The organism is Phycisphaerales bacterium (genome assembly GCA_040217175.1).
In the GTDB taxonomy this organism is placed as follows: domain Bacteria; phylum Planctomycetota; class Phycisphaerae; order Phycisphaerales; family UBA1924; genus JAHCJI01.
The window spans coordinates 802,878-1,032,196 of sequence record JAVJNT010000002.1 but is presented as its reverse complement, the minus strand read 5'-3'; the positions used below and the strand labels follow the sequence as shown (position 1 = coordinate 1,032,196).

195 protein-coding genes, 8 tRNA genes, 2 rRNA genes and 1 riboswitch (2 of these 206 cut by a window edge) are annotated in these 229,319 nt (G+C 68.1%); of the genes, 101 read left to right on the top strand and 104 right to left on the bottom strand.

The genetic code is table 11. The features are described 5' to 3' along the window. The 4 genes from RIA68_11600 to RIA68_11585 all read left to right on the top strand — a co-directional run. Positions 1-1,159: the 3' portion of a S8 family serine peptidase gene (locus RIA68_11600; GenBank protein MEQ8318083.1), read on the top strand. It extends 1,076 nt beyond the left edge of the window; the window shows 1,159 of its 2,235 coding nt (coding positions 1,077-2,235); its start codon lies off the left edge, out of view; its stop codon occupies positions 1,157-1,159. Between the two features lie 88 nt (positions 1,160-1,247). After that, positions 1,248-2,189 (top strand): GC-type dockerin domain-anchored protein, encoded by a 942-nt coding sequence (locus RIA68_11595; GenBank protein ID MEQ8318082.1) that lies wholly within the window; start codon positions 1,248-1,250, stop codon positions 2,187-2,189. Positions 2,190-2,287: 98 nt separating this feature from the next. Beyond that, positions 2,288-4,642: a VCBS repeat-containing protein gene (locus RIA68_11590; protein ID MEQ8318081.1), complete on the top strand. Its 2,355-nt coding sequence runs from the start codon at positions 2,288-2,290 to the stop codon at positions 4,640-4,642. 178 nt (positions 4,643-4,820) lie between these two features. Further along, positions 4,821-5,378 carry an asparaginase domain-containing protein gene (locus RIA68_11585; GenBank protein ID MEQ8318080.1) on the top strand — a complete coding sequence of 186 codons (558 nt, stop codon included), beginning with the start codon at positions 4,821-4,823 and terminating at the stop codon, positions 5,376-5,378. On the opposite strand, the gene RIA68_11580 is transcribed toward RIA68_11585, so the two are convergent. Next, on the bottom strand, positions 5,375-6,100 hold the full coding sequence (locus tag RIA68_11580; protein ID MEQ8318079.1) for a hypothetical protein: 726 nt from the start codon (positions 6,098-6,100) through the stop codon (positions 5,375-5,377). The genes RIA68_11585 and RIA68_11580 overlap by 4 nt on opposite strands. 269 nt (positions 6,101-6,369) lie before the next feature. On the opposite strand from RIA68_11580, the gene RIA68_11575 reads away from it, so the two are divergent. After that, on the top strand, positions 6,370-8,319 hold the full coding sequence (locus RIA68_11575; GenBank protein ID MEQ8318078.1) for a CRTAC1 family protein: 1,950 nt from the start codon (positions 6,370-6,372) through the stop codon (positions 8,317-8,319). 108 nt (positions 8,320-8,427) lie between these two features. On the opposite strand, the gene rplU is transcribed toward RIA68_11575, so the two are convergent. The 7 genes from rplU to ubiE all read right to left on the bottom strand — a co-directional run bounded on the left by rplU (position 8,428) and on the right by ubiE (position 15,622). Continuing rightward, on the bottom strand, positions 8,428-8,754 hold the full coding sequence (rplU, locus tag RIA68_11570) for a 50S ribosomal protein L21 (GenBank protein MEQ8318077.1): 327 nt from the start codon (positions 8,752-8,754) through the stop codon (positions 8,428-8,430). Between the two features lie 122 nt (positions 8,755-8,876). Continuing rightward, positions 8,877-10,754, bottom strand: coding sequence for a translational GTPase TypA (gene typA, locus RIA68_11565; GenBank protein MEQ8318076.1), 1,878 nt, complete (start codon positions 10,752-10,754; stop codon positions 8,877-8,879). 104 nt (positions 10,755-10,858) lie between these two features. Continuing rightward, positions 10,859-12,328, bottom strand: coding sequence for a hypothetical protein (locus RIA68_11560; GenBank protein MEQ8318075.1), 1,470 nt, complete (start codon positions 12,326-12,328; stop codon positions 10,859-10,861). A gap of 5 nt (positions 12,329-12,333) precedes the next feature. Continuing rightward, entirely contained in the window at positions 12,334-13,179 is an 846-nt protein-coding gene (locus tag RIA68_11555) for a hypothetical protein (GenBank protein ID MEQ8318074.1), read from the bottom strand. Continuing rightward, positions 13,176-13,802 carry a sigma-70 family RNA polymerase sigma factor gene (locus tag RIA68_11550; protein MEQ8318073.1) on the bottom strand — a complete coding sequence of 209 codons (627 nt, stop codon included), beginning with the start codon at positions 13,800-13,802 and terminating at the stop codon, positions 13,176-13,178. Before RIA68_11550 ends, RIA68_11555 begins: the two co-directional genes overlap by 4 nt. A 147-nt stretch (positions 13,803-13,949) precedes the next feature. Continuing rightward, on the bottom strand, positions 13,950-14,606 hold the full coding sequence (locus tag RIA68_11545) for a hypothetical protein (GenBank protein ID MEQ8318072.1): 657 nt from the start codon (positions 14,604-14,606) through the stop codon (positions 13,950-13,952). 221 nt (positions 14,607-14,827) lie between these two features. Continuing rightward, positions 14,828-15,622, bottom strand: a complete 795-nt coding sequence (gene ubiE, locus RIA68_11540; protein MEQ8318071.1) for a bifunctional demethylmenaquinone methyltransferase/2-methoxy-6-polyprenyl-1,4-benzoquinol methylase UbiE — start codon at positions 15,620-15,622, stop codon at positions 14,828-14,830. A 75-nt stretch (positions 15,623-15,697) separates the two neighbouring features. Between ubiE and RIA68_11535 the strand changes: the two genes are divergently transcribed. Further along, the gene (locus RIA68_11535; protein MEQ8318070.1) at positions 15,698-16,708 is read left to right on the top strand and encodes a M48 family metallopeptidase; all 1,011 of its coding nucleotides are present in this window, start codon (positions 15,698-15,700) and stop codon (positions 16,706-16,708) included. 36 nt (positions 16,709-16,744) lie between these two features. Here the strand turns inward: RIA68_11535 and RIA68_11530 are convergent, their stop codons facing one another. Both RIA68_11530 and RIA68_11525 read right to left on the bottom strand, forming a co-directional pair. Beyond that, positions 16,745-17,779, bottom strand: a complete 1,035-nt coding sequence (locus RIA68_11530) for a membrane dipeptidase (GenBank protein MEQ8318069.1) — start codon at positions 17,777-17,779, stop codon at positions 16,745-16,747. After that, positions 17,776-18,741: a hypothetical protein gene (locus RIA68_11525; protein ID MEQ8318068.1), complete on the bottom strand. Its 966-nt coding sequence runs from the start codon at positions 18,739-18,741 to the stop codon at positions 17,776-17,778. The genes RIA68_11530 and RIA68_11525 overlap by 4 nt, the downstream gene beginning before the upstream one ends. 123 nt (positions 18,742-18,864) lie before the next feature. On the opposite strand from RIA68_11525, the gene RIA68_11520 reads away from it, so the two are divergent. Then, entirely contained in the window at positions 18,865-21,153 is a 2,289-nt protein-coding gene (locus RIA68_11520; protein MEQ8318067.1) for a choice-of-anchor B family protein, read from the top strand. Positions 21,154-21,252: 99 nt separating this feature from the next. Here RIA68_11520 and RIA68_11515 read toward each other — a convergent pair whose 3' ends face one another. The 6 genes from RIA68_11515 to murC all read right to left on the bottom strand — a co-directional run bounded on the left by RIA68_11515 (position 21,253) and on the right by murC (position 28,126). Continuing rightward, positions 21,253-22,128, bottom strand: coding sequence for a DUF4097 family beta strand repeat-containing protein (locus RIA68_11515; GenBank protein ID MEQ8318066.1), 876 nt, complete (start codon positions 22,126-22,128; stop codon positions 21,253-21,255). Between the two features lie 124 nt (positions 22,129-22,252). Then, positions 22,253-23,749 carry a transcription elongation factor GreA gene (gene greA, locus RIA68_11510; protein ID MEQ8318065.1) on the bottom strand — a complete coding sequence of 499 codons (1,497 nt, stop codon included), beginning with the start codon at positions 23,747-23,749 and terminating at the stop codon, positions 22,253-22,255. Then, the gene (locus tag RIA68_11505; protein MEQ8318064.1) at positions 23,746-24,762 is read right to left on the bottom strand and encodes a hypothetical protein; all 1,017 of its coding nucleotides are present in this window, start codon (positions 24,760-24,762) and stop codon (positions 23,746-23,748) included. The genes greA and RIA68_11505 overlap by 4 nt, the downstream gene beginning before the upstream one ends. Before the next feature lie 4 nt (positions 24,763-24,766). Next, a complete protein-coding gene (locus RIA68_11500; GenBank protein MEQ8318063.1) occupies positions 24,767-25,720 on the bottom strand; it encodes a D-alanine--D-alanine ligase in 954 nt (317 codons plus the stop codon). Then, a complete protein-coding gene (gene murB / locus RIA68_11495) occupies positions 25,717-26,619 on the bottom strand; it encodes a UDP-N-acetylmuramate dehydrogenase (protein ID MEQ8318062.1) in 903 nt (300 codons plus the stop codon). The genes RIA68_11500 and murB overlap by 4 nt, the downstream gene beginning before the upstream one ends. Then, a complete protein-coding gene (gene murC, locus RIA68_11490; GenBank protein MEQ8318061.1) occupies positions 26,612-28,126 on the bottom strand; it encodes a UDP-N-acetylmuramate--L-alanine ligase in 1,515 nt (504 codons plus the stop codon). The genes murB and murC overlap by 8 nt, the downstream gene beginning before the upstream one ends. 100 nt (positions 28,127-28,226) lie before the next feature. Here murC and RIA68_11485 point away from each other — a divergent pair, with 100 nt between their 5' ends. From RIA68_11485 to RIA68_11475, 3 genes are read left to right on the top strand one after another with little or no spacing between them, the layout of a single operon-like run. Beyond that, positions 28,227-29,315, top strand: coding sequence for an SDR family NAD(P)-dependent oxidoreductase (locus RIA68_11485; GenBank protein ID MEQ8318060.1), 1,089 nt, complete (start codon positions 28,227-28,229; stop codon positions 29,313-29,315). Then, a complete protein-coding gene (locus RIA68_11480; protein ID MEQ8318059.1) occupies positions 29,316-29,525 on the top strand; it encodes a hypothetical protein in 210 nt (69 codons plus the stop codon). It begins immediately after the preceding gene. A gap of 4 nt (positions 29,526-29,529) precedes the next feature. Then, entirely contained in the window at positions 29,530-30,405 is an 876-nt protein-coding gene (locus RIA68_11475; GenBank protein MEQ8318058.1) for a uracil-DNA glycosylase, read from the top strand. 245 nt (positions 30,406-30,650) lie between these two features. Here the strand turns inward: RIA68_11475 and RIA68_11470 are convergent, their stop codons facing one another. Then, on the bottom strand, positions 30,651-31,130 hold the full coding sequence (locus tag RIA68_11470) for a hypothetical protein (GenBank protein MEQ8318057.1): 480 nt from the start codon (positions 31,128-31,130) through the stop codon (positions 30,651-30,653). Positions 31,131-31,158: 28 nt separating this feature from the next. Further along, positions 31,159-31,482 carry a hypothetical protein gene (locus RIA68_11465; protein ID MEQ8318056.1) on the bottom strand — a complete coding sequence of 108 codons (324 nt, stop codon included), beginning with the start codon at positions 31,480-31,482 and terminating at the stop codon, positions 31,159-31,161. A 167-nt stretch (positions 31,483-31,649) separates the two neighbouring features. Between RIA68_11465 and amrB the strand changes: the two genes are divergently transcribed. The 8 genes from amrB (at position 31,650) to RIA68_11425 (ending at position 44,696) form a co-directional block, all read left to right on the top strand. Further along, on the top strand, positions 31,650-33,005 hold the full coding sequence (gene amrB / locus RIA68_11460) for an AmmeMemoRadiSam system protein B (GenBank protein ID MEQ8318055.1): 1,356 nt from the start codon (positions 31,650-31,652) through the stop codon (positions 33,003-33,005). Positions 33,006-33,240: 235 nt separating this feature from the next. Beyond that, positions 33,241-35,280 (top strand): type IV pilus assembly protein PilM, encoded by a 2,040-nt coding sequence (gene pilM / locus RIA68_11455; protein ID MEQ8318054.1) that lies wholly within the window; start codon positions 33,241-33,243, stop codon positions 35,278-35,280. Then, entirely contained in the window at positions 35,277-36,632 is a 1,356-nt protein-coding gene (locus RIA68_11450) for a hypothetical protein (protein ID MEQ8318053.1), read from the top strand. Before pilM ends, RIA68_11450 begins: the two co-directional genes overlap by 4 nt. A 23-nt stretch (positions 36,633-36,655) precedes the next feature. Beyond that, the gene (locus RIA68_11445) at positions 36,656-38,734 is read left to right on the top strand and encodes a hypothetical protein (GenBank protein MEQ8318052.1); all 2,079 of its coding nucleotides are present in this window, start codon (positions 36,656-36,658) and stop codon (positions 38,732-38,734) included. Positions 38,735-39,229: 495 nt separating this feature from the next. Beyond that, positions 39,230-41,962: ribosomal RNA gene (locus tag RIA68_11440) — 23S ribosomal RNA — on the top strand. 225 nt (positions 41,963-42,187) lie between these two features. Next, a 5S ribosomal RNA gene (gene rrf, locus RIA68_11435) occupies positions 42,188-42,294 on the top strand. A 107-nt stretch (positions 42,295-42,401) separates the two neighbouring features. Then, complete coding sequence (gene thiE, locus RIA68_11430) at positions 42,402-43,454, top strand: thiamine phosphate synthase (protein ID MEQ8318051.1); 1,053 nt, start codon at positions 42,402-42,404, stop codon at positions 43,452-43,454. A gap of 21 nt (positions 43,455-43,475) precedes the next feature. Further along, complete coding sequence (locus RIA68_11425; protein ID MEQ8318050.1) at positions 43,476-44,696, top strand: pitrilysin family protein; 1,221 nt, start codon at positions 43,476-43,478, stop codon at positions 44,694-44,696. Here the strand turns inward: RIA68_11425 and RIA68_11420 are convergent, their stop codons facing one another. Together RIA68_11420 and recO are read right to left on the bottom strand one after the other, a co-directional pair. Further along, positions 44,697-46,169: an HDOD domain-containing protein gene (locus RIA68_11420; GenBank protein MEQ8318049.1), complete on the bottom strand. Its 1,473-nt coding sequence runs from the start codon at positions 46,167-46,169 to the stop codon at positions 44,697-44,699. 56 nt (positions 46,170-46,225) lie between these two features. After that, positions 46,226-46,960, bottom strand: coding sequence for a DNA repair protein RecO (gene recO, locus RIA68_11415; GenBank protein ID MEQ8318048.1), 735 nt, complete (start codon positions 46,958-46,960; stop codon positions 46,226-46,228). Positions 46,961-47,015: 55 nt separating this feature from the next. Between recO and RIA68_11410 the strand changes: the two genes are divergently transcribed. The 3 genes from RIA68_11410 to RIA68_11400 are packed head-to-tail and all read left to right on the top strand — an operon-like array spanning position 47,016 to position 48,466. Next, the gene (locus RIA68_11410) at positions 47,016-47,480 is read left to right on the top strand and encodes a FabA/FabZ family ACP-dehydratase (GenBank protein MEQ8318047.1); all 465 of its coding nucleotides are present in this window, start codon (positions 47,016-47,018) and stop codon (positions 47,478-47,480) included. Between the two features lie 55 nt (positions 47,481-47,535). Beyond that, positions 47,536-47,925, top strand: coding sequence for a phosphopantetheine-binding protein (locus RIA68_11405; protein MEQ8318046.1), 390 nt, complete (start codon positions 47,536-47,538; stop codon positions 47,923-47,925). 10 nt (positions 47,926-47,935) lie between these two features. After that, a complete protein-coding gene (locus RIA68_11400; GenBank protein MEQ8318045.1) occupies positions 47,936-48,466 on the top strand; it encodes a hypothetical protein in 531 nt (176 codons plus the stop codon). Between the two features lie 43 nt (positions 48,467-48,509). Here RIA68_11400 and aroD read toward each other — a convergent pair whose 3' ends face one another. The 3 genes from aroD to RIA68_11385 form a co-directional block, all read right to left on the bottom strand. Further along, complete coding sequence (aroD, locus tag RIA68_11395) at positions 48,510-50,012, bottom strand: type I 3-dehydroquinate dehydratase (protein ID MEQ8318044.1); 1,503 nt, start codon at positions 50,010-50,012, stop codon at positions 48,510-48,512. Positions 50,013-50,020: 8 nt separating this feature from the next. Next, positions 50,021-51,316, bottom strand: coding sequence for an FIST N-terminal domain-containing protein (locus RIA68_11390; protein ID MEQ8318043.1), 1,296 nt, complete (start codon positions 51,314-51,316; stop codon positions 50,021-50,023). A gap of 159 nt (positions 51,317-51,475) precedes the next feature. Next, positions 51,476-52,930 carry a hypothetical protein gene (locus tag RIA68_11385; GenBank protein MEQ8318042.1) on the bottom strand — a complete coding sequence of 485 codons (1,455 nt, stop codon included), beginning with the start codon at positions 52,928-52,930 and terminating at the stop codon, positions 51,476-51,478. A 286-nt stretch (positions 52,931-53,216) separates the two neighbouring features. On the opposite strand from RIA68_11385, the gene RIA68_11380 reads away from it, so the two are divergent. The 5 genes from RIA68_11380 (at position 53,217) to RIA68_11360 (ending at position 59,531) form a co-directional block, all read left to right on the top strand. Further along, positions 53,217-55,037: a TolC family protein gene (locus RIA68_11380; protein MEQ8318041.1), complete on the top strand. Its 1,821-nt coding sequence runs from the start codon at positions 53,217-53,219 to the stop codon at positions 55,035-55,037. Between the two features lie 2 nt (positions 55,038-55,039). Further along, positions 55,040-55,987 (top strand): L-threonylcarbamoyladenylate synthase, encoded by a 948-nt coding sequence (locus RIA68_11375; protein ID MEQ8318040.1) that lies wholly within the window; start codon positions 55,040-55,042, stop codon positions 55,985-55,987. Between the two features lie 117 nt (positions 55,988-56,104). Then, entirely contained in the window at positions 56,105-57,607 is a 1,503-nt protein-coding gene (locus tag RIA68_11370; protein ID MEQ8318039.1) for an isocitrate/isopropylmalate family dehydrogenase, read from the top strand. A 69-nt stretch (positions 57,608-57,676) separates the two neighbouring features. Continuing rightward, a complete protein-coding gene (locus tag RIA68_11365; GenBank protein ID MEQ8318038.1) occupies positions 57,677-58,519 on the top strand; it encodes a hypothetical protein in 843 nt (280 codons plus the stop codon). 28 nt (positions 58,520-58,547) lie between these two features. After that, positions 58,548-59,531, top strand: coding sequence for a mechanosensitive ion channel family protein (locus RIA68_11360; protein ID MEQ8318037.1), 984 nt, complete (start codon positions 58,548-58,550; stop codon positions 59,529-59,531). Here the strand turns inward: RIA68_11360 and RIA68_11355 are convergent. From RIA68_11355 to RIA68_11340, 4 genes are all read right to left on the bottom strand, one after another. Continuing rightward, a complete protein-coding gene (locus tag RIA68_11355) occupies positions 59,528-60,373 on the bottom strand; it encodes a dienelactone hydrolase family protein (protein ID MEQ8318036.1) in 846 nt (281 codons plus the stop codon). The genes RIA68_11360 and RIA68_11355 overlap by 4 nt on opposite strands. Before the next feature lie 118 nt (positions 60,374-60,491). Continuing rightward, positions 60,492-60,719 carry a translation initiation factor IF-1 gene (infA, locus tag RIA68_11350; protein MEQ8318035.1) on the bottom strand — a complete coding sequence of 76 codons (228 nt, stop codon included), beginning with the start codon at positions 60,717-60,719 and terminating at the stop codon, positions 60,492-60,494. Between the two features lie 156 nt (positions 60,720-60,875). Further along, the gene (locus RIA68_11345) at positions 60,876-61,874 is read right to left on the bottom strand and encodes a sulfotransferase (GenBank protein MEQ8318034.1); all 999 of its coding nucleotides are present in this window, start codon (positions 61,872-61,874) and stop codon (positions 60,876-60,878) included. A gap of 6 nt (positions 61,875-61,880) precedes the next feature. Beyond that, positions 61,881-63,509: an oligosaccharide flippase family protein gene (locus RIA68_11340; protein MEQ8318033.1), complete on the bottom strand. Its 1,629-nt coding sequence runs from the start codon at positions 63,507-63,509 to the stop codon at positions 61,881-61,883. A 200-nt stretch (positions 63,510-63,709) separates the two neighbouring features. Here RIA68_11340 and efp point away from each other — a divergent pair, with 200 nt between their 5' ends. From efp to RIA68_11325, 3 genes are read left to right on the top strand one after another with little or no spacing between them, the layout of a single operon-like run. After that, positions 63,710-64,270, top strand: a complete 561-nt coding sequence (gene efp / locus RIA68_11335; protein ID MEQ8318032.1) for an elongation factor P — start codon at positions 63,710-63,712, stop codon at positions 64,268-64,270. 4 nt (positions 64,271-64,274) lie between these two features. Then, complete coding sequence (locus RIA68_11330; GenBank protein ID MEQ8318031.1) at positions 64,275-64,844, top strand: shikimate kinase; 570 nt, start codon at positions 64,275-64,277, stop codon at positions 64,842-64,844. A gap of 30 nt (positions 64,845-64,874) precedes the next feature. Further along, complete coding sequence (locus tag RIA68_11325; GenBank protein ID MEQ8318030.1) at positions 64,875-66,002, top strand: PA0069 family radical SAM protein; 1,128 nt, start codon at positions 64,875-64,877, stop codon at positions 66,000-66,002. A gap of 7 nt (positions 66,003-66,009) precedes the next feature. On the opposite strand, the gene RIA68_11320 is transcribed toward RIA68_11325, so the two are convergent. From RIA68_11320 to RIA68_11310, 3 genes are all read right to left on the bottom strand, one after another. Further along, complete coding sequence (locus tag RIA68_11320) at positions 66,010-66,351, bottom strand: hypothetical protein (GenBank protein ID MEQ8318029.1); 342 nt, start codon at positions 66,349-66,351, stop codon at positions 66,010-66,012. Further along, the gene (locus tag RIA68_11315; GenBank protein ID MEQ8318028.1) at positions 66,339-67,319 is read right to left on the bottom strand and encodes a sodium-dependent bicarbonate transport family permease; all 981 of its coding nucleotides are present in this window, start codon (positions 67,317-67,319) and stop codon (positions 66,339-66,341) included. Before RIA68_11315 ends, RIA68_11320 begins: the two co-directional genes overlap by 13 nt. 76 nt (positions 67,320-67,395) lie before the next feature. Further along, positions 67,396-67,467: transfer RNA gene (locus RIA68_11310), tRNA-Gly, on the bottom strand. Between the two features lie 136 nt (positions 67,468-67,603). Between RIA68_11310 and RIA68_11305 the strand changes: the two genes are divergently transcribed. The 7 genes from RIA68_11305 (at position 67,604) to RIA68_11275 (ending at position 72,754) form a co-directional block, all read left to right on the top strand. Further along, positions 67,604-69,349 (top strand): FAD-dependent oxidoreductase, encoded by a 1,746-nt coding sequence (locus RIA68_11305; protein ID MEQ8318027.1) that lies wholly within the window; start codon positions 67,604-67,606, stop codon positions 69,347-69,349. 125 nt (positions 69,350-69,474) lie between these two features. Then, entirely contained in the window at positions 69,475-69,603 is a 129-nt protein-coding gene (locus tag RIA68_11300) for a hypothetical protein (GenBank protein MEQ8318026.1), read from the top strand. 208 nt (positions 69,604-69,811) lie between these two features. Further along, a tRNA-Leu gene (locus RIA68_11295) sits at positions 69,812-69,885 on the top strand. A 20-nt stretch (positions 69,886-69,905) separates the two neighbouring features. Beyond that, a tRNA-Asp gene (locus tag RIA68_11290) sits at positions 69,906-69,991 on the top strand. A gap of 747 nt (positions 69,992-70,738) precedes the next feature. Then, positions 70,739-71,881, top strand: a complete 1,143-nt coding sequence (locus RIA68_11285; protein ID MEQ8318025.1) for a slipin family protein — start codon at positions 70,739-70,741, stop codon at positions 71,879-71,881. A gap of 39 nt (positions 71,882-71,920) precedes the next feature. Next, positions 71,921-71,993 (top strand) — tRNA-Arg (locus RIA68_11280). A gap of 2 nt (positions 71,994-71,995) precedes the next feature. Next, positions 71,996-72,754, top strand: a complete 759-nt coding sequence (locus RIA68_11275) for a hypothetical protein (GenBank protein MEQ8318024.1) — start codon at positions 71,996-71,998, stop codon at positions 72,752-72,754. A gap of 14 nt (positions 72,755-72,768) precedes the next feature. Here RIA68_11275 and RIA68_11270 read toward each other — a convergent pair whose 3' ends face one another. Genes RIA68_11270 through RIA68_11255 form a run of 4 tightly spaced genes read right to left on the bottom strand, consistent with a single transcriptional unit; the run spans position 72,769 to position 79,821 of the window. Further along, positions 72,769-73,968, bottom strand: coding sequence for a terpene cyclase/mutase family protein (locus tag RIA68_11270; GenBank protein ID MEQ8318023.1), 1,200 nt, complete (start codon positions 73,966-73,968; stop codon positions 72,769-72,771). Between the two features lie 26 nt (positions 73,969-73,994). Continuing rightward, on the bottom strand, positions 73,995-76,409 hold the full coding sequence (locus RIA68_11265) for a hypothetical protein (GenBank protein MEQ8318022.1): 2,415 nt from the start codon (positions 76,407-76,409) through the stop codon (positions 73,995-73,997). Next, positions 76,410-78,779 (bottom strand): VWA domain-containing protein, encoded by a 2,370-nt coding sequence (locus tag RIA68_11260; GenBank protein ID MEQ8318021.1) that lies wholly within the window; start codon positions 78,777-78,779, stop codon positions 76,410-76,412. 7 nt (positions 78,780-78,786) lie between these two features. Continuing rightward, positions 78,787-79,821 carry a DUF58 domain-containing protein gene (locus tag RIA68_11255; protein MEQ8318020.1) on the bottom strand — a complete coding sequence of 345 codons (1,035 nt, stop codon included), beginning with the start codon at positions 79,819-79,821 and terminating at the stop codon, positions 78,787-78,789. 306 nt (positions 79,822-80,127) lie between these two features. On the opposite strand from RIA68_11255, the gene RIA68_11250 reads away from it, so the two are divergent. Further along, the gene (locus RIA68_11250) at positions 80,128-80,829 is read left to right on the top strand and encodes a hypothetical protein (GenBank protein MEQ8318019.1); all 702 of its coding nucleotides are present in this window, start codon (positions 80,128-80,130) and stop codon (positions 80,827-80,829) included. Between the two features lie 89 nt (positions 80,830-80,918). On the opposite strand, the gene RIA68_11245 is transcribed toward RIA68_11250, so the two are convergent. After that, positions 80,919-81,779 (bottom strand): DUF1559 domain-containing protein, encoded by an 861-nt coding sequence (locus tag RIA68_11245; GenBank protein ID MEQ8318018.1) that lies wholly within the window; start codon positions 81,777-81,779, stop codon positions 80,919-80,921. A 233-nt stretch (positions 81,780-82,012) separates the two neighbouring features. On the opposite strand from RIA68_11245, the gene RIA68_11240 reads away from it, so the two are divergent. From RIA68_11240 to RIA68_11230, 3 genes are all read left to right on the top strand, one after another. Next, the gene (locus tag RIA68_11240; protein ID MEQ8318017.1) at positions 82,013-83,299 is read left to right on the top strand and encodes a GC-type dockerin domain-anchored protein; all 1,287 of its coding nucleotides are present in this window, start codon (positions 82,013-82,015) and stop codon (positions 83,297-83,299) included. Positions 83,300-83,446: 147 nt separating this feature from the next. After that, complete coding sequence (locus RIA68_11235) at positions 83,447-85,201, top strand: right-handed parallel beta-helix repeat-containing protein (GenBank protein ID MEQ8318016.1); 1,755 nt, start codon at positions 83,447-83,449, stop codon at positions 85,199-85,201. Positions 85,202-85,221: 20 nt separating this feature from the next. Further along, complete coding sequence (locus tag RIA68_11230) at positions 85,222-85,650, top strand: hypothetical protein (GenBank protein ID MEQ8318015.1); 429 nt, start codon at positions 85,222-85,224, stop codon at positions 85,648-85,650. A gap of 56 nt (positions 85,651-85,706) precedes the next feature. Here RIA68_11230 and RIA68_11225 read toward each other — a convergent pair. Next, positions 85,707-85,778 (bottom strand) — tRNA-Gly (locus RIA68_11225). Between the two features lie 253 nt (positions 85,779-86,031). Between RIA68_11225 and RIA68_11220 the strand changes: the two genes are divergently transcribed. Further along, positions 86,032-86,406 (top strand): RNA-binding protein, encoded by a 375-nt coding sequence (locus RIA68_11220; GenBank protein ID MEQ8318014.1) that lies wholly within the window; start codon positions 86,032-86,034, stop codon positions 86,404-86,406. 52 nt (positions 86,407-86,458) lie between these two features. Here RIA68_11220 and RIA68_11215 read toward each other — a convergent pair whose 3' ends face one another. From RIA68_11215 to RIA68_11190, 6 genes are all read right to left on the bottom strand, one after another. Further along, positions 86,459-88,384, bottom strand: a complete 1,926-nt coding sequence (locus RIA68_11215; GenBank protein MEQ8318013.1) for a sodium:proton antiporter — start codon at positions 88,382-88,384, stop codon at positions 86,459-86,461. A 25-nt stretch (positions 88,385-88,409) separates the two neighbouring features. Next, complete coding sequence (locus RIA68_11210) at positions 88,410-88,835, bottom strand: ASCH domain-containing protein (protein MEQ8318012.1); 426 nt, start codon at positions 88,833-88,835, stop codon at positions 88,410-88,412. Then, positions 88,832-90,313: a bifunctional heptose 7-phosphate kinase/heptose 1-phosphate adenyltransferase gene (locus RIA68_11205; protein ID MEQ8318011.1), complete on the bottom strand. Its 1,482-nt coding sequence runs from the start codon at positions 90,311-90,313 to the stop codon at positions 88,832-88,834. The genes RIA68_11210 and RIA68_11205 overlap by 4 nt, the downstream gene beginning before the upstream one ends. 42 nt (positions 90,314-90,355) lie before the next feature. Continuing rightward, positions 90,356-90,676, bottom strand: coding sequence for a hypothetical protein (locus RIA68_11200; GenBank protein ID MEQ8318010.1), 321 nt, complete (start codon positions 90,674-90,676; stop codon positions 90,356-90,358). Between the two features lie 15 nt (positions 90,677-90,691). After that, positions 90,692-91,087, bottom strand: coding sequence for a response regulator (locus RIA68_11195; GenBank protein MEQ8318009.1), 396 nt, complete (start codon positions 91,085-91,087; stop codon positions 90,692-90,694). 119 nt (positions 91,088-91,206) lie between these two features. Then, positions 91,207-92,139: a DoxX family membrane protein gene (locus RIA68_11190; protein MEQ8318008.1), complete on the bottom strand. Its 933-nt coding sequence runs from the start codon at positions 92,137-92,139 to the stop codon at positions 91,207-91,209. A 211-nt stretch (positions 92,140-92,350) separates the two neighbouring features. Here RIA68_11190 and RIA68_11185 point away from each other — a divergent pair, with 211 nt between their 5' ends. After that, on the top strand, positions 92,351-92,674 hold the full coding sequence (locus RIA68_11185; protein MEQ8318007.1) for a hypothetical protein: 324 nt from the start codon (positions 92,351-92,353) through the stop codon (positions 92,672-92,674). Positions 92,675-92,678: 4 nt separating this feature from the next. On the opposite strand, the gene RIA68_11180 is transcribed toward RIA68_11185, so the two are convergent. Next, positions 92,679-94,097: a GC-type dockerin domain-anchored protein gene (locus RIA68_11180; protein MEQ8318006.1), complete on the bottom strand. Its 1,419-nt coding sequence runs from the start codon at positions 94,095-94,097 to the stop codon at positions 92,679-92,681. A 67-nt stretch (positions 94,098-94,164) separates the two neighbouring features. Here RIA68_11180 and RIA68_11175 point away from each other — a divergent pair, with 67 nt between their 5' ends. After that, entirely contained in the window at positions 94,165-95,445 is a 1,281-nt protein-coding gene (locus RIA68_11175) for an NAD(P)/FAD-dependent oxidoreductase (GenBank protein MEQ8318005.1), read from the top strand. Positions 95,446-95,499: 54 nt separating this feature from the next. Here the strand turns inward: RIA68_11175 and RIA68_11170 are convergent, their stop codons facing one another. After that, positions 95,500-95,916 (bottom strand): VOC family protein, encoded by a 417-nt coding sequence (locus RIA68_11170; GenBank protein MEQ8318004.1) that lies wholly within the window; start codon positions 95,914-95,916, stop codon positions 95,500-95,502. Between the two features lie 3 nt (positions 95,917-95,919). Beyond that, positions 95,920-97,623, bottom strand: a complete 1,704-nt coding sequence (locus RIA68_11165) for a DUF885 family protein (GenBank protein MEQ8318003.1) — start codon at positions 97,621-97,623, stop codon at positions 95,920-95,922. A 111-nt stretch (positions 97,624-97,734) separates the two neighbouring features. Here RIA68_11165 and RIA68_11160 point away from each other — a divergent pair, with 111 nt between their 5' ends. Beyond that, complete coding sequence (locus tag RIA68_11160; GenBank protein ID MEQ8318002.1) at positions 97,735-98,157, top strand: hypothetical protein; 423 nt, start codon at positions 97,735-97,737, stop codon at positions 98,155-98,157. A gap of 113 nt (positions 98,158-98,270) precedes the next feature. On the opposite strand, the gene RIA68_11155 is transcribed toward RIA68_11160, so the two are convergent. The 4 genes from RIA68_11155 to RIA68_11140 all read right to left on the bottom strand — a co-directional run bounded on the left by RIA68_11155 (position 98,271) and on the right by RIA68_11140 (position 103,936). Further along, positions 98,271-98,344: transfer RNA gene (locus tag RIA68_11155), tRNA-Pro, on the bottom strand. An 88-nt stretch (positions 98,345-98,432) separates the two neighbouring features. Continuing rightward, positions 98,433-99,179: a prepilin-type N-terminal cleavage/methylation domain-containing protein gene (locus tag RIA68_11150; GenBank protein MEQ8318001.1), complete on the bottom strand. Its 747-nt coding sequence runs from the start codon at positions 99,177-99,179 to the stop codon at positions 98,433-98,435. 211 nt (positions 99,180-99,390) lie between these two features. Next, positions 99,391-103,437, bottom strand: coding sequence for a preprotein translocase subunit SecA (gene secA / locus RIA68_11145; GenBank protein MEQ8318000.1), 4,047 nt, complete (start codon positions 103,435-103,437; stop codon positions 99,391-99,393). A 148-nt stretch (positions 103,438-103,585) separates the two neighbouring features. Beyond that, positions 103,586-103,936 carry a hypothetical protein gene (locus RIA68_11140; protein MEQ8317999.1) on the bottom strand — a complete coding sequence of 117 codons (351 nt, stop codon included), beginning with the start codon at positions 103,934-103,936 and terminating at the stop codon, positions 103,586-103,588. Positions 103,937-104,149: 213 nt separating this feature from the next. Between RIA68_11140 and RIA68_11135 the strand changes: the two genes are divergently transcribed. Then, the gene (locus tag RIA68_11135) at positions 104,150-104,512 is read left to right on the top strand and encodes a hypothetical protein (protein MEQ8317998.1); all 363 of its coding nucleotides are present in this window, start codon (positions 104,150-104,152) and stop codon (positions 104,510-104,512) included. 6 nt (positions 104,513-104,518) lie between these two features. On the opposite strand, the gene RIA68_11130 is transcribed toward RIA68_11135, so the two are convergent. Further along, on the bottom strand, positions 104,519-105,505 hold the full coding sequence (locus tag RIA68_11130; protein ID MEQ8317997.1) for an NAD(P)-dependent oxidoreductase: 987 nt from the start codon (positions 105,503-105,505) through the stop codon (positions 104,519-104,521). Positions 105,506-105,762: 257 nt separating this feature from the next. Between RIA68_11130 and RIA68_11125 the strand changes: the two genes are divergently transcribed. Further along, positions 105,763-106,233 (top strand): HU family DNA-binding protein, encoded by a 471-nt coding sequence (locus RIA68_11125; GenBank protein ID MEQ8317996.1) that lies wholly within the window; start codon positions 105,763-105,765, stop codon positions 106,231-106,233. A gap of 53 nt (positions 106,234-106,286) precedes the next feature. Then, entirely contained in the window at positions 106,287-107,192 is a 906-nt protein-coding gene (locus RIA68_11120; protein ID MEQ8317995.1) for a pseudouridine-5'-phosphate glycosidase, read from the top strand. Here the strand turns inward: RIA68_11120 and RIA68_11115 are convergent. After that, complete coding sequence (locus RIA68_11115) at positions 107,189-108,445, bottom strand: pyridoxal phosphate-dependent aminotransferase (GenBank protein ID MEQ8317994.1); 1,257 nt, start codon at positions 108,443-108,445, stop codon at positions 107,189-107,191. The two genes, RIA68_11120 and RIA68_11115, sit on opposite strands and share 4 nt — an antisense overlap. A gap of 130 nt (positions 108,446-108,575) precedes the next feature. Between RIA68_11115 and RIA68_11110 the strand changes: the two genes are divergently transcribed. Both RIA68_11110 and RIA68_11105 read left to right on the top strand, forming a co-directional pair. After that, the gene (locus RIA68_11110; GenBank protein MEQ8317993.1) at positions 108,576-109,145 is read left to right on the top strand and encodes an HAD hydrolase family protein; all 570 of its coding nucleotides are present in this window, start codon (positions 108,576-108,578) and stop codon (positions 109,143-109,145) included. Positions 109,146-109,161: 16 nt separating this feature from the next. Beyond that, entirely contained in the window at positions 109,162-112,239 is a 3,078-nt protein-coding gene (locus RIA68_11105; GenBank protein ID MEQ8317992.1) for a hypothetical protein, read from the top strand. A gap of 5 nt (positions 112,240-112,244) precedes the next feature. On the opposite strand, the gene RIA68_11100 is transcribed toward RIA68_11105, so the two are convergent. The 4 genes from RIA68_11100 to acpP all read right to left on the bottom strand — a co-directional run bounded on the left by RIA68_11100 (position 112,245) and on the right by acpP (position 115,612). Beyond that, the gene (locus RIA68_11100; protein MEQ8317991.1) at positions 112,245-113,654 is read right to left on the bottom strand and encodes a GC-type dockerin domain-anchored protein; all 1,410 of its coding nucleotides are present in this window, start codon (positions 113,652-113,654) and stop codon (positions 112,245-112,247) included. A 63-nt stretch (positions 113,655-113,717) separates the two neighbouring features. Continuing rightward, complete coding sequence (locus tag RIA68_11095; protein MEQ8317990.1) at positions 113,718-113,984, bottom strand: FliM/FliN family flagellar motor C-terminal domain-containing protein; 267 nt, start codon at positions 113,982-113,984, stop codon at positions 113,718-113,720. A 58-nt stretch (positions 113,985-114,042) separates the two neighbouring features. After that, positions 114,043-115,326: a beta-ketoacyl-ACP synthase II gene (gene fabF / locus RIA68_11090; GenBank protein ID MEQ8317989.1), complete on the bottom strand. Its 1,284-nt coding sequence runs from the start codon at positions 115,324-115,326 to the stop codon at positions 114,043-114,045. 37 nt (positions 115,327-115,363) lie between these two features. Further along, positions 115,364-115,612 carry an acyl carrier protein gene (gene acpP, locus RIA68_11085; protein MEQ8317988.1) on the bottom strand — a complete coding sequence of 83 codons (249 nt, stop codon included), beginning with the start codon at positions 115,610-115,612 and terminating at the stop codon, positions 115,364-115,366. Positions 115,613-116,058: 446 nt separating this feature from the next. Between acpP and RIA68_11080 the strand changes: the two genes are divergently transcribed. From RIA68_11080 to glsA, 9 genes are all read left to right on the top strand, one after another. Then, on the top strand, positions 116,059-116,859 hold the full coding sequence (locus tag RIA68_11080) for a DUF1444 family protein (protein MEQ8317987.1): 801 nt from the start codon (positions 116,059-116,061) through the stop codon (positions 116,857-116,859). Between the two features lie 34 nt (positions 116,860-116,893). Next, positions 116,894-117,586: an aminodeoxychorismate/anthranilate synthase component II gene (locus tag RIA68_11075; GenBank protein MEQ8317986.1), complete on the top strand. Its 693-nt coding sequence runs from the start codon at positions 116,894-116,896 to the stop codon at positions 117,584-117,586. Between the two features lie 41 nt (positions 117,587-117,627). Further along, entirely contained in the window at positions 117,628-118,002 is a 375-nt protein-coding gene (locus tag RIA68_11070) for a hypothetical protein (protein MEQ8317985.1), read from the top strand. Positions 118,003-118,083: 81 nt separating this feature from the next. Beyond that, entirely contained in the window at positions 118,084-119,598 is a 1,515-nt protein-coding gene (locus tag RIA68_11065; GenBank protein MEQ8317984.1) for an efflux RND transporter periplasmic adaptor subunit, read from the top strand. Then, complete coding sequence (locus tag RIA68_11060; GenBank protein MEQ8317983.1) at positions 119,595-120,305, top strand: ABC transporter ATP-binding protein; 711 nt, start codon at positions 119,595-119,597, stop codon at positions 120,303-120,305. The genes RIA68_11065 and RIA68_11060 overlap by 4 nt, the downstream gene beginning before the upstream one ends. Before the next feature lie 5 nt (positions 120,306-120,310). After that, positions 120,311-121,453 carry an FtsX-like permease family protein gene (locus RIA68_11055; GenBank protein ID MEQ8317982.1) on the top strand — a complete coding sequence of 381 codons (1,143 nt, stop codon included), beginning with the start codon at positions 120,311-120,313 and terminating at the stop codon, positions 121,451-121,453. A 12-nt stretch (positions 121,454-121,465) separates the two neighbouring features. After that, positions 121,466-122,644: an FtsX-like permease family protein gene (locus RIA68_11050; protein MEQ8317981.1), complete on the top strand. Its 1,179-nt coding sequence runs from the start codon at positions 121,466-121,468 to the stop codon at positions 122,642-122,644. A gap of 26 nt (positions 122,645-122,670) precedes the next feature. Next, positions 122,671-123,213: a hypothetical protein gene (locus tag RIA68_11045; protein MEQ8317980.1), complete on the top strand. Its 543-nt coding sequence runs from the start codon at positions 122,671-122,673 to the stop codon at positions 123,211-123,213. A gap of 13 nt (positions 123,214-123,226) precedes the next feature. Beyond that, the gene (glsA, locus tag RIA68_11040; protein ID MEQ8317979.1) at positions 123,227-124,291 is read left to right on the top strand and encodes a glutaminase A; all 1,065 of its coding nucleotides are present in this window, start codon (positions 123,227-123,229) and stop codon (positions 124,289-124,291) included. Positions 124,292-124,314: 23 nt separating this feature from the next. On the opposite strand, the gene xerC is transcribed toward glsA, so the two are convergent. The 4 genes from xerC to RIA68_11020 all read right to left on the bottom strand — a co-directional run bounded on the left by xerC (position 124,315) and on the right by RIA68_11020 (position 128,354). Then, a complete protein-coding gene (gene xerC / locus RIA68_11035) occupies positions 124,315-125,316 on the bottom strand; it encodes a tyrosine recombinase XerC (protein MEQ8317978.1) in 1,002 nt (333 codons plus the stop codon). A 166-nt stretch (positions 125,317-125,482) separates the two neighbouring features. Then, positions 125,483-126,256, bottom strand: a complete 774-nt coding sequence (locus RIA68_11030) for a hypothetical protein (GenBank protein ID MEQ8317977.1) — start codon at positions 126,254-126,256, stop codon at positions 125,483-125,485. A gap of 89 nt (positions 126,257-126,345) precedes the next feature. Continuing rightward, complete coding sequence (locus RIA68_11025; protein ID MEQ8317976.1) at positions 126,346-127,746, bottom strand: DPP IV N-terminal domain-containing protein; 1,401 nt, start codon at positions 127,744-127,746, stop codon at positions 126,346-126,348. Between the two features lie 335 nt (positions 127,747-128,081). Continuing rightward, positions 128,082-128,354 (bottom strand): hypothetical protein, encoded by a 273-nt coding sequence (locus RIA68_11020; protein ID MEQ8317975.1) that lies wholly within the window; start codon positions 128,352-128,354, stop codon positions 128,082-128,084. Between the two features lie 132 nt (positions 128,355-128,486). Between RIA68_11020 and RIA68_11015 the strand changes: the two genes are divergently transcribed. Continuing rightward, positions 128,487-129,200, top strand: a complete 714-nt coding sequence (locus RIA68_11015) for a hypothetical protein (GenBank protein MEQ8317974.1) — start codon at positions 128,487-128,489, stop codon at positions 129,198-129,200. An 18-nt stretch (positions 129,201-129,218) separates the two neighbouring features. Next, entirely contained in the window at positions 129,219-129,779 is a 561-nt protein-coding gene (locus tag RIA68_11010; protein ID MEQ8317973.1) for an NADH-quinone oxidoreductase subunit C, read from the top strand. 1,008 nt (positions 129,780-130,787) lie between these two features. Here RIA68_11010 and RIA68_11005 read toward each other — a convergent pair. Together RIA68_11005 and RIA68_11000 are read right to left on the bottom strand one after the other, a co-directional pair. Continuing rightward, positions 130,788-131,273 (bottom strand): hypothetical protein, encoded by a 486-nt coding sequence (locus RIA68_11005; GenBank protein MEQ8317972.1) that lies wholly within the window; start codon positions 131,271-131,273, stop codon positions 130,788-130,790. Then, positions 131,270-133,639, bottom strand: a complete 2,370-nt coding sequence (locus RIA68_11000; GenBank protein MEQ8317971.1) for a hypothetical protein — start codon at positions 133,637-133,639, stop codon at positions 131,270-131,272. The genes RIA68_11005 and RIA68_11000 overlap by 4 nt, the downstream gene beginning before the upstream one ends. Before the next feature lie 328 nt (positions 133,640-133,967). On the opposite strand from RIA68_11000, the gene ileS reads away from it, so the two are divergent. The 6 genes from ileS to RIA68_10970 all read left to right on the top strand — a co-directional run bounded on the left by ileS (position 133,968) and on the right by RIA68_10970 (position 141,301). After that, positions 133,968-136,925, top strand: coding sequence for an isoleucine--tRNA ligase (ileS, locus tag RIA68_10995; protein ID MEQ8317970.1), 2,958 nt, complete (start codon positions 133,968-133,970; stop codon positions 136,923-136,925). 206 nt (positions 136,926-137,131) lie between these two features. Further along, complete coding sequence (locus RIA68_10990) at positions 137,132-137,872, top strand: sensor histidine kinase (protein ID MEQ8317969.1); 741 nt, start codon at positions 137,132-137,134, stop codon at positions 137,870-137,872. A 4-nt stretch (positions 137,873-137,876) separates the two neighbouring features. After that, a complete protein-coding gene (locus tag RIA68_10985; protein MEQ8317968.1) occupies positions 137,877-139,361 on the top strand; it encodes a sigma-54 dependent transcriptional regulator in 1,485 nt (494 codons plus the stop codon). Between the two features lie 8 nt (positions 139,362-139,369). Then, entirely contained in the window at positions 139,370-139,681 is a 312-nt protein-coding gene (locus RIA68_10980; protein ID MEQ8317967.1) for a DUF1643 domain-containing protein, read from the top strand. Between the two features lie 169 nt (positions 139,682-139,850). Beyond that, positions 139,851-140,675, top strand: a complete 825-nt coding sequence (locus RIA68_10975) for an exodeoxyribonuclease III (protein MEQ8317966.1) — start codon at positions 139,851-139,853, stop codon at positions 140,673-140,675. Between the two features lie 11 nt (positions 140,676-140,686). Then, entirely contained in the window at positions 140,687-141,301 is a 615-nt protein-coding gene (locus RIA68_10970; protein ID MEQ8317965.1) for a hypothetical protein, read from the top strand. Here RIA68_10970 and RIA68_10965 read toward each other — a convergent pair whose 3' ends face one another. After that, positions 141,302-141,781: a glycine zipper domain-containing protein gene (locus RIA68_10965; GenBank protein MEQ8317964.1), complete on the bottom strand. Its 480-nt coding sequence runs from the start codon at positions 141,779-141,781 to the stop codon at positions 141,302-141,304. It abuts the gene before it with no gap. Positions 141,782-141,950: 169 nt separating this feature from the next. On the opposite strand from RIA68_10965, the gene RIA68_10960 reads away from it, so the two are divergent. Beyond that, positions 141,951-142,023, top strand: a tRNA-Lys gene (locus tag RIA68_10960). Between the two features lie 229 nt (positions 142,024-142,252). Further along, the gene (locus RIA68_10955; protein MEQ8317963.1) at positions 142,253-143,965 is read left to right on the top strand and encodes a CIA30 family protein; all 1,713 of its coding nucleotides are present in this window, start codon (positions 142,253-142,255) and stop codon (positions 143,963-143,965) included. A 3-nt stretch (positions 143,966-143,968) separates the two neighbouring features. On the opposite strand, the gene rarD is transcribed toward RIA68_10955, so the two are convergent. After that, positions 143,969-144,904 (bottom strand): EamA family transporter RarD, encoded by a 936-nt coding sequence (gene rarD, locus RIA68_10950; GenBank protein ID MEQ8317962.1) that lies wholly within the window; start codon positions 144,902-144,904, stop codon positions 143,969-143,971. 97 nt (positions 144,905-145,001) lie between these two features. Here rarD and RIA68_10945 point away from each other — a divergent pair, with 97 nt between their 5' ends. Continuing rightward, on the top strand, positions 145,002-145,931 hold the full coding sequence (locus tag RIA68_10945; protein ID MEQ8317961.1) for a PfkB family carbohydrate kinase: 930 nt from the start codon (positions 145,002-145,004) through the stop codon (positions 145,929-145,931). A 13-nt stretch (positions 145,932-145,944) separates the two neighbouring features. Further along, positions 145,945-146,592: a hypothetical protein gene (locus RIA68_10940; protein MEQ8317960.1), complete on the top strand. Its 648-nt coding sequence runs from the start codon at positions 145,945-145,947 to the stop codon at positions 146,590-146,592. Positions 146,593-146,598: 6 nt separating this feature from the next. Here the strand turns inward: RIA68_10940 and RIA68_10935 are convergent, their stop codons facing one another. Continuing rightward, positions 146,599-148,158 (bottom strand): trypsin-like peptidase domain-containing protein, encoded by a 1,560-nt coding sequence (locus RIA68_10935; protein ID MEQ8317959.1) that lies wholly within the window; start codon positions 148,156-148,158, stop codon positions 146,599-146,601. Between the two features lie 113 nt (positions 148,159-148,271). Between RIA68_10935 and RIA68_10930 the strand changes: the two genes are divergently transcribed. Next, positions 148,272-149,000: a type 1 glutamine amidotransferase gene (locus tag RIA68_10930; GenBank protein ID MEQ8317958.1), complete on the top strand. Its 729-nt coding sequence runs from the start codon at positions 148,272-148,274 to the stop codon at positions 148,998-149,000. A 2-nt stretch (positions 149,001-149,002) separates the two neighbouring features. Next, positions 149,003-150,040 (top strand): hypothetical protein, encoded by a 1,038-nt coding sequence (locus tag RIA68_10925; GenBank protein ID MEQ8317957.1) that lies wholly within the window; start codon positions 149,003-149,005, stop codon positions 150,038-150,040. On the opposite strand, the gene RIA68_10920 is transcribed toward RIA68_10925, so the two are convergent. Beyond that, the gene (locus RIA68_10920; protein ID MEQ8317956.1) at positions 150,037-151,233 is read right to left on the bottom strand and encodes a serine hydrolase domain-containing protein; all 1,197 of its coding nucleotides are present in this window, start codon (positions 151,231-151,233) and stop codon (positions 150,037-150,039) included. The genes RIA68_10925 and RIA68_10920 overlap by 4 nt on opposite strands. Positions 151,234-151,349: 116 nt before the next feature. On the opposite strand from RIA68_10920, the gene RIA68_10915 reads away from it, so the two are divergent. After that, entirely contained in the window at positions 151,350-151,817 is a 468-nt protein-coding gene (locus RIA68_10915) for a Dps family protein (protein ID MEQ8317955.1), read from the top strand. A 27-nt stretch (positions 151,818-151,844) separates the two neighbouring features. Here RIA68_10915 and RIA68_10910 read toward each other — a convergent pair whose 3' ends face one another. Then, on the bottom strand, positions 151,845-152,687 hold the full coding sequence (locus RIA68_10910) for a prepilin-type N-terminal cleavage/methylation domain-containing protein (GenBank protein MEQ8317954.1): 843 nt from the start codon (positions 152,685-152,687) through the stop codon (positions 151,845-151,847). A gap of 169 nt (positions 152,688-152,856) precedes the next feature. Here RIA68_10910 and rlmN point away from each other — a divergent pair, with 169 nt between their 5' ends. Both rlmN and RIA68_10900 read left to right on the top strand, forming a co-directional pair. Continuing rightward, positions 152,857-153,984, top strand: coding sequence for a 23S rRNA (adenine(2503)-C(2))-methyltransferase RlmN (gene rlmN, locus RIA68_10905; GenBank protein ID MEQ8317953.1), 1,128 nt, complete (start codon positions 152,857-152,859; stop codon positions 153,982-153,984). Positions 153,985-153,989: 5 nt separating this feature from the next. Then, the gene (locus RIA68_10900; GenBank protein ID MEQ8317952.1) at positions 153,990-156,506 is read left to right on the top strand and encodes an alpha/beta fold hydrolase; all 2,517 of its coding nucleotides are present in this window, start codon (positions 153,990-153,992) and stop codon (positions 156,504-156,506) included. Between the two features lie 3 nt (positions 156,507-156,509). Here RIA68_10900 and RIA68_10895 read toward each other — a convergent pair whose 3' ends face one another. Next, entirely contained in the window at positions 156,510-157,748 is a 1,239-nt protein-coding gene (locus RIA68_10895; protein ID MEQ8317951.1) for an HDOD domain-containing protein, read from the bottom strand. A 156-nt stretch (positions 157,749-157,904) separates the two neighbouring features. Then, positions 157,905-158,687 carry a pyridoxamine 5'-phosphate oxidase gene (gene pdxH / locus RIA68_10890; GenBank protein ID MEQ8317950.1) on the bottom strand — a complete coding sequence of 261 codons (783 nt, stop codon included), beginning with the start codon at positions 158,685-158,687 and terminating at the stop codon, positions 157,905-157,907. Positions 158,688-158,729: 42 nt separating this feature from the next. Here pdxH and dnaB point away from each other — a divergent pair, with 42 nt between their 5' ends. Continuing rightward, on the top strand, positions 158,730-160,442 hold the full coding sequence (gene dnaB / locus RIA68_10885; GenBank protein MEQ8317949.1) for a replicative DNA helicase: 1,713 nt from the start codon (positions 158,730-158,732) through the stop codon (positions 160,440-160,442). A 19-nt stretch (positions 160,443-160,461) separates the two neighbouring features. Here dnaB and RIA68_10880 read toward each other — a convergent pair whose 3' ends face one another. Beyond that, on the bottom strand, positions 160,462-162,657 hold the full coding sequence (locus RIA68_10880; GenBank protein MEQ8317948.1) for a GC-type dockerin domain-anchored protein: 2,196 nt from the start codon (positions 162,655-162,657) through the stop codon (positions 160,462-160,464). An 85-nt stretch (positions 162,658-162,742) separates the two neighbouring features. Between RIA68_10880 and RIA68_10875 the strand changes: the two genes are divergently transcribed. The 3 genes from RIA68_10875 to RIA68_10865 all read left to right on the top strand — a co-directional run bounded on the left by RIA68_10875 (position 162,743) and on the right by RIA68_10865 (position 165,811). Further along, a tRNA-Val gene (locus RIA68_10875) sits at positions 162,743-162,816 on the top strand. 266 nt (positions 162,817-163,082) lie between these two features. Continuing rightward, positions 163,083-164,123, top strand: a complete 1,041-nt coding sequence (locus RIA68_10870) for an FAD-dependent oxidoreductase (protein ID MEQ8317947.1) — start codon at positions 163,083-163,085, stop codon at positions 164,121-164,123. A gap of 56 nt (positions 164,124-164,179) precedes the next feature. After that, positions 164,180-165,811 carry a PQQ-dependent sugar dehydrogenase gene (locus RIA68_10865; GenBank protein MEQ8317946.1) on the top strand — a complete coding sequence of 544 codons (1,632 nt, stop codon included), beginning with the start codon at positions 164,180-164,182 and terminating at the stop codon, positions 165,809-165,811. Between the two features lie 21 nt (positions 165,812-165,832). On the opposite strand, the gene RIA68_10860 is transcribed toward RIA68_10865, so the two are convergent. The 7 genes from RIA68_10860 to RIA68_10830 form a co-directional block, all read right to left on the bottom strand. Next, the gene (locus tag RIA68_10860) at positions 165,833-166,321 is read right to left on the bottom strand and encodes a transcriptional repressor (protein MEQ8317945.1); all 489 of its coding nucleotides are present in this window, start codon (positions 166,319-166,321) and stop codon (positions 165,833-165,835) included. 38 nt (positions 166,322-166,359) lie between these two features. Continuing rightward, complete coding sequence (locus RIA68_10855; GenBank protein ID MEQ8317944.1) at positions 166,360-167,325, bottom strand: C45 family peptidase; 966 nt, start codon at positions 167,323-167,325, stop codon at positions 166,360-166,362. Between the two features lie 26 nt (positions 167,326-167,351). Further along, positions 167,352-168,920 (bottom strand): biotin carboxylase, encoded by a 1,569-nt coding sequence (locus tag RIA68_10850; GenBank protein ID MEQ8317943.1) that lies wholly within the window; start codon positions 168,918-168,920, stop codon positions 167,352-167,354. Between the two features lie 41 nt (positions 168,921-168,961). Beyond that, on the bottom strand, positions 168,962-171,682 hold the full coding sequence (locus tag RIA68_10845; GenBank protein MEQ8317942.1) for an aminotransferase class I/II-fold pyridoxal phosphate-dependent enzyme: 2,721 nt from the start codon (positions 171,680-171,682) through the stop codon (positions 168,962-168,964). After that, on the bottom strand, positions 171,679-172,683 hold the full coding sequence (locus RIA68_10840; GenBank protein ID MEQ8317941.1) for a carbon-nitrogen hydrolase family protein: 1,005 nt from the start codon (positions 172,681-172,683) through the stop codon (positions 171,679-171,681). The genes RIA68_10845 and RIA68_10840 overlap by 4 nt, the downstream gene beginning before the upstream one ends. 28 nt (positions 172,684-172,711) lie before the next feature. Beyond that, positions 172,712-174,055 carry an aspartate aminotransferase family protein gene (locus RIA68_10835; protein MEQ8317940.1) on the bottom strand — a complete coding sequence of 448 codons (1,344 nt, stop codon included), beginning with the start codon at positions 174,053-174,055 and terminating at the stop codon, positions 172,712-172,714. Positions 174,056-174,152: 97 nt separating this feature from the next. Next, positions 174,153-175,352, bottom strand: coding sequence for a hypothetical protein (locus tag RIA68_10830; protein MEQ8317939.1), 1,200 nt, complete (start codon positions 175,350-175,352; stop codon positions 174,153-174,155). Between the two features lie 326 nt (positions 175,353-175,678). On the opposite strand from RIA68_10830, the gene RIA68_10825 reads away from it, so the two are divergent. Both RIA68_10825 and RIA68_10820 read left to right on the top strand, forming a co-directional pair. Beyond that, on the top strand, positions 175,679-176,254 hold the full coding sequence (locus tag RIA68_10825) for a type 1 glutamine amidotransferase domain-containing protein (GenBank protein MEQ8317938.1): 576 nt from the start codon (positions 175,679-175,681) through the stop codon (positions 176,252-176,254). Between the two features lie 43 nt (positions 176,255-176,297). Continuing rightward, complete coding sequence (locus RIA68_10820) at positions 176,298-176,501, top strand: CsbD family protein (protein ID MEQ8317937.1); 204 nt, start codon at positions 176,298-176,300, stop codon at positions 176,499-176,501. 90 nt (positions 176,502-176,591) lie between these two features. On the opposite strand, the gene RIA68_10815 is transcribed toward RIA68_10820, so the two are convergent. Both RIA68_10815 and RIA68_10810 read right to left on the bottom strand, forming a co-directional pair. Continuing rightward, the gene (locus tag RIA68_10815; protein MEQ8317936.1) at positions 176,592-176,930 is read right to left on the bottom strand and encodes a DUF3140 domain-containing protein; all 339 of its coding nucleotides are present in this window, start codon (positions 176,928-176,930) and stop codon (positions 176,592-176,594) included. Between the two features lie 9 nt (positions 176,931-176,939). After that, complete coding sequence (locus tag RIA68_10810) at positions 176,940-177,170, bottom strand: DUF2945 domain-containing protein (protein MEQ8317935.1); 231 nt, start codon at positions 177,168-177,170, stop codon at positions 176,940-176,942. Positions 177,171-177,329: 159 nt separating this feature from the next. Between RIA68_10810 and RIA68_10805 the strand changes: the two genes are divergently transcribed. The 6 genes from RIA68_10805 to RIA68_10780 all read left to right on the top strand — a co-directional run bounded on the left by RIA68_10805 (position 177,330) and on the right by RIA68_10780 (position 186,019). After that, on the top strand, positions 177,330-179,240 hold the full coding sequence (locus tag RIA68_10805) for a homocysteine S-methyltransferase family protein (GenBank protein MEQ8317934.1): 1,911 nt from the start codon (positions 177,330-177,332) through the stop codon (positions 179,238-179,240). After that, on the top strand, positions 179,233-180,948 hold the full coding sequence (locus tag RIA68_10800) for a vitamin B12 dependent-methionine synthase activation domain-containing protein (GenBank protein ID MEQ8317933.1): 1,716 nt from the start codon (positions 179,233-179,235) through the stop codon (positions 180,946-180,948). The genes RIA68_10805 and RIA68_10800 overlap by 8 nt, the downstream gene beginning before the upstream one ends. 81 nt (positions 180,949-181,029) lie before the next feature. Continuing rightward, positions 181,030-183,363 carry a protein kinase gene (locus RIA68_10795; GenBank protein MEQ8317932.1) on the top strand — a complete coding sequence of 778 codons (2,334 nt, stop codon included), beginning with the start codon at positions 181,030-181,032 and terminating at the stop codon, positions 183,361-183,363. A gap of 75 nt (positions 183,364-183,438) precedes the next feature. Then, on the top strand, positions 183,439-184,380 hold the full coding sequence (locus tag RIA68_10790) for a hypothetical protein (GenBank protein MEQ8317931.1): 942 nt from the start codon (positions 183,439-183,441) through the stop codon (positions 184,378-184,380). Positions 184,381-184,398: 18 nt separating this feature from the next. Further along, positions 184,399-185,265 carry a hypothetical protein gene (locus tag RIA68_10785; GenBank protein MEQ8317930.1) on the top strand — a complete coding sequence of 289 codons (867 nt, stop codon included), beginning with the start codon at positions 184,399-184,401 and terminating at the stop codon, positions 185,263-185,265. 58 nt (positions 185,266-185,323) lie between these two features. Next, complete coding sequence (locus RIA68_10780) at positions 185,324-186,019, top strand: DUF2071 domain-containing protein (GenBank protein MEQ8317929.1); 696 nt, start codon at positions 185,324-185,326, stop codon at positions 186,017-186,019. Positions 186,020-186,022: 3 nt separating this feature from the next. Here RIA68_10780 and RIA68_10775 read toward each other — a convergent pair whose 3' ends face one another. Together RIA68_10775 and RIA68_10770 are read right to left on the bottom strand one after the other, a co-directional pair. Beyond that, complete coding sequence (locus RIA68_10775; GenBank protein MEQ8317928.1) at positions 186,023-186,613, bottom strand: GAF domain-containing protein; 591 nt, start codon at positions 186,611-186,613, stop codon at positions 186,023-186,025. A gap of 25 nt (positions 186,614-186,638) precedes the next feature. After that, positions 186,639-189,797: a hypothetical protein gene (locus RIA68_10770; GenBank protein MEQ8317927.1), complete on the bottom strand. Its 3,159-nt coding sequence runs from the start codon at positions 189,795-189,797 to the stop codon at positions 186,639-186,641. A 184-nt stretch (positions 189,798-189,981) separates the two neighbouring features. On the opposite strand from RIA68_10770, the gene RIA68_10765 reads away from it, so the two are divergent. Both RIA68_10765 and RIA68_10760 read left to right on the top strand, forming a co-directional pair. Continuing rightward, positions 189,982-190,668 carry a GC-type dockerin domain-anchored protein gene (locus RIA68_10765; protein MEQ8317926.1) on the top strand — a complete coding sequence of 229 codons (687 nt, stop codon included), beginning with the start codon at positions 189,982-189,984 and terminating at the stop codon, positions 190,666-190,668. 337 nt (positions 190,669-191,005) lie between these two features. Continuing rightward, positions 191,006-191,845 (top strand): hypothetical protein, encoded by an 840-nt coding sequence (locus tag RIA68_10760; GenBank protein MEQ8317925.1) that lies wholly within the window; start codon positions 191,006-191,008, stop codon positions 191,843-191,845. Between the two features lie 15 nt (positions 191,846-191,860). On the opposite strand, the gene RIA68_10755 is transcribed toward RIA68_10760, so the two are convergent. The 5 genes from RIA68_10755 to sucD all read right to left on the bottom strand — a co-directional run bounded on the left by RIA68_10755 (position 191,861) and on the right by sucD (position 196,162). After that, positions 191,861-192,301 (bottom strand): ester cyclase, encoded by a 441-nt coding sequence (locus RIA68_10755; protein MEQ8317924.1) that lies wholly within the window; start codon positions 192,299-192,301, stop codon positions 191,861-191,863. Between the two features lie 106 nt (positions 192,302-192,407). Next, entirely contained in the window at positions 192,408-192,884 is a 477-nt protein-coding gene (locus tag RIA68_10750; GenBank protein ID MEQ8317923.1) for a hypothetical protein, read from the bottom strand. Positions 192,885-192,930: 46 nt separating this feature from the next. After that, positions 192,931-193,878, bottom strand: coding sequence for a hypothetical protein (locus RIA68_10745; protein MEQ8317922.1), 948 nt, complete (start codon positions 193,876-193,878; stop codon positions 192,931-192,933). A gap of 563 nt (positions 193,879-194,441) precedes the next feature. Continuing rightward, positions 194,442-195,116, bottom strand: coding sequence for a helix-turn-helix domain-containing protein (locus tag RIA68_10740; protein MEQ8317921.1), 675 nt, complete (start codon positions 195,114-195,116; stop codon positions 194,442-194,444). A gap of 38 nt (positions 195,117-195,154) precedes the next feature. Beyond that, on the bottom strand, positions 195,155-196,162 hold the full coding sequence (gene sucD / locus RIA68_10735; protein MEQ8317920.1) for a succinate--CoA ligase subunit alpha: 1,008 nt from the start codon (positions 196,160-196,162) through the stop codon (positions 195,155-195,157). A gap of 192 nt (positions 196,163-196,354) precedes the next feature. Here sucD and RIA68_10730 point away from each other — a divergent pair, with 192 nt between their 5' ends. The 4 genes from RIA68_10730 to RIA68_10715 all read left to right on the top strand — a co-directional run bounded on the left by RIA68_10730 (position 196,355) and on the right by RIA68_10715 (position 201,548). Beyond that, positions 196,355-197,836: a radical SAM protein gene (locus RIA68_10730; GenBank protein MEQ8317919.1), complete on the top strand. Its 1,482-nt coding sequence runs from the start codon at positions 196,355-196,357 to the stop codon at positions 197,834-197,836. Between the two features lie 29 nt (positions 197,837-197,865). After that, a complete protein-coding gene (locus RIA68_10725; GenBank protein ID MEQ8317918.1) occupies positions 197,866-199,032 on the top strand; it encodes an L-dopachrome tautomerase-related protein in 1,167 nt (388 codons plus the stop codon). Positions 199,033-199,166: 134 nt separating this feature from the next. Further along, positions 199,167-200,468 (top strand): hypothetical protein, encoded by a 1,302-nt coding sequence (locus tag RIA68_10720; GenBank protein ID MEQ8317917.1) that lies wholly within the window; start codon positions 199,167-199,169, stop codon positions 200,466-200,468. 3 nt (positions 200,469-200,471) lie between these two features. Continuing rightward, the gene (locus RIA68_10715) at positions 200,472-201,548 is read left to right on the top strand and encodes a hypothetical protein (protein ID MEQ8317916.1); all 1,077 of its coding nucleotides are present in this window, start codon (positions 200,472-200,474) and stop codon (positions 201,546-201,548) included. 51 nt (positions 201,549-201,599) lie between these two features. On the opposite strand, the gene RIA68_10710 is transcribed toward RIA68_10715, so the two are convergent. Both RIA68_10710 and RIA68_10705 read right to left on the bottom strand, forming a co-directional pair. After that, positions 201,600-202,580: a fatty acid desaturase gene (locus RIA68_10710; protein ID MEQ8317915.1), complete on the bottom strand. Its 981-nt coding sequence runs from the start codon at positions 202,578-202,580 to the stop codon at positions 201,600-201,602. A gap of 36 nt (positions 202,581-202,616) precedes the next feature. Then, the gene (locus RIA68_10705; GenBank protein ID MEQ8317914.1) at positions 202,617-202,973 is read right to left on the bottom strand and encodes an RNA-binding protein; all 357 of its coding nucleotides are present in this window, start codon (positions 202,971-202,973) and stop codon (positions 202,617-202,619) included. A 250-nt stretch (positions 202,974-203,223) separates the two neighbouring features. Here RIA68_10705 and RIA68_10700 point away from each other — a divergent pair, with 250 nt between their 5' ends. From RIA68_10700 to RIA68_10680, 5 genes are read left to right on the top strand one after another with little or no spacing between them, the layout of a single operon-like run. Further along, complete coding sequence (locus RIA68_10700) at positions 203,224-204,348, top strand: ATP-binding protein (protein ID MEQ8317913.1); 1,125 nt, start codon at positions 203,224-203,226, stop codon at positions 204,346-204,348. Positions 204,349-204,350: 2 nt separating this feature from the next. Then, positions 204,351-204,638 (top strand): hypothetical protein, encoded by a 288-nt coding sequence (locus RIA68_10695; GenBank protein ID MEQ8317912.1) that lies wholly within the window; start codon positions 204,351-204,353, stop codon positions 204,636-204,638. After that, positions 204,635-205,021, top strand: coding sequence for a zinc ribbon domain-containing protein (locus RIA68_10690; protein ID MEQ8317911.1), 387 nt, complete (start codon positions 204,635-204,637; stop codon positions 205,019-205,021). The genes RIA68_10695 and RIA68_10690 overlap by 4 nt, the downstream gene beginning before the upstream one ends. Continuing rightward, positions 205,018-205,440, top strand: a complete 423-nt coding sequence (locus tag RIA68_10685; protein ID MEQ8317910.1) for a globin — start codon at positions 205,018-205,020, stop codon at positions 205,438-205,440. The genes RIA68_10690 and RIA68_10685 overlap by 4 nt, the downstream gene beginning before the upstream one ends. Positions 205,441-205,490: 50 nt before the next feature. Beyond that, a complete protein-coding gene (locus tag RIA68_10680) occupies positions 205,491-206,078 on the top strand; it encodes a flavodoxin family protein (protein ID MEQ8317909.1) in 588 nt (195 codons plus the stop codon). Here RIA68_10680 and rsmA read toward each other — a convergent pair. Further along, positions 206,030-206,884 carry a 16S rRNA (adenine(1518)-N(6)/adenine(1519)-N(6))-dimethyltransferase RsmA gene (gene rsmA / locus RIA68_10675; GenBank protein MEQ8317908.1) on the bottom strand — a complete coding sequence of 285 codons (855 nt, stop codon included), beginning with the start codon at positions 206,882-206,884 and terminating at the stop codon, positions 206,030-206,032. The genes RIA68_10680 and rsmA overlap by 49 nt on opposite strands. 4 nt (positions 206,885-206,888) lie before the next feature. Further along, positions 206,889-207,785: an HAD hydrolase family protein gene (locus RIA68_10670; GenBank protein ID MEQ8317907.1), complete on the bottom strand. Its 897-nt coding sequence runs from the start codon at positions 207,783-207,785 to the stop codon at positions 206,889-206,891. A 73-nt stretch (positions 207,786-207,858) separates the two neighbouring features. Here RIA68_10670 and RIA68_10665 point away from each other — a divergent pair, with 73 nt between their 5' ends. Further along, positions 207,859-209,412, top strand: coding sequence for a glycosyltransferase (locus tag RIA68_10665; GenBank protein MEQ8317906.1), 1,554 nt, complete (start codon positions 207,859-207,861; stop codon positions 209,410-209,412). Here RIA68_10665 and RIA68_10660 read toward each other — a convergent pair. The 9 genes from RIA68_10660 to scpB all read right to left on the bottom strand — a co-directional run bounded on the left by RIA68_10660 (position 209,373) and on the right by scpB (position 219,726). Beyond that, positions 209,373-209,843 carry a hypothetical protein gene (locus RIA68_10660; protein MEQ8317905.1) on the bottom strand — a complete coding sequence of 157 codons (471 nt, stop codon included), beginning with the start codon at positions 209,841-209,843 and terminating at the stop codon, positions 209,373-209,375. The genes RIA68_10665 and RIA68_10660 overlap by 40 nt on opposite strands. A 22-nt stretch (positions 209,844-209,865) precedes the next feature. After that, complete coding sequence (gene thiC, locus RIA68_10655) at positions 209,866-211,806, bottom strand: phosphomethylpyrimidine synthase ThiC (protein MEQ8317904.1); 1,941 nt, start codon at positions 211,804-211,806, stop codon at positions 209,866-209,868. Continuing rightward, positions 211,796-211,894, bottom strand: a riboswitch (TPP riboswitch). (Overlaps the previous gene by 11 nt.) 29 nt (positions 211,895-211,923) lie before the next feature. Continuing rightward, positions 211,924-212,433 (bottom strand): DinB family protein, encoded by a 510-nt coding sequence (locus RIA68_10650; GenBank protein MEQ8317903.1) that lies wholly within the window; start codon positions 212,431-212,433, stop codon positions 211,924-211,926. Beyond that, positions 212,430-213,992, bottom strand: coding sequence for a ribonuclease Y (gene rny / locus RIA68_10645; GenBank protein ID MEQ8317902.1), 1,563 nt, complete (start codon positions 213,990-213,992; stop codon positions 212,430-212,432). The genes RIA68_10650 and rny overlap by 4 nt, the downstream gene beginning before the upstream one ends. A gap of 328 nt (positions 213,993-214,320) precedes the next feature. Continuing rightward, the gene (locus RIA68_10640; GenBank protein ID MEQ8317901.1) at positions 214,321-215,169 is read right to left on the bottom strand and encodes a PilZ domain-containing protein; all 849 of its coding nucleotides are present in this window, start codon (positions 215,167-215,169) and stop codon (positions 214,321-214,323) included. A gap of 69 nt (positions 215,170-215,238) precedes the next feature. Beyond that, on the bottom strand, positions 215,239-217,434 hold the full coding sequence (locus tag RIA68_10635) for a DUF3488 and transglutaminase-like domain-containing protein (GenBank protein MEQ8317900.1): 2,196 nt from the start codon (positions 217,432-217,434) through the stop codon (positions 215,239-215,241). Between the two features lie 39 nt (positions 217,435-217,473). Further along, positions 217,474-218,550 carry a DUF58 domain-containing protein gene (locus RIA68_10630; protein MEQ8317899.1) on the bottom strand — a complete coding sequence of 359 codons (1,077 nt, stop codon included), beginning with the start codon at positions 218,548-218,550 and terminating at the stop codon, positions 217,474-217,476. Between the two features lie 59 nt (positions 218,551-218,609). Then, positions 218,610-219,047: a carboxypeptidase-like regulatory domain-containing protein gene (locus RIA68_10625; protein ID MEQ8317898.1), complete on the bottom strand. Its 438-nt coding sequence runs from the start codon at positions 219,045-219,047 to the stop codon at positions 218,610-218,612. 46 nt (positions 219,048-219,093) lie between these two features. Continuing rightward, positions 219,094-219,726: an SMC-Scp complex subunit ScpB gene (gene scpB, locus RIA68_10620; protein ID MEQ8317897.1), complete on the bottom strand. Its 633-nt coding sequence runs from the start codon at positions 219,724-219,726 to the stop codon at positions 219,094-219,096. An 87-nt stretch (positions 219,727-219,813) separates the two neighbouring features. On the opposite strand from scpB, the gene RIA68_10615 reads away from it, so the two are divergent. Together RIA68_10615 and RIA68_10610 are read left to right on the top strand one after the other, a co-directional pair. Continuing rightward, on the top strand, positions 219,814-220,692 hold the full coding sequence (locus RIA68_10615; GenBank protein MEQ8317896.1) for a queuosine precursor transporter: 879 nt from the start codon (positions 219,814-219,816) through the stop codon (positions 220,690-220,692). Positions 220,693-220,734: 42 nt separating this feature from the next. Beyond that, positions 220,735-223,380, top strand: a complete 2,646-nt coding sequence (locus tag RIA68_10610) for a M14 family metallopeptidase (GenBank protein ID MEQ8317895.1) — start codon at positions 220,735-220,737, stop codon at positions 223,378-223,380. On the opposite strand, the gene RIA68_10605 is transcribed toward RIA68_10610, so the two are convergent. The 6 genes in view from RIA68_10605 to RIA68_10580 are tightly spaced (at most 51 nt apart) and all read right to left on the bottom strand, a layout consistent with a single transcriptional unit that may run on beyond the window. Next, a complete protein-coding gene (locus tag RIA68_10605) occupies positions 223,353-224,519 on the bottom strand; it encodes a serine hydrolase domain-containing protein (protein ID MEQ8317894.1) in 1,167 nt (388 codons plus the stop codon). The two genes, RIA68_10610 and RIA68_10605, sit on opposite strands and share 28 nt — an antisense overlap. A 32-nt stretch (positions 224,520-224,551) precedes the next feature. After that, a complete protein-coding gene (locus RIA68_10600; GenBank protein MEQ8317893.1) occupies positions 224,552-225,100 on the bottom strand; it encodes a hypothetical protein in 549 nt (182 codons plus the stop codon). 27 nt (positions 225,101-225,127) lie between these two features. Further along, positions 225,128-225,571: a YcfL family protein gene (locus RIA68_10595; protein ID MEQ8317892.1), complete on the bottom strand. Its 444-nt coding sequence runs from the start codon at positions 225,569-225,571 to the stop codon at positions 225,128-225,130. Positions 225,572-225,594: 23 nt separating this feature from the next. Beyond that, positions 225,595-227,040 carry a hypothetical protein gene (locus tag RIA68_10590; protein MEQ8317891.1) on the bottom strand — a complete coding sequence of 482 codons (1,446 nt, stop codon included), beginning with the start codon at positions 227,038-227,040 and terminating at the stop codon, positions 225,595-225,597. Between the two features lie 45 nt (positions 227,041-227,085). Further along, entirely contained in the window at positions 227,086-227,883 is a 798-nt protein-coding gene (locus tag RIA68_10585; GenBank protein ID MEQ8317890.1) for a UbiA family prenyltransferase, read from the bottom strand. 51 nt (positions 227,884-227,934) lie between these two features. Then, positions 227,935-229,319, bottom strand: partial view of a class II fumarate hydratase gene (locus tag RIA68_10580; protein ID MEQ8317889.1) — the 3' portion only. It continues 82 nt past the right edge of the window; only the last 1,385 of its 1,467 coding nucleotides appear in the window; the start codon falls outside the window, past its right edge; the stop codon is at positions 227,935-227,937.

The window sequence follows — 229,319 nt, the reverse complement described above, 5'->3', positions numbered from 1 at the left end:
CGACTTCTACAGCGGCACGAGCATGGCCACTCCGGTGACCAACGGCGTGCTGGGCCTGATGTGGAGCGTGGCGCCGACCGCCACGCCTGAAGTGCTCCAGAACATCCTCTACGACACGGCCGACGACATCGGCGCCCCGGGCTTCGACCCGATCTTCAGCAACGGTCGCACGAACGCGTTCCAGGCCGTCGCCGCCGCCGCGGGCACGGGTTCGGGCGAGCCGCTGGCGATCGACGACACGTTTGCCGTCATCGCGGGAGACATGTCCGACCTCGACGTGACCGCCAACGACTTCGACCCGATGGGCCTGCCCTTGAGCATCGAGAGCTTCGACGCCACGGGCTCGCTGGGCGGGACCATTACGCTGAGCGTGGGCACCGGCCCCGAGGGTCGCGACGAGCTGGTCTACACCGCGCCGTCGGGCTCGTTCGGCGAGGACGCGTTCGACTACGTCGTCACCAACGGTGATCAGACCGCCGGCGCCACCGTGACGGTCGACGTGCTCGATCCGGCCAGCTTCCGCGCTCCCGAGAACCCCACGAGCACCCAGCCGGGCATGGACGTGGACTACTACGAGGGCGCCTTCGACGTGTTGCCCGACTTCTCGACGCTGACGCCCTACGCCAGCGACGTGGTGTCGGCGATCAACTTCCCCTCGACGATGGGCGACTTTGTTACCAGCGGCCGGGACGAAAACGTGGCCGCCGTCTTTACGGGCTACATCGACATCCCCGAGACCGGCATCTACACGCTGTTCACCGACTCGGACGACGGCAGCAAGCTCTACCTGGGCGACGACGAGATCGTCAACAACGACGGGCTGCACCCGATGCGTGAGGTCGGCACCCAGGTTGCCCTGCAAGCTGGCACGCACGAGTTGACCGTCGAGTTCTTCGAGCGCGGCGGTGGCGCGGGCCTGCTCATGAGCATCCGCGGGCTCGACGGCGTCAAGCGCGTCGTGACCGCCGACGAGCTCAGCCGTGGCGTCGATTGTCGGGCCGACTTCGATGGCAACGGCACCCTGGACATCTTCGACTTCCTGGCGTTCCAGAACGCCTTCGCCTCGGGCGATCTCGCCGCCGATTTCGATGGCGACGGTACCCTGAACATCTTCGACTTCCTGGCGTTCCAGAACGAGTTCGCTGCCGGCTGCTCGTAACGCCCGCCGCGTCGCGATCCATACTCACAGCGCCGTCGCATCGTGCGGCGGCGTTCTTCAATTGGATGAGATCGAAGGGGGCACGACCATGATGAAGACGGCGATCCTCGGCGGCATGGCGTCAGGCCTGGCGTCAGGCCTGGCGTCAGGGCTGGTGGCCACCATGGCCCACGGCCAGGTCTTCGTCGGGCTCGAGTCGAGCTCCCCCACGACGTATACGTCGGATCTGGCCGGCTTCCCCAGCGTCGGGTACGTGCCCGGCGTGCGATTCGACGTCAGCGGAGCGGCAGGCCGGGGCGACGGCAGCGTGTATCTCTGCAATGGGCCATTTACAACGGTGCTCTACGAACACGACTTCACCGGATCGCCCCGCCGGCTGGCGACCATCGACCGCGACATCCACGCGATGGCCTACGACGGACAGACGCTCTTCGGCTACTCGAACTTCTCGAGCACCAAGGGCATCTACAGCATCGATCCCGCGACGGGCACGACGCAGCTCGCCTACGACGTTCACACTGGCACGGGCTTCCGCTTCTTCGCGCTCGACTACAACGCCGCCGACGGCTTGCTCTACGGCTATACCGAGTTCGGCGACTCGGGCCTCTACGCCATCGACGTGGATGCGCAGGAGATCACCAAGATCGTCGATCCGTTCCCAGCCAGCAACACGCAGGGCCGCGCGATGGCGATCGGTAACAACACCGTGTACGTCCTATCCACGCGCGGCGCCGACGGCGTGCCGGCGTTCTCGTACGACCTCTCGCAGGGCTCCGGCGGCGAATGGGTGGCCTTCACCAACCCATACACCGACAGCAATGCCACCGGCGGCGCTGCGTGGCTCGGCCCGCTCGACCCTCCCTGCCGCGCCGACATCGACGGCGATGGCGAGCTCACCATCTTCGACTTCCTCGCATTCCAGAACGCCTTCGATGCCGGCGACCCGATCGCCGACTTCGACGGTGATGGCGAGCTGACGATCTTCGACTTCCTGGCGTTCCAGAACGAGTTCGACGCGGGCTGCCCGTAGGGCCGCAACCCTGCGAGGCTCGGGCCGTATGACAATGTGCGGCGCGAAAGCCGCGCGATCCGATCTCCGTCCGGGCGGGATGGAGAAGGGGAGTCCCCATGAATCGAATGCAGCCGTTGGCCGCGACCGCGGCCGTGATGTGTCTTGCCGGCGTGGTGGTGGGGCAGATCTGTGATCCGCGTGCATCGTTTGACAAGCCAATCGCGTTCGAGGCGCCTGATCGGAGCTTCGACCTCGTGCTCGGTGACCTGAACAACGACGGAATCCCGGATGCGGTGGTTTCCGAAACCGAGTTCGACATGATCGAAGTGCTGCTCGGCGACGGCTCTGGCTCGTTCGGGCCCGCGGCGTCCTTCCAGATTGACGCCCAACCACGATGGGTCACGCTCGGCGACCTGAATGGGGACGAAAATCTCGATGTCGTTGTGGCCTGCACCCTGGCCGACACGGTCTCGGTGCTGCTCGGTGATGGTGACGGCACGCTGACCCATCTCGGCAATTTCGCAACGGCCGGTCTTCCGAGTGTGGTGACGCTCGGGGACGTCGACGGCGATGGTGATCTCGACGTCATTGTTGCCAACTTCGATGCCATGGGACTCGACGTGCTCAAGAACACGGGAGACGGTTCGCTGGGTGCGCCGCAGACGACCGCCGGTGCCGGCTCCACGGACAGCATCTCACTGGGCGACCTCGATGGCGACGGTGATCTCGACGTGGCGACCGTGAGCGGCTCCCAGCTCTACGTCTCGATCAACGACGGTACTGGAGCGTTCGGGTCGTATCGTCTCCTGCCCGTACCCTCGTTCTTCACGGATGCTGGCATTGCCGATATGGATGGCGACGGCGACCTCGACATCGTCGGTATCGAATCCGACGACATCATGGAACGCGACGCGGCCTTCGTCTTTCGCAATGCGGGCGACGCCACGTTCGATGCGACCGAGACGAAGCTGCCTGGGCTAGGAGATTCGCTCGAGCTCCGCGACATGGATGGTGACGGCGATGCGGATCTCGTGACCGCCGATATGGACATCGTCCAGGTGACGCTCAATCAAGGCGACGGCAGCCTTGCGCCCGCCGGCCGGTACGGGTGGAACCTCTCGTTCTTTCGGTCTACGAGCCAGGTCTTCGCTCTCGCGTTGGGCGACGTCGATGCAGATGGAGACGCCGATGCCGTGACCGTTCAGAGCCGTACGGGTGTTGGAAGCGTGCTGGCAAACCGTGGCGATGGAACGCTCGTCGGCCCATCGCGTATCGCGGTGGAGATGCCGAGTTACAATCCGTTTGCCGACCTCGCGGTTGTTGATCTTGACAACGACGGATTTCGAGACGTGGTCGTCGCGACTTATGACTACGGTTGGCCGCAGGCATTCTTCTATGAGGAGCGTGAGGCATACAAAGCGGCGCCGTCGATCGATCGCATGGAGGTGCGATCAAAGATTGAGCACGCAGACTTCAACGGCGATGGACTGACGGACCTTATCGCCTTCGGCAGTTTTGCGGTCAACGTGCTGATCAATCGCGGCGACCGTACGTTCGACGTCCAGCCAGTGCTCCGGGTCAACAGTGACCTCGTGGCGACCGGCGACGTCAACGGCGATGGTCTGGCCGACGTTGTCGCGAGCAACGGCCGGCTCATCAACGTGTTGCTAGGCGATGGCGCCGGGGGACTCTCGGAGTTCGTCGCGATCAACTTTCCGCTGAACGGTCGGGACATGCTGCTGGCGGACGTCGACCGCAACGGCACGCTCGATCTTCTCATGGCAACAGTCAAGAACGTGTACGTCCTGTTGAACGACGGAACGGGCACGTTCGCGGAGCCCACCTTCGTGGTCGAGATCGACGATCCTGTGGCGATGGCATTGGGCGATGTCGATGGCAATGGCTTGGAGGACCTTGCGGTCTTCCAGTCTTATGAAGTCGTCGTGATGTTGGCTACTGGGGCTGGCGGGTTCACGCTTGATCGTCGCTATCCTATTACTACGGAACCCGGCTTGCCCGTCCCAGGAAGCGTATCAGGTACGATCGCCGATGTTAATGGTGACAGTGATCGCGACCTCGTCTGGCCGGGCGAGGATGGCCAGACCCTCGTCATGCTGAACAATGGCGACGGCAGATTCTCCGCGCCGCAGGTCTTGTATGCCGACCCGCTGAATTCAACGCAGATCGCCGTAGCGGACATGAACAACGACGGAACCAACGACGTCGTGACGACGGGCGTGTACCTGATCCAATCGGATGAGCTCGAAGTCACCATCCTCCTCAACCGCTGCAGGCCCGCCGAGTGCCCGGCCGACCTCGACGGTGACGGCGAGCTCACGGTCTACGACTTTCTGACGTTCTTGAACCTGTTTGAGAGCGGCAGCACCCGAGCCGACTTCGACGGCGATGGCGTGCTCACCGTGTTCGACTTGCTGCCGTTCCAGAACGAGTTCGACGCGGGCTGCCCGTAGCCGCTAGACGCTGAAGACCAGCGGGAAGATGCCGCCGGGGTGGACCACGGGCTTGTCTTGCGTGGGCTTGGCGTTCGCGGTGCGCAGGCTGGCAGGCATGGGAAGGCTCCTGGGGTTTGTTCGCAAGGATGCGCTGCGGTGCCCGCCCCGGCCGGCCCGGTCGGGGCTATAACCGCCCATGCCGCCCAAGCCCACGCCCGAGCCGCTGCCCGTCGAGCGACGCATCGCCGTGCTCACCACCGGCGGCACCATCGAGAAGACCTACGACGAGTACACCGGCACGCTGGCCAACCACCGGTCGATCGTCCGCCGCAAGCTCGCCCGCTTCCGCCTGAGCGGGGCCGAGGTCTCGGTGCGCGAGCTCATGAGCAAGGACAGCCTGGACATCACCGACGACGATCGCCGCGCCGTCCTCGACGCCGTCCGGCGGTGCTTGGGCGAGTCGCCGTCGCCCACGGGCATCGTCATCCTCCACGGCACCGACACGCTGGCGGACACGGGCAACCTGCTGCACGACGAGCTCCAGGGCCTGGCGCTCCCGATCATCCTGACGGGCGCGATGCGGCCCTTTGCGATGCAGCGCAGCGATGGCGTGCAGAACCTCACCGAGGCGCTCTTCGCGACGGGCACGCTCGACCCGGGCGTGTGGTGCGTGTTCCACGGCCGGGCGCTGCGCTTCCCGGGCGTCGAGAAGGACCGCCAGCGCGGTACGTTCGTGCGCCAGGGCGAGGCCTAGGGCTTCAGCCACGGCGGCGTGCGCCCGTCGGCGGTCCACAGGCCCGAGACGACGAGACGCATGTTCTGGCTCATGAACACGAGCGCGACGACCCGGGCGATCGGCCGCGCGACGAGCACCGCGACGGCCATCGTGACGCAACCTGCGCCGAGGTGGATCATCGCCGCAACGACTTCTCCGAAGAGCGCGTTGCGGCCGATGTCGCTCAGCAGCAGCGCGACCGTGCTCAAGAAGCCGATGACCGCCGGCGCGATGGCCAGCAAGAGCAGTCGGCGGGTGGTCAGGTGAGACAACCCGATCGCCGCCGTGAGCGCCGCGACGAGCATGACGGGCGGATGCCAGAGGACGTCGCTCAGGGCCGCCCAGTTCAGGAAGTCGCCGCGCCACCTCGCCCAGCTCGCCGCCGAGGCCGCCATACCGAACAGATACATCCCGATGCCCAGCAGCGCCCCTCCCACGAGCACCCACCACAGGAAGGCCGAGGCTGATGCAAGGCGTCGACGCACGACGGGCCGGAGGTCCTGCATCTGGGCGGGCCAGACCCTGCCGCACTCGGGGCACTGGCTCACCAGGAAGCGATACTTCGGCTCGAGGTGGATGGCCTGGCCCCGGAGTTCGTAGCGGCACTCGGGGCACGTCCAGCCGTCCGAGACGGCCGCGATGATCTCACCAAGCCCGGCGCCATGGGTCTCTTGGGGGCTCGGGGCGTCGGTGTGTGGCAAGCTAGGGGCCTCTCGATCGTTCATGCATTCCCCGATTCGGTGCGTGCGGCCTGGGTTTTTGCCCGCGTCGCCGTGCAATTGGGCTTGACACGGCAGGCCCTTTCTGAGATATTGGTAAAAGTTGTGAGGCGCTTCTCGTGGCCCTTCAACCGGCCGCGGTCTCGCGCCGCATCGTGCTGCGTGTGAGATGCGCAGCGAGAACGGGGGTTCCGAGCGCCGACTCTTGCGGCGCTCCTCAGGAGACGGGGGTTTCCAGGATGAATGTTTCGATGATGAAGGGCATGACGCCCGGCTGCTGCCGCGCGTCCATTGCCGCCTTGTTCCTGGCTGCGGGCGTTGCGTCGGCCCAGGAATTCGTGCTCGAGGACGTCAGCCGCGACGCCGGCATCGACCAGAGCCTGTATCAGTCGGCGATGGGCATGATCGCCGGGGTGGTCGCGGCCGACTACGACAACGACGGGCACATCGACTTCTTCGTGCCCAATGCCGAGGGCATGCCCGACCTGCTGTACGTCAACAACGGCGACGGCACCTTCACCGAGCGCGCCAGCGAACTGGGCGTTTCGGGCGGGGACGGCGCCGACAAGCCGCGCTCGCGCGTGGCCTTGTGGTTCGACTACGACGGCGACCGCCGGCTCGACCTCATCGTCGCCGGCGATTCGTTCTTTACGTCCATCACCGAGATCGAGTGGGGGTGGGCCACGCCCAGGCTCTACCGCCAGCTCCCCGACGGCACCTTCGAGGACGTCAGCGATGCGACGGGCATCAGCGACCTCGACCTGGTGAGCGACCACCGCGGGCTCGACCCCGGCTCGGGCGCGCTCTCGCTGCTCCGCCACATCGGCAGCCTGGCCGCGGGCGACGTCAACGGTGACGGCCACGTCGACCTCATGATCGGGCTGTGGTCCGCCGCGGGCGAGAACGATCCGGACGAGATCGGCGCTCGCCTGCTGCTGAACCTGCCCGACGCCGATACCGGTGGGCGCACGTTCGAAGACGTCTCGATCGACGTCTTCGCGCCGGGCGTCGCCGATCCGGGCGTCGACCACTTCGGCAGCTTCTGGCAGATCGTGATGCACGACTTCGACGGCGACGGGCTGCTGGACATCTACGGCGCCTGCGACATGGACAAGAACCACATGTGGATCAACCAGGGCAGCTTCGAGGACCCGGGCCGCCCGGGCGTCATGCTGCTCAACCCCATGCTCGACATCACCGATGCCGCGGGCGTGACCGATCCGATGCCCGAGACCGACATGGGCGTGTCGATCGCCGACACCAACGCCGACGGCGTCATGGACATCTTCGTGACCATCACGGACACGCCCGGCTCGGCGCTGCACAACAACTTCTTCCTGTCACAGTCCGACGAGCCGACCTACATCGAGGCCGCGCTCGAGGCCGGCGTCAGCCAGCAGGGCGGCAAGTTCGGCTGGGGCTGGGGCACGACCTTCCAGGACATGGACCGCGACGGGTGGCCCGACCTGCTCATCACCAACGGCTTCAACTCCTGCGTCGACCGTCCGCGGATGATGATCCACGACGGCGATCCGAGCAACGTCCACTTCACCGAACAGGTGAGCGACGCGCTGACCATCATCGAGCGCGGCTCGACCATCATCGGCGCCGACCTCAACCGCGACGGCTGCGTCGACCTGCTCCACACCGTCATGCTCTCGGCCATCTCGGCCGGATGCGACGAGTCGGCCATCAAGGTCCTGCAGAACAAGCCCGACGACGACGAGCCGCAGGCCTCGTACGTCACCGTCCGGCCGCGCATGGAGGGTGCAAACTTCCACGCCATCGGCGCGGTCGTCCAGGTCGAACTCGACGGCGCCGCGGCCCAGCTGGACATGATCCGCACCATCACCGCGGGCATCAGCATGGCCGGCCAGGAGCCCGCCGAGGCCTACTTCGGGCTGGGCGCCGATGCCGAGGGTGATGACCCGCTGCGCGTCACGATCCGGTGGCCGGGCGGCGTCGCACCCACGGTCATCGAGGGCACGGTCGACTCGATCGGCAATCAGGTGCTGCACGTCGGGCCGTGCTCGGTGGTCGACCTCGACGGCACGCCGGGCCTGGACTTCTTCGATCTGCTGGCGTTCGTCAACCTGTTCGAGCTTGGCGATATGCGGACCGATCTCGCGGCCCCGTTCGGCACGCTGGACTTCTTCGACGTGCTCGAGGCGATCCAGATGATCGAGGACGGCTGCCCGTAAGCCGCCGCTTCGCGAACCCGTTCTCCTTCCCGATGGCGGGAAGTACAACACCCGCCCTTCCGATCTCGGGGGGCGGGTGTCTTTCTTTGCTTCAGCTCGTTGCGGGCCTCAGCCCTTCAGGCCGGTGACCTTCACCAGCGTGTAGCGCTGGCGGTGGCCGGTCTTGCTGCGCGAGGCCTTCTTGGGCCGGTACTTGTGGATGTCGAGCTTCTCGCCCTTGACGACCGGCTCGACGACCTCGGCCGTCACGCTCGCGCCGCCCACCAGCGGTGTTCCGACCTTGGCTGAGCCGCCCGCATCGCCGATCACCAGGACCCGGTCGAAGGTGACGGCGTCGCCCTTGCCGGCCTCGCCGCCCTTGTAGAGGTCGATGAGGATCTCTTCGCCCTCGGTCACCTTGCGCTGGCCGCCCGACTCTTCGATGATCGCGTACATGGCAGATACCTATCAAGTTCCGCACAGCCAGTGGGGCGGGAGTCGGCCTCCCGGCTTGGGGCCCGTGCCATGGCGGGTCGAGAGTTTAGCAGGGATTTGGGGCCAGGGGAAGCAAGGCCGTGTCAGGCACCCGCCCCCACCTTCTCCTTGTCCTTCTTCTGCCGCTCCGCACGCTTGCGCATGCCCTCGTCGAGGATCTTCTTGCGCAGGCGCACGCTGGTGGGGGTGAGCTCGACGAGCTCGTCGTCCTCGATGTACTCGAGCGCATCCTCGAGCGTGATGGCCCGGGGCGCCTTGAGCGTGACGGTGGCTTCCTTGTTGGCGCTGCGGATGTTGGTCAGGGCCTTGAGCCGCACGATGTTGACCGGGATGTCGTTGTCGCGGTTGTGTTCGCCCACGACCTGGCCGCCGTAGACCTTGTCGCCGGGCTTGACGAACAGGATGCCGCGGTCGTGCAACTGCTCGACGGCGTACGCGGTCACCTGCCCCGCCTCGGTGGCGATCATCACGCCGTTCTGCCGGCCAGCGGCCTCGCTCATCATGGGCACGTACCGCTCGAAGCGGTGGCTCATGATCGCCTCGCCCTGCGTTGCCGTCAGCAGGCGGCTGCGCAGGCCGATGAGCGAGCGGCTGGTGATCTCGAAGACCAGGTGGCTCGTGTGGCTGCCGCGGTCCTCCATCTTCTTCAGCTCACCCTTGCGAGCGCCGACGAGCTCCATCACCTTGCCCACGTTGGCAACGGGCGCATCGACGACCAGGATCTCCAGCGGCTCGTGCGCGACGTCATCGATGTCCTTGATGATCACGCGCGGCCGGCCGATGCTCATCTCGTAGCCCTCGCGCCGCATCGTCTCAAAGAGGATGCCCAGGTGCAAGAGGCCGCGGCCCGACACGATGAACTCGTCGGCCGATGCGCCGGGCGCGACGCGCAGCGCCACGTTGCTCTGCAGCTCCTTGTCGAGCCGCTCGCGGATCTGCCGGCTGGTGACGAACTTGCCGTCCTGCCCACCGAAGGGCGAGTCGTTAATGCGCATGACGATCGACACCGTCGGCTCGTCGATCGTCACCGGCGGCAGCGGCTCGGCAACTTCGGGGTCGGCCAGCGTGTCGCCGATGTCCACGCTCTCGATGCCGACGGCGGCGAACAGGTCGCCCGCCAGCACGCTCTTGGTGTCGACGCGGCCCAGGCCCTCGAAGCGCTGCAGCCCCGTGAGGCGAACGTCCCTGCGGCTGCCGTCGCGCTTCAGCATGGCGACGGTCTGGCCCTGCTCGAGCTCGCCGGCGAACACCCGGCCGATGCCGATGCGCCCGACGTACTCGCTGTACGCCAGCGTGGTGACGAGCGCCTGCAGCGGCGCGCTCGCGTCGTCGTCGGGCACGGGCACGTGCTCCAGGATGGCCTCGAACAGCGGCCGCAGGTCCGTCCCCGTCGCGCCCTGCTCGGCCGACGCCCAGCCATCGCGGGCCGAGGCGTAGATGACCGGGAAGTCCATCGCGTGCTCTTCGGCGCCCAATTCGACGAGCAGGTCGAACACCTCGTTGATCACGCCCTGCGGCCGCGCATCGGGCCGGTCGCACTTGTTGATGACCACCAGCGGCTTCAGGCCGGCCTCGAGCGCCTTGCCCAGCACGAACCGCGTCTGCGGCATCGGGCCCTCGAAGGCGTCGACCAGCAACAGCGCGCCGTCGGCCATGCGCAGCACGCGTTCGACCTCGCCGCCGAAGTCGGCGTGGCCCGGCGTATCGATGATGTTGATGGCAAAGTGCTGACCGTCGGGCCGCGCGTAGCGCACGCCGCAGTTCTTGGAGAGGATGGTGATGCCCCGCTCGCGCTCGAGCGGGTTACTGTCCATGATGAGCTCGCCGCGGCCACCCGCGAGCTTCTCGAGCTCGCCCGCGCGGAAGTTGCCCGACTGGCGGAGCAGCCCGTCCACCAAAGAGGTCTTGCCATGATCGACGTGGGCGATGATCGCCACGTTCCGGATGCCTGCGTCGGCCATAGGAGAATGCAATCCAAGGGGAGATCCCGCGTCGCCGGCGAGCCGCCGGTGCCGATCTCATCGTGCGAGGGTAAGCGTAGTCTCGGCCCCCGCCGGGCGCGTCGCTATCGCGCCGAGGCTTCCCGCAATTCCAGCACGATCCGGCCCCGGACCGCATCCGGTGCCACCTCGACGGCCCATGATGCCTGGTCGAGCAACGCCAGCACCGACGAGATGCCCGCGTTGGCGTCCCGCGGTTCCTTGCCCTCCCGCGTGATCGCGCTAAGCAAGCCCCAGATCTCGTGCGGCCGGGCCGCGCCGTGCACGCCGGGGGTTTTCGGACTCGGCCGATCGATCGCCTGCCCCACGATGTGCACCGCCACCGGCTTGGGATCCTGGTCTTCGGCGAAGCTGCGCGTCCGCCCGGCGGCCACGGCCACGAGCAGCTTCGCCCGGCCGGGGTCCTTGGTGAGCAGCGTCCAGGCAAGCTGCGGCTTCGGACCGAAGATCGCCCGAGACGATCGCGTCTCGGAAAGCGAGCGGAGGCGCACCTGACCCGCTTCGCCCATGGGTGGCTCGGCCATGCCGACGGCGTGGGCGACGGGTTCCTGCAGCGGCAGCCGTGCACCGAGGTCGATGCCATCCGGCCCTCGCCGAACGACGAGTTCTCCCGTGCGCCGTGTCACAAGCAGGCCTTCCGGGACGATGCCCGTCAGTCCCGCCCTTTCGAGCACGCTCGAGACGATGGCCGTCCCCGGACCCACGACGTCGAGCAGGACGCCCTCGGTCGGCGCCACCGGTTGCAGTTCCGCTGCCTTGCGTCCCTCTGTTGGGCTCAGTCCGATCTCGATGCTCGCCGCGTCGGTCCGGGCCCACACGGCCACACGCTGCATTTGGTCGGTTGGACCCCAGAACCACGCTTCGATGTCGCCGAACAGGCCCGCTGCGCCCGAAGGCTCCCAGTAGCCACGAACGACCGCATCGGTCGGCGCGGTGCGCAGCACGCCGGCATCCACGGGCTCTGCCTTGCCCGCCGAGACGGCCAGCGTGCGCAGGAGCAGCCACTCCGCCTTCGATGGTGCCAGGACCAGCACGCTGCGACCATCTCGGAGCGGTGGCAGCGTCGCGAGCAGGAATGACTCTTCCTCGAGCCCGAGCACCGCCCGGCCGTACGCGAGCTTGCGAGGCACGGCCCTCGTGCGCTGCAGCAGCCGCACGTCCATCGCGGTATCGACCGCCGCCAGCACGATCCAATCGATCCGCTCCTCACCGTCGCGCTGGTCGAAGGCGATCACGGTACTGCCGCCCAGCAGTCCGTCGAATGCGTCGACGCCGCTCACGCCCAGGCGCTCCGAAAGCAGACTCCACGCCCGCCGGGTCTCGGCAAGCGCGTCGTGCTCGGTCATCCAATGGCGGATCGACTCGCCGACCTCGCTCGTGCGGAGCGCGGTTGCGTCCTCAAAGGAGAACGCCCCCGAGATGCTCAGCGGCAGCCTCGAAAAGAGCTCTTCACCGTACGCGTCGGTCTCTTCGGCCCAAGCCGGGCGACAACAGACCATCGCCAGCGTCGCGACGACGAGCCACGCGAGGCGCACGGGCCTCACTCCCGCTCACGTTGGGCTTCGAGCAGGTCGAAGATCGTCGGCTCGCCCTTGAGAATGAGCAGGTGCTGCTCGCCGGGCACGGCGAAACTCGACGCAGCCGGCGACGAACGATTCCACCAGCCAATCGCGCCCGGGCCAGGCACGATACTGGACGCGGCACGTTGGTCCATGGGCATCGGACCGGCGAGCCACGCGTCGGCTCGGACGCCATCGGGGCTCGTCGACCGTGCCAGCAACGGCAGGCGCGCCATCGCGCGACCATCGGCCGCGGGCGCCGGTGCGCCGAACGGCGAGAAGCTGTCCGCCGAATCGGCCGGCAAGCCGTACACGATGGTCCGCTCGACCTTGCTCTGGTCGACCGAGTCGGCAAGGTCCTGCTGCACGCTGGGCGGCACCATCCGCAGGTTCGCCGCATCGGTGTTGCCGCTCTCGAGCAGCACGCTCAGCGGGCGCTGGCTCTCGGGCAGGCGAAGCTCGGGCGGGGTCATGCGCACCCACACCACCACGCCCGCGACGAGCGCGAGCGCCGCCATCGCGACGGCGGACCGGCCCGCCAGCACGAACCGGCGGCCGCGCTTGTTCAGGTAGCCACGCGTCGTCTCGCAGCGTGCCAGCACGCGATCGGAGAGATCGACATCCAACCCGGTGTTGGACGCGCTCTGCCGGAGCATCGAGACGGCTTCGCTCGTGCGGTTGAACTCTTCGACCAAGAGCTGGTCTTCGCGCAGCGCCTCGTGCAGCCTGGCCTTGCCGGCTCGGTCCAGCTCGCCGTCGAAGTAGGCGTCCAGCATCTCACGCGCGCTCGGCACGTCAGCGTTCTCTGGCTTGTTCGTCCGACTCATCGATCCACCCCACCATCGACCCGGTGCTCTGAATGAGACTGAGAATGGGCAGAACGCCATGCGGCACGCTCGGCGCGAATGGCCTCGAGCGCCACCCGGAGCTTGCGGCGGCCACGATGCAGGTGGCTCTTCACCGTGCCCGCGGGCATCAGATAATGTTCGGCAATGCGCGCGATCGGCCAGTCGCACTGGTGGAACAGCACCACGATCTCGCGCTGCGTTTCGGGAAGGCGGCCGAGCGCTTCGTCCAGGTCGCTCCGCGTCCGCGTGCGATGCTCCTCGGCCTCCAGCGCGTCGTCGCCGTCGTGCAGGTCGTCGGCCGAGAAGGCGACCAGGTCGCTGTCGTACGCCGGGGCACACTTCTGCACCACGTTGCAGTGCAGCCGCTTGGCGATCGTGAACAGCCACGTCGAGAATCGGAACCGCGTGTCGAAGCGGTGCAGGTTCGTGAGGGCGCGCACGAAGGCCTCCTGAACCACGTCCTCGGCCATCTCGGGCCGACCGCAACGCCGCAGCATGAACGCGTACAGCGATGCCTGGTGCGCCTGGACCAAAGCCGCCGCGGCGGTTCGGTCGCCGGCGAGCGCGTCGCGGATCAGGTCTTGTTCGGTCGTGCGGTCCATGCCTCGCTCCACTATACCGCAAGCCCACGCCTGGGTTGCACCCCGGCATGGGCCCGCATCGAAGGGTCTGGTCCGTTAATATCGGCCATCCTCAGCCGATTCGGCCCGGGGAGCTTGGGGTTCCCCGGGCACGCGTCCGGCTGAGGCTCAGGCGGCGGTCTTGCGACGCCGGCGACGGGGCCGCGCGGCCGTCCGCACGTGGGCCCTTTCCACCAACGCATCGACCACGTCCAGCGGGTCGTCGCCCCACAGGTCGGCACCGATCTCCTCTGCCAGCCCGCTCGCACGATTGAAGACGCCGCCGCCCACGGCCACCTGCATGGGCCGGTCGGGGTACAGCTCGTGGATGGTGTCGATGAGGTCGCGGATGTGCGGCAGGTCGTTCGCGCCCGAAGCGAACATCACCAGGGCCGACGGCTCGCGGTCCTTGATCTCGGCCAGCAGTTCGTCGTTGGGGATGCCGCCGCCGCCAAAGGTCACCCGGAAGCCCTCGCTGGTCAGCAGGTCGACGGCCAGCTGGCCGGCGAGGTCGTCCGAGTCCCGCGGCCCGCACACCACCACGACGCTGCGACCGTTGCCGGTCTTGGGCACGATGAGCCCGGCCGTCTGGTCGGCCAGCACGCGGAGCAGGCGTGTGGCATAGTGGTGGGCCAGCTTGGTGAGCTGGTCGTTGCGGAACAACTTCTCGATCTTCTCATAGGTGGGCCAGTACAGCTCGCCGATGAGGTCGACCGCCGAGTCCCCAGTCTCCAGGGCCCGAAGCACCACCTGGCGTGCCTCGATGCGGTCCCCCGAAACCAACACGTCAAAGAATCTTTCGCGAAGAGCGTCCGTGCACATCGTGCTACCCCTGATTCCCGGCCTGCCGCGATGTGCGCAGGTCCGACACGTTGTGCCCCGGGCGACCCATCGCCGCCCGCGAGCGGGGTGTTCATCGCCACCACGCTCCGCTCCGTCCCAGAGCGATGAAAAAAGTTTGATCTGGAAGATTCTGCCCGGCAATCCGTGCGCGGTGGCAGGTCCGATCAGGGCTTACGTCCGGAATAACACGCGCAGATCCCGCCGCTCAGCGACTTGGCCCGCACTTCTTCAAGCCCGGCTGCCTGCATGAGATCCAGCACGCGGCCGCGATCGAGGAAGGTTTCGACCGAGCGAGGCAGGTAGCGGTACGCCCCGGACGTGTCGCCGCTGATCCACGTGGCCGTGCGCGGCATGATGGCTTTCGTGTAGAGGTCGTGCCCCCAGCGGATCGGGGCCAGGCTCGGCCGGTCGAACTCCAGGATCACCAGCCGACCGCCCGCCCGCAGCACCCGGGCAAATTCGCCGATGGCTGCGTCCGGCCGCTGCACGTTGCGCAACCCAAAGGCGATAGACACCACGTTGCAGCAGGCGTCCGAGAGCGGGAGGGCCATCGCATCGCCTTCGACATAGAAGAGTTTGCTGGCAGACTGGTCTTGCAATCGACCCTGTCTATGCCTCGCCCGCTCCAGCATCGCGTGCGTGAAGTCGACGCCGATGACCGCGGCGGAGGGGGTGCGGGCGAAGGCCTCGGTCAGGTCGCCCGTGCCGCAGGCCACGTCGACCACCACGTCGCCGGGCTGCACGCTTGCCCGCCTGACGGCATGCTTGCGCCAGCGCTGGTCGAGCAGGAACGAGTGCACCCGGTTGTTGAGGTCGTACGAGCCGGCGATGGCCGTGAACATGTCGCGGACGCGATCGGCTTTATCGGACCGTTCGTGCGGGTTCGCGAGCGTCTGGCCGTCCCACGCGGGGGATGAGGCTTCCTTTACGTCCGGTTCCGGCGGGGAGGTCTGGTCCATACGCTGCTAGCGCAAGGATAGAGCCGCGCGGCCACGCGCTGGCTCGGAAGGAGGACGGCAGTGGGGAAGCCCAGCTTGAAGAGGGTATTGGTCGCCATGGCGGTCTCGGTTTCCGCAGCCCTGACGGGGTGCGCGACCGATCCGACGAGCGGGGACCGGTTCTTCAGCGTGTTCACGTGGGATCAGGAGGCTTCGCTGGGCCTCGAAGCGGCGCCCTCGTTCACCGACGAGTTCGGCGGGCCCGTGCCCAACGAATCGATCCGCGCGTACGTCACCGAGGTTGGCGCCTCGATGATTCCCCACGTCGAGGAAGACGTGCCCGACGATCTGCCCTGGGAGTTCACGATCCTCAATTCCGACGTCGTCAACGCGTTTGCGTTGCCGGGCGGGCAGGTGTTCATCACGCGTGGCCTTGCGTCGCAGCTCGACAACGAGGCGCAGCTCGCCGGCGTGCTCGGGCACGAGATCGGCCACGTTACGGCGCGTCACGGCAACCAGCAGATGAGCAAGTCGATCCTGGCCCAAGGCGGCCTGGCCATCGGCGCGTTCATCGTTGGAGCGGCGCCAGAAGATAGTGCCATCCGCGAGTACGGCGCATACGGCTTGCCCGTGGCCCAGGTCGGCAGCCAGCTCGTGCTGCTCAGCTACGGGCGAGACGCCGAGTACCAGGCCGACGAGCTCGGCATGCGCTACATGGCTCGCGCGGGCTACAAGCCCAGCGGGCAGCGCGGCGTGATGCAGAAGCTGGCCGAGCTGAGTGCAGGCGGCCAGCGCCCGCCGGCATGGCTGGCGACGCATCCCTACCCCGAGGCGCGCATCGACCGCATCAACCAGCTCTTGCGTGGCGAGTATGCCCAGGCCGAGGCCAGCGGCGCCAACGACAAGTTCCCCGATCGCTACCGCGACCGCATGCTGCGCCCGCTCGCGAGCATGCCCCCGGCCCCTCCGCCGCCGAGCGGCGAGACGGCGATGCTGCTCGACTCGATGACTTGGTGTGGACTGTGCCGCGGCGATGACGCCGAAGACATGACGCTGGCGTCGCGGTGGGCGCGGCGCGTCGCAAGTCACGAGCTCCGAACTCGCTGAAGCCCCGTAGCACGCCATCGCCGCTCAGGTCGACCGCTACCAGGGCAGCTCCAACAGCCGCGCCCAATTCCCGCCCGCAAACCCCGCGACTTCTGCCTCGCTCCAGCCCTCGCCGCGCAGCAGTTCAAGCAGCTTGTGCAGGTCGCTCGGCTGGTTCACGCCGTCGGGCAGGTCGGTCGCCGCGAAGCCGCCGTCCATGTCGGTGCCCAGGCAGACCTTGTCCCTGCCTGCGATGCCCGCGACGTGCAGCACGTGCTCGAGCGCGGTGCGCAGGGACGGACGCTTCTTCGTCTTGCCGAACGCAGGATCGAGGAACGGTGCATAGAGGTTGATGCCGACGACGCCGCCTCGCCGTGCGATCTCGGCGATCGTCTCGTCGCGTAGGTGGCGCTGATTCTCGCCGCCCAGGAGCGTGCGGGCGTTGCTGTGGCTGGCGACGACGCGGCCGTCCGACATCTCGAGCAGCTTGTCCATGGCCTTGTCGCTCAGGTGCGAGAGGTCATGGATGATGCCTGCCGCGTCGATGGCGCGCACGACGTCGCGACCCTCGGCGGTCAGCCCGTTCTTCTGCGAGTTGCCGCCCGCATAGCGCGAGCCCATCGCCCAGGCGAGGCCGATGGCGATGACGCCCTGCTCGCCCCACCAGGCGACCTGGTCGGCGCTCTCGATCGGGTCGGCGCCCTCCATCAGGATGCCGAGCTGCAGCGGCGCGCTGCCCGAGTTCGGGATGAGGTCGATCAACCCTGCATCGCGCCAGGCGTGGTAGAGCTTGAGCTGCCGCAGGCCCGCGCGGTGCGCGGCCTCGGCGTCGCCGGGCGGATAGGTATGGCCGAAGCCGCCGAGCTGCAGGCCCTGGGGCGAGTCCTGCTCGGTCATCTCGGTGAAGATCGTGCCCAGACAGCCGCGGACGTTGCCGTCCTGGAGCGACGGCAGCGTGACGGCGGCAGGCAGCAGCGTACCGCGGCACTGGTCGAGCCCGGCGTGCATGTCTCGCCCGATCTCGGCGAGGTACGCCAGGTCGAGGTGGCCGTCGAAGATGGGCGTGTCGTGCGTGGGTGCCACTCGCTTCATCGCCCGACGGATTCGGACGTGACGTCCGCGTCCCGGTCTTCTTGTTCGCCGTCGGGCAGAACGCGATCTGGCAGGCTCTCGAACTCTAGGTGGAAGTGCGTGGGCTCGAAGAACGTGCCCGGCTCGGCTCGCAGCCACGGATCTCGCACGTGGCGGAAGAGCTCGTAGGGCAGCTCGGCGCGGATGCCGATGGCGCCCGTCTCGTCATCGCGGCCGAAGCGCACCGTCGCGAATCGCTCGGTCGGCTGCGGCGCCTCGTCGTTCGCGGTCTTGTCCGAGCGATAGAAGCGCGGTGCGTCGTCGGGCAGCGCTCCGTGCACGACTCGCAGCACGCCTGGCCGCCCGTTCTCGGTCGAGATCGCGCCGCCCAGCGTTTCCTCGGCGCCGGCGGTGTTGTACTGGTCGATTGCGCTGCCGTCCAGCCCGCAGTTCAGCACGTCCTCCATGCTGTACTGCAGGTGGTGCAGGGCCGTGGCGTGGGTGGGGGTGGCGGGCTCAATGAACCGCACGCCCTCGAGCCTGACTTCGACGGCCGAGCCCGGGCGGATGTCGGCAAAGAACGGCCGCTCGTTGTCGGTCTTGTAGAAGCCCACGCGGACGACCGACCCCAGCGGATGGCCGGCCTGGAGATCGATGCGGGTGCCACCGACGGCCGCGAAGCCCAGGACGTTGGCGCCCAGGTCGACGCGATCGTTCTTGGTGCCCCAGGGCAGGCGGCGGGCGAGCTCGACGCGGGTGCCGTCGCGCTGCTCCCAGGAGATCGTGATCCTGGGCTCGTGCTGGGTATCGATGTAGAGCGGTCGCTGGTTCCCGCCAGCCGGCCGGGCCTCCTGGGCGGCTGGGTCGGCGGGCGGAGCCGCCTGGGGGCTCATCGCGATCGAGCCGGCTGCCACGACCGCGATGGCAGTGGTCGCCAGGGCCGCCTGGATCCCTCGCCGGGTCGTGCCGATTCTGGGGGTCATGCGGGGTTTCGGATCGCTCGGACTCATTGAACGAGATCGTACGTGTCGCAATGACGGCGGTTTCGGCAAGAAGCTGAAACACGAGCCGGGCTATCGTGCGTACACGGGGCAGGGAGTCTCTATATGAAGAACACGACGTCGAGCGGGCAGGATCGTTCGGTTTTTGCTCGCAATTCGGGATGGCTCGCCGCCGGCCTGGCCGGTGCAGGTGCCCTCACGCTGGTGCTGTCTGCCGGTGCGCACGAGAACTGGCGGAAGGTGCGTGACGTGCAGCCGGCCGTCGAGGCTCCCGTGTGGTCGCTGGGCGCGATGCAGGACGGCGGCGCGGGGGTCGATGATCCCACCGCGTCGTTCGAGAGCGAGAACGTGACCCTGCTGTCGTGGATCCCGCTGAGCGCCTTCCCCGGCGGACACGGCAGGGGCAACGACTGCTGGGGCTACACCAGCCCGAGCGGGCGCGAGTACGCCATCATGGGCCTGCAGCGTGGCTTCGGCTTCGTCGAGGTGACCGACCCGACCAACCCGGTCATCATCGACTGGGTCGAGGGCCCCAGCAGCGACTGGCACGACGTCAAGGTGATCGGCGACTACGCGTACGGCGTGAGCGAGGGCGGTGCCGGCATCCAGGTCATGGACATGACCGAGATCGATGACGGCCGCGTCCGCCTCGTCCAGAACAAGCGGCAGTTCGGCCACGAGACGACCCACAACATCATCTCGAACCCCGACTCGGGGTACATCTATCTCTGCGGTGCAAACATCGCCAACGGCGGACTCATCGCCGTCAGCCTGGCCGACCCGACCGATCCGGTCATCGTCGGCCAGTGGAGCACCCACTACGTGCACGACGCCCAGGTCGTGAGCTACACCGACGGTCCGTACGCCGGCCGAGAGATCGCGTTCTGCCTCAACGGCTTCGACGGACTCGAGATCGTCGACGTGACCGACAAGGGCAACATGTTCCTCGTCGGTCGGACCGACTACGCCCAGCTCCGCTACACGCACCAGGCGTGGCTGAGCGAGGACCGCCAGTACCTGTACCTCAACGACGAGCTCGACGAGGGCGACTCGGTGTCGGTGACGACCACGCGCGTGTTCGACGTCTCGAACATCAACAACCCGCAGCTGGCCGGCACGTTTACCACTGGCCTGCCGTCGATCGACCACAACAACTACGTCAAGGGCGACATGCTCTACCAGGCCAACTACCGCAGCGGCCTGCGCGTGTGGGACCTGTCGTCCGACCCGCTGAACCCCACCGAGGTTGCGTGGTTCGACACGTTCCCCGGGAGCGACGCCGCGAGGTTCAACGGCGCGTGGAGCACGTATCCCTACTTCGACAGCGGCATCGTGCTGATCAGCGACATCGAGCGGGGCCTGTTCATCGTCGACGTGACCGCCGACGGCGCGGGCAAGCTCGAGCTCTCCGTGCCCGGCGGCGCTCCGACCGAACTGGCGCCGTTCGGCCAGTCGATCCAACTCGAGGTCAACGAGCTCGAGGGCACGGTCGACACCGTGCTCGTCAAGGTCCGCCTGTCGAGCGGCGACGTGCTCGAGGCGCCCCTTGCCTCGATCGGCGGCGGCCTGTACGAGGGCACGATGCCCAACCTGCCGTGCTTCGAGGCAGTCGAGTACTGGTTCGAGGCAACGAGCAGCGACGGGCAGTTCTTCCGCACGCCGCTCTCGGCCCCGTTCATCAACTTCGAGGCGTTCGTGGTGACCGAGATCGAGCAGATCGTCGCCGACAGCTTCCAGTCCGCAACGGGCTGGTCGGTGCAGGATACCGCGATCGAAGACGGGCCCTGGGAGCGTGGTGCTCCACGCACCAGCGGCGGCCGGGGCGAGCCCGGCGCCGACTTTGACGGCACCGACTCCATGTACGCCACGGGCCTGGGCCGCGACGCCGACCTGGACGGCGGACCGACCGTGCTGACCAGCCCGGAATACGACCTGACGGCCATCGGCGACGAGGCCCGCGTGCGGTTTGCCGTGTGGTTTACCAACGACGACGGCGACGACGTGCTTGACATCGAGATGTCGTCCAACGGTGGCTCGAGCTGGGAGTCCGTCGAGACGATTGCCGGTGGCGCGCCCGCGTGGAGCCAGAGGACCTACCGCGTGGCCGACTTCGTCGACGTTACCGACGAGTTCCGCATTCGCTTCAGCACCGAAGACCAGCCCAACAACTCGGTGACCGAGGCCGCCATCGACGCGTTCGAGATCGTGCGCATGTCGTGTGATACCTGCCGCGCCGATCTGACCGGCGACGGCGAGCTCAACATCTTCGACTTCCTCGAGTTCCAGAACCTGTTCGCCGGCGGTGACCTCCGCGCCGACTTCGACGGCGACGGCGACCTGACCATCTTCGACTTCCTCGCTTTCCAGAACGAGTTCGGCACCGGCTGCGGCTGATCGACTCGGAAGAATGCGACGCAGACGCACGCGGCGATCGGTTGGCAAGCCATCCGATCGCCGCGTTCTCCTTCTCCCGGAGTTTCTCGAGCCGAACGCCTAGGGCGTGACGACCACGATGGAACCGTTGCTCGTGCTGAGCACGATGTCGCTGGCTCCCGAGCCGAGTTCGAGGTCGATGCTGCGAGACGCGAGCAGTTCGGTCTGGGCGCCGCTCGACTCCTTGCGGAACACGCGCACCTTGCTGTTCGATGTCGATGCACGGACGCGGCCCGACGGCGACTCGGGCAGTTCGACGCGGATGCTGCCGTTGCTCGTCGCGGCGCGCCACTGGTAGGGCGCGTCGCCACCGGGGCCGAAGTGCTTGATCGTGATCGAGCCGTTAGACGACGCGACGTCGAGCGGGCCCGAGCCGCCCTCGACCACGATGCGTCCGTTGCTCGTCCGGGCGGTAAGGTTGCCCGAGCGGTCCTTGATGGTCACGCTGCCGTTGGACGACTTGATGACCGTGGTGCCCGTACCGCCGGACAGCCGGACCGATCCGTTGCTGGTCCGCGCGTCGACGTCGACGATCTGGGGCGCGGTAATCTCGATATTGCACGACTCGTTGTTCAGCTTCTTGCCGTCGGGCCACAGTGGTCGCACGCGGAGCACCCCGTCCTGCATCACCGTCTCGATGGAGAACCGCTCGGCCCGCTCCGTGCTCGTCAGCCGCGCCTCGGCCGACACGACGGCATCGCCGAACGACGGGTCCTGCGTGATCACGATCCGCCCGTTGACGCTGCTGACCTCGACGCCCACGGCTTGCACGTCGGGCATCGAGACGGCCATGGCCGTCGGCGCGATCGCGCGGGACGATGAAGAGACGACCGAACAGCCGGCGGCGAGCGCGGCCGTCGCGGTCAGGGCGGCAAGCAGGGTCGCTGGGCGGGCAAAGCGACGCGAACGGCGAGAACGGCGAGAGCAGCGAGTCATGGCGGAGTCCTCCACGAGGTGGCCGGTGCAAGGGTTGGCGCAGCGGCCACCCCACCGGGATGCCCAGTCCTTGGGCATCCGGCAGCGGCGATTTCGATGGTGCTTTGGCCGTGGGTACTTGTGACTAGGAAATCTCGACGATCTCGAACCGCTTGGTGCCGCGAGGGGCATCGACACGGACGGTCTCGCCCACGCGGGCCTTCATGAGGGCGGTGCCCATGGGGCTGTTGGCGGTCACCTCGTCGTAGTCGTCGGGCGGGTCGTCGCTGAACTCGCCAACGAGCTTGACCATCTCGGCCTCGCCGACCGGGCCCTTCTCGGTGACTTCCTGGATCTTGACCATCGAGCCCAGGAAGGCGACCTGGGCGTCCTTTGCGAGGCCGTCGTCGACGATCTTGGCGTTCTCCAGTCGGTCTTCCAGGCGACGGATCTCGGCCTCTTCCATGCCCTGGAGCTCGCGGGCACTGTGGTACTCGGCGTTTTCCTTGAGGTCGCCCAGCGCTCGCGCCTCGGCGATGCGCTCGGTGATCTTGGGACGATTGGCGATGAGTTCGTCCAGCCGGGCCTTGATCTTGACCCTCTCTTCGGCGGTCATGTAGTCCATCGGGCGCCCTTCCTGTGTGCGCGCGTGCCTGCTGTTCGTCTCGCCGGGCTCGGACGTCGGGCCCGAAAGACGATCCCCGCGGGCGTGGGGCTCTGGGCCCGGGCCTCGCGGGGTGCTTGGCGATGCTATGGGCCCTGCTTGCGGCGGGCCACCCGCTGGCGTTTGGGCCAGATTCGGCCGATTCCGCGTGATGGCCAGGGCGATCAGCACCAGCCATGCGACGCCGGCCAACGCCGCCTGTACGAGCAACGCCTCCCAGCGGCCGTCGGTCATCGAACTGACCCCCGGCCCGACGCCGCGGCTCCGGCTGAGGTCGAGCACCGCCGACACCGGGCTGAGCATGGCGGCCCACGCCGGCCCCGTCCTCAGGGCAATGAGCGGCCCGAGTGCGGCGACGACGAACAGTGACATCGCCAGCGTCCGCGCGGTCGAGCCCGGACCGAGCGCTCCGGCGAACACCGTGCCCGCGTCGTAGGTCTGGCCCGGGTACTGCCCGGGCCGGGGCCGGAGGAGCACCGCAAGCGCGGCGCCGGCGAGCATGGGCCATGCGATGAAACTCAGCGCGATGGCGCCGATGAGGTCAAACGCCCAGCCGGCACGGGCCGCCGCTTGGGCCCAGATCACCGCCTGCACGGGCGGCAGCAGCACCAGCATGTCCTTGAAGATGACCGACGCCGGGCGCTCGCGGAGCGACACGCTCTGGCTCAGCCGCACCATGGGCCAGAGGATTGCCAGCCCGATGCCCACGCAGACGAGCATCATCCGCGCCGCGTACTGGTACACGGTCTTGTCCAGCAGCGCCCAGGGCCCGCGAACGAGCAGCACGCCGATGGTCAGCAGCCCAGCCAGCAGGATGTACATCGCCCACAGGAACGCGAGCGTGCGCGGCTCGGCCCGGCGGTGGGCCCACTTGTCTCTCTTCGCGCGCGTCGGCTGCGTGGCCGAGGGCGTTGCATCGGCGGATTCGCCCGCGTTGGGCAGCGGGGGTGGCGGTTCGTTTGGTTCCGCGTCGCTCACGGTCGACCCCCGGCGCCTCCCCGCGCCGCGTCGTCGCCGATGAGCACGGTCCCCGGCCAGTGGATCTCGACGCGCTCCTGCCCGCCGTCGAGCTGGCCCGTCGCGTCGACGAGGCTCCGCAGGTTCGCGAGCTTGCGCTCCTCGGACACCTCGCCGCGGTACACACCCTCGCCCCCCGGCGGGGCGCCCCACACGACCCGTCCGCCGGTCGTGGTGACGACCAGCAGCCGCTGCCCCTCGCCGTGCTCGGCCAGGTCGATGCCCGTGATCTGCACCGCAAACCGCTCGCGCTCCAGCAGCGCGAGCAACGCGATGGCGTCCTGGATGTCCTGGCCTGGCCAGGTCGGGTTCGCGTCGCCCCGATCGGCGGGGCCGGGCATGCTCGCGGGGTTCAGGATGACCTTGAGCCCGGGCAGGCTCTCGGGCGGACCGCTCAGGGGTAGTACGTCTCCGCTGGCGTCGATGGCGGTATCGCGCAGGCCGGGCCGCACGCCGGGTTGGAACGCGGCCGATCGCACAACGGCCACGGGCCGGCGCCAGTCCATCTCGATGACGATGTCGTTGCGTCCGGGGCCCTCGCCCTGCTCATCGGTGCGCGTCGGGCGGCGGCGCGTGACGATCGGCGTGCTGGCGGCCCATCCCGTGCTCGCCATGGCTTCCTGCACGGCTCGTAGCGGCTCGGGACGCAGAGCCGCCATCGCACCAAGCTCGGCCGCCGAGGCGCGGTACGCCGCCTCGGCACGGTCCATGATGGCGTCATACGACGCCGGCGGCATGCCCTCGGGCGGGGTGAGCTGGATGAAGATCGAGTCGGACTGCTCGTTGATGCGTTGCGCCGCCTGACGCCCGAGCGCCGGGATGCCGAGCCCCGCGCCGAGCACGACGCCCGTGGCCAGCACGAGCCCGACGCACGCCAGCACGAGCTTGCGCGTCGAGCCCTCGGGAAGCAGCGGGCCAGCGTCCTTTGCCTTGCCCCTGCGGGCCTTCTTCTTCGTTGCGGCTTTTCGTGGCATGGCTTCAGGAGCGTACGACGCTCTGCTTGGCAGGGCTGGCTTCTCGCCGGGCGATGGCGTCGTCGACGAGCTTGGCGCAGAGCGCCGGCATGGCCAGGCCCGTCCGCGCTGCGGCCATCGGCAGCAGCGAGTGGCTGGTGAACCCCGGCATGGTGTTGGCCTCCAGCAGCATCGGCCCGCGCCGCTCGTCGAGCATGAAGTCGACGCGGGCCAGCATGGCGCAGCCGAGCGCCTCGGAAAGCTTCAGTGCGTCGCGTTGCATGGTGTGCGCGACGCCCTCGGGCAGCGGCGGATCGACGACGTACCGGGTGTCGCTTCGCGTGTACTTGGCGGCGTAGTCGTAGACGCCCTCGGCGGGAGCGATCTCGACGACCGGCAGCGCCTCGCCCGCCACGACGCCCACCGTCAGTTCGCGGCCCTTGGTCATGGGCTCGACCATGAACGCCGCGGTTGCGCCCGACGCGAGAGCGGCGCGCGCCGCCTGCACGCCCGCGCGCCACTGCTCCATCGTCGTGCAGATCGCCAGCCCCACGCTCGAGCCCTCGTGCACGGGCTTGAGCACCAGCGGCAGGTCGATCGGTGGCACGTCGTCGAGCGGGTGCAGGATCGACGCCGGCGCCGTCGCGATGCCGAGCGCCAGCGCGGCTTCCTTGGTGTGCAGCTTATCGATCGCCGCCCGGGCCGCGCGCGAACCGCAGCCCACGAAGGGCCGGCCGTCGTCCTCGAGCAACCGCTGCATGGGCCCGCCCTCGCCCCAAGGCCCGTGCAGCACGGCGAAGACCGCGTCGCCCGGCAGCATGCGCAGCTCGTCGAGCGTCAGCCGATCGAAGATCCGCAGGTCGGCCGCGTAGCGCCCGCTGTCGTTGATCGCCCGCGCGACGGCCGTGCTGCTGTCCACGCTCACCGCGTGCTCGGCATCGGGCCCGCCACCCAGCACCAGGACGACGCCGCCACTCATCGCTCCCCCCAGATGACCACCTCGGTCTCCAATGCCACGCCGAACGCGGCATCGACACGCTGCCGCACCGCATCGATCAACTCGATTACGTCCGATGCCCGCGCCGTCTGCTTGTCGACGACGACGAAGTTGGCGTGCCGCTCGCTCACGCTCGCACCACCGCGCGTCAGCCCCTTGCATCCGGCCCGATCGATCAGCATGCCCGCGCTGACGCGCTGTCCGGCCTCACCGATGCCTTGCAGATCGGTCGAGAGCGTCGGGTTCTTGAACACGCACCCCGCACAATCGGCCGCGAGGGGCTGGCTGGCCTTCTTCTTGGCCATGATGTCCTTGACGCGCCGCCGCACTTCCTTCGGATCGTCGCCCGTGAGTTGGAACACCGCTTCGACCACGATGCGACCGTCGAGCCCGCCATCGCGATACCGCGCGTCGAAGGCCGATGCCGGATCGGTCCGCACGTTGCCGCGGCGATCGATCGTCGTGACTTCGCGGAGGTGATCGAAGGTGTTGCCGAACGCTCCACCGGCGTTCATCGCCACCGCGCCGCCGATGCTCGCCGGCACGCCCGCGAGCGTGTGCAGCCCCGAAAGCCCGGCGCGGGCCGTGTCGTTGATCAGCCGCATGAGGTCGGCGCCAGCCTGCGCACGCACGAGGCCATCATCGCCGATGGACACCGCGTTCAGGCGTTCCATCGAGACGACCAGCTCGCGCACGCCACCGTCGGCCACCAGCAGGTTCGCGCCCTCGCCCAGCACCTTCAAGTCCGGATCGAGCGCGACGCACTGCCGCAGCTCTTCCACGCTCGTGGGCCGCGCGAGCCGGTCGGCCCTGCCGCCGATGCCGAACCACGTCTCGATGGCCGCGTCGCGCTCGATATCGACCTGCAGCGCCTCAGGCATGGGCCACCGCCCGGTCGGCGAACGCAAAGCCGTGGGCGACCTGCCACACCGGACCCGCGCCCATGACGACGACGACGTCGCCCGCCCGGCACTCACGCCCGAGCTTCTCAACGATGGCCCCGAACGGATGCGCATGCTCGGCCTGCACGCCCCGGTCGCGCAATCGCTTCACGAGATCGTCGGCGCTCACACGCTGCTTCTCGGCCTCGCTGTCTCGCACGAAGTAGATCTCGGGCACGATCACCAGGTCGGCGCTGGAGAAGGCCGTGGCAAATTCGTCGAGCAGGAACCGCGTCCGCGAGTGCTGGTGGGGCTGGAACACCACGATGAGCCGGCCGCCGCTCGCTTCCGGTCGCTCGGCGTGCCGGATCGCGCGGAGCGTGGCATCGACCTCGGTCGGGTGGTGGCCGTAATCGTCGTAGACGCGCACCGAGCCGCCATCGACGGCGCGATCTCCAAGGAGCTGGAAGCGTCGCTCGAGCCCGTTGAACGCGCCGAGCGACTGCGCGACGATCGCTGGGTCTCCGCCCGCTACGCACGCGAGCGCAAACGCCATGGCCGCGTTCGCGGCGTTGTGCGCGCCGGGCAAGCGCTGGCGCCACCGGCCCCACGCCGCGTCGCGGTTGCGCACCTCCGTTGCGTGGTTGTCCTGGTCGTAGCGCACGACCCAGTCGGCCTCGGGGCTGAAGCCGATGGTCTGGACGTCGGCCGTGACGCCCGCGACGACCTCGCGCCGGTGCGCACCGTCGTGGCCAATGACCAGCACGCCGCCTTCGTTCTTCGGGGGGAGCGACTGCGCAAACGTGCCGAACGCCTCGACCACCGCGTCGAGGCTGCCGTAGATGTCCAGGTGGTCGGCCTCGACGTTGCCGATGCCCGCGATGGTGGGCCGCAGGTTGTGGAACGAGCGGTTGAACTCGCACGCCTCGGCGACCAGCAGGCCCTGCTGGCCGCAGCGCGGCCCGCTCGGGATCGTCGCGGCGCCCAATCGCGAGCCCGCCCATGCCCCCGGCTCGACGAGCGCGCCGTTCTGCAGCTGGCTGCACGCGGCGCCGGCGATGACCGAGGGGTCCAGCCCCGCGTCGACCATCGCCACGCCCAGCATCGCCACGGTCGTGCTCTTGCCGTGCGTCCCGGCGATCGCCACGCCCGTGCGCCCACGCATGACCAGGCCCAGCGCCTCGGGGTATCGCAGCACCGGAACGCCGCGGGCGCGGGCCCGCTCGAAGGCCGGGTGCTCGGCGGGGACGGCGGCGGTGGCGACCAGCACGTCGGCGTGGTCGGCCGCGTCGCGGCCGTCGTCGATGACGACCGCAAGCCCCTCGGCTACCAGGCGATCGGTGATGGGCGAGGCCACCGCGTCGTGGCCGCGCACCGAAGCGCCCATCGACGCCAGCAGCCGGGCGAGCGCGCTCATGCCCGCGCCGCCCACGCCCAGCATGGCGACCGCCTTGCCGGTGAGGTCGCTCGTGTTGCATGGCTCGGTGGTGCGCTTTTCGTCGGGCACAGAGAAGCGTATCGGAAGGATGGCCGCCGATTCGTGAGCGTATCGGACGCGGCGAGATTTCCCGCTTGGCCCGGCAGAAACTGCGGTTAGGATACGGGCAGTGCTGCGGTTTCCCTCAGAACTCATCGCCGGCGTCCGGCCCGCCTACGAGCAGCGGCGCGTGGTGGTCACCGGCGGCGCCGGCTTCATCGGCAGCCACCTCGTCGACGCCCTGGTCTCGCTGGGCGCCAGCGTACGGATCATCGACGACCTGTCGAACTCCAACGCGGGCTACGTCGCGGACATGGTCGAGCTCGAGCCCGATCGGGTGGCGTTCGTGCATGGGTCGATCCTCGACCGCACGGCCATGGCGGACGCTTTCGGCGGCGGCAAGCGGCCGACCGGGCGATCGGGCCGGCAGCCCATCGTGTTCCACCTTGCGGCCGTTGGCTCGGTGCCGCTGTCGATCGAGCAGCCCGGCCGGGCGTGGGACGTGAATGCGACGGGCACCCTCCGCGTGCTCGAGGCGCTGCGGGAGGCCGGTGGCGGGCGGATCGTGCAGTCGAGCTCGAGCTCCATCTACGGCGATTGCGGGTCGAGCTCGGGCGAGCCCTGCCAGGAAGACATGCCGCCCTGCCCGCTCTCGCCCTACGCAGCCAGCAAGCTGGCCGGCGAGCACCTGCTGGCCACCTGGAGCCGCTGCTACGGGCTCGAGAGCATCGCCCTGCGGTACTTCAACGTCTTCGGCCCGAGGCAACGCGCCGACTCGGCCTACGCCGCGGTCATCCCTGCCTTTGCGTCCCGCATGCTGGCCGGCAACCCGCCCGTGATCTACGGCGACGGCGAGCAGACCCGGGACTTCACGTTCGTTGCCAACGTCGTGCTGGCCAACCTGCTGGCGGGCGCGACCGGCACGCTGCCCGACAACGCCATCGCCAACGTCGGCCTGGGCCAGGCCACGAGCCTCAACCAGCTGGCCGAGCAGATGGCCGAGATCGTGAGCGACGACGCCGGCGCCAGCACCACCGACCTGCAGCCCAAGCACGAGCCCGCACGGCAGGGCGAGGTCCGCCACTCGCTGGCAAGCATCGAACGGGCCCGCGGCCTGCTGGGGTACGAGCCCTTCACCAGCCTGCGCGAGGGCCTGGCCGAGACCATCGGCTGGCACCGGGCCCAGAGCGAGGCCGGCGCCTCGAGCGGCGGGCACTAGATGTCGGCCGGCCAACTGCTGCGAGACCTCCCCCTGGCCGCCTACGAGCTCCCTCGCATGGCGATCGTGGCGAGATTCCGCATCCGCGGGCCCTACTACGCCTGGCGCTGGCAGACCGCCTTTGGGCGGGGAACGCCGCCCCGGGGCGAGCTCATCAGGGGCATGATCGAGTTCGCCGCCTGGGCCAATCGCACGCGGCGGGGGCGCTGACGCCATGTCCACCGACCCGCGCGCCGATGCCGCGGCCGTCCGCCGCGTGGTGGCCCAGGACGCCCGCGCCTGGGGCCAGCTCGGCGTCGCGTGGGGCGTGCGGAGTCCGGGTGCGGCCCTTGCTGCAGCCCCGGCCGAGGTCGTCGCACCCGAGCCCGAGCGGATTCGTTCGATGCCCGCCGCCCAGGAGACGCAACCGATGCCCAAGGCCGATTCGAGCGTCGAGGCCAAGGCCCCGGCGGCCACGCCCAAGAAGCGGCCCGCCCCGAGCGGCAGCCCCCGGGAGATCGCCGAGCACCGGCTGGCCGAGATCCTCGAGGACTACACCCGGGCCGCGCCGCACGCGGCCACCGGCACGCCGCACACGACCATCGTCTTCGGCGAGGGCGATCCGTGCGCCCGGATCATGTTCGTGGGCGAGGCGCCGGGGGCGGACGAAGACCGGTTGGGCCGGCCCTTTGTGGGTCGGGCCGGGCAGAAGCTCGAGCAGATGATCATCGCGATGGGCCTGAAGCGCGAGGACGTCTACATCGCCAACGTGCTGAAGGTCCGCCCGCCCAACAACGCGACGCCCACCATCGAAGAAGCCGAGGCGAGCGCCCCGTTCCTCATGCGGCAGATCGAGGTCATCGACCCCGAGGCCATCGTCGCCCTGGGCCTGCCCTCGGCCAGGCTCCTCACGGGCCAGGCGATGTCGATGCGCGAGCTGCGCGGCCGGTGGTGGCCGATGGCAACGCCCTCGGGCAAGAGCTTCGACGTGCTGCCGACGTACCACCCGGCCTACCTGCTGCGCAACTACACGCCCGACACCCGCCGCAAGGTGTGGGAGGACCTCAAGCAGGTGCTCGAACGGCTGGAACTCCCCGTGCCAGCGCGCTGACCGGGGCAGGCAGTTTCCCGATCGATGTACGGGTCATCCTGCGATTCGCATTTGACCGCTCGACTGGGAAATACTTGCTCGATATTTTTGGTTCGCTCTGAAACAGGCCGTCGTCGTCAGGCGAATAGGCCTCCGTCCGAGGCAACTCGGGCGAAATTAAGACCCCCACGAGACCCGGTGATTGAGCACTCGATGTTCGTCACCGGGTTTTTTTGTGTCCGCGTTCGTTCCGATGCCGGGGGTGTTTAGCCGCCAGAGCTATCGGGCGTTACCGGTGCTTCTTCCGCCGAGCCGTCGCCTTCGGCGGGGTCGTCTTCGAAGGCAAACCGCGTGTCGTCGGGGAGCAACTCGAGCTCGGTGATCATCCACGTCGGCGTGCCCGTGTCGCTCCACGTCACGTCGAAGGTGAACCGCACCGGCTGGCCGACCTCGAGCGAGTCGACGTCGATGCCATCGGCGACGCGTGGGAAGGGCATCTGATGGCTGCCCATGCCGACGACTTCGCCCTGGCCGTTCACGAAGTTTGGGATGCTCTCGTGGAAGATCTGGAACTCGCTGGCTGGGCTATCGGGCGTCTTCTTCATCGCGACGCGGCCTTGCGTGGTGTACCGCGCGTCCGGCTCGCCGGAGACCTCGGCCTGCTCGGCCTCGCACGCGACCAAGTTCAGGCATGCAACAACAAGGCCCGCTGCGAGGAGCGGGCCGGTTCGAAAGAAGTTCTTCATGCCCGCATGGTAGGGGCAAGCACGAAACTCAGCCCTTGGCGGCCTCGAGCTTCAGGTACTTTTCGACGGACTTGATGTCGTCCGAGAGCTGCGGGGCGTAGGGGATGGTGAAGCTCTCACCCACGCGGACCTGGCCGCCCTTGCCGCACTTCTCGCGGGCGTACCAGTCGCGGCCGCCGCGGACGTAGACCTTCATGTTCTGGCGGCGCCGCGTCTGGGCCCGGCGCAGGCCGCGCTGGATCTCGGGGTCGAGCTTCATCAGCCGGCCGATGGTCTTCTTGCCCGCCTCGCTGCGGGGCAGGCCCGTGATCGTGCAGGAAACGGAGTCGCCAGGCTTGAACGAGTCGGACATGTCGCGGCTTCCCAACGTGTGCGGAGCGAGGGCGCTACAGAGCCATAGGAATCCCACCGGCCACCCACCGGCGGGCCTCGATGATAGCGGTGCTTTCGATTGCGTTCAATCGCGCCGCCGCGGTCGATCCGGCTCGGCTCCGAAGTCGGCGGGCGATACGATGCGGCATGAGCGACCCTGCAGCACCAACGCCCCCCGCCTTCGACCCCAGCCTGCCGCACCAGGCCAAGCCCAAGCTGCGGCAGATCAAGGGCTTTCCCTCCCAGGTTCAAGGCAAGCCGGCCCTGGGCGTGGCCGATGCCCGGCAGATCAGCCGAAAGGTGGTCTTCACCTCGCCGGCGGCCCAGCACATCCTGCCGCTGATGGACGGCTCACGCACGATCGACGAGATCGTCGACCAGGTCGGCCAGGGCCTGGAGCGCCGCAGCGTCGAACTGCTCGTCGCACAGCTCGACGACGCGGCCCTGCTGCACGGCCCCAAGTTCGACGAGGTCTGGGACGAGTTCACCCAGACCTTCGACAGCACCGACGTGCTGCCGCCCTCCAACTCGGCCGACTACGCCGAGGCGCTCGTCAAGAAGAAGCACGAGGGTGAGGAATTAGGCGAAGAGCAGCTCTCCAAGGAGTCGCCCGACGCCCTCCGCGAGCACCTCGACCAGCTCATCGACGAGGCGCTGAAGGACGATGAGAACCCCAGCTTCGACGCCCTGCCGCCCGGCGTGATCGTGCCCGCGATCGATTACGCGCGCGGCGGGCTGGTCTTCGCCAAGGCCTACGGCCGGATGCGGGTAGTCGATCGCCCCGACCGCGTCATCATCCTGGGCCCCAACCACTACGGCCGCTCGTCGGGCGTCGCCGGCTGCGACAAGGGGTTCCAGAGCCCCCTGGGCGAGTGCCCGCTCGACGCCGAGCTGGTCGACAAGCTCCGTAACTCGCTGGGAGACAAGCTCTTCGAGCATCGCTACGACCACGAACGCGAGCACAGCATCGAGCTGCAGATGCCCTGGATCCAGCACGTCTTCGGCACCGACGACGCCGGCAACTACCCCAAGGTGTTCGCCGCCCTGGTGCACGACGCGGCTGCCAACAACGGCGAGAGCTACGACGGCGAGGGCGTGGCCATCCAGCCGTTCGTCGACGCCGTCCGACAGGCCCTGGGCGAGCTGGGCGGCACGACGCTGGTGATTACCAGCTTCGACCTGAGCCATGTTGGGCCGATGTTTGGCGATCAGGTCCAGCTATTGGGAGACTCGCAGGAGTCTCAGCAGGCCCGCAACAAGGTCGTGCAGCACGACCGCGACATGCTCGACCTGCTGGCCCAGGGCAAGCCCGAGGAGATGGTGGCCTCGATGGCCTGGCAGCAGAACCCCACGCGGTGGTCCTCGACCGGGCCGGTGGTGGCTGGCATGGGCATCACGGCCCCGAGCAAGGCCCGGGTGCTGCACTACCAGGGCGCCATCGATCAGAACGGGCACATGCTGGTCTCGATGATCGCCGGCGTGATCGAATCGGCCGGCGAATAGGGACGCTCCTGACGGATCGCCCGACATCGAGGTTCGTCACCGGGCTGTAACGGCCGGCCAGCCGCGGGGCAACAGCCGGCAACCATCGTCGTATGGAGGGGCGATGGGCTGGGCCGTTCGGCCCGCCAAGCCCGTCGATGGTGATACGATCGGCCCCTCCGGCCGCCCTCGCGGCGGCGGGGTCGGAACGGGCTGGTGGTGGCCCGCGCGGTCTTTAGTAAGGAAGGCTTGAACCATGGCGACATCGAACGCGTGCTGGGGCGTCGAAGTAGGCGCGGGCGGCATCAAGGCCGTCAAGCTGGTGCTGGACGGGGAAAACGTCCGCGTGGCCGAGTTCGCGAACATGCCCCACAAGCGGGTGCTCTCGACGCCCGAGCTCAACCAGGACGACGCGATCCGGCTGGCGCTGGGCGCCTTCGTGAACCAGCACGACCTGAGCAAGGCGCGGGTGGCGGTCAGCGTGCCCGGGCACGCGGCGTTCGCACGCTTCGCGAAGCTGCCGCCGGTCGAGCCCAAGCAGATCCCCAAGATCGTGCGGTTCGAGGCCGAGCAGCAGATCCCCTTCTCGCTTGAAGAAGTCGAGTGGGACTTCCAGACCTTCCGCTCGCCCGATTCGCCGGACGTCGAGGTGGGCATCTTTGCGGCGACGAAGGAGCGCATCCGCCAGCAGCTGCAGCTCTATGACGACTTCGGCATGGTGCCCGACATCGTGACGCTCAGCCCCATCGCCGCGTACAACGCGCTGGCGTACGACCTGGTGTTCGACGAGCGCACGCCCGGCACGGTCATCGTCGACGTAGGCACGACGTCCACCGACCTGATCATCGCCGAGGCCGGCCGCGTGTGGGTGCGCACCTTCCCGCTGGGCGGCAACAACTTCACGCAGGAGATCGTCGACAAGTTCAGCGTGAGCTACCCCAAGGCCGAGAAGATCAAGCGCGAGGTGCACAAGAGCAAGAGTGCCCGGCACGTGCTGCAGGCGCTGCGGCCGATCTTCAGCGACCTGGGCCAGGAGATCCAGCGTTCGATCGGCTACTACCAGTCGCTGCACAGCGACTCGGACCTGCAGCGCGTCATCGGCCTGGGCTCGACGTTCGAGCTCCAGGGCATCCGCAAAGCGCTGCAGCAGCAGGTGCAGCTCACCGTCTACACGGTCGAGGAATTCAAGCGGGCCAAGTTCGACGGCGTCGACGAGGCCACGCTGGGCGAGAACGCCGGCCAGCTCATGACCGCCTACGGCCTGGCGCTGCAGGGGCTCGAGTTCGCAACCCTCGAGGCCAACATGATGCCTGCCGCGGTGGTGCGTGAGGCCGTGTGGCGCCGCAAGACGCCGTGGTTCGCCGCGGCCGCGGGCCTGGGCCTGGTGGCCGGCGCGGCGATGTTCATTCGCCCGTTCATGGACCAGGCCGCCGTCGACGCGTATCCGCAGCCGCCGGTCATCCAGCAGGTGCTGTCGCGGGGCGAGAGCCTGAAGAGCGACGCGTCGGGCGTGACCGGCAGCCAGGTCATCGACCGCACGCTGTCGAACCTCGTCGCGCTGGCCGACGGCCGCGAGGTCTACGCGTGGCTGGTCAACGACATCAGCCTGATGATGGAGCGGGCCAACACGGTCGCACAGGGCGACGTCGGCGTGACGATGGAGATGCCGGCCATCCACATCCAGAGCCTCGAGACCAGCTACGCCGGGACGGCGAACCCCGAAGTCGATCCGTTCTCGGGTGGTTCGCAGGACGACGACGCTCCCGAGAACCCGCAGATTTCGGTGAAGCTCGTCGGCTGGACCGACCATCCCGATGCGAACAACTTCATCGTGGATTCGGTCGACCGCTGGCTGCGCACGAACCAGGAGCGCGAAGGCGTGCCCTACAAGCTCGTGCTGCCTTCCACGGCGTGGCGCATCACCCAGCAGTTCGGCTCGACGGCCGAGGCCGGCGAACCGGCAGGCGGCGCGATCACGCCCCCGCCCGATCGGCAGCGTGAGGCCGGCAGGCCGACGCGCCCCGGGCGATCGGGACAGGCGCGGCCACCGCGCGGACGCGGCCAGCCCAGCGACGTGATGATCACGGGCGGCGGCAGCGAGACCAGCGCGCCCGTTCCGATGGGCACCGGGCCGGGCAACGACCTGAGCACCACGACGCCCGGTTTGAGCGATCTGAGCAACACCTATCCCATCCCACGGCCCGACCTGAGCGTGCCGGCGGGGCAGACGCGGTCGTTCTTCGAGGTAACCTGGATCATGGAGCTCGTCGACGAGCAGGAGGGCGGCCTTCGATGAAGAACGCGATGGGATTCATCAAGAAGCGTTGGCCGATGATCGTGGCGATCGTCGTCATCCTGGTGGCATTGCCGGTCGCATGGATCGTCAGCGGCAACCTGAACGCGGGCATCAAGCAACGCCAGGAAAACGCCGCCAACAACCTCATGCAAAGGCTCGACGGCCTCAAGGTCAACTACGAGCTGCCCGCGGCCTTCGAGGGCATGGAGACGGTGACCCAAAGCGGCATGCCGCACCGGGACTACACCGAGTTCTTCCGCAACGAGCAGCAGAAGCAGGACGAACGGCTGCAGCAGGTCACCGGCGAGATCATCGAGTTCAATCGCAAGGGCCGCGGCCTGCTCGTCGAGGGGCTCTTCCCCAAGCAGCCCGAAGACGACTCGGAGGCCCAGCTCCTGCGCCTGCGCATGCAGGACATGCTCATCCCCGGCGACGGCGATTCGGCGTACGAGCGGTTGCTCGCCGGGCTGAACGCGACGACGCCGCCCGAGCCGATGAGCGTGCTCGACCAGCTCAACGACACGCGGGCGCGCCTGTTCGAGCGTGAGTCGGCCCAGACGGGCTCGACCGACATGGAGCCCGAAGAGCGCGAGGCCATGGAGCAAGAACTCTCGGCCCAGCGTGTCAGCCTCTACGCCAGGCCGGCCCAGGAGCACTCGATCTACATGTCCATCGACGTGCTGCCCGAAGGCTCGCCCTTCCAGGTGGCGCCGGGCTTCCCCAGGCGAGCGCTCTCGAACACGCCCAACCACGGCACGACCTTCCTCTGGCAGATGGACTACTGGCTCGCCCAGGACCTCTTCGGCTTCCTGGGACAGGCCAACACGCGCAACGGCGACCTGCTGCCGATCGTCGAGGCGCCCATTAAGCGCGTGCTCGAGATCGATGGCCGCCCGCTGAAGCTGGACCGGATGGCCAGCCAGGGCGAGTTCGCCGAGCCGATCGATCGCGGGCCCGATCCGGCGGTGCAGATGTTCGAGCCGCGCTTCCACGCGTCGCCCTCGGGCCGCGAGGCCAACTGGCTGAACCAGCTCTATGACATCCGCCGCGTGCGGATGTCGCTGGTGGTCGATTCGGCCCGCATCCCCGAGATCATCGACGCGGCGGCGCAGTACAACCTGATCACCGTGGTCGACCTCGACATCGAGCCGGTCAACGTCTGGCTCGACCTGGAGCAGGGCTACTACTACGGCCCCGACCACGTCGTGCAGCTGAATCTCGAACTGGAATTGGTCTACCTGCGTGCGTGGACGGCGCCGCTGATGCCCAACATCATCCGCCAGGAGCTGGGGCTCGAGCCCCACCCCGAGCCGGAAGAAGACATGGGCTTCGAAGATCCGGGCATCGGCTAAGGGCCGTCGAAAGGGAGCATGCGATGAAGCTCAAGGGTGTTGGCTTCTTTGAAGCCCATATCGAGAAGTTGTTGCTGGGGCTCATGGTGGCCGTGGCCGCGGGCGTGGTGGTCCTGCAGTTTGCAGGCTCGCCCAACGACGTGAACGTGCGCAACCAGGAGTTGCCGCCCGCACGGGCGTACGACCCCGTCGAGCGACGCGCGCAAGAAGTTGACGCCCAGATGAGCTCAACTTCGATCGAGCTGCCGCCCGTCGGCGAGCGCGACTCGTTGCTCGATGGCGTGTCCGATCGCGTGACGGGTGCCGTGTCGCCGCGGTCGCGCATCATGGCCATGGGCACGCCCGCCGAGATCGACGAGGAGCTGTTCAAGGGCCAGGCCGAGGACGTGGTGTACGCCGTTGTCACGCCGCCCGCGCCAACCCTGCCCGTCGTCGCGTCCTATGCGGGCACGCTCGACCCGGCCCTGGTGTCGGGCAACGACGAGCTGGCCGCGATCGTCGGGCCGGCCCAGCCGTTCGACATCGCGACGGTCAGCGTCGAGGTGACCTACGACGGCACGGCTCTGGACGACATGTTCCGCGCCGGCGGCGAGGGCGACGCCCGCCCCATCCCGATCAACTGGCGCCGCAACATCGAAGCACTCGGCCTGCGGCTCGAGCGCCAGGAGCAGTTGGCCGATGGCTCGTGGGGCGCTACGACGACCATCGATGGTTTGCCGGGCGAGCAATCGCTCTTCGCACTGCTGCAGCAGGAAGCCGCCGACGACATGCTCGGCCGCGACGCGCTGGCGTCCGACGCCCGCCTCGCCTTCGAAGAGGCCCCCAGCTACCGCCGACCATTCCCGCTGCGGACCATCGCCGGCCCCGAGTGGAAGCCGCCGACCGTGTTCCGGGCCGAGCTCGAGGCGCAGGGCGGGGCCGACAAGCAGCAGCAGGCGCGACGGCTCCTGAGCCAGATCGCCTCGGAGGAGCGTCGGAAGGCGCCGCTGCAGCAGCAGCTCGAAGAGGAAGGGCGCGACCAGGGCGACGGCCGCGGCAGCGGGCGCGACCCGGGCCGGCAGGATCCCGGCGAAGAGACCGAGAGCCGGCGAGAGATCCAGCTCCGCCGCCAGATCGAGCAGATCGATGCGCGGATCGATTCCCTGAAGGAGCAGGTACGCGACCTCGGCTACGACCCCGACACGGGCGAGCCCATCGCCGTCACCGGGTTCTCCGATGAGACCCGCGACGAGCGCTTGCTCGAGGACGACGACGCCCGGCTCTGGGCGCACGACGCCACGGCCGAGCCCGGCAAGACCTACCGCTACCGCGCCCGACTGGTGGTCAACAACCCGATGTTCGGCCGCGAGCCAGTGCTGGTCGAGGCGCAGCGACCGCTGGCCGCCTCGCCGGTGGTGTTCAGCGAGCCGTCTCCGTGGAGCGACGCGATCGTCGTCGCGCCTCGCACGGCGTTCTTCCTGGCCAGCGCCAATGACGGCCGCGGCGGCGCACTCGGTCCGGGCGAGCCAACGGCCAGCGTCGAGGTCTTCACGTTCTACTACGGCTTCTACCGCCGCAGCACGCTGACGCTCCGGCCCGGCGAGCTCGTGTCGAGCGAGGCCGACCTTCCCGACGATCTCCGCCTTCCCCTGCTGGCGCAGGGCTCCGACGACGATCCCGATCTCGCGCCGGTACCGCCAGCTGGCCGGCGCGGTGGCGCCGAGGTCATCGGTTCGGGCGGTGGCCCCGGAGGCGCGGGCGGCCAGGACCCCGGCGAGCAAGGCGAGCCCGTGCCCGACAAGGTGCCGGCCAACATCGACGTGTACCTCGTCGACGTTACCTTCGAGCCCACGCAAGCCGAAGGCGTCGGCGACCGTACGACCCAAGCCGTGGCGTACTTTTCCCAGCTCGGCGGGCAGGGCCTGATGCGGCGCGTGGCGAGCACCGATCGTTCGGGCGTGCTGTACCAGATGCTGAGCAAGAGCGCCCAGGACGGGCAGAACCAGGGCCAGCCACAGGCCTCGATCGACGTCCCGGACTTCGAGCCCCGCGGACCCCGGCGTGAGCCTTCCGCCGAGCCCGGCGCCCCGATCGGCGGCGGCAAGGGCGGTGGTGGCGGCTGAGGCTCGCCTGCCACCTCCTGACTCCCGTCGACATCCCCCATCAGCACCCAGACCGGCCAAAAAGTTGGCCGGTTTTTTGATGCCCTAGTTTGACGACAGCTTGTGGGTGGTTATCATCTCTACCGCTCTGCACGGCCCAGCCATGCAGGCAAACGCGGACTGGCCACGAGGGGTGGATGCCCCGAGTGGCCAACGCTCTCTGACAACCGGCACGGATCAAACGTCGTCCCGCACGCACGGGCACGGCCAAGCGAGAGGCCTTCGGGCAGGTAGCTTGGAAGTGCATTGTGGAGTGTGGGGCTGGCGGGTAGCAAGAAGAATCGAGCGAGCGCCGCCGGGTGCACGGACGCAAGTCCAAAACCCGGCCTGTGGACAGCTTGTCGGAAGCAGAGACTGCAAGGGTGCAAGCCCGGGTAGTTGAAGCCGAAGGCTGGTTGTTCACTGTGAAGGTGCGCTTGGGCCAATCTGGAGTCGTTCGCGGCGACAGGTTGGTGTGATCAAGCGACGAAGGGCGCACGGTGGATGTCTTGGCGTCGAGAGGCGATGAAGGACGTTGGAACCTGCGATAAGCCATAGGGAGCTGGTAACCGAGCTGTGATCTATGGATGTCCGAATGGGGAAACCCACTCTGTTTACAGAGTACCGTACGCTGAATGCATAGGCGTGCGGAGCGAACCCAGGGAACTGAAACATCTCAGTACCTGGAGGAAAGGAAATCAACCGAGACTCCGTAAGTAGCGGCGAGCGAAAGCGGATAAGGCTGAGTGAACACGTTGGAATGCGTGGCCGAAGAAGGTGAAAGCCCTGTAGTTGGCCGTTTAGCTTTAGAGTAGCGTCGGGCTCGTGAAACCCGGCGTGAACATGGGGGGTCCACCCTCCAAGGCTAAGTACTCCTCGACGACCGATAGTGGACCAGTAAGGTGACTGAACGATGACAAGCACCCCTATGAGGGGAGTGAAATAGCACCTGAAACCGTGCGCTTACAAGCGGTGGGAGCCCTTCGGGGTGACCGCGTGCTTTTTGCATAATGAGCTCGGGAGTTAGCCTCTGTGGCGAGCCTAAGGCCTATCGGGCCGGAGGCGGAGCGAAAGCGAGTCTGAATAGGGCGTGCAGTCGCAGGGGCTAGACGCGAAACCCGTGTGATCTACCCATGGCCAGGGTGAAGGAGGGGTAAGACCCTCTGGAGGCCCGAACCCATATTCGTTGAAAAGAATTGGGATGAGCTGTGGGGAGGAGTTAAAGTCTAATCAAACCGGGAAATAGCTCGTTCTCTCCGAAATAACTTTAGGGTTAGCCTCGAGATGCAAGCATTGGGGGTAGAGCTACTGGATGGGTGGTGGGCCCTCACGGGTACCCCACCCAACCAAACTCCGAATACCAATGCCCAAGCCTCGGGAGATAGACGGCGAGTGACAATATCCGTCGTCAAGAGGAGAACAATCCAGACCGCCGGCTAAGGTCCCAAATCGATGCTCAGTTAGGAAGGAAGTCGGATTGCCATGACAGCCAGGATGTTGGCTTAGAAGCAGCCACCATTTAAAGAGTGCGTAATAGCTCACTGGTCGAGGAGTCCGGCGCCGAGAATGATTGGGGATAAGCATCGAGCCGAAGCCGCGGACACGCAAGTGTGGTAGGAGAGCGTTCCTGTCGGCGTTGAAGCGTGCCCGAAAGGGCCCGTGGAGCGTCAGGAAGTGAATATCCGAGCTTGAGTAACGATAAAGCAGGTGAGAATCCTGCTCGCCGAAAACCTAAGGTTTCCTGGGGAAGGTAAATCCTCCCAGGGTCAGTCGGGACCTAAGGCGAGGCCGAAAGGCGTAGTCGATGGACAGCTGGTTAATATTCCAGCACCCCGGATATGGTGCGGATCGAGAAAGTCCCCTGCCTTACCAGATTGGTAGGCCTTCGGGCCGTTGGGGGCGGAATCGGTTCCTAGAAAAGCCATGTCATTAACGGGCCCGTACCAAAACCGACACAGGTAGGTGGGGTGAAGAACCTCAGGCGCTCGAGAGAACGGTTGTGAAGGAACTCGGCAAAATGACCCCGTACGTTCGCAAGAAGGGGGCCCTACCCGTAAGGGAGGGCGCAGAGAAAAGGCCCTAGCGACTGTTTACCAAAAACACAGCTCTGTGCAAACTCGCAAGAGGAAGTATACAGAGTGACACTTGCCCAATGCCGGAATGTCACGGAAGCGGGTTAGCTTTGCGAAGCTCGCGACCCAAGCACCGGTCAATGGCGGCCGTAACTATGACGGTCCTAAGGTAGCGAAGTTCCTTGTCGGGTAAGTTCCGACGCGCATGAATAGTGTAACGACTTGGGCACTGTCTCCACAACCGACTCGGTGAAATAGTAGTGGCGGTGAAGATGCCGCCTACCCGCGGCAAGACGGAAAGACCCCGTGGACCTTTACTGTAGGCTTTTATTGGTCACGAGCGATCGCTGCGTAGGATAGGTGGGAGGCTTTGAAGCCGGCGTTTAGGCGCTGGTGGAGCCATTGGTGAAATACCACCCTTCGTTTGTTTGTGGCCTAACCCCGATTCCCATGAACCTGGGCGGGGGACAGTGAGTGCTTGTCAGTTTGACTGGGGCGGTCTCCTCCTAAAGAGTAACGGAGGAGCGCATAAGGTTGGCTCAGCGCGGATGGAAACCGCGCATCGAGTGTAAAGGCACAAGCCAGCTTTACTGCGAGGCCGACGGGCCGAGCAGTTACGAAAGTAGGCCTTAGTGATCCTGCGGTCCCGTGTGGAAGGGCCGTAGCTCATCGGATAAAAGGTACCCCGGGGATAACAGGCTGATCGCTCCCGAGCGTCCATAGCGGCGGAGCGGTTTGGCACCTCGATGTCGGCTCATCGCATCCTGGGGCTGAAGGCGGTCCCAAGGGTTAGGCTGTTCGCCTATTAAAGCGGTACGCGAGCTGGGTTCAGACCGGCGTGAGCCAGGTCGGTCCCTATCTGTCGTGGGCGTTCCAAGTTTGAGAGGAGTCATCCTTAGTACGAGAGGATTAGGATGGACACACCCCTGGTGATCCAGTTGGCCCGCTCGGGCCATCGCTGGGTAGCTACGTGTGGCAGGGATAACCGCTGAAAGCATCTAAGCGGGAAGCCCCCCTCAAGATGAGACTTGGTCGCTTTAGCGTGAGACCCCTCGTAGACGACGAGGTTGATAGGCCACAGGTGTAAGGACCGAAATGTCCTCAGCTGAGTGGTACTAACGGTCGAAAGCTTGATCGCACCAACCCATTGCCGCGATCTTCGGATCGTGGGCAAGCACTCGCTCGATTCGTTCGAGTGCATCCAGAAGAGAAGATTCGTTATTCAGCAGAATACGGTCTTCCGTCAACCACGCAGCACCCTCGGGTGTTCGTGGTGCCAGTAGACGTCTGATCCGGCCGGAACTTTCCTGGGCAAGCCCCAGGCGAGTCTTGTGCCGGGCGGCCGAAAGGCTGCTCGTGCATTTTCGGCGACCATAGGTCAGGGGAGACACCTGTTCCCATCCCGAACACAGCAGTTAAGCCCTGGCCGCCGATGATACTGCACTGCGGGAAAGTAGGTCATCGCCGTACTTGAGCCCCCAACGGTCAAACGTTGGGGGCTCTTTCTATTGGTACATCGGTCTCCCGCGTCGGCGCTTGGCGAGTCGTTGCGTCGAACCCGGCAGATACGATTCCCCATGGCCGCCCTCGAGCGCATGTTCGATGCCAACGTGAACCGTGCCTGCGAGGGCTTGCGCACGCTCGAGGACCTCGCCCGATTCCTGCTCGATGACGCCGAGACGTCACGCCGAGCCAAAGACGCCCGCCACTCGATACGCACGGCCGCGGCATCGGCCGGCCCGCGGCGTTTGGTCGCGTGGCGTGACACGCCGGGGGACGTCGGAACCGCGATCTCGACGCCCGACGAGATGTCCCGCAAGGACGCAGGCTCGCTCGCGGCTGCAGCGGGAAACCGCGTGGCTGAGGCGCTCCGGGCCTGCGAAGAGGTCGCCAAGGCGCTTGGCCTGCAGCCCCTGGCGTTCGAGGCGGCCCGGTACGAGGCCTACGAGATCCAGCGAAGGCTGCTCACGGCCCTGGGTGCCGGCTCGCCGCGGTGGTCCGTGTGCGTGCTCATCACCGACGAGCTGTGCCGGCGTGGCTGGCAGGCCGTCGCCGAGGGCGCGTGCCGGGGCGGTGCCTCGTGCCTGCAACTGCGGGAGAAGGACCTGGGTGACCGCGAACTGCTCGACCGTGCACGAACGATGGTCGAACTCGCCCGTCCGCATGGCGTGGCGGTCATTGTCAACGATCGGCCCGACGTTGCCTTGATCGCCGGAGCCGCGGGCGTACACGTGGGGCAAGGCGACCTGCCGGTCGGCGACGTTCGCAAGGTCGTCGGCGATCGGCTGCTCGTCGGCGTGTCGTGTGCGACGCTCGAACAGGCGCGGCAGGCCGTGCAGGATGGCGCCGACTACCTCGGCCTCGGGCCGATGTTTACCTCCGGGACCAAGGCCAAGCCCGCGCTCAGCGGGCCGGCACTGGTCGAAGCGGTCGTGGCCGACCCGGTGGCGAGCCGACTCCCGCACCTGGCCATCAGCGGCATCGACGCGACCAACGCTTGCGAGCTCGCACGACGCGGCTGCCATGGCGTGGCGGTGTGCGGCGCCGTGTGCGGGGCCGACGACCCCGAGTCTGCCACCCGCGAGATCGTCGACGCGATGTCGAGCGCGAACGCCGCCGCTCGGGCCTGAGCGTTCGAGCTAGACTGGCGCATGGCGATCTCCTTCCAGGAACGCGTGCTGAGCAATGGCATCCGGCTGATCGGCGAGGTCGATCCTGAGGCCCATAGCGCTGCGGCCGGCTACTTCGTCCGCACGGGGGCGCGCGACGAGCCGGCCCAAGCGATGGGCGTCAGCCACTTCCTCGAGCACATGATGTTCAAGGGCACGAAAGACCTGTCGGCCGAAGCCCTCAATGCGGCGATGGACGACCTTGGTGCAAGCAACAACGCGTACACGTCGAGCGAGCTGACGTGCTTCTACGCGCACACGCTGCCCGAGGCCCTGCCCGACGCGGCGAAGCTGCTCGGCCGGATGATGCGGCCCGCCCTGCGCGAGGACGACTTCGAGACCGAGCGCGGCGTGATCCTCGAAGAGATCGCGATGTACGACGACAACCCCTTCTGGGTCTTGCTCGAGGCCGCGAGCGAGCGGCACTACCGCGGGCACCCGCTCGGCCACCGCGTACTCGGGACGAAGGAGATCATCGCGGGCATCCCCGTCTCGACCATGCGCGACTACTTCGAGCAGCGGTACACCGCCGAAGCGACCGTCGTTGCGCTGGCCGGCGCGGTCGACATGGACCAGATCGCCGGCGAGCTCGAGAGCCTGGGCGAGCCCTGGACGCACGGCGATCCGCCGCCACGCGGCCCGGCGCCCGAGAGTGGTGGTGGTCGCTTCGAGCTGACGCGCGACAGCGTCTCGCGTGGGTACGTCATTGCTCTCTGGCCTGCGCCGCCGCTGCAGGACGAGCTCCGCCATGCAGCCCGGCTGCTGGCGCAGGTGCTCGGCGCGCCCGGCAACAGTCGGCTGCATTGGGCGCTCGTCGAGCCCGGCCTGGCCGACGAGGCCGCATCGTCGTACATGGGCCAGGACGGTGCGGGCGAGTTCATCGTGTATGCGAGCGGCGATCCGGAAAAGCTTGGCCAGATCGAAGACGTCATCACGGGCGAGCTCACGAAGGTCGTCGACGAACTCACCGAGCAGGACCTCGAACGCCTGCGTGCCAAGGCCGCGACGGGCGTCACGGTGGGCGGCGAGCGTCCGTCCGATCGCATGCAGCGGCTGGGCGCCCGATGGACGCTGCTGAACGACTATCTGCCGCTCGAGGAGGAACTTGAGCAGGTGCGTTCGGTCACGCTCGATGATCTTCGCACCGTGGCCGAACGGTTTCCGATGAAGCCGACGACGACCGGCACGCTGCGGCCCGCGTAGTCAGGCGGCCTGCTTGTCGTTGCCGGGCTGGAAGGTGCGCATTGCGTCGCCGCCGGCGTTGACGGCTGCCTCCATGGCGCGATACGCGATGGCCAGGACCTGCTTGCTCTTGGTGAAGACGTCGTAGCCATCGCCTTGGCAACTCGTCAGGCCCGCACTGGTCGTGGGTCGTGCGTCGCTCTTGAAGGATTCACGCCATTGCGTCACGGCCTTGGTCAGCGCATCGAGCGGAGACGTGGTGAGGAGGATCGACGTCGCGTCGTCGAAGCTGCCGACCTTGGCGTTCTCGAGCGTCTCGGCCAGCTCGTTCAACGCCTCGGTGATCTCGATGGCAAGGATGTCGCCCGCCTCGAGTCCCTCGTTCTGCACGATCTCGGCGTAGCCGTCGATTCGGATGATCGCCACGCTCACCGGGCTCTTGTTCTCCTTGCCCTCTTGGTAGACGGCCTCGAGCTGGCGTTCGATCGCAAGGCGCGTCATGGAGCCCGTAATGGGATCGACGAGGTCGCCGTCGCGGATGACGGCCGACACCGAGCCGTGGTTGAGGTGGTCCTGCTCGCTGGCGGGCTGGGACTGCAGCTCCGAGGCCTTCTTGAGCAGCTTCGAGGGGTCGACGGATTCACCCGTGTCGAGCTCGAACAGGCGGGAGACTTCCTTGGCGGCCGTTGCCGTCTGGGTCAGCAGTTCGTCGCACGTTGCCTGGTCGAGGGCGAAGGTGCGTTGTGCGTGGTCGTAGAGCCGCTTGAAGCACGCGGCCTTGTCCTCGTAGGTCAGGCATTGATGGATGGCGTTGCCGAGCGCAACGCAGCCGACGACCTCCCGCAGCTCGTTCGGTGCCGCCGTCGGGCGTTCGTGGAATCGGATCGGAACGCTCAGCTCGTCGGGCAGCTGCCACTTGCGGGCCAGGAGCGCGCCGACTTCGGGGTGCTGCATGTCGAACGCGCGAAGCTCGGCCGCTGCGAGCTTGCGGTGATCGGTCATCGAGGTCTTCAGCACGTCCTCGTACGGCTTGCCGAGCGCTTGCAGCATGGCCATGATGCCGATGTCTTGCAAGAGGCCGCCCAGGAACGCCTCGTCGGCAACGTCCCGCGCGACGCGCTGGGCGATGAACTTGGCCGCCACGGCCGAGTAGATGCCGCGGCGCCAGTAGTCGATCGGATCGAACCCGTCGGTGTAGGCCGATTCCATCGCCGGCACCAGCGAGAAGCCCAGCGCGAGGTTCCGCAGCTCGCGAAGGCCGAGAACGACCAACGCCTTGTCGATGGTGCCGCACTTCGTGCGCAGGCCAAAGAAGCTCGAGTTGACGGTCTTGAGGATCTTTGCGGCGAGGCCCTGGTCGAAGCGAATGGTCTCGGCAAGCTCGTTGACCGTGCAGTCGGGGTCTTGGCTCAACTCGATCACCCGCACCGCCGTCGCCGGCAGCGAGGGGAGCGATTCGCACGAGAGGATTTCCTCGATGGCGAACGAGTCCATGCAGGCCTTCCTGTTGCCGGCAGGGCATGCCGGATGGCCGAAGTACGCGAGCGTCCCTACTCGCCCCGGTCGATGCGGTCTCCGAAGACCGCCCGTGCAGCAGGTATCGGCCTTCCGAGCACCCACATCCAGTTGGCGCACAGGAAGGCCGACGATCGGGTCCAAGTTGCCTCGTCGGCAGCGGTTTGCGGACCTTCGCCGCCGGTTATCGATCGCAGGGCGTCCAGGGTCTGGCCGCGCATGGGCCAGGCCTCGTGCCCGCCCGCGGGCCGATCGGCCTCGATCCGCCCGGCCTCGGGGAGGAAGTACACGACCGCGGGCGTCGGGCCTTCCCCCAATCCTCCCAGGTCGGGCCGGTGCCCGGCCTCGTCGAGCAGCGCCCACTGGAATCGCGACAGGGCCTCCATGCCGATGGCCTCGGCGGCGAGCAGGTCGGCGAGCTGGTCGAAGCTCCGCGGGTGCGGCTCGCGGACCGGCAGCGCCCGCTGCATGAGATCGATCGCGAACATCGCGCGCCACAGGCTGGGCAGGTCCCGCCGCAGGTGGCCGTGGGTGGCGGTCAGGTCCCACGCGGTGACGTTGGCCAGCTCGCGCGTCGGCTTCTCGTAGAAGACCACGTGCCCGCGTGCAAGCAGCTCGAAGCCGCCCGAGAAGGCCGATCGCTCCCGCCGAGACCCGCGCGCCAATCCGCGGATCAGCCCGTGCTCACGCCCGAGGAGCGTCACGTGCTGGCTGGTCTCGCTCCACTCGCTGTGGCGCAGGCAGATGGCGTCGTCGTGGCTGGGGGGCATGGCGTTCGTCGGGCGAGGGGTCGGACTCGGGGCGAACAAAACACTACGCTTGCCCGTGGACTGGTACGCGCCCATCGACGACGTCCTGCTGCACGAGCGAGACCGCGTCGTCACACGCCGCCGGCTCGACCCGGCCGAGCCCTACTTCCGCGACCACTTCCCCGGCCGCCCCGTGCTGCCGGGCGTGCTGGCGATCGAGTCGCTGGTGCGGGCCGGCCGCGTGCTGCTCGGGGCCCACGCCGAGGGCGCCGATTGCTGGGTGCTCGCCTCGGCCCGGGCCGTGCGCTTCAGCAGCTTCCTCTCGCCCGGCCAGTGGCTGGTGTGCGACGTCAAGCTCGTGAAGCAGGACGATGCCTCCGCCACGATCGCTGCCACGGCGTTTGCGTGCGATCAGGAAGCGTGCGATCTCGCGGGGGTCGAGGGCCTCCCCCCGGCCGTCTCGGGCCGTCTGGTGCTCCGTCCGGCCAGGCCGAGCCCGCCGTGGAACCACCCCGTGGAACACGCGAGCCCCATAGCATGAAACACCCCTGGGGGCGTGTAGCCGGGGACGATCGGCGGGCCACGACGGAGGCGCTATGACGCGAGACGAGATCCATGCGAGGGTGCAAGAGGTGCTGGCCGAGGTGCTGGGCATCGACGAGGAGGAGGTCACCCCGCGGGCAACCCTCACCGGCGATCTCGGGGCCGAGTCCATCGACTTCCTCGACATCGTCTTCCGCCTCGAACAGGCCTTCGACATCAAGATCGAGCAGGGCGAGCTCTTCCCCGAGAATCTCCAACAGGACCCCGCGTACGTGCAGGACGGCGTGCTGACCGAGGCCGGCCTGAGCGCCCTGCGCGAGCGGCTGCCCCACGCCGAGATCGACGCCATCGAGGCCGACCCGCGCCTCGGTCGCGTGGGCGAGATCTTCACCGTCGACGCGATCACCAACTTCGTCGAGCGCAAGCTCGGCGCCGCCGCCTGAGGCCCGCCCCGTGCGCTGGCTCTGGATCGACCGCATCCTGGCCCTCGAGCCCGGCCGGCGGCTGGTCGCGTGCAAGACCATCAGCCTGAGCGAGCCCCACCTGCACCAGCACTTCCCGGCTTCGGGCGACCGCCCCGCGCTGCCGCTCGCGCCCGCGCCGCTCATCATCGAGGGCATGGCCCAAACGGGCGGCCTGCTCGCCGGCCACGCGCGCGGCTTCAAGCACGACGTCGTGCTCGCCAAGATCCGCAAGGCCGAGATCGAATTTGAGGTCTTGCCCGGGGCGACGATCGAGTTCGAAGCCACGCTGGTCGCGATCGACGACCAGGGCGCCTCGGTCGACGGCGTCGTGCGCGTGATGGACCCCGCGTGGGACGCGCCGCGAGACCTCGGCGTGGTCGACCTGATGTTTGCGCACGTGCCGGCGGAGCGAGACCCGTTGCTGGCGGCCGAAGCGTTCCGGACACTGATCGCTGCGAGCGTTCTGGCGGGCGGTGAGGGCGTCGGAGCGATGTTGCTTCCTTCCGAGCCGCGTGCGTGAGCACGCGGACCCTCCCCGCGATGACATCAAGAGGTCCGCGTGCTCACGCACGCGGCTCGGAAAGAGCGTTCTGGCGGAACAGGTCGATCGGGGCTGCGTGACCGGTGAATAGCTTGAATTGGTCCAGAGCCTGCGCGACGAGCACATCCAGCCCATCGATCACTCGTAGGCCGCGCGCGGCTGCGTCTCGCACGAGCGGCGTTTCGCGCGGGTAGTAGACGGTTTCGACGATCACCGCATCGCTAAACGCATCCCCTGGCAACGGCGACTGATCTGGGGCCGGTCCGCCGGCCATTCCGATAGGCGTGCACTGCACGACGGCCTGCATGGGCTGCAAGTCCTTGAGTGACTCCACGTGCGACGCGTTCGGCACGGCTTCGGCGAGTTGTCGCGCACGCTCGGGCGTTCGGTTGTAGACGTGCACGCGGGCGCCGGCTAGGGACAGCGCGAAGGCCACCGCCCGCGCCATGCCGCCCGCGCCCAATACGAGCACGTCGCCGAGATTGACTCCGGCATCCCGCAGGCAACGCACGACGGCCGGGCCATCGGTGTTGAGCACGCGGAGGCCCGACGCGGTGCGCACGAGGGTGTTCGCCGCCCCGCAGCGCGCTGCCAGATCGTCAACCTGCCACGATTGATCACGCGCGAGTCGTACGAGGTCTTCCTTGTGCGGCATCGTGACGCTCAGGCCGGTGAGATCGAGCGAGTCCGATGCCAGAAGTTCGGTCAGCGTGGCCTTGAGCGATTCGTACCCCGCCGCCACGGGCAGCGGCAGGTAGACGCCATCGAAGTTCACGCGCTCGAAGCCGGCGTTGTGCATGGCCGGCGAGCGCGAGTGCTCGACGGGGTCGCCCACGATGCCGAAGACCTTGGTCTTGCGCGTGATGCTCTTGAAGCGATACAGCCCGAGCAGGTCGGCGACGGTGGGCTGGCCCGGGGCGGTCGTCGTCTCGGGGCGCAGGCTCGCAAAGGTCAGGAAGCCGCCGAACTTCGGCGCGAGCACGCGGCTCATCAGGCCGTAGGCGCCCATGCCCAGCGCGATGGTGGGGCGGTCGCGGTGCGCGAGGATCTCGAACAGCTCGAGGTTGTCGCGCAGCGAACGCGCCCGGAACGCGATCTTGTGGACGGTCGCCGATGATTCGCGGAGTTGGAGCAACTGGCGGGTGAGGTTGTCGGGGCGGCCCTCGAAGTCGTGGACGCTCAAGATCAGGCGGTCACCGATGCCGGGCGTGTGCTTCGCGGCGAGTTCGACGTCGATATAGCGCGGCGCGTGTTCGGCCTCGATGAGCCGCTCAAAGAGCGCAAGGCGCGCGTTCTCTTCGCCCTCGTACTCGCCGCCCTCCCAGTTCGGTCGGCACGTCGCGATGCACGGCAGCGGCGAATCGGCGATCAGCTTGACGCACGCGTCGATCTGGCTTGCTTCCTCGAAGAACGCATCGAGGCGGAACTCGACGAGGTCGGCGCCGGCGAGGCGTGCATGCTCGACGTCGGCCAGCGCTTGCTCGGGCGTATCGACGGCGATGGGTACGCACACGAGCGTGGACATGGCGTGTGCTAGACCGCCCGGCCGCGGAAGAGCGCGGCGCACGCGGTGTGGCCGTGCACGAAGGTCCGGCCCTGGATGGGCCCGATCTCGCCGGCGGCGAAGAAGCCGGCGATGGGCATGGGCTGACCGGTGCCCCTGGGCGCGGCGCCGATGGCGGGCGTGCCCTTGCGGACGGCCTCGAAGGCGCGGTGCACGGTCTGAGCGTCGTGGTTGGGCTGCTCGAACAGACGCGTGCCGCGCCCGTTGCAGGTGATGAGCAGGCAGCCGGCGGGGTGCTCGTAGAGCTTCTGTGCGTCCAGGAGCAGCTCCAGATCTTCGTGGGCCGTGCTCGCGTCACGCGCATGCAGGCGGACGGTCTGCCCCAGTCGGACGTAGTCGCCCAGGGCGATCGAGCCGTCGGCCTCGTTCGCGCTCATGATGCTGCGGATGACGTAGTCGCCTCGGCCGAAGTGCCGGCGGTGCTCGTCGGCGACGACGCCCAAGAACACGCCCTTGGAGAGCAGCTGCTTCTCGTCTTCTTCGAGGTCGGCGATGACCTCGCGCACGGCCTCGAAGGCGGGTCGCCCGCCGAGGCGGTGGACGACGTTGCCCTCGCCCTGCGTGACGACCATGTTAGGGCCGATGGGCCGGCAGCCCTGGCTCACGACGGCGTCGACGGTGAGCGGTCCGTTGAGCGAGAGGCCCACGCCGCCGTCGCGGATGGTCTTGCCGTCGAGCAGGAACGCGTTGCCGCCGGTGCGATTGTCCGAAGATGCCATGCCGCCGAGCACCACCGGTCGTTCTTCGTCGCTCAGGCCGAGACGCGCCGCCTTGTCGATGGCGGTGATCGCGCGGCCGGCGGGCAGGCCGAACGGGTCGGGCAGCAGGATGGTCGCGCGGTGCTCGTGCGTCATGCCCGCGGTCTCGCGGAGACGTTCGACCTGGCTGGGATTGCTCGGGTCGATGTTCGACAGCCGGCTGAGCGGGAAAGCGCGGACGTCGACGCCCGGCATGCTGCACGCCAGTACGCTGATGCCCGGTCGGTCCTCGAGCTCGACGGTGCCGCCCAGCACCGACTCGGCCGAGCAGCCGACGATGGTGGCGTTGGGCAGCGCGGCACGCGCGGCGGCGGCTACCAGCCCGGCCTGCCCGGCGTGCGCGCTCGAGAAGAACACGAGCGCGAGGTCGGCCGATTCGGCGCCCTCGGGCAACTGCTCGGCGGCCAGGTCGAAGGCCTGCCGCGCGGCGAACTCCGTGCGGTCGAGCGACGAGAGGCCCGAGGCCATCATGGTCGCGGGGCCAGCAGATGTGGCGTGTATGCTCACGAACACAGTGTACGTGGTTGGCGGGCGGTCGTCGGCGGATCGTGTGGGTTTGCCCGGGTTTTGGCGCGCGGGAGTGGCGGTCAACGAGAAGGGCCCGGGTATCGTCCCGGGCCCTCGTGCGAGTTCGTGATTGGTTGGATCTGCCGTGGTCGGTGGCGGTTAGCCGCCCGGCTCGGGCTCGGTCGCGTACTGGACCTTCTCCGACTCCTCGGACCGAAGCACCACCACGCTGGTGGGCTCGATGGTGCTCAGGCGCAGGTCGGCCCGATCGCTGCCGCCGCCACTCACCCCGACGAGCACGCCGAGCTTGCGGTCGAGGTCGAGCCCTTCGGCGGGCTCGATGTAGCCGAGCGTGCGCGGCGCGCCGTCGCCGACCGAGACGAGCCGGTACATGAGCGGGAGTCGGTTGCCGTTGTAGACGGCGCTCTTCTCGAGCTTGCCGACGTAGTCGTAGATGGCCGACTCGCGGAGGCGCGCCAAGGCCTGGTCGCTCTGCTGGTTGCCCTGGGCGAGCTGGGCCTGCGCCTCGGCGACGTCCTGCAGCGTCTTCTGGAGCTGCTTGCGGATTTCGAGCAGGCTGAGCCGCTGCTGCAGCCAGGTGCGCACCGACTCGTTCTCCTGGATGTCGGGCGTGGCGGCGAGCACGCGCTGGAACGCGGCCTCGAGCTCGTCGACCTCGGCCTCGAGCGTGCCCTGCTGGCGGACGGCGTCGAACGCGACCGACAACGCCTCGAGGCTCGGCAGCGGATCGAGCACGCTCTCGGGCTCGGTCGGCTCGGCCTGTGCTTCGGTCTCGGCCGGTTGGCCAGCCGGAGGTTGCACGGCCGGGTCGGTGCGCAGCGTGACGGGGTTGGTCCGCACCGGCTGGGTCTCGGGCTGATCACCGGCGCCCTCGATGCGCATCGGCTCCATGACGGTCGGGCGATCGCCCTCGTCGGCTGGTTGCTCTTGCTCGCGCTGCGGCGGGGTCTGGGGCTGGGTCTGCTGGGTCTGTTCTTGCGTCGGTTGCTGGACGGGCTGCTCGGGCAGGGCCTGACCCTGATCCTCGGCCTCGAGGCGGGCGCGGTAGGCCTGGATTTCGCTGGGCATCGCACGCCGGGCCTGATCGCTCTCGATGAAGCCGGCGGCGCCCGAGGGTGCGTCGACCACGTAGAAGACCACGCCGCGGCTGCTGGTCTCGGTGCGGCGGTACTTCAGCCGCGTCGTGGCCGGCGTGTCGGGGCCCTGCACGTCGCGGAAGGAGCCGTCCACGCCGTAGCGGGTGTCGCTGAGGGCCTTGAGCGCGCCAGAGCGGCTGAGGGTGACGACGCCGTCTGCTTCGTCCAAGACGCCGTGGTCGGCCCGGACGAGCGCGTGCAGGCCGCGGGGGTACTCCACGCGGAGCCAATTGCCGCCCTCGCCCGTGACACGCAGGACCGTGCCCGGCGTGAGCGTGGCGATGGGGTAGTAGCTCCGCAGGTCGCCCGAGCGGAGGAAGGCCTGGTCGGCGGTGACGGTCACGAAGTAGGGCTCGACGTCGCGAGTCTGGGCCGTGGCCGCCGGGGCGAACCACCCGGCGAGCGTGAGTGCGGCCAGCGCGATGGCGGCGAGCGGGTGCAGTCGTGCGGTGAGCATCGTTCCCTCCGTTGAACGGGCCCCAGGGGCATGGCGACTCGTCTGCATGTCCGGCGCCTCGTGCGCCGGTTGGCGGCCTTCGCTCCGAAGGCCCCAGACAATACAAAGGTAGACCGCTTGGGGCGGCGGTCCCAGCCTCCTAGCATCGGCTCCCCGTGGGCAGGGGGCTTGAGCGCCTTCGAGGCCCGCCGCACGCCCGCCGGCCGGGCCCGGCTGCCGGCCTCCCCCGTTCCGGCGTTCGCCCCGGCATGCACCGCCCGGGCCCAATCGAGAAAGCAGAATCAATATGACCGATCGTGTGAACCGAGCCCGTTCGCGATGCCGCCTCGATGGCCGGCGGTGGGTCGCCGCCGCGGGCGGGGCCGCGGCGCTGCTGCTTGCCAGCGGGTGCGCCACGCCGCTGGACGAGCCGAGCTCGGCCTCGCAACGGGCGCTGGTCGACAACCTGATGAACGAGCTGCGGCAGGCCCGCGACTCGGGAGAGGGCATCCGCGCCTTCGAGCGGCAGCCGGTCGAGATCGACATCGACGAACGGTTTCGGGACGACGTGGCCGCCATCGCCGGGCTGCGCAGCTACGAGGGCGAGGCCGATGAATTCGGCGAAGACCTGCTGGGCAACGAGCAGGCCATCGCGACGATCGATCTGGAGTCGGCCATCCGCGCCGCCGTGCAGCACAACTACGCGCTGCAGTTCGCGCGGCTCGATCCGATCGTGGCCGAAGCTGGCGTGGTGCGGGCCGAAGCCGCGTTCGACTGGGTGTTCATCGCGTCGACGCAGTACAACAGTTCGGAGACCGAGCAGATCTCGTCGAGCCAGTTCGTGCCTGCGCGTGACGAGCGCAACATCGTGACGTCTTCGCTCGGCCTGCGCCGGCAGATGGCGACCGGCGGCACGCTGTCGGTGGTGCAGCAGTTCGAGTACACCGACGTCTTGACCGACAACCCGAGCCTGACGTTCACGCCCGATCCTGCGTGGGAGAGCACGCTGACGCTGCGGGTCGATCAGCCGTTGCTGCGCGGGTTTGGTACCGACGTGGCGCGCGAGGGCCTCCTGCTGGCGCGCAACCAGGAGCGCGACTCGATCGCGAACCTCAAGGCCCAGGCCATCAACACGGTGCTCGAGGTCGAGACGGCGTACTGGGAGCTGTTCCGTGCGAGGCAGAACCTGCGGATCGTCCAGAGGCTGCTCGCGCGCGGCGACGAGACGCGGCGGGAGATCCGCATCCGCGCCGACGTCGACGCCAATCCGGCCGAGGTGTCCGACGCCGACGCGCGCGTGCAGGAACGCCGCCAGACGGTCATCCAGAGCCAGACCAACGTGCGTGAGGCAAGCGACCGGCTGAAGGTCGCGATGAGCGATCCCCGCTATCCCGTGGCGGGCGAAACGCTGCTGCTGCCGGCCGACGAGCCCGTCGACCAGGCGATCGAGTACGGCCTGTTCGACGCGTACCAGTCGGCGTTGAGGCGGCGGCCCGAGATCTACCAGGCGCTGCTGAGCCTGGACAACACGGCGATCCGTCGGCGCGTGGCTGAAAACGGCCTGCTGCCCCAGCTCGACCTGCGGGCGCAGTTCGCGGTGAGCGACCTGGACGACGACTTGGGGACGTCGTTCACCGACGCGTACGGCTTCAGCCGGCAGAGCTGGCTGCTCGGGCTGAACTTCGAGCTGCCGATCGGCAACCGCGCCGCCGAGGCGACGCGCAACGAGCGGCGCATCCAGCAGTACCAGGCCGTCATCGCCTACCAGAACACGGTGCAGGGCGTGATCTCGGAGGTTCGCTCGTCGCTGCGGCGGACGAAGGAGGCCTACGAGCGCATCGGGCAGGCCATGAGCAATCGCCTGGCCGCGGCCAACAACGTGCGCGTGCTCGACATCCAGCGCGAGACCATCGCGGTCAACACGCCCGAGCGCTTGAACCTGGAGTTCCAGGCCCAGGAGCGGCTGGCGGCGGCCGAGCAGGCCGAGGTGGGCGCGCTGGTCGACTACATGGTCGGCATCGCCAACCTGCACGCGGCCATGGGAACGGCGCTGGAGCGCAACGGCGTGCGGTTCGTCGTGCCCGACGCCGGGAAGCTCGAAGAGCTCTACGGCGACGCGGACCGGTAGCAATGGACGCCATCGCGCACGCGGCGGCGCACCTAGGCAGCGGCGGGCTTGTGGCGATGCCCACCGAGACGGTGTACGGGCTGGCGGCGATCGCCCGAAACGCCGACGCGGTCGCGCGGGTATTCAAGGCCAAGGGTCGCCCGGCGACGAACCCGCTCATCGTACACGCGTCGACGCTGGAGATGGCCCGGGACTGCTGCGCGGATTGGCCGCAACCGGCTGACGTGCTTGCGCGCGCATTCTGGCCCGGGCCGCTCACGCTTGTGATGCCGAGGGCAAGCTGGGTGCCCGATTCCGTAACCGCCGGCGGCCCGACGGTCGCCGTGCGCGTGCCGAACCATCCCGTGGCGCTTGCGCTGATCGAGGCCGCCGGCGAGCCGTTGGTCGCGCCCAGCGCGAACCGGTCGGGATACGTCTCGCCCACGACGCCCGAGCATGTGCGAAGCGCCTTTGGTAAGGACGTGTTCGTGCTCGATGGCGGGCCGTGTGAGGTCGGGATCGAGTCCACGGTGCTGGCGATCGACGGCGACGCGGTGCGCGTGCTGCGGTTGGGCGTGATCGGTCCGGAGGAGATCCGCGTCGCGGGCGTGCCGCTCCGCGAGGGCGAGCGTGCCGGGGCCGGGCCGGTGGCCAGCCCTGGCCTGCTGGGTCCGCACTACCAGCCGCGGGCCCGCGTGGTGCTCGTCGAGACGATCGAAGCTGTGCACGCCGCGATTGGGGATGGCCCGTGCGTGCTGCTGTCGCCGCCGGGCGTGCCGGTCGCGGTCGATCCGCCCAACGCGTCGATCGCCATGCCCGCCGAGGCATCGGCGTACGCCCGCGAGCTGTATGCGGCGCTCCGGGAGGCCGACGTGATGGGGGCGGCGGTGGTGGTGGCCTGCGTCCCGGAGGGCGGGGGTTCGACCTTCGAGGCGGTGCGGGAGCGTCTGCGTCGGGCGGCGGGGGCCTGAGGCGGTCAGCAGCAGCCCGTCGGCCCTACCCTGATGCCCCCTCGGCCCAGTGGTGGGGCCGGGGTGCGTTCTTTCGTTTCCGAGCACGCGTTCTTCACTTGAGAGGTGGCCGCCGTCATGTCCGAATCGTCGCAGAAGCTGAAGGTTGCGCTGGCCGAGGGTGATGGCATCGGGCCGGAGATCATGGCCGCGTGCCTGTCGATCTTCGAGGCAGCCGGCGTGCAGGACCACGTGGACTTCGTGCCCACCGAGATGGGTGAGAAGGTCTTCCGCGCCGGCAACTCGATGGGCATCAGCGACGAGTCGATCCGCATGGTTGAGGAAACGGGCCTGGTCTACAAGGGCCCGATGGGCACGCCCGTCGGCGGCGGTGGCAAGAGCATCAACGTCACGCTCCGCAAGATGTACGGCGCGTTCGCGAACGTGCGACACTTCCAGAGCCTGCCGGGCGTCGAGACGGTCTACAGCAAGGCCAACATCCCCGTCGACTTCTACGTCGTGCGTGAGAACATCGAAGACACGTACGGCGGCATCGAGCACCGATTGACCAACGACGTGGTCGAGTGCAAGCGGCTCATCTCGGCACCGGGCTGCGATCAGGTGCACCGCGAGGCCTTCGAGACCGCCCAACGGCTGGGTATCAAGAAGGTGCACTGCGGGCACAAGGCCAACATCATGAAGATGAGCGACGGCCTCTTCCTGGAGCGTTTCTACAAGATCGGCGGCGACTACCCCGACATCGAGACCGGCGACGTCATCATCGATGCCTTGTGCATGAATCTCGTGCTCAAGCCGCAGAACTTCAAGATGGTCGTGCTGCCAAACCTCCAAGGCGACATCGTGAGCGATCTGGCGGCCGGCCTGGTGGGCGGGCTGGGCTTCGCGCCCAGCGCGAACATCGGCCACCACGTCAGCATCTTCGAGGCGGTACACGGCACTGCGCCCGACATCGCCGGCAAGAACCTGGCCAACCCCACGAGCCTCTTGCTCAGCGGACTGATGATGCTGCGGCACATCGGCCTGATGAAGCACGCCAACCTCATCGAGAACGCGTTGATCCACACGCTGGAACAAGGCGTGCACACGGGCGACTTCGGCGAAGGGACGGGCAAGCCGGCGGTTGGCACCACCGACTTCGGCAACGCCATCAAGGGCAACCTGGGCAAGGCGCCCGACAGCCGCGAGGCACTCAAGACCGATGGCGTCAGTGCGACGGTGAGCGTGAGCCGTCCGGAGCGGCCCCGCCACAACACGCTCATGCGAACCTTCGAGACGCTCAAGAGCGTGTACGTGGGTTGCGATATCTACCTCGACACGCTCCTCAGCCCGCAAGAGCTGGCAGATCGGCTCAAGGACATCTGCGGGCCCACGCCCTTCGAGCTCAAGATGATGAGCAATCGCGGTACGCAGGTCTGGCCCAGCGGCAGCGTGTACACCGAGATCGTCGACTACTACCGCGTGCGTTTCGAACTGCGGGACATGGATCGGGCGCCGAGCCTGGGCCAGGGCCCGATCATCCAGCTGCTGGACCGGATCGCCGAGAAGTTCGAGGTCACCGACTTCCAGCCGCTGAAGCACTACGACGGCAAGCCGGGCTACTCGCTGGCCCAGGGCCAGTAGCGGCCCGGGGCAAGGACCGAGCAAACGCTGGCGGCGGGGCGCGCGTATCCATATGCGTGGAGGTGCGTCATGCTCGGACGGTCGATGTCGATCCTGGTTGGTTCCTGCATCGTTCTCACGGTGACTCCCGTGGTGCTCTCGCAGGAAGATGCGCCCGGGTTGCTCTCGGGGCCAGCGGTGGAGGCCCAGGCGACGATCGTGCGGTACGGCATGGACGGCCGGCTGCAGCCGGTCGCGGGCCGGCCCGAGATCGCCGCCGCCCAGGTGCTCATCGCGGCGCGGAGTTTGCCGACCGAAGTGGCCGAGCGTGTCCGGGAGATCAATACGCAGCGTGGCGAGTCGATCCGCATGCTGCTGGTCGACGAGCTCGACACGGTGCGCGAGGTGACCGACCTGATCACCGCGGGCGAGGATGAGGCGGCCCGCGACGAGATGCGCGCCCTGTGGCAGCGCTTCGAGTCGGGCATGCCGCATGCGCCGCTGCTCGAGGCGCTGGCCGAGGCGGTGGGGGAGCCGCACGCGGACGAGCTTCGCCGGATCAATGAAGAGTACTGGGCCGCGTTGTTGCAGGAGCGCGCTGGTGGCATGATGGACCGGCGCGGCGAGCGCGCCATGACCGCGGCCCGCGAGCGACTGGCGTTCCAGGTCTTCCAGCAGGAGGTCCGAGAGGGGTACGACCTCACGCTGCGGCGCTATCGCGAGCTGCTCGAGAGCATCTACACCGGCGTCGAGCCGACCGAAGCGCAGCGAGAGGCCATCCGCGACGTCGTGCTCGAGCACATCGAGACCACGCGGCTGGCGGCCACGCCCGAGCAGCGGCGCGCGACGATGGTGAAGATCTATCAAGAGCTGGACGAATCACGGCGCGAGCGGTTGTACGCGTTGCTGCTGCGGCAGGTCGTGCCGGACTAGGTCGGCCGGGCGTCCCTAGGCTGCCCGCATGAGCATCCAGCTTGAGCAGGTCGTCGCGAGCGAGGGCCTCACGCAGGAATCATCGGGATCCGCAACGGAGGCATCTTCGATCGAGGCATCCGCGTCCGACGATCCGTCGGCGACGGTGATGGAGACGCTGCAATCGATCTGGGAGGGCTTCCTCTCGCACCTGCCGTTGCTCGTCGCCGGCCTGCTCATCGTCGTCGTCACGCTGGTGGTGGGCCTCGTCGCGCGTTGGATTTCCCGGCGGTTGCTGTCGGGCGTCAAGATGCGCGATTCGCTCAAGGAGCTGGTTGTCCGCTTCGTCGTCATCGGCGTGTGGGCGGTGGGGCTCATGATCTCGGCCATGGTGATGTTCCCCGGGCTGACGCCGACCAAGGCGCTCACCGCGCTGGGCGTGGGCTCGATCGCCATCGGCCTGGCGTTCAAGGACATCTTCGAGAACTTCTTTGCCGGCGTGCTGATCCTCTGGCGCTTCCCGTTCGAGAACGGCGACTGGATCTCGTGCAACGGCATCACCGGGCGCGTCGTGAACGTCACGGTGCGCAACACGATCCTGCGCACCGTGCGCGGCGAGTTGGTCGTTGTGCCCAACGTCGACATCTACAAGAACCCGGTCGACGTGCTCACGGACCGGGCCCACCGTCGCCTCGAGATCATCGTGGGCGTCGCCTACGGGGAAGACGTCGCCGAGTCTCGCAAGGTCATCGAAGAGGCCGTCCGCGGCTGCGAGACGATCCAAGCACGGCTGGGCGTGCAGGTCTTCGCCCAGGAGTTCGCCAGCAGCAGCGTCAACTTCGAGGTCGCCTGGTGGACGGGCGCCACGCCGGTCGAGCAGCGCAAGAGCCGCGACGAGGTGGTCGAGGCTATCAAGCGGGCCCTCGACGACGCGGGCATCGAGATTCCGTTCCCCTACCGCACGCTCACGTTCAAGCAGCCGCTGGAAGTCGAGCAGCAGGGCAAGGCCGAGGCCGAGGGCGACGAGGCCTAGTCGGTCAGCGTCGCCTCGAACCAGTCCTGCATCGCGCGCCACGAACGCTCGTCGGCGGCCTCGTTGTACGCCGCGACCTTGCCCGGCTCCATCGGGCCGGCGGCCTTGCTCGTAAAGCTGTGGACGGCGTTGGCGTAGTCGATGAACACGAAGTCGGCCTGGGCGTTTGCCATCTCGCGCTTGAACTCGTTGCGAGCCTCGATGCTGACCAGCGGGTCGTCGTAGCCATTGCAGACCAGGACCGAGGCGGTGACCTGACCGCGGCGCGGGGCGCTCTCAAAGGACAGCCCGCCGTGGAAGCTGACGACGGCGTCCATGTCCATGCCGTGGCGGGCGCACTCGAGCACGACGGTGCCCCCGAAGCAGTAGCCGACGGCGGCGAGGTTGTCGGTGAGCTTGCCCTGGCCCTTCAGTGCTTCGACGGCTGCCTCGACGCGGCCGCGCATGAGCTGGCGGTCCGCGTAGTAGATGCCCGCGAGCTCGGCGGCCTCTTCGTTGTCTTCGGCGCGGACGCCCTCGCCGTACATGTCGATGGCGAACGCGCGGTAGCCCAGCTCGGCGAGCATGCGGGCACGCTGCTTCTCTTCGTCGCCCAGGCCCCGCCACGCGTGGACGACGAGCACGGTGCCACGCAATTCGCCGCCGGCGGGCTCGACGACGAGGCCGCGGAGCTTGGTCCCGTCGTGCTCGTAGGCCAGTTCGTACTCGCGTTGCATCCGTTCATCCCACCGGCGTGGATCGAGCGGGCGCTCGGGCGGCGTCGGGCCCTGCTGGGCAAGCGCGTGCGTCGGCAGCGCACAGGTGAGCACGACGGCGAGAAGGATCAGGATGCGAGCGATCATGGTGCACCTCCATCGGTGCGCAACAGTATCGCCGTCGCCAAAGAACACGAGCGCAGCGGGCGGCGCACGGGGATCCCCACGACGTCGGCAATGCTTGGAAGGAGTCGCCTTGCGTGGTCTAGCGGCCGCGGAAGGTGATGCGGCCCTTGGTAAGGTCGTAGGGCGACATCTCGACGGTGACGGTGTCGCCCGGGGTGATGCGGATGTAGTGCTTACGCATCTTGCCCGAGACGTAGGCGAGGATCTCGGTCTGCTGCTCGTTGGGCAGTCGCACCTTGAACATGGCGTTGGGAAGCGCCTCGACGACGATCGCTTCCATGGTGAATTTGTCGTCCTGCTTGGCCATGCGTGGGTGCGATCCTCCTGTGCCGGCGTCGATGCCGGCGAATCCCTGCGTGTTCGCCTTGATGCCCGGCCCCGGGCGAGCGAGCGGCAACTGTAGCCCGGCCCCTTCGAGACCGGGCAACGGCAACCGAATAAAACAAGAACGTCGATGCCGCGTTTATTTCGCCGGGCCACGAATACCGGGATTCTGGGGATCGCGACCGACACGCCGGGCGATGCGATGGGCGGGCGACCGCAGGCGGAGCTTCCGCCAGGCCATGGCCGGGCAACGCAGGGCGAGGGCGACCGCTCCCTTCCACCACGACGATCCGGCCGGTTCGTAGCCGAGCCGGCGCATGTGCCTGCGGCAGACGAACTCGATGGCGGCGATGGAGCCGGGCGAAAGGGCCCCGCGATACCGGCCCACGCGCGAATCCGTGACCGCCTCCAGCGTGCGCTGCTTATGTCGCTCGCGCTCCGCAAAGCCCAGCTGCGATCGCTGGTGTGGATGGAGCATCTCGTCACGGTAGATGATGCCCAGTACGTCGCAGGCCTTGCGGATCTCGACTTCGGGCCTGGCAACGAGGTCTTCGTACCGCACTACCAGGAAGCGGTCGGCAGCGAGCATCCGCTCAGCGGCAAGCCCGGCTCGCTGATCGATGTGCCAGCGGACGGCCGACGACGTGATCGGGGTGCCCCAGGCTTGGAGTTGGCTCACAGCGACGTCGCGTGGGTCTCGCACGATGTGCACGAAAACGGCATCCGGAAACATCGAGAGCAACTGGGGCACGTACATCGTGTGCGGCGGGCTCTTCTCGCCGATGACCGCAGGGGCGCCGCTCGCGTCGTGTTCATGGGCTTCGGCGGCGGCACGCAGCCATGCACGCAAGAGCGAGCCATATCCTCGGGGCTCGTTGGCCGCGAGCTCCTCGAATCGGGAATCGTCCAACTCGATGCCGGCGATGGCACTTCTCTGTCGGATGGCTTGCAGGGCCGCCTTCCATCCGGCGTCGGTCTCGATGTCTCCCAGCTTGCGCCGGTTCTTCCACACGAGCGGCATGAAGTGGGTCTCGGGCGGGATGAACACGCCCTCGCCACGCGAGAGCATCGCCTGCAGCAAGGTCGTGCCCGAGCGGCTGGTGCCGGTGATGAAGAAGTACCTGGTTTCGTTGCCCATGGCCCGCTAGTCCCGGCTTCCCGCAGTCGTGGGCTTGAGCCTCAGCAGGGCGCCGGCCGGCTTCGATACGCGGGCCGGCGCAATGGCCAGGATGCTCCGCAGCGTGTCGGGCAGGAGCACGCGTGTGAGCACGGCCGCCGCCAGTGCGTACGCCGTTCCCGACAGCACGAGGCGCTGGAGCGACTCGACGAGCCCGCGCCCGGCTTCCTCGCCGTCGCCCGAGGCAGTGCGGGCCGCGTCGTTGAAGACGAGGTGATCGACGACGATGATCACGATCGCCAGCAGCGTCAGCAGGCCCCACGGACGCAGCACGGTGGCGATGAACGACATGGCCGGCACGCCCACGGACCGCAGGCTCCACGCCGCGACGCCGGTGACACCCAGCACGAAGTACAGCCCGACGCCCGCGGCGATGAGGCCCGGCTCTGTCGGGAAGAGCAGGCCGCCGACGAGCGCGACGCCGGCCATGCCGATGCCCTGCGCGAAGAGCGCGAAGAACTGCGTGCGGAATCGCCCGGTGCTCGAGAGCGCCGACTCCTGCACGGTCACCAGCAGCCGGAGCGAGAAGCAGAGCGCCAGGGCCTGGACGGCCGGCACGGCGCCGTCCCACTTGTCCTGCCAGATGATCTGCTGGAGCGGATCGATCGTGACGGCGATGCCCCCGGCGATGCCCGAGGCCACGAGCGTGAGCGCGCCACTCACGCGCAGCACCGAGGCAACGTGCCGCTTCACGTCGTGCTGGAACGCGCTCATGGTGGGCATGAGCACCTGCTGCAGGTTGCTGGCCAGCAGCGACATGACCTGATCGCCGATCATGTAGGCGAAGACGTAGACGCCCATCACGGATTCGGTGAGCAGGAAGCCAAGCACGAGGTAGTCGCCCTGCCGCAGCAGCGCGAGCGCGACGGCGCCGAGCAGCAGCCACTTCGTGCGCGCCCAGATGGCGGGCCACAGCCTGGTCCTGGGCTTCAGGCGAACGAGCGGGTCTCGCGTGGTGTAGAGGCCGTACAGCCACTCGTAGGCCGCCGAGATGACCAGCGACCACGTAAACGTCAGCGGCCCGGCGTCACCCAACGCCAGCGCGATCATCGCGACGTAGCGCACGATCGAGCTGCTGGCGTTCATGACGGCGACGGCCTTGTAGCGGTACTGCATCGCCAGCTTCGCGCGGTAGATCATGCACGGGCCGTAGATGCCCGCGGCGATGCCCAGCGTGACCATGACCATGACGTACTCGTCGTTGTCGTGCACGCGGGCGAGCACCGGCCCGAGGGCGCACAGGATGATCGCCGCGAGCACGTTGAGCATGAGCGTCCAGGCGTAGACCGGGCCGACGAGCCCGTCGAATCGGTGCATGCCCTTCTGGATGAGGATGCGGCGGACGCCCCCGTCCCGGAGCACGTTGACGAGCGCCGCCACGCCGATGGCGGTGCCGAAGATGCCGAAGTCGTCCTTGCCCAGGAGGGCGCCCAGGATCGCGATGTTGGCCAGGCTGGCGACCTTGACGACGGCCGTGGCGACCATGAGCCAGCTCAGCCCGCCGCCCACGCGCCGGCCCATGGCCTGGGCCTGCCTTCTCGGACCCGCACCGGGGCGGGGCGTCTGCGGCTGCGGGTGCGTCGGGGGCTCGGGCATCGTGGGGCAATAGGCCTCGGATGGGCGCGGGGTTCGCGCGGGCCGGTGTTCGGTTTCGCCGTAGTCGGGCCGCGCGGGGCCCAGCCTACCATCGGCCCCGCGGTGAGGATGGCACGAGCCGAAACCGATCCGGCCCAGGGAGTAGCCCCGGGGCCGACAGCCGCCGCATCGATGCGTCAGCGAAGGATGGAACCCAGACAATGAAGGCCAACGAGATCCGCCAAGGCAACGCCCTCCAGATCGACGGCAAGGTCTACATCGCCGTCAAGGTCGAGCACACCAAGCCCGGCAAGGGCCCGGCCTACTACCAGGTGAAGCTCAAGGACGTGGCCACCGGCCTGCACATCGACAAGCGCTATACCGGCGGCGACGCCGTCGAGAGCGCACCGATCGACCGCCGCGACATGGAGTACCTGTTCAGCGACCAGACCGGCGCGACGTTCATGGATAGCGAGACCTTCGACCAGGTCATCATCGCCCCCGAGGTCTTGGGTGACGCGCTCATGTACCTGGCGCCCAACACCACCTGCACCGTGCTGGTCTACGAAGAGAACCCGCTGAGCCTGGAGCTGCCCGCGAGCGTCGACCTCGAGGTGACCGACACGACCCCCGGCATCAAGGGCGCGACGGCGACGAACCAGCTCAAGGAAGCCGAGTGCGAGACCGGGTTGAAGACCCGCGTGCCGCCCTTCATCACGATCGGCGAGAAGATCAAGGTGGCGACCGAAGACGGCCGCTACCTCGCCCGCGCGAAGGAGTAGGCACATGTCCGCGTTCGCGGGCCGCCACCTGGTCGTCATCGGTCTGCGCGCGAGCGGCAAGACGTCGGCGGGCGAGCTGGCCGCCGGTCGCCTGGGCATCGCATTTAGCGATCTCGACGAGTTGACCATCGAGGACATCGACGGCCACGCCTTCCCGACCGTGCGCGAGGCGTGGGCCGAAGCGGGCGAAGATGCGTTTCGCTTGGTCGAAGCAGCGGCGCTCTCGAAGGCACTTGCCACGCAGGGGGACGATGTGCTGGCCCTCGGCGGCGGCACCGCGGCTTTCGCCGACGCCCGCCGTGTGCTGACCGAGGCGATGGACGCCGGCGTCGTGCTCGGCCCCGTCTACCTGCACGCGCCGCCCGGGGTACTCGCCGATCGGCTGCGGCGGGACCTGGGCGATCGGCCCTCGATCACTGGCGATCACCCGGCCGACGAGATCGCCGGCCTCTACGACAAGCGCGATGGCATCTACCGGGCCCTGGCCGAGGAACTCGTCGAGGTCGAGCACCTGACGATGGACCAGGCCGCCGACCGGCTCGTCGAGCTGTGGCACAAGCTCGCGGATCGTTGACCGGGGCTGTTTGTTCACATATTGTTTGGTATGCAGGACCCAGAGCCCGCCTACCGCGATGCGCTACCCGGCGGCCCGGCCCACCGCCGCGGGGCGGGGCTCAATCCGGGCAACCGCTTCGAGGACGTCCGCCTGCACGTGCTGGGCGAGGAACTCGATCGCCAGTGGATCGAGCGTGAGGCCGAGGGCGACGGCAAGCCCGTAAGGGTCGAGCGGCGTGTCTACGAGGACCGGACCAAGACCGTCATCAACCGCGTCGTGCCGACGAGCGACGTGCCCTTCGAGTGGACGCTCAACCCCTACCGCGGCTGCGAGCACGGCTGCATCTACTGCTTTGCGCGCCCGTACCACGAGTTCCTGGGCTTCAGCTGCGGGCTCGACTTCGAGACCAAGCTCATTGCCAAGCCCGACGCTCCGGAGCTGCTGGCCAGGGAACTGGCAAAGAAGAACTGGAAGGGCCAGCCAATCGTCATGTCGGCCATCACCGACGTGTACCAGCCCATCGAGCACGAGCTTTGGATTGCGAGACGGTGCCTCGAGGTGCTGGCAGAGTGCAACCAGCCCGTCAGCACGATGACCAAGAGCGCCATGGTGCTGCGCGATGCCGACCTCTGGCAGCGGCTGGCCGCCCACAACGCCGGGCGTGTCACGGTGACGCTCGTGACGCTCGACGCCGACCTGGCGCGCACGCTCGAGCCCCGCGCGACGAGCCCGGCCGGACGCTTGCGCACCATCCGCGAGCTGGCCGCCGCGGGCGTGCCGGTGTCGGTCAACATCGCGCCGATCATCCCCGGCCTGACCGACACCGAGGTGCCGAGCTTGCTCGAAGCCGCGGCCGACGCCGGCGCCCGGCGGGTGTCGTGGGTGCTGCTGCGGCTGCCGTACCAGCTCAAGGACCTGTTCCTCGAGTGGCTGCAGCGCAACGTGCACCCCGACCGCGCCCGCAAGGTCGAGTCGCTCATCCGCCAGAGCCGCGGGGGCAAGCTCTACGACGCCGGCAAAAACCGCGGCCGCGGCGACGGTCCGATCGCACGGCAGATCGCCCAGACGTTCGACGTCTTCACGCGGCGGTACGGGCTGAACCGCGACATCCGTCCGCTCTCGAGCGCCCACTTCGTGAAGCCCGACACCAGCGGGCAGATGGGCTTGTTCGGCTAGCCCAGCGCTAGTGCTCGAGCCATTGGCAGTCGGAGACCATGCACACGCCGCCATACTTGCGCAGCGCGACGCGAGCCGCCTCGATTACCTGCGGCGCGCTCTCGAGTGGCACCGCCAGCATGACGCACGCGTTCGTCGAGACGCCGCTGACGTCGTCCGCCCGCTGGTCGCCACGATCGCCGAAGCCCGAGGCGTTGGGCATGACGGTGTAGCCCGTCGCGCCGGCCTGGCGGAGCTTGGTGAGCAGCCGGCTCAGGTGAAGCGTGTCGACGACGATGTCCAGCCGCTTCATGGGTTGCATGCCGTCGTCGTGTTGCTTGCTCGGCTCGCCGGCCATCACGCCCACCACCAGTCGATGATCGAGGCATACAGCGGGATGCCCACGATGATGTTGAATGGAAACGTCAGGCCCAGGCTCATGGGCACGTACAGGCTCGGGTTGGCGTTGGGCAACGCAAGCCGCAACGCCGCCGGGGCCGCGATGTAGCTGGCGCTGCCGAAGAGAACGGCCAGCAGCAGCGCGTCGCCCTCCGCGAGCCCGAGCAGCCGGGCGGCGATGATGCCCAGCGACGCCTGCACGGGCGGGGCAATGAGCGCGAACGCGACGAGGAACACGCCCGAGCGTCGCAGGTCGCCCAGCCGCCGCGCAGCAACCAAGCCCATGTCGAGCAGGAACAGGCACAGCACGGCCTGGAACGGGTCCTTAACGAGCGGCTTCATGGTCGTCCAGCCCGAGTCGCCGCAGAGGTAGCCGATGACGAGGCTACCCAGCAGCAGCACGATGGCGCTGTTGGCGAGCGCCTCGTGGGCCATGGCGCGCCACTCGGGCCTCTGGTTGTCGTCGCCCTCGGTCTTCGTTCGCATGAGCGTGGCGAGCACGATGCCGGTGACGATCGCCGGCGACTCCATGAGCGCCATGGCGGCGATGAGGTGGCCGCTGTACTCGGTCTGCCCGCGCTCGAGGAAGCTGATGGCGGTGATGAAGGTCACGGCGCTCACCGAGCCATAGCAGGCCGCGATGCCCGCGGCGTCCTCGCCCTTCATCCGCATGCGGAGGACGAAGAAGGCAAGCACGGGCAGCAGCGCGCTGGAGAGCGCGGCGACCCCGAGCGTGCCGAGCACGCCCACGTCGAGCCCGCTGCGGTGCAACTCGTACCCGCCGTGGAAACCGATGGAGACCAGCAGGTAGATCGACAGCCCCTTGGCGATCGCCGGCGGCACGCTCAGGTCCGATCGCACGAGCGTGGCGAGCATGCCCAGGGCGAAGAACAGGATGGGCGGGGACAGCAGGTTTTGCGTGAGCGCCGACGGGTCCACGGCTGCTCCAGGTGCCGGCGCCGCGTGGCGGGCCGGGCAGGGGCCAACGAACGGTTCCCCGGCGGGGTCGAAACAAAGCGGGCGACGCGACTCGAACGCGCAACGTTCAGCTTGGAAGGCTGACGCTCTACCATTGAGCTACGCCCGCGGGAGCGGCCTCGGCACGCCGCTGCGGGCGTTCCGGGACGCACGAATTCCCTATGGAATCCGCGAGACGAGTATAGCAGGCGCGGTGCACGCCATGTCGGTCGAAGCCGGCCACCGCGACGCAGGTACCATCGCCGATGGCCGCCAATGCTCCGGTACCAACGCCGCCTTCCGAGCCAGCGACGCGGGACGATCGGCACGCGTTCCCACGCCTGAGCGACGAGCACCTGGAACGCATCGAGCGATTCGGGACCGTCGAGCGGCTGCCTTGCGGCAAGCTCCTCTTCGAGCAGGGGCAGCGGTCGGTCGACTTCTTCGTCATCCTCAAGGGTCGTGTCGAGATCTTCCACGGCCCGCCCGACGCGGCCGAGCCCGAGGTCGTGCACGTCCACAAGGAGGGCGGCTTCACGGGCGAGCTCGACCTGTTCAGCGATCGCAAGATCCTGGTCAGCGGCCGCGTGATGGTCGACGACGCGCAGTGCGAGCAGCCGACCATCATCCGCGTGCCGCGCGATCGGTTTGCCCGGCTCATGACGGCCGAGCCGGACATCGGCAACATCGTGCTCCGCGCCTTCATCCTCCGGCGGATGGGGCTAGTCGACCACGCCCAGGGCGCCGTGACGCTGATCGGCGAACGGACCACCGCGGGCATGCTCGAGCTCGAACGCTTCCTTCGCCGCAACGCGCATCCCGTCCGCGTGCTGCGGTTCGACGATGACGATGCGAAGGGCGTCGTGGACTCGAGCGCGTCTCGGCCGATCGAGCGCGATGACTTGCCGGTGGCCATCTGCCCCGATGGATCACTGCTCCGTCGGCCCAGCCGGGCCGAGCTCGCCGAGTGCCTGGGCCTGACCGAGCCCCCCGCCGAATCGCACGTGTACGACGTGACGGTCATCGGTGCCGGGCCGGCGGGTCTTGCGGCGGCGACGTATGCGGCCAGCGAGGGCCTCTCCACGCTGGTGATCGAGTCCGAAGCGCCAGGCGGCCAGGCCGGCAGCAGCAGCCGGATCGAGAACTACCTCGGCTTTCCCGTCGGGCTGAGCGGCCAGGAGCTGGCCGACCGCGCGCAGGTACAGGCCCAGAAATTCGGCGCTCGCCTCACGCTGCCCAGGCGGGTCACCAAGCTGAATGCATGCACGCGCGACGGCGGCGGGTACGAGCTCGAACTCGACCAGGGCGAGCCGGTGCGCACGAGGAGCGTCGTCATCGCCAGCGGCGCACGCTGGCGCCGGCTGTCCATCGACGACACGGAGCGTTTCGAGAACAACGGCATCCACTTCGCCGCGACGGCGGTCGAAGCCGACCTGTGCGGTGGCGAAGAGGTCGTGGTCGTCGGCGGCGGCAACTCCGCAGGGCAGGCCGCGATCTTCTTAGCCGGCCACGCCAAGTGCGTGCACATGCTCATCCGCGGCAAGAGTCCGGCGAAGAGCATGAGCGACTACCTGCTGCAGCGCATCAAGTCGTCGGACCGGATCGACCTTCTGACCGAGGCGTCGCTGACGTCGCTCACCGGCGACGGCTGGCTCGAATCCGTCGAATGGCGATGCGGCACGAAGTCCACCAGCCGGCCCATCCGCCACGTGTTCCTCATGATCGGCGCGGTGGCGAACACCGATTGGCTGCGCGGCACGGTCGAGCTCGACGAAAACGGGTTCGTGTGTACGGGCGGCGCGGTCGGGCAGTCGACGCAGGGCAGCGGAGCGTGGCCGCTGGAGCGGACGCCGCACCCGCTGGAAACAAGCCTGCCAGGCGTGTTCGCCGCCGGCGACGTACGGGCGGGCAGCGTGAAGCGGGTTGCGAGCGCGGTCGGCGAGGGCTCGATCTGCATCCAAGACGTGCACCGCGTGCTCGACGAGCAGCGCGTGACCGCCCCGGCTTCGTAGCTTCGAAACTAGGGATGCTGCACGAGCAACGGTTCGCATTCGTTCTGTTGCGACGCGGTATCAAATAGAAAGTTTTCTTCGGCGCTGCTTGACGGCGGGCGATTCTCGTGGAAAACTCACGTCCAATGACGTTGCAGCACTCCATCTCGATGAAGCACGGTGCCGGCGAGTCGCCACGCGATGCGTGGTATCTTGCCAGCCTGCGATTCGGCCTGCTGGTCGAAGATGGATTGCTGCCGAGAACGTCTGGCTAATCGCCCGGCGTCGGCAGCGGAACCCGCGAGCCGACGCCTCCCCTTCCAATCAGGTCGGGCCGTCGGCGGTGAGTTCCCCTTCCGGGGCCGGTGCGGCAATTCGTTGATGATCGCGTTCCCGCGGGATGGGCGCACGGTCATCGTGTGTTTCGGTTCGTGCAACCGTGGGCGCGATCGGTGCGCCCGGGTCGCGAGAACATAACAAGAGGGCCCCGTAGCCCAATTGGCAGAGGCGGCGGATTCAGAATCCGCTCAGTGCAGGTTCAACTCCTGCCGGGGTCATTGCAAGAGGTTCGTGGTTCGGGTCGGTATGCAAGCGGCGAAGCAACCCGGCTGTCGACCGGGGGCCCTCGATGGGCACACGCGGGTTCGAGTCCCGTCCGGCCCGCTTGGTTTGGTTTCGATCGCGAGGGCGCGTTGCCCTTGCCGCTCTCTGACATCCGCAGACGCACGACGGTCCCATGGACGCCCCGGGTGGGCGGCTGCGCGCACAACGCAGATGGGGAGGATTCGAGTCCTTCCGCGTCCTTTGCCGTACGCCATCGTCCGGCGACGCGCTCCCGATTCGGTTCGGCGTGTTTCGAGACAACGGGTTCTACCGGTGGTGTGCGGCCCACGATTAGCTCAGTTGGCAGAGCATCGCGCAATAACGCGACAATCGCCGGTTCGAGTCCGGCATCGTCACCCATGGTCAGGCCGAAAGGCCCGAGGTTCGACTCCTCCCGCAGGGGCCGGTTAGCCCCGCCAAGCTCTTCACTTGGTACCCACGGAAGCCAGGGGACCACCCACCACGCCCGGGCGCTCTTGCCGACGCGGCGCGATGTGCTGCATCGCACGCTGACGCAAGAGACCGCCTCGGCGGCCAGCGGTCGAGCGGATACCGACGCCTCACAGCGCGGCGGCCCGTTGTCGAGCGTGATCGTGATCCCGCGCCTTCTGGGCCCGGACTCGGTCTCGATCGGCTCCGGGCGCAGCGCGTTCCCTGGGGCGCCTCAAGCCCGATCCCGCCGCCAACGCGGGCTCGTTCGTGGATCGGGACTCGCCTGGCTTGCCATTCCCCGTCGTGCGTCTGCGGTTCTCAGGGACGGAGTTGTTCCTGGTTTCTGACACCGCAGCACGGAAAGGAGCTGCAGCTATGCTGAAGACCATCCGCATCCGCACGCTCGAGCTGGGCCTGTGGTTCCGCCACGGCGAGCTCGAGCGCGTGCTCGAGCCGGGCGTGTATCGCATGCCCACCGTCTGGCCCTGGAGCCGGCGCGACCGCGTCGAGGTGATCGACACGCTGCGCCCGCGCTTCGAGCACGACCGCCTCCGGGCGCTCGTGAGCGACCAGCGCCTGGCGTCTCGCCTGGTGATCGTCGACCTGAAGGACGACGAGCGGGCGCTCGTCTGGATCGACGGGCGCCTGGGCGCGATCCTCTCCAGCGGGCTCCACGCCTTCTGGAAGGCGCCGGCGACCGTCGAGGTCGAGCGGTTCAGCGTGCACGAGGGCCGGTTCGTCCACCCCAAGCTCGAGGCCATCCTGGGCTTCCCCGGTGGCTCGGCACTGCTGGGCGGCCTGCGCGTGGAGAGCCACGAGCGCGTGATGCTCTTCCGAGACGGTGAGCTGGCTGACCAGCTCGGCCCGGGGCTCTTCGTCTACTGGAAGGGCGGCGCGAGCGTGACCTGGAAGACCGTCGACCTGCGCGAGCAGGTGGCCGACATCCAGGGCCAGGAGATCATGACGGCCGACAAGGTGACGCTGCGCATGAACCTGGTGGTGACCCACCGCGTGACCGACGCCGTGCGAGCGGTGACCGAGGTGAGCGACTGGGAGCAGTCGCTCTACCGAGAGGCGCAGCTCGAACTGCGCACCGCGGTGGGTGGCCGAACGCTCGAGCAGCTGCTCTCGACCAAGGACGAGGTGGGCTCGCAGATCCGTAACCGCCTCTCGGCCCGTGCGGCCGAGTTCGGCGTCACGGTCTCGGGCGTCGGCCTTCGGGACGTGATCCTGCCGGGCGACATGAAGGTGATCTTGAACGAGGTCATCGTCGCCCAGAAGCAGGCCGAGGCCAACCTCATCCGTCGCCGCGAGGAGACCGCGGCGGTCCGCAGCCAGGCGAACACCGCCAAGCTGCTGGCCGACAACCCGCAGCTGGCGCGCCTGCGTGAGCTCGAGGCGCTGCAGGAGATCCTCCGCGGCGCCAAGACCACCTTCGTGTTCGGCTCGGGCCAGCAGAACCTGGGAGACCAGGTAACCAGCCTGCTCCGCCGCGACGCGGAGTCGGCGCAGACCTAGCCCCGTCGCCCGTGAGAGCGGGCGCGGGTGATTCCATCAGGCCCCGTAGCTCAACGGATAGAGTCCGGCACTACGAATGCGGAGGTTGCAGGTTCGAATCCTGCCGGGGCCGTTATGCATACCACAACTACGAATTCGTACGCGGACCGAGACTACTTCACCGCAGACCTCCACCTCGGCCACGCCGGCATTTTGAAGCATGCCACCCGCACGGCCTTCATGACCGATGCCGATCGCGACCAGTTCGAGCGTCATCGGGCATCGAACAGGCTCCAAAGCTGGAAGGCGTCGGCCGAATCCGTCCGCCGGATGGATCGCGCCCTGATCGAGAACATCAACATGGTCGTGCCGGAGGATGCAACGCTGTGGATCCTCGGCGACTTTGCACTGTCCAGCGACGCGAAGCAGGTGCGCAAGTACCGCGAGTCCATCCGTTGCCGCGATGTCCGCATCGTCTGGGGCAATCACGACCGCCGCCACGTCACGCGCGATCGGTTCACCTACTGCTACGAAGCGGTGATGCTCTACATCGGGCCCGACCATACCGCGACCGAGGACGATCTCTGGTGCGACTCGAACCTGCGCAAGAGCGTGGCTTCGAGCCCGAAGGCCAGGACACGCCGCGTGTTCCTCAGCCACTACGCCCACGCAGTGTGGCACCACTCGCACCGCGGCGTATTCCACTTGTACGGCCACTCCCACGGCAACTTCGAGCCCTGGCGCGAGGCGAACATGCCCAACGCCCTCAGCTTCGACGTCGGTGTCGATTGCTGGGAGTACATGCCGCTGCCGTGGTCACGGGTGAAAGACATGCTTGAGGCGAAGGAAGCGACCTCGCCGCCGCACGCAGTGGACCACCACGGCAAGCGCTGAGCGGATCCACCTGTTCAGTCGATCACCTCGCCGAGCGCGATCAGCGTGTACGCGGTGATCAGCACGGGGTTGTTCTCCATCCAGCGGTCGTCGACCGAGCGGAACGAGCCGTCGTCGTTCTGCAGGGTGGCGAGCTGGGCGATCAGGTCGTCGGCCCAGTTCGCACGACGCGTCGAGCGATCGTCGGCGACGACTTCGAGCGTGGGTTCGCCGAAGGCATCCAGGGCGCGCGAGAACGTGAGGATGAAGTAGTAGTATCCGTCGGTGCCGATGCCGGGGTTCTCTTCGAGCGTGTAGTTCTCGCCGATCCACTTTCGCGCCGCCGTGACCCGCACGTCGTCGCGCGGCAGGTCCGCGTAGACGTAGCTCTTGAAGCCCGCGTAGCTCATCGAGCCGTAGGCACGCAAGCGGCTGGCGGTCGTGTCGTCGCTCAGCGTTTCCTCGATCGTGCCGGCCTTGCTCTCGCCCACGCCGATCTGCTCGCCGCTGGGGCTCGTGGCATAGATGAACCCGCCCTGTCGCGAGCCCTCGGCGTAGTCCATCTCGTTCACGCGGCCGTCCATCTGCGTGCGCTGCAGGAAGACCAGGGCGCGCTGCACCGCCGGGTCGTCGCTGGGCACGCCGGCCTCTTCGAGCGCCATCATGAACATGTGCATGTTGCTGTTGTCGGGTCGCCCGCTTCCGCCGTAGCCGATGCCGCCGTAGAAGGGGTGCGAGCGGCTGACGCGCAGCTCGGGGTTCGCGTTGTCCTCGCTGTATTGCAGCGTGCGGAGGAAGGCCAGGGCGTCGCGCGAGGCGCTACGCGCCCGCTGCGTGTCAAGCCGCGAGAGCGCCGCCAGCGAGATGGCAGTGTTGTACTGCGGCAGGATCTGGTCGTAGATGCCGCCGTCACCCTGCTGGTAGCCGTAGAGGAACGCATAGCCCCGGTCGACCGCGCGCTTCGTGGCCTCGTCGCGCGTGGGCAGCGCGTCGTCGGCGGTCATGCCCATCAGCACGAGGCCCGTAATGGCCGGCAGGTTCGGGCCGTCCGGGCGCACGCTCCAGCCGCCGGTGCCGGCGTCCTGCTGGTCGAGCAGGTATTCGACGGCCTTGTCGCGCATCTCACGAGCTTGTGCGAGTCTCTCGGGGCTCGGCTGGCCGCCGGTCTGCGCCTGTGCGGCCGAGGCACAGGCGAACACTCCAGCAACGACCGCGACGATTCTGCGCGCCTTCATGGTGCTTCCTCCATCCCCCGAGATCCTCAGATCAATCGAATCAACCGCCGGCCGACCCACTCGCCGGCCAGCAGCAGCAGCAGCACGATCAGCACCACCGGGCGATCCCACAGCGGTTCGAGCTGCGGCTGCCCGGCAATCACCACCTCACGCCGCGGCAGGGCTCCGGGCAGCTCGCCTAGCGTGTCGATGCCCAGCACGCGTCCGCCGGTCTGCTCGGCCAGCGATGCGAGCAGGTCGTGGTCGGCCATCGGGTCGCGCAGCTCGTCGCTATCGGCCAGGACGTCCACCTCGATGCGCAGGCCCAGCGGAGCCAGCAGCGGCTCGTCCACGATGATCTCGTACGTGCCCGGCTCGGTCGGCAGCCACGAGGCGGCGTAGCCCTGCGAGAGCGATCGGCGGGCGCCCGTGTCCTCGATGCCCAGCGTGAGCGACTGCGGCGCGGCGGCCTGCGCGCCCTCGCCGATCGGACGCACCTGCGCGCGCACGGCCGGCAGCCGGCGGTCGACCAGCGATTGATCGAGCAGGCGGACCTCCACGCGCGCCGGCCGTTCGACGAGCGCGGGCCTTGGCGACACGCTCAGGGCCGCCTCGGCCCCGGTCCGCGCGAGCCGACCGCGCGCCTGCATGCGCACCAGCGGCAGGTAGAAGCGCTCGAACAGCGGCTCACCGCGCCCGTAGCGAAACCGCCAGATCTCGTCGGTCGCGACGTACACCACGCGGCCCGAGCCGTAGGGCATGGTCAGCACCGCCGGCAACGCCGGCCCGACGCCCTCGACCGGCACGAATCGCGCGAGCACCTCGGCGGTCGGCTTGAGCGCGGCGTCGTCGATGCGCTGGCTCCACCACAGCCGGTTCCAGCCGGTCTGTGGGTCGCTCAGATAGTCGGGCCACGTCGTGAGGCTCTCGTCGAGCCGCAACACGCCGAGCCGCTCGCCCGACGGCGTGCGCTCGAGCACGACCGGGCGGCTCGAGTCCGACACGCCCGCACCCTGGTCCATGCGGAAGGGCAGCAGGTTTTCGAGCGGCGTGCCGCGCCAGCTTGCCGGCGTGTTCGCAATACCGCCCACCCAGAGCAGGCCCGCGCCGCGACTGGCCACGTGCTCGCGGAGCTGGTCGAGCTGCTCGGCGCTGAACAGGCCCGATCGCACGTCTCCCACCACGACCACGTCGTACTCGGCCCATTCCTCGTCGCTGGTGGGCGGGAAGCCGATGGTGACGTTGCCTTCTTCGATGAAGCTGCGGCGTGCGGCGAGCAGCAGCGAGCTGCTCCGCACGCTGGGTTCGCGCAGCAGCATGCTGGTGAGGTATCGCCGCTCCCACCTTGGGCTGCCGTCGATGTAGAGCACGCGGAGCGCCCGGTCCACGACGCGAACGCTCAGGTCGGCCGAGTCGTTCTCGGCCAGCAGGTCGGGCTCGTCGGGCACGAAGCGCACCTGCCAGTCGGTCTCACCGGCCTGCAGGTCGCTCGCGACGAGCGTGAGCTCGATCTCGTCGTCGCTCCATCGCTCGTCGCCGGCACCGATGCGGACCTCGTCGATGACCTCGTCCGTCGCGCGGTCGACGAGCCGAAGCACGCCCGACGAGCCACCGGCCGGCCCGCGTCGATCGATGCGTACGCGCACCGGCGCCTGGTCGCCCGCGAAGGCAGCCTCGGGCGCGACGGCCTGCACGAGCGCGACGTCGGTCGCCGCCTCGGGGCTGCCGATGGGTACGACGTGCACGGGCACGCGCTCGCCCACGAGCCGCCGGACCACGGCCGCCGACGGCGCGTCGATCGACCGGCCGTCGCTGAAGACGACGACCGCCGACAGCGGTCGCGCAGCAGCGCGCGTCAGCGCTCCGGTGATGGCCGAGCCCAGCGCAGTTCGCCGTCCGTCGGCCTCTGGCAGCTCGGGTGGACCAGGCTCGACTTGCTCGTCACCCGATCGCGCACGCAGGTCGAAGGCCGCGGCATCGAAGCCCAGCCAGACGAGTTCACGATCAGTAGCGATCTCGGCGAACATGGCCCCGTGCCGCTCGAGCAACGCACGGACCTGCTGGTCTCGCGTCGCGCGCGACGTACCAGCCACCGCGATGGGCGCGTCGGCAACGCGCATCGAGACCGAGCGATCGACGAGCACCAGGACCCAGTCGGGTTCGAGCCGTTCGCTCGTGCGCTCCAGCCTTGGGCCGCACGCCAAGACGACCAAGAGCAGGATGAGCGCGGCGCGGATGCCCGCGAGCACCGACCGAGCCGTCTTCGGTCCTTCGAGCTTGCGGTAGCCCCACCAGCCGACGAGGACGCACGCGATGACGACGAGCGCCCAGCCCCACGTGGGCAGCGGCCGGTCGAAGCCGAGCGTCACGCCGTCCTGCCCGAAGCCCAGCTCGCGCAGCGAGAAGAGCCGGCTGGCCAGCCCGTCGGGCGTGGCGGTCGCGCGTGCCAGCAGCGCATGCATCTAGGCCGCCTCCCGCGTGCTGCCGGTTGCCAGGCCGCTGACGGCGCCGGTCACCTGGGCGTGGCTGAAGAGGCGCGCCAGGACGGCCTCGATGGCGGCGAGCAGCAGCGCGACGCCCAGCAGGATCGCGCCGAGCGCCAGGCTCGGCTCGGTCCGCGCCATGGCGTCGGCCGGCGCGACGGCGTCTTCGCTCGCGCCGCCCGGGCGATCGAGCCACGCGAGCGCCTCGTCGTCGGAGAGGTCGACGGCCAGGCCCTCGGCGATGATCTCTCGCACGCGGCTGCGCTCCAGGCGCTCGCGCGCGGCTCCACGGTGGTCGGGCGCGACGGCCACCACGCCGACAGGCCGGCCGGCCGAGTCGAGCGCGAGCCACGGGCCGGCTCGCCGCAGCGGTCGGCTGGCGCGTCCCTCGTCGTCCACCGTCGCGGGCGCGATCGAGCCGCCGGCCGCGAGCGTCCAGCCCGGGCGGAGCTGGGCCGCGAGCGCCGGCGCGTTCGGGCGGGCGCCGGCGGTGGAGGGCCGCGAGCCGACGGCCAGGCCCACGCCCGCGCGCGCGAGCTCTTGTGCCAGCGGCACCATGACGGGCCGTGCGGGCAGGTCGGTCCAGCTCGCGGCCATCGGAACGGCGAACACGACGACGAGGCCGTCGCCGCCCGTGCCGCCGGGCCGCGATACGAGCGCCGCGGGCGAGCCGTCGCTCATGGTCAGCAGGCTGCCGCCGACGCCGCCGGGCTCGATCGCCAGCGGCACGTGGCGCACCACCGTGACGGGTCGCAGCAGTGCCTCGAGTTCGCCCTCGATCAGCCGCAGCAGGCCCAGCGGATCGTCGCCCGCGTTGCGCGCCAGCGATAAGGGCTGCTCGTGGGCGACGGCCTCGGGCCCGATGCTCCACGGCAGGTCGAAGGCCCGTGCGAATGAGTCGCTCCACGGTGCGAGCGAGCTGGAGGCATCGGGGAACACGGCGACGAGCCCGCCCGCGCGGGCGAAGCCGGCCAGCGCCCGCCAGCCGCTCTCGCGCACCTCGGCGGGCGCGAGCACAAACGCCGCGTCGGCGCGCGCGAGCCGAGGCGTGTCGACGACCGACGGGTCGATGGTGGTCGCGGCGATGTCGGCCAGCGGATCGTCCTCGCCCAACGCGTCGGGCGCGAGCGCCGCGCGCAGCCACGCGGCCGGGTCCTCGGGGTCGAGCGCCCGTCCGGTCTCGCCCGGGGCGGGCGGCGTATCGATGATGGCCACGGTAAGCTGGCGCCGCAACGCAATGCTCGCGACGGCCGCGTCGTTGCCCGGCACGCCGAGGTCCGCCTGATCGGTGCCCACGCGCGCCTCGAGCCACGCGAGCCCGCGCGGCCGGCCGATGACCTGGGCGTCGAGCACCACCGAAGCCGTACGCTCGCCGGGTCGCAGCCGCGCGGTCGCCTCGCTCCACGGTCCCGGTCCGCCGTCGTCGACGAAGCGCAGCCGGACGAGCACGCTCGCTTCTTCGTCGAGCCCCGCGCCCGAGCGGCCGACGGTCACGCGTGCTGGCGCTCCGACGGCGACAGCCTCGCCCTGGCCCACCACCAGCACCGGACGCACGGGCGTGAGCGCTGCGATGCCCGCGTCACCCGCAGGCCCGGCTCCCGCGAGCGTCGGATCGCTGGCAAGCACGGCGACGTCCGGGCCGCGCCCCTCGCCGCGTTCGGCGGCGACTGCGCCGGTGGCGTCGTCTGAGAACACGCCCGCCACGCCGTCGCCGAGCACCGCGACGACCCATCGGCCGCCTGCCTCGTCCTGGCCGGCGGCGGAGAGCTGCTCGCCGACGAGCGTGAGCGCACCGGCCACGTCGGCTGCGGCATCGGTGGGCGCGAGGTCCTCCAGGAACTGGCTGAGCGTGCCCAGGTCGCTCGTGGGTTCGAGGCTCGCGAGCACCGGCGCATCGGTCGGGCCAGAGAGCGGTCCCGATGCCGGGATGAGCATCGCGCGATCGCCGCGCTCGGGCCGCAGGCTCTCGAGCAGCTCGACGGCCATGGCGCGGTGGCGATCAAGCGCGGTCGTGCCATCGGCGTCGGGCGTGCCCGAGGCGATGGAGTCGTCGATGACGATCGCCAGCGTGACGGAGGCCGACCCGAAGGGCGAGTCTCCGGCGAGCCCTCGGATGGTCGGGCGACCGAGGGCCAGCGCGATGGCGGCGACCAGCAGGCACCGCACCGCCAGCAGCAGCAGGCGTTCGAGCTGCAGCCGGCGGCGGCGCTTGCGGATGGCCTCCATCAGGAACCGCATCGCGGCCCAGGGGGTCGGCTGGCGCCGCCGGCGCATGAGCAGGTGGATGGCGATGGGGATCGCGATGGCCGCGAGCCCGGCCGCCAGGATGAGCGGATTGACGAAGCTCATGCGGCGCTCACCCCATCTTGCTCCGCTTGAGCAGGCTCTCGCGACGCGCGGCGTAGGCGGCCAGCGGCGGGCCGAGCCAGTCGTGCGTGCTCAGCCGATGGAAGTCGAAGCCGACGCGCCTGAGGCCGCGGTCGACGGCGCGGGTGTGCTCGGCCATCGCTTCGAGGTATGCCGGGCGCAGGGCCCGCGGGTCAACGCGGAGCTTGCCCTCGCCCTCGAGCCCCAGGAAGGGGGCCGGATCCTTGAAGGCAAAGTCGGTCTCGCTCTGGTCGAGCACCTGGAAGGCGATGGCGTCGTGTCCCCGGTGCTTGGCGCGGGCCCACGCCGCTTCGAGCACGGCCGGCTCGGTGAAGAAGTCGCTGAGGACGACGAGCAGGCACTTGTTCGTGAGCTTGCCCAGCACCTGATCAAAGACGCGGGCGAAGTCGGCCTCGCCGTCGACGGGTGCCTGCGCGAGCGCCGCCACGATTCGACGCCAGCTCCCCTGACTACTGGAACGCTCGACGCCGCCGAGGATGCCGTCGGCGAAGGTGTACAGCCCGACGCGGTCGCCCTGGCGGAGCGTGACGTAGCTGAGCGCGGCGGCGAGGGCCGTGGCGTGGTCGATCTTCCGCCAGTTGGTCTGGCCGCTCGGCCCGGTCGAGTCGCCCGAGGCAGCCGCGTCGGAGAACGATCGGCTGCCGTACGTCATCGAGCCGCTGGCATCGACCAGCACCACCAGGTCGAGGTTGGTCTCCTGCTGGTACTGCTTCAGGTAGAGCTTGTCGCTGCGGCCGTAGACCTTCCAGTCGAGGTGGCGCAGGTCGTCGCCGGCGACGTACTGGCGGTGCTGGGCGAACTCGACGCTCTGGCCCTGGTAGGGGCTGCGGTGGGCCCCGCTCATGACGCCCTCGACGATCATCTTGGCCCGCAGCTCGAGGCTGCCCAGGCGGGCCAGCGTCGCGGGGTGCAGGTAGAGCGTCGGGTCGACCCGCTCGGACCGCGGCGTGTGCGGCATCGGGGTGGGCGTTGCCGTCGGTGTTGTGCTGGGTGCCTCCGCCACGGCCGATGGTATCGGGCCTTCGCGGCGGCGAATTGCACGATCGTGCCCGCGGTCGGGGCCGAGAACGTGGTGTCACTCGGGGAAGCCTGGGCGGCATAGTGGTTTCCGCGTGCGTCCCCATAACGCGCAAGTGCTGTTTTTGCATCGGGTTGTCGAAGCGCGTGCTTGATGGGCGCGCGATCCGGGGTATCTTCGCCCTCATCAGATCGCGCACGCGTCGCGCGGTCTGATCGACGTACCACACCGCCTCGGACGGGCTGGACTGCCTCCAGCGCGGGGCTGTCACCGTGTAGGAGGGAGTTTTCGATGAACAAGGCTTCGATGTTCGGCGTGCTGACGGGCTTCGCGCTCGCCGGCGCCGCCATGGCGGACCCCGTGGTCCTCTTCCAGTCGGCTCTGGGCGACCACCCCGACGGCCACGCGAGGCCGCCGGGATACGGCCTGCGGCTCGACAACATGTTTGAGGGCTTCGGCGCCGGCGGCACCACCACCTTCTCGTTCGAGGAGAACGGTGCCCGGGTCGTCATGAAGATCCTGGACACCACCGGCGACGGCAACGCCGACGCCATCAACATCTCGGGCAAGGTCTACGGCGGCCAGGACAGCGGCAGCGGCTATGCCTTCGGCGAGGGCATGTTCCGGCTCGACTTCACGCTGGCCATGGGCGTCAACACCGAGTCCAACGGCTGGACGGCCGAGAGCTTCGCGTCCAACAGCGGCGTCATGACGGCCATGGCCGGCAACGGCGACCTGCTCGAGGGCACGACCTTCAACTTCTACCAGCAGTCCGATGCGATGGCCAAGGACTTTGCCATCCTCACCGACCAGCACCGCTTCCCCGGCTTTGCGGGCCACGTCGGCCGCGGCTGGGTCACCTTCAACAGCGACGGCTCGAACTCCCGCGGCACGCAGGACTTCCTGTTTATCACCATCCCGCTGCCCGGCAGCGCGGGCCTGGCGATGGCGGGCCTTGGCCTCGTCGCCGTGCGGCGCCGCCGCATGTCCTGAGCGACCTCGAATGCATCAACATTCTTGATCACAAGGGGACCGTCCTCGAACGAGGTCGGTCCCCTTTGCGTTCGTGGTCGGCTCGAGCTCTATCGCGGTCCGCGGTCCGGATCGGGCTGGCCCGTGTACCAGGGCAGCGTGTTGGGCAGGTCCTCCTTGGGAATGTCTGAGACGTGCCCATCAAGCCAGCACGCGTTGCAGCTATGGCCGTGGCGAAAGTACTCGGCATCCTTCTCGGGGCCGTGCTGGTAGAGGTCGTTGAGCGTATCGCCGTTGCCGTCGATCATCTGCTCGTAGCCATCCATGAACACGATGAGTTTCGAGGGGTTGTTGACCTCGGTCACGCGCTTCGGCCTTGGGTCGTTGTAGCCGCCGGCCTTCCAGAGCGCCGCATCGGTACCCGGGCCACCGCGGAACACGCCGTTGAAGCAGAAAGTCGCGTAGTCGAAATTGCCCTCGGCGCCCCGGCCGGTGATGCCGTAGCGATCGATGAGCTTGGCGCTCGGGCATGCCCAGACGTCCCAGCCCGCAAGCTGGGAACGGTTGCCGATGCCGACGCTCTGATCGAACATCGACTCTTCGACTTCGACGCCGAGGTATTCGTCGTAGAGCGCGCCCCAATAGCCGTACTTGCCCAGATCACTCGATGCCCCAGGAGTCTCGTAATCCTCGTAGTAGGGCAGCAGGAAATTGATCTGCGAGCCGCGGCCGCCGCGTTCTTCCATGCGGGTCGAGTAGTTCTGGCGGCTTCCGTGGTGGTACTCGTTGTAGTCGAGCGTGTAGGCGGTCCAGGCCGTCATGATCTGCCGCATCTGCGATTGGCACTGGACCTTCTTCGCGGCCTCGCGCGCCGCGCCGAGCGAAGGGAGCAGGATGCCGATGAGCAGCGCGATGATCGCGATGACGACGAGCAGTTCGATGAGCGTGAAGGCGCGCCTGGCGTGAGTCATGCGTATGGCCTCGTCGGGTTGGAGATTGTGCACGAGTCGTGTGTCGTCGGTACGCATGATTCCTTCGCAGCGAACCAGCGTCGCCCGCGTGTTGCGGTGTTCGCGCACTCTTCACGGGGTCTTGACTCGTACTTGGCTGCGCATTGACGAAGCGAATCGGCCGGGTTTCTACGTTCTACCAGCCTTTTCTGAGTCCATGCCAGACCCCTCGATCTGAGAACGGAGAGATTCCCATGCCAAGCACTCGCAACATCACGCTCATCGCCGGCTTCGCGCTGTCAGCCACGACTGCGGCCCTTGCGCAGGAGGGCACCGAGGTGCCCATCGCCCCGGCCGTTACCACGGGCGACGTCGACGCGTTTACGCTTTCGCTCGATGGCCAGTTCATCTTCTTCGTCGGCTCGGTCGACGACGGCGTCAGCGGCGACCACCTGTACCGCATTCCCATCGGTGGTGGCACCGCCGAGATCTGGAACGACCCGACCCTTCACAACGACGTCGACGAGGCGCCGATCGTCGGCGTCGACTTCGTCTACTTCAAGGGCGACCAGACCATCGGCAACCCCAGCAACGAGTGGTTCCGCCTGCCCATCGACGGCGGCGACCAGCTCCAGATCACCGACGGCACCGGCATCGCCGGTGACGGCGTGCTCATCAAGGGCGGCACCGAGCTGATCTACCTCAACGACGAGAGCAGCGACGGCATCTTCAACGCCCTCACCGACGGAAGCTTCGACATCTTCGGCATCACGCCGCTGGGCGTCGACATCGACCAGTTCCAGTGGGACGTGACCAGCGATGGCTCGACGGTCGTCTACGGCAGCCAGTTCGAGGGTGGCCCCCAGCCCCAGGTGCTCGGCGTGCTGCCGACCGATGGCTCGAGCTTCGACCCGCAGTTCATCACGCCTACGAACACGCCGGACTTCTTTCAGATCGTCGATGGGGAGCTGACGTCCGATGACCAGTACTTCGTATGCACGGCGCACTTCGACTTTGATGGCCCCGAGAGCCTGATCAAGATCCCCACGACGCCCGGCGACGTCGAGGTCGAGGTCATCGTGCCGTTGAGCTCAGAGGCCCAGGACATCGACGGCCTGGCCGTCTCGCCCGATGGCACCATGGTTGCCTTTAGCGGCGACATCGACGTCGACACTGTCGACGCGCTCTACGTGGTCAACATCGACGGAACCGACCTGCGCAACCTGACGCCAGATCTTCCCGTCTTTGCAGACGTCAACGGCGGGTACGGCGACATCCGCTGGTCGGCCGACAGCAGCCGCATCTACTTCATCCGCGACAAGGACTTCGACGGCCTGAACACCATCTTCTTCGTTGACGTCGACGGCGATACCTGCCGGGCGGACATCGACGGCGATGGTTCGCTGACGATCTTCGACTTCCTTTCGTTCCAGAACCTGTTCGACGCCGGCGACCTGGCCGCCGACTTCGACGGCGATGGCAGCCTAAGCCTGTTCGACTTCCTGGCGTTCCAGAACGAGTTCGACGCCGGCTGCCCCTGATCCAAGGCATGCCCTGATCGAACGTGGCCCGGGCGCACGCCCGGGCTTTTCCGTGCGCCGCGCACATGTCCTTGCATGGCAATCGCGTTTGCGGTATGCTGGATCGCGACGGCATCGAGCACAAGCCGAACATTCCAGGAGGTCCGCATGCGTCTCCAAGCTCTCGTCTCGCTCGTCGCGTGGTTCTCGATCATTGTGTCCGCCCACGCACAGACGTTCGTAGAAGGCCGGATCGAGACCGACACGGTCTGGCGGATCAGCGGCAATCCCTTTGTGCTCACGGGCGACGTCGAGGTGGCCGGCGGGGCCACGCTGACCATCGAGGGCGGCGTGCGGGTCGAAGGGATGGCCGGGACGCGGCTGATCATCGGCGGCGATGCGGACGGTGACATTGGCACGCTGCAGGCCTTCGGCGAGGAGTTTGCACGCGTCGACTTGCGGGCCCACGATCCCGACCAGCCGTGGGGCGGAGTCCTGTTCACGCCGAACGCGAGGGACGCGGAATTCTCCATAGCCGAAGAGTTTCTTGACGGCTCAATCATCCGATTCGCCTACGTGTGGCAAGCTGAAGCGCCAATCTCCATGATTGATTCGACGCCGTATTTCGAGTCCGTGATCGTCGTTGGGCCGCAAGATCCGTTTGGCCTGGGCATCTCTGCTGAGTTGCGTCCGACGATGAAGCAAGTACGCATGCGGAGCGTGGAAGTATCGGGCTCTACGGGCTTTGGTCTCGGCATTCGCGGGGGCGCCGGGCATCTGCTGGAAGACTGTACATTCGAGGAGAACGGACAAGGAGCCTTCATCAACTCGCTCGTCGCCGACCCTTCCTCCGTGCCACGTGATCGAATCGTGCGATGCACGTTCGTGCGAAACGGCATCGGGGGTGGCCCTTCATCGAGCGGGGGTGGCATGTCATATGCTGGCCCGCAAGCCGACTTCGTTGACTGTCGTTTCTACTTCAACTCGGCAGACTTCGATGCCGGTGGTCTCAACGGTCTTGCCTACGGCCAAACTACGCGAATCTCAGGCTGCGAGTTTGTCGGCAACTTGGCGGGTCGTAGCGGCGGAGCAATGGATTTCAATGCTGATCTAATCATCGAGGATTGCGTGTTCATGGATAACTTGGCCGAGCGATCGGCGGGCGGCTACCTCGGCTTCGATGACAGGACGCTCACGATGCGGCGGTGCGAGTTCGTTGACAACCGTGCCGGTCGCGGCGGCGCCATGACGCTGTCGTTCGGCGTGGTCGACGTCGAGGACTGCGACTTCGAAGGCAACTCGTCCACGACCGACGGCGGGGCCGTCCGCTTCTTCCGCGGCGAGAGCGACATCACCTTCACCAACAACCGATTCATCCAGAACATCACCGCGGGTGCCGGCGGCGCCGTCGGCTTCATCGACTCGGACGACCACGACTCGGTCGTCTTCGTCGGCAACACCTTCGAGGGCAACATCGCCCGCCTTGGCGGGGCCGTCTACACCACCAACATCGACGACGACGTCTCGCTGTTCAGCTTCGCCGGAAGCAATGGCCTGGTCAACACCTTCACGAACAACACCGCCCAGCTCGGCGACGACATCTACCACGCCAGCCCGGTCGACATCGACGCCACGGGCGTCTGCTGGGGCACGAGCGTGCCCCTGGCCATTGGCGGCCGCATCTACGACGGCCGCGACGAGCCGGGGCTGGGCATCGTCTGGTTCGACCCGGTTGCGCCCGATTGTGACGGCTGCCGGGCCGACCTCGACGGCGACGGAGCCCTCACGCTGTTCGACTACCTGGCTTTCAGCGGGCTGTTCGGCCTGGGCGATCTCCAGGCCGACTTCGACGGCGACGGCGTCCTGACCATCTTCGACTTCCTGCTGTTCCAGACCGAGTTCGAGGCCGGCTGCGACGGGTGAGCAGCGCGTAGGCTGGGAACGTGGCCGACGCGATCAGACTCTCAGCCGCGATCGTCGTGGTCGCCAGTGCAATCGGGTTCCTTGCGATCTCGGTTGCGACGTTCGCGGCCCCGGACCGAGTGCGACGCTTCTTCGAGGCGTTCGCATCGTCGGCGCGCACGCACTTCGCCGAGCAGGCATTTCGACTGGTCTTCGGAGTTGCGCTCGTGTTGCACGCGCCGTCGATGTGGCAGCCGTTGGTGTTCCGGGTCGTCGGCTGGACCATCGTCGTCACGGCAGTCCTGCTGTGCTGCGTGCCCTGGCGATGGCACCATCGGTTCGCACAACGCGTCATGCCGACCGTGTACCGACACCTCCGGCTCTTTGGCGTGGCCGTGGCCGCCTTCGCGGTCCTGCTCCTGATCGGTGTGGTCGCCGGCGCGGGCGAGGGGCTGCGAGGGTCGCCCTGAACGAAGAAACGCCGCTCCCATCTCGGGAACGGCGTTTCGTGTTGGTGGCGATCCAAAGCGGGTGAACGGATTCGAACCGTCGACATTCACGTTGGCAACGTGACGCTCTACCGCTGAGCTACACCCGCAAGCGGCCTCAAGGATATCGACCATCCCGGGGGGCGTCAACACGCCGCGGCGTGCGCCCGGACAGGCCTGCCGGCCAGATTCGGATGCCCGGGTGCGAAAATGGGCTCGCTTCGGCCCTCGACTTTTGGTACAATCTCTCCCTAAGTGCGGGATAGCCCGCATCGACAGGCGACGCCCGGGCCCGGGGCGGGCTCGCCTGGAAGCAAGCCAGTGAACCGTTCCCGGGCACGATTGCAGAAGGATCGCACAGTCATGCGGATTTACGTCGGCAACCTGCCGTACAGCACGGGCGACAGCGAGCTCGCCGAGACATTTTCCCCCTTCGGAGAGGTCCAGTCGGCCAGCGTGGTCATGGACCGTGAGACCGGCCGCAGCCGCGGCTTTGGCTTCGTCGAGATGAACGACGAGGACGGCCACAAGGCCATCGAGAACCTGCACGGCACGCCCATGGACGGCCGGCCCCTCACCGTGAACGAGGCGCGGCCACGCGCCAACGCCGGTGGTGGCGGCGGCGGCTTCGGCGGCGGCCGTGGTGGTCGCGGCTTCGGCGGCGGCGGCGGTGGTGGTGGCTTCGGCGGTGGTGATCGCCGGGGCGGTGGCGGCGGTGGTGGCCGCGGCGGCTGGTAAGCCGGCCTGGCATCATCCAATGTACCGATAGCCAATCGCGCGGGCGGGGTCCTCAGGCCTCGCCCGCGTTGTCGTCTCCGGGTTCGTCGACGCCCGCCTGTTCGATCGCGTCAGGCGTCGGGGCCTCATCGCCTTCGGTTTTGACCGGCGGCTTCTGCGCGGGTCCGGTTTCGACGCCGATGAAGTGCAGGCCGTCGGGCACGCCGTTGGGGAAGGCCTTCTCGACGTCGCCGTCGTCGATCAGGTGCACCTGGCTGGTGTCGTCGACGCCGATGAGCGCGACCGCTCCCATACGCTCGCCTTCCCAGGTCGCGACGCGCGCCAGCCCAGCATCCATCTGGAACAACATGTGCCGCAGCGGCCGGCCCCACTTGAGCGCCGTGCCCGCCTGCGGGTGGCCCTTGGTCGCCGGCTCGGGCTTGTCGCGCCGCCACTGGAGCACCTGGGCGACGCCGAAGCGCTGGGCCGCCCACCGCGCCACGGCGCCGTCAACCTCGCCGTTGTCCGAGAGCGCCAAGACGTTGCCGAAGCCCGTCGAGGCGACCTCCTGGTCCATCCAGCGGATGTCGGTGGCGCTGCCCATGCTGGTCGAGATGCCCTCGCCCGCGGCGGCCGCGATGTTCGCCGCATTCGTGTCGACCACCCGCACCGGCACGCCCACGGCCCGCAGGTGGGCGGCGACGTCTCGACCCAGCCGATGGGCGCCCACGATGATCACGCCGTTGGGTCGGCCCGCTTGCACACGCAGCAGCTTGGCCAGCGGGCCCGAGGTCAGCCCCGCGAGCGTCACCGTCACCACAATAACCAGGACGACGAGCGTCTCGAGCTGCTTGGCGTCGGCCTCCAGGCTCGGCCGGCTCTCCACGACGTTCGCGGCCGTGCGGGTCATCTCGATGGCCACGATGGCGCCCAGCGAGATCGCAACGATGCCGCGCGGCGCAATGAGCGCGGCGTAGGCGCGCTCGCGGTACGTCAGCCCCGTGCCGATGGTGCCCGCGATGACCGACAGCGGCCGCACGACCAGCACCATCGCCGCGACGAACACGACCTCCTGCCACGACACGTCGACCAGCCTGCCAAGCTGCACGCGAGACGCGAGCAGGATGAACAGGGCGCCCACGAGCATGATCGCGGTCGTCTCCTTGTATCGACGCATCGACTCTGCGCTCGGCCGTGCGGCATTGGCCAGCACCAGCCCGCTCAGGGTCGCGGCGACTAGGCCGGCCTCGCTGGCGACCGCCTCGGCGAGCCCGAACGAGATCATGCACGCAGACAGGCCCAGGAGCACGATGGTCTGCGTATCGCTCTTGCGATCGCCGTTGATGATGCGCAGCACGCGGGCGGCGGCGTACCCCGAGGCGATGCCCAGGCCCACCCCCGTGCCGGCCGGCAACAGGAACTGCACGAGCACGCCGGCGGCGTTCGTTTCTCCTGGTTGCTCGATCGCCAATCGAACGATTTCGAGCGTCGAGACCGCCGCGACGACGCCGATCGGATCGATCAATATGCTCTCGGCCTTCAGGGTCGCGTGCAGCCGCGGGCTCAGCGGCGTGCGTCGCAGGATGGGAGCGATGACGGTCGGCCCGGTCACCACGAGCATCGCGCCGAGCAAGATCGAGAGGTCCAGCGGTAAGTCAACGAGGAAGTGCGCCAGCAGAGCGGTAAGGGCCCAGCTGACCAGCACGGCGATGGTGAGCAGGCCGCGCACCGCGCCCGGAGCGCGCGCAATGGTGGCGCGGTCGAGCCCCAGCCCCCCCTCGAACACCAGCAGGCCGACCGAGACCGACACGATCGCCAGCAAGCCCGACGTGCCCAGCGCGTCGCCGTTCACGAGCCCGAGGCCGTTGACGCCCAGGGCAAAGCCGATCAGCAGCAGGAAGAGGATGGCCGGCTGGCGGACGCGATCGCTCACGAGCGTGACGAGCGCGCCCGCACCGAAGGCCAACGCCAGGCTTTGGACGGCCCCATGAGCTTCCATCGGCTGCCACTGTACCGCCGCCGCCCTACTCCAGCACGAACCAGGCCCGGCGGTCGCCCCGCTGGCGATCGAGGGAAGGCCCGCGGCTGACCGCCTCGCAGCCGGTCAGGTGGACGAGCGTGACGCAGCGCGCCTCGCGGACGCCCTCCCAGTACGCGTCGTCGCCGCCGATGCGGTCGCGGTGGTCGGCCGCGATCTGGTCCACGAGTCGCGGCGTCAGGTCTTCGAGGCACTGCACGCGGCTGGCCCGAGCCCGGGCCTCGTACCCGCCGCCGGTGGCGCGAAAGTACACGCAGTGGCCCTTCTTGATGCGGCCGAACGGCGGACGCTTGTCGCGCGAGAATCTGCTCTCGATGGTCTTTTGGCCCGCCAGCAGGGCATCGATGACCCACGGGTGCACGATGGCGACGTGCTCCGTGGCCCTTGCCGCGGCGCGGGCCCGTGGGCTCACCGCTCGGCACCCATGCGCGACAGGGCCGCCGTCGTGCTGAGGCCTTGCACGAGATCAACGAGCTCGACGCGACCGCCCGCGTCTTCGACCGCCCGCTGGCCAACGACCTCCTTGCCCGCGTAGTCGGCGCCCTTTACCAGCACGTCGGGCGTGAGCGCCTCGATCACGTCGATGGGCGTGTCATCCTCGAAGAAGACGACCGCGCCCACGGGCTCGAGCGCACCGAGCACGCGCGCCCGATCGAGTCCGGCGTGCACCGGGCGGCCCTCGCCCTTCAGTCGGCGGACCGAGTCGTCGCTGTTCAGCCCGACGACGAGGAAGTCGCCAAACGTCGCGGCCTTTTCCAGCAGCGTCACGTGCCCGGCGTGCAAGACGTCGAAGCACCCGTTGGTGAACACGACCGTGCCGCCGTTGCGTCGGACGCTGGCCACCTCGGCTCGGACCTCGTCGAGCGTGCGCAGCTTGCCGGTCAAGCGCCCGGCCTGCCGCAGCAGCTCCCGGTGCACATCGGCCAGCGGGATGGGCTTCACGCCGAAGATCTGGACCTCGAGGCCGGCCGCGGCGTTGGCGAAGCGCACCGAGTCGGGCCACGACAGTCCGTTCGCGCGTGCGGCGGCGAGTCCGGCGAGCATCATGTCGCCCGCGCCCGTCACGTCGTAGACCTCACGCGCGACGGTGGGGATGGTCAGCGGCTCGGCATCGCGCTCCAGCAGCAGCGCGCCGTCCTTGTCGAGCGTGAGTACCACCGCTTCGCAGTCCAGAGAGCCCGACAGCTCTCGCGCCAGCTCCTGGCGCTGTGCGGCCGAGTTCATGGCGTGGCGCCGGCCCGTCGCACGTTCGGCCTCGCTCCGGTTGGGGGTGATCGACGTGCAGCCGTGGTAGCGGGCAAAGTCATCGCGCGACGCCGGATCGACCAGCAGCGGCACGCCGTGGGCATGCGCAAGCTCGATGGCGGCCCGGCACGTCGCCTCGTCGCACACGCCCTTGTCGTAGTCCTCGAGGCACAGCACGTCGGCGTCGGCGAGCGCCGCGTCCAGTGCGGCAAGCAATCGCTCGGACACGCCCTCGGGCAGCGCGTCGCGGGACTCGAAGTCGACGCGGAACATCTTCTGCGGGTGGCGGTGTTGGGCCAGGCCGATGAGGTTGCGCTTCACCGTGGTCGGGCGCGCCGCGTCGGTGATGAGTCCTTCGGTCTCGATGCCGGCGGCCGAGAGCCGGTCACGCAGCATCGCGCCCTCGGCGTCGTCGCCCGCCACGCCGAAGACCTTCACCGTTCCCCCGAGGGCGACCAAGTCTTCGGCCAGGTTGCCGGCGCCGCCGGGCATGGCTTCTTGACGCGTGACGCGCAGGACGGGAACCGGCGCGTCGGCACTCAGCCGCTCGGCGTCGCCGTAGAGCTGCTGGTCGAGCATGAAGTCGCCCAGGACCAACGCCGTGAAGGGCTTCCAGTTCGCGAGTGCGGCGAGTAAGGTGTCCACTCGGTGAGTTTAGGAACGCCGGCGGCGGGGTGTGCGGACTCGCTAGCCGAAGCTGCGGCCCGTCTCCAGGTCCAGCAGCTTCCAGGGCAGGTTTTTCACCAGCCGCATGAGCACCGGCCACGCGACGTCCTCGTCGATGAGCGTGACGAGGCCCTGCGTCACGCGATCGAGGCCCATGGGCAGCTCGACCACCAGCCCCGGCCCGTGCAGCACGACCGTGCCGGCCGAGGCGCTGCGCTCCGAGCCGTCCGGCGCCGTGTTGAAGTCGGCCAGGGCGCTGGACACCTCATCGATGGTGCCCAGGGGCGGCAGCCCCTCGTCGGCGGGCTCGGACGACACGATGACGATCTGACGCTTGGGCATCCGGCCGGGGTCCCCTTACTTGCGGCTCGCCAGGAGCTCGGCGGCGGTCTCCATGAGCTGGCCGAGCGGCACGGGCTTGATGAGGTAGCCGTCGACGCCCAGCGACTGCGCGTAGGCCTGGTGCCGCTTGCCGTCGTTGGCGGTCACCATGATCACCAGCGGGCTGTCGGCGTTGCCCTTGATCTTCTCAAGGGCCAGGAAGCCCGAGCGGGCCGGCAGCATCATGTCGAGCACGACCAGGTCGGGCTTGGCCTCCTGGGTCAGTTCGATGGCGGTGTTGCCGTCGCCAGCCGTGTGGGTCGTGGCGCCCTCGGCCTTGAAGGCGGTCTCCATGGCCAGGAGCACGTCCTTGTCGTCGTCGACGATGAGGATGGTCGCGTCCTGCAGGGCGGAGGTGTCAGTGGTGCTCATCGCGGGGGCCTCCGGTCGAAGGGGCGCAGCATAGGGGGGCCGCGGTCTCACGCGGCCCGGCTCCCAGAAGCTTCGCTTTGGATCGGAGACCTGTTCCCCGGATTCGGGGTTCGCCCGGGTCAGTCGTCGTCGTCTGCGACGCTCTTGCCGAAGATCCAGCGGTCGATCGACAGCATGCCCGGGCCCGAGAACAGGAGAGCCAGCCCCATCGCCAGCAAGGCAAGCTGGTACAGGATCTTGGTGTAGCTCGCCGGGTCCATCGGGTCGTTCATGGGCAGGAAGCCGAGCCAGGTATCGCCGCTTTGCAGGGCCGGGCCGATCTGCGTGAGCCACATGGCCACGCCCATGATGCCGGCGATCGAGAGCCCGCCCAGCCTGGTGAACAGCCCGACCAGCAACAGCACGCCGGCGATCAGTTCGGTCCACGCGGCCGCCCGAGCGAAGACGACCGGCCACGGTGGAGAGCCGATGGCCGACGGCCACAGGGGCATGGGCCGCTGGGCCTCGAGCGTGCCGTCCTCGTCGTCGGCCAGCGTGGGCTCGGGGTTGGCCGCGGCGTACACCAGCATGGCCAGCCCGTTGAGCTTGCGAACGCGTTCGGGCGAAGACTGTGCGACCAGCGTGATGCCGGGCGTGGGAACCAGGGCTAAGGCCGGATCTTCGACCGGCTCGGTCGGATCGGGCTCGCCTGCGGGTTCGTCGGCGGGATCCGATGCCGGATCACCCGCCGGATCACCCGCCGGATCGCCCGCCGGATCGCCCGCAGGCTCGTCGAGCGGGTCGGGCTCGGATGCTGGCTCGGAGGACGGCTCGTCCGCCGGCGGATCGACCGGCTCGTCGATCGGCGTCTCGTCCACGGGTGCTTCGGTCGACGCCTGGAGCACGCCGGCGGCGACGAGGGCCGCGCGGTTCTCGTCGGTCACTTCCATGAAGCCGAAGATCTTGGTGTAGCCCGCCCAGATGAAGATGATGGCGAGCACCAGCCTGAGCAGCAGCGGGGGCACGCTCAGGGCGGTCCGCTGGCGGGCGGTGAGATGGGGCGCGTGGGCCATGGTCAACCTCCTTGGGGGCGTCGGCTCGTGGTGATGCGCGACCCGCTGCTGTCTATCGACGCTCCGGCGAATCCACGACCATATGGACGCGAAACGGGCGTCAACGGGAGAACGCGCCGCGAATTCGCCCCGCCCGAGAGCTTGTTGGGAGAAGCCCGCGTGCCCTGTCGTGCCGCCTCGGAAGGCACGCGTACGGGTGGTACCATCGGGCATGCCCCGCGCCGACGGTCCGCTGGACGACATGCCAGACTCGGCCATCGCCAAGCGGGCGTCGGCCCGGCGAGGCGACGTCCTCGAACGCGCGCCCGAGTACGGCCTGCCGGACGACGGCCCCAGCGACGACGACCTCGACCGCTTCAGCGGCGTCACCCAGACCTGCTGGCGCTGCGGCACCGAGCTCTACGACGACGCGACCGTGTGCTGGCACTGCCAGGCCAGCGTCGGCCCCGGCGGCAAGCGCAGCGGCCCCCCGATCTGGGCCATCGCCGTCGGCGTGCTCGTGGCGGCGGTCATCGCGCTGTGGGCGATATTCTGAGCCGCTACGCGCAGCCGGCGTCGAAGGCGGTCTGGAACGCCAGGAAGTCGAAGATGGTCAGCTCGCCATCGCCGTCGAAGTCGGCCTCGCTACTCCTGTCTTCGAACAGGTTGAGGAAGGTCAGGAAGTCGAAGATGGTGAGGGCGCCGTCGGCGTCGAGGTCGGGGGGACAGTCGGTGCAGGTCAAATCGAAGAGGTAGGCAGCGCCAGGCCGCTCGCGGCTGGGAAGCTCGTCTTCGCGCGCGCCGAAAAGGGCGTGCCGGCCGTCCGAGGCCATGACGTAGCCAAACTGTCGCGTGCGGACCGGCGGCTGCGGGACGAGCCAGGCCGCCTGGCGCCATTGCCCATCGGGCCCGCGCCTGAACGCGTAGCCGCTGCCCGGGGTGCCAGGGGCACCGTCGCCCGTTGCGCTCGCGACGAGCAGGTTGCCGTGGAGCGATGCCGAATATCCGAGTTGATCCAACTCTTCCGCATGCTCGTGAACAACTTCTTCAGAAAACTGCCATCGACCATCGTTGAGGTCGTATATCTGCACCGAACCCTGTTCCGCAACATCACGGGTTGCGCTTGGCACTCCGATGGCAAGGCGCCCATCATCAACCGACATAGACGCGCCAAAGAAATTGTTTCGTAAGGCTCCACCCGGTGCATCATCTCCGGTCAGCCTCTGTGCAAACTCCAGCGAGCCATCGGGCAGGCGCCGATAGGCGTACACCGAGCCGCCTCGAAAGACAACCGAGCTGTCCCAGGGCGCGCTGATGAACACCCAGTCTGGGAGAATCTCGTATCCGTGACCAAAGACTGCGTCGACCGGTCCCCCATTGGGTGCCGCGAAGTGCTCCGCGTACTCCCACCCGGAGGCCGTCAGGCGATACCTGAAGACCATGTTCTCGGTGGACTCCAGGGGCGTCAGCATGGCCATGTCGCCATCGATGGCAACCTGGACGCCCAGGAGGCGCCAGAGCAACGGATCGACCGTCTCGGGCGGGATCAATCGGCCGGTCTCGGTCCAGGCGCCGTCTTCGTACTCATACACGAACGCGCCGCCCCGGCGAGACGTCCCGGGCCACTGGTAGTTCATCGTGCCCACGATCAGTCGGCCGGCGTCCGCGTCCAAGCTCGTGCCGAAGAAGTCGCCCAGGGCCGGATTGGGTGGCGAGAGCGTCTGGAAGAACTCGAGCCGGCCGCCCACCATCTCGTACACGTGCACCGCCCCGGCGCTGCAATTGAACGGGTCGCCGGGGCAGAGCGTGCGAGCGTTGTTGTCACCGACGAACCAGAAGCGGCCATCGTTGGCAACCGATGCTCCAAATTCGATCGGCGGAGGATCGGTTGGAGGCGCCAGCCGCACGCCGTCGCATTGCGCGAGCACGGTCGCGGCCGTCAGGCCCAGGGTGAGGATGGCGAGGGATGGCGTGTGCATACCGATTATTCTGACGGCGGGGTGCGTTGGTTGCAAGAGTTGAGCGGCGGAGGAACTACCCTCCTCCATGCCCCCGCCCCCCACCATCACTATCATCGGCGCCGGGGCCGCCGGGCTGATGGCGGCGATCTCGGCAGGGCGGGCGTTGGGTGAGGCCGGGCAGGCCGGCCGCGTCGTGCTGCTCGACGGGTCGAAGAAGGTGGGCGTCAAGATCCTCGTCGCGGGCGGCGGGCGGTGCAACGTGACGCACTACGCCGTCGACGAGAAGCAGTACGCCGGCACGTCGCGCAACACCATCCGCCGCGTGCTCCGTAGCTTCGGCGTCGACGACACCGTCGCCTTCTTCGAAGAGCTCGGCGTCACGCTCAAGCGCGAGGACACGGGTAAGCTGTTCCCGACCACCGACAAGGCGCGCACCGTGCTCGATGCGTTGCTGGATGAGGTGCGGCGCCTGGGCGTCGATCTCGTGCATCCCTGGCGGGTGGCCGGCGTCGACCGCGACGGCGACGGCTTCGTGATCCATCGCGCCGACAGCGACGAGACGCTGCGGAGCGATCGGCTCGTGCTGTGCACCGGCGGCATGGCCCTGCCGCGGAGCGGGTCGGACGGCGCGGGCTACGGGTTCGTGCAAGGGCTCGGGCACACGGTGACGCCGCGGGTGTTCGCGGCGCTGGTGCCGCTGATCGCCGGGCCCGGGTCGTCGTGGCTCACCGAGCTGAGCGGCGTGAGCTGCCGGGCGGCCGTCGAGGTGCGCAGCGGCACGGGCAAGCGGCTCGCGCGGTTCGAGAACGACCTGCTGTGCACGCACTTCGGCCTGAGCGGCCCGGCCCCGATGGATGCCTCGCGCTACCTGACTGCGGCAAGGCACAACGATCCGGGCGCGTCGATGGTCATCTGCTGGATCGATCGACCGTTCGAGCAGATCGACGCCGACCTGCAGGGCCTGGGGCAGCGCACGCCGCTGACCTACGTGCGCGAGCACCTGCCCGAGCGATTGGCACGTGCGCTCTGCGAGCGCGCGGGCGTCGATCCCGCGACCCCGGGCAACCAGCTCTCGCGCGATGGCCGGCGCGCGTTGGCGCACTTGCTCGCAGCAACGCCGGTCGAGATCTCGGGCGACCGCGGCTTCGCGCACGCCGAGGTGACGGCGGGCGGCGTGCCGCTCGGCGAAATCAACCCCGCGACCATGGCCAGCCGCACGTGCGAGAACCTGTGGCTGGCCGGCGAGATCCTGGACGTCGACGGCCGGATCGGCGGGTTTAACTTCCAGTGGGCGTGGGCGAGCGGGTGGCTGGCGGGGCGGAGCGTGGCTGCGAGCGTCTCTGGAGCGGGGCTACTTCAGCCATGACCACGCGTCAGAACGACATCATTGACGGCATCGATCAGAACCGGTGGGTTGCCGCTACTTCTCGAACAGCTTCGACGCATCCGCGAACGCCTTGAACTCCAGTGCGTTGCCCGACGGATCGCGGAAGAACATCGTCGCCTGCTCGCCCGGCTGGCCCTCGAAGCGCACGTAGGGCTCGATCACGAACTCGACGCTCTCGCCCCGCAGCTTCTCGGCCAGGGCCTTCCACGCGTCCATCTCGAGCACGACGCCGAAGTGGGGGATGGGGACGTCGTGGCCATCGACGGCGTTGGTCGGGGCTGCGGCTCGTGCTTCGCTCGACAAGTGCGCGACGATCTGGTGGCCGTAGAGGTCGAAGTCGATCCAGTGGTCGCTGCTGCGGCCTTCGGGGCACCCCAGCAGGCCGCCGTAGAACGCGCGGGCGGCGTCGAGGTCGTGCACGGGGAAGGCGAGGTGGAAGGGCTGGGGCATGGCTCAGCGTATCCTCGGCTCGACGTCGCCCGCGAAGTACCACGACGGCTCGTGGTCCGCGTCGATCTCGTCGCCGCGCAGGATGGCCCGGACCATCTCGACCGGTATGGCGTTATGCCGCAGGATCTCGTCGTGGAAGTCGCGCTCGTTCATGTCGCCGTTCACGACGAGTTCCTCGTAGAGCGCCATGAACTGCAGCCCGCCGAGCATGTACGCGGCCTGGTACAGCGGCGGGTAGTCGCCGTTGACCGAGCGGCGCACCTCGGCCGTCGCGTTTCGTCGCAGGTGGCCGACGTTCTCGACGAGGTAGTCGACGGCTTCGGCGGCCGTCATCTCGCCCAGGTGGAAGCGGAGGCTGAAGATGATGCGGGCGCAGCGATGCATGCGCCAGAAGAGCATGCCGATGCGGTCTTCGGGCCCCTGCGCGAAGCCGAGGTCCCACAGCCGCATCTCCCAGTAGAGCGCCCAGCCCTCGAGCCAGAAGGGCGTGTAGAAGATGCCGCGGTGCGTGCGATAGCGGTCGAGCATGAACCGCTGCAGGCCGTGGCCGGGGATGATCTCGTGGTGCACGACGGCCCTGGAGAAGTGGCGGTTGTTGCCGCGCATGCTGGCGAGCTTGTCGGCGTGCTCCATGGCATCGGTGGGATACGAGACGATGATGGTCTCGCCGCCCAGGAAGTAGGGGCTCACCTGCTGGCGCGCGGGCGACATCATCGACATCCGCCAGGTCTCGGCGTTCAGTTCGGGCACGGTGATCAGGCCGCGGTCCTCGACGAACGCGATGGCCTCGCGCACCATTGCGGCGATCATCTCGGGCTGCTCGCCCGGCGGCACGTGCTGGTCGCGGACGTGCTCGAGCGCCGCCTTCCAGTCTTTCCCAAAGCCAAGCTCGTCGGTCGCTTGCAGCATCTGGTCGAGGCACCACTCGTATTCGCGCTCGGCGATCGTGATGAGCTGCTCGGGAGAATAGGGAATCATCTCGTGCTCGAGCATGCGGAGCAGCACGTCGCGACCGACGGGGTCGCCGATGACTGGGTCCTCGTCGTCGGTGATGCCGGCGACCTTCTCGCGGAGCGTCTCGGAGTGCGTGCGCAGCGCGGCCGAGCAAGCGTCGTAGGGCTCGCGGCACCACCACGAGAAGAGCGGGTCGTAGCCGTCGTAGAAGTTGAACCACGAGCGGAGCGACCACGCCAGCCGGTCGAGCTGGATGGCGGCGCGCCGCGCGAGCACGCGGTCGCGTTCGCTCTCGGCGGCTTCGAGCGCTTTGGTGGCTTCGGCGATCTCTGCAGCGAGCTTGTCGAGCGTCTCGGCCGCCTGCCGCTGATCGACGGGCTCGAGCTGCCGCCGCGCCTCGAGCATCAGCACCAGCGGCTCGACGAACGGTACGAGCGGCTCGATCTCCTTGAGCTGCTCGCGGTCATACCTCGCCTCGTCGAGCGCGAAGCGCACGTGCTCACGCAGCAGCACGTGCTCGGCCCGACCGTCGACGTCGAGCGACTCGAAGTCGACCTTCTCGAGCCGATCGAGCCACGCCTGGTTGAACGCCTCGGACTGCTCGATCGCGTTGAGCGACATCGGCGTGTCGTGGAACCGCCGAACGCTGCCCAGATCGGCCCGGTATCGCTCGATGAGCCCCGCCATGGTGGGCAGCGAGGGATCGGGATCGGCAAAGAACAGGGCAATGGCGGCGAGGATGGCGTGGAGCATGTCGACAGTTTATGCACGTGCAAAAGCGGAGTGTCGCCATGCGCGGAAGCATACATTGTCTCGTGCAGATCAAGGCATACACGGTTCGCGACTACGGACGGAGGATCGTAAATGGAAGATGCCACGAGCATTGCGATCGCTCAGTATGAGCAAGCAGTCCATCTGTATCAACACGAAGATAACCTGACGTGGCGAAAGATGCAGCAGGCGCTGTACGTCAACGGGGCTATCGCAACTGTCATCGGTGCGGACCTTGTTCAAGAGAATCGATGGCTGGTCGCACTTGGGGCTGCGCTCCTCAGCGTCCTCTTTCTGATCTCGATCGAAGGCAGCAGGAGATACATGTTTGCAAGGCTTGAAGCCGTACGGAGAGGCGAACGAGCGCTCTGCAAACGAGCAGACGTTGAACCGCTCATCGTTGATGTCGTGCCACCGCGTCGTGTGCCCGCCACGAAGTTTGCAATACGAGTATTCATGTGGACAATGATCCTGGTTTGGGTTGCCTTGGCAGTTTTCTGGGTCGTACCAGGCTGAGTCCTTGCGGGACCTGCTCGAATCTCCCGAGCAACGTGCCTGGTGTTCGGAATCAGTCGCTCTGCATCCATGGCAAAGCGGCAGGCCTCGTGGTACGAGGCCTGCCGCTTCAATCGGGGTGAGAGGATTCGAACCTCCGACCTTCTCGTCCCGAACGAGACGCGCTACCAAGCTGCGCTACACCCCGGAAGGCCGTGATGGTACGCCGCCGCCCCGACCGGGACGACCCGGACCGCCCCAGCCGATGGTCCGATCAGTCCTGGATCTGTCGCAGATCAGTTCTGGATCTTGGGCTCTACCAGGTAGACGTTGTCCTCGATCGTCGAGGGGTCGCCGTCCGGGCCCGCCGAGTAGAAGTACGGCCGGCTGTTGGTCGTCAGCCCGCCGTCGCCGTCGCTCATGGCCGGGTCGCGGCGAATGTCCGTCGGGAAGTACGCCGTACCCGGGCTCGGCACGGGGCCCAGGACGTCGACGACGGCCTCGGCCGATCGCCGCACGCCGTGGAAGGCCGGGTGTACGAATCGAATCGGGTTGCCCCAGGCATCGAGCACGGTCGGCAGCAGCGGCTCGGTGGCGCCGGGCGCCGGATCGGGGCTGGCGGTGTACGCGAACTCCCGGAAGTTTCGGGTATCCAATCCCTCGAGCAAGTTCGAGACGCCCGCGACGCGCCGGGCCTCCGCCAGGAACAAGCCCACGCTGTTGATCGGCACGCCCGTCGATTCGTCCACCGCGTCGGCCACGGGGAAGTAGATGATCGTGCCCGTGACCGTTCCTTCGGCCAGGCGTGGATCCACGATCGATGCGGGCGGCGATCGATCGGTCGCCTGCTCGTAGCTGTTGAGCACGTTGTCGAGCGTCTTGAGCAGGTCGCGCGTCTGGCTCGTCTTGCCGCCCGCGATGACCCGCGTGCCGACGGCCAGCCCCACCGCAATGAGTACCGAGATGATCAAGATCACGATCAGCAGCTCGATGAGCGTGAACCCACGCCTCTCGCTCGCTCCGTGCGTCCTCAGGTGAAACATCGACGACCCCTCCCGCGTGTGCGTTGCCGGCCTGCCGGAGCCAACGGGCCCATCACCCGCCCCGGCACGTACCCCAGGCCCGATCCATGGTACTGCCACCGGCCGATCCGGTGGCTTCGAGGGGAGGGTGGCCGAATCTTGAGCCCATCCGCAGGCGATGGCGTTGGGGTTCGGCTTTCCGAACAAAACTATACCGCGCGATCGACGCCGATCAGCCCATGCCCGGCCCGGTGATGCCGCCCGACGGTGGCTGGCCGCCGGGTCCGGCTTGCTGCGCACCGCCGCCGGCGCGCGGGCCGCCCATCATGGGGCCGAGTCCGCTGCGTGCCTGGGCCTGCTCGGGGCCGAGCTGGATCTTGAAGATGTAGTCGGTCACGCGCGTGCGCACCGACTGCTGCATCTCGCCGAACAGCTTGGCGCCCTCGCTCTTGAAGGCGATGCGCGGGTCCTGCTGGCTGAAGGCGCGGAAGCTGATGCCGTCGCGGAGCTGGTCCATCTGGTACAGGTGATCGCGCCACTGGTTGTCGAGCGCCTCGAGCAGCACCATGCGCTCCAGGTGCAGCATCTCGGCCCGCAGCAACTCCTCGACGCGACCTCGCACCACGCCCTCGCGCTGCTCGCCGCGCATGCCGCGCATCCAGTCGGGCACGCCGGTCCGCAGGTTGAAGCGCTGCTTCAGGTGCGCATCGAGCGTGTCGTCGTTGGGGCACGCCAGCGCGTCCTTGATCTCCTTGTCGAGCCGTCCCGAATCGACGAAGTCCTTGGACGCCTGCTCGATCTGCTTCTGCAGCGCCGCCGGATTGGTCTTGCGGAGCTGGTCTTCGGTCAGGCCCAGCTCGTAGCGCCGGTTGGCCCACTCCGAGAGCTGGCCCAGCGCGTCGCCCGGGCTGGTGCGCATGAGGTTCCGCGTCACGTTCATCGCGAACTCGGCCGGGTACTTCACCTCAAGATCGTTGTAGATCTCGCGGGCCTTCTGCTTGATGTACTCGTTGGCCGAGTTCTCTTCCGACTCCTCGGCCTTCACGAGCGCCGAGACCTCGACGTCGAAGCCGAAGCGGCCCTTGACCCACTTGGCCAGCTCGTGGGCACCGTAGTGCTTCTCGGTAAAGCGAGCCAGGCCGGCCAGGTCGGCATCGTCGATCTTCTCGTGGGCTCGCTCGACGAGCGTGTCGAACACGTGCCGTCGCTCGGCCGCCCCGCCCTCGCGGAGGTCGGCCGCGTGCAACTCCACGTCGAAGCGGCTCTTGGCCCAGTTGATCAGGCCGGCCGAATCGAAGTCGACGCTGACTTCCGAGCCCTCCATGGGCATGTATTCGCCCAGCGTCAGGTCGATCATCTGCCGCGCGTCTTCCTTGGCCTCTCGGCGGATGGCGGCGTCCATCTCCTCGTGGTCCTTGCCACGCAGGCGATCGGGCATGATCGAGCAGTCGAGCTGCTGCTTGGCGTACTCGGCGGCGCACTCGGCGGGGTAGTCCTTGTCGAGGTACTGCTCGCAGGCCTCGTCGATGACCACGTCGATGTAGCCCAGCACCAGGCCCTTCACGTCGCGGCCCTCGAGCGCCCGCTGTCGCAGGCCGTAGAAGAACTGCCGCTGGTGCTCCATGACCTCGTCGTACTCGAGGATGTTCTTGCGGATCTGGAAGTTGCGTTCCTCGACCTTCCGCTGGGCCCGCTCGAAGCTCTTGCTCAGCCACGGGTGCTCGATGGCGTCGCCCTCCTTCATGCCGCCGACCTTCGACAGGAAGTTCTGCATGGCCGCCCCCGCGAACATCTTCATGAGCGGGTCTTCCAGGCTCACGAAGAACCGCGTCGAGCCCTGGTCGCCCTGGCGGCCCGAACGGCCGCGGAGCTGGTTGTCGATGCGCCGGCTCTCGTGCCGCTCGGTGCCGATGACGTGCAGCCCGCCCATGTCCTCGATGTTGTCGAACCAGCGGATGCGGTGGATCAGGAACCGACCGCACGCATCGAGCTCGGCCATGAGCTCGTCGCACGTGGCGGCCTGCACCTGCTTGTCGGTCATGTAGGTGTACGTGATCGACCAGTGCTTCAGCAGCGCGAGCTCGACCTCCTCGAAGGGCATCTGCTCGACGTCCCGCTTGCTCAGGCCGTCACCCTTCAGCTCGGTCTGGGCCATCTTGCGGAAGACGTTCTCGCGGAGTTGCTCCTCGTTCGCGTCCGGCTTCAGCTCACGAGACGCGATGCCACGGCGAAGCCAGTGGTCGATGAGCTGCTCGCGCGAGCACTTGCCCAGCTTGATGTCCGTGCCGCGGCCGGCCATGTTCGTGGCGATCATCACGGCGCCGAGCTGGCCGGCGTTGACCACGATGTGGGCCTCGCGCTCGTGCTGCTTGGCGTTGAGCACCTCGTGCTTCACGCCGTGCTTGCGCTGCAGCATCTTGCCGAGGAACTCGCTCCGCTCCACGCTGGTCGTACCAACGAGGATGGGCCGCCCCACGTCGTGGAACGCCTTGATCTCGTCGACGATGGCCTCCCACTTGTCCTTCTCGCGGAGGAACATCAGGTCGTCGTAGTCGTTGCGGACCACCTCGCGGTTGGTGGGGATGCTCACGACGTCGAGGCTGTAGATGTCGTTGAATTCCTGGGCCTCGGTGTCGGCCGTGCCCGTCATGCCCGCCAGCCGCTCATACATCTTGAAGAAGTTCTGGATCGTCACCGTCGCGACGGTCTGCGTCTCCTGCTTGACGGGGACCTTCTCCTTGGCCTCGACGGCCTGGTGCAAGCCGTCGCTCCACTGCCGCCCGATCATGGGCCGGCCCGTGAACGTGTCGACGATCACGACGCTGGGCTCGTTCTGGCCCGTCTGGGGGTTCTGCGAGTTCATGATCACGTAGTCGCGGTCCAGCTCGTACACCACGTGGGCGCGCAGCGCCTGCTCCATCAGGTGGGGCAGGTCCATGTTCTCGTCGACGTAGAACGAGCCCACGCCGGCCTTGCGCTGCGCCTCGGCGATGCCCTCGTGCGTCAGGTAGGCCTGCTTGCGCTCGGGCTTGATCTCGTAGTACTGCGTGTGCCGATCGCGCTCCTCTTCGAGCGCGGGCAGGTTCTTCTTCAGCTCGGCAAGCTCGGCCTGCATCTGCTTGGCGTCGTCCTTGCTGCGGGCCGTGCGAATGTCGCCCTCGATCGACTTGATGCGGTTGATGGCCTCCTGGGCCTTCTCGTCGGCCTGGGTCCAGGGCTTGTTGAGCTCGACCAGGTGGCGGGCCAGCTCGTCGGCCTGCTCGTACCGCGGCCTGTCCTCGTGGGCCGGGCCGCTGATGATCAGCGGTGTGCGCGCCTCGTCGATCAGCGTCGAGTCGACCTCGTCGACGATCGCGAACTCGCGGCGACGCTGCACCTGCTCGGCCACCGACCGCTTCATGTTGTCGCGGAGGTAGTCGAAGCCGAACTCGCTGGTCGTGCCGTAGACCACGTCGCAGCGGTACATGTGCCGCTTGATCTCTTCGGGCTGCATGTGCTGGGGGTGGATGGCCCCGACCGTCATGCCCAGCGCGTGGAAGAACGGGAACGTCCAGTCGCGGTCGCGTTGCACGAGGTAGTCGTTCACCGTCACGACGTGGATCTTCATGCCCTCGACCGCCGCCAGGCACGTGGCCAGCGGCGCGACGATCGTCTTGCCCTCGCCCGTCTTCATCTCGGCGATCTTGCCCTGGCTGAGCACCATGGCGCCCAAGAGCTGCACGTCGAACGGCCGCGTCCGGAACGGCGGCCGGCTCTCGGGGATCAGCTCTCGCACCGCGGCGTAGAACGCCGGAGGGATCTCGACCCGCATCCAGCCGGGGATCACCTCGGTCGAGCCAAGGAACTCGTCCTTCTCGTCGGGCACGGCTCCCTGGGGCCCTTCGCCCATGAACGTCCGCGGCAGCATCGGCGGCAGCTCGCCGGCCTGCTTCATCAGTTCGGCGTGCAGCTTTTGCATGTCCTCGGGCAGGCCGCTGGGGTCGAACTCGTGCTCAGGATTGAGCGTGTTGCGGATGCCCACCGCCCGGTCCATCGCCTCGCGGGCGATGGCGAACACCTCGGGCAGCAGCGCCTCGGCCTTCTCGCCGCCGTCGATGCGCTTGCGGTACGAGCGAAACTTGCTCTTGATCTCCGAGTCGGTCAGCGCGCTCATCTCGTCGCTGAGCGCGTTGATCTGCTCGACCTTCGTCGTGTACTTCTTGACGAACCGCTCGTTGCGGGTGCCGATGATCTTGTTCAAGACCGGTCCGATGACCGGGATGCCCTGGTTGCCTGCCATGTGCAATGCCTCGCGATGGCGCGCCCCCGGCCGTACTGATGCGCACGCCGCGGCGCCCCGAAGGGTCTCAGTGAATGTTGGAAGCGATCTCGGGCCAGAGTTGCCACGGCCCGGGCCGCCCGAGAGCGCCCACGCCGTCGTTGGACCATTACGCCCGTGCGGGCGGGGGCAGGTCGATCAGGTCGTGACGCCCGAACGCTGCGGCCGGCGTGCCGGCGACCTGCGCCGGCTCGGGCTCGTGGGACGTGGCAACCACCAGCGACACGCGGCTGCCCGCGTCCGTCACCGTCGCGCACGCCAGCAGGCCCTCGACCATCCGGCCGAGCCCGATCAGGCTGGTGCGGGCCGGGCGGCCATCGGTGGCGACGCGAAGGCCCTGGGGCGCGACGCGCATCGCGGCGTCGGCAGAGGCGATGACCACGAGCAACGCCGCAAAGGCCGCGAGCGATGCCGCTCGGCCTCCGACAGTCGTTCGCGTTGTGTTCGTACTCTGCGTCATCATCGAGTCGTCGCCATCGCTGCCATCACCGCCGGGCCCTCGGGCATTCCCAAGACGCCCTGCTCGTAAGCGACAGCCGGCTGCCTAAGTATCGGCCCGCCGAGGCCCACAAGCAATGTTCTCGCGCCCATGATCACAGGAGGCCGGCCGGACCGACCGATATCCTTCCGACCCGCCCCGCGGCTCCGGAGGCCCCCAACCATGCAGTCGACCATGACCGAAACCCACGACCGCCGGATGCTGCCCAACACGCGCAACGCCATCACGCACAAGTTCTCGGTCGGCGGCCACGAGGGCTACCTCACCATCGGCCTCTACGACGACGGCTCCCCCGGCGAGGTCTTCATCAAGATGGCCAAGGAAGGCTCGACCATCAAGGGCATGGTCCAGGCCTACTGCCGAGCCCTGAGCCTCGCGCTTCAGTATGGCCTGCCGGTGGAAGAAGCGGTGACGCGGTTCAAGGGCATGCGCTTCGAGCCCATGGGCCACACGAGCAACCCCGAGATCCCCGAGGCCACGAGCCTGGTCGACTACGTCGCCCGCTACCTCGACCTGCACTTCGCCAAGCAGCGCTGAGCCGAATCAGCCGACCCGATTCGGCGGCTCCTCGCCCTCCAGAATCGCCCGCACGTTCTCAGCCACCATCGCCGTCATCATCTCGCGATACCGGCGCTCGCCGCTGCCGATGTGCGGCGTGAGCACAGCGTTGGTCGCCTTGATCAGCCCCGGATGCACCGCCGGCTCGCGCTCGAACACGTCCAACCCCGCGCCCCAGATCTGGCCCGACGCCAGCGCCTCGGCCAGCGCCGCCTCGTCCACCACCGGGCCGCGGGCCGTGTTGATGAGGATGGCGCTCTCCTTCATCAGCCCCAGCCGCCGCTTGTCGATCAAGTGCCGCGTCGCGTCGGTCAGCGGCGTGTGCAGGCTCACCACGTCCGCCCGCTGCAGTCCCTCTTCTAGCTCCACCCGCTCGGCCGCCAGCGGCGCCAGCTCGAAGTCCCAGTGCCGGCTTCGCGCCACGTACAGCACGCGCATGCCCCAGCCGATCGACCGCAGTGCCACCGCACGGCCGATCCGTCCTGCGCCCACGATCAGCAGCGTCCGGCCGGTCAGGTCGGCCCCGAGGAAGTCGCTCATGCCGAGCGGCCCGCCCGCGGGGTACGCCTCGCTTCGGGCATAGGCGTCGGCCTCGACCACCCGCCGCGCCACGGCCAGCAGCAGGGCCCACGCCAGGTCGGCGGTGCCCTCGGTCACCGCATCGGGCGTGTTCGTGACGACGACGCCGGCGTCCTTGCAGGCCTCGAAGTCGATGTTGTCGGTTCCGACCGCGTACTGGCACACGCCCTGGAGCGAGCCCTCGGCCGCGGCGAGCAACTCGGCGTCCACCCTGTCGGTAAACATCGAGACCAGGATGCGGGCACCGGGCAGCGCGGCGAGCAGGTCTTCGCGAGCCGGGAGCGCCTCGCCCAGCACGCGCACGCTTGCGCCGGCGGCGTCGAAATCGCCCGGAATCGACCGCGAAACCAGTACCTCGGCGTCCGTCGTTCCAGATTTTGCACTGTTTTTCACGCGGCGATCGTACTCGGCAGAGCTTGGTCGAAGGCGTCGCCCGCTGCTGGAAGAGGGCCCTGGAAGCCCGCAAACCCCTGTTTTTGCAGGGTCTGGAGCCACCCGGGAAGAAATGCGGCCCAAAAACCACTGTTTTTTCAGGCTCAACGCCCTTCAAGCCGAACAACTGTCGGCGAGCGGATGCGTAAAGATTCCTTGCCTGGAGTATGGGCAAGCCGCCCGGCACGAACGCCGGACCCCTCGCACGGAGTGCAACAATGGCCAAGAAGACCGCAAGTCGTTCCCGCAAGAAGACCACCAAGAAAACCGTCCGTCGCACCAAGACCACGGCCCGCAGCCGCAAGGCGCCGGCCCGCAAGACCTCGACCCGCCGCGCCGGTACCGCCACCAAGTCGACCGGCACCAAGATCACCGGCGCCCGCGGCAAGCCCCGCACCAAGAGCGAGATCCAGGCCCTCATCGCCGAGCACGTGGGCATCTCCAAGAAGGAGGTCGCCCAGGTCTTCGACACGATGAGCACCATGATCGCCGCCGACCTCAAGAAGGGCAGCGTGGGCACCTTCAACGTGCCCGGCATGATGAAGGTCACCGTCCAGCGCAAGCCTGCCACCAAGGCTCGCAAGGGCATCAACCCCTTCACCGGCGAGCCCACCGTCTTCAAGGCCAAGCCCGCCCGCAACGTCGTCAAGGTCCGTCCGCTCAAGGGCCTGAAGGACATGGTCGCCTAAACGGCCGGCCAGACCAAGCAGTCCGACATCCACGCGCGGGCATAGGCTCGCCCATGCCCGACCACCAGCACGCCCCGACGCCTCGCACCACCATCGTGCGACGCGTTGCCGGGCGTGCGGCCGTTGCGCTCGAGACGACGCTGCTGGCCCACGGCCTCCCCGCGGGCAAGGGCCTGCCCCTGGCCAAGGAACTCGACGCCGTCATCGAGTCGCACGGCGCTAGGCCGGCCACCATCGGCGTGCTCGACGGCACCCCGATCGTCGGCATGACCAAGGACGAGCTCGCCGACTTCCTCGGTCGGCAGGCGGTCGAGAAGGCCAACACCGCCAACCTCGGTCCGCTGATCCACCAGGGCGCCACCGCGGCGACCACCGTCAGCGCCACCGTGTCGCTCGCCGCCAGCGCCGGCATCCGCGTGATGGCTACCGGCGGGCTCGGCGGGGTGCACCACAACATGGACCATCGTCTGGACATCAGCGCCGACCTCGCCGCGCTCGCACAGCAACCCGTCGCGGTCGTGTCCAGCGGCGTCAAGGCCATCCTCGACGTTGCCTCCACGCGAGAACTGCTCGAGACGCTGGGCGTCCCTGTCGTCGGCTCCAAGACCGAGACGTTCCCAGCGTTCTACCTCACCGACAGCGAATCCGGCGTCGATGCGACGTTCGAGAACGTCGACGACATCGCCGCCTTCGCGCGCCATCACCTGGCGTCGACCGGACGGGGCGTGCTCATCGTTCAGCCCGTGCCAGCCGAGCACGCCATCGAGCCCCACCTCTGGCACCACTGGCTGGAAGAGGCCCAGGCCGCCACGCCGGCCGTCCAGGGCCGGGCAGCCACGCCCGCCGTGCTCGAGACGCTCCACCGCATCTCGGACGGCAAGACGCTGGAGGCCAATCTCGCCCTGGTGCGCGCGAATGCCGACCTCGCAGCCCGGATCGCGGTCCAGATGGCTGGCTAGCGCAGGCCCGAGACGAACGCACCCAGCCGCTCGATGCCCTTGCGGATATCCGCGTCCGAGCACGCGTAGCTGATGCGGACGTGCTCGTCGCCGCGCCCGCCGAACGCCCCGCCGGGCACCATCGCCACGCCCTGCTCCTCGAGCAGCGCCTCGCAGAAGCTCAACGAGTCGCTCACCTTCGCCCCGCCCTTGCTCGTCTTGCCGTAGTGCCCGGCGACGCGCGGGAAGGCGTACATCGCACCCTGGGGCCGGGCGGTCTCGATGCCGTCGACGCCCCCGAGCAACTCCATGACCAGATCCCGGCGCGCCTCGAACGTGCAGCGGAAGCGCTCGATGTCGTCGGCCGATCGATCGAATGCCGTCGAGATCGCCGGATACAGGAACGAGGTGATGTTCGTGATGGTCTGCGCCTGGATGCGCGCCATCGCTGGGATGAGTTCGGCGGCCAGATCTCCGGTCGCCGCCGCGTAGCCCACGCGCCAGCCCGTCATGGCGTAGCTCTTGCTGAGCGCGTTGATCGTCAGCGTGCGATCCTTGACGGGCGCCATCGCTCCGATCGACGCGTGCTCGAGCCCGTCGAACACCAGCTTCTCGTAGATCTCGTCGGTCACGACGACCAGGTTGGGCGCGATCGCACGCACGGCGTCGCCCAGCACCTCGGCCAGCTGGGCGAGGGCCTCGCGCGAATAGACGGCCCCGCACGGATTGCTGGGCGTATTGACGATGACCATGCGCGTGCGCGCGGTGACGGCCTTGCGCAGCGCTTCGGGCCTGAGCACGAAGCCGTCCTCGGGCTTCAGGTCGACCTCGACCACCGACCCGCCGCACATCTTGACGATCGGCTCGTAGCTCACCCACGCCGGCGTGGGGACGATGACCTCCCAGGGCTGGCCGTCGGGGGCCATGTCGCCCAGCAGGGCGAAGCACGCCTGGAAGAACGCCGCCTTGGCGCCCGACACGATGACCACGCCCTTGGCGTCGACCTCAAGCCCGTTGTCGGCCTGCAGCTTCTTGGCGATGGCCTGCCGCGCGGGCTCGGGGCCTGGGGCCGCTTCGTACTTGGTCTTGCCGGCCTGGAGCGCCTCGATGGCGGCCTGCTTGATGACCTCGGGCGTATCGAAGTCGGGCTCTCCGGCGCCGAAGCTGACGACGTCCTTGCCCTGGGCCTTGAGCGCCTTGGCCCGGGTCGCCACGGCCACCGTCGCCGAACCCTCGAGGCTGTCCACGCGTTCGGCGAGCTTGATCCACGACATCTCGAGCCTCCGGAGTGCGAAATCCCGTCCGCGTGATCCCTGCCGACCGCGCACCAACCATACCGTTGGCACCGGGCGGTAACCATACGCCCAACGCCGCCCCGCGCCCGACCAAGGACCGACCCCACGCATGAGCCAGCCCAGGTCGACAGACTCGACGAAGCCGCCCTCCGACCTGCCCAAGGCCTTCCGCGAAAAGGCCGCCGGGGTCCGGCTGCTCTGCCTCGACGTCGACGGCACCCTCACGGACGGCGGGCTGTACCTCAACGAGGACAACGTCGAGACCCGCCGCTTCTGTGTGCACGACGGCCAGGGCATCACGGCCTGGCACCGGCTGGGCTACGCCACGGCCATCGTCACCGCCCGCCCGGCCCGGTCCGTCCGGCGGCGGGCCAAGGACCTGGGCATCGCCTACCTGTTCGATAGCGTGACCGACAAGCGTGCCACGGTCTTGGAACTGGCCAAGTCCGAAGGCCTGAGCATCGACCAGGTGGCCTTCGTCGGCGACGACCTGTCGGACCTCCGCGCGATGCACACGGTGGGCTGCCCAATCGCCGTGGGCGATGCCGACCGGGGCATCAAGGACCTGTGCCTGCTGACGACCGAGGCCAAGGGCGGGCACGGCGCGGTGCGGGAAGCCATCTGGGCCATCCTGCGCGCCCAAGACAAGCTCGATCACGTCATGGCCCTGTACGCTTAGCTCACTACGATTCGTGATGCCTGACACCTCCACCGGCCCGAGCCGGCGCGGCAACGCCCCGAGACGCATCCTGCTGGCCGTCGCCATCGCCGCGGTGGGCGTGGGCGTGCTCGTGTACGTGTTCGCCAGCGGGTCGGGCGGCCCGAAGCAGGGGCCGCAGGGACAGGGCCTCCCGCCAGTCGGCGCCGGGGGCGGCGTGCAACTCGGTGGTGGGGCCGACCAGGTCGCTCGCAACGTCGACATCTCGTTCGTCGACCGCGAAGACCCCGGCCGCACGCAGGCGCGCATGATCGCCGGTCAGATGGCGCCCGAGGGCTCGCGTGGCTACATCGCCACCGAGCCGCGCATGTGGATTTACCAGTCGGCCGGCCAGACCGTGCACGTCATGGCCGACCGGGGCGACCTGGCCATGCCCGCGCGCAGCCAGCCGCCCGAGCGTGGGACGCTCACCGGCGACGTCGTCATCCGCGTGTACGAGCCGGGCGTCGACACCCGCCCCGCCGTGCTCGACGCGGCCACGCCCGCCGCGACGTTCAAGACCCCAGCGCTCGACTTCAACGTCGAGCTGGGCACCGTCTCGACGCAGGAGACCGTCGTGGGCTCGGCCGACGACCTCGTGTTCGAGGTCAACGGTCTGGACATCCGCGGCAACCAGGTGACCAGCCAGCTCGAGCGGCTCGAGAGCCCGCGCGGCGGCACGGCGACATTCACGCCGCCGGCCTCGTCGTCCGGGCCTGAGCAGGCCGAGCCGGCCCAGCCCGAGCGTCCGCAAGCGCAGCAGCCGGCGACGCAGCCGGGAGGTGCCGCGCCAGGGCAACCCGCGCAGCAGACGCCCTCGCCCGCGACGCCGGGCCCGGCGGCCACGCCCGTCGAGACGTTCTACCAGCTCCAGATCCGCGGGAACGTCGTGATCACGCGAGGTACGATGACCACCAACGCCGACGCGCTCGATGCGTGGGTGCGGCTCATCGACAACGGCCTGCCCGACGGCGCCATCGCGCCGCTCGAGACGCGTACCGCCGCCGGCCACCTCGACACCACCGCCCGCGTCATGGCCGCCTTGCTCGCGGCCGTCGAGCAAGACCAGCCCGAAGGCGCGACGCCCGGCGAGCCCATCACGCTCACCTGGGATGGCCCGCTCGTCGCCCGCCCGCTGGCCGGCGAGCCGCGCGAACTCGCGCGCGACGACCTGGCGCTCCGATTGAGTGCGCCAGAGCGCGGGCTCGTCCAGATTGCCGATGCCGAGATGGGCGCCCGCGGCCACGCTGCCACCATCGACTACTACCCGACGACGCAGCGGGCCATCCTGCTCGGGCCGGCGGCCAACAGCGTGTTCGTCACCGCGCCGGGCGCGGGCGAGGCCCGCGGCATCCGCGTCGAGCTCGACCTGCTCTCCGAGACCGCGTCGATGATCGGCCCCGGACAGCTCACCGCGCTGGGCGAAGACCAGGAGGGCCGCATCGCCTGGGCCGAGCGCGCCGACATGGACTTCCGCCGCACTCCCGCGCGCGACGGCATGCGCGAGGGCCTCACGCTCCGCAGCGCGAGCTTCCGTGGCAAGGTCAACGGCCAGGCCCAGGACGCACGCCTGAACGCCGAGACCATCGACGCCGAGTTCTTCGATACCGACTCCAGCCAGCCGCTCATCCGTCGACTCGTCATGACCCGCGAGCCCAACGAGCCCGCGACGGCCAGCAGCGACCGCACCGGAAGCCTTCGAGGCGACCGCATCGAGCTGCAGTTCGAGCTCGACCAGAGCCAGGAACGTTCGCTGCCCCGTCGCCTGATCGCGACCGGCAACGTCGAAGGGCGCGGCCAGGACGCGACCTTCGAGTCTGCGAACCTCGACGCGAAGCTCACCGCCACCATGGACGGCTCCAAGCTCCGCACGGAGGTTGAAGAGGCCGAGCTGACGGGCGCCGTCGACCTGCGCGCGAGGGACGCCCAGGGCGCCCGCGTCACGGCGCGCGGCGAGCGCGTGTTCATCCGGCCCGATGACCAGTACGCCGAGATCGAGGCCGCCGACGGCGCGATCGCCACCGCCTCGCGCGCGGATACCGAGATCGCCGGCCCGCAGATCCGCCTCGACGCACTGAACGGGCAGGCCCAGGTCTTTGGCCCCGGCACGCTGACGCACGAGCTGCAGCGCGAGGACCGCCCGCGCCCCAGCACGCTCACGCTGGGCTGGGACAACTTCATGCTCTTCGACGACGCGAAGGGCCGGGCCGAGGCCGACGGCAACGCGCGCATCAACCTGACCGACGGCCGCACCGAGGAAGACCGCATCGCGGCGGCCAACATCCAGCTTGCCTTCAGCGTGCCGGCGGACGGCGACGCGAGCGAGGCGCTCGACCCGCAATTCGCTGAGGGCCAGCGCGAGCTGCTCTGGGCGCGGGCCGAGGCCGAGCCCACGCCGGGGGCGGTGGTCATCATCGAGTCCCGCCGGTTCCTCGGGACTTCGCCCGAAGACCGCACGCTCAAGTCGGCGCTCGTGCTCATGGTGCCCGAGGCCAAGCTCGACGGGCCGACGAGCAACATCGAGGCCTTCGGGAAGGGACGGGCCATCATCCTGGAGCAGCCCGACGAGATGCCGCTGGACGATGGCGCGACGGCCGAGCGCGGCCGTGGCTCGTTCACCGACCTGGCGCGCGGCGGATCGGGGCAGGCGCTCGTCGACTGGCTGGGCTCGATGTCCTTCGATCGCGCCGCCCAGCAGCTCGTGCTCGACCGCGGCGTGCGTCTCAGCCACCGCAGCGAGCCCGACGCGCCGCAGCTCGACCTCGACTGCGAGCAGCTCACCATTACGCTCGAGGGGCTCGACCGCTCGCGCTCGGCCACGACCTTGCGCAGCGCCCGGGCCGAGGGTGCCGTGTACGCCGCGACCGACGACCGCGAGCTGGTGGCGCGCAGCCTCGACTATGACGCGCGCAGCGGCCTGATCATCGCCTCGGGTGACCCGATGGCCCCCGTCGTCGTCTTCGACAAGCGCAGCGCCCAGCCCGCCTCGGCCGCCAGCGTCCGCTGGAACATCAACACGGGCGAGTTCACGATCGTGCGCCCGCTGCCGGCTGGTGGGGCGATTCCCGGCGGGTGAACGGCCTACCCGCAGCCCGCGTCGAACGCCGTCTGGAATGCCAGGAAGTCGAAGATCGTCAGCTCGCCGTCGCCGTCGAAGTCGGCGAGCGCGTCGCCGTCCTGGAAGAGGTTTAGGAAAGTTAGGAAGTCGAAGATGGTGAGGGAGCCGTCGGCGTCGAGGTCGGCTTGGCAATCGCCGCAGGCGAGGTCAAAGAAGTAGGCGGCGCCAACGACGCCGCCAGTGGCGGATCGGTCGTGCCGTGCGCCGATGAGGAGGCTCGCACCGTTGCTGGCCATGCCCGAGCCGTACAAGTCTGCGAAATGGGCCGACTCGGGCACGAACCGGTCTACTGCGACCCAACTACCCGTTGCGTCTCGCTCGTAGCCATACACCATCCCGTACGAAACGGGTGTTCGCTCATCAAGGGCCCGAACGTACAACGAGTTGCCGTGGGAAAGCACGCGGGCCCCGAACTGGCGATTTTCTCGTGGCTCTTCGTGGGTGAGTTCACCGGTGAATGCCCACTCGCTGCCATCGAACGAATAGAAGCGTACAGCGCCTTGGTATTGCTCAGCCCGCGTGGCTAGAGGAGCACCAACCACCAGCACGTCGTCGAGGAAGTCGACGGTGTACCCCAGCCGCATCGATTCGTCTGACACGAATTCCTGCACCAGTTCTAACATCCCGCTTGCCTCACGGCGAAAGATGAACAGCGCGCCGCCGTTCGGACGCGTGCGCTTGTCGAGATAGGCACCGGTAGCGAACCAGTCGTCGCGCGCGGCCCATTGCACGCCGAACCCGGTCGCCGGGCCGTCCGGATCGGGCTGTGTCACCGTCTGAAGGTGTAGCCAGCCGCGTGCGGTGTCCCACGCGTAGACCTCCGCCGAGCGACCCCGCTGGGTTGTAACGATTAGCGATTCACCGTGCAGCACGAGCTGCTTCGCGAATTCTTCCGGCACGCTCGGCGGCGGCCAGACCCGATCGACCTCGACCCACTCGACGCCGTCGTGCTCGTACACGAACACGGCTCCGGTGCGTTGGTCCGTAGTTGGATTGCGCGTGAACAGCGAGCCGACGACGAGCCGTCCGCTATCGACGTCCACGCTCTGCCCGAAGTTGTCATAGAGCTCGGCGTCCGGCGGCACGATCGTCTGCGCGAGCTCGAGCCGGCCGTCGATCTCGTCGTAGACGAAGACCGCCCCGGTGCTGCACGAGATCGCCGGCCCGGAACACAGCGTGTTGGCATCCGAGCTTGCGACGAACCACTGCGTGCCGTCGGTCGCAACGGCATGCCCGAAATCGGGGGTGCCGATGGACGGCGGCGAGATGACCCGCTGGGGCTCGCAGGTATCGGGTGACTCAGGATATGCAGATGCGCACAGCCCACCGACGACGGCTGCGGCAACGACGACTGTCTTGGCGGTGCTTCTCACACCACACGGTACAGCCGGCTTGGCGTCGCGTTGCAGGCCGAGACGGAGCCGCGGGGCCGCCGCCTACGCCCCCAGCGCCTCCACCCGCTTCTCCTGGCTGCCGATCGCCTCGATCCGCAGGCCGAAGTTCTCGCCGACCTTGACGGCCGTGCCCGAGCCCACGTCGCGGTTGTTGACGCGCAGGGAGAGGTCGTCCTCGGCGGACTTGTCGACCTCCAGGATCGTGCCCGGCCGCAGGCCCAGCACGTCGCCCACGGTCATCGTCCGTTCGGCCAGCACGACCACCACGGGCACCTCGAGGCTCAGGATGGTCTTCACGTCTCGCGCCATGCACAGGGCATCGGCCCGCCGGAGCGGTCGACTTGAGCGTCGGGATGGGGCGTGCGGGTCAGCCGTCGTAGCGGCCGACGATGAGGCTCACGTTGTGGCCGCCGAAGCCGAAGGTGTTGTTCATCGCGTAGCGGATGGGCGTCTTGCGGACCTCGTTGGGCACGAGGTCGATGTCGAAGTGCTCTTCGGGCTGGTGCAGGTTGATGGTGGGGGGCACCAAGCCCTCTCGCAGCGCGTGGATGCAGCCGATGAGCTCGACGGCGCCCGACGCGCCCAGGGCGTGGCCGTGCACGCTCTTGGTCGAGCTCATGAGCAGCGTGCCACCCTTGCTCTTGCGGGCGTGTTCGCCGAAGACGTCGAGCACGGCGGCGACCTCGGCGCTGTCGCCCAGGGGCGTGCTGGTGCCGTGGGCGTTGATGTAGCCGATGTCGGCCGGCTTCAGGCCCGCGTCCTCGAGGGCCCAGGTCATGGCCTGGCGGGCGCCGCGGCCGGCCTCGTCGGGCGCGGTGATGTGGTAGGCGTCGGCGCTGGCCGCCCAGCCGACGAGCTCGGCCAGGATCGTCGCGCCGCGGGCCTTGGCGAAGGCCTCGGTCTCGAGCACGAATGCCGCTGCGCCCTCGGCCAACACGAAGCCGTCTCGCTCGGCGTCGAAGGGCCGGCTGGCAGCGGCGGGCTCCTTGTTGCCGCTCAGGGCCTTCATGGCCTGGAAGGCGCCGACGCACAGGGGCGTGATGGCCGCCTCGGTGCCGCCGGAGATCATCACGTCGGTGCGGCCGCGGCGCATGGTCTCGAGCGCCTCGCCGATGGCGTTGCCCGAGCTCGCGCACGCCGTTGCCATCGCCGTCGCCGGACCGCGCAGGCCGTAGGTGATCGAGACGTTGCCCGCCGTGGCGTTCACCATCAGCTTTGGCACCGTCAGCGGGCCGAGCCGCTTGGGCCCGCGTTCGAGCAGGATGGAGTGGCCGTCCTCGATGGTCGAGATGCCACCCACGCCCGTGCCGAAGGCGACGCCCGCCCGCTCGGGTTCCATGGCCGAGAAGTCGACGCCCGACATCTTGACGGCCTGGGACACGGCGGCCATGCCGAACTGGGCCGATCGGTCGAGCCGCTTGGCTTCCCGCGGGTCGATGTGGTCCGCGGGGTTCCAGTCCTTGACCTGACCGGCAACGTGGGCGCTCCACTGGCCGTCGAACCGGCTGAACTCGTCGCCCTCGAGCCGGGTGATGCCCGAGACGCCGTCGCGCATGGCAGCCCACGCCGACTGAGGATCGGGGCCCATGCAGGTGATGGCTCCGACGCCGGTGATGACGACCTTGTGCTGGTTCGTGGCGTGGCTCCCCATGGCGTGGAGCCGCCGGCGGACCGAGCCGCCCGGCGGCCTACTCGATGCCGTGGGCCTGCTTGATGAAGTCGATGGCCTGGCCGACCGTCTTGATCTGCTCGGCCTGTTCGTCCGGGATGGACGTCTCGAACTCGTCCTCGAACTCCATGACCAGCTCGACGGTGTCGAGGCTGTCGGCGTTCAGATCCTCCACGAAGCTCGTGTCGCGGCTGATCTTTTCCTTCTCGGCGTGCATCTGCTCGGCGACGATGTCGATCACCTTCGACTCGATTTCAGCTTCGGTCACCTGTAAGCCTCCAGTCCCCGGGGGTCGAACGCCCCCCTTGCGGCACCCCAACGCGACGGGCGAGGGGAAGTCTGACCACCCGCCGCCCCAAGTCAACCGCCACGGGCGGAAGGCCGAGAACCGTTCGGGTGGCGCGATTCTACCCGCAGGCGGCCCCCTGGGGCAATCGGGGCCCGGTCGGGGGTCAAGCCGGCCGGGGCGCCCCGTCAGGACCGGTCCCGGCACGCCCCGCCGGTCCCTTCCCCGGCCACCCCCGGTTCTCGGGCATCGGGCTGTAGGGGTTGCGCCGCGCGGGGGGCTCGGAGCGCGTCGCAGACGACGCATGGCGGGCGTGCGGCTTCTGCCGGGCGGACGGCCACCCGATTGGTGGATCGGGTCGCCGGTCGGTGTCGGTGGCGCTGATCTTGTCCCATCCGAAGGCTGATGCAGCGAGGGATGCGGGGGGAATGACGATGATGCCAGACAATCCGAACGAGTTCAGCCAGGAGGTGGCCCAGATCCTGCGCCGCCTCCAGCCCGAGCTGACCATCGACTCGATCCGCGAGGACGAGCTGGTCATCGCCGGCCGCCGGCTGGACCTGATCAACCTCTTCCGCATCGTCAGCCACGACCCCCAGCGGGGCGTGGAGATCGTCGAGCACTACCTCGAGCAGCTCTTCGCGGGCGACCTCATGTACGTCAACGCGATGAGCTTCGACATCGCCAAGCCGCGGATCATGCCGCGCATCCAGCCCGAGAGCATCTTCGAGAGCCTCAGCCGCCGGCTGGTGGCCCATACGCCGTTCGTGAACGGCGCCGTGGTGGTCTACGTGCTCGACCTTCCGCAGATGACCGTGAGCATCACGACCGAGCAGCTCGTCCAATGGGGCGTAGACATCGACGAGCTGGAGGACATCGCCCGCGAGAACCTCGACCTGTACGCGCCCGAGATGGACGTGCAGCTCGTCGAGAGCCGCGAGGGTGGCATGGCGGCCATCCTGGCCGAGCAGGACGGCTACGACGCCGCCCGCCTGCTGCTGGGCAAGCTCTACCACCGCCTGGCCCCGTCGCTGGGCGGCGACTTCCTGGTGGCCATCCCCGCGCGCGACATGTTCGTGGCCCTCTCGCGCGAGCCGGGCGAGTTCGTCCAGCGCATCCAGGACCGCGTCCGCCAGGACTACGAACGGCTGCCCTACCCCATCACCGACCAGCTCTTCTACGTGACGCGCGACGGCGTGGCGGGAACGGGAGAGTCGAAGGCCGCGTGATCGATCGTGCCCGCGGGTCCACTACCCTTGGGCCTTGATCCTGCTCATCGATAACTACGACTCGTTCACCTGGAACCTCGTCCAACGACTGGGCGAGGTCGCCGGTGCGCGCGGCGAGACCCTCGCGCCGGGCGAAGGGCTCGTGGTCGCTCGCAACGACGAGATCACCGCCGACCAGGCAGTGGCACTCGAACCGACGGGCGTGGTCATCAGTCCCGGCCCGTGCACGCCGGCAGAAGCTGGCGTGTCGGCGGCGGTCATCGAGCGGTTCGCGGGAACCGTGCCCGTGCTGGGCGTGTGCCTGGGCTGCCAGGTGATGGCGCAAATGGCGGGCATGATCGTCGAGCGCCATGCCATCCCCGTGCACGGCCGGACCAGCCCTGTGCACCACGACGGCGCGGGCATGTTCGCGGGCGTGCCCAGCCCCTTCGAGGCAGCGCGGTACCACTCGCTGGTCGTGTCCCGGCGTGACGACCGAGCCTCGCTCGATGGTGCCGACGCGTGGGCGATTACCGCGTGGACCGACGAGACGCTCGAAGGCGGCGACCACCGCCGCGTGATCATGGGCCTGCGTCGGATCTGGGCCGACGCGAGCAAGGCCCCGCTCGAGGGCGTGCAGTTCCACCCGGAGAGTTATCTGACGCCCCAGGGGCACGCGATGCTGGGCAACTTCCTGGGAATGGTTGCTCGTCATCGGGAAGCCCGCGGCACCGCATCGATCTCATGATCTCAGGAACATTCTTGAGTTCCTGAGGTATACTCCCCGTGGTGGCGCCCATCCGCCTCATCGCGCTGTTGGTGTCCCTGGCCATTGCATTGGCCGGGCCCGCGTCTTCGTGGGCGGCCAGCGGCGACTGCTGCTGCACGGAGGCCGCAGCGCAGGTCGACGTTGAAACAACCGATGCGTGCTGCCAGTCGGACGCTCCTGCCGAGCAGGACACCAATGACAACACGCCGGGCGAGTGCCCGAGCGACTGCGACTCGTGCATCACCTGCTCGGTGATGGGCCAGCCCGTGCAATTCAATCGGCCGGCCACGAGCCTCGACCTGCCCGATCCGCAGCCCGATGCATTCACCGGGCTCGAACCCGAGAGCCACGCGATCGAGCCTCACTTCTCGCTGCTGCGTCCTCCGCAATCCTGAACGTCCGCACCCGCGTTGCGCGCCCGCCGATGGTGGTCGCGCGATGGTCTATGCGCATCGTTCAGCCGCGGAGAGTCCGCCATGAGTTCCAAGTCCCTCTTTGGGCGCATCCCGCCCTCGACGGCCGTCGCCGCGGGCGTCGCCTTCGTGCTCGCAGGCATCGTCTTCTGGACGGCCGGCGACAGCTTCACGCCCGCCACGCCGGTGCGCGTCGCGCCCGTCGTGTTCGAGGCGTCGGCGACCGAGCCCCAGCCCGAGCAAGGCGAGCGACAGCCGGCCGGCCAGGCCATCCAGGCGCCCGGCTGGCTCGAGGCGGCGCCGTACTTCACCGCCGCGACCGCGTTAACCGACGGCGTTATCGCCGAGATGCTCGTCCTGGAAGGCCAGACCGTCGAGCAAGGCCAGCCGCTGGCCCGCCTCGTGCCCGACGATGCCCGCATCGCGCTGGCTGCGGCGGGGGCCGACCTGGCGAGTGCGCAGGCCGAGCACGAGGTGGCCCGGGCCAACCTCCGCGCCGCCGAGACCGACTGGGCCAACCCGGTCGATCGCGAGCGGGCCGTTGCGGCGACCAACGCGCAGCTCGCCGAGACGCGGGCCCAGCTCGCGCAGCTCCCGTCGCTCATCGAGGCCGAGCGGGCGATGCTCGAGCAGATCCAGGCCGAGCTCGAGCGTGCCAGCCGGGCCGAGCGCGGCGGGGCGGCCAACGAGCTGGAGGTCATCGTGCTGACCCAGCGCGTGGCGGGGCAGGACGCCACGCTCGAGGCGACCCGCCGGCGGCAAGCGATCCTGGAAGCCCAGCGAGATCGCCTGCAGGCCGAGGTGACCGCCGCCGAGCGAAACGCCGAACTGCGCATCATGGAGACGCAGAACCTCGACCTCGCGCGTGCGAACGCCCTTCGAGCCGAGGCCGCCGTTCAGATGGCGCAGGCCCGGCTCGAAGAGGCGCAGCTCCGCGTCGATCGGCTGACCATCACCGCGCCCATCACCGGGGCCGTCCAGCGCCGCCTGAAGGTCCCCGGCGACAAGATCATGCTGGGCATGGACGATCCGCACTCGGCCCACGTCGTGCACCTGTACGACCCGGAGCAGCTGCAGGTGCGTGTCGACGTGCCACTGGCCGACGCCCGGCACATGTTCGTAGGCCAGCGCTGCGAAGTGAACGTCGAGGTGCTGCCCGACCAGACCTTCGAGGGCGTAGTCGACCGCGTCACGTACGAGGCCGACCTGCAGAAGAACACGCTGCAGGCCAAGGTGCGCGTGATCGATCCTTCGCCGTTGCTCCGCCCCGAGATGCTGACGCGCGTGAAGTTCCTGCCCCGCGGCGGAGGCCAGGAGGACGCGCCCGAGCTTGGCGACGCTTCCATGCTCGTGCCGAGCGACGCCATCGACGATGGCCATGTCTGGGTCGTGCGCAACCGCCGCGGCGACACGGGCAAGGCCTTCGCCCAGGGCGTCGAGGTGCTCGAAGACCTGGGCGAGTATGCCCGCGTCCGCGGCGCCCTGCGATCGGGCGACTTGCTGGCCCTGGACACCACCAACCTCGACGACGGCGCCCGCGTGCGCATCGCTCCACAAAGCAAGGACGGCACGCCATGACGCTGATCAAGTGCGAACAACTCACGCGCGAGTTCAAGAAGGGCGACGAGATCATCCGCCCGCTGGATACGCTCGACCTCGACGTGCCGGCCGGCGAGTTCGTCGCGCTCATGGGCCCCAGCGGCAGCGGCAAGACCACGCTGCTCAACCTCATCGCGGGCATCGACAAGCCCACGCGCGGCAAGCTCATCATCGATGGCGTCAACATCGCCGACCTCAGCCGCAACAAGCTGGCCGCCTGGCGCAGCGACAACGTGGGCTACGTCTTCCAGCTGTACAACCTCGTGCCCGTGCTGACGGCCTTCGAGAACGTCGAGCTGCCGCTGCTGCTGCACAAGCTGTCGCGGGCCGAGCGGCGCGATCGCGTCCGCCGTGCGCTCGAAGACGTTGGCATCGCCGATCGCAGCGACCACTTCCCCCGGCAGCTCTCGGGCGGCCAAGAGCAGCGCGTCGCCATCGCCCGCGCGATCGTGACCAATCCGACGATCCTCGTGGCCGACGAGCCCACGGGCGACCTCGACAAGCCCTCGGCCAGGGCCATCATGGAACTGCTCAGCCGCCTGAACCAGGAGCAGGGCAAGACCATCGTGATGGTGACCCACGACCCCGGCACGACCGAGTATGCCACGCGCACGCTGCACCTGGACAAGGGCAAGCTGGCCCACGACCAGGCCAACCACGACGCATGCGCGGAGGTGATGGCGTGAACCCGATGAAGTTCATCCCCTACGTCGCCAAGCAGGCCTGGCGCCACCGCGTGCGCTCGGGCCTCACGCTCGCGGGCATCGCGATCGCCATGTTCCTGTTCACCGCCGTGCAGGCGATGCGCACGGGCGTGGAGGCCGCCACCACCGCGACGGCCAACGACACCACGTTGGTGGTCTACCGCAAGGACCGCTTCTGCCCGGTGACGAGCCAATTGCCACAGGACTACCAGCGCCGCATCGAGCAGGTGCCCGGCGTGGTCGCCGCCATCCCGATGAAGGTCGTCGTGAGCAACTGTCGCACCAGCCTGGACGTCGTGACCTACCGGGGCGTGCCCAAGGACGACTTCATCCGCGAGCGCGGCAAGCGCTTCGAGGTGATCGATGGAAGCCTGGAGGACTGGAAGAAGCGGACCGACGCCGCCCTGGTTGGCGAGACGCTGGCAAAGCGTCGCAACCTGCGGGCCGGGATCACCTTCGACGCCGCGGGCATCACCGCCTACGTCGCCGGCGTCATCCGCTCGGAGGACCCCCAGGACCACAACGTCGCCTACACCGCGCTTGAGTTCGTGCAGCTCGCCGGGCGAGACCAGCTCGGCATCGTCACGCAATTCAACGTGAAGGTCGAGGACGCGAGCCTGCTCGATCCGGTGGCCGAGGCCATCGACGACGAGTTCCGCCGGGCCCAGGACCCCACGCAGACGTTCGGCGAGAAGGCCTTCGTCGCGCGCATCGCCGACGACATCGTCGAGCTGGTGGGCTTTGCGAACTGGCTCGGTATTGGCGCTCTTATCGCCGTGCTCGCGCTGGTGGGCAACGCCATCGTGCTGAGCGTGCAGAGCCGCATCGCCGAGCATGCGGTGCTGCAGACGCTGGGCTTCAACGGCCGGCTGGTAGCGCTGCTCATCGTGGCCGAGGGCGTGCTGATCTCGCTGCTGGGCGGCGCTCTGGGTGCGGCGGTCGCGCTGCTCGTCGCGCGCTTCGGCAGCTTTGCGCTGTCGGTCGAGGGGCAGTCGATCCCCATCACCGCGAGCTGGCAATTGCTCGCGACCGGCGTTGCCGTGTGCGTCACGCTGGGCGTCCTCGCGGGACTCGTGCCGGCGTGGCAGGCGTCACGCCGCGAGATCGCCTCGTGCTTCCGGGCCGTGTGAGAGAGGAAGCCGATGAAGCTCCGACAGCTCCCCTTCGAATACGCCTACCGCAACCTCGGCCGCAGCCGGGTGCGCATGCTCGCCAGCGTCGTCGGCGCCACGCTGGTGGTGCTGCTCGTGCTGTCGGCCGCCGGCTTCGTGCGCGGCATGCAGCTCACGCTCACCCAGGGCAAGGGCCTGCACGAGAACGTCATCATCATGAGCACCGGCAGCGAGGAGGCACTGGAGCGCAGCCAGATCGACGCCTCGACCACGGGGCAGGCCATCGCCAGCATCCCGGGGCTGGTCGAGCGCGGCGGGGTGGTCTACGCCTCGCCCGAAATCAACATCGCCCTGCCCGTGAACGCCGACGCCAGCGACACCACGCCCCGCCAGGCCGTCATCCGCGGCGTGCGGCCCGTCGCGTTCCTCGTGCACAGCGAGGTCGAGATCGTCGAGGGCCGCCAGCCCAGGGCGGGGCAGGACGAGATCATCGTCGGCTCGCTGGCCGCGACGCGGCTGGGCCTGCCCGACGAGCGACTGGCCGTCGGCAGCACGCTTCGCTTCGACAACCGCGACTGGGCCATCGTCGGCCGCTTCCGCGCGCCCAACACCGTGATGGACGCGGAGATCTGGATGCCCATCATCGACCTGCAGATCGCCACCAAGCGCGAGGCGACGATCTCGGCGGTGGTGGTCAGCCTCGATACGGCGCGGTTCTCCGACGTCGACATCTTCGCCAAGAGCCGGCTCGACCTGGAGATCACCGCCATGCGCGAGGCCGACTACTACGCGTCGATCGCCGCGTTCTACCGGCCCATCCGCATCATGGTCATCGTGACGGCGTCGCTCATCGCGCTTGGCGGCCTGCTCGGCGGATTGAACACCATGTACGCGTCGTTCGCCGCGCGCGTACGCGAGATCGGCACGCTGCAATCCCTCGGCTACACGCGCGCCGCCATCGTCACCAGCCTGAGCGAGGAGTCGCTCTTCGCCGCCGCCATCGGCACGATCATCGGGGCCATCCTGGGCCTGCTGCTGCTCGATGGGTTGGCCGTCAAGTTCTCGATGGGCGCGTTCGCGCTCACGCTCGATGCGCCCGTCATGCTGGCGGGCATCGCCGGCGGCGTGCTGGTGGGGCTCGTGGGCGCCGTTCCGCCCGCGATCCGCTGCCTGCGCCTGCCGATTCCCCAAGCCCTCAAGATGCACTGAGTACCATCACCGAAAGGAGCCTCCCCATGACCATGCACCGTTCCATCGCAGTCGTTTCCATCGCCGGCCTCTGCCTCGCCCTTGCCGCGTGCAACGAGTCGTCCTCGACCGAGGGCGGCGGGTCGACCACCGGCAGCGCGCCAGTCAGCGCCGAGTGGCGCCTCGCGTCGATGCCCGCCGACGCGCAGGGCGTGAAGGCCGTCAAGGACGCCGCCGCCGAGGGCGACGTCGTCACCGTCCGCGGCATCATCGGCGGCCGCGTGGACGCGATGGGCGAGGACTCGGCCTTCTTCGTCATGGTCGATCCGGGCCTGGAGAACGTGTGCGTGAGCGACGACGACCACTGCAAGACGCCGTGGGACTACTGCTGCGCGATGCCCGAAGACGTGCAGGCCAACAGCGCCACGGTGCAGCTCGTCGACGCCGAGGGCAACGCGCTCGAGTTCGACCTCTCGGGCCAGGGCATCTCGCCGATGGACGAGGTCGTCGTCGTAGGCACCGTCGCCGCTCGGCCGACGCCCGACGTCCTGACCATCCGCGCGACGGGGCTGCACCGCGTGGCCCAGTAGGCCATAATGCTCCATGTCCGACGCGCAGAAGATCACCAACGCCCTGAGCGAGTTGCACGCGCGGTACGCCGGCCTCGACGAGGGCGAGCTTGCCGACTACATCCCTGAGCTTGCCAACGTCGATCCCTCGCTCTTTTCGATCTCGGTCGCAACCACCGACGGCAACGTGTGCGCCGTCGGTGATTGCGACACGAACTTCACCATCCAGTCCGCGTCCAAGCCGTTCACGTACGGCCATGCCCTGGGCCTGCACGGCCGGAGCATGGTGCTCAGCCGCGTGGGCGTCGAGCCCACGGGCGACGCGTTCAACTCGATCATCAAGCTCGACGCGGCCAATCGCCCGCACAATCCCTGCGTCAACAGCGGCGCCATCGCCGTCACCAGCCTGCTCCGCGAGATGGACGCGACGGCCAGCGTCAAGCAGCTCCTCGATAGCTTCAACCGATTCGCGGGCCGCAAGCTCAGCGTCGACCTGCCCGTCTTCACGAGCGAGCGGACGCATGGCAACCGCAACCGCGCCATCGCCTACCTCATGCTGCACTTCGGCATGATCGAGGGCGACGTCGACGCCATCCTCGACCTCTACTTCCAGCAGTGCGCCATCCAGGTCACCTGCAAGGACCTGGCCGTCATGGCCGGCACGCTGGCCAACGGCGGCGTCAACCCCATCACGGGCGAGCGGGCGTTGGACGCCGCGTACGTGCGCGACGTGCTGACCGTCATGCAGACCTGCGGCATGTACGACTATTCGGGCCAGTGGGCCTACACGGTCGGTCTGCCGGCCAAGAGCGGCATCTCGGGCGCGATCTGCGCCGTCGTGCCGGGGCGGCTGGGCCTGGCCTGCTACTCGCCCAGGGTCGACCACCACGGCCACAGCGTGCGCGGTTTGCGCGTGTTCGAGGACCTCTCCCACGAGTTCGGCTTGCACCTGTTCGAGGTCGATCGTCGCGGTCGTGATGGCATCAATGCGTTGTTTGATCGCCGCGCGCCCGAAGCGCAGCCCGCAACGCACGCGCTCCAAGAGAGCCCAACGGCATACACGCCCGATCGCGGGCGTGCGCCAGAACTCACCGAGTAGTCAGCGATGGGCCGGGAGGCCGCTCAGCTCGCCTCGGCCCGCGGATGGGCCTTGTCGTAGCTCTCGCGGAGGCGCTGGCCGCTCAGGTGCGTATACACCTGGGTGGTGCTCAGCGACTGGTGGCCCAGGAGCGCCTGCACGGCGCGAAGGTCGGCCCCGTTGTCCAGCAAGTGAGTGGCGAACGTGTGCCGCAGCGTGTGCGGGCTGATCGAGGAATCGAGCCCCACCATGCTGAGGTACTTGTCGAGCTTGCGGCGGACCGAGCGGCTGCTCAGGCGCTTGCCGTGCTTGTTGATGAACAGCGGGGTCTTGTCGGCCTCGCCCTTGAGCACGCCGCCGAAGCGCGGGTCAGTGCGCAGGCGCTCGACGTAGCGGCCCATGGTCTCCATGGCGCGCTCGCCCAGCGGCACGAGGCGTTCCTTGTTGCCCTTGCCCTTGACGCGGAGCACGCGCTGCTCGAAGTCGACGTCGGCGAAGGTCAGGCCCACCAGCTCGCTCACGCGCAGGCCGGTGGAGTACAACGTCTGCAGGATGGCGCGGTCGCGCGTGCCCAGCACGTCCTTCTCGTCGGGGGCGCTGAGGAGCTGCTCGACCTGCTCGATCGTGATGGCCTTGGGCAACCGCTTGGTCTGCCGCGGCGTGCGGATCTGGACCATCGGGTTGCTGCTGGCGACCTTGCCTCGCACGGCCCACTTGAAGAACGACCGAAGCGTGGCGATCTTGCGCGCCAGCGTGGCGGCCGAGTAGTGGTGGGCGTCCAGGTGCTCGAGGAACTTGCGGATGAGCTCGCTGTCGGCCTCGCAGATGGCGTCGGTCAGCGTCGGGCCGGGGCCCTTCTGGCCCGCCAGGCGCTGGTCGTACGCGGCCTGCTCGGCCGGCGTGTCGATGTCGCGCTTGAGGTGCTCGACCAGGAACTCGATGAACTGCTTCAGGTCTGCGCCATAGCACCGGGCGGTGTACGGGCTGAACTGACGCTCATCGGTCAGGTAGGTGCTAAAGGCTTCGGTGAGCGGCAATGCCGTCATGTCTGCACTCCTTCGCGGGGCCCAACGCGGGCCCTGTCGGCGTCATCGCGAGGTCCGACTCGCACGCCCGACTCCTGAGATATCGGCCAGTTCAAAAGGCGGGTTTCTTTCCCTTGGTCTTTTCTGGACCACTTTTTTCGCCTCTGAGGTACGTGAAATCCCGTAATTACCCTGGTTCCGATCCATTCGTAACCCGCTGGCGGCCGAGGCGAACCCACTCGCGCTGGAGCAGCAGGCCCACCGCCTCGAACGTCACGAACCGCTCGTACGCGGGCATGCTCCGCAGGTACCGCTCCCAGCGCAGCGACGACACGGCCTGTTGGCGACCGTCGGCGTACCGCCGAACGCGCATCTTCACGTCGTCGTCGCGGCCGTCGAGCACCAGCATGACCGAGCTGGCCGGGCCGCGGCCTTCCAGGCTCTGGGTGCCGAAGTAGTCGTACTCGGTCGGCTCGTCGCGGAGGTTGCGCGGGTCGATCTCGATCTCGCCCGAGCCGCGATTGGCCAGCGCGCCGGGCCTCGCGTACAGCCCGAGTGCGATGCCCATGATCGGCTCGTATGGGTCGTACGCGGTGATGCTGCCGACGACCACGCCGTCGGCGCCGACCGCCCGGGCCAGCCGATCGAGGTCGGCCGGCGTCTCGGGAAAGGCCATGTCGAGGCTCGCCATGGCGTCGAGCGTGCGATTGAGCGGCAGGGCCCGCAGCCCCCGCGCCTGGGTGATGGTCGCCACCAGCGTGTCGCTGACGGCCAGGCGATCCACCGCCGTCGTGCCGCTCTCGTTGCGCAAGGGCACGACCGCCCACACCGGCTCGGCCGGCGTGCTGGCGTACGGCGATATGAGCTGCTGTGGCGGCCGCAGCGGGTCGGGCTTGGCGCAACCGACAAGCAGCCCGGCAAGCGCAATGGCCAGCGACAGCAGCAGGACGGCACGACTCACGCCCCATGGCTTCATGCCTGTATTGTTGCACCAAAAGACAACGCCCGGAGTTACCGGGCGTTGCAAGGGACGGAGATTAGGGATTCAACTTAGTTGCCGCCGTCCGGGACGCCGGTGTACGACGGGCCCTGGCCGGAGGGGTTGTTGATGTCCGGATCGATGCCGGTGGCCGCCAGGATGGCGTTGTTGGCGCTCATCGACCAGATGTTGTCCACGCCGCCGCGGTCGGAGATGTAGAAGATCTCGTTGGCCGGGCCCCAGGCGGGCATCAGGTTGACGGCGTTGTCGTCGGTCAACTCGACCAGCGAGGTGCCGTCGTTGGCGACCATCCAGAGCTGGGCCGAGGTCGGACGGGTCTCGTCCATCTTGGCCCACTGGGTGGGGTTGGGAACGGTCGCGAAGCTGATCCACTTGCCGTCGCGGCTCCAAGCCGGGTTGATGCACGCGGCGTAGGGGCTCGAGGCGACCTGGGTCAGGTTGCTGGCGGTCATGCCGTTGAAGTCCAGGCTCCAGACGGTGAAGGCGCGGTCGCCGCGCTGCTTGCTCTGCTGGAACAGGATGCGCTCGCCATTGCCGGTGGCGCTGTTGCCCGTGACGGGCGACCACTGCGGGAACAGGCCGTAGGTCAGGAACTTGCTGACGCCCGGGTTGCCCACTTCGGTCACCCAGATCTCCCACTTGCCGCTGACCTCGCCCAGGCGGCTGAAGGCAAGGTACTTGCCGTCGGGCGACCAGGTCGGGTGCAGCTCGTGGCTGCTCTCGGTGGTGATCTGCACGGCCTTGCCGCCGGTGGTGGGCATGACGAACAGGTCCCAGTTGCCCGAGCGGTTGCTCGAGAACGCGACGCGCTGGCCGTCGGGGCTGAACTTGGGCATCACGTCGTTGCCCTCGCTCTTGGTCAGGCGCGTGATGACGCGGCTGTCGACCGGCTTGATGAAGATGTCGCTGGTCAGGCTGTGCTGCGTGCTGGCGAAGGTGATGTAGCGGCCGTCGGGCGACACGTCGGGGTCGAAGTCGGCGCCCTCGACGCTGAAGCTCACCTGCGAGAGGTTGTTGCCGCCGATTCGGTCGGGGTCGAGCGGCACGAGGCCGGCGTTGTCGGTGAAGACCTCGCCGTAGAAGCCATGCACCGCGTCGGTGGGCTGGAACTGCGCGGGGGTCTTGGGGCTCAGGCTCAGGCGCTCGCCCGACTGCGGGGCCACGCCGGTGCGCTGGAAGCCCTGCGAGCTATCGGCGGTCAGGCCGATGGAGTACGGATCGATCGGCGAGCTGGTCGAGGGCGACCGGTTGCGGTCGTAGTTGTTGCTGGCAACCGGCGTGCGATACGTGCTGGTGGGCGTCGTCTGTGCGCCGACCTGCTGCTCGCTCGTACGGATCACGGGACCGCTCGCCACGCCCGTGCCCGAGCTGGTCGTGCACGCGGTGGCAAGGCCGGCAACCGCGATCAGTGCGGCGGCCAGGACGGTCGAGTTCATGCTGCTGTTCATCATCGTTCGGGTCTCCATCCCTGGTTCACGGTGCCGTGAAGGCGGATCGGCGGGCCAACCGCGGCCCCCGCTGCACTCGCCGCTGCGAACCACGCCGCAACGGGCAACTCTCGCGGGTGATCGATCCGGACAACGGCGTCCGGTCGCGCCACCCATGCCGGTTGTTTCGGCCCGCCACACCCCCGCCTGAAGCCCGACTCCGGAAAACGGACCAGAAACGACCGCCTTCGCAAGATCGCACCGGGTTATGGGCCGCACGCGCATGCGAAAAGGCCCGACGCTCTTGCGTCGGGCCTTGCATCACGGCTCGCGTTCCGGGGGTGGTTCTCGGCCCTGGCTCAGGCGTGGCCGTCGGCCGATCGGCCCACGATCGCCGGAGTCTCGCCGCGGCGGACCCAGGGCACGTTGCGGCGTTCGTCGGTGTGGGTCAGGTGGTCCAGGTAGTGGCGGAGCTGCGGTTCGGCGAATCTCTCGAGGAAGGCGGGCGAGGCGGATCGGTTGATGGTGATGATGCGATCGACGACCTGCTCCCGGGTCAATCGCGTTGTAGGGCCAGGCGAGTGGATCTCCGCCATCTCGCACGACTCGGGCATCGCAGCCAGGTCGCGCATCGTGTCTTCTCCGATGTTCCCCCGAGCCGCACGACGAGCCGGCCCGGGGTGCCGCAGTTTCGGCCCTTGCAGAGCCGCCGATTGACATTTTCCGGACGTGCGAAGGCCCCTGACGAGCGCATAAACTCGGTCATGCTGCTCTTCGGCCCAAGGTCTGGTGGTGCGTGGTCGGTCGGCTCACAAGGTGCTGAGCCCGACTGGCCCGTCTGGCTCGGCAACATTTTTTCCGACGCCGTCGAGCCCCAACCCAACCAAACACTGATCGCCTGGTCCGGCTGGTTCGACGACGACGCGCGGCCCGAGTCGGGCGTCTTCCACCACGACCCGCGCACCTGGACGGCCACCGGCTGGGAGACGCTCGAGGCCCGGCTCACCGACCTGCTGCCGAATTTCGAGGCCGCCGGCGCCCGGCTGCTGCTGCGGCCGCACGTGCGGCACGTGATATCGGACGCTCCGAGCGTCCGCCGCGTGCTGGGGCTCTTCGAGACCGAGGCGCTGGGCATCTTCTTAGAGCCGGCCGCGATGCTGACCGCCGGCATGGCGGGCGACGCCCAGGACCACCTCACCCGCATCCTCGAGGCGCTCGGCGATCACGAGCGCGTGGCGGCCGTGCTGCTGACCGGGGCCGAGCGGCCCGCGCTGGGCGAGGCCGACGGCGAGCACGACGACCTGCTCGTGCCGGCGCCGCTGACGCGCGGCTCGATCGACTACCACGACCTGCTGGCGGTGCTGCGCGGCCACGGCCCGTTCGAGCGGCCGATCGCGCTCTACGACGAGGATGTTCCCGCGCAGCTCGACCTGCTGCGCGAGGCCGGCGTCCTACCCTCTGCGTCCGCGACCACCTGACCGCCGCAGGGAGCCAGCATGCCCGACGAGCCCCGCACGCCCACGCTCGACCACCCGAACTTCAAGGCCGTCAAGGACGCCTTCCCCGGCGCCAAGCTCAGCGGCACGGAGTTCCGCGGCCAGTCGTCGCTAATCGTGGAGCCCAAGGACGCGCACGCCGTCCTGGCGTTCCTCAAGAACGACCGCGGCTACGACTTCCTCTCCGAGGTCACCGCGGCCGACTACCTGAACTACCCCGGCGACACGCCCGGCCGCTTCGGCGTGATCTACAACATGATCAACACGCAGAGCGAGGACCGCTTCTTCGTGAAGACCTACGTCGACCCCTCGCTGCCGACCGACGGCATCGAAGAAGATCCGGCCCTCGTGGTCGACAGCGTCACCGACATCTGGCCCGGGGCCGAATGGCCCGAGCGCGAGGTGTTCGACATGTACGGCATCCGCTTCACGGGCCACCCCGACCTGCGTCGCATCCTGACGTGGGAGGCCTACCCCGCCCACCCGCTGCGCAAGGACTATCCGGTGCGCGGGCGCGGCGAGCGCGAGAGCTACCGGATCGTCGATCGCAGCGATGCGTAGGGAAGTTGCTGATAGCTGAACAAGCTTAGCTACAATTTTGTATGCTGCTTCAGCGGATATTGGATACCGCCGTATCCAGAGGGCAATGGAAACCGCTGCTGCTAGGTGTTGTTATAGCTGCAAGCGGCTGCAGCATGCAGCTTCTCGCAAACAGTCAGTTGACTCCAAAGTCAATCTCGGTGAGTGGCTACACGCGAATTGACGGAACTCGAGTGTCTGCACACTCCAGGAGGCCACCGGGCTCAAAGGACCAAGATTGGCCCTATGAGTTGCTTGCCGGGTTTGGACTACTCATTGCGGTCGGCGGAGCTATCGGAACGAGCGTTACGCTTCGACAAGTTTGGATAGACACTCCGGGCCCTCCTGTGCGACGCACAGAACAGAAGCGAGTACACGACACTCGAGCAGTCATCAGGCTCACCTCATCTACAGGCTCTGACGACCTGAAGACTTGTTCCAGGTGTCAACGACCCATTGCCGCAGCAAGCACATTCTGGTACCTTGCCGCTAATGGCCCTGAGGGAGCCCCGGTGTACTGCAACAAGTGCTCAGTACATCTTCGATCAGACCTGATCAATTTCGCTCCTCAGATAGGCTACTACGACGAAGTATCAAGGCAGCTACACCGATTCGCAGCAGAACACTCGAAACAAAATCATGGAGCCTCAGGGGTTCCTAGTGGATCAAGACAAGATGACGAGCAAATCCTCGCGGATTGGCAAGAGTTCTTGCTGAATTGTCGACAGGTTCGTGAAGCAGCGTTGGCTAATGCGAAATCCAGCTAGCCGGTACAGGATCGCCAACAGCGCGATTGCCACCGCCAGCGCCCCACCTGCCACGATGTCCCACCCGGGCACGCCCCGGCGGGGGCCGACGTCCGGACCGACGCTGGACTGGCAGTTCTAGCCCACCGTCGTGTCGTCGTAGGACTCGATGGCGCAGCGTTAGCAGTTTTGGGTCACGCCGCGATAGCGGCCTAGACAACCTTCGACGCCGGCTGCGGCTGAGCTAGTTTTTGCGGAAGCCGTGGACGGCGTGGCGGAGGGGGACGCCGTAGGCGCGTTCGGCGTGGGTGGCGGTGTCGAGGGCCGTGTCAAAGGCGCGGGGGGCCAGCAGCATCGCGATGGGCGAGATCGGGCGGCGGCCCGGTCCGTGGGCGCCCGAGAGCGAGCGCACGCGGTGGCGGAAGCCGCGGCCCCGGCCCATGGCCACGCTCAGCAGGATGAGGGCGCGCTCGTACTCGGGCTGGCCGCGCCATATGCGGCCGATCACGACGATGCCCATCGGCACGCCTACCGCCGCCATCACGATGCCCAGCTTCATGGCGGGCGAGAGCGCGTCGGCCCAGCTTCCGGCGGCCTGCGGCTCGCTCGCCGGCTCGTCGTCGGTCGGGGCGCCTTCGTTGATGATCTCGATGGGCCCGAGCCGGTAGCTCTCTTGCGCGAGCGCCAGCGTGGGGATCAGCAGCACGATGAGGACGCACAACCGCTTCATGCCACCGCTCCCTTCTGACGCTTGCCGTTGCCGGTGCGGCTCGCGCCGCGCTGCCATCGCTGGCGCGCTTCGGCTTCGAGGCTGCCCAGGCACGCGGCCGCGCGCGCTCGTGCGCCGGGGTCGGCGTCGTGGCGCGCCATGTCGGCGATGACGGCGGCCAGCTCGGTCCAGCGCCGGCCCAGCGAGAGTTCGGGCCCGCGCCGCAGCACGCGGGAGGCAACCCAGAGACCCGACACGCGGTGGGCGGCCCGCTCGTCGCCCAGCATGGTGCGCAGGGCCGCCTCGCTGGCCTGCCGGGCGGCGCGGTCGGGCTTGCGCTCGACGCCGATGAGCCCGGCGCGCACGGCGTTGGCGCGCACGCGCTGGTGCTCGTCGCCGGTCAGCTCGACGAAGCGGTCGGCCGGCGCTTCGATCAATCCGCGGCGGCGGCGATCGTCGATGGCCTCGACCGCGTTGGCGCGCACGCGGGCGGCCGGGTAGCGGCACGCGGCCTCGATGGCCTTGCTGACCTCGCGGCCGGGCGCGATCGAGAGCGCGCGGACGGCCGACGCCGCGACGCGCTGGCGCTCGTCGTCTTCGGCCAGCCCGCTGGCGGGCCCGGCGATCATGACTGCCGCGAGCAGCGCGTCGCGCACGCCCTCGTGCTTCGCGGGCAGGCGCAGGCGGCGGGCGAGCGTCATGGCCTCGATCTGCCGGGCGGGGTCTTCGGACTCGAGCGCCACCAGGAGCCACTTGCCGCGCGCATCGGTGCGCTTGAGCGCGGCGCGGGCCGAGCACGCGGCCAAGGCATCGGCGCCGCGCTTGCCGGCGCGGGCGAGCTCCTGCTGGCCGATCATGCGGACGACCTCGTCGGGGTGGCGGTCGAGGGCGGCCATCCAGGCGTCGACGGGCTGCGTCGCCGCGGGCACGGCCTCGAGCGGCTCGCCCAGGCGGCTGAGGTTGAGCACCGCCGACCGCGCGACCGAGCCATCGGCGTCGTAGGCCAGGTCTTCGATGATCGTGGGCGGCGCGAAGCGCGTGAGCGAGTACCGCACGCGGGCGTCGTCGTCGTTCAGGCGGGGCGTGAGCACGCGCGCGCGGACCTGGCGATCGAGCTGGAGCGCCGCCATCCATTCGGCCAGGCCAGCGCGGGCGCGGGCGTCGAGCCGCTCGATGGTCGTCTCGCCCGGCACGGGGCAGGCCTCGGGCCAGTCGATGGGCGGCGTGGTCGACGCGTCGATGTCGGGCTGCTTCGGCTCGACCTCGCCGACCGCCTGCCCAACAGCCTGACGCATGCGCGGCCGCGCCTGCATGCCCGCGACGCGGCTGGCGCGCAGCCGCCGGCGCGTCAGGAACGCACGGTGCAGCACCGCCTCGTGTTCGGCTGGCGTGTTCGCGCGGCTGAGGCGGTCGCCGGCGGCCTGGGCCAGGTGGTCGACGACGATCCACGACAGCGCGCGTTGGCGCGCGAGCGGGAGGTCGGCCTTTCGCAGGACGGTGCGGAGCGCGCCGTGGGCGCCGGCGTTGCCGCCGCGGGCGTTGCTTGGGCGGGTGGCGAGCCAATTCGCCAGCGGCGAACCGATGCCGCGACGGCCGGCCGAGGCGCTGGCCTCGGTCAAGATCGCGAGGGCGGCCAGCAGCACGCCGAAGCGGCGGTGCTCGTCGAAGTGGATGACGGCCTGGGCGATGACCTCCTCGACGCCCTGGACGGTCGCAACTTCCGCTGGCAGATCGCCGAGGTCGGGCTCGGCGTCGCCCTCGCGCGCGTGCAGGCTGGCCAGGTCGATCTCAGCGGCCCGGCCCGTCGCGCGGACGAGCGCTCGCTCGGCCGCCATCGCCACGCCGCGGTCCTCGTCGGCCAGCATGGGGCCGGCCAAGCGGAGGGCCTGGAGCGAGCCCAGCCGACCGCCGACGAGCCCGGCCAGCTCGGCCGCCGAGGCCCGGGCCCGCGGGTCGTCCATGCGGGCAGCGCGGTCGAGGGCCCGCAGCCAGCGGGCGGGCCCGGCGGCGTCGAGGGCGCGGCCTCGGAGCGACTCGGGCAGGGCCTGCCAATTCCGCGTGAGCTGGAAGAGGGCCTCCTGGCTGGCCGGCACGCTCGTGCCGCCGAAGACGAGGTGGCCGGCCTTGGTCGCGAGGGATGCGATGCCCGCGAGTCGATCGCCGTGCGCGGCCCTGCGGACGAGCCATGCCGCCGCCCGCATGCGGTCGTTGCCCTCGAGCCAGGGCAGGGCCTCGCCGAGCGCCATGGCGCGGAGGCTGGCGGGCAGCCACCGGACCTTGCGGAGTCCCTCGGAGCGGCCGAGCTCGCTGAGCGCCTCCAGGCTCGGGCCGTCGCTGCCGCTCGCATCTGCGGCTGGGCGCAAGGATGGGCGGATGGGGTCGGCCATGGGCTCCTTCGACGATGCCAAACGCGGACCTGCGGGTCCGAAAGATAGCGGTCCCCCGGCGGTGGGGGGTGGCGGATTTCCGTATCGACGCACGATCGAGCAGCCCGCCATAAGCGACAGGCCGCTGCTACGATGGTGCATGCTGGCTGCGCGCCGAATTACGTCGCCCCGCTGAGGGGCCAGAGCCGCACTCGCCTTGCCGCGGGCCGACCGGTCCGCACCCGTACCATCCAAGCCCAAGACCGGGCCCGGCCCAGCACCGGGCCTCGTTCACCGCCGACCGGGCGTCTGCTCGATCGCCGTCGGCCCTTCGCGGAGCGTCAGCGCCATGCCGGACACGACCAAGACCCAGCACCAAGACAAGAAGCCCGACCGCAAGCAGGAAAAGAACCGATACCGACAGAGCCTGAACCTGCCGCAGACCGACTTTCCGATGCGCGCGGGGCTGGTGAACAACGAGCCGGCGAGCATCGAGCGGTGGGGCAAGGCCGGCATCTACCAGAAGCTGCGGGAGCGGCGGAAGGACGCGCCCGACTTTGCCTTCCACGACGGCCCGCCCTACGCCAACGGCTCGATCCACCTGGGCCACCTGACCAACAAGACGCTCAAGGACTTCGTCGTCCGCAGCCAGACGCTCATGGGCAAGGACTGCCCGTTCGTGCCGGGGTGGGACTGCCACGGCCTGCCCATCGAGCACAAGGTGATGGGCGAGCTGGTCAAGAGCAAGAAGATCAAGGATCTCGACGGGCTCGACGCCTGGGAGCGGCGAGCGCGCGTGCGCGCCGAGTGCGAGCAGTATGCCAAGAAGTACGTCGAGCTGCAGAGCGGGCAGATGATCCGCCTGCTCACGATGGCCGACTACGACAACCCGTACCTGACCATCCAGCCCGAGTTCGAGAAGGCCGTGACCGAGGTGCTGGCCGACCTGTGCGAGCGCGGCTTGGTGTATCGCGCCCTCAAGCCGGTGCACTGGTCGATCGCCAACGAGACGGCGTTGGCCGAGGCCGAGCTGGAGTACATGGACCGCGAGGACACGTCGATCTACGTCGACTTCGAGGCGGCTGACAAGGAGAAGGTCTACGACGCCTTCGGCATCCCCGATGCCGAGCGGCCGGGCCAGATGCCCAGCTTCATGATCTGGACGACGACGCCCTGGACGCTGCCGGCGAACCTGGCCGTGGCGGTGGGCAAGAAGTTTGAGTACGTGCTGGCGCGCATCGATGGCAATCTCACGGTCGTCGCCGAGGCGCTGCTCGAGACGGTCGCCAAGATGGGCAACGCCGAGGACGTGCACGTGCTGGCGAAGACGACCGGCTCGTCGCTGGTCGGCCTGAAGTATCGCCACCCATTCCTGGAATTTACGCCCAAGGGCCAGGGCGCCGAGTGCAAGGACGCGTGCTGGACGATCTACGACGCCGAGTACGTCACGCTCGAGGACGGCACGGGCCTGGTGCACACAGCGCCGGGCCACGGCGCCGAGGACTACGACACGGGCAAGCGCGTGGGGTTGCCGATCTACTGCCCGGTGCAGGGCAACGGCACGTACGACGACACGACGCCCGAGTGGCTCGCGGGCGAGCACATCTGGAAGGCCAACGACGCCATCACCGACAGGCTGCGCGACAGCGGGCACCTGTTCCATAGCTCGAAGTTCATGCACAGCTACCCGCACGACTGGCGGAGCAAAACGCCGGTGATCTTCCGCAGCACCGAGCAGTGGTTCGTGAGCATCGACGGCGAGTTCACCGTCGATGGCGATGAGGCCAAGTCCCTGCGCGAGCGTTCGCTGCACTGGGTCGGCGCGGACAATCCGCAGAGCGTCGACTTCCACCCCGCCTGGGCGCGGAACCGATTGCGGGGCATGCTCGACAGCCGGCCCGACTGGTGCATCAGCCGCCAGCGGGCGTGGGGGTTGCCGATCCCGGCGTTCCATGCGAAGGACGGCACGGCGGTGTTCACGCCCAGCCTGGTGCGCGAGATGGCGCGCGTGTTCGGCGAGCGCGGCAGCGACGCGTGGTTTACCGAGAGTCCCGGCGAGCTGCTGGCGAACTGGAACCCGGCCGACGACGCCGACCTGCCCGACGAGCTGAAGGGCCTGAGCAAGAGCGAGCTGCGCAAGGGCGAGGACATCCTCGACGTGTGGTTCGAGAGCGGCGCGACGTGGAACGCCGTGATGCGGCATCGCCAAGGCGTGTTCCCCAGCGAGCTGTACCTGGAGGGCAGCGACCAGCACCGCGGATGGTTCCAGTCGAGCCTGGCGTGTGCGCTTGGGTCGACGGGCAAGCCGCCCTACAAGGCGGTCGTCACGCACGGCTTCATGGTCGACAAGGACGGCCAGAAGCTCAGCAAGAGCCGGGGCGACACGATCGAGGCGCTGTTCACCAAGTACGGCTGCGACGTGCTGCGGTGGTGGGTGGCCTCGCTCAGCTACGAGAACGACGCCAAGGTCGACGACGAGTTCTTCGGCATCGCCGGCGAGGCCTACCGCAAGGTGCGCAACACGCTGCGGTTCATGCTCGGCAACCTCGGCGACTTCGAGGCGGGCGACGCGGTCGACCTGGCGGGCATCGAGCCGACGAGCATCGACGCGTGGGCGTTGTCGCGGTTCGACGCGCTCAGCGAGGACGTGCTGGCGGCGTACGAGAAGTACGAGTTCCGCACGGCCCATGCGAAGCTGTACGCCTTCTGCAACGACACGATGAGCGCGGTGTACCTCGCGGCCATCAAGGACCGGCTGTACTGCGATAAGGCGGGCAACGCCCGCCGCCGGCGCACGCAGACGGCCCTGCACCGCATCGCCGACGGGCTGTGCCGCCTGCTGGCACCCATCCTGCCGCATACGGCCGACGAGGCGTTCCGCGCCCTGCACCGGGTGGGGGCCGACGACGTCGAGACGTGCGTGCACCTGGAGACCGCCCTGCCCGCGAGTGGCATCGCCGCCGACGACCGCTGGGCGAAGGTCATGGACCTGCGCGACCAGGCGCTGGCGGCCATCGAGGTCGCCCGCGGCTCGGCGAGCGAGGGCGGCATGGACATCGACAATCCGTTGGACGCCTGGGTCACGCTGCCCAGCCCGGACGGCCTGCTCGGGGGCTTCGAGCCGACGGACCTGGCCGACCTGCTGGGCGTGAGCAAGGTCGAGGTCGGCTCGGGCGAGATCTCGGTCGCCGACAAGCGGAGCGAGGTCCGGTGCGAGCGGTCGTGGAAGCGCGACGGCACGGTGAAGGAGCGATCCGACGGCGGCATGCTGAGCGATCGCGACGCCGAGGCCTTGGGCGTCGCATAGGCGATACGCGCACTTTTTGCGCGTGTGGTCGGGATGTTGCCGGTATTCAACGTCCGAGAATGCTTGGCCCGAAGGTGTTGCACAGAAGCAACACAGCCGGGCCCGCATGTGGGCCGATGACCGATGCGATGGAGCAACATCGAGACAACAACGGCCCTGGTCGGGGCGACGGAGCGGCTGGTCGGCCCTCGCCGAGCGTGCCGGGCATGGTCCCCGTGGCCGACAAGCTGACGAGCCTGGCCCACGACCTGAACAACCTGCTGGACGGGTCGATGCGGCAGCTCGCGCTCGCGCGCCAGTCGCTCGATGCAGAACTGACCGCGTCGGCAGCGCAGGAGCTCGACGGCGTGCGTCAGCACGTGAACACGGCCTACCAGGCGATGGAGCGGATGTGCGACATCCTTCATGCCACGCTGAGCGGAGCCCCGGGCGGGCCGGGCTCGCCGACGATCGCCCGCGGGGAGCCGATCTCGCTGGCCGAGGCGGCCGAGCATGCGTTGGCCGTGGTCGGTCCGGCGGCAGGCGAAGCCCTGGCCCGCCTAGAGGGCCAGCTCGAGGCCGACGTGCAGTCCATCGCGGCGGGGCCGGTGTATCCGCTGATCTTGAACGGCCTGCGCAACGCCATCGAGGCGGTCGACCGATCGGGCAAGCCGGGCACGGTCACGCTCTCGCTGCGGATCGAGGACGACGAGGCCGACGGACCGCAGGTCGTTCTGGAGATCCGCGACACGGGGCCGGGTCTTGATCTCTCGCTCTCGCCGGGCAAGCTGTTCGAGCCGGGGGTGACGAGCAAGCGCAAGGGCTTCGGGCTCGGGCTTGCCATCAGCGCCGAGGTGGCGCGCGACATGGGCGGCACGCTCGAGCTGACGCCCAGCCGCGAGGGCGGCGCCGTGCTGCGGGCCCGCTATCCCGTGCCGCAGGACCGCGGCGCCCAGAGCATCGGGTAGCGCGATGCCCACCGAAGTCGCGTCAGCGCCGAGCACGAAGTCCACCGGCACGCACAAGGTGCTGGTGATCGACGACGATCCGATCATCGCCGAGAGCCTGGCCGAGTTTCTCGTGCGCGAGGGGTACGAGGCGGCGACGGCGTTCGACGCCGCCGAGGCGATGGAGGCGCTGGCCGAGGCCGAGCAGCACACCGACGGCCCGAGCCGCGTGCCGCACCCTTTCGACCTGGCGATCTGCGACGTGTCGATGCCCGGGATGGGCGGGATGGACCTGCTCGCCCACATCCAGAAGGAGCACGACGCGGCGGTCATCATGCTGACCGGCTACGGCACCATCGAGTCGGCCGTGGAAGCGCTGCGGCTGGGCGCTAGCGATTACCTTACCAAGCCGGTGGTCGATAGCGAGCTCCGTGTTTCGCTCGAACGCGCACTGGGTCAGCACAAGCTGCTGAGCGAGAACCGCCGGCTGAAGCAGCAGCTCGCCGGTCGCTACGGGCTCGAGGGCATCGTGGGACGCGACCATCGCGTGCAGCGCATCTTCGAGCTGATCGAGGCCGTTGCGCCGAGCCGGACGACCGTGCTCATGACCGGCGAGAGCGGCGTGGGCAAGAGCCTGATCGCGCGCGCCATCCACCAGAACAGCCCGAGGCGGAACGAGGCGTTCGTCGAGATCTCGTGTGGCTCGATTCCCGAGACGCTGCTGGAGAGCGAGCTCTTCGGCCACGTCAAGGGCGCCTTCACGGGTGCGCACGCGGACAAGGCCGGGCGATTCCTGGCGGCGGACGGCGGCACGCTCTTCCTCGACGAGATCAACAGCGCGAGCCCGGCCATGCAGCTCAAGCTGCTGCGGGTGCTGCAGGAGCGTCGGTTCGAGCCGGTGGGCAGCAACGAGACGATCGAGGTCGACACGCGCGTGGTGCTGGCGAGCAACCAGGACCTGGAGGCGCTGGTGGCCGAGGGCAAGTTCCGCCAAGACCTGTACTACCGCATCAACGTCGTGAAGATCGAGATCCCGCCGCTGCGGGACCGCGTGAACGACGTCCCGATGCTGGCCGAGCACTTCCTGAAGCAGCACGCCGAGGAGCTCGGCAAGGCACTGCTGGGCTTCAGCGACGAGGCGCTAGATGCCCTGCGTCGCTACGGCTATCCGGGCAACGTGCGGGAACTGCAGAACATCGTCGAGCGCGCCGCCGTGCTGACGCGGACGCCGACCATCGCGCTGCACGACCTGCCGCCGCAGGTCATCGAGAACGTGGCGGGGCCGCTGATGCCCGCGTCGATGCGGCCGGCCGAGCCCGAGGCCGAGGCGCCGTGGACGCCCATGCCGCTGGCCGACGCGATGCGCGAGCCGGAGAAGCGGATCATCCTTCGGGCGCTGAAGGCGAACGACTGGAACCGGCAGGCGACGGCCGACGACCTGGCGATCAACCGCACCACGCTCTATAAGAAGATGAAGTCGCTCGGACTCGACGGCCCGGAGCCCGCCTAGCCTCGCGCATGTCGGCGGTGTTCTCGCGTTGCGGTCGGTATCGCTACCGGCTCGATCGGATCGTCGATCCGGCGGCCAGCAAGACGGTCGCGTGGGTCATGCTGAATCCCAGTACGGCCGATGCGAACAGCGATGACCAGACCCTCCGACGCGTGCGAGGATTCAGTGCCTCGGCGTGCAAGGGCGTCGGCCGCATCGTGGTCGTCAACCTCTACGCGTTCCGTGCGACCAATCCCGCCGACCTGGTTGAATCTGGGGACTGCGAAGGCCCGACAACGCTCGCTACGTCGAGGCTGCGCTCGATGAGGCCGACCGCGTGATCGTGGGTTGGGGCGCATCGGTCGACCGCTGGCGACGTCGTCGGCCTTCATCGAGCTTGAGGCTGCTCGAAGGCCGACCGTTGTGGTGCCTGGGCACGGCTCGGACCGGTGACCCGCTCCATCCGTTGCGCGTCCCTTCGGCGAGATCGCTTCGACGATGGAAGGCTCCATGAGCGAGCGTTGGCTCGGTGTCATCGCGTGTTTACACTCGCACGTGCGCATCCTGACCTGGAACATCAATGGCATCCGCTCGGCCTGGAAGAAGGGCCTGGGTGATCGGCTCGACGAGATCGATGCCGACGTGGTGCTCTTGCAAGAGGTGCGTGCGCTTCGCGAGCAGGCGCCCGAGCCGCTGATCCACGCGGGCAAGTACCACGTCGTCTGGAACCCGGCGGCGCGCAAGGGGTATTCGGGGACGGCGCTGCTCAGCAAGAACGAGCCAAAGCGCGTCAAGTATGGATTGCACGATGGCCACAGCGACGGCGATGAAGAGGGCCGGCTGATCTCGGCAAGCGTGGGCGGGCTGGTGGTCGCCAGCGTGTACCTGCCCTCGGGCTCTTCTGGCGAGCATCGGCAGGCGATCAAGGAACGGTGGATGCCCGAGTTCAGCCAGTGGGTGGAGCCGCTGCGGCGCAAGCGGACGCCCGTGCTGCTGGGTGGCGACTTCAACGTGGCGCACACCGAGCGGGACATCTTCCACTGGCGGAGCAACCAGAAGACCAGCGGCTTCCTGCCGCACGAGCGCGAGTGGGTGGGGGGGCTCTTCGACGCGGGGTGGCACGACGTCATCCGCGAGAAGCATGGCGACGTGGACGGCCCGTATAGCTGGTGGAGCAACCGCGGGCAGGCCCGGGCGCTCGATCGGGGCTGGCGGATCGACTATCTGCTGGCGAACCGGGCGGCGAAAAAGGCCATGAAGGATTGCTGGATCGACCGCGAAGCTGCCGATGGCATCTCCGACCACGCGCCCGTCGTGGCCGACCTTGATCTGTAAGGAGTGCTGCGATGAAGGCCACGCTCGACGGTGAAGACCTGGCGATCGACCGACCCACGCTGGCCGCCGCCCTCGAGGCCGGAGCCGAGCGTGCGCGAAGCCGGGGCCGGATCGTCGTCGAGGTCTTGCAGGACGGAGAGCCGGTGACGGGCGATCGGCTCGGAGAGCCCAGCGAGGAACCAATGGAAGCCGGCGTACTCGAGATGATCTCGACTGACCCGGCCTCGCTGGTTCGCGTCACGCTGTTCGATGCGGCCGACGCGATGGACGGCGCGAAGGAGGAGCATGCGGCCTGCGCCGAGATGATCCACCGCGGCGAGATGAATCAGGCGATGCAGGCGCTCGCGCAGCTCCTCTCGACGTGGCAGGCCGTCCGGCAGGCGGTCGTGCAGGGCGGGGCGGCGGTCGGCATGCCGCTCTCGCAGTATGCGGCCGAGGGTGCGCTCGACGCGCGGTCCGAGGCGCTCGCGCGGCAACTCGATGATCTCAAGCGGGCCGTCGGCGACGAAGACCTCGTCACCGTGGCCGACCTGCTCGAGGAAGACCTGCGCGACGAGGCGGGCTTGTGGGCCGACACGCTGCGGAACATCGCCGAGGCGATGAAGCCCGAGCACGAGGTCTCGTGATCAGCGGCAGTAGTCGTCGTACCGACGCCCGTAGTACCGAGGCGCTTGGTACCGGGGCGCGTGGTACCGAGGGGTTTGGTATCGCGGGGCGTGGTGGCGGTAGTAGTGCCGCTGATGGTGGTAGTGGCCGCTCCCGCCCCAGCTCTTGAAGTAGGCCGGCGGGGGCGACTCGACGTACACCGAGCGGTCGACGTAGACCGGATCGCTGGAGTACACGACCGGGGAAGGCCCGCGCCGGTAGGCTGATCGGGCGTTCTGGTCGCCGATGATGGCGCCGCCGACGCCGCCGAGGATGGCGCCGATGGTGACGGCGTCGCTGCGGTCGCCGGTGACCGAGCCGATGCCCAGGCCGGCCAGGCTGCCGAGGGCTGCGCCAGAGAGTGCGCCCTGGGTTCCGTTCGAGCAGCCGCCCATGAGTGCCAGCGGCACGATCGCCGCGATGGCCGCCAGGCCCTTTCGCAAGTTCGTTGTGCGGATCATGTTGCCACCTCCATCGCCCGTATCCCGCGGCGGGCGTTACTAGTAAAGCCTTACTAGCTTTTTGGCGTGAGCGTTGCGTCTTGGGCGCAGTTTCTCGGGGAAATCCTGATGGAGACGGCCTGTGTGGGGCGGCCGGCCGCGATTCGCGTGGTACAATAACGCCAACCACGCCTCCCTAGCTCAATCGGTAGAGCAGCTGACTCTTAATCAGCGGGTTACAGGTTCGAGTCCTGTGGGGGGTACTTTCAGGCCGGCCGTTCTGGCCGTGCCCTGCCGTTCACGCGCGCCGTCTTGCCTGATGCGCATCGCGGCGGCGGATGGCCCCATCTATATACATTCCCTTATCGCGAACCCATTGTCCCGTGGCATCGCTTTCTCAGGGAGATGCCGGTCCCGGGATTGCCGACACTCCCGTGCAGCGCCGATGCCCTTGTGGGGACTCGGCGGCTCACCAGACGGGAGTGTTGTGGGATGAACAGGTTGCTTGCTTCGGGGATCGTGGCCCTTGGCGTGTCGTCGGCATCGGCGACGGCGCAGGACTTCGACATGGAGTTCGATCGCGGCGTGGATGGGTGGCGGACGGTCGTCGACGGCGTGATGGGCGGCCTGTCGACTGGACGCGTCTCTTCGCCGCAGACGGGCATCATGCGATTCAGTGGCGACCTGAGCCTGGAGAACAACGGCGGCTTCAGCCAGGCGCGGACGGCCGTGGACGGCGCCGACTTTCGCGGGGCCGAGGGCATCGAACTCGAGGTGCGCGGCGATGGTCGGACGTACAAGTTTGACGTTCGCCTGTCGAACGTGCGGATGATGGCCGGCGCGTACCAGCAGGACTTCCAGACGACCGAGGGAAAGTGGGAGACCATCCGCCTGCCGCTCGACGACTTCCGGCTCTACTCGTTCGGCCGACTGGTGCCGGGCGCTCCCGAGATCACGCCGACGAACATCGAGTCGATCGGCGTGTCGCTCTCGGACAAGAATCCCGGCCCGTTCCAGCTCGAGGTACGCTCGATCCGCGCCTACGGCGCCGACTTGCAGGCCTCTCGTACCGAGGGCGATCGGGACCTTGGTTCCGTTGCGACGCAGGCTGGCTTGACGACGTTGCTGCAGTTGGTCGAGGCCGCGGAGCTCACGCTGCCCGATGAACCGGTGACGATCTTCGCGCCGACGAACGACGCCTTTGCGGCGCTGCCACCCGAGCAGGTCGAGGCGTTGCTGAAGCCCGAGGCGCGCGACACGCTGCGGGCTATCTTGAGTTACCACGTGGCGGCGGGCACGCTGTCTTCGTCGGAGGTCTTGTCGCGGCGATCGATCGAGACGCTCAACGGCCAGAGCGTGGCCGTCGGCGCCGAGGGCGGCGCGACGGTGGGCGAGGCTGGGCTTGTCGCGACCGATGTGCCGTTCGATGGCGGCGTGGTGCACGTGGTCGACGGCGTGCTGATGCCCGAGCTCCGCTCGATCACGGCGCTAGCCTCGGAGACCGCCGACCTCAGCACGCTCGTGGCGGCCGTGAAGGCCGCGGGGCTGGCCGACCAGCTTGGCCCGGAGAACGGGCCTTGGACGGTCTTTGCGCCCGTGAACAGCGCGTTTGCAACGCTGCCAGACGGCGCGGTCGAGGCATTGTTGGAGCCGGAGAACCGCCAGCAGCTCGTTGGCGTCCTCGCGTTGCATGTCGTGCCGGGTCGGTTGGAGGCCCGTGACTTGCTGGGCGCTGGCAAGACGCAGACGCTGGCGGGTGAAGTCATCGGCTTTGGCATCGACCAGGGCACGCTGCAGGTCAACGGCTCGTCGATCATCGCGAGCGACATCCAGGCGGGCAACGGCGTCGTGCACCTGATCGATGCGGTGTTGCTGCCCTCGACGCGTGAGGTCGAGCGTACGTCGGCGCAGTCGTTCAACGCCCGTGCGGCCCGGCTGTACGAGTTGGCGATCGACCGCGGTGTGCCGCTGTTCAACGCGGGCCAGCACGCCGGGTGTGCCGCGATCTACGAGGTGACGATCGAGTCGATGCTGCTGCTCGGCCGCGACCAACTGGACCCGCGCGTCGCGGACCGCCTCGAGCAGAGCCTCGCCGAGGGCGAGCGTGAGCCGCAGGCGTTCGAGCGGGCATGGATCTACCGGCGAGCGATGGACGTGGCGTACCAGAGCTTCATGCGGGCCGAGACGCGGAACGCCTCCCGCTGAGCGTCATCGGGCAGGCTTGCGGTTCTTCTGCCCCCATCGCCACGCGTCGACGCTGTAGAGCACGAGCGCCGTCCAGATGAGGCCGAACGCGGCGAGCGTGACGGCGTCGAGCTCTTGTCCGTAGATGATGGCCAGCACGAACTGGCCTGTTGGTGCGAGGTATTGCAGCATGCCCAGCGTGGCGAGGCGCAGCCGGTGCGCCGCGGCGGCGAACGCGACGAGCGGCACGGTCACCATGACGCCGCCCAGCAGCATAAACGTGGTGCGCAGCGGCGGGCCCTCGGTGATTTGCTCGGTGCCGTTGGCGAAGAGCCAGGCGTAGATGCCGACGGCCGCGGGCAGCATGACGATCATCTCGACACACAATCCGGGCGCCGCCTTGGTGTGGGCGCGCTTGCGGACGAGGCCGTAGAACCCGAAGCTCAGCGCGAGCGTGACGGCGATCCACGGCAGGCCGCCGCGATCGATCGTGAGCACCACGACCGAGGCAAGCGCCAGGAGGATCGCGACGACCTGCGGCTTGCGGGGCCGCTCACCTAGAAGCACGACCCCCAGTGCGATCGAGACCAGCGGCGTGATGTAGTAGCCCAGGCTCGCGTCGATGAGCCGTTCGGTGGCGACGGAGTAGATGAACGCGAACCAGTTGATCGCGATGAGCACGGCGCTGAGCAGCAACGCTCGGAATCGAGAGGCTTCGGTCAGCGCGGCCTTGAGCTCGGAGAGCCTACGGGTGGCGGCGAGCAGCAGGAGCAAGACGGGGATGCCGAAGATCACGCGCTGGGCGACGAGCTCGATGGCCGACGTCGCCCACTCGTCGCGAGTGAGCGCGTTGATGTAGATTGGTACCACGCTGCCCCACCAGACGTAGGCAATGAGGCCGAAGCCGACGCCCGCGGCGGGGCTTGTGGCGGTTGTTGCTGGCGGAGCGGCGGGGGCCATGGCGGGCGAGCGTAGCGGTCCGGACCCGGGCGGCGGAGTTTCCCAAGCGCGGCAGCGTTGGCGTGGTTTCGTCAGTGGCTCGCCCTATGCTCCGGCTATGCCCTTGATCGTCACCGGAACCGTTGGAATCGACACCGTCTACACGCCCGATCACGGCCATCGGGAGAACGTACTGGGCGGGTCGTGTACGTACTTCGCGGCGGCCGCCTCGTTCTATTGCCAGCCCGTGCGGGTCGTCGCGGTCGTGGGCGAAGACTTCCCCGACGAGCTCCGCAAGACGATGGAGCGGTTCGCGGGTGTGGATCACGGTGGGCTCGAGGTCCGCAAGGGCTCCAAGACGTTCCGCTGGGGCGGCAAGTATCTGGACAACATGGACCAGCGCGAGACGCTGTACACCGACCTTGGCGTGGTGGCCGAGGAGCCGCCCATGGTCCCCGAGCAGTTCCGCGATAGCAAGTACGTGTTCCTCGCCAACACGCACCCGGCCGTGCAGCTTGGCTTGCTCGAGCAGCTGAGCGATCGCAAGCTTGCCGTCGCCGACACGATGGACTTGTGGATCGATACCGCCAAGCCCGAGCTCATGCAGCTCTGCGAAAAGATCGACGGGTTGGTCTTGAACTTCGAGGAAGCCGAGCAGCTGACTGGAAAGAGGAACACGGTGGCCGCGGCCCGGCACATCCTGGACATGGGCCCCAAGTTCGTGGTCGTCAAGAAGGGCGAGCACGGCTGCATCATCGTGCATCGGGACGGCATCGCGGCGCTCCCGGCCTACCCGACCGAAGAGGTCGTCGACCCCACCGGGGCGGGCGATAGCTTCGCCGGCGGCATGATGGGCTCTCTGGCGCGCGAGGGCGACGACGGCACCGACCCGACCTCGTTTGGCGCCATCCACCGCGCTGTGGCGCACGGCACCATCGTCGCAAGCTTCAACATCGAGTCGTTCAGCCTCGATCGTTTGGCGAGTTTGGAGCCGACCCAGCTTGACGAGCGGTACGAGCAGTTCGCCCGCATGGTCCGCTTCGGCTAGTCCGACCCTGCGCATGGCCAGCAATACCGACCAGCCCGACCCGGGGTATCTTGAGCCGTACCGCGAGGCGGTTCGTGCCCACGGCCCGGGTTTCGAAGCGCTGTTGTGGCGCAGCCAGGAGTATCAGGTCACGCGGTTCAAGGTGCTGGCAGAGGTCTGCCGGCCGAAGGGTGCCGTGCTGGCCGATCTGGGCGCAGGCCGGGGCGACTTGCTCCAGTTCCTGCGGGCGGCGAAGCAAGAGCCCGCCCGGTATGTCGGCGTCGAGGGAATTACGGAGCTCGTCGAATCGGTGCGCGAGCGATTTCCGGGTAGTCACTGGGAAACCGCCGACTTCGTGCGCGATGCCGGCTTGTTCGCGAGGCTGGTGCACGAGCGGGGCGTGAACCAGATCATCTTCAGTGGTTCGCTCAATACGCTCGACGAGCGCACGGCCCTTGCGGTGCTCGACCGCGCGTGGGATGCGCTGCACGGGCGTGCGGGCTCGGTGCTGGCGTTCAACTTCCTGAGCTCGGCGGGTCGGAAGCGGCGCGAGTCGACCGGGCCGGCCAACCGGTTCAACAGCGGCCACGTCTTCAAGTGGGCGCAGCGGGCCAGCGGGCGGATGTTGTTCCGCCAGGACTACCTCGGCCCGCACGACGCGACCGTCGCGCTCTACGCGTGAGCGGCGTTACTCGCCGAGGTCGGGCCAGAGGTCTTCCAGGTCGCTCGAGATCGGGCGGCGGATGCCGTTCTCGTTGAGGACGTCCTCGATGGAACGCAGCAGGTCGGTGCGCTTGTAGACGAGGCGATCGGCGCCGCGGTCGTAGAACTCGAACGTGATGAACTCTTCGGACGAGCCGGCCAGTTCCTTGAGCGTGGTGATGCAATGCTCCAGGCTGGTGATGGTGGTGTCGTTGATGCTCTTGAGCGTCGAGAAGGGCGGCACTTCGTAGGCGAGGTTGACCCGATGGTTGAGCATGCCGCCGGCGAGGATGACGTACTGCTGCACCTCGGCCTCTTCGTCCTTGCCGGTGAAGGCACGCTTGACGAGCGGGCTGCGGCGGGCGGCCATGCGATCGAGGTCGAGCCCGTAGACGTGGGCCTGGTAGACGGGCGTGAAGACGAGCGGGCCGAAGACCATGTAGCTGGGGTAGGTGTTGTCGAGCGCGTCGAAGAAGTCATCGTCGCCGCGCACGACGGGCGAGCGGACCTCGATCTCTTCGCCGTCGCGCAGCACGCCGAGCGTCACGGTGTCGTCGTCGTTCAGGCCGTGGTGCACGAAGTACTCGAAGTAGAGCCGAAGGTCGTCGGTGACGCTGACCAGGCCCTGGCTGTCGACGCTGCGGCCGGCGATGCTCGTGACGACGTCCCACGATTGCAGCGGGTTGCCCTCGACGGCGCCGGCCACGACCATGCCCTCGAGCTGTGGCGTCAGGCCCAGCTTGGCGCGGACGCCGGGGTTGCGCGTGTTGTCGAAGGTTTCGCGCAGGAAGGGCCGGCCGTCGACCTCGCCGTCTTCGATGTCGCTCAGGAACAAGCGGATCTCTTCGTTGGGGATGATGTAGCCGATGTTGTCGGCCTGCGAGATGCCGCTGAAGGTCAGCCCGATGACCTCGCCGTCGACGGTGACGGGTCCGCCCGAGTTGCCGGGGTTGAGCGCGGCGTCGACCTGGATGCGCAGGCCGAGCGTGCCGGCCTGATAGCCGACGAACTCGATGCGCGAGACGATGCCCTCGGTGATCGAGAGTTCTTCGCCGCCCATCGGATAGCCCAGCGCGTTGGCCTTGTCGCCAATGTCGGGCAGGGCGTCGCTGAGCTCGGCCATGGGCACACCGTCGATGGCGTCCTGGTCCTCGAGTTCGAGCAAGGCCAGGTCGATGCCGGTGTTGCGCGCGACGACGCGGGCCGCCAGGCGCTGGCTCGTGAGGTAGGGCTGCACGAAGATCTGCTGGCCGTACTCGACGACGTGGGCGTTGGTCAGGATGCGTCCGCCGTCGATGACGAGCCCCGAGCCCGTGGAGTCGCTGGGCTGCTGGCGGGTCCAGGGACGGGTGAGATCGGGTCCGCGGCTGGTCGTGAAGATCTTGACCGTCGACTGGCGGATGTCCGCCGGTGCGGCCTGCACGTCGGCCTGGTCGGTCGTCAGCGAAGTCGCCTGCGCCATGGTGCCGTTGCACACGCCGAGGGCGGCGGCGAGGCACGCGGAGGCTTGAAGGGTCCGGATAAGTCCAGCGGTACGGTTCTTCACGTCGATCTCCTGGGCCTGGGGTCCGGCTGCGAGCGGTAGCTCGGCCAAGACAGGCTAGAGCGTTGCGGCTCGCTCCGGGCGGACGGTGCCGCCACACGCTAACATCGGCTCCCATGGCCACCATCATCGTTCTTCAGGACGGACAGCACCTCGGCCCGGGCCGCCTGGGGGTCACCCTGCGCGACCACGGGTTCAAGATCGACTACCGCCGTATCGACCGCGACGGCGAGGCGGCCGTGCCCGGCGACATGGACAACGCACAGGGCCTGGTCGTGCTGGGCAGCCCGGCGTCGCCGCTGGGCGACGAGCCCTGGATCGCCCGCACGCTCGACCTGATCCGCCAGGCCCACGAGGCGCAGATGCCCGTCATCGGCTTGTGCATGGGGCACCAGCTCATCGCTCGGGCGCTGGGCGGCGAGGTCGAAAAGCTGCCGCAGATGGCCCTCGGCTTCGAGCCCGTCGAGCTGACGGTGCCCGGGCAGACCGAGACGATGCTCGCGGGCATGCCTTGGAAGCTGCCCATGTTCCAGAGCCACGAGCACCACGTCTCGAAGGCCCCGCCCGGGGCGACCGTGCTGGCCAAGAGCGCTACGACGCCGGTGGAGTGCTTCAAGGCCGGCATTCGCACGTACGGCTTCCAGTACCACTTCGAGTTCGATCGTCCCGGTATCACGCGGCACGTGGCGGTGCTCAAGCGCGTGATTGGCGAGGTGCCGCGCACCCTCGAGGAGATCGAGGCCCAGCTCGACGAGCACTACGCGATGTTCGCTCGCGCGTCCGATCGCTTGTGCGTCAACATCGCCTCCTTCGCGGTGCCGTTCGACCGTCTGCTGGCGGTGTAGGGGTGTCGGGTGCTCCGGAGACATCCCGCGCGACACGCCTGAGGCTCGCGGCGCCGGCCGACTTCGATCTGCCGCGCGATGCGTGCTCGTATGGCTATTTCCTGCTCGACCCGTACGAGTGGGTTCCGGCGGCGTCGACCTACTCGGCTGCGTACATGCTCGAAAGCGGGCCGGCGCGGTTCGTCATCCGCCAGCAGCGGGTGGGCATGCCCCTAACGGCGACGGCGGATCGATCGCTGACGCGGGGCGAGTGCACGCAGGCCCGCGCGATGATCACGCGGATGCTGCGGCTCGACGAATCGGCCGAGGACGTCGCGGCCTTCCATGCCATCGATGACCGCTGGCGTTTTAGCGGCCGGGGCCGGCTCATGCGCTCGGGCTCGCTGTTCGAGGACGTCATCAAGACCGTCACGAGCTGCAACGTGCGGTGGACGGGCACGATCGACATGAACGCCGCCCTGTGCGCACGCGTAGGCAAGGCGTCGCCCAGCGGCGTGCACGCGTTCCCGACGCCCGAGCAACTCGCACGCAAGTCGCCCGCGTGGCTCCGGTCGCGCTGCGGCGTGGGGTATCGAGACAAGCGCATCGTCGATCTGGCGCGCCTGTTCGCCAAGGGTGAGATCCCCCAGGCCTGGCTTGAAGATCCGAACACGCCCGACGACGAGGTCCGCCGCTTCCTGCTCGACCTGCCGGGCATCGGGCCGTATGCGGCGCACAACGTCATGCAGCTCATGGGTCGCTATGGCTTCCTACCGCTGGACACCGAGAGCGTGCGGCACGGGCGCAACGTGCTGGGCTTCGAGGGCGACGACCGCCGTGTGCTGGCGCTCGTGACCGAGCACTACGAGCGCTTCGGCATCGGCCAGGGCGGCCATGCGTTCCGCAGCTACTGGCTCGACCTGTGGATGAGCTACGAGGCCTTCAAGGGTCCGGCGAGCACGTGGGACAAGCGCACGACGGGGCGTAGCTTCACGGCTGCGCAGCTCGCGGCGGGAGACTTCGGCCCCAGGAAGCGCCGCCAGCGTTCGAGCAACGGTTAAGCGCAGCCGTCGTCGAACGCGTTGGAATACGCCAGGAAGTCGAAGAGGTCGAGCACGCCGTCGCGATCGAAGTCGCCGGCGGGGTCGCCCGCGGTCCACGCGGTCTGGAAGGCCAGGAAGTCGAAGAGGGTCAGCACGCCGTCGCCGTCGAGGTCGGCCGGGCACGGCGTGCACGCGAGCCTGGCGTCGAGGGCGGCGTCCTGCAGATCGTCGATGCGATCGCTGAGCGACGAGAGGCCGTCCTCGATCATGAACACGCCGCCGAGCAGCGGGTCGCCGGCCTGGTCGAGTTCGACCCAGGGCGTGTACGCGAAGGCGCCGGGGCTGTCGACGCGGCGCGTGCCGTCGGTGCGCGTCAGCACCCAGGCGCCCAGGCCATAGTTCTGGGTGGTTCGCGAGGCGGGCGTGCAACGGATGGGCAGGCCCGCCGTGAGGTCGGTAAACATCGCGTCGATCGAGGACTGTCCGATGACCCGAGCGCCGCGATACACGCCGCCGTCAATGAGCATGCGGATGACGCGCGAGTAGTCCTCGAGGCTGCTCTCGGCTCCGCCGGCGATGAGGGGGTTGGTGGTCTCGTAGAGCCCGTCGTAGTTGGTATCGGTGAGACCCAACGGCATGGCGACGCGCTCGGCGAAGAGCGTGTCCCAGTCGGTACCGCTCACGACCTCGCACACGCGGCCGGCTACGTGCATGCCCACCTGCCCGTAGCAGAAGTCGGTGCCGGGCGTGGCCTCGAGCGGCGTAAACAGCGCGATGCGCGTGACGGCCTGTTCGAGCGTGATCGCGGGATCGAAGGCGAACACGCTGTTGCTGGGCAAGCCCGAAGTGTGGCTGAACATCTGGCGGACGGTCATCGTTCCCTTGGTGCCGAAGAACTCGGGCAGGTAGGTCGAGACCGGTGCGTCCAGGTCGAGGCCGTCCTGCTCGACGCAGGTCATGACGACGATGGCGGAAAGCAACTTGGTGGCGCTGGCGATGGGCACGACGGTGCCGCGGTCGTAGTCGCCGTAGAAGCGCTCGAAGCTCGGACCCGGAAGCAGTGGATCCTCGAAGCGCATGCTGGCGCCCGAGACCAGCGGGAAATCATCGACGATGGCGGCTGCGAGGGCGTCGGCCGGGGCGTAGTCGCACTGGGCCCAGCAGGCGGGTGCGATCACGGCTGCGGAGAGCGTGTAGAGCGTCTTGTTCATCGTGAGAATCCCCAAGTATCAACGGCTGCCGGCTAAAATGATACACGAGGAACGATCGCGATCGATGGGCATTGCCCGTCGCCTGCGAGCGCTGGGCCCGAAAACTGGAGTCACGCATGCACGACGCAACGAACACGGAGATCGACGCCACCATCATCAGCGGCCTGAACCGGCTGGTGGCCGATGCGGCGGTGTTCCGCTACAAGATCCAGAACTTCCACTGGAACGTCCGCGGGCGGCAGTTCTTCGAGTTGCACGAGCAGTTCGAGAAGATCTACACCGCGTGGACGGGCTACCTCGACGAGCTGGCCGAACGCATCCGTGCGAAGGAATCGACGCCGCTCCCCACGCTCGCACGATGCCTCGAGCACACCCGCATCGCCGAGGAAGAGGGCACGCCCGACGACAAGCGGATGGTCGAGCACACGGTGGCCGACTTGCTGGCCATCCACAAGGAGGTGCGCGAGGTCATCGACGACGCCGAGAGCGCCGGCGACCGCACGACGGTCAACCTGCTCGACGGCATCGGCGATGACATCGAGAAGACCGTGTGGATGCTGCGGGCCTGGCACCACGGTGCGTGATGCCCCGGTCCGCGTCGGTCGGGGTGACTAGCGGGGGTCGTTGACCCAGCCGTACTCATACTCGCTGCTGAGGGTCATGGCCCTCCAGCGTCCGCCACGGGCGCTCAGGTAGAAGTGGGCGGCAGTCAGGTCGCTGACCTCCAGGCCCTCGGGCGAATCGTCGGCGGGCGGGGCGGTGCTCTCGGCGTGTCCGTCGAGGAAGGCCATCAGGCTCTTGCCAGTGCCGCCGCCGTCGTGCCGGCGGTCGAGCTGGTCGAACCCCTTGAAGGTGAGCATCTCGTCGCGGGCGTGGTAGAACGCGGGGTTCTCTTCGACGAAGATGGGCACGCCCGGCAGGTTGACGAGTGCGGTCTCGTCCTCGAGCCAGACGCCGCCGCTCCAGCCGCGCTCCGTTGGGTCGCGGTGGTAGGCAAACTGCGTGTGCAGCCCGAGACGGGCGCCCTCGACCTGGTGCACGAAGGCAAAGTCGCTGTCGACTTCGGCGTGGTCGTAGAGCCCGGGCGGCGGGGTCGGGACGTGGCCGCTGGAGTCGCGGTAGGGGAGTCGACGGCCGTTGACGGCGCACTCCAAGATCTCGTCGTCGGTGAGGTATCCGCCGTCGAGGAGCACGCCCGGCTGCGCGGTGTCGCCCTCGATGGTCTTGAGCCAGTTCTGGGCCGTCCAGACGCGGTCCCGGTGGTCGGTCGCGTAGAGGTTGGCGACGGTGCTGAGCTGGCCGAGCCGCTGCAGCGTGACCGTGCTCTGGGCCGTCTGGCGGGCGCTGGCGATGGCCGGCACCGTGATGGCGGCGATGACGGCGATGATGCCGATGACCACCAGTAACTCGATGAGCGTGAACCCGGACCGGGCCGGGCGTGGGCAATGGGGCATCGGCGCCTCCGCGTTGGCGAGGCGACCGCCCGGCCCCTGCGCCGAGCGAATCGCGTCTAGCCCAGACTTCGACCGGTTCCGAGGGCGACTTCACGCCGCTTGATGTCCTGAGCCAGATCATCACACAAGCTCCGCCCGGGCAGGCCCGGCGGCCCGTACGATCGGTGCGATGTACGGCCAAGCCGAACAGACGACCGACACGCCCAGCCCCCTCGGGCTCACCAGCCGGCAGTGGGTGGAGGCGGTGGGTCCGCGGGTCAAGGGGCGGGGGTTATGGGCCCTTCGCGCGTACAAGGCGTTCTTGCGTGAGGGCCGGACCGACGACCCGGTGTTCCAGCAGATCGGCACGCCGCACGTGGGTCCGGTCGTGCGGCGCGAGCGAGAGGACACGCCCGAGGGCGTCATCACCAAGTTCGTTCAGCAGCTCGACGTCGAGCGGCAGGGCGTGAAGCTCGAGGCCGAATCGGTCGTGATCCCGATGATCGGTCGCAAGGGCCGGCTGGCGCACTCGCTGTGCGTGAGCAGCCAGGTGGGCTGCGCGATGGGCTGCGGCTTCTGCGAGACGGCGCAGATGGGGCTGATGGCCTCACTGACGCCCGCGCAGATCGTGGGGCAGTGGCACGCGGCGCGGCACCAGCTCGGGGCGCAGCCGAGCAACCTCGTGTTCATGGGCATGGGCGAGCCCTTGGACAACACCGACGCGGTGTTGCAGGCGATCAACGTGCTCACCGATCAGGCGGGCGCCGGGCTGGCGATGAGCAAGGTGACCGTGTCGACGGTGGGGCGGCTCGACGGACTCAAGCGATTACGCGAGGCCGTACGGCAGCCGGGCTGGCACCGGCTTGGCGTCTCGATCAGCCTGAACGCGCCCAACGACGCCATCCGCAACCAGATCATGCCCATCAACCGGGCGATGCCGATGGGCCAGCTCCGCGAAGCATTGCTGGACTTTCCGAACGGCACGGGCAAGCCGTACCTCATCGCGTACGTCCTCATCCCGGGATTGAACGATGCGATGGAGCACGCCGACGAGTTGGCCGAGTGGGTGAAGCCGCTGCGGTGCATGGTAAACGTGATTCCGTACAACCCGCGTCGCGACAGCCCGTGGCCCGCGCCGCAGGAGGAAGACGTTGAAGAGTTCGTGCATCGCCTGAGTTCGCACGGCGTGTTCGTCAAGCGTCGCCGAACGAAGGGCCGCAGCACGATGGCCGCGTGCGGCCAGCTCGGCAATCCGGCTATCCGCCGGCGGAAGGTCGTCGGTCCGCTGACGCCGATCACCATCGGCGGCGGAAGCTGACGGCGGTGCGGGGCGTCGAGCACTGGACCAAGCCCAAGCGGCGCGTGCGTTGGCGCTGGGTTCTGGCGATCTATCTGCTGGTGCTGCTCGCCTCGCACGTCGTGTATGCGATCGACCCGACGCTGCTGATGGCGACGCCGGCGCCCCGGCCGACGGATCGTGTAACGCTGCCCGAGATGACCGCCGACGGCCCGCGTGAGGGCCATGAGGCCGAGGTTGCGTACGTCGCGCACCGGAGCGGCGTGCCCGCAGCGCCGCTCCTGCTGATGATCCACGGCTCGCCGGGTGATGCGACGAACTTCCAGGCGTTGGGTCCGGCGTTCGCGGCTCGGGGAATCGATGCGATCGCGGTCGACCTGCCAGGGTTCGGCGGATCGGAGCCGTGGGTAGAGGACTACTCGGCCCGTGCGATGGCGCATGTCTGCATGGCGTTGTTGGCCGAGTTGCACGAGACGGACGCGTCTCCCGATCGGGTGCACGTGCTGGGCTGGAGCAACGGCGGCGCCGTCGTGCTGAACATGCGCGACATGCAGGACGAGTACGGCGTCGAACTCGCGTCGCTGACGATGATGATGGCGACCGGGGCCCAGCGCACCGAAGGCTCGGGCGACTATTTGTTCGAGAAGGCCAAGTACGCCCTCGGCTACGTGGGTGTGTTCGCGTCGGTCGAGCTGGTACCGCACTTCGGGCTGCTCGGGCCGCGGAGCTTCTGGTACTCTTTCATCCGTAACTTCATGCACACCGACCAGCGGCCGCTGGCCGACGCGCTTCGAACGCTCGACGAGCCGCTCCTGATCATCCAGGCGCAGCAGGACTTCCTCGTCGCGCCGTGGGCTGCGGAGATGCACCACGAGCTTGCGCGCCGATCGATGCTCGTCCGTCTCGATGGCGGCCACATGATGCCGTTCACCGATCCCGAGCCGCTGGCGGCGCACATCGCGGCGTTCGTCGATCGGCACGAGGATCCGGCGATCGAGCCCGTCCGTTCGACCGTCGACCTGGCCGTCAAGCACGAGCACGGCGTGGAGACGCGCTCACTCGACGCGGCGGCGACGTGGCTGCGTTCGCGGCACTGGACGCTCGAGGCGTTCGTCGTCATGCTGCTGGCGCTGGTGTGGTGGCGAATGGGGCTGGTCGTGACGGCGGCGCTCGTGGCGGGCATGTATGTCGATTACGGCGTTGCGAGCGTCGGGCTGGCGGTTGGCGTGCTCGTCCGAGGGCCCGGCGTGTGGCGCCGCGTGGCGTGCCTCGTTGTGGGCATGGTGGCGCTCTTGCCCGCGTGGCTGTTGGTGCGATTCGGGGGGTGGTGGGCGGTCGAGCAATATGGCGTCGTAGCGCTCGTTGCCGTACTCATGATCGTGGCGCCGCTGACGTGGGTGCTGCCGCGCGTATGGACGCGGATGGGCCGCCAGCGCATCCGGGCCCAGGTGTGGCGATGGATCAGCCACGAGTTCTGGCCGAGCTGGATCAGCTACGTGTTGCTTGCGCCCACGTTTGTTACGCAGACGCTTCGGGCAAGGCATCCGGTCGTGTTTACGGCGACGAATCCGGGCATCGCCGGCGCGGGGGGCTTCGTAGGCGAGCGCAAGAGCACGATCGCGGCTGGCCTGGAGGCCGCCGGCGCGCCGCTGCTGCCCACGGTGCTCGTGCGCATGCACAGCGACCCGGAGCGGCGCGTGAAGCGGGTGGAGCGGTTGCTGCGGGCCAGGCCAGAGTTGGGCGGGTTTCCGGTCGTGCTCAAGCCCGACCGGGGCGAGCGCGGCCGGGCGGTGCGCGTATGCCACGACATCGACGACGTTCGCGATCAGGTCACCCGCGTCGCCGCCGACCTGGTGCTGCAGAAGTTCGACCCCGCGCCGCACGAGGTCGGGCTGTTCTGGGTGCGGCTGCACAGGCCCGGCGAGGCCGACGAGCGTGGGCGTGAGGGCGAGATCTTTGCAGTCACACGGAAGATCTTCCCGGTTATCGTGGGCGACGGCACGCGCACGCTGCGGCAGCTCGTGCTGTCCGACGATCGCTTCCGCGTGCAGGAGCCGGTGTTCGTCGCGCGATTCGGGCGATCGATCGATCGCGTGCCGCCCGAGGGCGAGCGCGTGAAGATGGGCATGGCCGGCAACCACGTGCAGGGGTGCCGGTTCGAGGATGGCGCTGACCTCATCACCGACGAGTTGACCGATGCGATCGATGGCATCTGCCGCCGCTTCCCAAACGTCGACGGCTCGCCGGGCGGGCTGGACATCGGCCGCTTCGACATCCGCTATCGCGACGAGGGCAAGTTGAAGGCTGGCCGAGGATTCAGCGTGATCGAGCTCAACGGTTCGTCGGCCGAGGCAACCAACGTGTATGACCCCACGCGGACCTGGTGGTGGGCCATCGAGGTGATGAGCCAGCAGTGGGCCCATGCGTATCGGCTGGGGACGATGCGGCGTGCGATGGGCCGCGAGCCGGTCGGGCCGCTTGAGCTCATCCGGATGGTCTGGCGCGCCCGACGCAACCGGCCCGAGAGCGGGCTTGCGGACTAGACCTCAGGCCGCCAGTGCACGCAAGTAGTCCGTCATGCTCTCGAGCTCGGCGCTGTCGATGTCGCCCTGCTCGAGGCACAGCTCTGTAAGCACCTCGTCGGCCGTGGCCGAGCCTACGGGGAACCGGTGGCGGGCCTGGCGATGCCCGGCCGAGTCGAGCACGTAGGCGACGGCGAACTCGTCGTTCTCGTCGTCTCGCATGACCTGGATCTGCCCGGCGTTGAACTTGAAGGTCGCCGGCGACATGCTGCTGTCGCTCTTGAGCTCTTCCTCGATGGCGCTCTCCATGATCTTGTTCAGAGCGCCGTGGACGCGCATGCCCAGGGCCTCGACGTCGGTGATGCTCTCGGCTACGTGGCCGAAGAACTCGCGGACGGCGGCGTATTCCTTGCAAGCGCTGGCAAACGTCTCGCCGAGCGCGTCGCCCGGGAGGTTCATGAGCTTCTGCGCCAGCGTGGGCAGCGGCACGGCCATGGCCGATGGCGGCTCGTGCTCGATGTGCATCGAGCCCACGTAGAACGAGATGCGGTGCAGCAGGTGGATGGGCTCGGTGCTCTTGAGGTTCTGCGGCGGCGTGTGGTGCCACAGGATGGGCTTGGCCAGCACGTCGGGCATGCGCCATCGGCGGATGAGGGCGCGGGCCATGTCCACGTGGGTGTAGCTGAACGAGTCGGTCTCGGTCTTGAAGACGCGCGACGGCGGCTGCTGGAGCGGACACGCCTCGTCGTAGACCGACGGGCCGATGAGCGTTCGCACCAAGGGTGCGCCCGCGTCCATCATGAGGCCCACCAGGAATGCTTCGGCGTAGAGCTGGGGCTTGATGGCCTCGGCCAGCTTGGCGGCAAAACATGCCCGCAGCAAGCTTTTGCCCCACATGGTCCGGCCATACCGCTTCTCGCCGCCGGCGTCGATGGCGCGGCTCATGTAGAAGCCCAGTGCGAGCGCGCGGATTCGATTGATGCCCAGCAGCACGCAGGCGCGCTCGAGCGTGGTCACCGGCTCGCGTTGGGCAAAGTAGGCCGAGTTGCTCATGCGCAGCAAGCGGCCGCTCAGGGCGGTGTCGTTGCGGATGACGGTTGCGAAGTCGGCCAGCCCGGCCTCGGGGTCGGACACGAGCTCGAGCAGGCGAGCGGCCACTTCGGGCTGCGTCTCGATGATCATCGCATCGAGCTTGCGCATGAGGAGCTCGGTGAGGGCTTCGACCTCGACGCTGCTCAGCTGGGCGCGGACTCGTCCTGCCACGGGCATACTCCCGGCCCACGGCGTTGTGGGCGACCCAGCCAACATCGGCGGTTGGTGGCGGCCACTTCGTGACGATCGGTGTGGAACGGGGTGAGGCGTGCGGGTTGTGCGGACTGCGTGGTCGACGGCAATCGAAGCCAAACGCCCGGTGGTCGCCTACGGCTGCAGCCGCGTCGCACCCCAGGGTGTTCCCGGGGCCTCGCGTGTCCACCGCGCCCGGTCGTGGATGCGGGCGGGACTGCCGACCCATAACTCGACCTCGGTGGCGTTGATGCGAAAGCCGCCCCAGTGTGGCGGACGGGGAACCTCGACGTCGGCGCCGTGTGGCGGGGGGTTCTCGGGGTCGATGCCGAAGCGGCGGAGCGTCTGGGCGAGCTTGTCGACCAGCGCCTGCCGAGACCGGATGGGCTGACTCTGGTCGCTGGCCCAGGCGCCGACGCGCTTTTCCCAGGAGCGAGACGCGAAGTAGGCGTCGCTCTCCGCGGCGGGCAATGGCTCGACGACGCCGCGGAGGCGGGCCTGTCGGTCGAGGGCGTCCCAGTGGAACACGGCGGCCGCGTGAGCGTTGGCGGCGAGCTCCTGGCCCTTGGCGCTGTTGCCGTTGGTGAAGAACCAGATCGAGCCGGTCTCGAGGTCGACGCCCCGGCACAGCACGATGCGCACGTTGGGCGACTTGTCGCTTGCTGTCGCCAATGCGATGGCCGTGGGATTGGGCTGGACCTTGTTGGCCTTGGCGTACTCGATCCACTCTTGGAGCGTGGGGAAGGGGTCGTCGGGCAGGTCGTCGGGCAGGTGCTCGTCGTGGGTGGTGCCGTAGGCGTGGATGCTGTCGAGCGGGCCGGAAAAATGCGCATCGGTGGGCTTGTCGGAAGCCCGCTGCGAGCCCGTGGACGCGGGCCGCCCGATGTTCTGCTTCTCGTGGTCTTGTCCGGTGCTCATGGCTGATCGTACTCTGGCACGTCGAAGCAATCGGGAGCACGCATGGACGCGAACGGATCGGAAAACCTGCACCAGGGTGGGGAGCACCGCAGGGGCGGCAAGGACCGCGGCGCACCGGCGATCGACCTGAGCCGCGTGTACGACAAGCTGCCGCCGCACGCGCCCGAGGCCGAAATGGCCCTGCTGGGCTCGATCATCCTCGATCCCTACATGCTGGCCGACGTGCTGCCGCTGGTGTCGACGCCCGAGGACTTCTACCGCCAGAGCAACGCGACGGTGTTCCGCATCCTGAAGGAGGTCTACGAGCGCGAGCCGCAGGCCGACCTCAACGTCGTGGCCGACCGGCTGCGCGAGCGGGGTGAACTGGAGACCATCGGCGGGGCGGCCTACTTGGCGAGCCTGGCCGAGGCCGTGAGCACGCCGCACAACGCGGCGTTGTACGCGAGGCTGGTGCAGACCAAGAGCCGGCTGCGCAAGCTGATCGCCGCGGCCAACCAGATCGTGCACGAGGCGATGCACGCGGGCCAGGACGAGCCCGAGGAAGCGCGCCAGCTCATCGACCGGGCCGAGCAGAGCATCTTCGAGATCGCCGACGACGACCAGGCCGCCGACATCCAGAAGCTCGAGGAGTTGCTGCGGGCCGAGTTCGAGCGCATCGCCGACCGCGACGCGGGCGCGACCACCGGGCTGAAGACCGGCTTCAGCGACCTGGACGAGCCGCTGAGCGGCCTGCAGGACGGCGAGATGATCATCATCGCCGCTCGTCCGTCGATGGGCAAGACGGCGCTCGCGCTCAACCTAGCCGAGCAGATCGCGATGGGCGGTGCAACGCCCTTCGAGCCGGCGGGCGAGGAGCGCGTGCCGGTGGGCGTATTCAGCCTTGAGATGAGCAAGAGCAGCTTGGTGCAGCGCTTGATCAGTGCCTATTCGGGCGTGGACAGCCACAAGCTGCGCACGGGCCAGTTCAGCCAGGACGAGCTGGTCAACCGCATCCGCCCCGCGTGCGAGACGCTGGAGCGCGCGCCGCTGTACATCGATGACTCTCCGGCGCTGAGCGTGACGGCGCTTCGAGCACGGGCGCGGCGCATGAAGCAGCGATTCGGCATCCGCTGCGTGGTGGTTGATTACCTCCAGTTGCTTACCGCCCCGGGCGCCAGCCGGGAGAGCCGGCAGGTGGAGGTCAGCACGATCAGCCGCGGCATCAAGGCGATGGCGCGCGAGCTGGAGCTGCCGGTGGTGTGCCTGGCGCAGCTCAATCGAGGCAGCGAGCAGCGCGAAGGCAATCGCCCGCGCATGAGCGACCTGCGCGAATCGGGCAGCATCGAGCAGGACGCGGACGTCGTGCTGCTGCTGCACCGCGAGGCGTACTACCACCTGAGCGATCCGGCGTGGATGGAAGAGAACGAGGACCGGGCCAACGAGGCCGAGCTCATCATCGCCAAGCAGCGTAACGGGCCTACCGGCATCGTCCGGCTGGTGTGGGACAACCACACGACCCGCTTCAAGAACCGCGCGGGCTACGCCCGAAACGACGCGTGGGCCAAGGACGAGCCGGTGGGCAGCTTCGAGCCCAAGGTTGACGCAGGCACCAGCCAGCACGCACCGGCGATGGGAAGCAACGGGGGTACCGGCTCGGCCTTCGGCAACCGCCCGAGCACCGCCGACCGCGCCCAGGACAACCGACCCTTCGACGAGCGCGTCGACCACGGCAAGCCGGACTATCTCGAGGCCGACGACGACACGCCGCCGTGGTAAGTCGCTCGATCGAGCCGGACTAGTCGCAGCCCAGGTCGAACTCGTTCTGGAACGTCAGGAAGTCGAAGATCGTGAACTCGCCGTCGCCGTCGAAGTCGGCCAGCGGGTTGCCGTCCTGGAACAGGTTCTGGAATGCGAGCAGGTCGAAGATGGTGAGTTCGCCGTCGCCGTCGAGGTCGACGCGGCAGGGGTTGAGCGTCCAGCGCGCCCAACTCCGGTGTTCGTCGCTTGCGAACTGCGAGAATCCTGCATAGAGCTCATCATCGAACACGGCCACCGAGGTTGGATTGAATCGATCCGCCCAGGGCGGGAGCGTATCGACGAACTGCGAGAATTCGGAGCCCTCGAGCCTGGCGATCGGCCTGATGCCCGAGCCATCGGTAGGCAGGAAGAGTCCGCCCTCGTATGCCGCCGTCGACCACGCAGTCCCCGAACGCAGGGGGATCCAGTTTTCGCCATCGAAGAACCACAAGCCGTTGCTGACCGCGCCGTCGCGCGTGACCAAGAGGACCGGTCCGAGATCGGGGTGGTCGTATGGCTTGGCCGCCCAGGGCATCGGATCGAAGCGATCAAAGGGAATCTCGATCCATTGCGTTCCATCCCAGATCGCGCCATACGGATCTCCGTCGAACTCGCCGAGGACGATCAGGCGGTCTGCGAGCACGGCCATGGCGCGCACGACCGATGAACGGAACCCCGTGCCGACAGGCTCCCACCCCGACCCGTTCCAGCGGGCAATGCCCAGGCTCGATGGGCGGCCGATGAGCGTGCTTCCGGCGGCATAGAGCTGGCCCTGGTAGACCGCGATGGCACGCGGCGTGTCGCCGGGGCCGTCGCCGAAGCCACGCCACGCATTTCCGTCCCACGAGGCCACGTCGTTGGTGAACTCGAAGCCCGCACGCGTAAACGGACCCGACACGACGAGCTCGTCGCCAAGCACGGTCATGTGTTCGACGGGCCCATCGAGCCCCAAGCCGAGCGTTTGGAACGACTCGCCGTCCCACGCGACGATGTGGCTGGCCGATTCTTGCCCGGCGCCGGTGAAGTGCCCGCCCAGGATGAGGCGATCGTCGAAGTTCTGCATGGCAAGGACGCTCCGACCGATGCCGGTGCCCATGGGCCGCCAGTCGATTCCGTTCCAGCGGGCGATCTTGAAAGCGTCCATCTCGCCGAAACGTTGGAAGCCGCCGACTGCGATGAGATCATCGCCGAAGACCCGGAGCGAATTGACGCCCCCATCGGGATCAACGCGCAGGCGACGCCACTGCGAGCCATCGAACCGCGCGAGGTGTTCGATCGGCTGGCCGCCGATTTGATTAAAGCTGCCGGCGACGATGATGTCGTCGTCATAGATCTCGATGTCGTCCACGAAACGATCGGGCGAGCCTAGTCCTGGCAGCAGCGGACGCCACGCGGCTCCATCGAATCGGGCGATGTGGAACGCATCGGAAGTCGCGGTGCGGAAGTTGCCGCCAATGATGAGTTGGCCGAACCAACTCTCGATGGAGTTCACTTGCCGGCCGATGAGATTTGCGGTCAGACTCGCCCAGCCGGATCCGGTCCATCGGTCGACGGCCGGACGGCCAAACTGGGTCTCACCGCCTACGACGTAGACGTCGCTGCCCTCGACGAGGATGTCGCTGCCAAGTTCGTGGATGCCATCGCCGAGGGCCGACCACGCGGCACCATCCCAGGCGGCTACGTTGGCGGCGGGTATGCCATCGATCGAATCGAACGAGCCGGTCACGATCAGCCGACCATCGGGCATGGAGTCGGCATCGAGCACGATGCCCGAGAAGGAGGGCGCGGCCATCGCCCGCCAGGTGCTGCCGTCGAATCGAGCGAGACGTTGGGCAGTCGTCCCGCCGATCTCGGTGAACCAGCCTGCGACGATGAGTTCGCCCTGGTGGACGGTGACCGCCGTGACGCGATCATCGGGGTCGCCCAACGCTCGCCACGCCTGTCCGTCCCACGCTGCCAGGTTGGCCGCAGCCACGTGGCCAGCTTCGTCGAACGAGCCTGCGACGATGAGCCACTCGCCTTCCGGGCCAGCGCCATCGGGGTCCCAGGCCACCTGCGACTCTGCCGACCCCACCGCAGCCAACCCAGGCCAGCCGTGCTCGGGGCCTTCGAAAAGCTCCGCGGGCGTCTGTGCGAACGCGAGCCCCGCAACGGTCAGTCCGGCGAGGGCCGCTCGTACGGCGTGAACAGACATGGTGGCTTCTCTCCCCTCCAAGGACGCGTCGGAAACCTCGTATGCCTTGCATACCCTGAGGGTTACCGGTGAAGACCGGTTACCCGGGCGGGTAGCTCAGTTGGCTAGAGCATTCGCCTTACACGCGAAGGGTCCGGGGTTCGAGTCCCCGCCCGCCTACTAGACCAGGATGCGAAGCGTTGGGGCCTTCGGCGTCGTGCGGTAGGTCCGCCGCGGTGCCGAGGGTCTTCGGCGCGCCAGTCGATTCGCGGCGGCGTCGCGTGCGGGCAGGGAGGAGCGCTGGCTCGACGCAGATTCTCCGAGTCGCGGTCGGCGTTCGCTGGTTCGCGGCTCGGGCTCGGGTCCGGCAGCATGGCTCAGGGTTGTCGGCATCCGTGGCGCGCCCGATCGACCCGTGCGCATCCGTGCCGCCAATAGTTGCAGGCATGGCGGCATCTCCGCAACATCGTGCGACGCCGAGCGTGGGCATCATCGGCGCGGGCCTGGCCGGGCTGGCGGCGGCGCGGGCGCTGTTGGCGGTGGGGGTCTTGGCCGATGTCTTCGATAAGGGGCGTGGCGCCGGAGGGCGGGCCTCGACGCGACGGGTCGATCGCGATGCGGGCAAGATCACCTTCGACCACGGCGCCCAGTACTTCACGGCCCGTGACGAGCGCTTCGTGCGCGTCGTCGACGAATGGCAACGCAGCGACGCCTGCGCTCCCTGGAGCGGCGTTGTCGCGACGGTCGACGAGCCCGTACGGATCACGCTCAAGCCCGATGGACCGACGCGGTTCGTCGGAACGCCCGGCATGAACGCGATCGTGGCGGCGATGGCACGAGACGTGCCGGTGCGGTTCTCGAGCACTGTCGAGCGCGTTCGGCGATCCGGGGACGGCTGGACGATCGAGGGGTCCGCTGGCGAGCTTGGTACGTACGACGGGCTGGTCGTTGCGACGCCTGCGCCACAAGCGGCAACGCTCCTGGCAGACGTACCAAGCCTGGCGACGCGCGCACGTTCCGGCGACATGCGGCCGTGCTGGGCGGTCATGGCGGCGTTCGAGGATCGGCTGCCCATCCACGCGGACGGTCTGTTCGTGAACGTCTCGAAGAATCCGCTGTCGTGGAGCGCGCGCGACTCGAGCAAGCCGGGCCGTCCCGAGGGCGAGCGATGGGTGCTGCATGCGGGGCCGGCGTGGAGCGAGGCAAGCATCGAGTACGAGCGTGAAGACGTCGTCGCTGCACTGCTGCAGGCCTTCGGTGATGCGCTGCGGGTCGACGTGCCCCCGCCAACGTACGCCGCTGCACACCGCTGGCGGTATGCGCTGACGCAATCAGAGATCGACGGCGGATGCATGTTGGATGCGGAAGCACGCATCGCCGTGGCGGGCGATTGGTGCCACGGCGGGCGCGTCGAGGGCGCCTACCTCAGCGGGCTGGCGGCGGGGGAGCGGCTCGCGGGCTTGCTGGATTCTCCGAACGTCTGCTGACAATTGCCATCGCGATTCACCGTGCTTCTGGTACATTGTGTTCAGGAGGACGTGCGATGCGTGCGATGCGAGTCGGTGTTGGGGCGTTGTCGGGCATGGCTATTTGGTTCGTTTCGAGCCAGGCGGCTCTCGGGCAGTTGCCCGACCCGCTGCCATCGTCGACGGTACTGGAACTCACGACATTTGCAACCATCTCGACCATCGATCGGTCCGGGGCGATCGATCTGGACCACTGCGGCGACGGGTCGGGGCGGGTGTTCGTGAGCACGAACGAGGGCAAGATCTTCGTCCTCGACGCCGACGGGCAGCAGCTCGGCATCTTCCTCGACCTCAACGAGCCGGGCGTGCTGAGCGACTTTCGAGATCGATTCCGCTTGTCGACGAACGGATTGTCCTACATCGCGTTCCATCCGGACTACGCCATGCCTGGGACAGCGGGCGAGGGCAAGCTCTACACGATGTCGATGAGCGAGACGCCCGGCTCGCGACCGCCGGACTACAGCGGCGCCGCCTTACCCACGAGGCCGGGCGACGACGCGGCGACGTATGTGGTCAATGAATGGACGGTCGACGCGAGCGATCCCAATCGGATCGACACGAGTTCCCTCCGGGAGGTCATCCGCTTCCAGTTCGCCGGACGGGTGCTCGATTCGCATTGTGTCGGGCAGATGATGTTTGATCCGTATGCGCAGCCGGGCGACGAGGCGTACGGCCTCCTGCACCTGGGTCTCGGTGATATGAACACGGGCTCGGGCAACCCCAACTTGCAGCACGTGCAGGATCGTGACAATCCCTTCGGCAAGATGCTGCGCATCGACCCGCTGCAGAACGGCGCCGACGCCTACCGGGTCCCCGAGGGAAACTTCCATGCCGATGGGGGACCGCTGCTGGACGACGACGGCAACACCGAAGAGATCCTCGCGTGGGGCCTGCGCAATCCCCAGAACCTCTGCTTCGTGCGGGGCGATGATGGACGAGGGCGGCTGGTAGTCTTCGACATCGGCAACGAGGACTACGAGGAGATCAACGTCGTTGACAACGGCGACAACCACGGCTGGACGCGGTACGACGGACCGGCCGACGGCAACCTCGACACCGAGCTTCGGCTGCCACCCGGATCGACGCTCACCTTTCCCGCGGCGATGTACGACCACGAGATTCCCAACACGCCCGGAGCCCTGCCGACGAGCCAGAACACCGCCATCGTCGGCGGCTTCCCGGTGATCGATCCCGACGATCCGGGCTTCGGCGAGCAGTTGGTCTACAGCGACCTGGCGCGTGGCGCCTTCTTCCATACCCGCGTGGACGAGCTCTTGAGCGCTGATGCTGGCGGCACGCAGGCCGACGTCTTCGTGATGAACGTCAGCGTCGACGGCAGCGCCCCGGGGGCGTTCGTCGACATCCTGGGCGTTTCGCGAGCCGATCCGAGGTTTGGACGCGATGAAGCCGGCCGCGTGTTCGTGGTCAGCCGCGTGATCGACACGATCTGGGTGGCCGATCTGGTAATCGACGGCGCCGAGCCCTGCTACGCCGACTGCGACGGCAGCGGCTCGCTCGACGTGTTCGACTTCTTGTGCTTCCAGAACGCGTTCGACGCGGGTGATCCGGCCGCCGACTGCGATGGCAGTGGCGGCATCGATCTGTTCGACTTCCTGTGCTTCCAGAACGCGTTCGACGACGGTTGCTGAGGCATTCCCTGTCTGTGGTCTCTAGCCACCTGCGGCATCGGGCGCGACCGCGAAGATTTGCAGCCGATGGCCCTGCGGTGCCAGGCCGAGCTCCCTGCAGATTCGATCGCGGATCTCGGCAAGCTCAGGTACGTCAATCGAAACGATCTCGCGGGTGTCGAGCCGCACGAGCGTGTCGCTGGGGCTCTCGCCGTAGGCAAGCTGGTACTGGGCTTGGTCGCCTTCGGTGAGCACGCGCTGGAGGATGCCGGCCTCCTGTAGGAGGTGGATCGTGCGATAGACGGTGGCCTTGCTCACGCGGTGCCCGCGCTTGCGGAGCTCGTCGATGACCTGCTCTGCCTCGAAGATGCGGTCGATCTGGATGATCGCGTCGAGCACCTGGGCCCGTTCGGGCGTGTACTTCTGGCCTTCGGCCTTGAGCTTCTGCCGGAAGACCGCGCACAGCGGCTCGGTAATGCGGATCGCAGGGGTCTCGGAAGATGGCGCGCGGTTCGGTGAGAGCTCATCCATGCGAAGAATGATATGGCTGTTGCATCACGATTCGTCCGTCACGGCGATCTCGCGAGGCCGAGGGCGGCGTCGACGACGGCGGGCTCGAATCGGTCGAGCGACTGCCGCATGCGTGCCGAGGGCCACCGCAGGTCGAGCGCGCGATCGCCGGGCGTGTACACGCTGGTGTACAGGGTTCCCGAGCCCTTCGCGTACCCGGTCCGATAGATCGGTCGCCGGAGGAATCCCTGCGTGAGGCCGTCGAGCGTCTGGCCCGGAGCGTCTAGCAGGTCGCTGGCCGCGTGCACGCGTTCGACCGTCTTGCACGACGCGGCGTACTGCGGCCACTCGACCTTTCCCTGGTGGTTCGCGCTCGCCGTCGCGTGGTCGATGCGTGCGGGCCGGTCGGGCGCGGCGTACACCGTCGCGTGCTCGCCCGAGGCGTCGAGGCACACGAACGTGTAGGTCATGGAGCACGGAACCCTCGCGATGGCCTCGGCCGCTTCGGGTGCCGTCTTGCAGGCTTGCAGCGCATGGCGAACCAGGAGCGGTGCCGCGAAGCCATCGCCCGAGACCTGCCGCCCGCCGAAGGCGAGCGCGACGCACAGCCCGTGCTCGTTGACGCCGTCGAGCGCGCCGAACACGCAGTCGGTCATGCACAGCGTCTCGACGCCGTCCCATGTCGCGTGTAGGACGATCCCGTCGGCCAGGTGCGGCGCGTGGTCGTAGTTTCGCACGAGCGCGGGGCCGCCCTCGCCCTGCCAGATCGCCTGCGTGCAACCGCGCACCAGCGGCGGGGGGCGGTAGAGCGTGAGGAACCGCGCGACCGCGGCCGATCCACCGAAACGCTCGAGCAGGTGCTCGAACGCGGGAACGAGCGATGGAACGTGCTCTTCCAGCTTCTCGCGGGTGGCCTTGGCGCTGAGCTTGGGCCTGGCCTTGGCCATCCACGCCTGATACGCCGGCCAGTAGGCCTCGAACGCGCGGTCGAGGTCATCGCCGTCTCGCATGGCGCGGAAAGTCATGGTCCGCGGTGTGGTTGCCGGCGGAGTCACAGAAGCTTGAAGCCCGTCAGCTCGGGGGCGGCCTCTCCGCCGAAGTCCGAGTCGCCGCGGTAGAAGCCGCGGATGCCCTTGATCCACTGCTTCGCCCGCCGCGTGAGCTGGAAGTCCTCGTCCATGAAGCGGCCCGGGCTGACCAGGATGCCCAGGTCGGCGCCTTCATAGCGGTAATCGCCCGGCTTGCTGATGCGCAGGAAGAAGGCGCGGTTCTCGAATTGCACGGTCCGCCGGTGCGTCTGCATCCGGACGTAATGCATCTGGCCCTTGCCATCGAGCTCGTAGATGCCCGTGGGCGGTGCGTGGGTGATGCGGTCGACCGAGTCCTCGGTGTGCTTGATGACCAGCTGGCTCCAGCCATCGATGTTGTCCGGGTCGGCCCAGCGGTCGTTGAGCTCGTCGACGTCCAGCTCGTAGTCGATGCCCATCCACTCAAGCAGGTGGAACAGGAACAGCGGCGCGTCGGCATGCGCGAACGCGGCGAGGTTCGTCATGCTGCTGGCGCCCGTGATGCGCGGGTTGCACTCGCCCAGGTAGACCTTGCCCGTATCCAGGTCGGTCAGGTAGTCGATCTCGAAGTAGCCGCGATAGCCCATCTCGCGGAGTTCGTCGCCAAAGGCCATGGCCGCACGGCGAGCGTTCTTGCGGATGCGCTTGTCGAACGCACCGGCGAACACCTCGTTGCCGCACCAGCCACCGCGATAGGGCGTGAGCTCCTTGAAGCCCACGAGCTCGGTCATGAGCGGGCCGACGATCGTGCCGTGCCGCGTCACGCAGGCCTCGAGCGCACTACCACGGCAGCGGATGCGCTTCATTACCTTGACCTCGGGAGCGCTGGTGATGTCGGCCTCGTGCTTGGCGAAGTCGGCCTCGTCCTTCACGAAGAAGGTCGTGTGGCCCGAGTCGCCGTAGGCGGTTTGGATGACCACGTCGTCGCCGAGCTTCTTGGTCTTGCTCCGAAGGTCTTCGAAGCTCTTCACGCGTACGAGCTTGTTGGGCACGCTGTGCACGCGGGCGCGGTTGCCGATGCGCGTGGTCTCCATCTTGTCGTCGACCTGGGTGCGCAGCGACGCCGGCGGAAAGCAGACCTCAAGATCGAGCTCTCGGCAGAGCTTCTCGGTGGTCTCGTCGAACATCAGGAACACGGCCTTGCCGTTGGTCTTGTGGTCCTTGCCGCGGTTCTTGATGAGCGCCCGCACGTCGGGGTGGCGTAGCAGGTAGTTGTTGATGTCCTCGATGCTCTCGAACGGCTCGTGCGGCCGCTCGTCGGGCACGAACACGTTGGGGTGCTGCTTGTCGAAGCAGTCGATGTAGTTGATGTACGTGAAGTTGCGGACCCACTCGTCGATGCCAAGCAGGTTGAAGTTCGTTGCACTGATGAAATAGATGGGCTCGGTGTTGCGATAAAAGTAGCGTCGGATCTCGGAGATGCCGTGCAGCGTCCCCTTCTTCTTCCGCTTGCTGATATTGCTCGTCAGCGGCTTGGACTTGACCATGTTGGTCGGCCGGCTCGCCGGCGTGTTCGGCTGCTGGCTGGTCGACGGCGTGGTCACGGTGGTCATGGAGCCCCCTGGCGATGTGATCGAGGCGAATGAGTCACGGTCTACGACTCCAGCACGTGCTCCTCGAACACGCGCAGGCCGTACGTAGTGTGATAGCCGTGGATCTCCTTCACGTCCAGCGCGAGGAGGTAGGCGATGATCTCGGCGCTGAACACCTGCCCCGGCACGAGGATGGGGAATCCCGGCGGATAGGGCGTGACGAACGTGGCCGAGACGAACTCGCGGCCGTCCTTGATCTGCCGAAGCAGGTCGCGGTCGAGCTTTACCCAGGCCGTGTTGTCCTCGTCGTACGCGAGGAAGAAGGCACGCCGCAGGTCGCCCTCTGGCGTCGATGAATCTTTGTCGCGGAACGCGTCGTGGAAGCGGCTGAAGTTCGGGAGCGGCGGACCCTCGAGCAGCGAATCGACCTTCTGCGTGTGCAGGCTCAGCCCCGCGCTGCTTTCAGTGCTGAGCTGGTCTTCCACTCGGCGCGAGATATCGGCCAGCGTCTCGATGAGGTACGCCACGTCGCCCCGCGTCGTGCCGATGTTGGGCATGAAGAGCATCGAGTTGCGCGAGGTCTTGTTGATCTGGATGTCGTAGCGATCCATCAGCATGTGCCGAAGCGTGTCGCCGTCGATGCCCGTCGCGCACACCTCGAGTGTTACGCGCGTGGGGTCGAGCGTGAACTCGTCCTCGCGCCAGGCCGCGTCCATCCTGCCCCAGCCCTGCTCGGGGTGGTAGTAGAACTCGAGCCCGCTTGGCCGGTGCTCGGCCGGGATCATGTCGGCCGGCCGCAGCACGCGGAAGAATCGCGAGATGTCGGGGTGCTCATTGACGCGCTTTCGCAGCGTCATGGCCAGGTCGATGGTCTTCTCAACAAGCTCGTAGCCCTCGAGTTCGACCTGCCGTCGGCCGGCATCGAGCGAGGCGATGATCTGGTAGTTGGGCGAGGTCGACGTGTGCGTCATGAGCGCCTCGAGCAAGGCCGCACTCGCGCGCTGCTCGAAGTCTTCGTCGTAGACGTGGATCATCGAGCCCTGCCGGAGGCTCGTAAGCGTCTTGTGCGTCGATTGCGTCGCATAGACGCGGACGCGGACCTCGCCCGGGTCGGCCATCGGGCCGTCGGCCTCGGAGCGGTTTGCGTAGGCCTTGCGATAGTCGTCGCTGCGGTACATCTTGCGCAGTCGGCTGGCGGCGTCCATGGCCGTCCGGCGACGCAGCGTCGGGCTGAATCGGGCGTAGCCGAACCACGCCTCGTCCCACAGGAAGATCATGTCGGGCTTGATCGCCAAGATGCGCTGCATGACGCGAGCAGGGTCGTACGTCAGCCCGTCGAACGTGCAGTTGGTCAGCACGAGCATGCGCACGCGGTCGAGCTTGCCGGCGTCCTTCAGGGCGAGCAGCTGCTTCTCGATCTCTTCGAGCGGCACGGCCCCGTACATCGTGTACTTCTGCAGCGGATACGAGTCGAGGTACACCGGGTGCGCACCGGCCAGCACGAACGCGTAGTGGTGGCTCTTGTGGCAGTCGCGGTCGACCAGCACGATGTCGCCCGGCTGCACCAGAGCCTGCTGCACGATCTTGTTGGCCGTCGACGTGCCGTTGGTGACGAAGAACGTCTGCCTGGCGCCGAAGGCGCGGGCCGCGGCCTCCTGGGCCTTGCGAATAGGGCCGCGCGGCTGCGACAGCGAGTCGAGCCCGCCGCTCGTCGCGCTCGTTTCGGCCAGGAAGATGTTGGGTCCGTAGAAGTCGTGGAAGTCCTTGGCCCAATGGCTGGTCGTCATGCTCTTGCCGCGGGCGATGGGCAGGGCATGGAACACGCCGGTCGGCTTGGCCGCATACTTGCGGAGCGCATCGAAGAACGGCGTCTCGAACCGCTCGCGGACGCCCCGCAGGATGCTCAGGTGTTGCTCCATGTATTGCTCGAGCCGGTAGAACGTCCGGCGGAAGGCGCTGCCCACGTTTCCGGCCACCGAGTCGAGCGGCGTATCGGTGACGAGGTACAGATCGAGTTCGGGGCGGAGCTTCTTGAGCACGCTCGCCAGGTGCAGGCTGCGGTTGAGCCCGTAGCTGTTGGGCATGTTCTCGGCCGAGAGCGCATCGAGGTATCGCCGCAGGGCCGGGTGGTTGCTCTGCGTGAAGAAGCCGAAGTTGTACCGCAGGAAGACGGCCTGGATGGTCGGGTTGAACAGCACCGCGATGACGGCGTCCTGGGCGCTCGGCACCGTGACGACGTCGTACACGAACTCATCCGAGTCGCGCCGGCATGCGCCGAGTCCGTCGCGCAGCGAATCGTGGTCGTAGGCGTCGGCGCCGTCGACGAACAGTACCTCGAAGTACGGACGTCCGCGCACCCGTGCGCGGGCCTCGGCGTCCTGGCCGCCGTTGCGATGATCTCGCCCCGGTTCGTCGAAGGCCGCACCGCCGCGCTCTCGGTATGCATCCCCGATGAGGAGGCGACTGACGCTGGCAACGCGGTCGGCCAGCTCGCCCGTCGCGCCGCCCTGGTGCAGGCGGGTCAATTCGTCCATGCGGGCCGGGCCCGGGAACGCCCAGTACGGCTCGAGGCTCGCGAGCACCTCCAGGCTCTGGCCGACCAGCGCGCGGGGCTCGGCGGCGTCCTGGCCCGCGCGGGTCATCTCACGAAGCCACGTGGTACGAACCTGCAGCTCGTTCCAGGTATCCATGCGCAGTTGGAAGGCGCTGTACTGGCGGCCGCGCTGCCGCTGCGGGCGTGCATCGCCGGGCGAAGATTCGGGCTGCGTGCCGGCCTGGGTCATGGCGTCGTTCCCGGAGAAGGCGCGGGTGCGGGAGCCGGTGGTGCCGCCGCGGGCGGTGCTTCAGCCGGTGGGGGCGTCACCGCGGGCGCCGCCGCGAGCGGCTGGTCGGCGTGCGGCGCGTGCTCGCCGAACCCGATGCCCGCCCGGCTGCCGCGCGCCATCTTCTCGAGCGAGCCCAGCGTGTTGAGGTACTCGTTCGCGGGCGAGTCGCGCTTGTACACGTCGAACTCGACACGCCGGTCGCGGAAGCTCTTGAGCGGCTGGCCCAGCCCCTTCAGCCCGACCTCGCGAGACCGGCGGACGCGGTCGAGATCGATCTCGATCGGCAGCAGCTCCTCGTTGCTGCCGGCCTGGTACAGCACGTCGCCCGAGGGCGCCACGAACAGCGATCGCCCGTTGCCGCCGTCGCCGATGCCGTTGATGTCGACCACGAACATCTGGTTCATGGCCGCCGTCGCCCGCGCAATCGAGAGCTCCACGTCGCGGTCCATCGTGGGCGTCAGCGTCGGGTGCAGCAGCACCTCGGCGCCCATCGCCGCGAGCGTCCGGCTGGTCTCGGGGAACCACATGTCGTAGCAGATGCTCACGCCGAATCGGCCGACGTCGGGCACGTCGAACACGCAGAACTCCGTGCCCCACTCGACGCCCGTCTCGTAGGGCATGAACGGGAACATCTTGCGATACCGGGCCTGCACGATGCCGTGCGGATCGATCACGGGCGTGGTGTTGTAGATGCCCTCGGCGGTCTTCTCGTAGAGCGAGCCGGGCAGCAGCCAGATGCCGTGGCGAGCGGCAAGCCGCTGGTAGTGCTGCTCGACGTCGCCCGGCAGGGCCATGGCGTGGCCGGTCCAGCCGCCGAAAGTCGCCAGCTCGCTGACCACCACCATCTGCACCCACGGATACAGGTGCATGAGCATCTCGATGCGGTCGGTCACGTGCTCGAGGTTCGAGCGTCGGCCCGAGACCTTCAACTGCAGGCCGGCGATGGCGAATGGGCGCATGCGGAACTACCTCGCAAGAAGAAACGGTTCAGTGATTCGGTGCGTGCTGCTCGATGCTCTGGCACAGGATGTCGAGCCCGCGGTTCAGCTCGTCGTCGGTGATGACGAGCGGCGTCAGCACGCGGATGCAGTTGCCCGCCAGGCCCGCGGCGATGACGAGCAGGCCCTTGCTCCGGCAGTCGTCGATGACGGCCTTGACCATCGCCGGCGCGGGCTTGCTGGGGTCGCCACCCTCGCTGAATTCGATGGCCATCATGGCGCCCATGCCGCGTACGTCCGTGACCTGGGCGACGGTTTCCTTCAGCGCATCGAAGCGCTGGCGGATCATGCTGCCGATGTGCGTCGCCCGCGCGTTCAGGTCGAGCTCTTCCATGCGGGCGATGGCCGCCAGCGATGCGGCGCAGGCGACGGGGTTGCCGCCGTAGGTGCCGCCGAGCGTGCCGGGGTTCACGCGGTCCATCACGCTGGCCTTGCCGATGACGCAGGCCATGGGCAGCCCGCCGCCCATGGCCTTGGCCCACGGGCTCAGGTCGGGCTTCACGCCGAAGTGGTCGTATGCCGCCCAAGCCCCCGTGCGGCAGAAGCCCGCCTGCACCTCGTCGAAGATCAGCACGATGCCGTGCTCGTCGCAGATCCGCCGCAGGCCCTCCAGGTAGCCCTTGGGCGCCACGCTGAATCCGCCCTCGCCCTGCACCACCTCGATGATGATGGCCGCGACCTGCGAGGCCGCCACGGTGTCGAGGAACGCCTGCTCCAGGCGGTGCAGCTCGCGCTTCACCAGGTCGGCCTCGCCGATGGTCTCGCCCGGTAGCGGCCTCGGGAACGGCAGCCGATAGACCTCAGGCGCGTACGGCCCGCAGCCGTGCTTGAGGTGCACCTTGCTGGTCAGCGTGCCCGCCAGAAGCGTTCGGCCGTGGAAGCCACCGGTATAGCAGATGATGCCGGCGCGTCCGGTTGCCTGGCGTGCGATCTTGATGCAGTTTTCGACGGCCTCGGCCCCGGTGCTGATGAGCAGGGCCTTGGTGCTGTCGTCGGCCCGCTCGTGGTGGGGGAAGAGCTCGACGAGCTTCTCGCACAAGGCCACGTAGGGCTCGTACGTCGCCACGTGGATGCAGGCGTGCTGCAGGCTTGCCACTTGGGCGCGCACTGCGTCGATGACTGCTGGGTCGCTGTGGCCCACGCTCATCACGCCGATGCCGCTGGCAAAGTCGATGAACTCCCGGCCGTCGGCGTCGGTAATGATGGCGCCCGACGCACTCGCGGCGGTCATCGGGCTGAGCATGCCCACGCCCGAGCACACGACCTTCTGGCGGCGGGCGACGAGGGACTCCGAGGCCGTGGCGGACGAACGTTCGGACGTGGCGGCTGGCACTGTGACCTCCTGTCACGGCCCACGCGGGGGCCGACAGGAAGTGTATGCGGGGGCCAACCCTGCCTCGCGCCCGGGCGGGCCACGACGAGCGCCGCGTCTACTTGGTCGAGACCTCGGCGATCGCTCGACGCATCGACTCGAACGCGGGCTTGCGCCGGGCCTCGGGCGTGCTCTCCACGATGCCGGTCGGCCCGAAGATCTCGCCAACGTTCTCCGCGTAGCAGGTCGGCAGACCCTCGGCCAGGATGGCGTCCACGACATACTGCATGCCCGCTGGCGTGTGGTCGTTGAGCGTCCACAGGCTGACCGTGCGGAAGCGATGCCGCCGCTCGATGACGGCCTCGGCCATTGCTTCGATCACCTGTGCCTGCAACGCCTCGCCCGCCAGCGGCCCCAGGGTCGTCGGCCGGTCCGTCCAGCCCGTAGCCTGCCCGATCTCCTGGATGCACACGAATCGGTCGCCCGAGACCCGCATCATCTCGTCGAGGACGTCCGGGATGCCGTCTGGCCCGGTCGCCCGCCACAGCGGCAACGCCTCACCAAAGAAGCGACAAGAAGGCTCGACCTCCTGCTCATACGCGTACCAATTGAACGTCGCCACGTCAATCAGCGGCATCAGCGCCGGGATCGACGCGTCGGACGTGCCCGCGAACACCACGGTCGTCGAGAGCGCGGGCTCGATGGTCCTGGTCCGATCGATCGCCGCCTGCACGAAGCCCGCGAACGACGCGGCGGCGGCGGGCTCGTCCTCGTAGTAACCGCTCGCTTCGTTGGCAAAGCCGAGCATGTACACGCCCCGGTCGACCATCGCCGGCACGATCGCCTCGAGCATGGCGCCGAATGGTCCGGTGATGCGCGGGTCGTCCCAACGGGCTCCCTGCGCAAGCAAGTCTTGCACGTACTGCGGCAACGCTTCCGGCCCGCCGGTGTCGATGACCGTGATGTTCACGAACTGCCGGGGCGCGCCCTGGTCGATGCGATGATCGAGCGCCTCGATGACGCCGGCCAGGTCGTACACGCCCGGCGAGGGCTCGAGGTCGGCCCAGTCCAGCAGGTGACGCGAGCAGTCCATCCCCGCGTCGACCAGCTCGGCGTAGCGATCCGCCACGGCGTCGGTGATCTGGGGCGAGAAGCCCTCGTACGCCTCTTGCACGTAGAAATGCACGCGTTGCTCGCCCAGCAGTGGCAAGGCCGTTGGGTCGGGCTCGGCGGCTTGGAACGACTGCAGCGACGCGGCCCCTCCGCCACTGGCGGAGCCCAACGCGACGAATAGTGCACAAGCGGTCAACGCAGGCATGGCATCCTCCTCAGGCGTGCGGCCAGCGATCGTCGCCGGGCCGCCTGCGATTCTTCGGCTTTGCATTCGCTGGCTTTCGCGGCGCTGCTTCGCGGCTGATCGTCTCGATCGTTCGACGCATAAGGGGAACCAAGACTCGGTTCGTGGTTTCCCGACGTCCGGTGGGCAGTCTCCGCGAGACAGTCGCACTTCGTACGGGACGCCGCATTGCGTTCACGCGTGGAGACATGAGAATGAGCCCCGATTCACTGGGACTTCACTGGATGGTCACCGCGTGCGCCGATCGTTCTTGTGCATCGCGACTCAAACTGAAAGGAACGATTCGAATGACCACCAGCAACGCCAAGCTCGACGGCAAGACCATCGCCATCCTCGCGACCGACGGCTTCGAGCAGAGCGAGCTCGTCCGCCCGATGGAAGCGCTGAAGGAAGCCGGCGCCGAAGTGCACGTCGTGACGCCGGACGGCAACGACATCAAGGGCTGGAACGATGGCAACTGGGGCGACACGGTCAAGGCCGACCGCGCCATCACGGACGCGAACGCCGATGCATATGACGCGCTCGTGCTGCCCGGGGGCGTCATGAACCCCGACACGCTCCGCATGCGTGAAGACGCGACGACGTTCGTGCGTGAGTTCTTCAAGGCCGGCAAGCCGGTCAGCGCCATCTGCCACGCTCCGTGGCTGCTCATCGACTGCGGCGTCGTCGAGGGTCGCGAGATCACGAGCTGGCCATCCCTCAAGAGCGACCTCAAGAACGCGGGGGCTCGGTGGGTCGATAAGGAAGTCGTCTGCGACCAGGCCCTGACGACGAGCCGTTCGCCCGACGACCTGCCCGCGTTCATCGACAAGACGATCGAAGAGATTCGTGAGGGCAAGCACGCCGGCCAGAAGACCGCGTAAGCACGCCCCGAGACGCAGAGCAATAAGCTACAGGAGGTATCCGATGAATCAGGACACCCTGCAAGGAAACTGGAAGCAGCTCAAAGGCAAGGCCAAAGAGCGGTGGGGGAAGCTGACCGACGACGAGCTCGACCAGGTCGAGGGCAAGCGTGATCAGCTCGCCGGCAAGATCCAGGAACGCTACGGCAAGTCCAAGGAAGAAGCCGAGAAGGAGATCGAAGAGTTCAAGCAGCAGTGCAACTGCTAGCACTGGTCGAGTGCGGTGGGAGAAAGAACGCGTGCGACCGAGAGGCGGCACGCGTTTCTGTATGCCCAATCGTTGCCACGTCTTCGAACGCTACGACTTCAGCGGATCGTGGCCCCAGTTCATGAGCGAGTAACGCCAGTCGCTCTCTTCAACGTCACCCTCGGGCCGCTGGCTGGTGTGACGCTTGATGCAATTCACGACCTTGTTCATGTGCTCGAAGTCCGAGTCGCTCAGGTCGTCCTTGTTCGTTCGCTTGATCTCGACGATGCGTCGGCCGGACCTGTGGCCCGTGGATTCTTCGCCGTCGGAGTCGCCAACCGACTTCGATTCATCGGTTTCGAGCCATTCCTCGAGTTCTTTAGGTTGCATGTTGACGCGGTCGTAGAACGACTCGTAGATGTTGTCCTTCTTGTCGTTGTCAAGGTCCATGTGGCGGCCTCAGTTGCTCGAGGTGTCCTTGGACACCTCGCTCTCGAGCTTCAAGACCTTCTGGCCGTCGTCCTGCTCGATGACGAGGGCGGCGTTGTCGTCGTCGCCCTTCCGCTTCACCGAGTTGCCGTCGATGGTCCGCTCGATGGTCTCGGTATGTCGCTCGACGACCTTGCCCCGGGCGTAGCCGTCGCCCCATTCCCACTTGACGTTGTCGCCCTTGCTATAGCTGGCACTCATGGCGGTTCCTCCGTTCGGTAGGGGTGATTGGGAACGCTACCACCGGTGGCGACGCAGCGGGGCGACTCGCCCCGCGTGCCGGGGGAGATGGAGCCCGGCTAAGGGATGACCCGGGGTCCCGTTCCATTCATTCATCCGGATGAACGGATATACTCCCCCATGACGGCGATCGATCCACTCTCTGACAGCCCCTTCGCCCGGGCCCTGGCCAGCCGCGTGCTGGTGCTCGACGGCGCGATGGGCACGAGCCTGTACAGCCGCGACCTTACCGTCGAGGGCGACTACTGCGGCTGCGAGAACTGCACCGACATCCTCGTGGACAGCCGGCCCGACGTGGTCGAGGAGATCCACAAGGAGTTCCTGGAGGCGGGGGCCGATTGCATTGAGACCAACAGCTTCGGCGCCAACACGCTGGTGCTGGGCGAATTTGATCTCGCCCAGAAGGCCACCGAGTTCAGCCGCAGGTCTGCCGAGATCGCCCGGTCCGCCGCCGATGCCTATTCGACCACCGACAAGCCCCGCTTCGTCATGGGCTCGATGGGTCCGGGAACCAAGCTCATCACGCTGGGCAACACCGACTGGCCCACGATGCTCGACAGCTACACGAACCAGGCCCTCGGCCTGATCGAGGGTGGCGTCGACGCGTTCCTGATCGAGACCTGCCAGGACCTCTTGCAGGTCAAGTGTGCGGTGAATGCCTGCCTGCGGGCGCTAGAACAAAAGGGCCGGTCGGTCGCCGACGTCCCGATCTGCGTGAGCGTCACCATCGAGCAGACCGGCACCATGCTCATGGGCACGAGCATCGAGGCCGCCGCCCATGCGCTGCGACGGTATCCGATCCTGAGCCTGGGCCTCAACTGCGCCACAGGCCCGACGGAGATGGCCGAGTACGTCCACTGGCTGGGCAAGCACTGGGACCGCCACGTGTCGGTCGTGCCCAACGCCGGGCTGCCCGTGCTGGTCGAGGGCCGCACGGAGTATCCCCTCAAGCCCGGCCCGTTCACCGAGGCGCTCGAGCGCTTCGTCGAGGGCAGCGGCGTGGGCCTCGTCGGCGGTTGCTGCGGCACGACGCCCCAGCACATCGAGACGCTGGCCAACATGGTCGGCGATCGCAAGCCCGAGCGCACCGAGCGAACCACCATGCTCCCGAGTTGCACGAGCCTGTACCAGCCGGTCGAGTACCGCCAGGACAACTCGTTCCTCATCGTGGGCGAGCGGTGCAACGCGTCGGGCAGCCGGAAGTTCAAGCGTTTGCTCGAGGAGGAAGACTGGGACGGCATCGTGGCCCTGGCCAAGCAGCAGGTCCGCGAGGGCAGCCACGTGCTGGACGTCAACGTGGACTATGCCGGTCGCGACAATGCCCGCGACATGCGCGAGGTCGTCCAGCGGCTGGTCCGCCAGGTCGACGCGCCGCTCATGATCGACAGCACCCAGGTTGCGACCATCGAGGCCGGCCTGCAGTGCGCGGGTGGCAAGTGCATCATCAATAGCGCCAATTTTGAGGACGGCGAGGAGAAGTTCGACGAGATCTGCCGCCTCGCCAAGACCTATGGCGCCGGGCTCGTCATCGGCACCATCGACGAGGATCCCGAGGCCGCCATGGCCCGGACGGCGGACCGCAAGTTCGCCATCGCCGAGCGTGCCATCAAGCGGGCGACCGAGGTGCACGGCCTGGACGAAACGGACATCTTCATCGACCCGCTCGTCCTGCCCATCTCGACCGGCATGGACGACGACCGCCGCAGCGCCCTGGCGCTGGTGGAGGGCACGAAGCGCATCGCCGAGGCGTTCCCGAACGTGCAGATCACCTGCGGCCTGAGCAACGTGAGCTTCGGGCTCAAGCCCGCTGCCCGGCAGGTGCTCAACAGCGTGTTCCTCGACGAGCTCGTCAAGGCCGGCATGACGAGCGCGATCGTGCACGCCAGCAAGATCCTGCCGCTGGCCAAGATCGAGCACGACCAGAAGCGCGTCGCGATGCACCTGGTCTACGACAAGCGCGACGTCGGCGTTGGCGGCACCGGCCTGCCCACCGATGACGAATCCCGGGAGCCGGAGGCCGCGCTTGCCTGACACCTACGACAAGACCTACGACCCGCTCCAGGCCTTCATCGACCTCTTCAAGGACGTCGACAGCGTCGGCTCGACAGCCGAGGAGAAGAAGGACCTCACGCTCGAGGAGCGTCTTCGCGCCCACATCATCGACGGCGAGAAGGAAGGGCTGCATGACGCCCTCGACGAGGCGATGCAGCAGTACAAGCCCCTGGAGATCGTCAACGATCACTTGCTGGACGGCATGAAGACCGTGGGCGAACTCTTTGGCAGCGGGCAGATGCAGCTTCCGTTCGTGCTGCAATCCGCCGAGGTCATGAAGATGGCCGTGGCGCACCTCGAGCCCCACATGGAGAAGGTGGAGGGCGAGGGCAAGGGCTCGATCGTGCTGGCGACCGTCAAGGGCGACGTGCACGACATCGGCAAGAACCTCGTCGACATCATCCTGAGCAACAACGGCTACACGGTCCACAACATCGGCATCAAGCAGACGCTGCCCCAGATCCTCGAGGCCTGGAAGCAGACCAAGGCCGACGCCATCGGGCTCAGCGGGCTGCTCGTCAAGTCCGTGACCGTGATGGAAGAGAACCTCAAGGAGATGACCGAGCAGGCCATCGACGTGCCGGTCATCCTCGGCGGGGCCGCTCTCACGCGGCACTACTGCGAGAGCCACCTGCGCGACCTCTACGCGGGCAAGGTCTTCTACGGCAAGGACGCGTTCGAGGGCTTGCGCACGATGGACATGCTCAAGGCCGGAAAGACCGACGTGCTCGATGGTGAGATCGCCGAGCGCCTGGGCAAGCGCAGCGATGCGCAGAAGGTCGTCGCCGAGGCGCGTGCGAAGAAGGCCGATCAGCAAGACGCGTTCGCGGCCTCGAAGAACGATGGTGGTACCGCCACCGCCGTGCGCAGCAGCGTCGCGACCGACGTCAACGTGCCCGAAGCGCCCTTCTGGGGCTCGCGCATCGTCGAGGGCCTGAGCCTCGACGAGATCTACCCCTTCATCAATACCACCGCGCTCTTCCGCGGCCAATGGCAGTTCAAGAAGGGCTCAATGAGCCCCGAGCAGTACGAGCAGTACCTCGAGGACACCGTCGAGCCCGTGTTCGATCGCCTCAAGGCCGAGCTGCGCGACAACGACGTGCTGCACCCGCGCGTGGTGTACGGCTACTGGCCCGTGCAGAGCGACGGCGACGACCTCATCGTGTTTGATCCGACCGACCACGACAAGGAGATCGAGCGCTTCCGCTTCCCGCGGCAGGCCTCGAGCAAGAAGCTGTGCATTGCCGACTTCTTCAAGGGCGTCGACAGCGGGCAGAAGGACGTGCTTGCCCTGACGTGCGTGACGATGGGCGACGAGGTCAGCCAGGTGGCCAAGAGGCTCTTCGACAACAACGACTTCACCGAATACCTCTACGTCCACGGCATGGGCGTCGAGTCGGCCGAGGCGCTGGCCGAGCTGTGGCACAAGCGCATCCGCGCGGAGTTGGGCATCGGCGGCGATGATTCGCCGCGCATTCCAGAACTCTTCCGCCAGAAGTACCGCGGCAGCCGCTACAGCCCGGGCTATCCGGCCTGCCCAGACATGAGCGACCAGGAGATCATCTGGCGGCTGCTCGACCCCGAGCGCATCGGCTGTCGGCTGACCGAGAACTGGCAGATCGACCCCGAGCAGAGCACCAGCGCCTTCGTCGTGCACCACCCCGCCGCGAAGTACTTCAACGTGTAGCGCGGCCATCGGGCTGATCAGGCCGGGCCAAGCTATTATGATCGACGGGCGCTTGGCCGCGGCCGTGGCCCTGGGGTGGCAATGGCAAGAGAGCCCGAGCATCCGGGGCAAGAACGCTCGCAAGACGCGTCCGAAGGTCACTCTGGCTCCGTCTCTTGGCCCGCCGGGGCGGAAGTCGAGGCGGAGGCTTCGGACGATTTCAGCGGGCTTTTTGCTGGCGAGTGGCAACTCTTCGAACGCATCGGCGGCGGCGCCATGGGCGTTGTTTACCGGGCTCGGCGCCGGGGTCGGCAGCGGGATCGGGCCGTGAAGGTGCTCCGGCCCTCCGATGGTGGGGGCGAGGGAGTGCTCCAGGAGGCCATCGATCACCCCAATGTGGCCGCCGTCGAAGACTTCGGCACGCTCCAGGATCGCGCCGGCCAAAGCCGTCCATACCTCGTGATGGATCACTACGGACCCAACGCGGCCCTCGACGCGTGGGTGCGTGAGCACCGGCCAGAACTCGATGATCGGCTCCGGCTCATCGAAGAAGCTGCCAGGGGTGTCGCATACGCACATGAGCTCGGCGTACTCCACCACGATCTGAAGCCAGCCAACATCCTCGTTGATCGCTTTGGCTCGGCGCACGTCGCTGACTTTGGGCTTGCGCAGATGCGCATCGATGCTGGCCATGCGCCCAGCGGTGGCACGCGAGCATTCCAGAGCCCCGAGCAATGCGGACGGCCCGCCAGCGAGCTCGACGCCCGCAGCGACGTATATGCACTCGGCGCGACGCTGTTTTCCATCTTGACCGATGGTGGCGTTCCTGTCACGCTGCCGCCGCAGTGCACGGCAGCGCAGGCCTACCAGATCAAGCAAGAGTGTGCACCCCTGCTCTCGCTGTTGCCGTCTGATCTGCCAACGTCGGTCACGTCGATCCTCAAACGCTCGCTCGACCCGCAGCGCGAGCATCGATTCGATTCGGCCTCGGAGTTTGCACGAGCGATCGCACGGGCGCGGGCGGAGCGCAAGAGCCCGGCCGGCCGCATTCGCTCGGCCGCGACGTCCTATGCCCGTCGTCGGCCACGAGTGGCATCGATGGCGACGGGCGTGCTGGTGGGCATGGTTCTCGCGTTCTTGCTGTCGTATCCGCTACGCTGGGTTCGACCCCTCGAAGACTGGTACCTCGCCCAGCTTCCCTCGCTCGATGCTCGGAGCGTTGAGTCGCTCGAAGACGTGCGCATCGTTCGGATGCCCGCGCCGCTCGAGATGGCAGAACTCGCTGCGGAGCTTGGCGTCGACGGCGTCAAGACTTCACCGACGCGCACCTGGCGTCCGATGCATGGTGCCTTCGTCGACGCGATGTCGCAGGCGGGCGCTCGGGTCATCGCGTTCGATCTGTACTTCCCGCAGGCGTGGCCGGAGTTAGACGCCCCGTTCGCTGCAGCGATCGAGCGAAGCACCAACCTCGGCACGCCCGTCGTGCTCGGTGCCCAGGGGTGGGTGGTCGACGAAGCAGATCGGCCCGTCATGCCCGAGGCTTACGATCGTGCCGGCGCGCGCTGCGGCTCGCTGCTGCTCGATCTTTCGGGCCCGCTCCCATTGATTCCGCTGGTCGCCCAACCCCCGGGGCGCGAGGGCCTGCCCGGCTTCGTGCTTGCGACGCACGCCGCGGCCATGAAGCCGCAGTTCAGGTTCTCGGCATGGACCGACGACGAAACCGTGCGGGTGCAGTACTGGAAGCCCGTGCCGGGCTCGACGCGACGCATGCGGGCTGGCGTCGATGCACGGCTGCCCGTCTTCAAGACCCAGTCGGCCGGACAAGTACCCGAGTGGTTTCGCAAGGGCCGCGGGCCCGACTGGACCATGGCCTATGGACAGCGCGCCGTGTTTGGTATCGAGGCGTTCGATGCCGCTACGCTCGATTACGCCCAGCTCCTTCGTGATGACCATGACTCTCGATCGGCAAGCGTGGGGGGCGAGATCCTGATCGTGCTCGACCCAGAGAACGACTTTCAGTTCGACCTCGGCTTGTCACGCGACGTCTTCGGCGGCGAGCTGCTGGCAGGTGCCGTGCAATCGCTGCTCGCCGAGCGTACTTCGCGTTGGATGCCCGACGGACATGCGCTCCTGCTGTGCCTGCCCGTCGCGATCCTCGGGGCGGCGATCGGTGCCTGTCTGTGGCCCGCCCGATCACAGGGCCCGCTACGCTTGATGATGCACGTGGCCCGGCTTGCGCTCCTTGCTCTGCTGCTTGTTGCGACCACGATCGCTTTGCTCTGGCTGTACGAGTACGGCGGCTTCATCACGTTGCCGGTGTTCTGGTGGCTGGCGGCCGTTCTGTCGTGCTTGATGTCGGCCGTGATGATGGACTGGTTCCTTGCCAGACGACCGAATCGAATCGCACGCTCGGCGGCGAGCGCATCGCTTCGTTGACCAGATCTTGCAAGTGTGGACAGAACGGAGGTAGACATCATGCGGGCGGCACGACTTGATCAGTGGTTGGTCTTGGTGGCGGTGGTGCTCGCGTGCACGTTCGCGAGCAAGGCCGGACAGAACCAGGAGTGGCGAACGTCTCTCAAGGCAGTTTCGTGGCAGGTTGGCGAAGGCCAGGAAGTCGCCACGATCCATGGAATCGCAGCGGAAGGCTTCTCCCTGGATGTCATGGGCGTTGAAGGCCCACGAGCCGTTCGTGCGTTGCTCATGCCCGTTGGCTGGACGGCCGAACCAAATCACGAGGATGCGATGCTCGAATTCTCGATCGGCCGCCGCCAGAACAGTTCCGGCGCGCACCAAGTCATCGATATCGAGTTTGGTGCGGCGTTGGTCGAGCTCCAACCAGCATCAGAAGCGCGCATCAAGGAACTCGCCCCTCAGATGCGCCAGGCGGCCCTGGACGTTGTGAGCCGCAAGGATGTTGCACTCAGTCTTCCCGTACCCAAGCTGGCCAAGAGCTTCGAGGCTGCGGTGTATGAGTTCGTCGCAACGAAGGGCGACGGCGAACCGCTGGATGCTCAAGCAGTGATCACCGGAGCGACCCCGCAAGAACTCTACGACGCACTCTTCAGCTTCTGGCCCATGATCATCACTCGGAGCATCACCGCCGGAGCCCAGGGTACCGATGCCCTCGTCCTCGCATTACCCGATGACGACGAGCACTCATTCGTGTGCTTCAGCAAGTTCCTGGGTGGCTCGAACTTCAAGATGTCGTCGGCCAACGTGAGCACTCCCATACCCACTCTCAATGCTGGCCAGCATCTACGCATCGAGATCGTGCAAGAGCCGAACCAGCCGATCGAGATCAACCCCGGCAATCCTCAGAACACGGATCCGAGCCTCCTAGCGTGGGCCCACGATGTCCTCTGTGAGGGGTGGAAGCAGGTCTTCGAGGAGCAAGACTGCCCTTCGCAAGGAGCAGTCGAGGCACACGGGGCGGAGAATAATGGGCCGTAGGGGGCAGAAGGGGGTCGCATGATCGACCGTTGTATTTCGTGGCCCGGTGGCGCGTGGCAGTCCTGCTTGATCGCCGTCGTGCTCGCTTGCCATGCAGACTCGTTAGACCCTGGATCGACCGCGTCCAGCGCGTCGTACGCAGCCGCGTACTCGGCGCCGGCACCGGTCCAGGCCGCGACCTACGGGCTGGACATCAAGAAGGTAGTCTGGACGATTCGTCGCGACGATGGTTCGGACGGGACCATCGAAGGCGTCGCTATTCGCGGTGTGACGCTGCACCCGACCGAGCCAGACTCGGCCCGGCCAATAAGGGTGCTGCTCATTCCAGACCCCAGTTCAGGCCGAAACCACGGATCGGTCGGCGAACTCGACTACGACGTCTTCGTGAGCAAGGCGGCATCCGGCCGATTCGAGGGCGTGAACCTTCGTCGCGGTGCTGCCCTCGTGGAGCTTCATCCAAAGGTAGGCAACGACCATCCTGCCGTGCGCGCCTCGTTAGATGCGGGGCGGTCGTCAGCAAGGGGTGATGGGCCCGAACGACACGATGCTGCCGTGAGCTTCTTTCCACGCTGGCCCATGATCATCACCCACGCAGTCGTCGCTGGCTCGGAAGGCACCCGACTGCTCGTGGTCAGCCGTCCGGGGACGAACGGCTCCGCGGAGGCCCTTGTGGGACTGATCGAGGGCTCATCAGCCGTTGTTGACTGGAAGACCAACACCGAAGGACCGGTGCAACTCCGAACACGAGAGCGGATTTGCATCGATGTTCAGGGCGAGCATCGCCGACGCGTTGCCCCGAATCAAGCCCAGCAACGCAGCATGGCCGAAGCGCGGCGATTGCTCGAAGCCGGATGGAAGACGGCGTTTCCGGACGAGGGCCGCTAGCGTCGACGCCATGCCGAGAAACCATCGTCCCTATCCCGCTCCGAGCGTTCCCTGGGTCATGGCAATGCGGTGGTCGCTGCTGCTCTTCATGCACTGGCCGGTGCCGGCAGAGGCGCTGCGGCCGCACGTACCGCCGATGCTGGAGGTCGACACGTTCGATGGATCGGCCTGGCTTGCGGTCGTGCCGTTTACCATGTCGGGCGTGCGGGCCCGTTTCACGCCTGCGCTTCCCGGACTGGGTGCGTTCCACGAGCTCAACCTACGAACGTACGTCACGCACGAGGGCAAGCCGGGCGTCTGGTTCTTCAGCCTCGATGCCGCGAGTTGGCCGGGCGTCGAGGTCGCACGCCGGACGTTTCATCTGGCGTATTTCAACGCCCGGATGTCGCTGGTCGAGCGCGACGGCGGAGTTGCGTACGAGAGCGAGCGGACGGACGCACGCGGCAAGACTGCCGCGCTCTCGTGCTGGTACAAGGGCGAGGGCTCGCCGAAGCACGCCGAGCCCGGCTCGCTCGAGTCGTTCCTGACCGACCGCTACCGGTTGTTTGCCAGCGACCTGCCGCCGAGGAAGCCCGAGCGTCTCTGGATCGGCGAGATCGACCACGATCCGTGGCTGCTGGCACCGGCGCGGTGCGAGGTCGAGCACAACGGCATGGCAGCGCCGATCGACGTGGCGACGCCGACGGACGAGGCCGTCCTGCACCTGGCCGAGCCGGTATCGGTTCGGGCGTGGTGGCCGAAGCGCGTGCTGTAAGCGTCAGCGCAGGGAGGGGACGGTCGGCGCCGGTCGACCTCGGGAGAGATCGAACACTGCACGGAACCGGCGGTCCGTGCCCTCACGCCGGAGGATGTACTGCATGACCGCACCAGGACGCAACTCGATCGTCCAGATGGTGTCCTCGGCGTCCTCGTCGAGCGAGATCGTGAACTCGTCGGCGTAGAAGTCTTGCGCGAACTCGGAGCCGACGCCGCGGGTCGGTCCGCCGTAGCCGCTCGGCGGGCTTTGTCCGTCGGTGCCCGGCTCGTGCAAATGCTCAAGATCGAGCGACTCTTCTTCGTTCCTGATGACGAGGGTGGCCCACGGACGGCCCTCGATCAGCAACGGCATCGCGACCGAGCTCTCGTCGCACTCGGCAACCTGGAGCATGAGCAGGCGGTCGCGGAAGATCGGGCTATTCGTCGAGTCCTCGACGACCCGACCCGGGTACGCCTTGCCGCACAGCTGCGTCAGGTTCGCCCAGAACGCATCCCTCGGCAGAACCTCGGGCTTGCTCGAGCATCCGACGCTGGCGATGACGCATGCGGCAAGGAGCAATGTGAGGCTGCAGCGAGCGAGCCGATCGACCATCTCAGGACCTCCACGCCATCGCATGCTAATACCCCAACGCTGCGGCACCCAGCCTTCGAACGCGTTCGCGCGACGGATCGATGCCCGTGGGTTCGATGCCAAAGCCCAGAGAGGTGTCGCCGGTAATGTCGTTGTACGTTAACCGAGCCGTGAGGATGGCGTGGGGCATCTCGCGACCGACCCGGAACGTCGCGCTCTGGAACTGCCCTGCCTTCTCGTTGTACACGCCCACGGCCCCGAGCGTATATCGGTCGCCCAACTGGTAGTCTGCTCCGGCGTTGACGTAGGTGTCGTCGCTGTATCCCAGGTGACGAAGTTCGGCGAAGAGCCGCATGTCGGGCGAATGGTCGATCGAGACGCCCGCGACACCCTCGGCCGTGCGGTCCTCCTCGAGGTCGTAGATCCACTCGCCGGTAATGCCCAGCGCGTCGGTGGGCCGCCACGCCGCCTCAACGTCGAAGGTATCGCCGAACTGGCTGCGCTCCGGATAAGCGTCGAAGAACCGCGGCGTGCGATCCGCGTCGATGCGGTCCTCGCCGGCGAACGTGAAGTGCGTCGCGAGCCGCAGCACGTCGACCGACTCGTACGTGCCGAGCGAGCCGCGCATGGTCTGGAAGGTCTGGTCGACGCCGAAGCGCACGGCGGGTCCTTCGGCGAAGGTTTCGACGTTCTCGTCGTACACAGGAATAGCACCCTGCGCGACCGTCGACTCGCCATACCAGAGCGTGGCATTGGGCTCGACGACGTGGCGGAGGCGGTGCAGGTCCAACGCTTCGACATCGACGCCGTCGTAGACGCGGGTGAGCTGGGTCGACAGCCGCGTGCCGATGGCGCCGCGGGCAACGAGCGAGTCGGCGTCCTCGCCCGTGACGGCCGAGAAGTCATCGAAGTCGGTGTCGTAGCCCGTCAGCCGGCCCGTGACGAAGGGCTGGATGCGCACCGGACCGGCCTCGAGCTGGCTGCTGAGCTCGTGCAGCGTGTCGAAGCGGAAGACGCTTGATTCGTCGAGCCCCTCGGCTCGCAGACGGTCGCCGGGGCTCTGGCCCGGGTTGATGCCCAGGGCCGCCTGCGCCCGCGACGTCGAGTCGAAACCGAGGTCGGACGCCGTCGGCTCGGTAAAGCTCAGCCGGAGTAATCCGACGCGGCTGTCGCTGCGATAGGTCACGAGGCCCGGCGAAGCGTCGGCGAGCAGGTCGTCGCCCGGCCGCACGTAGCGCAGCTCGGGCAGGCGCTCGGTCTCGTAACCGCGTGCGCGGAGCTGGTAGTCGGTGACGACGAAATCGTTGATCTGCGCGTTGACCCCCAGCAGCAGCATGCTGCGCTCGTCGATGCGCTGCAGCGACGCACCGCTCGAAGGCTCGCGGCGGGTGAAGGTCATATCCGGGAAGAAGGCTCCGACGACGTTTTCGTCGGAGAACCACGACGCCTCGGCCCGCAGCGTCCACTCGTCGTTCAGGCGGCCGAGGTGCTCGAGCATCGCGATGGTTCGGTTCTCGCCATCGCGATCGATGCGGGCGCCCGTAGGCAGCAGGTCGCGGCCGGTGTCGTTGAACAGGTTGTAGACGAATAAGCTGCCTCCGCCGCCGGCGTAGCCGTCCCAGCTCAGCTCGCCGCCCAGTGCCGCCCCGCGCTGGAAGTAGGCGTCGATGAGCAGGTCGAGATCGACGCCCGGCGGCGGCTCGTAGCCCGCCAGCGCAAACGCGTCCCAGGTCGTCCGCAGCACGTCGCCGTGGCGGTCGCTCGTCTCGATCTCGACGTCGCGTAGCGGAATCTTCGACGGGTCGCCCACGAAGATGGGCCAGTACAGGAAGGGGATGCCCATCGCCCGCGCCGTGATATTGCGCGCATCGGCGATCATCCGCGTGCCGCCCTGCGGGCCGTCGCCCGGCCGGTCATCGAGCCGCAGCGTCAGCGTGCTGGCGCCCAGCGCCAGGTGCGGACGGAAGAAGCCCGTCGTCGTGATCCGCGCCCGGTCGGCGACCATCTCGCCGAGCGATTGCTGGCGGATCTCGCGGGCCCGAACGTAGATCGGCGTCGCACTTCCCGCCGGCTCGGCCCGGAAGACGGCGTCGAGCAGCAGCGCGCGGTCCCCGGACAGGTCGTAGTACACCCTCGGCGAGCGCACGCGGTAGCGATCGATGCCCCGCCGGCCCCGGGCCCGCTCGATGTCGGCGACGACCGCCCCCTCGAGGTACAGGCCCATGACGTCGGCCGCGTCCAGCCGCGGCGCGCCGACGAGGTCGGCCTTGTGAAACAACACCGCGTCCTGCGCCGTGAGCTGCGCCCGTCGTCCGTTTGCCGCGTCGTCGAACAGGATCGTGACCGGCCCGCGCATCACGACCGCGTAGGGCGGCGAACCATCGGTGCCGTCGCCCAGCCGGACCTGCTCGATGCCGGCGGCCGAGAAGCTCACGCGACCACGCGTCGGCAGGATGGGGTCTCGCACGTCTCCGGAGCCAAGCCGCTCGCGCGCGGTCTGCAGCACGCTTCGAAGCGCCGCATCCGCTGCGGCGAGCTGCTCGCCCGTCACGCGCGGCAGGGCAAGGCCGACGGCCTCGCGCAGCCGATCCGCGAACACCGCCTCGGCGACGGCGACCGCGCGGAACTCGCGTCGCTCGGCCACCGACGTCTCGAAGGTCGGTGGTCCCGGCCGAGAGACGATGGAGGAAAGCTGGATCTCACCCCCCGGCGCCAGGCGGCCCTCGATGGGGACCAGCGGCCCGGCGATGCCCGCGCCCGGCGCACTCGTCGGCATGATGGCCTCTTCGAGCAGCAGGTAGAACTGCTCGCTGCCCTCTTGCGGAAACGAGCCATCGAGCGACTGCACCCAGCCGTGCAGCCGGTCGGCCCGCAGCTCGAGCGTACCGATCGTCACGCGCACGTCACCCTCGATGAGCACGCGGCGCGTCGGCTTCACGCCGGTGGTCAGGGGCGCATCGCTCCACGTCCAGGCCCGCCGGCCCGCCATCTCGATCGTGCGCACGGCCGCCTGCTCGCCCGTGCCGATCGGCAGCCGCACGGGCCCGAAGCCCTCGCCCGTGATGGCCAGCGGATCGATCTGGATGGGCCGCGGATCGTCGCCCGCGGGCTGGGCGTGTGCCGCGCTCCCGAGCCCGACTGCGCACGCCAGCCCGAGCGAGATCGTCCATCGGGCGAGCTGGTGGTGGGGCGTGCTGGTCGGCATCGGCCGAGTCTAGCCGCGTCGGGCTTGGTCGCCGCCGTGAAACCAGCCTGTCGCGCGCATGAATCGTTGCTCAGGGCCGGGTGGTGTTTGCCAAGGTTCACCCGCGCCACGCGAACGAGGCAGGACGCACGCCGCCTTACCGGTAGCGTGACGCGATCCAATCTCTTGAGGAGGACTCCATTCCATGATCCGCCACGCCCGCACCCCTGCAACCGCCGCCCTGACCATCGCAGCGCTCGCCGCCACGGCGCACGCCGACCCGCTCGTCTCCGTCCGCGTGCTCGAGGGCGGCGACTACGTCATCAATCCAAGCGCCATGGCCGAGGGCGCCATCGCCTTCGACTCCGAGGACGGCCGCTACCGCGACGTGCCGGGCCTCCTCGCCGGCGGCGACCTGCTAGTCACCGACGCCGACGACAAGGACGACGCCGACATCGAGCTTCGCCTGACCGTCCGGGCCCCGGCCACGATCTACGTGCTGCACGCCGACGCCGCCGGCCTGCCCGGCTGGATCGCCGCGGACTACGCCGACACGGGCGAGGGCCTGACGCTCGACACCGACGACGACACCTGGGCCTACTCGATCTACCGCCGCGATATCGACGGCGCGGGCGAGGTCGAGCTCTCGCTCTTCAACAACAGCACGTTCGACCTGGACGACGACATCATGTACGGCGTCGTCGGCGTGTCGAGCGCCGCCGAGCCCTGCCGCCCCGACATCGACGGCGACGGCGAGCTCACGCTCTTCGACTTCCTGGCCTTCCAGAATCTCTTCGACGCCGGCGATCCCGCGGCCGACTTCGATAGCGACGGCGAGCTGACGCTGTTCGACTTCCTGGCGTTCCAGAACGCGTTTGATGTGGGGTGTTGAGGAGGTCAGTGAAGGAGCCGGGAGGTGGCGACCGACGCCGATGTTCCAGGAGAACGAAAGGCAACCCTCCAGGCTGCCTCCCGTTCACGTGAGTCAATCGACAGCCTTTTCGAACCACATGGGTGTCGGGTTGCTCAACGACGATTTGGGTACACGTACGCGCCTCGCTCCCGGGGTACACTCTCTGAAGAAAACTTGAACAAACGCTCGCTCCGATCGGGAGGCATGGATGCGTCACGCAACGGGACGGCTCGGCGGTCTGCTCCTCGTAATCTCGGGAGTGGTGGGGGCTGTGGCTTTTGCTTGGAGCCTGCGGATAGTGGGGCCAAGTGAGTCGGTGGCAGAGCAGCGTGACGGGAGCGATGCCGAGCAGAACCAAGAACTCACACCATCGCCCGCGGCGCCGCCCCTCACCCAACCGAGGCAACCCATCACCGGCGACGAGTGGCTGGCGGCTCAGCCCTTGGCGAACGATCCGCCCGCCGCGCTGCCGGCGGCGTTCTGGCGGGCGGGTGATGCCGAGCCCACACGCCCAACAGAACAAGCCCCGCGCCTCGAGATCGTTGGCGAGCGCGGGCGGCAGAACGTCGAAATGCACGACGCCAATGGCAACGTGCACGAGCTGACCGGCTTCACGCAGGCCCAGCACGTCTACGACGCGGCGATCTCGGCCGATGGCACGCTTGCGTACGTCTGGCACATGGCCTTCACGCCGCGGCAGGTCAGCACCTACGACGTCGCCACACGCGAGCTCTTGCACCGCTTCAAGCCGGGCTCGGGCGGCCGCCTGCGATGGGCCGCGAGCGACCCGGTGCTCTTGCTGCAGACCGGCGGCATGGGCATGGGCGGCAGCCGTGTTACCGTGTTCGCCCCCGATGGGACGAGGCTGGTGCAGACCGGCATCGGCTCGCAGGCCTTGAGCCCGGACGATGGCTGGGTGCTGTCGACGTCGTGGCAGCGCGGCGCGGGACGCGTCGAGGTGTTCCAAGTCGCCACCGGCAAACGCGTGTTTGGCGCACTGCTCCCGGTGAGCATGACGGCGACCATGATCGAGCCGCAGTGGGACGCCGATCACGGCCCGATGCTGAGCGTCGTGACCGATCCGGAGTACCACTCGGCCGATGTATTCGAGTTGGCCCAACTCGTCTCGATCCTCGAACGCGACGCCGAGCCGTGATCGGTCGCCGTGCGCCTACGCCCACCCAATCTGTCTGAAGCTGTGCCCGTCGTTCCACACCTTCGTCATGTGCCGCACGCGGCCCGCGTCAAACGCCATGACGTAGACGTACTCGGCCTCGACCTTCTTGCCCGTGGGCGGCACCGGGCCGCCCTCGCCGGTGTGCGTGGCGCGGAACGTGCCGAAGCCCATGACGCGGCTTGCGCCCTCGTCGGCGGCGAAGGCGTGGACCTCGTAGCTCGCGTCGGGCGCGAAGGCGTACAGGCCGGCCATCCATTCGGTGTACTGTTCGAGCGTGGTGATCTCGGCGAGCGCGTCGGCCTGGGCGCTGAAGGTCGCGCCCTCGTGGCAATATTGCTTGCACGCCGCCCAGCCCTTGCCCGACTCGCAGGCGTCGAAGAGGGCGCGGGCGGTTTCGGTCATGGACGCGGTCTTGGTGGTGGTCTTGATGGTCATGGTGGGCCTCCCCGGGAAACGGCTCAGGACACCCACGGACCCGCACGAGCGACCCCCGGCGCCGTCGGACGGTACGCCGGATCGCCGGGCGGGGCCTTCCGCCCGCTCACAGCGACGCGATCACCAGCACCAGAAACGCCAGAACGTGTACGCCCCAACTCATCGCCGCGAGCTTCATTTGCGTGCCCACGGGACGAGCCATGAGCCCCTGGCGGGAGAGCGCCATCGCCACTGCGCTGGCGCCGCTGGCCAGGCCGAAGAGCGCGAGCAGGATGATGCCCGGCGGGGGCAGGTCGTTCTCAACAAGGGCGACGTACGCGATGAGCGACGACAACAGCAGCCCGGCCAGCCCCGAGAACATGCCCGGTACGAGCGCCACCAGCAGCCAGCCGAAGCGCGGCCGGGCAAGGCCCACGGTCAGCACGAGCTCGTGCTCGCACTCTGGGCAGACCGGCCGCGTCAGGCCGCGCAGGTCGTAGCCGCAGGCCGGGCACGGCGCCGAGTGGTCGCGGAGGAAGTCGAGCAACGGGTCGACTGGAGCATCAGCCGTTCCCGCGGCGGGATGGGCATCGTCGGCGGACATCGAGCGTGGTATGCCGGCGCGCGGGTGCGGGTTCGGGGAGAGACCTTCAAAACACCGGCTGGTCATCGGGATCCGGCTTGTCTTGCGGCTCGCGCCGAACTCGATCCGGCTCGAGTTCGTCAACGGCTCGCTGGGCGCGGATTTCCTTGGCCCGGGCGTTGAGCATCTCCGCCCGGGCCTCCATCTCGGCCGCCTCGGCCTCCAGCACGCGGGTGCGAGACAGCGCGTTCTTGGCGCGTTCTTTGGCGAAGAGCGGCTGCCACGCCGACTGACCGCTTTCGAGGAGGCTCTCAAGTTGCTCGTTCTGCTTGCTGACGGCGTAGAGCGTGCCCTTGACGCTGTAGGTAAAGGCGTACTCGTTGGCCAGCTCGAGCACGCGCTGCACGGCGCGGCTGCCGGGCTCGGCCCCGCTGGTCTGCGCGTCGATGCGTAGCCGGATGGCCTTGCGATACGTTGCGGCGGCCTCGCGGATGGTCGCGTAGTCGTTGGCGTCGAACCCATCGAGGTAGCGGTCGGTGTAGACGTCCACGAGCAAGCCCGCGCCGGCCAGGCTGGCGCCCACGATGGGCGAAACGAACGAGCCGGGGATCGCGCCGCCGATGAGCCCGTCGCTGAGCCCCTCGAAGGCGTCCAGCGTCTCGAGCTCCCCGATCATGATCCGCCAGTAGGTCTCGCCGTTGTGGTCGGCGGCGATGAGCAGCAGCTCGGCGATGGCCTTGAGCTTCTCCTCGAACTCCGTGCCCGTCGCGCCACCGAGCGAGAGGTCGCGGTAGAGATTGGTCACGTCGATGATCATGTAGGCCGTGCCGACGTTGCTGGTGGTCTTGGGATCCTGCAGGGCGCGATGCCAGCCGAAGAAGCCGGTCTTCGGCCGCCAGAACGCGATGCGGACCAGCGACGATGCCGCAGGCTCCTGTTCATCGGGTGTCTGCGAAGACGATGGCTCTGCTGCGAGCGTGCGAAGGAGGAGGACCGCTTGTGCCCGCTGTCGCACGAGCTCATCCTCGGGATCCGCGCTGGAACTCGGCAATGAAAGACGTTCGTCCAAGGGTTCAAGGACCCTGGACTCCCCGGTGCCGAGCACGCCGGTCACGGGGATGAAGCCGAGCTGATGAGCGCTTGCCGACATCCAGCAGCCCGATCCGCACGCGGCGGCTGATACGAGACATGCGAACGCAGCGAGCCGTGCGATGACGCCGGTCATGATGCACCCCCAACGATCAGCCATCCCCCACGGGACGGCGAGCATGCCGCTCGGGCAACGTTAGTTTCGATCCGGGGCGGCGGCAATCCCCCGACTACGGGGATATCAGCCGGATAGCCGCTCGATGTGCTCATGTGCGGAGGGTTTGGTGAGAGCGCGTGAGTGCTCGATGGCGTTGACGCTCCTGCTCTTGGAGCCACCCGAACTCGGCATCGCGCCCGCACCCAACCCCCGTGGGCCGTCGGCATCGATTCCCCGCGACACGCGTGCGAGCGAGACGGGCCTCCACATCGCGGCGCCCTTGCCGCTGCTCGTTCGCGACGGCGGCGGGGGCGTTGCACCGTCGCAGGGCCTCATGCGCTGCGTAGGAATCCGACCGAGAGTCGTACGAGATCGTGTTCCAATCGTGTCATCGAGCCGCCCGCGGCCGACGCGTGCGGCCACGTGGCGAACAGGATGCGGTCGCGGCAGATAGCGGAGACGAAGTACGCCAGGCTGATGAGCCGCGCCTCGCCGCCCGCGATCTCGGGCAGGCTGGGGCGCAGCACTTCGACCATGTGCCTGGTTGCCATCGCGTTCAGTTCGCGCATCTGCGGATGGAATCGCTCGGGGTGCAGCCGCAGATCGAGCACCACCGCCCGCAGCGTGCCCTTCCGCGCGCGATACCGGCGGATGCGCGACCGCACGAAGGCTCGCACGCGATCCTCGAGCGTCGCGTCTGCCGGCACGCTCGGGGGCGGCTTCTCGAGCGACTCGACGAGCTCGGCCTGGTAGCGGTGGTAGAGCGCCGCCAGCAGCGCCGCCTTGCCCTCGAAGCGCGCGTAGAACGAGCCGGCCGAGACCTCGGCGGCCGACAACAAGTCCTCGATGCGCAGCGCGTCGAAGCTCTGCTCGGCCAGCAAGCGGTCGGCGGCATCGAGGATCTTCTCGTAGGTTTCCTTGCTGCGCTTCTGCAGGGGAGGCGCGACGCCGGCCGGAGCCGCCAGCGGCGTTCGGAGTGGTCCTTCCGACGAGGCCTTCCTGGGCACAACGACTCCCCCGCGGGCCGCTCGATGGCGACCGCTCGTCAGACCGCAGCCAACTCCAGCCCCATCGCCTTGGCCATGGCCTGGCCCATCTCGGCCGGGCTGCGCGCCACGGTAATGCCGGCGTCCTCCATCGCGGCGATCTTGGCCGCCGCCGTGCCCTCGCCGCCGCTGATGATCGCGCCGGCGTGGCCCATGCGCTTGCCGGGGGGCGCGGTCTGGCCGGCGATGAAGCCGGCGACGGGCTTGGTCACGTGCTCGCGGACGTAGCGCGCGGCGTCTTCCTCGTCGCTGCCGCCGATCTCGCCGATCATGAGGATGCCGTGCGTGTCGGGATCGTTCTGGAAGAGCCGCAGGCAGTCGACGTGGCTCAGCCCGCGGACCGGATCGCCGCCGATGCCGATGCACGTGCTCTGGGCAATGCCCAATTGCGAGCACTGCCAGACGGCTTCATAGGTCAGCGTGCCCGAGCGGCTGACGATGCCGACCGCCTTGCCCGTCGTGCACTTCTCTTCGCTGATGTGCGTGTTGATGTAGCCGGGCATGATGCCGATCTTGCAGCCGGCGTTCGTGTATGGATCGCTCGCGCTCTCGCCGCTGCCCGTCTTGGGCCCGGGCGTAATGACGCCGGGGCAGTTTGGTCCGATCAGCGTGAAGAGGTCTTGCGTCGGATGGACGTCGGCGCCACGGGCAGCAACGTTCATCGAATCGAGCGCGGCGCGCACGCGGACCATGTCATGGACCGGCACGCCTTCGGTAATGCAGCAGATCAGGCGCAGTCCTGCGTCGGCGGCCTCCAAGATGGCGTCGCCCGCGAAGGGCGGGGGCACGAAGATCATCGTCGCGGTGGCGCCCGTCGCGTCGGTCGCCTGCTTCACGGTGTCGAAGATGGGCAGCCCGTTGTCGTCCTTCGTGCCGCCCTTGCCGGGCGTCACACCGCCGACGAGCTTGGTGCCGTAGTGCAGGCAGCCCTTGGTGTGGACGGCACCGAATGCTCCGGTGATGCCTTGGCAGATGACCTGGGTTTCAGCGTCGACGAGCACGGCCATGGGGCGCCTCCGAAGGTAGGTTTCGCGGGTTCAGGCCAGCGTAGGCCCCGGCGGTCGGGGCGGTCGCCGAACCCCGGCCGTCGACGCGCGTAGTACGGGTCGTCCTGCCCCCGTCGAGGGGGCAATCCCACACGAGTCGTGCCTCGCTCGACGAGGCTCGAGGTACCGGCGTCGGGCCGGTGGGGGGTATCCGTGCGCGTGCTGTTCGTGCTGCCGGCGTTGACCGAGGCCACGGGGCCGTTCTTCCGTCCCATCAAGTACGCCCTGTTTCCGCCGCTGGGCATGGCCCAGCTCGCGGCGTTCCTCGATGCGGGCGACGAGGCCATGATCATCGACGAGCACGTCATGCCCGGCGTGCTCACCAGCTACGACGATGGTCGTGGCGTGCTCGGCAAGCGTTGGCGAGGCACCCTCGCCGAGCGCCCCGACATGGTGGTCATCCAGGCATACATCACCAACGCCCACCGGGCGTATGCCATCGCTCGACATTACAAGGAGATGGGCGTGCGCGTGTGCCTGGGCGGATTGCACGTGACCAGCCTGCCAGACGAAGCCGACGGCCTCTGCGATCACCTCTTCATCGGCGTTGGCGACGCGACGTGGCCCGCGTTCCTGGAAGACCTTCGCAAGGGCGAAGCGAAGCCGCGATACGACTCCAAGGACTTCGTTCGCACGCTCGAGAGCCTCCCACCGACGCGGCGAGACCTGATCGATCGCCGGCTGTACCTCGTGCCCAACTCCATCGTCGTCAGCCGGGGCTGCCCGCACCGCTGCACGTTCTGCTACAACAGCGGCTTCTACAAGGGCGGGCGGCGGTTCTACACGCAAGCCGTCGACGACGCGCTGGCGGAGATCGAATGCTTGCCCGGCAAGCACCTGTACTTCCTCGACGACCACCTGCTCGGCGACCCGCACTTTGCACGGGCGCTCTTCGACGGCATGAAGGGCATGGGCCGCGTCTTCCAGGGCGCCGCCACCATCGACTCGATCCTGCGGGGCGATCTCGTCGAGCGTGCCGTCGACGCCGGCCTTCGAAGCATCTTCATCGGCTTCGAGAGCGTCAACGAGGCGAGCCTCGTCCAGAGCAAGAAGACCCAGAACCTCAAGAGCGACGCCGACGCGGCCATCCGCCGGCTCGACTCCCTGGGCGTCATGGTCAACGGCTCGTTCGTCTTCGGCCTCGATGGCGACGGGCCGGACGTGTTCGATCGCACCGTCGCCTGGGCGGTCGAGCGCGGCATCACCACCGCCACCTTCCACGTCGCCACGCCCTACCCAGGCACGGCCTACTGGGACGAGATCGAGGGGCAGGGCCGCATCCTGCACCGAGATTGGCGGCTGTACGACACGCGGCACGCGGTGTTCGAGCCCAGGCACATGACGCCCGCGCAGCTCGAGGCCGGCTACTGGCGGGCGTACGAGCACTTCTATCGCTGGACGAACATCGCGCGGGCGGCAGCCAACCACGAGCGTGTCCTCTCGCGATGCAAGCACTTCGGCTACAGCGCCGCGTGGCGGAAGCTCGGTCCCGTGTGGGACCTGGCCATCCGCGCCAAGCGGCTGAACATCACGCGCCCCGTCATCGAAACGGGCCTGGGCGTGCTCGGGCGTCGAAGGAAGGCAGAGCCGTCGCCGCGGCCGAAATCGGTCTCGCTGCCGGTGCTAGAGGGCTAGCGTCTCGCTCGCACGCGCGAGGAGGCTCCATGATTCGCACGCTCACGATCGGGTTGCCGGCGGTCTTGCTCGGGCTCCTGCTGCCCGCGTGCCAGCAGGTGCAGCCCAGCGCGTCCGAGCCGCTCGAGGCACGCACCACGGCCGTGGACTTCCCCGCCGACCGCCTCGAGTCGGTCCACCAGGTCGTGGGCTTCCAGTGGACGGGCGTGGCCGCAACCAACGACGGCCGCGTGTTCGTAAGCTTTCCGAATTGGAGCGGGCCGTATCGCTATGCCGTCGTCGAGCTCATCGACGGCGTGCAGCGGCCGTACCCCGACGGGCAGTGGAACCGCTGGCCCCCCGCGCCAACCGATCTCGATCCCGACCCTGGCTACCGCTTCGTGTGCGTGCAGAGCGTGCACGTCGACGCGAAGGGCCGCCTGTGGATCCTCGACCCGGCCAGCCCGAGGTTCGAGGGCGTCGTACCGGGCGCGGCCAAGCTCGTCGAGGTCGACCTGGAGACCGATCGCGTCGTTCGCGTCATTCGTTTCGATGAACGGATTGCGCCCGAGCGGAGCTACCTCAATGACGTCCGCATCGACGTCGAACGCAACGTCGCGTTCATCACGGATTCGGGCCTGGGTGCGATCGTCGTCGTCGATCTCGATACCAATCAATCCCGCCGCGTGCTGGCGAACCACCCGAGCACGAAGGCCGAGCGCGGCGTCGTTCCGAAGATCGGCGGCCGCGAGCTCCGCGCCGGCCAGACGCCCGACGGCCCGGTCCCCCAGATCCACGCCGACGGCATCGCCTACAACCCGGCCGACGACTTCGTGTACTACCAGGCCCTGACCGCTCGCACCCTGTACCGCGTTCCCGCGGGCGTGCTCGCCGACTTCGACGCTCGTGGATTCGAGATCGCCGCGGCGGTCGAGGACCTGGGCCCCAGCGTCATGACCGACGGCATGGACGCCGACGCGGCGGGCAAAATCTACTTCACCGCCCTCGAGCGCGACGCCATCGTGTACCGCACCCCCGGCGGCAACTATCGCACGCTCATCGAGGACGACCGCCTCGCCTGGCCCGACAGCCTCGCCATCACGCCCGATGGCGTCTACGTCTCGACCAGCCGCATCCACCAGACCAAGGCCTACAGCTTCGACGGCCTGATGCCGAGCGAGCCCTACGGCCTGTGGCGGGCGCCACTCCCGGAATAGGGCCTTGGGCGGGTGATTGGAACAGAGCGCGTGGGTCGCGAGCCAACTCGATTGTGCACGCCCTGTCCGCAACCGCCCGCCCCAAAACACCTATAACCCCCTAGCCGGTGCTCGCCGGCAGGAAGGGGCGTGGGATGGATGCGAAGTGGATGTTGGCGGCGATCGTGGGTCTTGGCGTGACGCTGGTAGCGCCGGGCACGCTACCCGGTGCGGCCCTCGTGTTGGCCCAAGAATCCGAAGCACGGGCCGAAGCACAGGCCGACGAAGACGACGAGATGCTGCAGGAGATGATGGTCTTCAGCATCCCGCGCGAGTCTGCAAACTTCTACGCCGATCTGATGGACCTCGACGAACTGCAGCGTGAAGTCGCCCTCGAGATGCATCGAGAGTACTTCGGCTCCTACCGCGACGCAGCCGTCAAGATGCGCGACGTCGTCCGTTCCATCGAAGAGTCGATGAGCGACGGCGAGACCGACTGGGAGAAGGTCGAGGCCATGATGGCCGACATGATGAAGGTCGCCGTCGGCTTCATCGAGCGCTCGGTGAACCTGGGCAATCAGTACGTCGACGACCTTGGCGCCCTTGCCGCGACCGAGGCCCAGCAGGCCGGCCATCAGCGCGTCGTCCGTACGCGGGCCCGCGAGATGGCCGTCGCGATGAGCTCGATGAACGGTGGCCTCGATAGCGGCATGATCGACCTCGTCGCGATCGGGCGCGGCATGGATCCGCCCGTGCTGCCGGCCGAGAACGCCACCGGCGATGCCGCCGCAGCACAACAAGCGTTGTACGAGTACGAGGTGGAGCTTGGCGAGCAGAGCGCCGCGTTCGTCGAACGCGCACTGACGGCGTTTCGCGAGATGGCCAAGGCGATGAGCGAGGGCAGCGAAGACGCCACGCTCGAGAGTCGCTTCGAGGACGAGCTCGAGGCAATGGCCAAGGGCATCTCGGCCGTCAACGAGCGGTATGCCCGCCGCGTGCACGCCATGCTGCCCAACGAACTCCGGGAGGCGTGGGATGCCGCCTACAAGCAGGCCCGCTGGCCCGAGGTGTACGCGCCGGGCGACGTCGACCGCGCCTTCGACGCGGCCCTCGCGCTGAGCGACCTGACCGAAGACCAGCGGGGCGCCATCGAGGCCACGATGAGCCAGTATGTACGAGAGGTCGAGCCGGCCAACAAGGCCTGGATCGACGCCGTCGCCGATCTCGATGAAGCGCGACAGGCACTGGGCGAGGACTCCGACCAGGACGACTGGATGGCGTACCAGGCTAAGAACGAGGCCGTGCAGCAGCGGCGGAGCGATCGCATGGCACTCGACGAGCGCTTCGTCGAGCGCGTGCTGGCCGTCCTGACGCCCGAGCAGCAAGAGGCCATGCCCGACGCCGCCGGCGGCGCCGTAGATGCCGACGCGGTGATTCGTGAGATGGGCGGGGGATGATCCATGCGATCGCTGTGTTCGGCCATCGTCGTCATCGCATCCAGCATCGCTGCCTTCGCCCAGGGCCTGGCCACCATCGATGCGAACGACGTTCGCCACTACGCCGAACTCCTCTCGCTCGACGAAGAGCAGGAGGCCGCCGCCATCGAGCACTACCGGGCGTATCGCGAAGAGATGCGAGCGGTGAGCGCGGCGCTGGAAGAGCGGCTCATGGATACGGCGGCCGCCGGCGCCCGGGATATCCGCGAGGGCCGGATCGCGACCGCGTATCTCAGGTCTTTCATGCGAGCAACCGCGGGCGGGGACGAGATCAACGAGCTCTTCGCCAGGCCGCAGCGACTCGAGCGCGAGCTCCTCGACGACGTCCTCGCACTCGCAACGACGCCCCAGCAGCGCGCGGGCATCGAACGGGTCGAGCGGGCGTGGTGGCGGAATCGCGCGGCCGCAGTCGACAGTCGGCGCGGCGATGGGGCCGACGTCATCGAGATGGCCCGACGATTGCGCTACGACGAGATCGAGCCCATCGCCGAAATCTTGCTCGAGTACGAGAACGCGATCGATCCGATTCGTCGTGCGCAGATCCTCGAAGTCCCGGATGAACTCCCCGAGGATCTCGCGGACCTCGAGCTCCAAGAGTCTGAGGAGAGCATGGACGTGCTCCAGCTTCGCGCCAAGAAGATCAACATCGAATTCGCCTCGCGGATCAAGGAAGCCCTGCCCGCCGACGATCACGACCGGTGGGATCGTGCCGTCCGCGAGGCGTTCTGGCCCGAGCCCTACCGGCGCAGCGGTCCGCAGATGGTCGTCAGGGCCCTGAGACTGAACCGCCGGCTCACGGACGAAGATCGCAATGAGCTCGAGTCCATCAGCACGCGGTACGAAGAGCAGGCCGCGTCGATCAATCGCGAATGGGCCTCCGCGATCGATGCCCAATTCGAGGCCTCGGCTGCCCTCGACTGGAGAGCCGAGCGCCGGGCCAGCGAGGCGATCTACGAGCACACGGAAGCACGCCGCGTCCTCGACGATGCCTTCGAACGCGAGCTCGCAGCGTTCGGCCGCGAGATCCGATCACGCCAATGAAAAACCGCCGGAAATTCCGGCGGTTGACGGCTGCTCGAGGGGAACCCGTGCCTACGCGACGGCCTTCTTGGCCATCCGCTCGGCGCTGGGCACCTTGACGTCCCAGGCGAGCCCCACCTTTTCCATTGCTTTGATGATCAGGTAGCTGCTGTCGAACTGCCACCACTTCAGCCCGTGCCGCGCGCTCGTGGGGAACGCGTGGTGGTTGTTGTGCCAGCCCTCGCCGAGCGCCAGCACGCCCACGATGGGGTTGTTGCGGCTCTCGTCGTGGCTCTGGAACGGCCGCGTGCCCCAGATGTGGCACACGCTGTTGACGCTCCACGTGATGTGATGCACGACGGCGATGCGGATAAGCCCGCCCCACACGAAGCCCAGGAACGCGCCCCACCAGCTCATCGTGATGAGCCCGCCGAGCACCGCCGGCAGCAGCAGGCTGACCGCCATCCACACCAGGAACATCCTGCTGAGCTTGCTAATGAGCGGATCGGCCTCGAGATCGGGAACGTACTTGCGCAGGTCGCGCCGCCCGCCAACCACCATCCAGCCCACGTGGCTCATGAAGAAGCCCTTGACGAGCCCCTTGAACCCCGAGCCGTGGCCGTGGGGAGAGTGGGGGTCGTGCTCGGCGTCGCTGTGCTGGTGGTGGCAGCGATGGTGGGCCACCCACGTGATGATCGGCCCCTCGCTGGCCATCGAGCCCAGCACGCCCAGGATGGTGGTCATGATGGGGCCGGTGCGGAACGACTTGTGCGTAAACAGCCGGTGATACCCGATGGTCACGCCAAAGCCCGTCAACAAGTAGAGCCCGGTCATGAGACCGAGCTCCGTCCAGCCCACCCCGCGACCCCAGGCGTACACGATCGCCCAAACGAGCATGCACAGCGGCACGAGTATGAAGATCAGGTTTGCGATGCGCTGCCCGAGCGGCAGCGGGCCGTAGTCCTCGACTTCGCGGACTCTGGCTGGGGCTGTAGCCCCGGCCGCGGCGTCTCGGCGGACGACCGCGGGGGTCGGAGATGGAATGGTTGTCATAAGTTCCCTTGTTTCGGGCGAGCCGCCCGATGGTCTTTAGCGACGGCCCCAGCCGCCGCCACCACCGCCGCCGCCGCCACGACCACCGCCGTAGCCGCCGCCACCGCCGCCGCCCCGGCCGCCGCCGAAGCCGCCGCGACCGCCGCCACCCTCGCGGGGCTTGGCCTCGTTCACGGTCAGCGGGCGTCCACCGAAGTCCTTGCCGTTGAGGCCCTCGAGCGCGTTGCGAGCCGCAGCATCGTCGTTCATCTCGACGAAGCCAAAGCCACGCGGGCGACCGGTCTCACGGTCCATGATGAGCGAGACGCTATCGACTTCGCCGAACTCGCCAAAAAGCTCCTGAAGAGCGCCCTCGGAGGTGTCATAGGGGAGGTTTCCAACATAAATCTTCACGGTTCCGACTCCTGCCCTGATGAGATGCATCCGAGAGAGACCTTCAGGGCAAGTCGCGTCGGAAGAGCGCGGCCGGCGATACCCCCAGGTTCGCCGCGCAGCGATCCAGTTCCAAGAGTAGCGACACCCTCAGGAGTGATCCAGTTGGGTCAAGCCCGGCCCCCGTCGGCGAATAGACTTGACAGTCGGGTTCCCCCGTGCGGCGCTCGAACGACCATCGAAAACCCACCTCACAGCGTTGGAGGGCGGCATGCGGGCCATCGTCACCGGCCAGATTGGGCTCGACAAGAAAAACTACCTCGACGAGGTCGCCGCCTTCGCGGGCCAGCAGGGGGAGAGCATCGAGCTCTTCAACGTCGGCGACCGGATGTACGCCGAAGCGCCCGACGTGCGCCCGGGCCGAATCCTCGACCTGCCGCTCAGCCGCCTGCACTCGCTCCGCCGCGCAGCGTTCAAGGACGTCATCAGCGAGAGCCGCGACCATCCCAACGTGCTCGTCAACACGCACGCGACCTTCCGCTGGCGGCACGGCCTGTTCAGCGCCTTCGACTTCGACCAGATCAACAAGCTCAAGCCCGACCTGTTCATCTGCCTGGTCGACAACATCGAGACCGTGCACGAGCGGCTGCACCGCGATCACGAGATCGACGCCACCATGAAGGACTGCATGGTCTGGCGAGAGGAAGAATTGCTCGCCACCGAACTCATGAGCCAGGCCGTCCCGGGCAGCGACTTCTACATCGTCAGCCGGGGCCGCCACGCCAGCACCGTGCGGACGATGTTCCGCCTGGTCTGCCGGCCCGACATGCGCAAGGTCTACCCCAGCTTCCCCATGAGCCACGTCGTCGACATGCCCGAGGTGCTGGCCGAGATCGACGCGTTCCGCGCCAAGCTGGCCGAGCAGTTCATCACCTTCGATCCGGGCGACGTCGACGAGAAGCTGCTGCTCGACCGAGCGCTCGAGGCCGCCCGCCAGGGCCAGGAGTTCTTCGACCACAAGCCCCACAGCTTCGGCGGCGGCAAGGCCAACGACAAGCCGCTCCGCGTCCGGACGCGTGAGGTCCTCGACATCGCCGGCGACATCGACGGCCAGATCTACATGCGCGACTTCAAGCTCATCGACCAGAGCGACATGATCGTGAGCTACATCCCCGAGCTGCCGGGCGGCATCCCGGGCCTCAGCAGCGGCGTCGAGCGAGAACTGCAGCACGCCTGGGAGCACACCAAGGAGGTCTACGTCGTCTGGCGGCCAGCCAAGGCCCCCAGCCCCTTCATCACCGAGACCGCCACCAGGATCTTCTCGACGGTCGAGGAAGCCGTCGCCCACTTCGACGAGGCGGGCATGTTTGCGCAGACGAACCTGTTCGGGCACTAGCAATGGACCAGCCCGACACGCGATCGCAATCATGGACCCCCGCGCTCGCCGCGACGATGATCGTGCGATTCGCCGGCGCCGCAAGCATCGTCCTCGCCGCGTTCTGGCTCTTGAGCTGGGGCCTCTATCGCATCGAGTACATGGCCGCCCGCATGCCAACCGACCAGGACTGGTACTACGGTCTCATGGTTCTGCGATATCTCGTGTTGGGCGGTCTGCTTTTGCTCTTCGAGCCCTCGTTCGCGCGGTGGCTCACCGGCGGTCCGCTGGGTAGCGGAGCGTCTCCGTGATCGGGCCCTCGGCCAACGACATCATCGCCGCGCGCTGGCGTGTGCGGATCGTGCTCCGCATGGCGACGCTGTTGCTCACGATCGTGGCGCTCGCGTGGATCGCCCTGCAGCTGCGAGAATTCCTCGAGGTCAGGCAAGTGGCGTCCGCCGGCTTCGGGCAGATGCCCCATCCGCTCGACTTCGAGTGGTTTGCCATCCCCGTCGTGCTCCTGATCGTCGCCGTGGTCTTCGCGCTCGTCGCCCGCTTCGGCCTCGCGATGATCGTCGACGTGCCGCGACCGAAGTGTCCGAAGTGCGGCTACGACCTGGACAAGCCGACGAGCGACAAGTGCCCCGAGTGCGGACTGCGGCTCGGCGCTTTGCGCGCCAACGATCCCGCGTGACCCAGCAGTCCCCCTACGAACGCATCGGTGCCGAGGGCTTCGACCGCCTTACCCGCGGCTTCTACGACGCCGTGCCATCGGACGACGTCCTCGGCCCGATGTACCGCCAGCACCTGGGAGACCAGCACGGCGTCGACCCCAACGACGATACCGCGCTCGAGCCATTCATGGAAGAGGCCCGCGTTCGGCTCCGCGACTTTCTGATTCAGCGATTCGGCGGGCCAACCACGTACAGCGACCAACGCGGCCATCCGCGCCTGCGCATGCGTCACATGCCGTTTGCCATCGACCACGCCGCCGCCGAGCGATGGCTCGAACTCATGTTCGCCTCGCTCGACGAACTGAGTCTTGAACCCGACCTCTACCGAGAGCTCCGCGTGTTCTTCACGCAAACGGCCCTCTTCATGGTCAACCGCTAGCGATGCGATCTGCGATGTTCCGCATTCGCGCACAAACAAGGGAGCGGTGAATGACGCTCGTTGCCATCGTGTACCACAGCGCCTTCGGTCACACGAAGAAGCAGGCCGAAGCCGTTGCCCAGGGCGTGAGGGACGCCGGCGCCGAAGTGGCGCTGCACTCGGCCGAGGAGTTCCCCGCCCCGGCAAAGAACGAGTATGCAGCGCCTTGGGATACTCTGGAACGTGCCGACGCCATCGTCTTTGGCTGCCCGACCTACATGGGCTCGGTCACGGCCGAGTTGAAGGTGTTCATGGAGAACAGCAGCGGCATCTGGTTCCAGCAGGGCTGGAAGGACAAGCTCGCGGGCGGCTTCAGCAACAGCGGCAGCCTCGCCGGAGATAAGCTCAACACCCTCCAGGACCTCATCTGCTTCGCGGGCCAGCACAGCATGCTGTGGGTGTCGCTTGGCATGATGCCGCCCGGAGATGCGACAGGCCGTCGACCGGACACGCCCAATCGCATGGGCGGCTTCCTCGGCGCCTACGCCCAGTCGGACAACCTTCCACCCGAGCAGTCACCGCCCTCGGGCGACCTCGAGACGGCGCGATTCTACGGATCGCGCATCGCGTCGCTGGCCGCTCGCATGGCCGAGACCTGATCGGCGAGCCGGCAAAACGCCTCCAGCGAGAGCTCCTCGGCTCGCTGGTCGGGCGAGACGCCCTCGGGTGGCTCCCGATCGCCGATCAACTCGCGCAATGGCTTGGCGATGCGCTTGCGGCGCTGCTGGAACAGCGCGGCGCACACGCCACTCAGTGCGTGAAGATCGCACATCGGCGCTGCACGCCGCCGCAGCACGAGCATCGAGCTGTCCACCTGCGGGCGCGGCCAGAAGCACGCCGGCGGAAGGTGGGCGATCTTCTCGACCTCGCACGCGGCCTGGGCGATGACCGAGATCGGGCCATAGTCCCGCGAGCCCGGCCCGGCCAGCAGTCGATCGCCCAGTTCCTTCTGGATCGTCACGCCCAGCACGTCGCAGCCCGGGTATTGCAGCAGCAGCGTCGACATCAACGGCGTTGCGCAGCCGTACGGCAGGTTCGCCACGAGCTTGATCGGTTCGTTACCAATCCACTCAACGATCGCCGGGTTGAGAGCCCGCTTGCCATCCAGGCAATCTCCGTGCACTAGCGACCAGTTCTCCCGACCGCCAAGCCGCTCGCGGAGAAGCTCCGAGAGCGCATCGTCGAGTTCGCACGACAGCACCCGCGCGCCCGTGTCGAGCAACGCCTCGGTCAGCGTCCCAGTTCCCGGCCCGACCTCCAGCACGCGATCGGCAGAGCCAACACCGCACGCCGCGACGAGCTTGAGGATCAGATTGTGGTCGGTCAGGAAGTTCTGCCCGAGAGATCGTTTCGGCCGAAGGCCACGCGATTCCATGAGCGCCTTGATCTCCGCGAGCGTCTGCACGCGATCACCACTCGCCGCTCAGGATGCGGTCGATGGTCAGCGCTACGCCGTGCTCGGCGCACGGCTCGGCGATGCGGTCGGCCTTGGCCTTCACGAAGTCCGGCGCCTCGCCCATCGCCACGCCCAGGGCCGCACCCTCGAGCATGTGCAGGTCGTTGGCCTGGTCTCCGATCGCCGCGATCCGATCGTGGGACACGCCCACGCGGTCGACCAGCTTCTGGAGCGCGCTCCACTTGTCGGCGCTGTGCGGGAAGACCTCCAGCACGTGCGGCGGCTCGGCGTCCTCGGGTACGTGCGTGCTCAGCGGAAACGCGTGGAACATCGCCAGCCCTGCGAGTTCGTTCGCGAGCGCCTCGCTCAGCTTGGCGACCTCCGACGCGGAACCCGACGCCACCGCCCGCACGCTGGGGATGTGGTGCATCGGACCTTCGCGACCGATGCAATAGGAGACGCCCATCGCTTCGTTCTTGTTCTTGTCGACCTTCCAGAGCTTCAGCACCGGGTGCAGCTCAGCGTCCGGGTCATCGCTTGCGGGCAAGATGACGTAGTCGTATCCCGCGTGGTCGCGTTCCTTCTGGATCATCATCGCCAGGTCGAGCCCGCTGGCGAGCTCGGTCACGCGGTCGATCAGCGAGCTCTCAAGAGACAGTCCATCCAGCGTCCGACGCTCCCGGCCGCAGGCGATCTGCGCGCCCCCCGACACCACCACCGGATCGAGCTGCTCGAGCATGTCGAGCACGGCGTGGCACTCGCTCAGTACCCGGCCCGTGCAGATCGTGACCCCGATGCCCGCCCGCCGCGCACGCCAGACGGCCTCCAGGTTCTCCTGCGAGACCGCGCCCGTCCGGCCCACGAGCGTGCCGTCCAGGTCGATGGCGATGAGGTCATAGTGCGATGGCATCGAGCAATCGTTGGCGCGCGGCCGACGACCTGCCCGTGTGCGCTGGGAGCCCCGAAGTAACCGATGGTGGGGTGTGCTCGCCCGCGACGACACGCCCGCCATGCTCATCGCCATGCCCCAGGGGCTGGGCGTCAACGGCGTGGTGAGCTGGGCCCTACGCCTCGCTGGCGTCATGGCCGATCGAGGCTGGCGAGTCGTCATCGCCGCGCACCGCGAGCCCAAGGGCCATGCCCGCGTCGACCATGCGCTCCACGCGGGCGTCGAGCTTGCCGATCTCCGCCACCTTCCGCCCATCGACACGCCCGGCATCTCCCTCGCACCCTTCGTCGAGGAATATCGAACCGCCCTCGAATCGCTCGGCTGGTCAAGGCAGCGGCCGGCCATCGTGCTGCCCAGCCTCGAGGCGAACTGCTACGCCGCCGCCGCGGCGCTCGCCTCCACGCACGGCGACCGCCTCCGCGTCATCGGCTGGCAGCACAGCGACAACCCGTTCGACGCATCGATGCTGCAGAACTACGAGCCGATGTTCTCGGCCGTCGCCTGCGTCAGCCAGCACATCACCACGAAGCTGCGACAACGCCTGCCCTGGAGATCGGCCGACGTCCACCGCATCCCGTACGGCGTCGAGCTTGGCGAGCCACCCGAGACCCGCGAGCAGCGTCCCATCGAGCTCATCTACCCCGGCCGCATGGAGCACGAGGCCCGCCGCGTCGGCGTGCTGTGCGAGGTCGCCCGGCTCCTGCACGACGACGGCGTGCCACACCGGCTCACGCTCGTTGGCGATGGTCCAGCCGCTGCCGAGGTCGACCAGCGGCTCGATGGCCTGCCGAATGCGCGCCGGCTCGACGGCCTGCCCCGGAGCGAGCTGCGTCCCAAGATCGCCGCCGCCGACGCACTGCTACTGACCTCACGCTACGAGGGGCTCAACGTCGCGATGCTGGAAGCAATGGCCAGCGGCGTCGCGCCCATCGTCACGCGCGTCGAGTCGGGCGCCGCCGAGGCCATCGAGCACGGCGTCTCGGGCCTGCTCATCGAGGCCGGCTATCACGAGGGCGAGCACGCCATCGCCCGACGCATGACCGACGCCATCGCGTTGCTCGCTACTGATCGGAACATGCTCGACGCCATGCGCGCCGCGGCCTACGAGCGGGCGGCCCAGCGATACAGCCTCGGCGTCCACGGCGAGGCCTGCGAAGAGCTCTTCACGAGCACCCTCGCCGCCGAGCCCCGCTGGTGGCCGCTCGACCGCCCATGCACGCTCGTATCCGATCACGCCGCGTCGCCCAGCAGCAGCGTGCCCCCCGATGCAACCGAGCGCGCCGCCAGGGCCATCGCCGCCATCGAAGGTCCCATCGCCATCTACGGCGCCGGCCGCCACACCCTGGCCCTCGCCGAGGTGCTCGCACGCGCCAACGTCGTCTGCATCATCGACGACGACCCGAAGAACCACGGCACCACGCTGTGGGGCTGGCCGGTGGTGGGGCTAGATCAGGTTTCTCCCGGCACGAGCGTCCTGGTTTCATCCTTCATCCATCAAGACGCGATGGAACAACGACTCCACACGCGCGGCCTGGAAGCGATCACGCTCTACGAACTCGCCGACGGCGCGGGATCCTGTTCGTCGTAGCCCGGCTCCGTCCCGTAGAGCGCGTTCATGCCACGCTCGGTCAGCGTCCGCGGATCGGACATGAACCAGAACACGAGGCCGTGCAGGAAGCTCACGACCCCCAGCATGCCGAGCCAGCCCCACCACGGCACCGGCGGCCTGAAGATGAGCAGCACGAGTAGCGTGCCGAACACGAAGACCTGGAGCAGGCGGATGAGCTGCATCGTCTTCGACGCGTTGCGCACGAACAAGCCCAGCAAGAGCAGCGGCGCGCACATGCCGACGATGATCGGCACGCTCACCATCGCGAGGGCGAAGACGGTGACGAGCGTGTTGCCCGCCGCCATCGACCCCTTGACGACGATGTACACGAAGATGCAAAGCAGCGCCGTGTTCGAGATGGCCCGGGCCGGGCCCACGTTGCGAATGTAGTGGCGATACCGCGTGATCAACCAAGGCCCCCCGATCGCCGGCTCAATACACCCGATCTTCCTTGCCGATCCCAAGCGCCGGCCGCACGTCGACCTGCACGAGCGTCTCTTCCTGGATCTTCTTCGCGTCCTCGTCGTCCACGTAATCGCTGTGGCACGCGGCCTTGCCGTCGTCATCGCCGGGCTTCACGCCCTTCTTGACCTTGCTGGCCAGCTTGTGGATCTCCTCGGGCTTGAGGTAGCCGCGCTGCTCGAGGATCTTCTGCTGCTCCTCGCTCAGCGCCGCGCTCTTGACCGGCTTGCCGCGCTCGAAGCCCTCGGCCTTGCCGCTGGCGAACTCCTGGATCTCCTTGCTGATGCGCACCGAGCACCAGTCGTGGCCGCACATGGCGCAGAAGTCGGTGTCGACGTCCAGGTCCTCATCGTGGTACGCCCGGGCGGTGTCGGTGTCGAAGGCAAGCTCGAAGTGCTTTTCCCAGTTGAGCGCGGCGCGGGCCCGCGTCAGCTCGTCGTCCCACACGCGCGACTCTGGGATGCCCAGCGCCACGTCGGCGGCGTGCGCGGCGATCTTGTACGCCACGCAGCCCTCCTTCACGTCGCCCTTCTTGGGCAGGCCAAGGTGCTCCTTGGGCGTCACGTAGCACAGCATGCTCGCGCCGTGGTACGCCGCGTTGGTTGCGCCGATGCAGCTCGTGATGTGGTCGTACCCCGGGAACACGTCGGTCACCAGCGGCCCGAGCACGTAGAACGGCGCGCCGTGGCACAGCCGCCGCTGCAGCTTCATGTTGTACTCGATCTGGTCGAGCGGCACGTGGCCCGGCCCCTCGACCATCACCTGCACGCCGTGCCGCCACGCGCGCTCGGTCAGCTCCCCGATGGTCTCCAGCTCGGCCAGCTGCGCGTCGTCGGTCGCGTCGGCCAGCCCGCCGGGCCGCATGCCGTCGCCGATCGAGAACGTCACGTCGTGGCGACGCATCAGTTCGCAGATGTCATCCCACATCGTGTACATCAGGTTGTCGCGGTTCTTCTCGAGCATCCACTTGGCCAGCAGGCTGCCGCCGCGAGACACGATGCCGATGAGCCGGTTCTTGACGTACTTGAGGTCCTTCTTCCGCACCCCGGCGTGGATCGTGAAGTAATCGACGCCCTGCTTGGCCTGGTGCTCGAGCGTCTCGAGGACCACCTGCTCGTCCAGATCGGTCAGCTTCCGGCCGATGATCATGCTGTAGATTGGCACGGTGCCGATCGGCACGGTCGAGTTCCGCAGGATCGCTTTGCGGCACTCGTCCAGGTCGCCGCCGGTGGACAGATCCATCACCGTGTCAGCGCCCCACTTCTCGGCCCACTTGAGCTTCTCGACCTCCTCGTCGGTGCCGCTCGACACGGGCGACGCGCCCATGTTCGCATTGATCTTGGTCTTCGTCGCCCGGCCAATGGCCATCGGGTCGAGGTTGTACTTCAGGTGCGTCAGGTTCGCGGGAATCACGAGCCGACCGACGGCCACCTCGTCGCGCACCTGCTCGGGCGTCAGGTGCCCCTCACGCTCGGCCACGCGCCGCATCTGCTCCGTCACCGTGCCCAGCCGCGCATGCTCGAGCTGCGTGATGGGCTCGAAGCCCTCGGGCGCGACGCACCTGACATACACGCCAACATCGGGCTTGTTATGCCCGCCGCAGCCGGTCTCGTGATCGCCCGCCGCCTCGATCGTCCAGCCATCGGGCAGGAAGTTCCACGCCGTAAACGGACTCGCCTCGGGCATGCCCGGCGTGTCGGGCGAGCTGAACGTCAGCGGCTTGCCGACTTCCGCCTTGTTTGCGAAGCTTCCCGGCGTGGTGACGCCGGCGTCCCCCGGGTTGCCCGCCCCGCGCGTCGGCACGGCAAACCGTGCGGTGGGGGTGTCCGCCTGCGGGTTGGCTCCCAGGCCGTACACGCGTGCATCGTCGCCGCTGGTCTTCGATGTGCTGCTGGTATCGAACGTCGTCATGGCGCATTCCCTCCGCCGGCATGACCCGGATCAGGTGGTGCGGGTGCATCTCAGCCCCATAGCCGATGGGGCGCCCCGAGCGAGCAGGATGGTAGCTGGCCCCCGGGCCTCGCCGCCCTACGGGAAGACCGCCGCGTCGACCCAGTGCATTACGCTGCCCGTTGGCAGGTCCGCGACCCCCACGTGCCGCAGCATGTTGATCATCTGGGCCCGGTGGTGCATGCTGTGCGTCGTCACGTGCACCAGGATGTGGGCCCGCGTGAACCGCCGCACCGAGTCGCCCCGCGGCCGCTCGATGACCTCGTCGAGCGGGAACTTGCCGGCAATCTCGGCCCAGTCGTCGTGCAGCTCCGTTGTGAGTGCTCCGAGCTGGTCCATCGTGTACGGCCCCTCGTCGGGCAGCCACGCCCGCCTGGGCCGGTTCGCGTAGACGTCGGCCCAGCCACGCAGGGCGCCAAGATCGTGCTCGTACGTCGCACGGATCGAACCCAGGCCCATCTCGAACTGCCGGTCGAGCTGCTCGGGCGTGAGCCCACGCATCGCGTTGAGGATTTCAATGTCGGCCGACCGGCAGTGTGCGAGGAGGATGCCGATGGCGTCGGCCTTGACGTCGCTGGCGTCGATCACCGCGCGATCTCCACCGCGCGCGTCTCGCGCAGCACCGTCACCCGAATCTCGCCGGGGAAGGTCATCTCGTCGGCCACCCGCTTGGCGATCTGCGTGGCGATGTAGTGCGCCTCGTCGTCGCTCACCTTCTTGGCGTCCACCATCACGCGGACCTCACGCCCCGCCTGCACGGCATACGCCTCCACCACGCCCTTGTGACCCTTGGCGATGTCCTGCAGGTCGTTCAATCGCTGGATGTACAGCTCCATCGACTCGCGCCGCGCGCCGGGCCGGGCGCCACTGAGCGCGTCGGCCGCCATCACGATGGGCGTGTAGAAGCTCGTCGAGGGGATGTCGCCGTGGTGCCCGCCGATGGCGTTGAGCACGGGCTCCTTCTCGCCGTACCGCTTGGCGAAGTCCATGCCGATCTTGGGGTGCCCGCCCTCCATCTCGTGGTCCATCGCCTTGCCGATGTCGTGCAGGAAGCCACACCGGCGAGCCAGCTTGCCATTCAACCCGAGTTGGTCGGCGATGATCTGGCTGAACGTCGCGACCTCGATGGAGTGGGCCAGCACGTTCTGGCCATAGCTCGTGCGGTAGTGCAGCTTGCCCATGGCCTCGATGACCTTGGCGTGCAGCCCGCCGATCTTGACCTCCATCTGCGCATCCTTGCCGTGCTTGCGGATGCGCTCGTCGAACTCGGCCCGGACCTTCTCGACCGTCTCCTCGATCCGCGTGGGATGCATCCGCCCGTCGGCGATCAGCCGCTCGAGTGCCTCCACCGCGATCGACTGCCGCACCTTGTCGAAGCACGACACCGTGATGACGCCCGGCGTGTCGTCCACGATGATGTCCACTCCGGTCATCTTCTCGATGGCCCGGATGTTCCGGCCCTCGCGGCCGATGATCCGGCCCTTCATCTGGTCGTTGGGGATGGCCACCGATCGCACCAGGTGCTCGCTCGCGAACTCGCCGGCAAACCGCTGGGCCGCCTGCAGCAGGATCTCCGTCGACCGCTCGCGGGCCTGGTTCTCGGCTTCTTCGGTGATCTTCCGGGCCACCGCCGCCGCCTCGTGCCGCGAGTCTTCCGAGACCCGGTCGATGTACGCCTCGCGGGCCTCCTCGGGCGTCATGCCGGCCACCTCGGCCAGCGCCCTGGTCTGCCGCTCGATGAGCGTCTCCAACTCGCCCGCACGCGCCTCGAGCTTCTCGTCGCGATCGCGCAGCTCGCGGTCGCGCTTGTCGGCCTGCTTCTCGCGATCGCCCAGCCGAGACTCGGCCTTGTCGAGCGAGGACTCGCGCTTCGAGAGCTCCTTGTCCTCCTGCCGCAGCCGCTTGCGCTCGGCGTCGAGCTCTTCGTCGACCTCGCGGAGCCGCTGGTGCACGCGTTTCTCGGCGTCGGCCTCGGCCTTGCTCAGGATCGCCTCGGACTCGGTCTGTGCCCGCTCGGTGATGGAGCCGGCTTCCGTGCGCGCCTGCGACAGGGTCCTGGAGATCAACCGGCCGTGCGCGAACACGCCCAGTATGACGCCAAGCACCACGCCGCCGAGTCCGATCAGGATGGAAACGAGTTCGGGCATCGCGGCGGCTCAAGCAAACAGGCGTACGTCGCACGCCCGAGCCGGCACGGTGTCTCACGAACAATCGCCCTACGACGCAACCGCCGAACGGGCGGCGTCGCGTCTGCTGGCCTTGTTGGCACCACCGTCGGTCCGGTGGCCGTGAACGCGGGGAACGACAATCGCCGGTCGCCGCGAAAGATCAGGGTGATGTTCGAACCGCGTCGGTCGAGCGTCGGACGGGTCTTCCCCGGCCGTCCGAGTATAGCAGAACCCCAACCGCACGGTTGCGATCTGTACGCAGGCTCCACGCCGCCCTTGCCATAAGAACGATTCTAAAGAAGTGGGATTAGCCGGCCTGCCGGGCACGTTGCATGCCCGTGACGCGCGCCACGTACCCGGTAATCTGCCGAACGATGAAGTCGCGATGCTCCGCGTGCAGCGAGAAGTCGAACGCGAAACCAAGGTGCAGGTTCTGCGAGCTGTCCAGGTGCTGGTGCACGCATCGGGCCGTTACCGCCAGCGGCCCGGGCATGTCGCTGCCCAGCGACAATCGCAGCCAGTAGCGGCCGCTCGAATCGAAGCTCGGCCGAGACGCCGGCGGCACCAACAACCCCGCGCCGCCGCCGCCCACGTTCACCAGTTGTCCCTGGAACGCGCCCGCGACCTCGGGCATCAGCGCGACCGGTGCCTCCAGCCCGCCCGATGATCCGGTCGGCGCGCCGTCCTCGAACGGAATCCGACTGGCAACCTCGGCCGCCACCGAGGTCTCGGCATCGACCAGGCGCCAGCCCTGCACCAGCGGCAGACTGAAGCCAGCCGTGCTCGCGCGATAGAAGTTGCGGCGCAGGCAACGCTCGACCAGCGTCGGCGCTGCAACGTGCAGCAGGCCCCGCATGTCGCCGGCCGACGGCTCGATCGACCGCGTGCGGAACATCCAGCGGTTCTGGCCGATCGACATCCCCACGATCAAGCCGAGCCCGGGCTCCAGACGCATGGTCTGCCCGAGCGCCACGGGCTGCTCCAGCACGAGCCGCTCGTCGTCGATGCCCAGCAACCGGACGCGCCACACGAGGTTGGCCATGCCCACCGCCGACGAATCGCCAACGTCGACGCTCACCTCGAGCGAACCGCCACGGTCACGGATCTGGCACAGGCAATCACGCCAACGCTCGGTGCGGGATCGGTTCGTGTTCATGGATCGGGCCTCCGGCTCCGGCCTGCGACCGGCCACCACGACCCATATCGAGCGATTCCCGGCGCGACTTCAGCCCGCCCCGGTCCCCGATTCCCCGACGCCTTCCAGGTGCTCGCTCGCGCGGACGATGTCCCGCCGAAGGTCCTGAGCCTCCTGGGCGGTGAGCGCTTGCCCCCCGAACCGGGCCTGGTACAGCCGATCGACGACGTCCGAGAAGCCCTCGCCCGCCTTGCCCGGCACCCCCTGCACGTGGGCCAGCAGCGGCTTCCAGCCCGGCTTGGGGTGTCCGGCCTTGTCCAGCACCCGCAGCAAGTACTCGCCCACGTCGCGCGTGCCGCCGAGGATGCGTACCCGCGGCCCGCGTCCGCCGCCGATCCCCAGGTTGCGGAAGAAGGACTGCGCCAGGATCGTGATGACCAGAACGCCCGTGAACGCCATCGCACCCGCCAGCACCGCTTGGATGATGCCCGCCGTGCCCGACGCGCGTGCCCGCTCGAGGAACGCCGCGATCGACTCGAGCGCCGCGATTTGCGGCTCGTCGTTGGTTTCCTCCGACCCGAGCACGCGGCGCTGCGAGCCGCGGTCGAAGCTCACGACCGAGTCGACCCAGAAGAACTCGAGCGCATCGACCCACCGCCGCGCCATCGACGCCAGGCTGGTATCGGGCGCGTGCACACGCTCGAGGTCGGCCGGTGGCGTCGGGTCGTGCCGGCGCCACTGTCCCGGTGCGTGCTCGACCTCGACCCACGCATGGGCGTTGCTCTCGCGCACCGTGTACTGCGACGTCGCCTCGTTGTACTCGATCGCGACGTAGCCCGTCACCATCCGCGCGTTGATGCCCACGCTCCGGCACATCGCGACCATCGCCGAGGCGAAGTACTCGCAGTGCCCACGCCGCCCCTCCTCGAGAAACCACTCGATCGGGTCGCCATCGGCCCGCAAGATGTCGAGCGTGTACTCGAAGCCTCCGAGATAGTCGCGGATCGCCCGCGTCGCGCCGGCGATCTCCGTCGGGCTGCGCGGCACGCGATCGGCCACGAGTCCCTCCGCGCTCAGGATCTCTTGCGTCTTGGTGCGGATCTTCTCGCTGTCGAAGTCGACCAGATTGTCCGGATCGATCGCCACCGGAGGTCGGTTGCTCGCTACGCGCGCCCCCGGCAGGCCCGACAGCACCGTGTAGCTCTGGGCCTTTGCAGTATCTTCGAGGCGCAGCGTGCCGTGGTCCCGGTGCAGCACGAACTCGAGCTGCTCGGCAAACTCCCACAGGAACGGCTCCTGGATCGCGAACAGCACCGACCCACGCCCTGGCGGTTCGCGCAGCGAGATCTCCTGGCGGATCACCGCCCTCGAACTCGACGAGCCGGTCGGCAGCGTCAGGTCGGGCGTGGTCCGCATCCGCTGGAATCCCTGCTGCTGGCGACGCTCCCGCGTCCAGCGGCCGCCCTCGTAGCGATCCAGCACCGCCCCCCGCAGGTAATAGACCCGCCCGGCGCCGCCCATGTTGCCGCCGGAGCGATCGGTGACCCGCATGTCGAGCACCTTCTCCTGGCTCTCGGAGATCAGGCCCGGCCGCCCGAGTTCCACGGTGTCGGTGTAGCCCGTGACCGAGCCGCGCTCGCCGCCGAAGTCTCCCAGGAAGCTCGGCGCCAGCCCGCGCGGCACCAGCACGAACACGGCCGCGGCGATCAGCGAGGCCGAGATCGTCAGCATGCCCGTCATCCGGCGCAAGCCGCGCGACATCGCACCGCCTTGGCGCACGCGTCGCCGCGTCACGCCGATGGATTCCTGGTACGACGAGACCCGCTCGTCGGTCGCCACGACCTGCTGTACCAGCGCCGCCCACACAAGCAAGGGGCAGAACACCAGCAGCGTGACGCCCACGCTCAGCTTCAGGCTCGTCAGGATCGCCCCGAAGACGAGGAATACCGACAGCGCCAGCACCTCGGCCGCATCGCGGGCCGTCCGCCGGTCGAAGAGCTTGATGACCAGCAGCGACGCGAGCATCTCGGCGATGCGCTCGACGTTGAACTGGCCGTCGAGCGACGCGAGGCCCAGCCCGAGCGCCACCACGATCAGCAGCACCGCGTTGATGAGCATCCGCGGCACGCGAGGGCCCCAGGGCTGGTTGGCCGCCCACCAGCACAACCATGCGCTGGGCATGCCCAGGATCGCAACCATCAGCGATTCGGCCGCGATGGCATAGATCGCGATGGCCAGCAGGGCCGTCCAGATCAACGCCAGTCGCAGGGATCGTTCGAGGGTCATGGGCGAGTGCAGGGGGCCGCGCGCCGTCGCGGGTCCGCTCTAGGTGGTTCGGTTCGGATCCTTGTGCGGTTCGGCTCGCAGGCGGGGCAGGTCTTCCCCGCTCAGCGTGTGCACGCCACCGGCCGTCGGTCCGCGGGTCAACGTGAGCACCACCGCCCCGAACCGCGCGACCGGCGTTGGGCCTTCGTGCGTGGTTACGTTCGAGAACCCGAACGACCCGAGCCGGCGGAGCAGGCCCGCCCTGCCCGCGGGCGTGGTCACCGCGCCGCTGGACATCCCCACGCTGGGAATGCTCAGCCGCACCGCGATGGCCCTTCGTCCGGCTTCCACGATGAGCGAAGCGGCCAGCACCAGCAGTTGTTCCGCCGGCGGCTCACGGTTGGCCGCCAACTCGGGTTCCAGGTCGAGGTGCAGCACCAGGTGCCGCGGCGCCCGGGCCGAACGCTGCGTGACCACGAGCGTGTCGCTCCGCGCCGAGAGCCGCCAGCTCACGTCGCGTACGCGATCGCCCATGCGATACTCGCGCACGCCGTAGAACTCCTCGCCCGCGCCCGGGCTGGCGATGGCTTCGGAACCGTCATGCGTGGGCTGGAGGATCGTCTCGACGACGTTACTCCGCAGCCGGTGGACGGCCGGCGTCGCCAGCGCGGGCTGGGTCAGGTCGAAGGTCACGCTCTTTCGCGCCACGCCGAAGGGAAACGTCGTACTCACCCGCACGCGCGAGAGCTCGAACGGCCCGCGCTGCTCGACGAGCGCGCTGGTCTCGCAGCGAACCGTCCGACGTGGCGGCACCCGCCCGATGCTCGCCACGGGCTTGCCAACCAGCACGCCGTCCTTCCGCGAAACGCCCTTGGGCGGGAGTTCCTCGACCAGCAGCGCATACGCGGGTATCAGCCGGTTGCGATTCCGAACGCGGTAGCGGATCTGGAACGGCCGCCCGACCTGCGCCTCGGGCACGACCTCACGCTCGACCGCCACCCCCAGCAGCGACGCGCCGCTCACGAAGCCCGAGGCCAGCAGCCCCCCAATCGCGAGCCCAAGCGCCCAGAAGAGCAGGTTGTTCTGGCTGTTGATCGCCCCCAGCAGCACGAACGCCGTCACGATGACGTACGCCACGCCCGGCAGGTGCAGGTGGTAGCGCCGGGTCGGTCGGGCAGGCTTGGCGTTCTGCGTGCTCAGCCGGGCGTCTCCGCGTCGCCGGCGTCGTCGTCGGCTCGAGACGCTCCGGCGTGCTCCACCATCGTGATGTACAGCGAGCGGTAGAAACTCCGAAGCGGCACCTGCCGATCGATGCGGGCGTAGCCGTCGGCTTCCACGATCACCCGCACCGTGCCGCGGGCCATCTGTTCGCCGCTGGTCGGCACGCTGAAGCGTCCCTCTTCGTCGGTCGTCGTATCGACCAGCATGCGCCCGTTGCCGGTGAGCCGAACGCGGACGCGTGCATCGGGTATGCCGACCTGGTCGAGCCGCGCGTCGTCGTCGTCGATCACCGCCACCACACCCAGCCGACCGGGCACCACCACGCCCTCGAGCCTGGGCGTCTGACAACCCGGCAGCAACACGGCGGCGATCGCGAGGGCACTCAGCAAGATCGCGCGGGTTCGGAGGGTCATGGTCGGTCTCCTTCGTGGAGGGCGTGCGTCGCGTCCGTGCGCGCCGTTAGGACTCGTTGGTCTTCATCGCACCGGCCGCCCCGGGAAGGTCCTTCAGGCTCGCCAGCCCGAAGAGCTCGAGGAACTGCGGCGTCGTGCCGTACAGGATGGGCCGGCCGACCTCTTCGGCCCGGCCCTTGATGACGATCAGCTTGCGCTCCAGCAGGCTGCGGAGCACCTCGCCGCACGCCACGCCTCGGATGGCCTCGATCTGGGCCCGCGTGATCGGCTGGCGGTACGCGATGATCGAGAGCGTCTCGATGCTCGCCCGGCTGAGCTTCGTGCTCTGGCGGTTGCGGTCGAACGTTGCCACCACCGAACCGAATTCGGGCGCGACCATCAGGCGATACCCACCCGCCAGCCGCTCGGCCCGCGCCGGCCGGCCGGCGGCCTCGAGCTCGTCATTCAACTGCGTGGCGAGCGCCGCGACGACGTCCTTTGCCGACGCCTCGCCCGCGAAGTCGGCGGCGCCTTCTCGGAGCGAGAGTGCCTCCCAGGCTGCGTCCGCCGGTACGGCCCGCCCGGCCGCGAGGAGGATGGCCTCGAACGCCGCCGCCAATCCCTCAGGGGCGGGCCCGAACTCGGGCGCGGCCTTGGCGTCCTTCGCAGCGGTCTGGGCGTGGTCGGCAGTGGTGCTCACGCCGCGATGCTAGGCGGATGGGGTTTGTGCCTGCCCTTCGGGCGTGCCGACGTCCGGGCCATTCGGTGTTTGCTATCGTCCCACGTCATGGCGACGCCCGACGAAACCCGCGCCACGCTGCCCAGCCACCAGCACGGCTATGACGGGCTGGCCGAGCTGGACGAGGCCACGCTGTACCGCCGGCGCGAGGGCGTGTTCCTGGTGTTGGCCGGATTGTTCCTCGCGTCCCTGGCCATGCTGAACATCCTGGGCATCAGCCGCTTCATCAAGCTGGGCGAGGTCAGCGTCGGCTCGGGCCCCGACCCGCTCACGCTCACCTTCGCCGTCGCGGTGGGCGTGCTGCCCTACCCCATCACCTTCTTGTGCACCGACTTCATCAGCGAGCTCTACGGCCGACGCCGCGCCAATGACGTCGTCTGGATGGGGCTGGTGGTCAACCTGTGGGTCATCGGTGTGCTCTGGTTCGGAGGCGTGCTCCCCGGCTTCGAGGCGGTCGATCCCGAGAAGGGCGAGCTGGCGAGGGACGCCGCCGGGCGCCTGCCGGTCTTCTTCGAGGTCCGCTCGCTGGCGTTCGCGGCCGTGCTTGCATCCATGATCGCCTACCTCGTGGCCCAGCTCGTCGACGTCCAGGTCTTCCACTTCTGGAAGCGGCTGACCAACGGCAAGCACCTGTGGCTACGCAACAACGGCAGCACGCTGGTCAGCCAGCTCGTCGACACCGTCGCGGTCATCCTCATCACCTACTTCATCGCCAACGGGTTACCGGTCGATGAGAGCCGCGCCATCGCCCCGCAATTGCTGCTGTTCGTGGCCACGGGGTACGCTTTCAAGCTGGTGGCGGCGCTGGTGGACACCGTGCCGTTCTATATTGGTTCCAGGTGGCTGGCCCGGTACCTCCGGCTGCCGCCCGCCGATGGCCCGCCATCGCCGCCCGTGGGCGCAGCGGTCGAGGCCGGAGTGGGCTGACGATTCGTGACGAGCCAGTGGCGCTGGCGTGAGGAGATTCGGATGCGTGCAATCGCCGCTAGTGTGCTGGGTCTTTCTGCGTGCGTGCTGGCCCCGCTGGCCATCACACCCAACGCCATCGCGCAGGGAACGCTCGGCGCCAGCGACGTCTCGCCCAACCCCGACGTGCCCTACGAGTACTTCGGCGGGCTGCGGTTCGACCCGGCCATCCCCACGCCCGAGGGCACCCTGGGCTACAAGGTCGGCGAACGCTTCACGCGCCACCACGACCGCGTCGCCTTCTCGAAGGCGCTCGCCGAAGCCAGCGATCGCGTGCGGTTCACCGAGTACGGCCGGTCTCACCAGGACCGCCCGCTCATCACGCTCACGATCTCGAGCCCGGAGAACCTTCAGCGCCTCGACGAGATCCTGGCCGCCAACGCCGAGCTGCGCGAAGCCGACACGCTCAGCGCCGCCCGCCGCGACGAAATCATCGAGAGCAACCCAGCCATCATCTTCTACAGCTTCGGCGTGCACGGCAACGAAGCAAGCTGCGGCGAGATCTCGATGCAGTTTGCCTACACCCTCGCCGCCGCGACCAACGACGAGGTCAGCGACATCCTCGACAACTGCGTGATCGTCATCGATCCGCAGGTGAACCCCGACGGCCAGAGCCGCTACGTTGCGTGGTACGAGAACGCGATGGGCATCGAGCCCGACCCCAACCCCGACGCCTTCGAGCATCAGGAGCCCTGGCCCAGCGGCCGGAGCAACCACTACCTGTTCGACCTCAACCGCGACCTCGTCTGGGGCGTGCATCCCGAGAGTCGGGGCCGTCTGGCCGCCATGCGTCGCTACCTGCCGCAGCTCCACCTGGACTACCACGAGCAGGGCTTCACCAGCCCCTACTTCTTCGGCGAGGGCGACACGCCCTACAACAAGAACATCTCCCAGGAAACCAAGGACTGGATCGCTTTGTACGGCCGCGCCAACGCCGAGGCCTTCGACGAGGGCGGCATCGTCTACGCCACCCGCGAGCGCTTCGACTACCTCTATCCCGGTTACGGCAAGGTGCTGCCGGTCTACCACGGCGCCATCGGCCTCTTGCTCGAGAAGGCCGGCCACGGGCGCGCCGGGCTGGGCATCCGCGTGAGCGACCAGTACATCCTCACGCTGCCCGAGCGCGTACGCGATCACTTCGTGACGGCGATGAACTACGCCGAGGTCACCGCCGAGAACCGCCAGGGCCAACTCGAGCGCTTCGCCAGGTTCTGGGCCGAGGGCGCCGTCGGCGACGGCCCAGGCCCGCGCGCCTTCGCCATCTCGGCGGGCAACGACCCGGCCGTGCTCAAGAAGGTCTGGGACTTCTGCCTCATGCACGGCATCGAGGTCGAGCGGCTGACCGAGGGCCTGACCACCAGCGCCTTCATGACGTACGACACGGGCGAGATCGTCGAAGATCTCGAATTGCCCGAGGGCACCTGGATCATCGACGCCCGCCAGCCCATGTCCGCCCTCGTGCGCACCATGTTCGAGCGCGTCACCGAGGTCGAGAACCCCGACACGTACGACATCACCGCATGGAGCCTGCCGATCAGCTTCGGCGTGCACGCCTGGCTGAGCGATGACTTCCTCGACGCAAGCACCGAGCCCGTGACCCGCTACGCGCCGCCCACGGCTCGCCTTACTGGCAACGGCGGCGTCGCGCTGCTCATCGACTCGAGCCACCACAACTTCCCCGTCGCGGTGGGGCATGCCGTCGAGCACGACATCTTCTGTCGCGTGCTCGGAGATGCCGTCGAGGTCGACGGCAATACCTTCGCCCGCGGCAGCCTGCTGGTACACCTCATCCGCAACCCCGACCGCGACCTCGAGGCCTTCGTGCGCGACGTGCTCGCAAGCGGTGTCAGCGTGCACCGTGCCAGCGAGGGCTTCACCACCAGCGGCCCCATGCTGGGCAACAACGCCAACCCCATCTTGCGGCTGCCCAAGGTGCTGCTGGCCACCGGCCCGGGCACGAGCAGCCTGAGCGCGGGCCAGCACTGGCACATGCTCGACATCACCTTCCCCTTCCCCTACTCGCGCGTCGACACGAGCGACCTCGGCCGCGTCGACCTGAGCGACTACAGCGTCATCGTGCTGCCATCGATGGGCGGGCTCTCGAACAGCGCTGCCGAGAACATCGGCCGCTGGATCCGCGGTGGTGGGGCCGTGGTGGCCAGCGACGGCGCCGCGGGCTGGGCGCTCCGTGAGATCGCCGGCGCCGAGCGAGACGATCGCGACGACGATGACGACGAGGCTAAGGCCAATACCAAGACCTGGGCCGAGCGCGAGGACGCGTCGGTTGCCCGCCGAGTCGCCGGTGCGATGGCGCTGACGCGGCTCGACCGCACCCACCCGCTCACCTCGGGCCTGCGAGACCACCAGAGCTGGATGGGCGTGCTCGTCCGCGGCATGAGCGACCTGCCCATGCGAGACAGTGCCTACGTCGTAGCCCGCTACGACGAGACCAACCCCATCATCTCGGGCCCCGTGAGCCAAGAGAACCAGGACCGCATGGCCGGCGAGCCGTTCATCATCCATCACCGCGTCGGCAGCGGGTCGGTCATCGTCTTCGCCGACGACGTCACCATCCGAGGATTCCACCACGCCGGCATGCGGCTGCTGATGAACGCGATCATCTACGGGCCGACGCTCTCGAGGTTCTGAGCGGCACCCGCATCAACGTCTTCTGATTCGTTGATCGCCCGGTAGATCGCCGTGGTGATCGCGCCCGGGTCTGCATGCACGGTATTGCTCATGACGACCACGCCGTGGCGCAGCTCGGGATAGAACATCATCCGCGTGCGGGCCTTCTCTTGCGATCCGTTGTGGGCGATGCGCAGGTTGCCGTTGGGGCGCGAGACGTTCAGCCCCAGCCCGTAGTTTCGCGACGCACCCTCGCGATCGAGCCGCTCGGTCCACATGTCCTGGCTCGTCGCTTCGCCGACCAGCTCGTGGTTCATGAGCGCCGCGGCGAAGCGTGCCAGGTCGTGCACGTTGGAGATGAACCCGCCCCCGCCGAGCTTCCAGCTCACGTCGGTGTTCGTGCTCCTGAAGACGTGGTCGCCGATCTTGCGATAGCCGACCGCCCGATTGGGGATGTCGACCCACTGGTAGTCGGGCTGCAGCGTCTGAAGCCCCAGCGGCTCGCAGATGCGGCTTTGCACCTGCTCCCAGAACGTCCCCTCGCCCGCCCGCTCGACCACCGCGCTCGCCAGGATGTACGCGTGCGTGCTGTAGTTGTACCGCTCGCCCGGCTCGCTCACCAGCGGCGACAGTGCAAAGCGATCCAGCGCCAGGATCACGCTCTCGTACGGGTTGGCTGAGTCGTACTCCCGAGGCCGGCGGATCACCGGCCCGTTGCTGTAGTGCACGATGCCGCTAAGGTGGCTGAGCAACTGCTCGGTCGTGATCGCCGTGCCCTTGTCCGGAAACGCGAGCACGTGGTCACGCACGTCGGCGCGTAGGTCGAGCTCGCCGCGCTCGACGAGCTGCATCGCCGCCACCGCCGTCACGGGCTTCGAGATCGACGCCCAGCGGAACATCGTGTCCTCGGTGACCGGCACTTCGTTCTCGCGATCCGCCAGCCCGTAGCCCGCGGTGTACGCGATGCGTCCCTCGCGGATGACACCGATGGCGACGCCCACGAGCTCCTGCCGCTCCATCTCGTCGCGGACGGCTTGATCGACCGCCGCATGCCACGCCGGCGCCTCGGCAACGACCGGGGCCTCCTGCGACCACGCGACCGCCGGCGTCGCCAGGCCAACGCCGACAGCGACACAACACCCTGCAAGCAGCTTCAGCATGCGTCGATCCCCCGGTTGCGAATCACGCAAGCCTACCGCCGTCGCCGGCTCTCGGTCGTCATGCGCTCTTCCTCGACCCAGATGATCGGGTTCACCCCGTCGCCGGTGTAGTCGAGCAACTGCATCTGGAAGATGTACGAGACCTGCAAATCGCGGCCGCTCTCGGCCACGTCCTCGTAGATCTTGGTGTTCAAGACGTACGAGCGCTCGGGCAGCCGGCCGCGCGTGACCAGCGTCTCGAAGTCGGCCGGCGTGTAGCCCACCGCCTGGCCGCTGTTGATGAACGTCTGCATGATGATGTTGGTCACGCGGTCGCGGTCGATGTTGATCTGGCTCGAGTTGTTGACGAACCGATTGACGGCGATGGCCGCCCGGTCGCCGTCCTGCGTGATGTAGTTCGAGCGGATCAGGCTCTGGCTCAGTTCCTCGGCCACGCGTTCGATGTCCTGGACGTCCAGGCCGTGCGTGGTCACCTCGGTGCCGCGGGCCTGCTCGCGCGGGCCGAAGGCGTCCGTCCGGCAAGCGGGCAGCGTGGCCATGGCGGCAACGCCCGCCAGCGCGATGAATGTCTTGGTGTACATGGGTCAGTCCTTTCCTCGGAACAGTCTTTACGGGGCGCCGATGATCTCGAGCTCGAAGTCGACCGCCTGGGCGTTGGGCGCCACGGCGGTGATGCGCGTGCGCTCGCCCGACAGCAGCGCACGATCACGGAATCCATCCATGGGCGCGGCGACGGCGAAGCCCTCCGCGTCGAACCACTCGAAGCGGTACCGGATCGCCATCCGCTGCCGCGTCGCGTTGAACAGCTCGGCCTCGATCTTCTTGAAGCCGTTCGGTGCCGTGCCCTCGATCAGCCCGACGAGCTGCACGGCCCTGGCCAGGTCCTTGTCCCAGATCAGCCGGGCGTCCTCGATTTGCTGGGGCTTGCCCTCGCGTTCGGCCTCTTGCGTGGTGTTCACGCGCGGCTGCCACCGCGCGCAGCCCGAGGCCAGCAGCGCACCGACGAGGCACGCCGCGAGCAAGGCTCGGTTCATGGATAGCTTCGTTGTCATGGCATTGGCTCCCTTCCAGGGGTTCACTGCGTCTCCAGCGGCTCGAGCGTCCACGGCTCGGGCTCGAGGTTAATGGTGGTGATCAGCACCGGCGCGCCCGGTCGCACCGAGCGCACGGTGATGAGCGTGATGCCTTTGGGCTCGACCGCGACCGAGTAGCGGCGTCCGCCCACGTCGAGCGACACGCGGCCATCCGATGGCGCATCGAGCCGGACGTACTCGACGTGCTTGGGAGGCGTCGCCCACGTCCGCAGGTCGGCCTCGTTCGTCGATGCCGCCCAGATCGCGCCGCCGAGCATCGCGACAATGCGGATAATCGGGTCCGAGCGCCGCGTGGCTGCATACAGCCCGGCCTGCACGCCCACCTTGAACGCCGCCGCCGCGATCATCCGCGTCTGCAGGCCCGGGAGCTGGGCGGCGAATTCGGCAGCCACGATGCGGTCGACGCTCGCCAGCAACGACGACTCGTGCACGCCCTCGGGCGTGCTGGCCTGCAGCGCGGGCACGTACGTGCCGTCGAACACGATGTACGGCATCGCGATCGGCACGATCTGCACGACGTCGGTGACGAGGAACGTCGGCACCGAGATCTTCGTCTGCTCGCGGCGTGGGGCGAGCCCGGTTTCGAAGAATACGTAGACCAGATCGGGCCGATCGAGGTCGCCCTGCGCCAGCCGATCGGCCAGGTCGAGGTCCCGCTTCACGTACGGGTTGTCGGGGGCCATGCCGGCGACGCGGCGGAGCAGGTTGCGCGCCACGTCGTAGTCGCTCGCGCTCTCGGCCACGCCCATCAGGTACACGGCCCGAAGCATGTCGACGTAGGGGTTGGCAAACTCGGCGTAGGCCTCGTACTGCGAGAGATCGCCGTACTTCTCGCGCGTCGCCTCGTCCAGGCGCGCATCGGCGGCGACGCGGTCGAACGAGCCGAAGCGGCTGCGGGCGGCGGCCTGCTCTTCGCGCACGCGTTCGGCCCGGTTGCGATTCTCGACGATGGCGTACGTCTGCCAGCGATCCGCGCGCACGAAGTGCTGCCGCGCGTCCTCGACGTCGCCCATGGCCATCGCGTTGAGCGCCCGGTACGCCGCGACGAACTGGCGGTCGTAGAAGAATCCCTCGTAGGCGATGCGGTCGGGCGTACGCGCCAGGACCGAGAGCCGCTCGCCCGCGCTGATGCCCGGTCGCTCGTCGAGCTCGGCCATCCGAGCCTCGGCCATCGCGAACGCGCGGTCGCTCTCTTCGAACCGGCCGACCATGCGTGCCATGGAGCCGTGCTCGATGTGGGCGATCACGGTCTGGGGCGTCCCGCCGTCGTGCCGCCGGGCGTAGGAGCGGATGTCGTCGGCCGCTCCCGTGAAGTCGCCCTGCCGGAAAGTCTGCTGGATCGGCCGGAGCCCGCTCGCGCAGCCGGCCAGCAGGCACGCAAGGCACAGGCAGTGGGCGATCGGGATGGTTCGGTTCGGGGCAGGCATCGGGATTTGCTAGTAATCACTATACTCGGATTCGCAGGCGCCGGTTTACGAGCGCAGAACGAGCCACGCGAGCGCAGCCACCCCGAGCACGCCCGCCCGCAGGTCGATCGCCCTCCGCAGCGTGGGGGCGACCACGAGGGCGGCGGCCGTCAGTGGCATCCCGTATGCAAAGGCCCTTCCCGAGCCGGTTCCGAGAACCCCCCACAGCAGGGCCGCGACGCCGTGGAGGGCCAGGCCGATGCAGGTCGCCCATCGCCGGCCCGCGAGCACCGAGACCGTGCGCGTGCCGAAGGTCGCGTCGGCGGGCGTGTCGTCGATGTCGCTGAGCATCGCGTCGGCCGCAACCAGCAGGGCGACCATCGCCAGCGAGACCCAGAGCCCGGCCCGCTCGGGCAGCACCGCCCACAGCACGCACCCCACGAGCGTGGCGTACGCCAGCCCGGTCAGCGCGTTCTTGAAGATCAGCACGTCCTTGGGCCGGGTGCGTCGGCTCTCGCTCGTTCGCGCGCCATAGATCAGGACCGACGCGGCGCCGATGGGCACGAGCACGACGAGCCACGGCTCGATGACGAGCGCGAGCACGCACGCGCTCGCCCCCGACGCCATCGCCGCGGCGTTCAGCCAGCGACGCCGACGCACCACCCACGCGTCGCGCGCGGCGTCGGCCATGCGGTCGGCCGGGTCGTGCCACCGAGCCAGCGGCTTGGCTCGGTCGAGCAGGTGCGCCATCCATGCGATGCACGTGACCAGGGCGATGCCAAGAACCTGCGTCCCCGTGCCTGCGGCGCCCACCATCGCCAGCGTGCCCGCCGACACCCCGGCCGCGTACGCCGCCGACGGCACGCACGCGTAGTCCAGCCGGGCCAGCGTCGACGGAGCGGCACGCTCGATGCCTCAGCCCTCCGGCTCGGTCATGCTCCGGGCGTCCAGTAGCTTGTCGAGTTCGTCCTGGGGCAGCACGTTCTTCTCGGTGGCGATCTGCCGCACGGTCTTGCCGGAAGCGAAGGCCTCCTTGGCGATGGCGGCGGCCTGGTCGTAGCCGATGACGGGCGCCAGGCTCGTGCACATCGCCAGGCTGCCCTCGATCAGGGCCGCGCACCGCTCTTCATCCGGCTCGAGGCCCTCGACGAGCTTCTCGCGGAACACGTCGCTGCCGTTGGCCAGCAGTTCGACCGAATCGAGCACGTTGGCGGCCATCATCGGCATCGCGACGTTGAGGTCCAGCAGGCTGCCGACGCCGCCTAGCCCGCCCAAGGCGACCGCCGCGTCGTTGCCCACCACCTGGCAGCACACCATCACGACCGCTTCGCAGATCACCGGATTGACCTTGCCGGGCATGATGCTCGAGCCCGGCTGCACGGCCGGCAGCTTCAGCTCGCCGATGCCGCAGCGCGGCCCGCTGCCGAGCCAGCGCACGTCGTTGGCGATCTTGCTCATGCTGACCGCGATGGTGCGCAGGTGGCCGGACGTCTCGACGAACGCGTCCTTGGCGTGCTGGGCCTCGAAGTGGTTCTCGGCTTCGCGGAAGTCGCAGCCGGTCGCCTTGCTCAGTTCCTTGGCGACGAGCGAGCCGAAGCGTGCGTGGGTATTGATGCCCGTGCCGACGGCCGTGCCGCCCAGTGGCAGCTCGGCCAGCGTCTCGAGGGCGCGCTCGAGCCGGGTGATGCCCTGGCGCACCTGCCGCGCATAGCCGCTGAACTCCTGGCCCAGTCGGATGGGCGTGGCGTCCTGCAGGTGCGTGCGGCCGATCTTGACGACGCCGTCCCAGGCCTTGGCCTTGGCCTCGAGCGCGCTTGCAAGGCGGTCGAGCGCGGGCAGCAGGTCATCCTTGATCGCGACCGCGGCGGCCACGTGCATGGCGGTGGGGAAGGTGTCGTTGGACGACTGCCCGTAGTTGGCGTGGTCGTTGGGGTGCACGCCGCCGGCGTCGAGGTAGGCCTGGTCCTTCGAGCTGCCGATGGGCGCGCCGCGCTCCAGGCACACGAGGTTGGCGATCACCTCGTTGGCGTTCATGTTGGTGCTGGTGCCGCTGCCGGTCTGGAAGACGTCGACGGGGAAGTGTCGCTCGAGCCCGCCGTGGTCCTTCAGCCCGCCGACGATGGCCTCGCACGCGCGCTCGATGGCGGTGGAGCGGTCCTGATCGACCAGGCCGAGCTCCGCGTTAGCGCGCGCACAGGCGGCCTTGAGCATGCCGTAGGCCCGGACGATCGGCATCGGCACGGGTCGGCCGCTGATCGGGAAGTTGAGCACGGCCCGCTGCGTGCTGGCGCCGTAGAGCA

Excerpts from the sequence above, each read along its gene's own strand:
- xerC (MEQ8317978.1), bottom strand. The coding sequence starts at position 125,316 with ATGACGGCATTGCCGCTCACCGAAGCCTTTAGCACCTACCTGACCGAT.
- RIA68_11340 (MEQ8318033.1), bottom strand. The coding sequence starts at position 63,509 with ATGCCCGAGCCCCCGACGCACCCGCAGCCGCAGACGCCCCGCCCCGGT.
- RIA68_11160 (MEQ8318002.1), top strand. The coding sequence starts at position 97,735 with ATGGAAGATGCCACGAGCATTGCGATCGCTCAGTATGAGCAAGCAGTC.
- RIA68_11180 (MEQ8318006.1), bottom strand. The coding sequence starts at position 94,097 with ATGCACACGCCATCCCTCGCCATCCTCACCCTGGGCCTGACGGCCGCG.
- RIA68_10870 (MEQ8317947.1), top strand. The coding sequence starts at position 163,083 with ATGGCGGCATCTCCGCAACATCGTGCGACGCCGAGCGTGGGCATCATC.
- RIA68_10860 (MEQ8317945.1), bottom strand. The coding sequence starts at position 166,321 with ATGGATGAGCTCTCACCGAACCGCGCGCCATCTTCCGAGACCCCTGCG.
- RIA68_11420 (MEQ8318049.1), bottom strand. The coding sequence starts at position 46,169 with ATGGACTCGTTCGCCATCGAGGAAATCCTCTCGTGCGAATCGCTCCCC.
- RIA68_10695 (MEQ8317912.1), top strand. The coding sequence starts at position 204,351 with ATGGACCAGCCCGACACGCGATCGCAATCATGGACCCCCGCGCTCGCC.
- rlmN (MEQ8317953.1), top strand. The coding sequence starts at position 152,857 with ATGTACGGCCAAGCCGAACAGACGACCGACACGCCCAGCCCCCTCGGG.
- ileS (MEQ8317970.1), top strand. The coding sequence starts at position 133,968 with ATGCCGGACACGACCAAGACCCAGCACCAAGACAAGAAGCCCGACCGC.
- RIA68_10640 (MEQ8317901.1), bottom strand. The coding sequence starts at position 215,169 with ATGAACACGAACCGATCCCGCACCGAGCGTTGGCGTGATTGCCTGTGC.
- RIA68_11190 (MEQ8318008.1), bottom strand. The coding sequence starts at position 92,139 with ATGGCCCACGCGCCCCATCTCACCGCCCGCCAGCGGACCGCCCTGAGC.
- RIA68_11105 (MEQ8317992.1), top strand. The coding sequence starts at position 109,162 with ATGCCTGACACCTCCACCGGCCCGAGCCGGCGCGGCAACGCCCCGAGA.
- thiC (MEQ8317904.1), bottom strand. The coding sequence starts at position 211,806 with ATGACGACGTTCGATACCAGCAGCACATCGAAGACCAGCGGCGACGAT.
- RIA68_11115 (MEQ8317994.1), bottom strand. The coding sequence starts at position 108,445 with ATGTCGTGGATCAAGCTCGCCGAACGCGTGGACAGCCTCGAGGGTTCG.
- RIA68_11065 (MEQ8317984.1), top strand. The coding sequence starts at position 118,084 with ATGAGTTCCAAGTCCCTCTTTGGGCGCATCCCGCCCTCGACGGCCGTC.
- RIA68_11370 (MEQ8318039.1), top strand. The coding sequence starts at position 56,105 with ATGTCCGAATCGTCGCAGAAGCTGAAGGTTGCGCTGGCCGAGGGTGAT.
- RIA68_10850 (MEQ8317943.1), bottom strand. The coding sequence starts at position 168,920 with ATGACCACCGTGACCACGCCGTCGACCAGCCAGCAGCCGAACACGCCG.
- murB (MEQ8318062.1), bottom strand. The coding sequence starts at position 26,619 with ATGCCTGAGGCGCTGCAGGTCGATATCGAGCGCGACGCGGCCATCGAG.
- RIA68_11020 (MEQ8317975.1), bottom strand. The coding sequence starts at position 128,354 with ATGCGCGACCTGGCTGCGATGCCCGAGTCGTGCGAGATGGCGGAGATC.
- RIA68_10700 (MEQ8317913.1), top strand. The coding sequence starts at position 203,224 with ATGCGGGCCATCGTCACCGGCCAGATTGGGCTCGACAAGAAAAACTAC.
- RIA68_11575 (MEQ8318078.1), top strand. The coding sequence starts at position 6,370 with ATGATGAAGGGCATGACGCCCGGCTGCTGCCGCGCGTCCATTGCCGCC.
- RIA68_10855 (MEQ8317944.1), bottom strand. The coding sequence starts at position 167,325 with ATGACTTTCCGCGCCATGCGAGACGGCGATGACCTCGACCGCGCGTTC.
- RIA68_11000 (MEQ8317971.1), bottom strand. The coding sequence starts at position 133,639 with ATGGCCGACCCCATCCGCCCATCCTTGCGCCCAGCCGCAGATGCGAGC.
- RIA68_11530 (MEQ8318069.1), bottom strand. The coding sequence starts at position 17,779 with ATGAAGCGAGTGGCACCCACGCACGACACGCCCATCTTCGACGGCCAC.
- RIA68_11365 (MEQ8318038.1), top strand. The coding sequence starts at position 57,677 with ATGCTCGGACGGTCGATGTCGATCCTGGTTGGTTCCTGCATCGTTCTC.
- RIA68_11405 (MEQ8318046.1), top strand. The coding sequence starts at position 47,536 with ATGACGCGAGACGAGATCCATGCGAGGGTGCAAGAGGTGCTGGCCGAG.
- RIA68_11200 (MEQ8318010.1), bottom strand. The coding sequence starts at position 90,676 with ATGCCCAAGCGTCAGATCGTCATCGTGTCGTCCGAGCCCGCCGACGAG.
- RIA68_11250 (MEQ8318019.1), top strand. The coding sequence starts at position 80,128 with ATGAACAAGGCTTCGATGTTCGGCGTGCTGACGGGCTTCGCGCTCGCC.
- RIA68_11165 (MEQ8318003.1), bottom strand. The coding sequence starts at position 97,623 with ATGCTCCACGCCATCCTCGCCGCCATTGCCCTGTTCTTTGCCGATCCC.
- RIA68_11480 (MEQ8318059.1), top strand. The coding sequence starts at position 29,316 with ATGTCGGCCGGCCAACTGCTGCGAGACCTCCCCCTGGCCGCCTACGAG.
- RIA68_10755 (MEQ8317924.1), bottom strand. The coding sequence starts at position 192,301 with ATGACCATCAAGACCACCACCAAGACCGCGTCCATGACCGAAACCGCC.
- fabF (MEQ8317989.1), bottom strand. The coding sequence starts at position 115,326 with ATGGGGAGCCACGCCACGAACCAGCACAAGGTCGTCATCACCGGCGTC.
- RIA68_11045 (MEQ8317980.1), top strand. The coding sequence starts at position 122,671 with ATGACCATGCACCGTTCCATCGCAGTCGTTTCCATCGCCGGCCTCTGC.
- RIA68_11380 (MEQ8318041.1), top strand. The coding sequence starts at position 53,217 with ATGACCGATCGTGTGAACCGAGCCCGTTCGCGATGCCGCCTCGATGGC.
- RIA68_11305 (MEQ8318027.1), top strand. The coding sequence starts at position 67,604 with ATGGCCGCCAATGCTCCGGTACCAACGCCGCCTTCCGAGCCAGCGACG.
- RIA68_11500 (MEQ8318063.1), bottom strand. The coding sequence starts at position 25,720 with ATGAGTGGCGGCGTCGTCCTGGTGCTGGGTGGCGGGCCCGATGCCGAG.
- RIA68_11150 (MEQ8318001.1), bottom strand. The coding sequence starts at position 99,179 with ATGTTTCACCTGAGGACGCACGGAGCGAGCGAGAGGCGTGGGTTCACG.
- dnaB (MEQ8317949.1), top strand. The coding sequence starts at position 158,730 with ATGGACGCGAACGGATCGGAAAACCTGCACCAGGGTGGGGAGCACCGC.
- RIA68_10840 (MEQ8317941.1), bottom strand. The coding sequence starts at position 172,683 with ATGCGCCCATTCGCCATCGCCGGCCTGCAGTTGAAGGTCTCGGGCCGA.
- RIA68_11520 (MEQ8318067.1), top strand. The coding sequence starts at position 18,865 with ATGAAGAACACGACGTCGAGCGGGCAGGATCGTTCGGTTTTTGCTCGC.
- RIA68_10845 (MEQ8317942.1), bottom strand. The coding sequence starts at position 171,682 with ATGACCCAGGCCGGCACGCAGCCCGAATCTTCGCCCGGCGATGCACGC.
- RIA68_10965 (MEQ8317964.1), bottom strand. The coding sequence starts at position 141,781 with ATGATCCGCACAACGAACTTGCGAAAGGGCCTGGCGGCCATCGCGGCG.
- RIA68_11360 (MEQ8318037.1), top strand. The coding sequence starts at position 58,548 with ATGAGCATCCAGCTTGAGCAGGTCGTCGCGAGCGAGGGCCTCACGCAG.
- efp (MEQ8318032.1), top strand. The coding sequence starts at position 63,710 with ATGAAGGCCAACGAGATCCGCCAAGGCAACGCCCTCCAGATCGACGGC.
- RIA68_10815 (MEQ8317936.1), bottom strand. The coding sequence starts at position 176,930 with ATGGACCTTGACAACGACAAGAAGGACAACATCTACGAGTCGTTCTAC.
- RIA68_10880 (MEQ8317948.1), bottom strand. The coding sequence starts at position 162,657 with ATGTCTGTTCACGCCGTACGAGCGGCCCTCGCCGGACTGACCGTTGCG.
- RIA68_11505 (MEQ8318064.1), bottom strand. The coding sequence starts at position 24,762 with ATGCCACGAAAAGCCGCAACGAAGAAGAAGGCCCGCAGGGGCAAGGCA.
- RIA68_10940 (MEQ8317960.1), top strand. The coding sequence starts at position 145,945 with ATGGCCAGCAATACCGACCAGCCCGACCCGGGGTATCTTGAGCCGTAC.
- RIA68_10865 (MEQ8317946.1), top strand. The coding sequence starts at position 164,180 with ATGCGTGCGATGCGAGTCGGTGTTGGGGCGTTGTCGGGCATGGCTATT.
- RIA68_11235 (MEQ8318016.1), top strand. The coding sequence starts at position 83,447 with ATGCGTCTCCAAGCTCTCGTCTCGCTCGTCGCGTGGTTCTCGATCATT.
- pdxH (MEQ8317950.1), bottom strand. The coding sequence starts at position 158,687 with ATGAGCACCGGACAAGACCACGAGAAGCAGAACATCGGGCGGCCCGCG.
- RIA68_11300 (MEQ8318026.1), top strand. The coding sequence starts at position 69,475 with ATGACGTTGCAGCACTCCATCTCGATGAAGCACGGTGCCGGCGAGTCG.
- aroD (MEQ8318044.1), bottom strand. The coding sequence starts at position 50,012 with ATGTCCACGCTCGTGTGCGTACCCATCGCCGTCGATACGCCCGAGCAA.
- RIA68_11355 (MEQ8318036.1), bottom strand. The coding sequence starts at position 60,373 with ATGATCGCTCGCATCCTGATCCTTCTCGCCGTCGTGCTCACCTGTGCG.
- RIA68_10975 (MEQ8317966.1), top strand. The coding sequence starts at position 139,851 with ATGAGCGAGCGTTGGCTCGGTGTCATCGCGTGTTTACACTCGCACGTG.
- RIA68_11465 (MEQ8318056.1), bottom strand. The coding sequence starts at position 31,482 with ATGTCCGACTCGTTCAAGCCTGGCGACTCCGTTTCCTGCACGATCACG.
- RIA68_11385 (MEQ8318042.1), bottom strand. The coding sequence starts at position 52,930 with ATGCTCACCGCACGACTGCACCCGCTCGCCGCCATCGCGCTGGCCGCA.
- RIA68_10785 (MEQ8317930.1), top strand. The coding sequence starts at position 184,399 with ATGATCGACCGTTGTATTTCGTGGCCCGGTGGCGCGTGGCAGTCCTGC.
- RIA68_11470 (MEQ8318057.1), bottom strand. The coding sequence starts at position 31,130 with ATGAAGAACTTCTTTCGAACCGGCCCGCTCCTCGCAGCGGGCCTTGTT.
- RIA68_11025 (MEQ8317976.1), bottom strand. The coding sequence starts at position 127,746 with ATGATGAACAGCAGCATGAACTCGACCGTCCTGGCCGCCGCACTGATC.
- RIA68_11010 (MEQ8317973.1), top strand. The coding sequence starts at position 129,219 with ATGCCCGACGAGCCCCGCACGCCCACGCTCGACCACCCGAACTTCAAG.
- RIA68_11215 (MEQ8318013.1), bottom strand. The coding sequence starts at position 88,384 with ATGGAAGCTCATGGGGCCGTCCAAAGCCTGGCGTTGGCCTTCGGTGCG.
- RIA68_11175 (MEQ8318005.1), top strand. The coding sequence starts at position 94,165 with ATGCCCCCGCCCCCCACCATCACTATCATCGGCGCCGGGGCCGCCGGG.
- RIA68_11135 (MEQ8317998.1), top strand. The coding sequence starts at position 104,150 with ATGACCGAAACCCACGACCGCCGGATGCTGCCCAACACGCGCAACGCC.
- rarD (MEQ8317962.1), bottom strand. The coding sequence starts at position 144,904 with ATGGCCCCCGCCGCTCCGCCAGCAACAACCGCCACAAGCCCCGCCGCG.
- RIA68_10615 (MEQ8317896.1), top strand. The coding sequence starts at position 219,814 with ATGGCGACGCCCGACGAAACCCGCGCCACGCTGCCCAGCCACCAGCAC.
- RIA68_11325 (MEQ8318030.1), top strand. The coding sequence starts at position 64,875 with ATGCAGGACCCAGAGCCCGCCTACCGCGATGCGCTACCCGGCGGCCCG.
- RIA68_10625 (MEQ8317898.1), bottom strand. The coding sequence starts at position 219,047 with ATGACCCTCCGAACCCGCGCGATCTTGCTGAGTGCCCTCGCGATCGCC.
- RIA68_11330 (MEQ8318031.1), top strand. The coding sequence starts at position 64,275 with ATGTCCGCGTTCGCGGGCCGCCACCTGGTCGTCATCGGTCTGCGCGCG.
- RIA68_11080 (MEQ8317987.1), top strand. The coding sequence starts at position 116,059 with ATGACGATGATGCCAGACAATCCGAACGAGTTCAGCCAGGAGGTGGCC.
- RIA68_10635 (MEQ8317900.1), bottom strand. The coding sequence starts at position 217,434 with ATGACCCTCGAACGATCCCTGCGACTGGCGTTGATCTGGACGGCCCTG.
- RIA68_10985 (MEQ8317968.1), top strand. The coding sequence starts at position 137,877 with ATGCCCACCGAAGTCGCGTCAGCGCCGAGCACGAAGTCCACCGGCACG.
- RIA68_10945 (MEQ8317961.1), top strand. The coding sequence starts at position 145,002 with ATGCCCTTGATCGTCACCGGAACCGTTGGAATCGACACCGTCTACACG.
- RIA68_11170 (MEQ8318004.1), bottom strand. The coding sequence starts at position 95,916 with ATGCCCCAGCCCTTCCACCTCGCCTTCCCCGTGCACGACCTCGACGCC.
- RIA68_10680 (MEQ8317909.1), top strand. The coding sequence starts at position 205,491 with ATGACGCTCGTTGCCATCGTGTACCACAGCGCCTTCGGTCACACGAAG.
- RIA68_10920 (MEQ8317956.1), bottom strand. The coding sequence starts at position 151,233 with ATGAACAAGACGCTCTACACGCTCTCCGCAGCCGTGATCGCACCCGCC.
- RIA68_11595 (MEQ8318082.1), top strand. The coding sequence starts at position 1,248 with ATGATGAAGACGGCGATCCTCGGCGGCATGGCGTCAGGCCTGGCGTCA.
- typA (MEQ8318076.1), bottom strand. The coding sequence starts at position 10,754 with ATGGCCGACGCAGGCATCCGGAACGTGGCGATCATCGCCCACGTCGAT.
- RIA68_11005 (MEQ8317972.1), bottom strand. The coding sequence starts at position 131,273 with ATGAAGCGGTTGTGCGTCCTCATCGTGCTGCTGATCCCCACGCTGGCG.
- RIA68_10725 (MEQ8317918.1), top strand. The coding sequence starts at position 197,866 with ATGATTCGCACGCTCACGATCGGGTTGCCGGCGGTCTTGCTCGGGCTC.
- RIA68_11275 (MEQ8318024.1), top strand. The coding sequence starts at position 71,996 with ATGCATACCACAACTACGAATTCGTACGCGGACCGAGACTACTTCACC.
- RIA68_11140 (MEQ8317999.1), bottom strand. The coding sequence starts at position 103,936 with ATGACGCAGAGTACGAACACAACGCGAACGACTGTCGGAGGCCGAGCG.
- RIA68_11185 (MEQ8318007.1), top strand. The coding sequence starts at position 92,351 with ATGCCCCGCGCCGACGGTCCGCTGGACGACATGCCAGACTCGGCCATC.
- RIA68_10590 (MEQ8317891.1), bottom strand. The coding sequence starts at position 227,040 with ATGCCTGCCCCGAACCGAACCATCCCGATCGCCCACTGCCTGTGCCTT.
- RIA68_10600 (MEQ8317893.1), bottom strand. The coding sequence starts at position 225,100 with ATGTACACCAAGACATTCATCGCGCTGGCGGGCGTTGCCGCCATGGCC.
- RIA68_11265 (MEQ8318022.1), bottom strand. The coding sequence starts at position 76,409 with ATGCATGCGCTGCTGGCACGCGCGACCGCCACGCCCGACGGGCTGGCC.
- RIA68_11015 (MEQ8317974.1), top strand. The coding sequence starts at position 128,487 with ATGCTGCTCTTCGGCCCAAGGTCTGGTGGTGCGTGGTCGGTCGGCTCA.
- rny (MEQ8317902.1), bottom strand. The coding sequence starts at position 213,992 with ATGCCCGAACTCGTTTCCATCCTGATCGGACTCGGCGGCGTGGTGCTT.
- RIA68_10780 (MEQ8317929.1), top strand. The coding sequence starts at position 185,324 with ATGGCAATGCGGTGGTCGCTGCTGCTCTTCATGCACTGGCCGGTGCCG.
- RIA68_10765 (MEQ8317926.1), top strand. The coding sequence starts at position 189,982 with ATGATCCGCCACGCCCGCACCCCTGCAACCGCCGCCCTGACCATCGCA.
- RIA68_11095 (MEQ8317990.1), bottom strand. The coding sequence starts at position 113,984 with ATGGCGCGAGACGTGAAGACCATCCTGAGCCTCGAGGTGCCCGTGGTG.
- RIA68_11120 (MEQ8317995.1), top strand. The coding sequence starts at position 106,287 with ATGCCCGACCACCAGCACGCCCCGACGCCTCGCACCACCATCGTGCGA.
- rplU (MEQ8318077.1), bottom strand. The coding sequence starts at position 8,754 with ATGTACGCGATCATCGAAGAGTCGGGCGGCCAGCGCAAGGTGACCGAG.
- RIA68_10710 (MEQ8317915.1), bottom strand. The coding sequence starts at position 202,580 with ATGACAACCATTCCATCTCCGACCCCCGCGGTCGTCCGCCGAGACGCC.
- RIA68_11590 (MEQ8318081.1), top strand. The coding sequence starts at position 2,288 with ATGAATCGAATGCAGCCGTTGGCCGCGACCGCGGCCGTGATGTGTCTT.
- RIA68_10980 (MEQ8317967.1), top strand. The coding sequence starts at position 139,370 with ATGTCGGCGGTGTTCTCGCGTTGCGGTCGGTATCGCTACCGGCTCGAT.
- ubiE (MEQ8318071.1), bottom strand. The coding sequence starts at position 15,622 with ATGGACCAGACCTCCCCGCCGGAACCGGACGTAAAGGAAGCCTCATCC.
- secA (MEQ8318000.1), bottom strand. The coding sequence starts at position 103,437 with ATGGCAGGCAACCAGGGCATCCCGGTCATCGGACCGGTCTTGAACAAG.
- RIA68_11550 (MEQ8318073.1), bottom strand. The coding sequence starts at position 13,802 with ATGGACCGCACGACCGAACAAGACCTGATCCGCGACGCGCTCGCCGGC.
- RIA68_11425 (MEQ8318050.1), top strand. The coding sequence starts at position 43,476 with ATGGCGATCTCCTTCCAGGAACGCGTGCTGAGCAATGGCATCCGGCTG.
- sucD (MEQ8317920.1), bottom strand. The coding sequence starts at position 196,162 with ATGGCCGTGCTCGTCGACGCTGAAACCCAGGTCATCTGCCAAGGCATC.
- RIA68_11055 (MEQ8317982.1), top strand. The coding sequence starts at position 120,311 with ATGAAGTTCATCCCCTACGTCGCCAAGCAGGCCTGGCGCCACCGCGTG.
- RIA68_11525 (MEQ8318068.1), bottom strand. The coding sequence starts at position 18,741 with ATGACCCCCAGAATCGGCACGACCCGGCGAGGGATCCAGGCGGCCCTG.
- RIA68_10955 (MEQ8317963.1), top strand. The coding sequence starts at position 142,253 with ATGAACAGGTTGCTTGCTTCGGGGATCGTGGCCCTTGGCGTGTCGTCG.
- RIA68_10805 (MEQ8317934.1), top strand. The coding sequence starts at position 177,330 with ATGACGGCGATCGATCCACTCTCTGACAGCCCCTTCGCCCGGGCCCTG.
- thiE (MEQ8318051.1), top strand. The coding sequence starts at position 42,402 with ATGGCCGCCCTCGAGCGCATGTTCGATGCCAACGTGAACCGTGCCTGC.
- RIA68_11345 (MEQ8318034.1), bottom strand. The coding sequence starts at position 61,874 with ATGGGCAACGAAACCAGGTACTTCTTCATCACCGGCACCAGCCGCTCG.
- RIA68_11515 (MEQ8318066.1), bottom strand. The coding sequence starts at position 22,128 with ATGACTCGCTGCTCTCGCCGTTCTCGCCGTTCGCGTCGCTTTGCCCGC.
- RIA68_11445 (MEQ8318052.1), top strand. The coding sequence starts at position 36,656 with ATGAAGCTCAAGGGTGTTGGCTTCTTTGAAGCCCATATCGAGAAGTTG.
- RIA68_11245 (MEQ8318018.1), bottom strand. The coding sequence starts at position 81,779 with ATGACTCACGCCAGGCGCGCCTTCACGCTCATCGAACTGCTCGTCGTC.
- RIA68_11375 (MEQ8318040.1), top strand. The coding sequence starts at position 55,040 with ATGGACGCCATCGCGCACGCGGCGGCGCACCTAGGCAGCGGCGGGCTT.
- RIA68_11475 (MEQ8318058.1), top strand. The coding sequence starts at position 29,530 with ATGTCCACCGACCCGCGCGCCGATGCCGCGGCCGTCCGCCGCGTGGTG.
- RIA68_10970 (MEQ8317965.1), top strand. The coding sequence starts at position 140,687 with ATGAAGGCCACGCTCGACGGTGAAGACCTGGCGATCGACCGACCCACG.
- RIA68_10990 (MEQ8317969.1), top strand. The coding sequence starts at position 137,132 with ATGGTCCCCGTGGCCGACAAGCTGACGAGCCTGGCCCACGACCTGAAC.
- RIA68_11220 (MEQ8318014.1), top strand. The coding sequence starts at position 86,032 with ATGCGGATTTACGTCGGCAACCTGCCGTACAGCACGGGCGACAGCGAG.
- RIA68_10605 (MEQ8317894.1), bottom strand. The coding sequence starts at position 224,519 with ATGCTGAAGCTGCTTGCAGGGTGTTGTGTCGCTGTCGGCGTTGGCCTG.
- amrB (MEQ8318055.1), top strand. The coding sequence starts at position 31,650 with ATGAGCGACCCTGCAGCACCAACGCCCCCCGCCTTCGACCCCAGCCTG.
- RIA68_11240 (MEQ8318017.1), top strand. The coding sequence starts at position 82,013 with ATGCCAAGCACTCGCAACATCACGCTCATCGCCGGCTTCGCGCTGTCA.
- RIA68_11195 (MEQ8318009.1), bottom strand. The coding sequence starts at position 91,087 with ATGAGCACCACTGACACCTCCGCCCTGCAGGACGCGACCATCCTCATC.
- RIA68_10775 (MEQ8317928.1), bottom strand. The coding sequence starts at position 186,613 with ATGGTCGATCGGCTCGCTCGCTGCAGCCTCACATTGCTCCTTGCCGCA.
- RIA68_11555 (MEQ8318074.1), bottom strand. The coding sequence starts at position 13,179 with ATGAGTCGGACGAACAAGCCAGAGAACGCTGACGTGCCGAGCGCGCGT.
- RIA68_11450 (MEQ8318053.1), top strand. The coding sequence starts at position 35,277 with ATGAAGAACGCGATGGGATTCATCAAGAAGCGTTGGCCGATGATCGTG.
- RIA68_10825 (MEQ8317938.1), top strand. The coding sequence starts at position 175,679 with ATGACCACCAGCAACGCCAAGCTCGACGGCAAGACCATCGCCATCCTC.
- RIA68_10610 (MEQ8317895.1), top strand. The coding sequence starts at position 220,735 with ATGCGTGCAATCGCCGCTAGTGTGCTGGGTCTTTCTGCGTGCGTGCTG.
- infA (MEQ8318035.1), bottom strand. The coding sequence starts at position 60,719 with ATGGCCAAGCAGGACGACAAATTCACCATGGAAGCGATCGTCGTCGAG.
- RIA68_11285 (MEQ8318025.1), top strand. The coding sequence starts at position 70,739 with ATGCTGAAGACCATCCGCATCCGCACGCTCGAGCTGGGCCTGTGGTTC.
- RIA68_10720 (MEQ8317917.1), top strand. The coding sequence starts at position 199,167 with ATGGATGCGAAGTGGATGTTGGCGGCGATCGTGGGTCTTGGCGTGACG.
- pilM (MEQ8318054.1), top strand. The coding sequence starts at position 33,241 with ATGGCGACATCGAACGCGTGCTGGGGCGTCGAAGTAGGCGCGGGCGGC.
- RIA68_11125 (MEQ8317996.1), top strand. The coding sequence starts at position 105,763 with ATGGCCAAGAAGACCGCAAGTCGTTCCCGCAAGAAGACCACCAAGAAA.
- RIA68_11060 (MEQ8317983.1), top strand. The coding sequence starts at position 119,595 with ATGACGCTGATCAAGTGCGAACAACTCACGCGCGAGTTCAAGAAGGGC.
- RIA68_10830 (MEQ8317939.1), bottom strand. The coding sequence starts at position 175,352 with ATGCCTGCGTTGACCGCTTGTGCACTATTCGTCGCGTTGGGCTCCGCC.
- RIA68_11260 (MEQ8318021.1), bottom strand. The coding sequence starts at position 78,779 with ATGAGCTTCGTCAATCCGCTCATCCTGGCGGCCGGGCTCGCGGCCATC.
- RIA68_10930 (MEQ8317958.1), top strand. The coding sequence starts at position 148,272 with ATGGCCACCATCATCGTTCTTCAGGACGGACAGCACCTCGGCCCGGGC.
- recO (MEQ8318048.1), bottom strand. The coding sequence starts at position 46,960 with ATGCCCCCCAGCCACGACGACGCCATCTGCCTGCGCCACAGCGAGTGG.
- RIA68_10770 (MEQ8317927.1), bottom strand. The coding sequence starts at position 189,797 with ATGCCGACCAGCACGCCCCACCACCAGCTCGCCCGATGGACGATCTCG.
- RIA68_10810 (MEQ8317935.1), bottom strand. The coding sequence starts at position 177,170 with ATGAGTGCCAGCTATAGCAAGGGCGACAACGTCAAGTGGGAATGGGGC.
- RIA68_11270 (MEQ8318023.1), bottom strand. The coding sequence starts at position 73,968 with ATGAAGGCGCGCAGAATCGTCGCGGTCGTTGCTGGAGTGTTCGCCTGT.
- RIA68_10820 (MEQ8317937.1), top strand. The coding sequence starts at position 176,298 with ATGAATCAGGACACCCTGCAAGGAAACTGGAAGCAGCTCAAAGGCAAG.
- RIA68_10595 (MEQ8317892.1), bottom strand. The coding sequence starts at position 225,571 with ATGACAACGAAGCTATCCATGAACCGAGCCTTGCTCGCGGCGTGCCTC.
- glsA (MEQ8317979.1), top strand. The coding sequence starts at position 123,227 with ATGTCCGACGCGCAGAAGATCACCAACGCCCTGAGCGAGTTGCACGCG.
- RIA68_11110 (MEQ8317993.1), top strand. The coding sequence starts at position 108,576 with ATGAGCCAGCCCAGGTCGACAGACTCGACGAAGCCGCCCTCCGACCTG.
- RIA68_10795 (MEQ8317932.1), top strand. The coding sequence starts at position 181,030 with ATGGCAAGAGAGCCCGAGCATCCGGGGCAAGAACGCTCGCAAGACGCG.
- RIA68_11585 (MEQ8318080.1), top strand. The coding sequence starts at position 4,821 with ATGCCGCCCAAGCCCACGCCCGAGCCGCTGCCCGTCGAGCGACGCATC.
- RIA68_11050 (MEQ8317981.1), top strand. The coding sequence starts at position 121,466 with ATGAAGCTCCGACAGCTCCCCTTCGAATACGCCTACCGCAACCTCGGC.
- RIA68_10910 (MEQ8317954.1), bottom strand. The coding sequence starts at position 152,687 with ATGCCCCATTGCCCACGCCCGGCCCGGTCCGGGTTCACGCTCATCGAG.
- RIA68_10915 (MEQ8317955.1), top strand. The coding sequence starts at position 151,350 with ATGCACGACGCAACGAACACGGAGATCGACGCCACCATCATCAGCGGC.
- RIA68_10750 (MEQ8317923.1), bottom strand. The coding sequence starts at position 192,884 with ATGTCCGCCGACGATGCCCATCCCGCCGCGGGAACGGCTGATGCTCCA.
- RIA68_10670 (MEQ8317907.1), bottom strand. The coding sequence starts at position 207,785 with ATGCCATCGCACTATGACCTCATCGCCATCGACCTGGACGGCACGCTC.
- RIA68_10715 (MEQ8317916.1), top strand. The coding sequence starts at position 200,472 with ATGCGATCGCTGTGTTCGGCCATCGTCGTCATCGCATCCAGCATCGCT.